Source organism: Mesocryomonas fontinalis (assembly GCF_055730125.2).
In genome coordinates this window covers 332,360-494,989 of sequence record NZ_JBUZWG020000004.1, presented here as the reverse complement: position 1 = coordinate 494,989, position 162,630 = coordinate 332,360, and the positions used below count along the sequence as shown (strand labels likewise).

Sequence of the window (162,630 nt, the reverse complement as noted above, 5' to 3'; positions counted from 1 at the left end):
GGCTTGCCACGCGAATGAACCTCTCCTGACAATCCAGCCTTGCGTTCGAGACGCTGAGAAATGTCAGCCTGCGACCAGCAATTGGTTCCGTCCTGCTCGCTTCGCGCCATAGAGCGCGACGTCGGCGGCGTTGACGAGGGCACTACCCGATGGCGCGCTTCCTCCCGACTTGAAGCTGGCTTCCGCCACTCCGATGCTCACGGTGACGCGGCCGTTAATGCCTTCCGGATGGCGGATGGCCTTCTCGCGGACGATGGCCATGCATCGACGGGCCGCGGCCGCAGCGTCCTCACGGCCGAAACCCTCGAAAATAATAGCGAATTCCTCACCGCCATAACGCGATACGTGGCCACCGGCGTCCGCCGCCTCGCTGAGGGAGACGGCAACGGGGCGGAGCGCCTCGTCGCCGGCCTGATGTCCGAGGCTGTCATTGTAGCTCTTGAAGCGATCGACATCGATCATCAGGATGGAAACGAGCCCGCACGCCATCTCCTGCCGTCCGATGGCCTCTGCCAGCGCTAGGTCGAAGCTGCGGCGGTTCGGCAATCCGGTGAGGGCGTCGAGACCTGAAAGGGCCTCCAGTCTGAGATTGGCCTCGCCCAGCTGCACGCGAAGCCGTTCGCTTTCGCTGAGCGCCCGGTGCAGTTCCTCCTCGGTGCGCTTCTGCTTGGAGATGTCCATGCTGACGGCGAGGAGACGCAGAGGGTGGCCATCCAGCGCCCGGTCGACGATCTTTCCCCGGCTGAAAATCCACCGCGGCGCGCCGTCTTTTGCCGTAACCCGGTAGACCGCCTCGAAGAATTCGGTTTCTTCGGCTTCCACCGCGCGGAGCGCCTCGATGACGACCGACCTGTCGTGCGGATCGACGATGTCCCATGGCACCGTGTTGTCGACGATCTCATGATCGTGGAAGCCGAGTACCGTCTTCCAGTGCCGCGACCGCCACACCCTGTCGGTGGTGAAATCCAGCTCCCAGATCCATTGTCCCGAGACATCCAGCGCGAACTCGGCCTGAGCGCCCGGCCGCACAAGCGGCTGCAAGATCATGAGCGGAAGCATATTCACCGATTTCGTCATCCACCGACCTGCCGCCTTCAAATCCAGCAAGAGTGTCGAGCATGTCACGCTGGCCAAGGGCGGGAAAGCGCAGTGTCGCCCCGCGGCGATTTATTATCGGCAGACGCCGTGCGGCAGCGTATCCTCACCGATGGAAATGAAGGCCGCTCTCTCCTTATCCGCCAGACGCGCACCTCGGCTTGATCGGTGGACTGCACCCCGTCCAGATTCGATGAGATAGACGTCCTCTGTGCGTCTTTAAGGCAGGGCATCGCCAGCAACGTCAGGGGGGAACCGACACAGGAGGCCATCCTGGAGAAGACAGTCCTCGGCTTAAACCTGAAGGCGATGTCCGCGGCGGGACTGCGATGGGCAGCGCTACCCACTCCTACCGAAGTCGATCGAAAGCCTCGGAAACCGCGCCGATACCGGTCTCGGTGGCGATGTTGTCGAACTGGTCGAGGGTCCCGAAGAAGGCCGGCTTGACCTTGCCAAGCTTGCTGGCGTCGACGACGAGCGTCCGGCGCACCGCGCGGCGCATGACGGCCTGCTTGATCGGCACCTCGTGAAAATTCGAGCAGCTGAGCCCGTGGTCGGCGTGAAGGCCGCCGGCTGAGATGAACGCGTGGTTGATGCCGAGCCGGTCGAGCGAGCGCAGCGCCTCCTCGCTGGAGAAGGTGCCGGAGGAGGGGTGGAAAAGCCCGCCCAGGAGGATCAGTCGGATGTTCGGCCGGGCGGCCAGAAGGTTGGCGACGTTCATCGCATAGCAGATCACCGTCAGCGTTCCCTGCCGCGGCAGGTGCGGCACAATGTGCGGCGTCGTGGTGCCACAGTCGATGAAGATCGTCTCGTCGGGCTCGACCAGGGATGCCGCGTGCTGCCCGGCGGCCGCCTTCGCCTCGGCATGCGCGTCGCTCTCCGCATCCAGACGGTAGCTCGGATTGCGATCGCCGCCCGCCGGCAGGATGTAGCCGCCGAGATAGGTGAAAATTTCGGGCGAAGTCGCGAGGTCGCGCCGGACCGTCATCTCCGACACGCCGAGAAGGCCTGCAGCCTCCCTTAGATGCAGTACGCCGGATGTCTTGAGGCCGCTCTCGAGGGCGGCAATGCGCTGGGGCTTCTTCATGGCGTCCCTTGGAATAACGTTGGGGGACGCTCGCGACATCCCCTTGACCCGTCAAGCCCTCTGTGGAACATTCCTCTCAACAAATGTGAGAAATCTCACAAGTTGCGGTCGCTGACCGCCAGTTGCAAGGGGGAGGATATGGCCATCGCCAGCCCGCACGCGTCGACAGAGCTTGCCAGCCTCATCGACCACACCATTCTGAAAGCCGATGCAAGCCGCGTGGAGGTTCGGCGCCACTGCGAGGAGGCGCTGGCCCACGGCTTCGCCTCGGTCTGCGTCAACGGCGTTCATGCCGGCTTTGTCGCCGGCCTGCTGGCCGGGAGCGCCGTCAAAACCTGCGTCGTCGTCGGCTTTCCGCTCGGCGCTGGTTCGGGCGAGGCGAAGGCCGCCGAGACCGCAATCGTGGTCGCCGCCGGTGCCGACGAGATCGACATGGTGGTCGACATCGGCGCCTTGCGCGAAGGCGATGCCGAGCGCGTCGCCGCCGACATCGCGGCCGTCCGCGCCGCCTGCCAGGGCAAGGTCCTGAAGGTAATTCTGGAAACCTGCCTGCTCGACGACGCGCAGAAGGAACTCGGCTGCCGCTTGTCAAAGCAAGCCGGCGCCGATTTCGTCAAGACATCGACCGGCTTCTCGACCGGCGGCGCCACCGTCGCCGACATCGCGCTGATGCGCCGGACCGTCGGCCCGGACATGGGCGTCAAGGCGTCCGGCGGTATCCGCACCGCCGAGATCGCGCGGGCCATGGTGGAGGCCGGGGCCACGCGGATCGGCGCGAGCGCCAGTGTCGCGATCGTCGGCGGCGCGCCGGCGTCGGCGTCCGGCTACTAGAGCGCCGTGCGTCCGGAGGGACGCACCAGGGACGTTCCATCTTGCTGGATCTCAAGCATCCTTCTTCGATTGGGTGGGGCCACCCCATCGCAGGCTGCTCCAGTGGCTGAGGCCGGGTCACGACATCCGGTCGAGAATTGCGGGGCGTCTCCGGGAGGGGGCGTCCTGCCTCCGCAGTGAGGCAGAGCGAGCAAAGTTCAACTGACGGCATCGGGCCGTTTTCGGGAGGAGAGAAGATGAAGAAGCTGTTCGCAACCATGGCCATCGGCCTGTCGCTGCTGGCGCTGCCCGCTGCGGCCGCCGGCGTGGTCGACACCAGCAAGGTCCGCACCGACATCACGACGGATGCCGCCGGCAAGAAGTTCACCATCGCCACGGTCGTCAAGGTCGACGGCATCGCCTGGTTCGACCGGATGCGCGCCGGCGTCGAGCAGTTCGCCTCCGACACCGGCCAGGACTCCTTCCAGGTCGGCCCGAGCCAGGCGGATGCCGCGGCGCAGGTCCAGATCGTCGAGAACCTCATCGCCCAGGGCGTCGATGCCATCTGCATCGTGCCGTTCTCGGTCGAAGCGGTCGAGCCGGTACTCGCCAAGGCCCGCGAGCGCGGCATCGTGGTGATCGCGCACGAGGCGTCCAACATCAAGAACGCCGACTACGTGCTCGAGGCCTTCGACAACAAAGCCTATGGCGCCAAGCTGATGGAAGTGCTCGGCAAGAGCATGGGCGGCGAGGGCCAGTACGTCACCACCGTCGGCAGCCTGACCTCGCAGTCGCAGAACGAGTGGATCGACGGCGCCGTCGCCTATCAGAAGGAGCACTTCCCGAAGATGGCCGAGGCGACCAAGCGCCTCGAGACCTATGACGACGCCAACACCGACTACACCCGCCTGTCGGAAGCGCTGACCACCTATCCCGAGATCAAGGGCATCCTTGGCGGGCCGATGCCGACCTCGGCGGGCGCGGGTCGCCTGATTGCTGAAAAGGGCTTGAAGGACAAGGTGTTCTTTGCCGGAACCGGCCTGCCGTCCGTCGCCGGCCAGTACCTGCAGGAAGGCGACATCCAGTACATCCAGTTCTGGGACCCGGCAGTCGCCGGCTATGCCATGAACACGCTGGCGGTCATGGCCCTCACCGGCAAGAAGGACGAGATCAAGGCCGGTCTGAACCTCGGCCTCACCGGCTACGACAAGCTGATCACGCCGGAAGGCGGCGCTGCCAACCTCCTCTACGGCCAGGGCTGGGTCGGCGTCACCAGCGCCAACATGGGCGATTACGACTTCTAGTCGGCATGGAACCGACGGCGGCGGGCCAAGGCCTGCTGCCGTCGGCTCACCTGACGCCGCCTGCAGGGCACTCCCCTCCGGCGCCCCTTTTTCTTCGGCGAGGCCTTGGCCCGCCCGATATCGAACGGCGATTCATGGCCGATCCCCTGATCGAACTCAGCTCCGTCACCAAGCGGTTTCCCGGCATGAAGGCGCTCGATGCGATCGACTTCGCGATCGCGCCGGCCGAGATCTGCTGCCTTGCCGGTGAGAACGGCTCGGGCAAGTCGACCCTTATCAAGATCATCTCCGGCATCTACCAGCCGGACGAGGGCGAGATCCGCATCGACGGCGCCGCCATGCCGGCGCTGACGCCGCGCGATGCGATCGCCCACGGCGTCCAGGTGATCTACCAGGATTTCTCGCTGTTCCCAAACCTGACGGTCGCCGAGAACCTGTCGCTGAACAAGCTGCTGAGCGACGACCGCAAGCTCGCCAACCGCGGCGAGATGCGCCGGCTCGGCCGTCAGGCGCTCGATCGACTCGGCGTCGACATCGACCTCGAGGCAGAGGTCGGCAGCCTGTCGACCGCCGACCGGCAGATCGTCGCCATCGCCCGGGCGCTGATGTCGGACGTGCGCCTCCTCATCATGGACGAGCCGACGACGGCGCTGACCGGGCGCGAGGTCGACCGGCTGTTCGCCATCGTCCGCGAGATCCAGGCGAAAGGCATCGCCATCCTCTTCGTCAGCCACAAGATGACCGAGATGCTGGAGATTTCCGAGCGCATCGTTGTGTTCCGTAACGGCGCCAAGGTGGCGGAGGGGCCGACGTCCGAGTTCGACGAGGCGAAGATCACCCGCGCGATGACTGGCCAGGACATCGGCCAAGAGCGTTATGTCTGGACGTATGCGGGCAAGGCGCCGCGCCTCGACATCAAGGGTCTCGGCGTCGACGGCCTGGTCGAGGACGTCGACCTGTCGCTTGGCGCCGGCGAGATCGTCGGGCTCTGCGGCTTGCTCGGCTCTGGCCGCACGGAACTGGCGCTGGCGCTGTTCGGCATGCGGCCGGACCATCGGGGGACCATCCGCATCGACGGCACGCCGCTGACGCTCGGCAGCGTCCAGGACGCCGTCGCCGCCGGCATCGCCTACGTGCCCGAGGACCGACTGTCCGAAGGCCTGTTCATGAGCCAGTCGATCGCCCGCAACATCGTCGCCAGCGTCATCGACGGCACCACCCGCGGCGCCTTCGTGGACCGCGAGCGGGTGGCCGGCATGGCGACCGACACGGTCGCGGCCATGCGCATCGCGACGCCTGACGTCGAGAAGCACGTCGGCCAGCTGTCGGGCGGCAACCAGCAGCGCGTCGTCATCGGCCGCTGGCTGCTGACCGGTCCGAAGGTGCTGATCCTCAACGGCCCGACGGTGGGCGTCGACGTCGGCTCGAAGGCGGAGATCCACCGCCGGATCCGCGAGCTCGCCGTCGCCAACGGCCTCGCCGTGCTGATGATCTCGGACGACGTTCCCGAGCTGCTGCAGAACTGCAACCGCATCCTCGTCATGCACCGCGGCCGCATGGTCGAGGAGATCGATCCCGCCGAAGTCGTCGAAGCCGACGTCCACGGCAAGCTGAAGAGCCTGCGCTGATGCTCGCCTCCCTGTTCCGCCGCTCCGAAACCGTCATCGTGTTGATCCTCGTCGCGGGGATGATCGTCATCGGGCTGATCAACCCGGCCTTCTGGTCGCTCGACAACCTGTTCAGCCTGGTGCGCGCCAACGTCATCATCGGCATCATGGCGCTGAGCGTCCTGATGGTGATGATTTCCGGCGGCATCGACGTGTCCTTCCCGGCCTTCGCCGCCGCCGCGATGTACCTCACGGTCATCGCGATGAACCATTTCGGCTACCAGGGCGTCGTCCTGCCGCTGGTCGGCGCGACGGTGATCGGCCTCGTCTGCGGGCTGATGAACGCCTTCTTCATCCACACTTTCAGGATGATCCCGCTGATCGTCACGCTCGGCACCGCCTCGGTGGTGCGCGGCCTGCTGCTCGGCCTCGTCGGCACCAGCATCATCAACATCGACCGCATGCCGAAATCGCTGATCGCCTTCGGCCGCACCACGGTCGAGGTCGGCGGTAGCGCGCTGACGGCGATGGTCTTCGTCTATCTCGGCCTCGCCGTCGCGGTCTGGCTGTTCCTGACGCGCACGATGGCGGGGCGGGGCATCTATGCCTATGGCGGCGATCCCGAGTCCGCCAAGCGCGTCGGCTTCAACACGAGGCGCATCGTCTACCTCGTCTACGGCCTTGCCGGTGCGCTGGCGGGGTTTGCCGGCCTGCTGCATGCCTCGATGATCTGGCTCGCCAACCCGCGCGACTTCGTCGGCTTCGAGCTCGACGTCATCGCTGCCGTGGTGCTCGGCGGCGCCTCGATCTTCGGCGGACGCGGCTCGGTGCTGGGCACGCTGCTCGGCGTCTTCATGCTGGTGCTGATCAAGAACAGCCTGATCATCATGCGCGTCGACAATACCTGGCAAGGCGTCGTCGTCGGCGGCGTGATCGTGTTCGCCACCGCGCTGACGGCCTGGCGCGACCGCAAGAAGCTGGCGTGAGGAGACGGCGATGAAACAGAGCTTCGACTTCCGCCGCTTCGCCAACCGCGACAACAACATCCTGCAGCTCCTGATCATCACCGCGGTGATCTTTGCCGTGATGTCGTTTCTCGAGCCGACGAAGTTCCTGCGCTACTACAATTTCGAGTCCATCAGCTTCGTCTTCCCCGAGCTGGGGATCCTCGCCATCGCCATGATGCTGGCGATGCTCACCGGCGGCATCGACCTGTCGGTGATCGGCATCGCCAACCTTTCGGGCATCCTCGCCGGCGTGTTCTTCGCCCGCTTCACCGCCGATTCCACCGGCATGCCGGAGCTGCTGCGCGTCGGGCTCGGCGTCCTCCTGGCGCTGTCGGTCGGCGTTCTCGCCGGCCTCCTCAACGGCCTTCTCATCGCCAAGGCGAAGATCACGCCGATCCTCGCGACGCTCGGCACCGGGCAGATCTTCACCGGCTTCTGCGTCGTCCTCACCGGCGGTCCGGCGATCACCGGCTTTCCGGCCTATTGGGGCGCGATTGGCAACGGCAAGATCCTGGGGCTCGCAGCGCCCCTGGTGCTGTTCCTGCTGGTCGCCGTCGTCATCACCGTCATCCTCACCCGCACGCCTTTCGGGCTCAACCTGATGCTGATCGGCACGAATGCCCGCGCCGCCGTGTTCGCGGGCCTCAAGAAGGATCGGATGATCCTCTATTCCTACATGACCACCGGCGCGCTCGCCTCGATCGCCGGCATCATGCTCTCAGGCCGCACCAATGCGGCGAAATCCGATTACGGCACCTCCTACCTCCTGCAGGCGGTGCTGATCGCCGTCCTCGGCGGCACCAATCCCGCCGGCGGGCGCGGCACCGTCGCCGGCGTCTCGATCGCCGTCGTCGCGCTGATGCTGCTCGCCTCGGGCTTCCAGATGATGCGCTTTTCCAACCACCTGATCGACTTCATCTGGGGCGGCTTCCTGCTCCTCGTCATCGCGATCAACGCCTTCCGGAACCACAGCCGATGAAGGTGCATCTCCGCCCCGCCGCCTTCGACGAGGTCGAACGCCTGGCGGTCGAGCACGCCGGCCTGTCGGCCAGCCTCTTTCGCTACCCGACCGGTGTCGAGGCCGTCCGGCTGTCGAACGGCCGCGGCCATCTCGTGGTGCTGCCTTATCTCGGGCAGATGATCTGGCAGGCGGCGTTCGACGGCGTCGACCTGACGATGAAGAGCATTTTCAAGGCACCCCGGCGCGTGGCGACCATCGCCGAGACCTATGGCTGCTTCGCCTTCCATTCCGGCCTCCTGCGCAACGGCGTGCCGGGCCCGGACGACAGCCATCCTGCGCATGGCGAGATGCCCTGCGCGGCGATGGACTCCGCCGGCATCGAGGCCGGCGAGGACGCCGAGGGGCCGTTCCTGCGGCTGTTCGGCGACTATGAATACGCGATGGGGTTCGGCGCGCACTATGCGGCGCGGCCCTCGGTGACGCTGCGGTCCGGCGGGACCTTCGACATGGCGATGACGGTGGAGAACCTCTCGGCCGCGCCGATGGACCTCATGTACATGGCACACGTGAACTTCGCCTATTGCGAGGACGCCGAGATCCTGCAGCAGGCGCCGTCCACCCCGGAGCATGTCCGCGTGCGCACCGCCGTGCCGCGGCACGTGACGCCGGATCCGGCCTATCTCGCCTTCATCGACGCGCTGGCGGCCGATCCTGCCGAAAGCCGGGTGATGAACCAGACCGGGCGATATTTTCCCGAGCAGGTCTTCTACCTCGAAGGTCTCGCCACCGACGGCCAAGGGTTTACCCGTGCGATGCTGCGGCGGCCCGCGGGCGACAGTTTCTGGCTTCGCCACCGTCCGGCGGAGTTCGGCAAGACGGTACGCTGGATCCTCGCCAGTCCCGACCAGTCGGTCTGCGCCTTCGCGCTGCCCTCGACCTGCGAGCCCGAGGGCTATACGGCGGAGAAGGCCAAGGGCAATGTCCGGCAACTGCCGGGCGGCGCGACGGCGGCGTTCAGCGTCCGCATGGGCCATCTCGATGCCGCCGAAACCGATGCCGAGATGCAGCTCTCTCTCCGCTATTGAAGGAACGACCATGTCCTCGAAAATCGCCGTCGTCGGCTCCAACATGATGGACCTCGTCACCTATGTGACGCGCATGCCGCTGCCGGGCGAAACGCTGGAGGCGCCGAGCTTCGAGATGGGCCATGGCGGCAAGGGCGCCAACCAGGCGATCGCCGTTGCGCGGCTCGGCTCGTCGGTCGCGATGGTCTCGAAGGTCGGCGACGATGATTTCGCCGAGGCGACGCTGCGCAACTTCGCCGCCAACGGCGTCGACGCCACCCACGTCACCCGCGCCGAGGGCGTCTCGTCGGGCGTCGCGCCGATCTGCGTCGACGCCACCGGCGAGAACTCGATCCTCATCGTCAAGGGCGCCAACGACCGGCTGCTGCCGGCCGACGTCGATGCCGCCGCCGGGGTTCTGGGCGGCTGCGATCTGATCCTGATGCAGATGGAAGTGCCGGTCGCCACCGTCTACCACACCATCGCCTGGGCCAAGGCGAACGGTATCCGTACGGTCCTGAACCCCGCACCCGCCGCCGCCGATCTCGACATTGCCGGGATTGCCGACGTCAGCTTCCTCGTGCCGAACGAGACCGAGCTCGCCATCCTCTCCGGCCTGCCGGTGACCTCGGATGACGAGGCGGAAACCGCCGCGCGCAGCCTGATCGACAAGGGCATCGGTACGGTGATCGTCACCATGGGCGGCCGCGGCGCGCTGCTGGTCGAGGCCGGCGGCACGAGGCGGATCGCCCCGGTCAGCGTCACCCCGGTCGACACGACGGGCGCTGGCGACGCCTTCATCGGCGCCTTCGCGCATTTCCATGCCGGCGGCGAGCCGGTCTTCGAGGCGCTGGGGCTCGCCGCACAGTATGCCGCGCACTCCATCACCCGCCGCGGCACGCAGAAATCCTATGCCACCGCCGCCGAGTTCGAGGCCTGGCGCGCACAGCGCTAGCGCTCGTCGGGACCAGGCTGGCGGCAGGTCCGTAACGCGCGATCCACGCCGCCGGTCGATCAGGAACCCTCGGCAGTCGCGGCCGTCAGTGGATGCGCAGCCCGTCCGCCAGCGCCGTGATCAGCGCGGCGACCTTGGGGCTGAGCTGCCGGCTCTGCGGCCAGACGAGGTAGAGCGGAAGGCCGGCCGTCGCGTGCTCGGGCAGCAGCTCGACGAGCTCGCCGCGCTCCAGTTCGCGCTCGATCAGCCAGGTCGCGAGCTGCGCGACGCCGAGGCCGGCCTTGACCGCCTCGACCTGCGCCTCCGCGCTGCCGAGCACCATGCGCGCATCCATGCAGCGCTCCTCGATGGTGTCGGGGCCAAACCCGAAGCGCCAGCTCATCGTGCTGCCATTGCCCTTGCCGTAGACGATGCAGTCGACCTCCGCGAGCGCCTCGACCGTTGCGGGAGTGCCGTGCCGTTCGAGATAGGCGGGTGCCGCGCAGAGGATCAGCTTCTCTGTGCCGAGGAGACGGCGTCCGAGGCCGCTCGTCCACTGGTCCGAGGCGGTGATCCGGATGGCGATGTCGACGCCCTCTTCGACGAGATCGACGAATCGGTCGGTGAAGTTCACCTCGGGGCGCAGCCCGGGGTTCATTTCGGCGAAGGCCAGCAGCACCGGCATCACCCGCATGCGGCCGAAAGCGGCTGGCACGTTGATCTTAACGCGCCCGACCGCCTCCGTGCGCTGCGCCGCCAGCACCGCCTCGGCATCCTCCAGTTCAGCCAGGACCCTGACGCAGGTGGAGTAGAAGGCCGCGCCGGCGTCGGTGAGCTGCAGGCGGCGCGTCGTGCGCTCGAACAGGCGGCTGCCGAGCCGCGCCTCGAGCCGGGCCACGCTCTTGCTGATGGCGGAATTGGTCAGATGAAGTCGTTCGGCGGCGGCGGTGAAACTCCCGCAGTCGGCCGTCACCACGAAGGCCTCGATGCCCTTCAGTCGCTCGGATGGAATCATGCTCTCGTCTTATTAGAGAATTTCTGTCCGCGCAAACCGGAATTAATGCCGCTCGACGCGAATTCCTGTCGCGCCTAAACCCTGTGCTTCACCAAAAGGAGTGCTGCCATGTCAGCGTTGACGCAGGAATTGCCGGCGGCGTCGCCGGCCAGGACGAGAACCACGGGGCACGGGCTTGCCGTGACATTACTGGCGATATCCGCCTTCGTGATCGTCACCACCGAATTCATCATCATCGGGTTGCTGCCGGCCCTGGCGCGGGACCTTGGCCTGTCGATCTCGGCCGCTGGCCTTCTGGTGACGCTGTTCGCCTTCACCGTGATGCTCTGCGGCCCGATCCTCACGGCGCTGCTGGCGCATATCGAGCGAAAGCGGCTGTTCGTTGCCATCCTGCTGCTGTTCGCCGTGTCCAATGCCCTTGCTGCCGCCGCGCCTGATGTCTGGGTGCTGGGACTCGGCCGCTTCCTGCCGGCGCTGGCACTGCCGGTGTTCTGGGGAACCGCCAGCGAGACGGCCGGCGACCTCGCCGGACCGGACAAGGCCGGCAAGGCGGTGGCGAACGTCTATCTCGGCATTTCCGGCGCGATGGTGCTCGGCATTCCGCTGGGAACACTCGCTTCCGATGTGCTGGGCTGGCGCGGCACCTTCTGGGGCCTTGCCGGGCTGTCGCTCGTGATGGCGCTGGCGCTGATGCAGGTCATGCCGAGCCTTGCCCGTCCCGCCCGCCTGCGCCTTGCCGAGCAGGCGCGGATCCTGAAGGACCCGGCCTTCCTCGCCAATGCGCTGCTTTCGGTCGTGGTCTTCACCGCCATGTTCACCGGCTACACCTATCTTGCCGACACGCTGGAGCAGATCGCCGGGATCCCGTCCGGCCAGGTCGGCTGGTGGCTGATGGGCTTTGGCCTCGTCGGTCTCTTCGGCAACTGGCTCGGCGGTCGCTACGTCCTGCAGGGGCCGTTGCGGGTGACGTTCCTTGCCGTGCTGGTGCTGGCGGCGGGAATGGCGCTGACCGTGCCGCTTGCGGGCCAGCTGCCCTGGCTGTGCCTGGCGCTGGTCGCCTGGGGCATCGCCAACACCGCGCTCTATCCGATCAGCCAGGTGCGCGTCATGCAGTCGGCGAGCCACGCCCAGGCCCTCGCGGGAACGCTGAACGTCTCGATGGCCAATGCCGGCATCGGCCTCGGCGCGATCTTCGGCGGCCTGGTCATCGAGCATGCCGGTCTCGAGTTCGTCGGCTATGCCGCCGCGGCCATCGCCCTTCTCGCTTTGCTGCTGGTGCCCGTCGTCGGCTGGATTTCCCGCCCGGTCGGGCCCGTGGAAGCCGGTCGCTAAACCCGCGCAGCCCATGAACGGCCCGCCGCCGACCGGCGGCGAGCCCCGCATCCAACGAAGCCCCGCGGCCCCGATGCCGCGGGTGTTGAGACCTTCCAGCCCTTCAGCCGTTGGCGGAGGGAGTCCGCGGCGCACACCGCCGCCTTCCCGTCGTCAGCCGAGATCAGGAAACCCGCTATGTCCACCCCCACCAATTACGCCGACCGCGACGCGGCGATTGCGATCAACAGCTACACCACCGTCCTGCGTCGGCCGAGCGTGCCGCACGAGATCTTCGCGACCTATTGGCGGGACGTGCACGGGCCGCTGTGCTCCCGCATCCCGGGGCTCGGCTGGTACGTGCAGAACCATTTCGACCGCGAGCAGGACGCCCATCTCTGGCCGGAGATCGAGGGGATCAAGCCGTTCGACGACTATGTCCTCGACGGCGGTGTCGAGATCGGCTTCGCCTCTGCCGAGGACCAGGCAGAGTTCAACGAGGCCTGTCCGATCCTTTTCGCCGACGAGCAGAACATGTTTGCCGCGACCGTCGCCTATGCCTTGCCAAAGGGCTCGCAGACGCTGCTCGACCGGGTCGCCGACCCGATCCCGAATGCCGACGACGGCCTCGACCGCCTGCACGTGCACTTCGGCGCCCGCAACGACGACGCCAAGGCCTTCGGTGCCTACATGGCGCGGCTGGCCGAAACGCTGGCCTCGGACGCGTCGATGCTGAAGGTCCGGTTGCATCTGCCGGAGCGCTACGACAATGCCGAACCCGCGCCCCCGGCCCCGAACGTTGATCATCTCGTGCCGCCCGAGCGCGCCCTCGTCGCGATCCTCGAACTGGCTTTCGAGACACCGATGACGCGTCGCCAGTTCTATGCGTCCGAGGCGTTCAAGCGGACGGTCGAGGGCCAGAAGGCCGAGATCGCGCGGGCTTCGGCTTTTGCCGTCAGCGGGGTCTACACCTATGTCCGCGACAAGGCGCTGACGGTCGCCGGTCTCCGGGGAAGCCGTCCGGCCCAGTTGATCGAACGGCTCGGCGCGACCAACCAAGTGGAGGACGATGTCCGCCGGCTGCTGCTCGACGGGCATCTCTGACGCAATCTCCGGCCGCGGGAATCCGCCCCGGCGCCCTTCGGCGGTCCGGGTGGCGGAGACGCGCCGGCGGGCGTGCCGATGGGCTGCGCCGGTTCAGAGCTCGGCGACCACCTCGGACACCATCTGGCGCAGCCAGGCATGGCCGGCATCCCGGTCATAGGAGGCGTGCCAGAGCGCGGAAACCTCGATGTCCGACAGGTCGATCGGCGGCGGGCTGAGGCTGAGGCCGAGCTCGGCCGAGAAAATCTGGGCGATGCGGGTGTGCATGGTCACCACCACGGCCGACCGCGCGACCATGTAGGGAACGGCGAGAAAGCGCGGCGAGATCAGCACGACGGTGCGCTTCAGGCCGAGGCCGTCCAGCGCGTCGTCGACCACCCCGCGTCCGCCGAGGCCATGCCGGAGGCTGGTCAGGATGTGCGGCAGCCGCACGTAGTCCTCGAGCGAGATCTGGCCGGAAATGCCGGTGAGCTCCGCGTTGAACATGCATTGGTAGGTTTCCGAGAAGAGCCGGCGCCGCTTGTGGTGCGTCTGTCCTTCCGAGAAATCGCCATAGCCGATGGCGAGGTCCATCCGGTCGGTGTCGAGATCCTGCAGCAGGCGCGACGTGTCGATGCTGTGCAGCCTGAGGTGCACCCGCGGCGCCACCCGCCGGAGGCGGGCGAGGAGCGCCGGGATGATCAGGATCTCAAGGCTGTCGGGAAGGCCCACCCGGAAGGTCCGCCGCGCGGTGCCGGGGTCGAAGTCCCGGCCGCGCGCCATCAGCGCCTGGACCTGTGCGAGGGCATCGCGCACCGGCTCCAGCAGCGCCTGGCCGCGCGGCGTGGGCTGCATCCCGTCCGGGCCGCGGGTCAGCAACTCGTCGCGGAAGAGGTCGCGCAGCCGGGCGAGGTTGTGGCTCATCGCCGACTGGCCGAGCCCGACGCGCGCCGCCGCGCGGGTAACGCTCCGCTCGGTCAGCAGGGCCTCGAGGTGGACGAGTAGATTGAGATCCAGGCGTGATAAATTGATGCCGTCGGTGGCCAACATGAATCCAATCAGTTTGATCGATAGTCTGGGATCTAGCATAGTCCTGGTCACGGGGCGACGGCATCGCCCTGTTGTTCCAGACCAAAGGATTTCTCCCATGTCGATCCGCAGCCTTCTCCTCGTCGCAAGCCTCACCTTCTCCGGCCTCCCCCTTGCCGGCGTCGCTTATGCCGACGGCATCAAGCCGGTGCAGGCGGTGAACATCGACCTCGGGGGCGTTGCGGGTAATGCCTACTACACCGTCGAACGCGACGGATTTCGTGTCGTGACCACGCTCTCCCAAGGTGATGCAGCGACACCGATCCGGATGGTGGCGGTTCTCGCTTCCGGCCAGAGCCTCATGCTCTCGGCCGCCAACGAGGCCGGCCTCGAGCCCGTCGAGGTCGAGATCGCCCGCGAGGCCGACGTCTTGCTGGTTCGCAAGGCGGCGCTCGCCTACTGATCCGCCACGCAACGACATTTCGGGCCCGGCGACCGGTTTCGGTGGCCGGGCCCGAAGCTTTTGGTACGGCCGCTACGCCGCCGGCCCCGTGCCGAGGCGGGAGAAGGCGGCGAGGATCGTGCGCTCGGACTGCACGAGGTAGGCATCGAGCAAGGCTGCGGCCTCGCCTGGCTGCCCGGCGTCCAGTCGCTCGAGGATCGCCGCGTTCATGCCGATATACGGGGCATGCAGGAACTCCGGATCGTCGAGAAGGCCGAAGCACAGCCGAAGTTCGGCGGCGACCTGGGCGTAGAAGACGCTGAGCCGCGTACTGTCGGCAAGGTCGACGATGCCGGCATGGAACAGCATATTGGCGCTGCCGACGCCGGCCCAGTCCGCGTTCTCGCGGCAAGCCAAGGCCGTCTCCACCGCCTGCCGCATGCGGGCGACTGCCGGGTGCTTGGGGTAGGCCTTGGCCAGCGCCTGCCCCTCGATCATCCGGCGTACACGGTAGATGTCGAGGATCGATCCCATGCTGGGCGTCGCGACGAAGACCCCGCGGTTCGGCTCGTGGCGGAGAAGCCCCTCCATCGTCAGCAGGCGGAAAACCTCCCGCAGCGTATTGCGCGACACCTCGAAGTTGGCGCTGAGCGCAGCTTCCGACAGGCGCTCGCCCGGTTTCAGTTCCCCCGCCGTCAGCTTGTCGCGCAGTGCCTCGGCCAGGCGCTGGGCAAGGGTCAGCGGAGTTTCGCGCTCGGTCATCTCGCCCCTTCGGGAATGGTTCGCGCTAGTTCCATCGGACGATGACGGCCGACCCGGCGCGGCTCGCGGCCGTGTCCGGGCGTAGCGAATCGGTGCCGCGCAAGCCGGATTTGCGCGGCTTCACCGTTGCCGAATAGCGTCGATCCCGACAAGGCCTGCTGGCGCGCCGCTGCGTCAAAGGGCGCTTTCTTGCGCAGACAATGCCGCAATGATGCTCACTCTGCGGCAGGACGCGGCAGATCTTTGAAAACTTCTCCCTATTTTGTTGAACAATGTTGACGGACGAAAAGAACCAAGCGAGGCTTCGAGCGTAGGGCCGGCTTGGCGGTCGACAGCTGGAGCGTACACGATGGAAAAGCCTGCTAGCCCTCCGCCCGCTGCGCGACCCGATGGGCGGCCCCTCTCTGCGGCCCACGCGGTCCCCGTGCTCGTCCAGTCCGTGGCGGAACGTCGGGGGTCGCTAATCGCGGCCATCTTCCTGATGGCGACCTCGGCGATCGGCCCGGGCTTCATCACCCAGACGGCGACCTTCACCGCCAGCATGGGCGCGGCCTTCGCCTTCGGCATCCTCGCCTCGATCCTGGTCGATTTCGTCGTCCAGCTGAATGTCTGGCGGATCGTCACCCTGACGCGCATGCGCGCCTCCGACGTCGCCAATGCCGCCATCCCCGGCACGGGCTATCTCCTGGCGATCCTCGTCATCTTCGGCGGCCTCATCTTCAATATCGGCAACATCGCCGGTTCCGGTCTCGGCCTCAACGCGCTGGCCGGGCTTGATCCGAAGATCGGCGGGGCCATCAGCGCTTTGGTGGCCATCGCCATCTTCTCATCGAAGCGCGCCGGCGTCGCGGTGGACCGGATCATCGTGTTCTTCGGCATCATGATGATCGCGCTGACGCTCTTCGTCGCCATTGTCTCGGCGCCGCCACTCGGCGAGGCGTTCCGGCAGACCGTCTGGCCCGACACCATCAATTTTGCGACCATCACCACCATCGTCGGCGGTACCGTGGGCGGCTACATCACCTATGCCGGCGCCCACCGTCTGCTCGACAAGGGAACCGTCGGCCGCGAAAACCTCGGTGCCGTGACGCGCGCGGCGCTGACCGGCATCGCGGTCACCGGGGTGATGCGCTACGTGCTCTTTCTCGCCGTGCTCGGCGTGGTGGCGAGCGGCGTCACCATCGACATTTCCGGCAAGGCCGCCAACCCGGCAGCGCAAGCGTTCCAGGCAGCCGCCGGCGAGTTCGGCCTGCGGATCTTCGGGGCCATTCTCTGGGCCGCCGCCATCACCAGCGTGATCGGCGCCGCCTATACCTCCGTCTCGTTCCTCTCGACCTTCAATCCCGCGATCGGCGAGCGCGGCCGCAATCTCTCGACCGTCGCCTTCATCGCGGTCTCGCTGGCGCTCTATCTCGCCATCGGCACGGCGCCGGCCGCCCTGCTGGTGTTCGTCGGCGGCTTCAACGGCCTCATCCTTCCCATCGGGCTCAGCATCTTCATGTATGCCGCTTGGAAGCGCGAGGACCTGATGGACGGCTACCGCTATCCCCGCTGGCTGCTGATCCTCGGCGTGCTGACCGCTGCGCTCACCTGGTACATGGGCTACAAGTCGATCGGCCCGATCTTCGCCTTCCTGAGCCTGTGAGGAGAGAGTTTCCATGGCTGTCATCGACCTGAACAGCGATCTCGGCGAGGGCTACGGCGCCTGGGCCATGGGCGACGACGCGGCGATGCTGTCGGTCGTCACCTCCGCCAACGTCGCCTGCGGCTTCCATGCCGGCGACCCCGCCGGCATCCTGCGGACCCTGACGGCGGCGGCCGGGCGCGGCGTCGCCGTCGGTGCCCATGTCTCCTATCCCGACCGGGTCGGCTTCGGCCGGCGCGACATGGATGTCGCCAGCGCCGAACTCGTCGCCGACGTCGTCTACCAGATCGGCGCGCTGCAGGCGCTTGCCCGCGCCGCCGGCACCTGCGTCACCTACGTCAAGCCACACGGCGCGCTCTACAACCGCATCGCCGCCGACCCGCGCCAGGGCGCCGACGTCATCGCCGGCATGAAGGCCGCCGACCCGGCGCTGGTGCTGATGGCGCTGGCGGGCTCGCCGCTGGTCGAGCGCGCCCGTGAGGCGGGGCTCGCCGTCGTCACCGAGGCTTTCGCCGATCGCGCCTATACGCCGGAAGGCGCGCTGGTCTCCCGCCGCGAGGCCGGCGCCGTGCTGCACGATCCCGTCCTCATCGCGCAGCGCATGCTGCGGCTCGCCCGCGAGGGCGTGCTCGAGGCGATCGACGGCTCGGTGGTGCGCGTCGAGGCGCAGTCGATCTGCGTCCACGGCGACAGTCCGGGCGCCGTCGAGATCGCGCGCCAGTTGCGCCGGACCTTCGAGGCGGAGGGCGTCGCGCTGCAATCCTTCATCGCCGCCGACGGAGGCGCGGCATGAGGGGCGCGGCAACGGCCGGCGCCCCGGCGATCGAGGCGGCGCGCGCCGCCCGCCGCAGGTACCGCGACGGCCTGGTCGCGCCGACGGCCGGGATCGCGCCCGGCCTGACGCAAGCCAACATGATCGTCCTGCCGCGCGACTGGGCCTTCGATTTCCTGCTTTATGCCCAGCGCAACCCGAAAGCTTGCCCGGTGCTCGACGTCGGCGATCCCGGCGCGCATGCGACGGTGCTGGCCGAAGGCGCGGACCTTCGCCGCGACCTGCCGCTCTACCGCATCTGGCGTGACGGCGTGCTGGCCGAGGAAACCAGTGATGCCAGCGCCGCCTGGGCCGAGCATCCCGATCTCGTCTCTTTCTTGATCGGCTGCTCCTTCACCTTCGAGACGCCGCTCGTAGAGGCCGGCATCGAGATGCGCCACATCGCCGATGGCACCAATGTGCCGATGTACCTGACCGACCGGCCTTGCCGTCCGGCGGGCCGCCTGCACGGCAATCTGGTCGTCTCGATGCGGCCGATCGCGGCCGATCGTGTGGCCGATGCCGCGACGATCTCCGGACGCTTTCCTGCCGTCCACGGGGCGCCCGTGCATGTCGGCGAGCCCGGCCGGCTCGGCATCGCCGATCTCGGACGTCCCGACTTCGGCGATCCCGTCCGCATCGAGCCTGGCGAGATCCCGGTGTTCTGGGCTTGCGGGGTGACGCCGCAGGCCGCGGTAATGGCCTCGCGCGTCCCCTTCGCGATCACCCATGCGCCCGGCCACATGTTCATCACCGACATCCCCGACACCGCCTACCACGCCTGAAGAGCCGCATGCGCTTTCTGCCCGTCAGCCTGACGACCCTCCTCGTGGAACTCGCCGATCTCGACGAGACGCTGGCGCTGTTTGCCGCGCTCGAGGCCAGCCCGCTTGCCGGCATCGACGAAGTGGTCCCGGCCACCCGCACCTTGATGATCCGCTATCGTCCGGGCGACCTCAGCGCCGAAGCCCTGGCGGCCGACCTGCGGGCGCGCCAACTCGGCGGCCGTCCGGCGCCGTCCGATCGCCTGGTCGAGGTGCCCGTCCGCTATGACGGGGAGGATCTGGACGAGGTCGCAGCGCTGACCGGCCTCACCCGCGATGAAGTCGTCCGCCGCCATACCGCAAGCGAGTTCACCGTGGCCTTCACCGGCTTTGCGCCGGGCTTCGGCTACCTCGTCGGCGGCGATCCGACCCTCCACGTGCCGCGCCGCCGCAGCCCCCGCACGCGGATTCCCGCCGGTGCGGTGGCGCTGGCGGGACAGTTCAGCGGCGTCTATCCGCAGGCGAGCCCCGGCGGCTGGCAGATCATCGGCGTGACGCCGCTGGCGATGTGGGATCTGTCGCGCGATCCGCCTGCGCTGTTCCAGCCGGGCACGCGCGTGCGCTTCGTCGACATGGCGGCACAAGGCGCGGCGCCCGCGCCCGAGGCGTCCCCGGCGGCAAACGCCGGCGCGGAGCCGTCCCGTCCTGCGCCCGATCTCGGCATCCGCGTTCTGGCGGCGCCGATGCCGGCGTTGTTCCAGGATCTCGGCCGGCCGGGCCAGACCGGGCAAGGCGTCTCGGCGTCCGGCGCGCTCGACCGCGGGGCGCTGACAGCGGCGAACCGCGCGGTCGGCAATCCGGCGGGAACGCCTTGCCTCGAGATCACGCTCGGCGGCTTGCGCTTCGAGGCGATCGGTCGCCTGACTGTGGCGCTTGCCGGCGCCGACGTCCGTCTCTCCGTCATCGATGCCGCGGGACGACGTTTCGAGGCCGAGCCCTATCGGGCGATCGCGCTGGAGCCCGGCGACGTCGCCGAGGTCGGCCGCCCCGCCGGCGGGGTCCGTTGCTATCTCGCGGTCCGCGGCGGCTTCGACGTCGCGCCGGTTCTGGCGAGCGCTTCCACCGACACGCTGGCCAAGGTCGGTCCCGAACCGGTCGCGGCCGGCGCCGTCCTTGGCGTCCGTCCGGTCGCAACCGCCGGCTGGGCGAGCGTCTCGCTGGAGGAAGCGGCGCCCGGCGCGCTGCCCGGCGCTGGCGACACGGTGACGCTCGACGTCGTCATGGGCCCGCGCACCGACTGGTTCACCGCCGCCGGCATCGAGACGCTGACAGCCCAGCTCTGGGACGTGACGCCGCAATCCAACCGCGTCGGTATCCGTCTTGCCGGGGAAGTCGGGCTGGAGCGCATCGACGCGGCGGAGTTGCCGAGCGAGGGCACCGCGACCGGGGCGATCCAGGTGCCGCACAGCGGTCAGCCGGTGCTGTTCCTGGCCGACCACCCCTTGACCGGCGGCTATCCCGTCATCGCCACCGTCGCCGAATACCATCTCGACCTCGCCGCCCAGATCCCGGTCGGCGCCCGCATCCGCTTCCGCCCGATCACCCGCTTCGCCGAGATCGCGCCGCTCGGGTCCGCCTGACCCCGTCCCCTCCATCGAGGCCCGTTCCATGCAAAAAGTCCTGATCGCCAACCGGGGTGAGATCGCCGTCCGCATCGTGCGGGCCTGCCGCGACTACGGCCTCGCCTCGGTCGCCGTCTACGCTGATGCGGACGCCGACGCCCTCTTCGTCGGCATGGCCGACGAGGCCTATGGACTCGGCGGCCAGAGCCCGGCCGAAACCTATCTCGACATCGCCAAGCTGATCGCCGTCGCCCGAAGGGCCGGCGCCGACGCCGTGCATCCCGGCTATGGCTTCCTGTCCGAGAATGCCGGCTTTGCGCGGGCGGTGATCGAGGCCGGACTGACCTGGATCGGGCCGGACCCGGCCGTCATCGAGGCGCTCGGCGACAAGGTCGAGGCTCGCCGCATCGCCGAGCGCGTCGGTGCGCCGCTGGTGCCGGGCAGCGACGGCCCGGTGGAAGATGCCGGGGCGGTCACCGCCTTCGCCCGCGATCACGGCTTGCCGGTGGCGATCAAGGCGGCCTTCGGCGGCGGCGGCCGCGGCCTCAAGGTGGCGCGGACGATGGAGGAGATCCCCGAGCTCTTCGCCTCCGCCGTGCGCGAGGCGGTGGTCGCCTTCGGACGGGGCGAATGCTTCGTCGAGCGCTTCCTCGACCGGCCCCGGCATATCGAGGCGCAGGTGCTGGCCGACCGGCACGGCCATGTCCTCGTCGTCGGCACCCGCGACTGCTCGCTGCAGCGGCGTAACCAGAAGCTCGTCGAGGAGGCGCCCGCGCCCTTCCTCACCGACGAGCAGCGCGCCCGCATCCACGAGGCCGCTCGCGCGATCTGCGCGGCGGCCGGCTACACCGGCGCCGGCACGGTCGAGTTCCTGCTCGGCGTGGACGGCTCGATCTCGTTCCTCGAGGTCAACACCCGCCTCCAGGTCGAGCATCCCGTGACCGAGGAGACCACCGGGCTCGACCTGGTGATCGAGCAGTTCCGCATCGCCGAGGGCCTGGCGCTCACCACCACCGAGACGCCGGTGCCGCGCGGCCATTCGATCGAGTTCCGCATCAATGCCGAGGATCCAGGCCGCGGCTTCCTGCCGACGCCGGGCGCCATCACCCGCTTCGATCCCCCGTCCGGCCCCGGCATCCGGCTCGACAGCGGCGTCGTGGCCGGCTCGACCATTCCCGGCACCTTCGATTCGATGATGGCCAAGCTCATCGTCACCGGGCGCACGCGCGACGAAGCCTTGGCGCGGGCGCGGCGGGCGCTCGCCGAGTTCCGCATCGAGGGCGTCGCCACGGTCCTGCCCTTCCATCGTGCCGCGATCGAGAGCGCGGATTTCGTCGGGGCGGACGGCTTCAAGGTGCACACCCGCTGGATCGAGACCGATTTCGCCGACCTGCCGGAGGCGGCGATGCGGCCGGAGAGGCTGCCCACGTCCGGGCTCGTCGAGGGCTTTGTCGAGATCGACGGCCGGCGATCGCGGATCGTTATCCCGCAGAGCCTGATCGCCGGTCTCGGCTTCTCCGGCGCGTCGGCGCAGGCAGCCCCAGCGACGGCCCCTCAGGCTGCCGACGCCGACGCTTTGGGTGCCCCGGTGTCCGGCACGCTGCAGGCCTGGAAGGTGGAGGAGGGCGCCGCGGTGGCGGAGGGCGACGTCGTCGCCATCATGGAGGCGATGAAGATGGAGACGCAGGTGCTCGCCCACCGCGGCGGTCAGATGCGCCGCGTCGCCGTGGAAGGCGCCTATCAGGATGCCGGTAGCGTTATCGCTCGCATCGCCGACTGAGCTTTGCGCCCTCCGGGCTTGCCCTATCTGCGCTTGGCAGGTGGAGACCCGGGGATGCGACCCCCGGGCGGGATGGGGGTGACACTGGTGCCAGCGTGTAGATTTCTGCGATCCCGCCGGGTGATGCCGGCGTGACGGTTCTTATTCCGGTGCTCGGCGACCAGCTGTCGATGTCGCTCGCCAGCCTGCGCGATGTCGACCGTGCGGGCGCTGTCGTCCTGATGATGGAGGTGTGGGACGAGGCGACCTATGTCCGTCACCACAAGAAGAAGATCGCGCTAATCTTCTCGGCCATGCGCCATTTTGCCGAAGCGCTGCGGACCGAGGGCTGGACGGTCGATTACGTCGCCCTCGACGCCAATGCCAACACCCAGAGCTTTACCGGCGAAGTCGAGCGCGCGGCTAAGCGCCACGGCGCCTTGGCCATCCGCGTCGTCGAGGGGGCGGAATACCGGGTCCGCGAGGCGCAGGACCAATGGGCCGGGCGCACCGGCCTGCCGGTCGAGATCCTCGAGGACTACCGCTTCGTCTGCTCGCTGCCGGCGTTCCATCTCTGGGCCAAGGATCGCGCGGAACTGCGCATGGAGTTCTTCTACCGCGACATGCGCCGGCAGACGGGCCTCCTGATGACCCCCGGCGGCAAGCCGGAGGGCGGCCAGTGGAATTTCGACCACGACAACCGGAAGACGCCGCCGCGCGGCCTCAACTACCCCGCGCCCGAACGCTTCGAGCCCGACAAGATCACGCGCGAAGTCCTCGCCCTCGTCGCCAAGCGCTTCGGCGGCCATTTCGGCGATCTCGAGCCTTTCGGACTGCCGGTGACGCGCGACCAGGCGCTGACGGCGCTGGAAAAGTTCATCGACACCGCGCTGCCGGACTTCGGCCGCTACCAGGACGCGATGATCGCGGGGCAGGACTATCTCTACCACAGCAGCCTGTCGCTCTGCCTGAACCTCGGCCTGCTCGGCCCGCTGGAGGTCTGCGAGGCGGCGGTTGCCGCCTATGAGCGGGGCGATGCCGCGATCAATTCGGTCGAGGGCTTCGTGCGCCAGATCATCGGCTGGCGCGAATACATGCGGGGCATGTACTGGCGCGACATGCCGGCCTTTGCGGACCGGAACGCGCTGGAGGCGACGCGGCCGCTGCCGGAGTTCTACTGGACCGGCGACACCGACATGCGCTGCCTCAAGGAGAGCGTCGGGCAGACCCGTCGCGAGGCCTACGCCCACCACATCCAGCGGCTGATGGTGCTCGGCAACTTCGCGCTCCTCGCCGGCATCGATCCCAAGGCGATTTCCGACTGGTTCCTGGTGGTCTACTTCGACGCCTATGAGTGGGTGGAACTGCCGAACGTCGTCGGCATGAGCCAGTATGCCGACGGCGGTGCGATCGCCTCGAAACCCTACGCGTCATCAGGCGCCTATATCGACCGCATGTCCGACTATTGCGGCCGATGCCGGTACGACGTGAAGGCGAAGACCGGGCCGGACGCCTGTCCGTTCAACGCGCTCTACTGGGACTTTCTCGCGCGGCACGAGGAGCGTTTCGTACACAATCCCCGTATGCGAAACATGTATGCGACCTGGAACCGCTTCGACGATGCGCGGCAAGCGGAATACCGCGACAGCGCCAAGACCTTCCTCGACACGTTGCAGCCCGCTGGCCCTGGTTGGGCCAGGGACTGATCCTCGGCCCGCACTGCCCCATATAGCCCGGCTCGGGCGCCGCGTTCGCGCCGCGCAAGTGCGGCTGCAGCTGATCGGACCCTATACCGGAAACGCCGCTTGCGGCGCTTGGCCGGTTGGCGTCGACGACGGTGTTGCACGGCAGGCCGAAACCAGAGACGATCTATACAACGGGGAAACCATGAGCCGAGACATCCTACAGAGCGCCGTTCGGAACCGCCTGCTCCGCAATCTGCCGGAACAGGCCTTCTCGCTGCTGGCGCCGGATTTCGAGCCGGTGGAGCTGCCAGCTGGCATGGTCCTCGAACTGCCCGACGCACCGATCGAGCACATCATCTATCTCGAGAGCGGTATCGCGGCGCGGATGATCGTCGGCCGCGACGGCGATATGGCGGAGAGCGGCCACATCGGCTCCGAGGGCATGACCGGCAAGCCGATCGTCCAGGGCGGGACCTTCGCCACCAACCGGATCCAGATGCAGTTCGGTGGAAAGGGCTTGCGGATCGCCTGCGACCCCTTCATCGAGGCGATGTCGCGCAATGACGACCTCGCCGTCCTCATGCGCAAATACGTGCTCGCCTGCGAGGTCCAGGTCGAGCATTCGCTTCTGGCCGCCACGACGCAGTTGATCAACGAGCGGCTCGCGCGCTGGCTCCTGATGTATCACGACCGGGTCGAGGGCGACGAGCTGCAGATCACGCACGATCTTCTCGCCAGCATGCTGCACGTGCGGCGGGCCGGCATCACCAGCGCCACGCACGTGCTTGAGGGCCTGCACGCGATCCGCGCCACCCGCGGCAGCATCAAGATCGTCGACCGGCAAGCGCTCGAAGAAATTGCCGGTCGCAGCTACGGCATTCCCGAAGCGGTGTACGAGCGGCTGATCCCGAACAGCTTTCAGGATCGAGCCCACACCTATTCGGTGCCGGACGGCATGGGCGCCGACCGCCAGCACGCGCCGCTTCTCGCCGAGGGCGATCCAGCCTGAGCCTCGCCGGACGTCCGGAATAGGGGCGACGCTGAAGCCGCGACCTGCCTTGCAGCTGCGCCGTTCTGCATGACCGGGCACTCTGCCGGCTGCGGGACGATGACCGGCCGATCAGGCGGGCGGGATCGAATGGCGACCATTACGGTTTGACAGAAGGCCGGCCCACGCCAGTGGCGCCTGCAGACCACAGAATTTCACAAGAAGAACCGCGCGGGCGGTCACATCCCGCCCATCCAGATCGTGCGGGAGACCATCCAATTTCAGTGTTCAAACAATCCCTTTCGGGCCGCGATGACGTCGAGGGTCTCAAAGGCATGCTGGCGGCGTGTGCTGCCGAGAGCGAGCCTTCCGATGTCCGTCCGCTGCTGAGCATGCTGCTGGGCCATGTCGGGGCCGAGCGTCTTCTGCGGCCGAAGTCCGGGGGCGGCCAGGTCTATGCGCCGGCCTGGCAGGACGTGCTGGCCTGGCTGACGGCGGTGGGGGGCGTCGATCTCAACGCGGCGCGGCTGTTCGAAGGCCATCTCAACGCGGTCCAACTGGTCTGCCTCTACGGGACGGCCGCGCAGCAGGAAGCCGTCGCCGACCTCGTCCGGGAGGGAGGCCTCCTCGGCGTCTGGGGGGCGGATGCGAGCCCGCCCGTGGCGATGCAAGAGGCAGAGGCGGGCTTCGCCTGGCAGCTGTCCGGCGCCAAGCGCTACGCCTCCGGGACCGGGCTGGTCGAGAAGGCGATCGTCCTGGTGAACCAGCCGGACAACACGATGCAGCTTCTGCTGCTCGACGTCGCCGATGCCGCGCGGAGCGATGGATCCTCCTGGAACATGCGGGGCATGCGCGGGTCGGCCTCGGGCACGCATGACTTCACCGGCATGGAGATCGGCGAGGACGCGGTTCTGGGCGGGACGGACGACTACCGGCGGGAGCCTTACTTCGTCGGCGGGATCTGGCGCTGTGCGGCCGCCCAGCTCGGCGCCATCGAGGCCCTCGTCAAGATCATGGCGGTTTCGCTGAAGGAGACCGGCCGCGATGGCCATCCCCTTCAGATGGCGCGGATCGGCAGCGCGATCCTGAAGGCGCGGACCGTTCGCCTCTGGGTCGAGGACGCCGCCGAAAGGGTGGAAACCTATCGTCCCATCGATGGCGACGGGACCGGACTTGCCGAAATCGTCGCACTGTCCGCCTATGGGCGCCTGCTGACGGAGGAGGTCGCGATGGAGGTCATCGCGCTCGCCGAACGCGCGCTGGGGCTTTCCGCCTTCTCGATCGGCCATCCCGCGGAGGCGCTGATGCGCGATCTTGCGGTCTATATCCGTCAGGCCAATCCCGATGCCGTCCTCCTTCAGCACGGGCGCGTGCTGGCTGCGGGGCTGACGTCGTGAGCATCGCCACGGTCGGAGACTGGAACGCCGCCGTCGAGGCCGCACCCGTCGCCGATGCCGAGCGGCTGATCGGTCCGGGCGGGCTCGTCGTCCTCTCGCCGCATCCGGACGACGAGACGCTCGGCGCCTCGGCCTTGCTGATCGCCGCCGGGCGCCTGGGGCGTGCGGTCGGGCTCGTCGCGGTGACGGACGGCGATGCGTCGCATCCGGCTTCCCGGCTCTTCCCGCCGGCGCGCATGGCGGAACTGCGAGCCCGCGAGCAGGCGGCGGCGATGGAGGTCCTCGGCTGTCCGCCGACCGAGACGCTGCGCCTGGGCCTGCCCGACGGCGGCTCGGGCCGCGATCCGCGCTTTTCCGGCGCGGCCGAGACGGTCGCCGCGCTCTGCCGGCGGCTGGGCGCGACGGCGCTTGCGGCGCCGCATCCCAACGACCCGCACCCCGACCATCACGCGTCGGCGGCCCTGGCGCTGGCGGTGCGCAGGCTTTTGCCGGACCTTCGCATCCTCTTTTACGAAGTCTGGTCGCGGCGCCTGCCGCCGGAGGCGCCGTTCAGCGGCGCCGGGCTGACGCCGTTCCAGGTGCGCACGAATGTCGCGCTGAAGCGCCGGGCAATCGACTGCCATGCCAGCCAGCTCGGCCGCGTCGTCACCGACGATCCCGGTGGGTTCGTCATGCCTGCCTGGTTCCTCGACGCCCAGAATGACGACCGCGAGCGCTATGCCTGGCTGGCGATGCCGGGCGAAGTGCCGGGCGCCGCGCATTTCGACCGGCTCTATGCCGGGGGCGGCGATCCCTGGCACGCGAAGACCTCACCCTACGAGGCGGAGAAGCGCCAAGCGAGCGTCGGCGCTCTCGCAGGGCGGCGCTACCGCCGCGCCCTCGATATCGGTTGCGGCGAGGGGCTTCTGACAAGGCTTCTACTGGAGACCGGGGCTGCCGAGACGGTGGTCGGCGTCGACGGCGAGCCGGCGATCGTGGCGCGGGCGACGGCGGCTGGCGTTCCGGGGGCCTCGTTCGTGACCGGCCGGATGCCCGGCGATCTGCCGCAGGGGCCGTTCGATCTCGTGGTGCTGTCGGAGGTTCTCTACTTTTTGAATGAGACGGACCTTGCCGCGCTCGTCAATGCTCTGTCGCACCGGCTCGAGTCCGGGGCCGGTATCCTCGTCGTCTCTTATCTCGGACCGACCGACACGCCGCTCGGCGGGCGCGCCGCTACCGACGTCTTTGCGGCTTGTCTTGGCGAGGAGGCGGTGCTTCTCAGCCTGCTGGAGACGCCGGACTACCGGATCGAGCATTTCGAGTGGCGAGGAGCGCTTGGCGCAGTGCCGGCAGATGCTCCCTGAGGTCTGAAAGGCGAAGACGGCGGCGCATAAGGGCAGGGCTCTCGTCCTCGGCCGCCTGCCAGGCCGTTTCGCCGCCTAACCAGGCGAGGTCACGAACGCGCAGGGGAGGCAATTCCAGACGAGCGAGGGCTGCTTCCCGCCCGGCCGGGCCCATCGCATTGTGGAACGCGGCCCGGCTGTGCAGCCGTTCCAGAAGTCTTTCTGGCGGCTCCAGAAGTTCATCGACGATCGGGTTCAGCTCGGTGCGGTTGCGGCTGAGCTCGTCGGATAGACCGCCGATGGCGCGCCCGATCAGGCGGCACGACGTTTCGACCCTCGGGCCGTTGGCATAGCGGATGCGCAAGCCGCGGGCCTCGAAGCGGCGCCGCAAGGCCCGGTCCTCGCCGGAGGGCGGCATCGGCAGGCCGCCGACCTGGCGATAGGCGGCGCCCGTCATGGCAAAGTTGGCGCCGCCGATATTGCCGTGGTGCGGCCAGGGATTGTCGGCGTCGGGCTGGATCAGCGCAGCGATCTCGCGCGAGGCCTCGCGGTATTCCCGGACGATCGCCTCGCTCTCGGGATCGGCCGGGGGAAGCCGCGCCGCTTCCTCGGGAATGAAGCCGATGCGGCCGCAGACGAGATCATAGCCGTGCGCGAACGCCTCCTCATAGGCAGCGCGAAGGCCCGGCAGCACGATGGTATCGCCGTCGATGGACAGGAGAACGGCCTGCGGGGCGAGGCCGGTCGCAAGGTCTAGCGCCAGCCGCCGGGCACGCGGGGCGCTGCCTTGACCCGCCTGCCAGCGGCATTCGACGATGAGGAACGGACGACGGAGCCGAGCCATGAAGGCCGCTGCCTTGACGATGGTGGCGTCCGTGCAGCCGTTGGCGAGCAGCAGGATGGCGTCACCATCGGCCAGATCGGCGTCGAGCGCCGCGAGGCACCGTTCGATCCAGTCCTCCTCGTTGCAGGCGGGCACGCAGGCGATGAATGCGGATCCCGCCAGCGCGGAAGGGTCTCCCGCAAGGCACAGCCGCTCCACCGGCAGTTCCGCCGCGACAAGGCCGAGCAGACCGTCGTCGGCCTCCCTTAGTGTGGAAAAGGCGGGGGCGTCACGCATCGGCATGAACGCTTTCGCCGCGCCACAGGGACTGGATCTCGTCATTGCCGACGTCGGGCTTGGCGTCCCCGATGAACACGACGACCGGACCAAAACGCGTCTTGTCCGCGCCGTAGAAGTCGAGGAGATCGGGGTAGAGCGACTGGAGAGAGCGGGGCGTCAGTCCTTTCCCGCGCAGGAGATGGTCGATCACCACTTGATCGCCATGGACGGCATTCGGAACCGCACCGCAGGATCCTGGCGTCATCCACCTGTTCGGATCGGCGGCGAAGGCCTCGTAGAGGAAGGCGAGTTCGTCGCCGTCCCAGCGCATCAGCGCGCTGGAGAGCCGGTCGCGGTGGAAATGGTCGGCCATGGCGGCAAGTCCGGGCTCGGACAGGGCGGACGCATCGCCGGCAAACACGGTGTCGAGGTCGCAGAGGAGCGTGACGCGCTCCGCGATCCCCGGCCGGAAGGCCTCCATCTTCGACCACCAGCCCGGCCAGTCGTGGCGGAGCGCGACGACCTCGATGCCATCCGCTTGGAATGCCACGTCCGTCAGGCAGACGATCCGCTCGACGCCGGCAAAACGGCGTGCGCCGAGCGCCAGCCGTTCCACCCATTTCCTGTCGTAGCGCCCGCCGCTTCTGAGGACAGTGACAAGGGTCGATCCAGCGGTCGAAGGACCGTCTCCGCCGGTGCTCATGCGGCGCTCTCTCCAGCTGGCTGAGGTCCACCCGCCGGCGCCCCCGCCCAAAGCTCGTCGGTGAGGGACTCGAGCCAGGCCGCGCCGCGCCGCGCGGCATCGGGGTCGTAGAGCGTGCCCAGCCGTTTGCCGTCCAGCTGACGGGCCCGCGCCAGAAGCTCCTGCCAGCCGGTAAGATCGCCCGGCCAGGCTGGCGCGCTGACGGCGGTGCCGAGCTTCACGAGTTCCTCCGCCTTGCGAACCTGCTCGCCGAAATAGCGCCACTCGGGAAACACGATCAGCTTCTGCTCGACGCGGGCGATCTCATGAATGGTGTTGTCGCCGACCGAAGCGATGACGATGTCGGCGGCCACCAGATAGTCGGTCACATCCGGCACCCAGCCGAGTTCGCGAAGGTTCGAGAAGTCGGTCTCGTGGCCCTCGCGATGGGTCGGTCCGACGGTCAGCCAGAGCGCGTTCGGGGCAGCTCTTGCCGCCACCGTCAGCGGCGCGAGCGGCGTGCCGCTGCCACCCCCTCCGGTGACGACGACGATCACCTCCCTTTCGGGGTCGAGACCCAGCCGTTGGCGGGCCTCCGCCTTGAGGGGGATCTTCCCGACGGTCGTGCACAGCCCGCCGGTATAGACGGTCTTGGCGCGCAGATGGGCGGGATAGTCGTCCTGCTCCAGCCGCTCGTCGAACGGCGCCAGCATCCCGACGGAGGATTCGTAGGAACCGATATGGCCGATGTCCAGCCGGTCGCCGTGCATGCGGATCTGCACCGCCGGGCAGCTGGCGATGCGCGCCAGCATGGCGATCTCGGAGGAGACGTCGACGACGAAGAGGCCGACCTCGCGGTCGTCGAGATGGTCGATGATGCCGCGCATCGTCTTGCGCATCGGCGACAGGCCGAGCGGTACGCAGTGCATGACCTGCGGCGTCGGCTCGGCGAAGAGCCGGGGCGTCGGCACCGCCGCGCCGATCATGTCGGGCAAGGTGATGATCTCGATGTCGCGGCTGAAACCATCGAAGAGATGCGGGCCTGCCGTCATCACGGAAACCGGGCGCTCGCGCGAAAACTCGGAGATGAGCGCCATCGTCCGGTTGGCGTGACCGCGGCCCTGGTGATGGACGAAGAAGGAAATCGGCTTCAGCAAGGGGCAATTCTCCGGAGCAAAGGCAGGTCGGCGCTCGAAGGCGCTGGATAGAGAATTCGGAAGCGGGACCTCATGACGCCCGGACCGATATTGCCGCAACGATCGAGACGCCCATGGGTTACAGGTTTTTTCCCGGAACGTGCAGGACGAACAAGAGCGATGGTCGAACCGATGGATAGAAACGGCGCCGGGCCGGTCGAGAGGCCGCGGACGGTCGCCGTCGTCGGCAATGCGCCGGAGCTTTCCGACCAAGGCGCGGCCATCGATGCCGCCGACTGGGTGGTCCGTTTCAACAACGCGGCCGGCTTCGGCGGTGTTGCCGGTCGCCGGGTGACGCACCTGGCGCTGGTGAACCACGGCGGCCAGATGGCGGAGTGGCTGGGCGATCCCGGCTTTATCGCCCGCCCGGTGGTTCGCCAAGCCGGCTCCTTCCTGTTTCCCTTCGGTGCAAAGCCGCAGGACGAAGCGGACGTCGACGGGGATGGCCGAGACTGGACCGTGCAAGCCCTCGCCAGGCTGGCGCCACTCGGTCGGCCGGTCGTCGTCGTGCCGGAACCCATCCGGCAAAAGGCGGACAGGCTTCTCGGCATCGAGGCGGGGCAAGGTGGTGCGCCGAGCACCGGCTTCCTCATTGCCCTCCATCTCCTGGAGACGCTGCCGGCGAGCGCGATCATCGACGTCCACGGCTTCGGTTTCTCCGGATGGCCCGGGCATGCGTGGGAGCGGGAGCGCGTCTGGTTCGAAGATCAGGCGGAGAGCGGCCGGCTGCGTCTTCATCCGGTCGACGGGACAGCGCGGTGACGATCTTCCCCCGGTGTTTCGTCTGCGATGCGCGCGCCTTTCAGCCGACCGAGCGGACACTCGTCGATCCCGCCGGCTGCGAACACCGCTTCGGCTATGCCTGCGGCTCCTGCGGGGTGCTGGTCCGTGACCCCACCGACGCTGCCGCCTGCCGCGACAGCCTCGACCGCCGGCTGGCGACGGGACGTTTCGCCGGCAGAGCCCTTGCCGGCTATGGTCTTGACGTCTTCACGCTGCGAATTGCGGCAAGCGCCCGGGGTCTCGGGGTGAGGCCGCTCGGCGCAGCGCAGCGGGAGGCTTTGCGGCAGCCGCACGCGCGCCTGGCGGCCGAGGCCAAGCTTTTCGCGCTGGCGGCGGCGCCTGCGGTGCCGATCAGCCTCGGCCTTTGCTGCCGCGCCGACGAACTGCCGACGGTCCTCGCCGGTCTCGGCCCGCATGCCGCCTGGACGGAGGATGTGGTCGTCCTCGTCGACAACGTCGCTTGCAAGGCCAGGCCCGTCGACGTCGAGGGGTTTGCGCGCGGCCGCGTCCGGGTTGCCGCCCGCCCGCTCGGCGGTGATTTCGCCGCCCAGCGGAACGCGCTGTCGGCGCTGGCGAAAACCGAGTGGATCCTGCAACTGGACGCGGACGAGACGCTCGAGCCGTCGGCCGGACCGCTGCTCGGGGCACTCGCCGCCGATGCCGAGGCGAATGGCGTCGTGTCCATCGGCCTTCGCCGGCGCAACCTGGTCGATGGCGTTCTGTCAGATCTTTTTCCCGACACCCAGTACCGGCTGAACCGGGTTGGCGTCGCCTATGCCGGCGTCGTGCATGAGCGGCCGGCCACCGACTGGCGCCAGACCACGATCGCCCTTCACGGGGCAATCGTCCATCATCTTGCGCATCAGCATGTCATGACGCGCTCGGCGCGCTACGAGGGACTGAGCCCCGGCCACGGACGGCTGCAGGAACAGGACCGGTTGCTCACCGCCTATACCGCCTGAAAACGTGCGATCGCCGCGCGATAGAGCGCCAGCGTTTCCGCGCCGAGCGTCTCGCGGCTGAACCGTCCAGCCGCCAGCAACGCATGCTCGCGCAGCGCCAAGCGGTAAGCCGGGTCGCAGAGGACCGGCCGCAAAGCCGCAGCCAGGGCCGGCCCTGTGGTCTCCGCGGCCATCGAGCCAGCGCCGACGGCACCGACGAAGGCCCGCGCGCTGGCATCCTCGTTGGAGGCGATCATCGGCCGGCCGAAGGCGATGCCCTCCTGATAGACCAGCCCGAAGCTTTCATAGCGCGAGGGCGCGGCCACGGCATGGGCCCCGGCGTATTCGGCCGAAAGGGCGTCCGGTGTCAGGGATCCCAGCGGGGTGATGCGGCGCCGGGCGGCGGGCGACAATCCGGTCGGCAGCGACGCCGCCTCGATGCCCGCCAGCCGCAGCTCGAAGTCGGGGATCTGGCCGCGTTCCGCCTCCGGCGCCACCAGCTCGATGGCGTCGATCAACGCGTCGAAACCCTTGCGGTGCTCTGCCCGCCCGACGAACAGCAGCCGCAGCGGCCCGTCCGCCGCCGGGTAGGCCGCTGCCTTGCCCCGCGCGATGAGGTCCGGCGGCAGGCTGAGAGCGACGACGCCATGCGGCCGGCCGTCCTCGGGCAGGCCATATTCGGCGGAGATCCGCCTGGCATGGTCGGCGGTGTTCGAGATCAGGCCATGGCTGCGCCGCGCCTGCGCCCGCTCCAGGCGGTCGGCGAGCGACGCGTCGATGCGGTCGCGGAGGCTGGCGGGGGCGTCGCGCGAGAAGGCGGCCGGCGTCGAGTTGCGGGTGACGATGGCCATCGCCGGCCGCCGGGCCAGCAGCACGGCCGGCGCATACCAGTTCGTCGCCTCGACGACGTCGAAGGGCTGGCGCCGGTGTTCCGACAGCACCGCCCGTCGAAATGCCAGCGGCGCCGCCAGGTGTCCGGCGCCGCCCCAGAGCCGGAGACGCGCCAGCCCGCTGCCGTCGGAGATCGCGCAGCCGATGACGGTGACGCCGCCGACCATCTCGCGCCCGCTTCGTCCGAGGTCGAACACCGTCACGTCGGCGCCGGCCAGCGCCAGCGCTTCTGCGATCTCGCCGGCGGCCGTCGCGAGGCCGCTCGGCCAGGGCGGATAGTTCCAGGTGACGAGGGCGGTGCGCATCATTGCGTCAAAAGCTTTCGGTAGAGGTCGATGTAGTCAACGGCCATCCGGTCGGAGGTGAACCGCTGCTCGAAACGGCGGCGGACGCCGGCGCGGTCGATGCCGTCGATCCGGCCGATGGCGGCGACGGCTTCCTCCTCGCTGCGCACGATGAAGCCCGTGACGCCGTCCTCGACGATTTCGGAAACGCTTCCTCTGTCCCAGGCGATCACCGGCGTTCCGCACGCCATGGCCTCGATCATCACCAGGCCGAAAGGCTCCGGCCAGTCGATCGGAAAGAGGAGGGCGTCCGCGCTGCTGAGAAGCTGCGCCTTCTCCTGGTCGCGCAAGGGCCCGAGATAGCGGGCGCGATCGGAAAGGAGCGGGCGCACCTCGCGGTCGAAGTAGAGCGGGTTGCCGACATCGACCGTACCCGCCAGTTGGATATCGCGGCCCGCCGCCGCCGCCACCCGGATCGCCATGTCCGGTCGTTTCTGGTCCGTCATCCGGCCGACGAAGGCAAGGTGTGAACCCGGCGCCAGCGACAGGGCATAGCGGTCCCGCTCGATCCCGTGATGCACGACGCCGGCACGGTTCGAGGCGGGCAAGGCAGCCTGCTGCGCGGAAGAGATCGCGGCGACCGGAAGGTCGGGAAACGCCTCGAAGAACAGCGCCCGGTCGAGCTCGTCGACCCGCCAGTGGATGGTCGTCAGGCTGTGGCGCCGCTTCTCCCCGAGAAGCGCGGCATGAAAGAACTCGCCATGGCAGTGCACGACGTCGAATTCATCGAGGTGCTGCCGCAGGTCCTCCATGCGGGCGGCTTCCAGGACCGCCGGGATCGAAGGGGGAACGGAACCGTAGGCTTGTTCCAGGCTTTGAAGACTCGGAAACACTCCGACACGGTTGACGTCAACGAGGCTATCGGCGGGTGCGAACAGCGTCACCGCCACCCCTGCGCGTTTCAGCGCGAGGCATAGATCGTTGATAATTCGCTCGGTGCCGCCGTGATCATGGGGAGGGACTGGAAATATCGTGGGCGCAATCTGCGCTATGCGGAGAACACCGCGGTCCGTGGTCATCGATGTCTCAATTGATTTCGCGGGCAGAAGTAGTTGGTTTGATTTTGCACGAGTAGGAGATCCTGTTGTTTATTCTGCATGTAGCGCTTCAGGGATGTCTCCGCTCTGAAAACGTTGAATATGGCCTGACAGCCGATACAGGTGGACACATCCGTTATCTGCTCGACCTGGTGGCCGCTTCGGCGAAGGATCCCGCCATCGAGCGCATCGTCGTCGCCACTCGACTTTTCGAAAGCCCCCTCGGATCCGATTATGCGACGCCGCATGAATATGGTGGCGACAGGCTCGAGATCATCAGGCTTGGCAGCGACACGCCGGGCTATGTCGAAAAAGAGGCGATGCACCGCGAAGTCAAGAGCTTCGCAGAGGCGCTGATCGGCTTTATCGACGCCCAGGAAAGCCGGCCGGACGTTATTCATGCGCACTACGCGGATGCCGCGAGCGTCGCCGCTATCGTCGAGGCGCGTCTCGGTATTCCCTTCGTGTTCACCGCCCATTCGCTCGGGCGGGTGAAGCAGCGGGCGCTATGGGGCACCAGCGAGATCCCCGACATCGCCGAGCGCATTGCAGGCGAAGAGACCGCGATGGCCAAGGCGGCCGTCGTCATCGCATCCTCGCGTGACGAGGCCGAGCTGCAATGGGCCTCCTACCGATCGTATGAGGCCGGCCGGATCCGCATCCTGCCGCCGGGGATCGACCTTTCCCGCTTCGACCATGCTGGCCGCTGCGACGGGGTCGACGCGTCGATCGATCGGTTTCTGCGCGAGCCGGAAAAACCTGTTCTCCTCGCCCTTGCGCGTCCTGTCTACAAGAAGAACCTCGCCGCCCTCGTCACCGCCTATGGCGAGAACCCGGACCTGCAGGAAAAGGCGAACCTCGTCGTCTTCGCGGGTACCCGCGACAATTACCAGGACCTCGACGGCAACATGGCCGAGACGGTCGGCGAACTGCTGGATCTCATCGATCGCTACGATCTATACGGCAAGATCGCCTACCCGAAGACGCACCGGGCCGAGGACGTGCCGGCGATCTATGCCTATGCGCGGGACCGTCGTGGCATTTTCGTCAATCCGGCGCTGAACGAGCCGTTTGGCCTGACCCTCCTCGAAGCCTCGGCCGTCGGCCTGCCGCTGGTGGCGACCGATTCCGGCGGGCCGAACGACATCATCGAGATGGCCGGAAACGGCATCCTCGTCGATCCGCGTTCGCCACAGGCGATCGCCACCGCCGCCTTGCGCATTCTGGACGACGGGGCGCTGTGGGACACCTATTCCGCAGCGGGCGGGCTGGTGGCGCAGACCTATGACTGGGCCGGACACGTGGTGAGCTATCACACGCTCCTGAAGGGGATCTGCCGGCATGCAGGCAAGCCCCAGCCACACGACAAGATCCTCATCTCCGACATCGACAACACGCTCGTCGGCTGTGCCGAGGGCGTCCGGCTGTTCCGGCAGTGGCGGAGGCAGCAGCATGGCCTTGCCTTCGGGGTCGCGACCGGCCGTTCCTTCCACAGCGCGATGTCGATCCTCGAACAGCAGGAAGCACCGCGTCCGCAGGTGATGATCACCTCTGTCGGCTCGGAAATCTACCATCTCGACGCGAACGGCCTGACCTACACGCAGGACCGGACATGGCGCGCGCAGATATCGAAGAACTGGGACCGCGACCGGGTGCAGACGGTGATGTCGGGAATGGTCGGGGTGGTGCCGCAGGCCCCTCTGGAACAGCGGTCGCACAAGCTCAGCTATTTCAGCGACGGCCACCCCGATACCGTCGGCCGTATCCGCGCAAGGCTGGCAAAGGCGGGGCTCTCCTGTTCAATCATCCACAGCCATGGCCGTTACCTCGACATCTTGCCGATGGGTGCCTCGAAGGGGACGGCGGTCGAATATGTCCGCCGCCGCGATAACCTGGCGGTCGGGGATGTTTTCGTCGCCGGCGATTCCGGCAACGACATCGAGATGCTGCAGACCGTCGCCCAGGCGATCATCGTCGCGAACTTCTCGGACGGGCTCGCCAGTCTGCCGCAACTCGCCCATTCCTTCGTCGCGACAAAATCCCACGCGCACGGGATCATCGAAGGCATGAGCCATTTCCTCGAGCATGGCCGAGAAGCATGCAAACCAGCGTCCTGACGCTCGTCCGGGGGCGGCGCGATCACCTCGCCCAGCTGATGCACGGGCTGTCGCGGCAGCAGTCGAAACCGTCGGAGCTCGTCATCGCCTGGATGCAGCCGGAGCCGTTGGAGGACCTGCCGGATCCCGGTTGCCCCGTTCGGCACGTCATGGTCGCCGGCGATGCCTTGCCTTTGGCGAAAGCCCGCAACCGCGCGGCCGAGGCGGCGAGTGGGGAGCTTCTGATCTTCCTCGACGTCGACTGCATCCCGTCACCGGGACTGGTTTCAGCCTATCAGACGGCGGCGGCTTCCCGGAGCGGGCTGTTCCTCGGCGAGGTGCTGTACCTGCCGGCCGGTGCATCGCGAGGACCGCTCGACTTTGCCGAGCTCGACCGGGTCGGGGTGACGCACCCCTCCAAGCCGGCGGTTCCGTCTACCGGGGTGCGGGCGGAGCCGGATGTCGGTCAGCTCTGGGGCCTCTCTTTTGCGCTTCGCCGGGAAGATTACGCCTCGGTGGGTGGCATGAGCGAGGTCTTCGAAGGCTATGGCGGCGAGGAGACCGACTTCGCCACCCGTCTCGGTAAGGCCGGGCTGCCGTTCTTCTGGACGGCGGGAGCGCGCAGCTATCATCAGCATCACCCGGTCTCGGTGCCACCCTTGCAGCATTTCGATGCGATCCTGCGCAATGCCAGGCTGTTCTACAGCCGGCACGAGCGCTGGTGCATGGACTACTGGCTCGGACAGTTTGCGGCGGCAGGCCTGATCGCCTGGTCGAGCGACGCCGCCGATATCACCGTCGTCCGGTCCCCGACGCAGGCAGAAATCGCTGCGGCAGCGGCCGACACACAGCGCATCTTCAGTTGAGAGAGGCTGGCGGATGCGACAGCGCGGGTAACGCTGCTTTCCAGCCTGAAAAAATCCCTCTGCCGGACGGAAACTTAACCCAAGCTAAGCCGCAGGAGGGGGAAAGGTTCTAGGTTTCCGGTCCGGCGCCCTGTCGGCGGGGAACGATCCATGGCTTCAGAAACAACCAGTCCCGACACCGCTATCGACGCGGCCACCTATTTCCAGACGCCGGGCGAGCGTCACGAAAAGGGCTCCGGCATGACGGTGATCGCGGCCGAGCGCGAGGCGACCGTTTCGAAGACGCTTCGCCTGAAGGCGGCACGCGAGGAACAGCAGGCGCTTCAGGCAAAGATCGACGCAGATGCGGCTCGGCTGGCGGCACCCAAGCCCAAGGCAAAGCCCAAGCGAAAATAATCGGCACTGCGCCGATGCGCGGGCACTAACCTCCATAAGGCGCAGCGAAAAAACGAAACCAAACGCGCTCAGCACCATTAATGCACGCAGCCCTTGCGATTGCGGCAAGGGAGCAACGGCTGGCGCCGCTTTCCGGGACCAAGGCTGGTTTGCCGGACTTCTTCCGAAAAATTTGGTCGAAGAACCTCATGCTCGTCGCGAGACGATCTGTCATCTGAAGTCCGGAGTAGACGTTGGAATCCCAGGAAGCAGTCCTCCTCACCGACCGTCTGCATGCCGAGCAGGGGAAGGGCGACCCGTTCGCGGCGGCCGTTCGTGCGACCCGCATGCCGATGATCATCAGTGATCCACGCCAGGACGACAATCCGATCGTTTTCACCAACGATGCCTTCCTCAAGCTGACCGGTTATAGCCGCGAGGAAGTGATGGGACGGAACTGCCGTTTCCTTCAGGGCCCGGCGACCGATGTCGAGGCGGTTGCCGTTTTGCGCGAAGCGGTCAGGGGGCAGACGGACGTCAACGTCGAACTTCTGAACTACCGCAAAGATGGTTCGACCTTCTGGAACGCCCTGTATCTAAGCCCCGTCTTCGGCCATAGCGGCGAGCTTCAGTTCTTCTTCGCCTCGCAGTTCGATGTGACCGAGCGAAGGACGCGCGAGCTCGAGGCGCTGCAGTCCAGCGACTTCTTCGAGAACGCCGTCAAGGAACGGACCGTCGCGCTGGAGGCAGCACTGGAGCAGCAGAAGCTGCTGCTGCACGAGGTCGACCACCGCGTGAAGAACAATTTGCAGATGGTCGCAGCGATGATCCGGAGCCAGGCGCGGTACTCCGACATGCCGGAGGTGAAGGCTGCACTGAGGACGACGATGACGCGGGTGGAAACGCTCGGGTCGGTGCATCAGAAGCTGTACCAGTCGCAGGACGTGCAGGTCTTCGACGTCTCGGGGTTTGCCGCCGAGCTGTGCGGCGACATCGTCGACGCCCTTGGCCGTCCCGAGATCGAGGTGGAACTGGACCTCCAGCCGCTGACGGTGCCGGCTTCGACGGCCTCCTCGCTGTCTCTCCTTCTCAACGAGCTGATCACCAACGCGCTGAAGCACGCCTTTCCGGTCGACAGGCAGGCCGGCCGCATTCGTGTCGCGACCTTTCAGGTTGGCGAGACCGCGCACCTCGTGATTGAAGACAATGGCGTCGGCATAGCCGGCTCGCAGCCGAAATCGACACGAACGTTTGGTCACCGCCTCATTGAGTCGCTGGTCAAGCAGATTCGTGGCACGATCGACATCACCGATGCGCAACCCGGCACCCGTGCCAGCGTTGCCTTTGTGAATCCGATCGGAGTTGCAGTCCAGTGAGCGATCTTCAGCCCTTGCGCGTCCTGATCGTCGAAGACGAAGGCCTCCTGGCCATGGACATCGAAGGGACGGTCGAGGATGAAGGTCACATCGTGGCCGGTTGGGCGACGTCCGCCGACGAGGCGCTGGCCCTCTACGATTCCTCTCAGCCTGACATCGTCTTCCTCGACATCCAATTGATGCACGGCACGTCAGGGCTCGATGTCGCCCGCGGTCTGCAGAACAAGACCGGCGCGAAATACGTTTTCATGACCGCGAACGGTCGCCTCGTAGATGAGGACATGCAAGGCAGCATCGGCGTTCTCGAGAAGCCGTTTTCCAGCTCCAAGCTCGTGGCGGTGCTCGCCTATCTGCATCAAGGCCTGATCGATCCACCGCCAACCCTACCAAAGCCCGGCGGGTTTCGTCTGGGTCCTGTCTACACGGAAGCCTGGGCCTGAGCTTTCGCGTTAAGGGCACGCTCGCGAAATTATGTCGTGAAGTGGGGATAACTCTGGCGTCCCCTTACCAGCTCTCCCCGCAAAATCTTCGGGTCTCGCGGGCCTTTGCAGGCATAGCCGCGCAACCATTGCGCGCATATTGCGCATGGAAAGACGTGCTACACTGGCTCGTTAGCAGTATCACGCGCCTCACAAAATCGTCAGTGAACCTTACCGTGCCGGCCTCGCTTTAACTCCGCCAAGGGGAGCGATTACGACGTGCAGAGCCGTGCCTATAAATTACTGCGACATCTCGGTCTCATCGGAGAACCGCGTAATTTTTCCGATGTCGACCGCCGTGGAATTCTGGCGATGATCGAAACCGGGATGAGCGACCGGACGATCCATCATATTTTTGGCTATAGCGACAGCGAGATAGCCAGCGCGCGGGCCGCAAATGTTTTGACGGGCAAGCCGGATTATTCGCTGAATTTTGCATCATCTTCGCCGGTGCCTACGCTTCTGACTTAAATTTCTTGCGCTGTTTGCGCCGCCAGCGACGGTTCTCCTGCCTGGAAACAGGAGATGACAGGTCATGCGCTCTCATCGCTTCCTGGAACGATTCCACGGTCACAATGTTGGAATCATTCCAGTGAGGATGCGTTTCCATGCGCCTGACCCGTCAGACCAATCTTGCCATTCGCATGCTCATGTACTGTGCGGCCAAGGAAGACAGACTTAGCCAGGTCAGTGAGATTGCGGCCGCTTATTCCGTCTCCGCCATGCATCTCGCCCAGATATCCAAGCCGCTCGTTTCGGCCGGGCTCCTGGCGACCGTACGCGGGCGGAATGGCGGCATCAGCCTCGGCCGGCCCGCGCGTGACATCACGTTGGCGGACGTCATCCAGGCGGTCGAGACCGACATGGGCGGCGCCTCGGCCAAGTCCGACCGGGGCATCGAGAGCGCCGAAGAGGCTGAAATGGAGAAGGCGCTGCAAGCGGCCTTCGAGCAGTTCCTCGGTTCGCTCCGCCTCCACACCATCGCCGATCTCGTCGCTGGAATGCCCGATATCCGAAGGCTTCTGAAGGTCGCCTAGGGGGCGCTGCGACAGTACCTCCAGGCCTGGGTGCGTTTACTGAAGAGCCGACGAAGCTTCGGGGTCCAGTTGGCGGCTATCGTGCTATCGACTGTTGCCGGTTCAGATCGCCGGACGCTCTGCAACCGGCAAAATGACGCTAATTCAAGGTTTTGACGCACGAGTTAAGCGATTTGCAACCGGAGCATACTAATGTCTGGGGGGTAATAAGACAGGACATTCAATGAACTGCGCCGGCTGCACGACTTCCGCAAAGCTCGATTTCGATTTCACCATGGCCTTCCAGCCTATCTACGACGTCGCTGCTGGTCGCGTCTGGGGATATGAGGCGCTGGTGCGGGGCACGGGGGGCGAGGGGGCCTATTCGATCCTGTCGAAGGTTTCCGCCGAGCAGAAATACCGCTTCGACCAGGCCTGCCGGGTGAAGGCGATCGAATTTGCTGCACGGCTGTTTCCGGCTGGTGAGGACCTCAAGCTCTCGATCAACTTCATGCCGAATGCCGTCTACGAGCCGGCGGCCTGTCTTCGCGCGACGCTGATGGCGGCAAACCGCTTCGCTTTTCCGCTGTCCTCGATCATGTTCGAGTTTACCGAAGACGAAGAGGTGTCCGACACCGCCCACCTCCTGAACATCATCACCGAATACCGCAAGCACGGCTTCACCACCGCCATCGACGACTTTGGCGCGGGGCATGCAGGCCTCGGTCTCCTGGTGGATTTCCAGCCTGATCTCATCAAGATCGACATGCAGATCCTGCGCGCCATCGATACCAGTCGGTCCCGGCAGATCATTGTGGCCGGCATCATCGGCATCGCCCGTGCGATGAACATCACCCTCTTGGCCGAGGGCATCGAGACCGAAGCCGAATTCATGGTGCTGAAGGCCGCAGGCGTAAAGCTTTTCCAGGGTTACTGGTTCGCCAAGCCGGCCTTCGAAGCTCTGCCGGCGGTCGACTTCCAGCGGATCGATACGCGGGTCAGCGCTTAAAGCGCTGTGCGTCCGGAAGGACGCACGAAGAACGCTCTGTCTCGTTGAACTGAGAGCGTCTTTCTTTGATGGGGTGAGTCCACCCTATCGCAGGATGCTCTAGCGCTCGGCGACGTCACTCGCGCCGAATTCGGCAAAGGCGGAGCGGACCGTTGCTTCCATGTCGCCATCGACCTCGACGGAGACGGCGATTGCCCCGTTGAGCGGCGCATCGTTGCGCTCGTCTGCTGATGGCTCTCCAGCCCCGACGTCTGCACCGGCCTCCTCAACCCCTGCGCTGTTGCGCGGGCCTGCCGCGGCGATGGCAATGTTCTGCCGATCGATGCCGTATTCCTGGACGAGCCGCTCGACGGTCATCTCTGCTTCGCGGCGGGTATCGAAGTTTGCGGTGAGGGTGGTCGGCATCATGTTCTCCGTAATGGTCTCCAGCCGCAACGGGGCTGGCTGGGAATGGTTCAGCCCGACCAAAGCCTGATCGAAGCGCGATCAAACCCTCGAAGCGGTGCAACATGATCCTCCCGCCTCGAATGGCTTGAACCGAAAACCAACTGAGGTTCTACTCTTCCTCCATTCGGCCGCTTCGACGAGCCGATGCCAAGGGAGGATATCGACATGCCCCGAACCCGATATGTCATCGAGACCGGCACCGATGCCGGTGGCACCTGGCAGCCCGGCGGTTTTCACGAAGCCTTCAACGCCGCCGATCCGGCGACGGCCAAGGGCAGCGTGCGTTCGTCGCTGACCCAGCTCGGCTATGCCGAGACCGGCGACACGCACGTCCGGCTTCTCGATCCCGACAAGGCCGAAATCATCCGTCTGCCGATGGATGAGGCCTTCTGGGCCAGCGAGGCATAGTTCGCCGCCCGATCGCTGAAGAACGAGTCCCGTATCCGGGCGACCGATCGAAGGGCGGAATGTTGCCGCCCTTCGACGGTTGCGCCCGCGCCGGCGATCCGGAAGATGCTCGCTGGGGTGCCCGGCTCAGTCTGCGCCGCAAGGCCAGCTGGCCGGTGCCGTCAATCCCGCTGGCAGCTTTGTCTTGCCATCGCCGCAGCTGAGATCGATCTGGGCCTGGACGAGCCCGGTCGCCGCGGAGAGATCGACGCCCTCGATCCTCGTCAGGAACGTGTAGGCCCCGCTGAAGTCCATCGCTCCGCTGACCTTGGCGCCCGAGAGGTTCGCACGGGCTAGGTTCGCGAAGGCGAAGCGGTTGTCGGAAAGCGTCGCCCCTTTGAAACGCGCCCGGCCGAGCTCGGCCTTTTCGAAATTCGCGCCGGCGAGCGTGGCGTCGGTAAAGTCGGCGCGCTGCAGTTCGGCGCCCTGAAAGCCCGCGCCTTGGGCCGACAGCCCCTTGAAATCCGTCCGGTAGCCTTCGACGCGGCTGAAGTTCGCCTTGTCCGCCTTGGCGTTCGCCAGCGAAGCGCGCACCATTTTCGCCTTCTCGAGATTGGCGGAGGTCAGCGTGGCATCCCGCAGATCCGTGGCGCTGAGATCGGCGCCGGCGGCATTGGCGCCCTCGAGATTGGCGCCCGCTATCGAGAGATTGCGCCGGTTGCACTCACTCCAGTCGATCCCGGGCTCGGCAACGCTTTGGCAATCGGCAGCGGCTGATGCCAGTGTCGAGGCGAAGAGAACCATTGCCGCAAAGCCGGTGGTCCGTCCCGTCGCGGCAACCGAGCCCTGTTGCAAGGTGGTCCGGATCGACTGCCCTGTTTGGAGCTGCGCTGCATTCCGCCGCGACTGCGGGCGATTTCTGCGGTGTTCCAGCGTCATGGTGTCCTCCCTTATCCGGCCGGCTTGCGCTTCCCATCCAGCGCAGTGTCGTCAACCGTTGTCACGCTTCGAGGCCGTCTGTGCCCGGCATTCACCCGGTATGGCACAGCGCTGGCGCGTCGTCGCCTGCATCGGCTCGCTCGTTAAAGCCGAACTCGGGTGGCTTGGTTGCCTCTGCGAAACGGCGGTCTCGCGAGGAGCGCGACGGGCCGGGCCGCGCCGGGGGGAGGCGCACCTCGAACCCGCAGGCACCAGGGAAGGATCTACTCAATCTAGCGATATAATAGACATGTCATTCCTGTGGTGGGCGGCTGGCGCTGGGTAGTCTCGGCCGACTGGGCATTGCGAGGTGATGAATGACCCCCGACAAGATCAAGGTTCTCTGGTTTCTGCCAACGCATGGCGACGGCCGTCATCTCGGTTCGGTGGAAGGCGCCCGCGCCGTCGACATCGACTATCTCGAGCAAGTGGCACGGGCAGCCGACCAGCTCGGTTATTACGGCGTGCTGCTGCCGACCGGCCGATCCTGCGAGGATTCCTGGGTCGTCGCCTCGGCCCTCGCGCGCACGACGCAGAGACTGCGGTTCCTCGTCGCCGTCCGTCCGGGGCTGCTCTCGCCGACGCTGGCGGCGCGGATGACGGCAACGCTCGACCGCATTTCCGGCGGGCGGCTTCTGATCAACGTCGTGACCGGCGGCGACCCCGTCGAGAATGCCGGCGACGGCATCTTCCTCGACCACGACGAGCGTTACGCGGTGACCAAGGAGTTCCTCGACATCTACAAGGCCGAGCTTGCCGGCGAGGTGGTGAACCACGAGGGCCAGCATTTCACGGTGAAGGAGGGGCAACTCTATTTTTCCCCGCACCAGCCGCGTCTGCCGCTTTATTTCGGCGGCTCGTCGGATGCCGGCATCGAGGTGGCCGTCCAGACCATCGACAAGTACCTGACTTGGGGCGAGCCGCCGCTCGCGGTCGCCGAGAAGCTTGCCAAAGTGCGCGCGCGCGCCGAGGCGGCGGGGAGAACGGTGACTTTTGGCATCCGCCTGCATGTGATCGTCCGCGATACCAATGAGGAGGCCTGGGCGGCCGCCGAAAGCCTGATCTCCAAGCTGGACGACGAGACCATCGCCAAGGCGCAGAAGGCGCTGGCGCGGCAGGATTCGGTCGGGCAGATCCGGATGCGGGCGCTGCACGGCGGTGATCGGACGAAGCTCGAGATCAGTCCCAACCTCTGGGCCGGCGTCGGCCTGATCCGCGGCGGCGCGGGCACGGCGCTGGTCGGCGATGCCGAGACGGTGGCGGAGCGGATCGACGAGTACCGCCGTGTCGGGATCGATACCTTCATCTTCTCCGGCTACCCGCATCTCGAAGAGGCCTACTCCTTCGGCGAGCGGGTTCTGCCACGGCTGCCGCTGGGGCACGACGATCCCCGGCTGGCCGCGCCTGCCGGCTCTCGCATCGTCGGCGAGGCCATCGCCAATTCGCGCTCGCCGGAAGCGCGCCCGGTGAGTGCCTCGTGATGCCGCTCCGCCGGCTCGCCGCCGACCGCTTGCCTGCGGCTCTCGAGGTGCTGATGACGGCCGCGGCCTTCCTGACGGTGCTGGCGACCGTCCTCGGCGTTGGGCCGTTCGCGGGCGGCGGCTGGCCGGGCTGAAGCCGGCCGAGCCTCGCCTGGCGCAGCGCGATCCGGTTGGTGGCGCCAACCGAAGCGCTGAACTGTCCAGTCGGATTGCGTCCTACTGGGACAACCGCACCTGGCTGATCGCCCGGGCGATGCCTGAGAAGGCCGAGGCAAGCTTTGCGGCATCGGTCGCGTCGTAATAGTAGGCATCGCTCGTCGCGCACTGGCGAAGCAAGGCCTTGGCCTCCACTTTCGTCACGGCGAAGGCAACGGTGTAGATCTCGATCCCTTTCGCCTTGGCATTGGTGCAGATGTCCGCCGTGTCCTTGTTGACGTTGATGAAGTCCGCGGCGGCCTTGTTGGCGTCCTTACTGTCGAATCCGATATGCTTTCCCCGGCTTGTGTCCGGTTTCAGCGTATTATCGCCGTCTGTCATCAGGATCAGGATTTTGCGCGGCGACTTGTTGTCCGGGTCGTATTCCTCAGCCTCGCTGAAAGGCGCCATGGGAGAGAGGACGTTGAGACCCCAGACCATCCCGGAGGGGATATGCGTGTTGGCGACGTAGTTCGACGGTTGGTGCGTCATCGCCGCCACGCCAGCCAGCAGCGTCTTCCGGTCCTGCATCAGTGGAATGATCGGGCGGGCGCATCTCTGCGACGTTTCGACGTAAGCGGGATATTTCGACGTCGGGCTGGTATCGCTGAGGCGCAGTGATCCAGCGATGCGCGTCCCGACGCAGCCGTAGAACTTGTAGGTGTTGGAGAAGGGATCTTTGCCAGTGCAGGTTTGCTTGTAGGCCGTGCGCGTGCCTTGCTCGATGCACTGGTCATTGCAGGTCGATGTCACGGTGATGCCGTCGACAATACTGGTACAGGACTTCGTCGAATACTTCTTGCAGTAGGTTTCGGTGCCGTTCTCGACCTTCGGTCCGCACATCCGGTCGCCGCCGCCCGTTTCCGTGCGCTCGGCGCCGTCCAGGGCCAGCCAGTTCTGGCTCTTGTTCTCGATGCCGACATTGACGTGGTCGGCATAGGGCACGAGGGCTATGGAGAGGGTGCCGGGATCGTCCGTGGGCAGCAGCGTTTCGACCAGGCTCTTGGAGGCTTTGCGCAGGGTTTCGATGCGCGTTTCGCCGGTTTTCGCATCGGGCGCGCTCATCGAGTAGGTGTTGTCGAGCACGAGTGCGATCTCGACGATCTGCTTCGGGGCGCGTTTGGCGACCGTCGAGACCGAAACCGACATCGTCTTCACATTGGCCAGCTGCATGAAGCTCGTGGTGATCGAGCCATGCACGCCGGCAGTGATTTCCTCCGGGCTCGACGTGAACCAGTCGAAATTGACGCTGTCGATGGTGCTCTCGTCGAGATTGGACCGGATGAATTCCTCCGCCATCGTGCGCAGCACTTTGGTATCCTGTTCCTCGGACGCGGCGACGGCGAGCGAGGCCGTATCCACCGCGTCCTGCAGATGGGAGCGCGCCTTGTAGTAGCGCGCACCGTCGATCGCAAAACCGATCGCCAGGATCATCGGCAGCATGGCAATCGCGGTGATCAGCGCGAAATTGCCACGGCGGTCGGAGAGAAATTGCCGGAACACGGGGGGGTACTCTGGTTTCAAGATGGAGGTCGGTCGGCGGGGGGCTACTTGGTGCAATCGCTGCAGGTCGGTGCCTTCTGACCGCGGAACCGTCCCCGCGCCTCGGCACGCATCGGGATGTGCGCCGCCAGCACGTAGGTGGAAATCGGGGAGAAGGCGTAGGACGCGTTCGTGACGACGAGGGTATAGTTTCGAAGGCCCTTCAGCAGATCGGGCAGGACGTAGGCTTTTCCCGCCGATGCCTTGTCCATCCCGCGGGCGACAGACCAGATGACCTTGGCATTGCCGGCGGCATCGATGTTGATCGCCGTCGTCCGCATCGGCATCGGGTCGAGGTGGAAGGGCGCGAGCATCGCGTCCGCCGCGTCGAACTTCTGCAGGACGCCGGCCTTGCTGAGGTCGGTCGACTGGGTGACGAGATCGTTGACGGCGGTGGTCGCCCTTTGCATCTTGTGGCTGAAGGTGATGGCTCGGGTCACCTCCACGCTGCCGAGATAGAGGGTGAGAAGAACCGGCGCGATCAGGGCGAACTCGATGGCGCCGGCGCCGGCGCGATCTCGAACGAAGCGTTTCAGACACCTGGAAAAGCGTGGCGGCATCAGAAGGGCTCGGTCTGGAAGACGGAGACCGACATCAGGAGATGCTTGCGACCGCTGAGGTCGGACAGGTAGCTTTCCATGAAGTTGGTGAAGAGCGGCCATTCGTAGAAAGCCCGCAGCGCCATGATCTGGCCGGCATTGCCGCGCTCGAACCGGAAGTCACCTGCCGAAAGGGCGCCGGCGACGATCGGCGCGCTGGTCGGGATGGAGGCGAAATCAGAGTATGACCGCAGGTCGAGCTTGATGTTGTCGCATGTCATGAGGACGGTGATCTCGCCACAGAGCGTCTTCCGGAAGTCCGCCTCGCTGATATTCTCCCGTGCGACATTTCCGGTGCGAACGATGCGGCTGGCTTTTGCCACGGCCTGCTCGAGCGTGACATTGCCGATGAAGATGAAGGCGGTCTCGAGGATCGCAAATACGATCAGGAAAAACGGCAAGGCCAGCAAAGCGAACTCGACGGCCGCCGTGCCTTCCCGCGCGCGCACGAAGAACTGCGAGAAGGCGGATCGTCGTGCCCGTCCGGAGCCAGGGTCCAGTCTTTTCAGCCCAATCATGAGGGTCTATCTACCGTTGCGACACCGATCAAAACGCGGTGTCATCTCACTGGACACTTAGAACCGAAAGCTTGAACAATACTTAAATCACTACAGAAATTCCGCTAAACTCGCGGTTGTAAATCTCTAAAACGGCTACCACCAAGAATATATATCGTTCCGAGAAGTGCAGTAAATCAATTCGTACAGTACAATAATTCAATTTTATTGTATGAAATTCATATAAATACTGTTTAAAAAACTATTTGTGAAAAAAACATAGCAATTGCTGTCTATTATATTATTAACTGTGATTTCATAATGAGACAAGCGGCGGCTGATGCGGCGATCAAGGCGGGTCCGCGGTAAAACTCGGACGTTCGCCAGCGCTTCGCGGATCGACTAATCCCGAACGGTGCGCAACTCAGCATAGTCAAAAAAAAACCCGCCGCGGAAAACCGGGCGGGCTAGCTTGTGCATTGGGATCTGGGAGGAAACGAATGCAATCTTAGGAAACCATATTGCGACGCCTGAATAAATCCCGCTGAACGCATAGCTCCTATGTCATGGCGCTAGAGCGGGAAGTCCGATCCGCCAGGCTGCACGTGCCCGCTTGGAGCGTCAGCAGTCAGCGCGCCGGTTGTCGGTCAGGCGGTCATGGAAATCTCGCCCTCGTCCTCACCCAGCCAGTAGTGGATCCGCTTGGCACGGACCTTGATCAGCACAATGTTGGGCGTGTCGATGCCGTCCTTGAACCAGCGATCGAGGCTGGACGTCCAGTGGACCTCGAATTCCGACTTTTCACGGATCAGTTCGGCATGGCCTTCGACGGAGATGAAAATCGGCGGCTTGCCGAGCAACCCCTTATTGCCCTGGAAAGACAAGGCAACCTTAGGGTCGGCTTCGATGTCGGCGATCGAGCGGGCTTCCTCGTAGCAGAAGAAGAAAGAGTCGCCGTTGTATTCGACGTCGCCGTTGTTGCTCATCGGGCGGCCGCCGATCTCGCCGCCTGTCGTCTTGGTGAACAGCATGGCAAAGTCGATGTCGGCCATCTTGTCCGAGAGGTCATCGAGGGTGAGGTCGGTCATGAGCAGGCTCCCATTGGCAATACTGGGATGAATGCCGCCGACCGGGCTTTGCTCCCTCGGTGCTGGATTTTAGAGAGGACGTGCCGCCTTGGCGCGCCCTGCCGATCGGTGGCGGGCTGCCGGGGTGTACTTCGTTGACGAGAAAGTGGAGAGCTTCCCGTCGACGAGACGAGCCATCGACCATATCTGCGTCGGCCACGCGGGTGCAATCTTTCGAATGGTGCAAGGAATGAATGAGCTGACACCGCCGAGCCCGCTGCGCCCGCGCGATAACTGCTACCGGCTTGCCCGGGCCTCAAAGGCGGCCGTCGTCGTCGATGCCGACGATTATTTCCGCTGGGCCCGCGCGGCGATGCTGAAGGCGAAGAAGCGCATCGTGCTCGTCGGCTGGGATTTTGACGGGCGCATCATTCTCGGCCGGGGCGGCAAGGACGATGTCGCGCCGGAGAGGGTCGGCGAGTTCATCTACTGGCTGGTGCGCCAGCGCCCGGACCTCGAAGTCTATCTGCTGCGCTGGGACCTCGGTGCGATCAAAACGCTGTTCCGCGGCTCGACCATCTTCACGATCCTCAAGTGGATGGCGCATCCCCGCATCCACACCAAGCTCGACGGGGCGCATCCCGTCGGCGGGTCGCACCATCAGAAGATCGTGGTCATCGACGACAGTTTCGCCTTCTGCGGCGGCATCGACATGACCGAGGACCGCTGGGACACGCGCGAGCACAGGCACGAGGACGACCGCCGCCGGCGGCCGAACGGCACGCGCTACAAGCCCTGGCACGACGCCACGACGGCGATCGAAGGCCCGATGGCCGAGGTGCTCGGCAAGATCGCGCGCGATCGCTGGCATCACGCGGGCGGCAAGCCGATGCAGGCCGTCGAGGGAATGGCCTCCTGCTGGCCGGACGGGCTGGCCGCGCATTTCGAAGATGTCGAGATGGCGGTGTCGCGTTCGGTGCCGACGATGGACGGGCAAGCCGCCATCCTAGAGGTCGAGCGGCTTTACCTCGACCAGATCGCCCGGGCGAAACGCCATATCTATGCGGAGAGCCAGTATTTCGCCTCCCGCCGCATCGCAGAGGCGATCGCCAGGCGGCTGGGCGAGCCGGACGGGCCGGAGATCGTGGTGATCAATCCCGTCACCGCCCAGGGGTGGCTGGAGCCGCTAGCGATGGACACCGCGCGGGCCCGGTTGCACGAAGCGTTGCGCCGCCGTGATCCGCACGGGCGGTTCCGTGTCTACCATCCCTATACCGATGGCGGCGAAGCCATCTACGTCCACGCCAAGATCCTGATCGTCGACGACGAAGTGCTGCGCATCGGCTCGTCCAACATGAACAACCGGTCGCTGCGGCTGGATACCGAGTGCGACGTCACCATCGACACCAGCCTGCCTGGCAATGATGGCCTCCATGCCACGATCACCGCGATCCGCGACGATCTTCTGGCCGAACAGCTCGGCGTCGATCCCGCCACCGTCACCGCCTCGATCGAGGCGACCGGCTCGCTGATCCAGACGATCGAGGCCTTGCGCGGCGAAGGCCGGACGCTTCGTCCCTACACGGCGCCCGATCTCAGCGACGTGGAGACCTGGCTGGCCGACAACCAGATCCTCGATCCCGAGGGCCCCGAGCAGATGTTCGAATCGCTGAGCAAGCGCGGTCTGCTGCGGCGATTGCGGGGCCGGTTACACCTGCCGCGTCTGCGCCGCCGCAGCAAGGCCAGCCGGCGGCTGCGATAGAACCACGCCCGCTCGGCATAAGCCTCTGCAAAGCTGCTGCAACGATTGGCATCCCGGCGAGTTGGATGCCAAGCGTCCGCGGAGCGATCTCGTCCGTCCGCGCCAGAGGGTCGTCGCTTGCTCGAACGCAATCCGCAGAGGAATGAGGCTTCGCACGCCAAGCTTCTGGACGTGCTCGCCGATATCTTCCTGCCGGCGGTGCGGCGTCTCGAGGAAAGCTTCGATGACGTGATGTCTGCCGTCGCGGCGTTCGGCGGCGATCTCTACGCCGGTGACCTCGAAAAGCTGGGCGGATCGATCGCCCGGATGAGCGAGAAGGCGCGCTGGATCGACGGGCTGATCCAGGCCCCCGCGGCGGGCGAGGATTTCGGGGCGGCGACGGTTCGGCACGATCTGCGGACGCCGATGTCGGGCATTCTCGGCTATGCCGAGATGCTGCTCGAGGAAATGGCCGAGGAGGACGACCACCGTTTCGTCGAACCGATGGAGAGGCTGGTCGGCGAGGCGAACATCGTCCTCAAGGAAATCGGCAATCTTCTGGCCGTCCTCGACGAAACCTCCGAGCGGCCGACAATGCCGATGGGCGAGCCGCTGCCGGACGAACCGTCCGCGTTGGCCGTGGACTTCGAGGGCGAGGGGAAGCCGGTCACCGGCGTGACGGGCCACGTGCTGGTGGTCGACGACAATGCCTCGATCCGCGATCTCGTGTCCCGGCGCCTGCAGAAGCTCGGCCATGCCGTGACCGCCTGCGACAGCGGGGAGGCGGCGTTGGCGCTGACCGAGGCCGAAGACTTCGATCTCGTGATGCTCGATCTGATGATGCCCGGTCTCAGCGGCGTCGAGGTGCTCAACCGGCTGAAGCGACAGCCGCGCGCGGCGGCGCTTCCGGTCATCGTCATGTCGGCGCTGGACGAGGTGGACGCGGCGGTGCGCTGCATCGAGGCGGGCGCCGACGACTATCTGTCGAAGCCGCTCAATGCGACCCTTCTGAGGGCGCGGATCGACACGCTCCTGGAGCGCAAGTTCCTTCGCGACCGCGAGCAGGCGACGCTCGCCCGTCTGAAGGAAGAGCAGCTGCGCGCCGACATGCTGCTGCACAACATCTTCCCCGCCAGCGTCGTGAAGCGGCTCGGAGAGGGGGAGGGCATCATCGCCGACCATTTCGCCGACGTCGCCGTGCTGTTCTGTGACCTCGTCGGGTTCACGCAGCTTGCCTCGACGCTGTCGCCGATCGAGACGCTGCAGATGCTGAACCGGATCTTCTCCGGTTTCGACGCGCTGGCCGAGCGGAACGGGGTGGAGAAGATCAAGACCGTCGGCGATGCCTATCTGCTCGTCGCCGGCATTCCCGACCCGGTGTCGGACCCGGCTTTCCGGGTCGTGACCATGGCGCGGGAGATGGAGAGTGTCCTGCAGACCATCGACCATGCCGCCTCGCTGCGCCTGCGCATCGGCATCAGCAAGGGACCGGCGGCGGCCGGCGTCGTCGGCAGCCGCAAACTGTTCTACGATGTCTGGGGCCATACGGTGAACCTTGCGAGCCGCCTCGAAGGCCTCTGTACCCCCGGCCGCATCCTCGTCTCCGCCGCGGTTCGCTCGGCGCTCGAAGGGCGGGTCGACTTCGATCCGAACGACCCGGTCGAGGTCCGCGGCATCGGGGCGATCGACACCTACTACCTTCGCTGACCGTCCGGACCGTCGTTTCACCCGTCATCGCGCGGACCGCCAATTCCCTTTCCCCCGCCAGCGCCTAACTGCTGCTGAAATTGCCTTCCGGAGAACGTCGTGGACATCGTGACATCGCAAATGCTGAAGCGGGCACTGCCGCTGTTCACCACCTTCGCCGTCGGCGTGCTGATCCTCGTGGTCTCGGCCATCCTCTATCTCGGCCGCGAGATATTCGTGCCCTTCGCGCTGGCGATTCTTCTCAGCTTCGCGCTGGCGCCGATCGTCAACGGACTGCAGCGGATGCGGCTGCCGCAGGGACTGGCGATCATCGGCGCCGTCATCGTCGCCCTCGTCGGGATCATTGCTGCCGGCGTGGTGATCGCCAACCAGCTGGCGGCGCTGGCGGCTGAGCTTCCGACCTACCAGAAGACCATGCAGGAGAAGATCCAGGGGCTCGCGAGCTCGACCGAGGGCACCGGCCCCATGGCGCGGGGCTTTCGCACCATTCAGGAGCTGATGGCGGATTTCGAGACCCTCGGGTCGAACGACACGGTACAGGACGCCGCGGCGAAGACCAAGCCGATGCTGGTGCAGCTGGATACCGGCGGTAACGGCCTGTCGACGATCTCGACGATCGTGTCGCCGCTGCTGCATCCGCTTGCGATGATCGGTATCGTCCTCGTCTTCGCCTGCTTCATTCTCGCCCAACGTGAGGACCTGCGAAACCGCTTCATCCGCCTCGCGGGCACCGATGACCTGCAGCAGACCACGGCCGCGATCGACGATGCGGCGCGAAGGCTCAGCCGGCTGCTCTTGACCCAGCTGATCGTCAACGTGACCTTCGGCATCGTCATCGGGACCGGCCTCTACTTCATCGGCGTCCCCAGCCCGTACCTCTGGGGCATCCTCGCCGGCATCATGCGTTTCGTGCCCTACATCGGTGCCTTCATCGGCGCCGCGCTGCCCCTGGCGTTGGCCTTTGCCGTCGATCCCGGCTGGAGCATGACGATCTGGGTGATCGTGCTGTTCCTCGCCGTCGAGCCAATTCTCGGCCACGTGGTCGAGCCGCTGCTCTATGGCCATACCAGCGGCCTCTCGCCGATCGCCGTGATCTTGGCTGCCGCCCTGTGGGCGCTGCTCTGGGGTCCGGTCGGCCTGGTTCTCGCGACGCCCCTGACGATCTGCCTCGTGGTGATGGGCCGTCACATTCCGCGCCTCTCGACGATCGACGTCATCTTCGGCGACCGCCCGGCCTTGTCGCCGCCGCAGATCTTCTACCAGCGCATGCTCACCGGCTCGACCCGGGAAGCGGGTGATCAAGCCCGTGCCTTCCTGCGCGAGCGGGCGCTGGCGACCTATTACGACGAGATCGCCGTGGAGGGGATGCGCCTTGCCCACGAGGACGTCGCACGATTTGCCGTCACCGGGGACCGTCTCGACGTCCTCCGGCATTCCGCGCTCGACCTCGTCGGTCGGCTCGAACGGATTCGCAGCCCTGTGCCATCCGGCGGTTCGCTGAACGCCGAGGCGGCGGCGGCCGTTGCGGCGGCGGGTCCGGATCTCGAGGTCGCGCACATCGTGCGGCGTCGCGATGAATTGGCGCCGGCCTTCCGGAGCGAGACCCCGGTCGTGTGCGTCTCCGGCGTCAGCGCGCTGGACGAGCCGTTGACGGAAATGCTGGCGCAGACCATCCGCAAGCATGGCCTTGGCACGAAGACGACGACGTGGAAGGCGCTGGCAAAGCGCATGCCGACACCTCAAGAAGCAGAGGGTGTCGCGCTGGTCGTGTTGTCCTTCGTGGAGCCGTTGAGCTTGGTGCACCTGCGGCAGGCGGTTCGCCAGGTTCACCGGGTGGCGCCTTCAGCCAAGATCGTCATCGGCATCTGGCGCGAACGCGATCCGGCAATGCTGAAGGAATTGAAGCGCCGGACGCATGCCGACGCGGTCACCACCACCTTCAACCGCACCTTGGCGGCGGTACTACAGCTGTCGGCCGATCAGCCGCTGCAGCTGGAAGGTAAGGGGCTTGATCGCCAAGCCGTCATTCAAACGGCATAAGATCAAGAGGCCTGACCATAGGATCAGCATACGAGCCACTCTCCGGCATCCGGAGAGTGGCTTTTTTCTTAGACGGCAGCAGGCGCTGCTTCAGACGGCACCAGCGCCTCGATCTGCCCAACGAGCTTGGCGAAATCGACGGGCTTGGCGTGGTAGTCGTCGCAACCGGCGGCGATGGTCTTTTCGCGGTCGCCTGACATGGCGTGCGCCGTCAGGGCGATGATCGGCATGCGCGGCAGGGAAGAGTCGGCACGGATCGTGCGGGCTGCCGTCCAGCCGTCCATGACGGGCAGGTTCATGTCGAGCAGGATGATATCCGGGTTGGAGGCGCGCGCTTTTTCGACGCCATCCTGTCCGTCATGCGCGAGAATGACGTCGTAGCCACGCCGCTTCAGCCGACGGGACAGGAAGTCCCATATTTCCTCGTGATCTTCCACGAGAAGAATGCGTGTCATTTGCGTGGCTCCAGTTCGGCTTTGGCAAGGTTGAGTGGCGGATCGCCAACGCTGCCGCGTCGCATGATAACGTGGATCTCGGCAACTAGCTCCCGCAGGGCCACATTGCTCTTCGATAGCACCTGGTCGGCATCGCTCTGGAGCCGCTGCCATTCCTGCGCGGTCAGATCCTTCGAGCTCAGCACCACGACCGGGATCGACTTCCACTCGGGGTTGGCCCGCAGCTTTTCCAGAAACTCGAAGCCGTTCATCACCGGCATCACGAGGTCGAGCAAAATTAGCGTCGGGATCCGTTCGGCGACGCGCTCGAGGCCGAGCTCGCCGTTGGAGGCGGTGACGACGGGAATGTTCTCCTTGGCCATCAGCGAGGTGAAGCGTTCCAGCGTGTCGGCATCGTCGTCGATGGCGAGGATCAGCCCCTCATTGTCCAGCCGGTAGCGCGCCATCACGTCGCGCAGCCTGTTCCACTCCACCGGCTTCAGGAGATAGTCGGACGCGCCGAGGGAATAGCCGAGATTGTGCTCGTCGATGATCGTGACCATCACCACCGGCACGTTGGCGAGCACGGGATCGGCCCGCAGTTCGGTAAGGACCGCCCAGCCGTCCATCTTCGGCATGGTGACGTCGAGGATGATCACCGTCGGATTGATCGCCCGGGCCATTTCGAGGCCGGAAAGGCCGTCGGAGGCGGTGCGCACGGCAAAGCCCTCGCGGCTGAGGAAACGCGTCAGCAGTTCACGGGCGTTCGGATCGTCGTCGATCGCCAGAACGAGACCGGCGTTCTGCCTCTCGTCGGGATCGGGCAGGTGCAGGATCTCGGTCTCGTCGACTTTCTCCACGGCGTCCGCGGGAATGCGGATGGTGAAGGCCGAGCCTTTGCCCTCCTCGCTGCGCGCACCGATATCGCCGCCGAGCAGGCGACAGAACGCCTTGGTGATCGCCAGGCCGAGACCGGTGCCGCCGAACTTCCGGGTGGTCGAGGCATCGGCCTGGGTGAAACGTTCGAACAGGTTTTCCAGCTGCTGCGGCGTCATGCCGATGCCGGTATCGGAGACCTCGAAGTTCAGCCAGTCCCGCTGTCCATCGGACGAGCGCTCGACCCGCAGCCGGATCTCGCCATTCTCGGTGAACTTCGAGGCGTTGCTGAGAAGGTTGATGAGGCACTGCCTCAGCTTCACCTGGTCGGTATGCGCCGCGCCGAGGTCGCCGATCTTCTCGATGACCAGGCGGTTGTCCTTCTTGGAGATCAGCGAGCCGACGGTCGACGTCACCTCGTCGACCACCGTCTCGATGTCGAAGGTCTCGGCATAGATGTCCATCCGGTCCGCCTCGATCTTCGAGAGGTCCAGAACGTCGTTGATCAGGCTGAGCAGGTGGCGGGCGTTTCCCTTGATCTTGCGGATGTCCTTGAGGAGCCCGTCCTCGCCGAGATCCTCGACCTCCTCCTCCAGCATTTCGGCATAGCCGATGACGGCGCTGAGCGGGGTGCGAAGCTCATGGCTCATATTGGCGATGAACTGGCTCTTCGCTTTGTTCGCCGTTTCGGCCGCGTCCTTGGCCGCCTCCAGCTCGTGCTCGACGGCCAGTTGCGTCGTGACGTCGGTGTTGGTGCCGAACCAGCGAATGACCTTGCCGCTGCCGTCGCGGATCGGCGTCGCCTGCGACAGGAACCAGCGGTAGGAGCCGTCGACGCCGCGCAGCGGGAAGGTGTCCTCCCACATCGTGCCCTCGGCGAACTGGCGCTCGAACTTCTCGATCACCCGCGCCTCGTGCTCGGGATGGTGCACCTTGTGCCAGCCCCAGCCCTGCATGTCCTCGAGGGTCGTGCCCGTGTAGTCGAACCAGCGCTTGTTGTACCAGAAGATCTCGCCCGACGGCTCCGCCATCCAGGCCAGCTGCGGGATGTTGTCGGCCAAGGCCTCGAACTGAGCGCCGGCCTCGCCGAGCTTCTTCTCGGCCTGTCGGAGGTCGGTGATGTCGGTGTGGGTGCCGACCCATTCCGCCACCTCGCCCTTGGCGTCGAGTGTCGGCGCCGCCTGCACGGCCATCTGGCGCCAGCTGCCGTCGGCCCGTCGCAGCCGATGCTCGGTCTTGAAGACGGTCTTCTCGGCACGGGCGGCCGTCCAGATCTTGAACGTCGAGCTGCGGTCGTCCGGGTGGACGGATTCAAGCCAGCCATTGCCGAGGTGCTCGCCCTCGGACTGGCCGGTAAAGCGCATCCAGCTGGCCTGCGGCTGCTCGAAGCGACCGGACGCCGGCGCCGTCCAGACGATCGAGGCGGCGGCGTCGATCAGCGAGCGGAAGCGACCCTCGCTTTGTTCGAACCGGCGCTCGGCCTGCTTGCTCTTGGTCGTGTCGATCACCACCAGGCCCAGCACCGGTGCGCCGGGATGTCCTGTCCCCGAGATCGGGAAGGCGTTCAGCATGAGGAAATGGGTCTTGCCGCCCACCTCGACCTCGGTCGCGACGTTCGATGTCGGGGATCCCGCCTTCGCGGCATTCAGGATAGCCTCGACCGTTCCGTTGTCCTTCGTCTTCGAGAGCAACGACAGCTGGCCTTCATGGATCAGCAGTTCGGCAAAAGGACGGTTGCGCCGGACGACCTCGAAGCTGCTGTCGAGGAAGCCGATGCCGACCGATGCATTCTCGAGCAGGCTGCCCATGACCTCGGACTGGGCGCGGCTTTCGCGGCGCCGGCGGTAGGCGAGATACGCCAGGAGCAGCGCGGCCGCGACCGCAGCGGCAAAGCCTACCATCTGGAGCGTGCTGGCGAAGCCGCTCCGCTTGAGGTTTTCCGAGATGACGCTGTGCGCCTCTCCATCGATGACGCCGGCCTTGGCGTCGACCTGGTCCATCAGCCGTTTGCCTTCGCCTTCGCCCACGAGCGCGGCAGCGGCCTCGAATCCCCCGGTCCGGCGCGTCTCGATGACGTTCTTGGCGAAGTTGATCTCGGCGGTGACAAGCGCTGTAAACTCGGTGAGGTCGGCCGTCTTCATCCCGCTCCCGGAATAGGTCGAGGTGAGCGAGGCCAGCGCTTTGTCGAAGCTCTTCAGCGCACGGTCGTAGGGCTCCAGAAACGCGTCGGATCCCGTGAGGACGAAGCCGCGCTCGCTGCTCTGGACGCTGGTTACGTTGCTGACGACCCGCTGGACCGCGGCGATGATCTCGGTATGCCGCGTGTTAGAGACCGTAGCCCTCCGCATGTCGATGACCGTCCAGCCGAAGGCGGCGACGGCGATGATCAGGAGGGCAGCTGCACCCGCCATCCTCCAGCCGGGCCCGATGGGAAGACCGCGAAAGCGGGCGGCTTTGGGAATGGATGCGTTCACGCTATGCCCTCGGAAAAACGACTGCCACGCGGGCATGATCACCAGCTAGACCATTAGCGGACAATGGAAAGGCGTCCACCGCGAGTTCAACCCTCCGGGCGGTCACTTACCGCTTTGTTGCGGGTGGTCGGGACGCGTTTCCTGACATTTCGTTCGTCGAGCGAAACGTTTCCGCAGTGCACACCGTGAACCAACCGGCCGCGAGCGCATTCTGATACCCGAGGACATCATGTCCGCAGCTGATGGAGAATGACCATGGGTAGCACTTCCGACAAGATCTCGGGCCTCGCCAACGAAGCCGCCGGCAACGTGAAGCAGGCAGCTGGCAAGGTAACCGGCAACGAGAGCCTTCAGGCTGACGGCAAGGCGCAGGAGCTCAAGGGCGAAGCGCAGCAGGCGGTCGGCGACACCAAGGCTGCCGTCAAGAAGGGTGCGGATGACGTATCGGATGCGGCGCACCGCAAGCTCTGATCAAACGTTAAGTCTATACGAAGCCGGGATCCGAAAGGGTCCCGGCTTTTTTGTGTCGGCTCGGCGCCCGTGCCGATAGTGCGCGCAGGCCAGCCGTCAGCGGCAGATCGTCTTGTAGCGGTCGGGCGGACCCTTCACCAACTCGCTCGTACAGTCGAGGCTGGTTTTCACGGCGCGGTTGGCGCTCGGAGCCACCCGTGTGGCCGATCGACGTGACGGCCGTGCTGCATTCCTTTCGCCAGCCGTCTGGGCGGGCCGGGTCATGCTCGGCGACAACGGAACGGCCGTCGATGCGCCATCACGCTGCTCGCAGTATCTTGGATCTTCGCCCCGCGCCCGCAGGCTGTCCGCCAGTCGTCGACGCTCCCCGGCCGCGTCGTAGCCGTCGAGGGCCTTCCGCCAATCTCGGCAGATATCCTCGGTCGAGGGCTCGGACGAACCGGCATTGCCGATTTTCGGCACGAGGCGCGGAGATGCTGCGGGGCTGCAGCCGCCGAGAACGGCGAGGCTTAGAATGGAGGCAGTCAACAATCGTCGCATGCGGCAAGTCTTGCATCGAAAGACCGGACGCCAAAAGGGGCGGCCGTCCTTTTATTCGCGGCTTCTACACGTTTCTCGCATTTATCTCCGACGCGTCCGTTCTTTAAGCGTTCTGCCAAGCGGGGAAAGCACTGCTCATTCCTGCCAGATCGGCTTAAGGCCGCTGCATGTCCGCCAGGCGAGCGAGGTCGTTCGGGCGCTCGCTTTGGCCGATGCCGGCCGCCTTCAGGCCGAGGAGCATGATGAACAGAGCAAGGCACATGATCGCGCGGAACGCGATCTTGCGCAGAAACACCGAGATCCACGCGCGGCTGAAGAGATAGCCGGAGCCGGCGAAGATCACCGAGACGAAGCTGAGGTAATACAGGACCGTCAGGAACATCCGGGCGCTGTGCGTATCGTTTTCGTCGATGTCGAGGATGAAGCTTGCCACGAGCGCAATCATCACGAGATCGAGCCAGAACTGCCAATGCGCCACGGCCTTCGCGTGCAGATGCTCGAAGGCCTGTGCGCCGGCATTGCCATTATTGACCCGGCGCGCCACCAGGCAGAGCGTCGCAGTCAGCAGCGTGGGGAAGACCAGCAGGAGCGGTGCGATGTAGGGCATCATTCTTTTCCGGCATTGATTAGCCGGAACTGTATCTGGCGGCCGTAAATTTCCGGGAAAGAAAATTGGTGGCGGTTTGATTGCTGTGGTCAGGCCGAATTGATTAAAAACGTCGACCTGCAGCCGGCGTGATCCGCCGGCTGCAGGTTTTCCTTCGAGTTTTCCGTCTTAGTGGGCATTCGATGGCTGCTTGGCGCGCGCCACGATCTGCGTCGGGTTGACGAAGCGCAGCGCGAGGATCAGCCAGAACAGCGTCGTCACCATGTAGACGACCGCCATGGCATCGATCGACTGCGAGGCGCGCACGCCCGAGGCGAAGACGGCATAGTAGAGCGAGACTACCAGCGTCTGGCTGGTCGGGCCGGCGACGAGGAAGGTCAGCTCGAACATCGCGATGGTGCGCACCAGCACCAGAAGCAGCGCCGCCAGCATGCCCGGCAGGAGCAGCGGCAGGAGGATGCGCAGGAAGAGGCTTCCCGTTCCCGCGCCGAAGACGCGCGCCGCCGCCTCGATGCGCGGGTCGATCTGCTCGATGAAGGGGATCATCACCAGCACCACGAAGGGGACCGACGGCACGAGGTTGATCAGCACCACGCCCCAGAACCCTCCGCCGAGCCCAGCCTGGTAGAGCAGCGTCGCCAGCGGAATGCCGTAGGTCAGCGGCGGCACCAGGAGCGGAAGCAGGAAGACCAGGATGACGAAGCGCTTGCCCGGAAACTCCCGCCGCGCCAGCGCATACGCCGTGGTGATGCCGATAAGGCCCGACAGCAACGTGACGAGGAAGACGATCTGGAAGGTGACCAGCATCACCTCGGTCAGCTGGAACTCGCTCCAAGCAGCGAAATACCAGCGGGTCGTCCATCCCGTCGGCAGCCAGGTGCCGAGCCAGCGGGTCGCCAGCGAATTGGTGATCACCGTGGCGATGACGCCGAGGAGGTTGAGGACGAAGAGGATCGTCACCGCCCAGATGGCGGTGCGCCAGAGCTTCGAGCCGAGGCCCTTGTCGCGGATCATCGCATCAGCCTTTCGTGCCGCCGGTCGGGCCGCGGTAGAACAGCCGCCGGAGCGCCAGCACCGCCAGCACGATCGCGAGCTGGATCACGCCCATGATGATGGCGATCGCCGAGCCGAGGGAGTGGTTGTATTCCTCGAAGGCCGCAGAATAGGCGGCGATCGAGATGACGCGGGTCGGCCCCGCCGGGGCGCCGAGCAGCACCGCCGAGGGAAACACTGCGAAAGCTTGCACGAAGGCGAGGCAGAAGGTCACAGCCAGCCCCGGCACCAGCAGCGGCAGCAGCACCTTGCGGAAGCGTGCCCAGGCATTGGCGCCGAGCGTCGCCGCCGCCTGCTCGATCGCCGGGTCGATGCCGGTGACGTAGGAGAGGGTGAGGAGGAAGGCGAAGGGAAAGCCGGTGATCAGGAGCGAGGCGAAGACGCCCCAGTAGTTGTTGGTCAGCCGGATCGGCGTATCGAGTATGCCGACGAGGATCAGCGTCCGGTTGAACCAGCCTTGCGGCCCGAGATAGTTGAGGAGCCCCTCGGCCACCAGCACCGTGCCGAGCGTGATCGGCAGGACGAGGAGGATGGTCAAAAGCTTCTGGCGCCGCATCAGCCGGACGCGGAAGGCGATGGGCACGGCCAGCGCGAGGTTCAGGATCGTCACCGGCAGCGCCAGCTTCAGCGTCGCCCCGATGGTGTTGTAGAGGAACGGATCGGAGAAGAAGCGGCGGTAGTTCTCGAACATTCCCCCGGTCTCGGGCGTCAGCGAATCCACGAGGCCATAGAGGAACGGGTAGACGAAGAGCGCGATGATCGCGACGAGGCCCGGCAGCACGAGCAGCGTCGTGCCGTCGAAGCCGCGGGCGGCCAGCCGCGTGCGCAGCGACGTCCGGGCCGTCGGCCTCGCGACCGGACGCGCTCCTATGACCTCGCTCATCGCCGCTCACCGGCGCCAGCGGGCCGTCCTGCAGCACCCGCCGGCCTTGGCCTGTCCGCCGGGAAGACCAGCGTCCGCTGCGGGTCGGCGTGCAGGAGGACCGTGTCGCCGATCTTAACGGCGGCATCGCTGCGGAAATAGACCGGGGCGCCATCGGGAAGGTTGGCGAGCCCGAAGAAGGCGCGCCCACGGTACTCGATCGAGCGGACCGTCGCTGTCAGGCCGGGGCCGCCGGCCGAGGCGACGAGATCCTCCGGACGGATCGAGACCGTGACTGCCTCGCCCGGGGTAAGTTCGCCGGGATGGTCGGCCTCGAGCAGGCCGCCGCCCGCGGCGATCGTCGTGCGGCCTGCCGCGGTTGCCTGGACGCTGCCGGCGATGCGGGTGCGGAACCCCATGAAGTCGGCGACCTCGATATGGTTCGGGCGCTCGTAGAGATCTTCCGGCGTGCCGGTCTGGCGGATCACGCCCTGGCTCATCACCACGATCCGGTCGGCGAGCGACAGCGCCTCGTCCTGGTCGTGGGTGACGTAGATCGTGGTCGAGCCGATGGCGTCGTGGATGGCACGGATTTCCGCGCGCATCTCCAGCCGCAGCTTGGCGTCGAGGTTCGACAGCGGCTCGTCCATCAGCACCAAAGCCGGGCGGATGACGATGGCGCGGGCGATGGCGACGCGCTGCTGCTGCCCGCCGGAGAGCTGGCCCGGCAGCTTGTCGCCTTGCTCGCGCAGGCGCACGAGGTCGAGCGCCTGGTCGATCCGCGCCTCGGCCTCGGCCTTCGCGACGCCCTGCATGGCCAGGCCGAAGCCGACATTCTTGCGGATCGTCATGTGCGGGAACAGCGCGTAGCTCTGGAACACCATGCCGAAACCGCGCTGCTCGGGCTGCAGCTCGTCGATCCGCCGCCCGTCGAGCCGGATCTCGCCGGAGGTCAGCGGCAACAGGCCGGCGATGCAGTTCAGCGCCGTCGACTTGCCGCAGCCCGATGGCCCGAGCAGCGCGATGAACTCGCCCTTCTCCACCGTCAGGTCGATGCCGTCGAGCGCGGTATAGGCGCCGAAGCTGCGGCGGAGGCCGACCAGCTCGAGCCGGCCGCTGTCGGCGACGGCCAGTGTGGCGCCCGCGGGGGAGGAGGTGGCGTTCATGGGCATCCTTGGATCAGGCAAAGCGGCGGGGCATTGGCGTGAAGAGAGGGGCAGTTCCCTGAGCGCTGCCGAGCGTCGCCGCGGTGGTGACCCTGCAGGGTAAGAAAGTTCGTCATCCTCGGGGCTTTAGCCCCGGGGACCCATGCCTCGGCGGTTGCGCGGCTCTCCGGACCCGAACCAATACGGAACCGCCACGGCATGGGTCCCCGCCCTGCGCGCGAGGATGACGATCGTTGGGGTTGGCGCCGTTCGAACACTGGCTCCGCTGCGATCACGCAACCTGCCGGAACCGAACCGCCGCAGAACCGCCACGGCAGGGGGCTCCGAGCTGTGCGCGAAGATCCCGGCGCTGCGCGCTGGGATCCCGTCCGTTGGGGGCGGCGCCGTTCCAAGATCGGCTCAGCTCTTCTTGGCGCCGATGCGCTCGTCCCAGATGCGGAAGGCGGCGACGATCTTGTCGGGGTCGAGCGGCACTTCCAGCGGGGTCTCGGCGATCCACTGGTCGTATTCCGGCCGGCCGAACTCCTTGATGGCGTCCTGGCTCTCCTGCGGCGCCATCGACAGCGGCACGTCCTTCACCGCCGGGCCCGGGTAGAAATAGCCCTGGTCGTAGGCATAGGCCTGGCTCTCCGGCGTCATCATGAAGTTCATGAGGTCGAGGAGGACGGCGAGCTTCTCTTCCGAGACGCCCTTCGGCACCACCATGTAGTGGGCGTCGGTGACCCAGTGGAAACCGGCGAGGGTGCCGACCTTGGCTTCCGCCGGCACGATGCCGAGGACGCGAGGGTTGATGTCCCAGCCGGTGGTCGACACGACGATGTCGCGCGTGCCTTCGCCGAACTCGCGCATCGTCTGCGTCGTGCCGGTGGCGTAGTATTCGATGTTCTCGCCGAGCGCCTCGAGGAAGGTCCAGGTCTTCTCCCAGCCCTTCTCGGGATCGCGCGGGTCGCTGTCGCCGAGGATGTAGGGCAAGCCCATCAGGAAGGTGCGGCCCGGTCCGGAATTGGCCGGCCGTGCATAGATGAACTTGTTCGGATTGGCCTTGGTGTAGGCGAGAAGCTCGTCGGCGCTCTTCGGCGGCGTCGCTACGCGGTCGGGCATGTACTCGATCAGCGGGCCGGACGGGTAGTAGGAGACGACGACGCCGCGGTCCTTGGCCATCGCCTGCATCTTGAAGGCCTGCGGGATCAGGATGGACTCAAGGTTCGGCAGGTCCGCCTTGTAGGGCGAGAGGTCGGTCCAGATGTCCTGGTCGAGGCCGGCCGAAAGCGCGTCGGTGCCAGTCAGCACCAGGTCGATGTCGAGCCGCCCGGCGGCCTGCTGGGCCTTCAGCTTGGAGGGCAGTTCGGGCGCTGGCGCCTTGGTGAAGGCGATGCGGCTCGCCCATTCGGGCTTCGCCTCGGTGTAGCGCTGCATGGCGGCCTGCGTCAGCGCGAGATTGCCGGCGACGTCGACGACGGTGATGGTCACCGGGCTCGACGGCGCCTTCAGTGCGGCGAAGGCCTTGCCGCCGAAAGGCAGCAGTGAGGCGCCGGCGAGCGCGGCGGAGCCCCCAATGAGATGTCTGCGGTTGATGCGCATGGTGTGTTTCCTCCCAGAAACACCGGTCGGCCTCCCAGCCGCCGGTCCGTTGTCAGGTTTTCGTCACAGGCGGTAGGCGTCCTTCGCCAGGCGGTAGGCGAGATCCTCGGCGACCTCTTTCGCCTCGTCCTCGTCCAGCCGGTGGTCGGCGACGAGGCGGGCGAGACAGGCGCAGTCGACCCGCCGCGCCATGTCGTGGCGGGCCGGGATCGACAGAAAGGCGCGGGTGTCGTCGTTGAAGCCGACGGTGTTGTAGAAGCCGGCGGTCTCGGTCGCTGCCTCGCGGAAGCGGCGCATGCCCTCGGGGCTGTCGAAGAACCACCAGGGCGGACCCAGCCGGAGTGCCGGATAGTGGCCGGCAAGCGGCGCCAGCTCGCGCGAATAGGCTGTCTCGTCGAGGGTGAAGAGGATGATCGTCAGGCCGCGCTCGTTGCCGACGGCGTCGAGCAGCGGCTTCAGAGCGTGCACATAGCCGGTGGGGCCGGGGATGTCGGCGCCCTTGTCGAAGCCGAAGCCGGCGAAGACGCCAGCATTGTGGTTGCGCACCGAGCCCGGATGGATCTGCATCACCAGCCCATCGGCGACGCTCATCCGCGCCATCTCGGTCAGCATCTGCGCGCGGAAGGTTTCGGCCTGGTCTGATGTCGCGGTGCCGGCGACGACGGTGTCGAACAACGCGGCGGCCTCGGCGGGCGCCAGATCGGCGGTGCGGGCGGAGGGATGGCCGTGATCGGTCGCGGTGGCGCCGTTGGCGATGAAGAAGGCCCGCCGGCGACGGTGCGCCTCGAGATAGCCGGCATAGGTCGTCTGCTGGCCCTCCATCGCCAGAAACCGCTGCAGCGCGTCGGCAAACCCCGGCCGCTCGGGGTCGACGACGGCGTCCGGCCGGTAGGTCGGCAGCACCCGTCCGGTCCAGCCGGAGGCCTTGATCCGGCGGTGCAGCGAGAGGTCGTCGGTCGCCGGATCCGTGGTCGAGATCGCCTCGATGCCGAACCGGTCGAACAGGGCGCGCGGCCTGAGGGCGTCGGTCGGCAAGGTCTCGGCGATGCGGTCGTAGAGCGCGTCGGCATTCGCCGCCGTCAGCCGCTCCTCGATGCCGAACACGCTTTCCAGCGCATGCTCGAACCAGAGCCGTGAAGGCGTCCCGCGGAACAGCCGGTAGTGCTCAGCGAAAATCCGCCAGATCGCCCGCCCGTCGGTCTCGACGGGCCCGCCGTCGCTGCGGGGAATGCCGAGCGTCTCCAGCGGCACGCCTTGCGAATAGAGCATACGGAAGATGTAATGGTCGGGCACCACGAAGAGCTGGGCGGGATCGCTGAACGGGGAATTGTCGGCATACCAGGACGGTTCGGTATGGCCGTGCGGCGACAGGATCGGCAAGGCCGCGACCTCGCCATAGAGGCGCCGGGCGATCGCCCGCGCGTCCGCCTCTATCGGAAACAGCCGATCCGGGTGCAGCGCCATCCCCGTTTCCTCCCACATCCGCCGCGCCGGCGGCTCAGTCCTGGCCGTTCATACCGGCGCCCTGACGGTCGCTCTTGGCAGGACCATCGCTCTGATATATTAGAATGTCAACCACAGGCTGAGGGAGATGTCGGTGTCGGATGGATATGTCGCTCCCGGAGGGCACGGCGCGGCCAGCGGCCTGACGGCGACGGGGCGGCCGCAGCGCATCACTTCGGCCGGACTGATCTACGCGACGTTGCTCTCCGAGATTGTCTCGCTGGAACTCGCCCCCGGCACGCCGCTGCAGGAGAAAATGCTGGTCGAGCGCTTCGGTGTCAGCCGGACGCCGGTGCGCGAGGCGCTGCTGCGGCTGGCGGAAATGGGGCTCGTCGACATCTTCCCGCAGTCCGGCACCTTCGTCTCGCGGGTGCCGGTCAACGCCATCCCGGAGGCGGTGCTGGTGCGCCAGGCGCTCGAGGGCATCAGCGTCTCGGCGGCGGCCCGCTCGACGGCGGCCGATCGGGGCCCGCGGCTCGACGCCGTGATCGCCCGGCAGCGGCTGATGGACGAGATCGGCGACCTCGGCGGTTTCCACGAGGCCGACGAGGCGTTCCACGCCGAGATCGCCGCGATCGGCGGACATCCCGGCATCTGGAAGCTGCTGGCGCAGGTGAAGGTGCAGATCGACCGGGCGCGGCGCCTGACCTTGCCGGCGCTCGACCGCATGGGCCAGGTGATCGCCGAGCACGTGGTGATCCGCGACGCCATCGTCGGCGGCGACGTCGCGGCGGCGGCGACCGCCATGCAAGGTCACCTCAACGCGGTCATTCCGGACGTTGCCGAACTGCGCCTACGCCATCCCGCCTATTTCGCCTGATCGAGCGGTCGCCATCTTCCGCGACGGGGCTCACCCGCTTGTCCGAGATGCGCTCGTCCAAACGTTGCCCCCCGTGTTCGAGGACTGGCGCGTTCTTACTGCGTGATGGCCCGCCCGCGGTGCCAGGGCAGGCGAGGGCCGGCGCGGGCCGGCGCCGGCCTTCAACCGTGACCCTATTCGCCGTCATCTCCACCTGAATCATCGCCGCCTGCGTCGTCGCCGCCGGCGTCATCCGATCCGGCATCGTCGCCAGCATCGCCGGCATCTCCACCATCCGCATCCCCGGCACTCGCCTCATCGCCGTCATCCGTCGAGCCGTCGTCCGAGGCGTCGCCCGAGCCGTCGCCAGTGTCGGTGTCGGTGTCAGTGGCATCGGGCGTGCCGTCATTGTCGTCATCGGCATCGGCCGCATCAGGGGTGCCGTCGCCGTCGGTATCGGTGGTCTCGTCCGTCGCATCGGTTTCCTCCGAGGCCGACTCGCTGGTCGTCTCCTCGTGGGTGACCTCCTCCTCGACGACGGACGCCTCGCTTTCATAGGAGGTCTCGATGGTCTCGGAATATTCGGAGACGAATTCCGAATAGCTGAACGACGTGCTTTCGGACCAGCTGGACCAGGAGGAGATCTCCGAGACCGAGAAGACCTCGTTGTAGAGCGCGAGGGTGATGACCGCGGTCACCGCCAGGTGCGCGCCAGCCCGGGTGAGGCCGAAAGCGAAGTTGTCGTTGTTGTTCTTCAGCCCGCGCCGCACTGCCACGTCGACGTCGATCGGCTTCTTCACCCTGTGTCCCAGCACCTCGGTCAGCACGTCGCCGGCCTTGATGCCCTGCCGGTCGGCGACGCCGCCCGGCTGCACCGCCAGCACCAGCAGGCCCTTCCGGCTCTTGCCGAGCTTGAATTCGTGCGCGACCGAGGCGTTGATCGGCAGGAGGATCGCGTCCAGCGCCCGCGACACGGACGGCGGCGGCAGATTGAGCTTGCCTTTGGCGTCGGCGCTGCCGGCTGCGAAGGGCGTCAGGATGTGCAGGGCGACCACCAGGGCCCGTGCGGTGCGAAAGGTCTTGCTCATCGGAAAGAGTCTCGGTCTCGAGGGCGGAAGCTTCCGGCAGCTCAATGAGCGCTTGCCCGATAGCGGGACCATGGTGAGAGCCTGTTCCTGGCTACGGTAAAGTGCGACATGCTGTCGCGTGCCAGGCGCCGGCGCTTCGGCTCGAAACAGGCGTGCCCATCGGCGACAGTCGGCGGGCTAGCAGGCAGGCAGGAGTGCCGGCGCATCGGCGCTTGTCGCCATCGCCCGCCATGCCTAGACGATGAGCGGCGGTCAGCCCCGACGCCTTGGCCGATCCGGAGGTCCCATGCGCATCCTCGATACCCATCTCCACCTCGTCTACCCCGACCGCCTCGCCTATCCCTGGCTGGAAAGCGCGCCGGCGTTGAACCGGCCCTGGTCGGTCGAGGCCTATTTCGCCGAGGCCGAACCACTCGGCATCACCGCGGCGCTGCACATGGAGGTGGACGTCGCGGAAGCCGACCAGGCGGCGGAAACGGCGCTGGTGCTCGGGCTCGACCCACGGGTGATCGGCGCCGTGGCCGCCTGCCGGCCGGAGCATGCCGACTTCCCGGCTGCGCTGGAGCGGCTGCAGGCGATTCCGGGCGTCAGGGGCCTGCGCCGTATCCTGCATGAATCGCCGGACGATCTCTCGGCCTCCGCCCGCTTCACGGATAACATCCGCCGCATCGGACCGACCGGCCTCAGCTTCGATCTCTGCGTGCTGGCGCGGCAGCTGCCGGTCGGGCGGGCGCTGGCCGAGCGCTGCCCGGACGTCTCCTTCGTCCTCGACCATTGCGGCAATCCGCCGATCGCCGCGGGCGACCTCGACGCCTGGCGGGCCGACATCGCCGCCATCGCCGCCCTGCCGAACGTCTCCGGCAAGATTTCCGGCATCGTCAACCATGCCGCCGCCGGCTGGGCGCCGGAGGATCTCCGCCCGGTGGTCGAGCACATGGTCGCCTGTTTCGGCTGGGACCGCCTCGTCTGGGGCAGCGACCATCCGGTGGCAACCCTCGGCGGCGGGCTGACGGCCTGGGTCGAGGCGGTCCGGACGATCGTCGCCGGCTGCAGCGGGGACGAACAGGCGCGGCTCTTCCACCGCAATGCCGAACGGATCTACCGGCTCCAGTGAGCGGCGGCCCGTCAGTCCCGTCACCCTGGACGTCCAGGGTGACGGTTCCAACGTTTGCGCCCCGGCCTCAGCCGGCAGGCGCGCCTCGCCTCACCCCCGGCCGAGCGTCGGGTGCTCCAGCGTGCGGATGATGCCGCGCAGTTCCGCGAGGCCCTTCAGCCGGCCGACCAGCGAGTAGCCGGGATTGGTCTTCTTGGTGATGTCGTCGCCGAGGAGGTGGCCGTGGTCGGGCCGGAACGGGATCGGCTTGTCGTCGCCCGCCGCCCGGCGTCGGCCTTCCTCGCGCAGGAGGAGGTCGATCACCGCCACCATGTCGGTCCCGCCCTCGAGATGCTCGTCCTCGACGAAGGAGCCGTCCGGCTCGACGGTGACGTTGCGAAGGTGGACGAAGTGGATGCGCTCGGCGAACTCGCGCACCATGGCGGTGACGTCGTTGTCGGCCCGCGACCCGTAGGAGCCGGTGCACAGCGTGATGCCGTTGGCCGGGCGGTCGACGGCCGACAGGATCGCGCGGACGTCCGCGGGCGTCGAGACGACGCGCGGCAGGCCGAACAGCGAGAACGGCGGATCGTCGGGGTGGATGGCGAGCTGGACGCCGACCTCTTCGGCCACGGGCACCACCTCGCGCAGGAAGGTTTTCAGGTTCTCGCGCATCGCGTCGTCGGAAAGGCCGTCATAGTCGGCGATCAGCCGGCCGATCGAGGCGCGGTCGTAGGTCGCCTCGCCGCCGGGAAGGCCTCGGATGATGTTGGCCTCGAGCCGGTCGATGGCCTCGGCGTCCATGCCCTCGATCCGCTGGCGGGCTTTGGCGACGAGATCGGCGGGATAGCTCGCCTCGGCGTTCGGCCGCCGGAGCACGAAGACGTCGTAGCCGATGAAGCTGACCATGTCGAAGCGCAGCGCGAGGCCCGAGGTCGGCATCCGGTAGTGCAGGTCGGTGCGCGTCCAGTCGACCACCGGCATGAAGTTGTAGCAGACGGTCTTGATCCCGGCGCGGCCGAGGTTGGCGAGCGTGTCCTTCCAGGCGCCGATCGCGCGCGGGGCGTCGGCGTTGCCGAGCTTGATCGCGTTCGGCATCATGATGCTCTCGCAGACGCTCCAGACGAGCCCGCCGGCCTCGATCACAGCCTTGCGCTCGGCGATCTGCTGGGGTGTCCAGGCGATGCCGGGCGCGATCTGGTGCAGCGCCGAGACTATGCCCGTCGCGCCGGCCTGCCGGACGTTATCGAGGCTGACGGGATCATTGTCCCCGAACCACCGCCATGTCTGTTCCATCTCATCTCTCCCATTATCCCTGCGCCCCGATCCCGACCCGTCCTGTGCGGGGCCGGCGACCAAAGGCCTATTGCTCAGTCCGCCCGTTATCATCCGGCAGGCCGCCGAAGCGAGCCTCGATCGCGTCGAGGACGCCGTTTTCCGCGATGGTCCGCGCAAACTCTTTCAGGACTGCCACGACGTCGCCATCCAGCCGCAGATCGGTGCCGAATACGCTCTCGAAGCCGAGGAAGGCATCGATCCCAGCCTCGGGCGACAGTTCCTTCGCCGGCTTATCTTCCCAGCGTTCCAGCACGGGATCGCTGACCGCGAACATCTGCCCGGCGTCGTCGATCCCGCGGCAGGACCGGATGTAGGCGGCGATGGCAAAGAGGATCGCCGGCGCGTTCTCGCCGCGCGCGCGGCGGATCCGCAAGGGCGCCAGCAGCCGCTGCGGCACCTTCAGCGAGGCGTCGGTGGCGATCTGCGCGGTCCGGTGCGGCAGTGCAGGGTTGGCGAAGCGCGGCAGGAGGGCCGCGCCGTAGGCGGCAGCGGTCGCGGCGTCGATCGACAGCGTCGGAGCGGCTTCGGCCCAGTAGGCCGCGAGGAAGCGCTGGACCCGCTTGTCCCGCACTGTCTCCGGCACGGTCTGCAGGCCGGCGAGGCGGCCGATCGCGGCGATCGCCGTATGGGCGCCGTTGAGGAGGCGGAGCTTCATCTCCTCATAGGGCTCGACATCCCCGACGAAGCGCACGCCGCTGGCCTCGAAGGGCGGCCGTCCGCCGGGAAAGCGATCCTCGATCACCCAGTCGAAGGCGGGCTCGGCCATCACCGGCCAGACGTCGGCAAGGCCGAGGCCGGCCTCGACCTCGGCGCGATCGGCCGATGTCGTCGCCGGCACGATGCGGTCGACCATCGAGGAGGCGAAGGCGACGTTCGCCTCGATCCAGCGGGCGAGGCCATCGTCCTTCAGCTGCGCGAACTCCAGCAGCACCGCCTTCAGCGTTTCGCCGTTCTTCGGCAGGTTGTCGCAGGAGACGACCGTGATCCCCGGCGCACCCGTCTGCCGACGCCGTGCGAGGCCGGCGGCAAGGAAGCCGAGCGCCGAGGTCGGCGCGCCGTCGCCGTCGAGATCGCGGCGCACCGACGGATCGTCACGGTCGAGCCGGCCGCGGTCGACGGCATAGCCCTTCTCGGTAATGGTCAGCGTCACCAGCCGGATGGCGGGGTCGGCGATCGCGGCGACCAGCGCCTCCGGGTCCTCCGGCGCGACGATCATGCGGATCACCGAGCCGATCACCCGCAGCCGCGTCGTCTCGCCGTCGCGGATCGCAAAGGTATAGAGCCCGTCCTGCGGCGCCAGCGCGTCCCGTGTCTCGGCGCTCCGCAGCGACGCGGCGACGATGCCCCAGCCGGTCTCGCCGCGGTTGAGGGCGTCGTCGGCGAACACCGCCTGGTGCGCCCGGTGGAAGGCGCCGAGGCCGAGGTGGACGATGCCGGCGGTGACCGCGCTGCGGTCGTAGCCGGGGAGGTCGACGCCCGGCAGGGCCGAGGCGAGGGTGGCGTTGGAAAGTCGCTGCATTTTGGTCTGCCGGTCAAGGGAGGGGCGGTCAGGGGAGAGGCGGAGAGGGAGAGTGGCGGAGAAGGGACGGGCGGAAAGGCCGGACGCGTCAGCCGAACTGCAGGCCGCCGTTCATGTCGATGATGCCGCCGGTGATGAAGCCGGCGAGCGGCGAGGCGAGGAAGGCGACGGTGTGCGCCACCTCCTCCGGCTCGCAGAACCGGCCGACCGGGATCGCCGCCAGCTGCGCGGCGCGCTGCGCCTCGGTCAGCTGCTCCATGATCATCGGCGAGACCACATAGGCTGGCGCGACGGCGTTGGCGGTGATGCCGGTGCCGGTCAGCTCGCGCGCCGACGAGAAGGTCAGCCCGACCATCGCCGCCTTCGAGACGGCATAGGCGGTGCCGGCGGTGAGGCCGCCCGACTTCCAGGCATAGGAGGACATGTTGATCAGCCTTCCCCAGCCGTTCGCCTTCATACCGGGCACCACGGCCTGGGTGAGGAGGAAGGCGGCGTCGAGGTTGACCGCCATCAGCGACTGCCATTCTACGAGCGTCGTGCCGGCGAGCTTGTTGGGCGAGAGGATGCCGGCATTGTTGACGAGGATGTCGACGCGCTCGAATTGCGCGAGCACCGCGGCGATGCCGGCGGCGATTGATCCGGGATCGGCGAGGTCGACGACGAACGGCGTGGCGCTGTCGCCGAGATCCGCCGCGACGCGCGCAAGGGCCGCCGCGTCGCGGTCGACGAGCGCGATGCGGGCGCCGGCGGCGGCGAGGCGGTCGGCGATCGCCCGGCCGATGCCGCCGGCGGCACCGGTGACGAGCGCAGTCCTGCCGCTGAGTTCCAGCATGTCGGATCCTTTCTGAAGGGCCTACGGCACGAAGTGCCGGCGCTCCGCCTCGGGGAGCTGGTCGAAGAGAATGAAGATCTGGTCGAGATGGGTGACCAGCGCCGCCTCGGCGGCGGCCGCGTCGCCGGCGTCGAGCGCATCGAGGATGGCGAGATGCTCCTCGATCACCACCGGGAGCCGCTTGGCATGGCCGGAGAAGCGGATGAAGCGGGTCAGCTGCGACTTCGCCGCGAAGATCGCCGACCAGACGCCGTCTCGGCCGGCATGGATGGCGAAGAGCTGGTGGAAGCGCTCGTCGCTGGCGTGGAAGGCGTCGGCGTCGGCGGCCTCGACCGCAGCGCGCTGGGCGTCGACGGCCTCGCGCAGCGTGCCGCTCATCGCCCCCGTCCAGCGCGGCGCGACCTCCCGCAGCAGCGCCACCTCGAGCGAGCGGCGGACGAAATGATTGTCGTGGATGCCGCCGATCCGGATCTTTGCAACGAAGCTGCCCTGCTGCGGATAGACGTCGACGAGCCCTTCTTCCGACAAACGCTGGATCGCCGCCCGCACCGGGGTTCGCGACACCGCGAACTGGCGGCAGATCGAGTTTTCCGAGATCGGTGTGCCCGGCATCAGCCGCACGCGGACGATCGCCTCGCGCAGCACGCGGTGCACCTGGTCGGCGACCGACAGGCGCCGGTCGAGCTGCAGGTTGAGGTCGGAAAGGCCTTCACCCCCGATCCCCGGCACCTCTGTCGTCCGCGTCGCCTCGCTCATGCCGGTTCCGATATCCTTGCCGCGAGAATCCGTTTGCGGCTTGGATACAAGAATACTAGTGTCGGCCCGGTCAGCGCAAGCCGCCTGCGTCGCTTCCGCGGGAGGAGGCAGCAGAAAGACGGAAAAGCGGCTTGGAACGGGAGGAAATTTCATGTCGAAACGGATGATGCGACTGGTGGTGGCCGGGCTGTCGATGGCGGCCGGCCTCGGGGTGGCCCAGGCGGCGGACGACACCAAGATCGGCCTCGTGCCGGGCGGTCCGCACCCCTACTTCACCGCCTGGGAGCAGGCCGGCAAGGACGCGGCGCGGGATTTCAAGCTCGCTGGCGCCGACTACAAGGTCCCGCAGAAATGGGAGCTCAGCCAGCAGAACCAGTTGCTCGAGAGCATGCTCTCGCAGGGCTATAACGGCTTTCTCGTCTTCCCCGGCGATTCCGTGGGCTCGGTCAGCACAGTGTCCGAACTCGTCGGCAACGACGCCCCGGTGATCGCCGGCGCCGGCTGCCTGAAGGATCCGTCGGAGGCCGCCTTCTGCCTCGGCACCGATACCGGCAACTCCGCCTATCTCGGCACGAAGGAACTGCTGAAGACGCTCGGCGAGAAGAAGCGCATCGCCCATTTCACCGGCTTCCTCGTCGATCCCAACACCCAGCTCCGCATCGACGCGGTCGAGAAGGCTGCCAAGGAGGGCGGCGCGACCGTCGTCCAGGTGATCGCCGACATCGACGCGCCCGAGCCGGCGGAAGAGAAGATCAACGCCTATCTCGCGGCCCATGCCGGCGAGATCGACGGCATCGTCACCACCGCCTGGGTGCCCGCAGTCGTTGCCGCCAACGCGCTGCGCAAGATCGGCGACAAGCGCATCAAGATGGTCGGCATCGACCATGACGAGGTCGTGCTGAAGGCAATCAAGGATGGCTTCGTCTCCGGCACCATGCTGCAGAACCCCTATGGCCAGGGCTATATCGGCAGCTTCGCGCTCGACAAGCTCCGCTCCGGCTGCACCGTGAAGGCCGACGCGCCGTTCAAGTCCAACGCGCTGACGGCGAAGTTCATCGACAGCGGCACCGTCTACGTCGCGGCCGATGCGGTCGACACCTACGTCCAGTCGATGCAGGCGATCACCAAGACGCTCTTCGACGGCTTCGAGAAGACCTATCTCGACTGCCCCTGACCGAGCCGGTTCCGCCGGCGCCGCGCGGGCGCCGGCGGAACCATGCCGTTCGACGCTGAGGGAAGAGAGTACCGCATGATCCTTGAGACAACCCCGCGCACGCGCCCGGCCGGCGAGGCTTCCGCCCCGGCCGCCAAGGTCGACGCCGCGACCAAATTCTACCTGACCAACGAGTTCGGGCTGGCGGCGCTGATCGTCGTCTTCCTCGTGCTCTTCGGCACGCTGGCGGGCGGTTTTCTGTCGCCGTTCAATCTCTTCACCCTCGGCCGAACCTCCGCCATCAACATGATGATCGGCCTCTCGATGATGGTCGTCATCGTCACCGGCGGCCTGAATCTCGCGGTCGGGGCGATCGGCGTCTCCGCCGCGATGACCGTCGGCTATCTCATCGAGAGCGTCGGTCTGCCCTGGCCGCTGGCGATCGTCGGCGCGCTGGCGCTCGGCGCGGCGCTCGGCTTCGTCAACGGCTGGACGGTCGTGCGCACCGGCCTCCACTCCTTCATCATCACGCTCGCGACCATGAGCATCTTCTTCGGCGTCATGATCTTCCTGACGCGGGCGGAATCCTTCCGCGGCTTGCCGCCAGCCTTCACCGCCTTCGGCAAGATGAAGCTCGCGGGCTATGTCTCGCCGCTGCTCCTGGTGACGCTCGCCGTCGCGCTTGGCCTGGTCTTCCTCTACCGCTTCACCGCGCTCGGCCGCGAAATGCTCGCCGCCGGGGCCAAGCCCGAGGTGGCGGAAATGTCGGGCATTCCGGTCGGGCGGATCTTCATCCTCTGCCACATGCTGTCCGGCGCGATCGCCGCGGTCGCTGCCTTGATGCTGGTCGCGCGCAACGGCGCGGCGATCCCGTCGATGGCCGGGCAGCTCGGCCAGGACTGGCTGCTCCCGGCCTTTCTCGGCCCGGTGCTCGGCGGAACGCTCCTCACCGGCGGCAAGGTCTCGGTGATCGGCACGTGCCTTGGCGCCTTCCTCGTCACCATGCTGACCAGCGGGCTCCTGTTGCTGCAGCTCGGCGAGTTCTGGATCCAGTCCTTCCTCGGCTTGCTGCTGCTCCTCGCCGTGCTGATGGACAAGGCGCGCCGCTCCTATCTCGCGCGGAGGAACATCGCATGACCGCGACGACGCAGAGCACCCCGCTCTCCCGGACGCTTCGGGCCGACTGGTTCGGCCCCTTCGTCGTGACCCTTGTGGCGATCGTCATCGTCGGCAGCTTCAACCCGTCCTTCCTGTCGCCGTTCAACATCCAGATTTTGCTCCTGGCGATCGCCGTCAACGCGCTGATCGCCTTCTCGCAGATGATCATCATCGCCATCGGGCAGATGAACCTCTCGGTCGGGGCCATCGGCGGGCTCGCGGCGATCTCGTTTGCCGGGATGATGGAAGTCTGGGGTCTTCCGGCACCGGTCGCCGCCGTGCTGGCGCTGATGCTCGGTATCGCCTGCGGCCTGCTGAACGGGCTCTTCATCGTCTGGACCGGCATCTCCGCCTTCGTCATCACCCTGGCGAGCCTCTCGATCTACAAGGGCATCAACCTCGGCATCACCCGCGCCGAGCCGTTCTACGGCGTCGCCGACAGCGTCAAGGCCTTCGGCCAGGCGGTGCTGGTGGGGCCTTTCCCCTGGCTGGCGCTGCCGACGGTCCTCGTCGCGGTGGGGCTCTGGTACCTCCTCAGCCGCCTGCCGGTCGGCCGCTTCATCCTCGCGGTCGGCGGCAACAGCCACGCGGCGGAGCTGTCGGGCATCTCGGTCGGCGGCACCGTCGTCTTCGCGCATGCGCTGTCGGGCTTCCTCGCCGCGCTCGCCGGCATTCTCCTCGTCGCCCGCCTGCAGATCGGCCAGCCGACGATCGGCGACGACTGGCTGATCATCTCCTTTGCCGCGCCGGTGATCGGCGGCGCGGTGCTGGCCGGCGGCCACGTCAGCGTCGCCGCGACGCTGTTCGGCGTCGTCATCGTCGCGATCATCACGCAGGCTCTGGTGCTGTTCAACATTGACCCGTTCCTGGTGCAGGTCGTGCTCGGCGCGATGATCCTCACCGCGGTCGGCGTCAACCGGCTGCGCGAGGTTCGCCTCGCCGGTTCGCGGAAGGGATTCTGAGATGGAGACGGTCTTCGAAGCCAAGGGCATCGAGAAGAGCTTTCCCGGCGTCAAGGCGCTGCGCGGCGTGTCGCTCACGCTGGCGCCGCATTCGATCCACGCGCTGCTCGGCGAGAATGGCGCCGGCAAGTCGACGCTGATCAAGGTGATCACCGGCGTGCACCGGCCGGACGCCGGAACGCTGACGCTGGGCGGCGAAACGGTGGCCTTCACCAGCCCGCGCGACGCCATCGCCCACCGGATCGGCGTCGTCCACCAGGAGCGCAACCTGATCCCGCGCTTCTCGGTCGCGGAGAACATCCATCTCGAGCAGCTCGGCGGGCGCTTCCTGAAGCCGGTCGACTATGCGGAACTGAACCGGCAGGCGCAGCGCTGGCTGGAGGCGCTCGACCTCGACATCGATCCCCGCACGCCGGTGTCGAAACTCTCGGTCGCGCAGATGCAGCTGGTCGAGATCGCCAAGGCGCTGTCGCTGCGCTCGCGCGTCCTTCTCCTCGACGAGCCGACGGCCTCGCTCACCTCCAGCGAGACCGACGTCCTGTTCGGCTTCCTGAAGAAGCTGCGCGACAATGGCGCTAGCATCCTCTTCGTGTCCCACAAGCTGGAGGAAGTGCTGGAGATCTGCGACCGCGTCACGGTCCTGCGCGACGGCAGCAATGCCTCGCCCAGCCGCTCGATGGAGGGGCTGACCCGGCACGACCTCGTCACCATGATGATCGGCCGCGGCGAGCAGGCGAGCGGCTGGAAGCAGCGGGTGCCCTCGAGCGCGCCGGTGGCGCTGCAGCTGAAGGGCGTGTCGACCCCGCTCGGCCACGTCGGTGTCGACCTCACTCTGCGCCAGGGCGAGATCGTCGGCCTCTACGGTCTCGTCGGCGCGGGCCGGACGGAGCTCGCCAAATGCATCATGGGCCAGTCGCCGGTGACGCAAGGCACCGTCGAAGTCTCCGGCAAGCCGGTGAAGATCGGGTCCGTCGCCGAGGCGGTGCACCGGCACGGCATCGGCTATGTCAGCGAGGACCGCAAGCAGGAGGGCCTGGTGCTGATGCACTCGGTGCTCGACAATGCGGGCATCGCCGTCTGGCGCCAGCTGTCCGGGGCTTTCGGCCTCCTCACCGACGGCCGAATCCGCCAGGCCGTCGCGCCCTTCATCGCGAAACTCGAAGTGAAGACGCCGAGCCTGTTCCAGACCGTCGGCAACCTTTCGGGCGGCAACCAGCAGAAGATCAGCGTTGCAAAATGGCTGGCGGCGGGGGTGAAGATCCTGATCGTCGACGAGCCCTCGGTCGGCATCGACATCAAGACGAAAGCCTATCTCCACGATCTCCTGCGCGAGCTGGCGGACGCCGGCACCGCGATCCTCGTCATCACCAGCGACATGCCGGAGATGATCGGCCTTGCCGACCGTATCGTGGTGATGAACGACTACAAGGTCTGCGGCGAGCTTGCCAATGACGGGGCCTACGACGGCATGAGCCAGGGTATCATGGGCCTCATCCACCGCGAGGAACGCGCGGCTTAGCCGCTGACCGGTCGGGACGGCGCCGGCGCCGGATGAACGGTGCTCGACGCCCCCGCGCCGTCCCGCTATCTCAGCGTCCTCGGTGTGGACAGCGCCACCAGCGTCTCCGGCGCTGAAGCAGTCCCATGGGCTGGAAGCGTCCGGTGCAGCGGCGGGATCTGTTGCTGATCGCGCGCGGGGCTGTGAAACGCGACACGAGAGACAATCCGGGCGGCATCCGCCTCGGCACAATCGGCCGGAACGGCCCAGGGAGGAAAAGCATGGCATTCGAACGACGCCAGGTCGGCGGGACGGATCTGACGCTGCCGGTCTACGGCTTTGGCACCGCGCCGCTCGGCAATCTGTTCCACCCAATCGCCGACAAGGACGCGTCGGAGCTGGTGCTCGCGGCCTTCGAGGCCGGGCACACCTTCATCGACACTGCGCCGTTCTACGGTTCCGGCCTCAGCGAGCGGCGCGTCGGCGAGGCGCTGCGGCGGCTGGACCGGTCGCAGGCGGTGATCTCGACCAAGGTCGGGCGGCTACTGGTGCCGGACGCCAAGCACGACGCGACGCAGAACGCCTTTTTCGACGCGGCGCCGTTCCGCCCGGTCTTCGACTATTCCTACGACGGCGTGATGCGCTCCTTCGAGGACAGTCTGCAGCGGCTCGGCACCGACCATGTCGAGATCCTCTTCGTCCACGATGTCGGCGAGGAGACGCAAGGCAAGGGGAACCTCGCCCCGTTCGAGACGGCGATGGAGGGCGGATACAAGGCGCTCGACCAGCTCCGCTCCTCCGGTGCGGTGAAGGCGATCGGCCTCGGCGTCAACGAATGGCAGGCCTGCGAGAAGGCGATGGACCGCGGTCGCTGGGATGTCTTCCTGCTCGCCGGGCGCTACACGCTGCTGGAACAGGAATCGCTCGATTCCTTCCTGCCGCGCTGCATCTCTGAAAACGTCTCGATCGTCATCGGCGGTGCGTTCAACTCCGGCATCCTCGCCACCGGCGCAGTCGACGGCGCAACCTACAACTATGCGCCGGCGCCGGCGGAGATTCGCGCCAAGGTCGATGCCATCGAGGCGGTCTGCCGGGCGCACGGCACGCCGATGGCAGCCGCCGCCTTGCAGTTCCCGCTGACCCACCCGGCCGTCGCCTCCGTCATCCCCGGCGTCGCCGCCCTGTCGCACATCGAGCGGAACTCGGCGCTGATCGATACCAAGGTGCCGGTGGGGCTCTGGGCGGATCTCAAGGCCGAGGGACTGCTGCGGGCGGATGCGCCGGTGCCGGGCTAAGGTTCCAGACCTCGTCATCCCGGACCTGATCCAGGATCCATTCCAAATCGCTGAACCAGTAGGATGAGGGCGGACCTTCCCGCCGTTCTGAACCGGACCGGTGTTGACGCGCCGAGGAATGGATCCCGGCTCGGGGGCCGGGATGACGAAGCGGAGGGGTTGGTGATCCTTTCTGCAACCATAAGAAAAAGGGCGCACACCCTGCGGTGCGCGCCCTTCTCTCACGTCAAACCATAAGCCTTAAGCGGCAGCGGAGATGCTGGCCGATGTCGGGACTTCCGAGATGGTCTTCAGGATCTGCGAGGCGATGGCGTAGGGGTCGCCCTGGCTGTTCGGGCGGCGGTCCTCGAGGTAGCCCTTCCAGTCATTGTTGACGAAGGAATGCGGCACGCGGATCGAGGCGCCGCGGTCGGCGACGCCGTAGCTGAACTTGTTCCACGGGGCGGTCTCGTGCTTGCCGGTCAGGCGCTTGTCGTTGTCCGGGCCGTAGACGTTGATGTGGTCCATCAGGTTCTTGTCGAACTGCGCCATCAGCGCCTCGAAATAGGCCTTGCCGCCGACTTCGCGCATGTGGGTGGTCGAGAAGTTGGCGTGCATGCCCGAGCCGTTCCAGTCGGTGTCGCCGAGCGGCTTGCAGTGGTACTCGATGTCGATGCCGTACTGCTCGGTCAGGCGCTGCAGCAGGTAGCGGGCCATCCACATCTCGTCGGCGGCGCGCTTGGAGCCCTTGCCGAAGATCTGGAATTCCCACTGGCCCTTGGCCACTTCGGCGTTGATGCCCTCGTGGTTGATGCCGGCGGCGAGGCAGAGGTCGAGGTGCTCCTCGACGATCTCGCGCGCGACCGAACCGACGTTCGCGTAGCCGACGCCGGTGTAATAGGTGCCCTGCGGCGCCGGGTAGCCGGACTCGGGGAAGCCGAGCGGGCGGCCGTCCTGGTAGAAGAAGTATTCCTGCTCGAAGCCGAACCAGGCGCCCTCGTCGTCGAGGATCTGCGCGCGGGTGTTCGAGGGATGCGGGGTCTTGCCGTCCGGCATCATGACTTCGCACATCACCAGCACGCCGTTGGTGCGGGCGGCATCCGGGAAGACGCGGACCGGCTTCAGCACGCAATCGGAATTGCTGCCCTCGGCCTGCATCGTGGAAGAGCCATCGAAGCCCCACAGCGGCAGCTGCTCGAGCGTCGGAAACTCTTCGAATTCCTTGATTTGGGTCTTGCCGCGCAGGTTCGGAACCGGCGTGTAGCCGTCGAGCCAGATGTACTCAAGCTTAAATTTTGTCATCGCGAAACTCTCGTAAGGTGGTGATACGAACTGAAAACCTTTGGCCTGCATCGCGCACGCTTCGGGCCCGCGCAGGCAGCCTCCTCCCTTAAAGCATTTTACATGCCAAACTGAGATGCTGGCTACAGATCCCTGTGTCGCGCCGCGGAGGCCGGTAGGAAAAGGGACGGCAATTCAAGCCTCTTCGATTCATGCCTTGGAATCCGGCTCAAGCTGATTATATTTAGGGCAGATAGCGCAAAAATAGTGCAGCCGCGACGCTCCGCAGGCCATGCCGGGCGCTTCAGGGAGGACAGGCAGATGTTGACACATGCCCCAAGGCAGACCGCCCGGATCATCCAGTTTCCCAAGCGCGGCCGGCTGGGATTTGCCGGCCACCTCGCCGATCGGCAGACCGAGAACGCCGCGGCGCTGGGCGTCGCATCCTCCTTCGGCAGCTGGTACCACGAGGACGCGGTGCGCGAGGCTGCGGAAGCTGCCCGCAAGCCCTGATACCCGGCTTAGCCTTTTTGGCGCGCGGAGGATTTCCCTCCCGCGACCTTCTGCTTTTTCTCAGCCCTAGTTGCTTGGGCTGATTCCTCAGGCGCCGAAAATCGACCAGCCCATCCGCCGCGTCAGCTGCTCCAGCGCGATGCGGCCGAGGTGGGAGTTGCCGGAGGCATCGAGGCCCGGCGACCAGACGGCGATCGATGCCTTGCCGGGCGCAATCGCCAGGATGCCGCCGCCGACGCCGCTCTTGCCGGGCAAGCCAACGCGGTAGGCGAACTCACCGGATCCGTCATAGTGGCCGCAGGTCAGCATCACCGCGTTGATGCGGCGGGCGCGTTCCGGCGTGACCACGGTGAAGCCGGTCGCAGGATTGCGGCCGCGGGCTGCGAGAAAGCGCCCCGCCATCGCCAGCTGCCGGCAGGACATGGCGATGGCGCAATGGTGGAAGTAGACGCCGAGCGTGTAGTCGACCGGATTGTCGATGACGCCGAAGGATTTCATGTAGTTGGCGAGCGCCGCGTTGCGAAAGCCGGTGCGTTGCTCGGACGCGGCCACCGCCTCGTCGATGGTGATCGACGGGTCGTCGGCGAGGAAGCGCATGAAACGCAGGATCTCGCCCAGTGCCTCGCGCGGCTTGTGGCCGGAGAGGATGACGTCGGTGACGGCGATCGCACCGGCATTGATGAAGGGGTTGCGCGGGATGCCCGATTCCCGCTCCAGCTGGACGATCGAGTTGAAGGCGGTGCCCGACGGCTCGCGCCCGACCCGCTGCCAGAGCCGGTCGCCGATCTGACCGAGCGCCAGCGTCAGGGTGAAGACCTTCGAGACGCTCTGGATGGAGAAGGGGGTCTCGGCGTCGCCACCGAGGGCGACATTGCCCTCCGCATCGATCACCGCCATGCCGAACGCCGCCGGATCGACGCGGGCGAGCTCGGGGATGTAGCTGGCCACCTCGCCGCGATCCGGCCGCTGGCGCATCTCGTCGGCGATTTCGCGGACGGTGGTGTCGAGGTCGGGCTGGCTCATGGGACGGCTCTGGCTGCAATCGGGAAAGAGGTGTGCGGGAAAGAGGTGTGCGGGAAAGAGATATGCGGGACACGGCAGGGATAGACGTGAAAACCCCACTGTTCAGGCACTCTGCTTTCCGGCAGACCGTTCTGTAAAGCGCCGGGGCCGCCGCAATCAGAAGCGATGCCCGCGGCATATCCGTTCTGGAGGTCGCATGAGCCTTGATTCAGTCCGCGCCTTTCTCGCCGAGCAGGCGCCCGATCTCGACATCCTCGAGACCCCGTCGAGCACGGCGACCGTCGCCATGGCGGCGTCGGAGCATGGCGTCTTGCCGGCCCAGATCGCCAAGACGCTGGCGCTGATGGTGGGCGAGCGGCCGTTGCTGCTGGTGACGGCTGGCGATGCGCGGCTCGACAATGCCAAGGCGCGGGCTGTCTTCGGCGGCAAGGTGAAGATGATGACGGCGGAGGAGGTGGTGGCGTTGACCGGCCATCCGATCGGTGGCGTCTGCCCCTTCGGCCTCGCGACAGCGCTGACGGTGCACTGCGACGTCAGCCTGCGGGCCTTCGACGTGGTGATCCCCGCGGCCGGGTCCCCAAACTCCGCCGTGCGGCTGTCGCCCGGGCGCATGGCCGACCTTGCCGAAGCGCAGTGGGTCGACGTCTGCCGCGCGCCGACTGCCGTCTGACGGGGGAGGCCGGCTGCCTCGCGCCGGGCATGCGGGTGGACCCGCAAGGGACCCTCTCTGCTGCGGGTCTGCAGCATCTTTCCTTGATTGGCACAGGCCACCCGCATCCGGGGATGCTCTGGCAATGGTCCCCGAAGCACCCGCGGACATGATTCAATCGAATCGTACGATGATTAGCGCGGTCGGCGGATTGTCGGACGTCCCTTGCGCTGGTATTCCCGCGGCAGATCGTGGCAGCCGGTCCTTCCCGCTGTCGCTCTTCCCGCGGCCCGCAGCATCGGAACCGACATGACACGACCCTTCACCGGCCTCTGGCCCGTAGCGCCCACCCCCTTCCACGAGAACGGCGACCTCGACCTCGAGGGCATGCGCCGGGTGCTCGACTGCATGATCGACCAGGGTGTCGACGGCATCTGCATCCTCGCCAACTATTCCGAGCAGTTCCTGCTCTCGGACGGCGAGCGCGAGACGCTGACCGAGCTCAGCCTCGAGCATGTCGCGGGCCGGGTCCCGGTGATGGTCACCACCAGCCATTTCTCCACCCGCGTCGCCGCCGAGCGCGGCAAGCACGCGGCGACGCGCGGCGCGGCCATGCTGATGCTGATGCCGCCCTATCACGGCACCGGCCTGCGCATCGACGAGACCTCGATGATCGAGCATTTCCAGCGCGTCGGCGAGGCCGCCGGCATTCCGATCATGCTGCAGGACGCGCCGCTCTCGGGCGTGACGCTCTCTGTGCCGACGATGCTCAAGATGGCCGAGGCCGTGCCGCAGCTGCGCTATTTCAAGATCGAGACGCCGCAGACCGCCGCCAAGCTCCGCGCGCTGATCGCCGCCGGCGGTGATCTGGTCGTCGGTCCGTTCGACGGCGAGGAGGCGATCACCATGATGGCCGATCTCGACGCCGGCGCCACCGGCACCATGTCGAGCGCGCTGCTGCCCGACCTGCTCCGCCCGGTCTTCGACCTGCACCGTGCCGGCGACCGCGTCGGCGCTGCCGAGGCCTATGCGCGCATCCTGCCCCTGGTGAACTACGAGAACCGCCAGTGCGGCCTGCGGGCTGCCAAGACGGCGATGATGGCCGGCGGCGTGATCAAGAGCGACGTGGTGCGCCACCCGCTCGACCAGATCCATCCCGATACGCGGGAAGGGCTCCTGGAGATCGCGCGGACCGTCGATCCGCTGGTCCTGCGCTGGGGCAAGTGAGCCGCGGCCGCCCTGTCGGCCGTGAACATACGATGAAAGCCCGTCCGCCGGTCTTGGGATCGGCGGCGGGATGACCTAGATAGGCGGAGTGATCCGCATCCGGGCGCCGCCACGGCCGCCTGACCCGATCGGCGCCCGGCGCCTCCCATCTTGCAGCGCACCCCGGCCCCCGTGCCGGCGATGGCGCCGCCGTCCCAGGAGACATCCACATGACCATTCTCGGCGAACAGTTCATCGGCCAGCGCACCGCCAAGGGCAGCAATGGCGAGCTCTTCGGCATCGAGGCCGCGACCGGCGCGACGCTGCAGCCAGGTTTCGGTGGCGCGACGCTGGAAGATGCCGATGCCGCCTGCGCGCTGGCGGAAGCCGCCTTCGACACCTATCGCGAGACCAGCCTCGAGGACCGCGCCAGGTTCCTCGAGACCATTGCCGACAACATCCTCGCCATCGGCGACGAGCTGGTCGAGCGCTGCATGGCCGAGAGCGGCCTGCCGCGCGGCCGGATCGAGGGCGAGCGGGGCCGTACCATGGGCCAGCTGAAGCTGTTCGCCGGCGTGCTGCGCGATGGCGGCTATCTCGAAGCCCGGATCGATCCGGCCCAGCCCGAGCGCCAGCCGCTGCCGCGGCCGGACCTGCGCCTGCGCAACGTCCCGCTCGGCCCGGTTGCGGTGTTCGGCGCCTCCAACTTCCCGCTGGCGTTCTCGGTCGCCGGTGGTGACACCGCCTCGGCGCTCGCCGCGGGCTGCCCGGTGGTGGTGAAGGCGCATTCGGCCCATCCCGGCACCTCCGAGCTGGTCGGCCGTGCCGTCCAGAAGGCGGTCAAGGATTGCGGCTTGCCGGAGGGCGTGTTCTCGCTGATCTTCGACAGCGGCCGCAAGGCCGGCCAGGCGCTGGTCGCCGATCACCGCATCAAGGCGGTCGGCTTCACCGGCTCGCGCGGCGGCGGCATGGCGCTGGTCAAGATTGCTTCCGAGCGCAAGGAGCCGATCCCGGTCTACGCCGAGATGAGCTCGATCAACCCGGTGCTCCTCTTCCCCGCTGCCCTCGCGGCCCGCGGTGAAGCTATCGGCAAGGCCTTCGTCGGATCGCTGACGCTCGGCGCCGGCCAGTTCTGCACCAATCCAGGCCTCCTCATCGCGGTCGAGAGCGCGGGCCTCGACGCCTTCGTCGCCGGCGCCAGCGAGGCGATGGCCTCGGCGCCCGCCGCCGTCATGCTGACGCCCGGCATCCAGAAGGCCTATTGCGAGGGCGTCGACAAGCTCGCCGGCCACGCGGCCGTGACGAAGCTTGCCGAGGGTCTCGCCGGCGAGGGCCTCAAGGGTCGCGCTGCCCTCTTCAGCGTCAAGGCGGCCGACTTCCTGGCCCATCCCGAGCTGCACGAGGAGGTCTTCGGCTCTTCCTCGCTGCTGATCCGCTGTGCGGACGCGGCGGAGATGCGCAGCGTCGTCGAGGCGCTGGAAGGCCAGCTGACCGCCGCTATCCACATCGAGGAGGCCGATTACGCCGCGGCGAAAGCGTTGCTGCCGCTTCTCGAGCGCAAGGCCGGGCGTATTCTCGTCAACGGTTTCGGCACCGGCGTCGAGGTGGCGCATGCGATGGTGCACGGCGGGCCGTTCCCAGCGACGGCCGACGGCCGGTCGACCTCGGTCGGCAGCCTTGCCATCCACCGCTTCCTGCGCCCGGTCTCCTACCAGGATCTGCCGGCAGCGCTGCTGCCGGACGCGCTGAAGGACGAAAATCCGCTCGGCCTCGTGCGCCGCGTCGACGGCAAGATCACCGCCTGATCACCGCCTGACCAACATTTGGTCACCACGCTGCAGATTAACGCCCGCCGACGACTGTCGGCGGGCGTTTTTGTTGCAGGCAAACGCTGTCTTGTGGCTAGAATGTCGCATTCCCTCGGCCGTTGCTTGTGCGGGGCTGACGGGCCCAATCGGACCGTGCAACGAATCCAACAATCGATCATTGTAGACCAGTGCGGACGAGCTTGCCCTGCGATACCCCCGGGGCGGCAAAACTTGCATGGGTAAGCCTCGGGTCTCCTTCGGCGGTTACCACTGTGGCAAGCGTATAGAGTGACGGGATCCATCGTGACTGCAGGTCTTCAGATGCAAGGTGCTCGCAAGGTTGTTCTCGTCGTCGACGACGAACCGCTCGTGCGAATGAATGCTGTCGACATGTTCGAGGACATGGGTTTCGACGTTCTGGAAGCCAGCGACGGCTTGGCCGCCTTGAAGATCCTCGAGGGTCGGGCCGATGTGTCGCTGCTGTTCAGCGACTGTCGGATGCCCGGAATGACCGGGCCGGAGCTGGCCGAAGTGGCCGCCGTCCGCTGGCCGGATCTGTGGATCGTGCTGGTCTCCGGCTACGTCAACATCAAGCCAGTCAGCTGGCCGCTTCTGCCGAAGCCATACGACGCCCGGTCGTTGCACAAGGTAGTCACCGAAGCCGGTAGCGCCTGAGGTCGTTTAGTCTTCTGTTATTCAGAGCATCTGGCGAGATAGCGGGCAGTAACGTCTATCGCAGGCGTTTCGTATTCATCTGCCGTCCCGACTTCGAATGTCGTAAAAAACTGCGCGCGACCGGCGCCCTATGCTTTCGCGCCTGACACCGGGCGCCACTGCAGGGCATTGTTCCCAGAACTAATTTTAGCGATATGGCCGCTTATTCCGTCAGCATCGCAGAGCGCGCCCCTTCGTCTTCGTCCGGCGAGGAAGCCATGTTCTGAGCATCTTTCTCGCTGCTCGCGTGATGACGCGGCAGAAAAATCTTGATCGTCGTTCCGAACCCTGGCTCGGAGTAGATCTTGACGTGGCCGCCGGATTGCCGGGCGAAACCGTAGACCATGGACAGCCCGAGCCCCGTGCCCTTGCCGACGTCCTTGGTGGTGAAGAAGGGATTGAAGGCTTTCTCGATCACCGCGGTGGGCATGCCCGTGCCGGTATCGCTGACCGCGATCAGCACATATTCGCCCGGCGCGATGTCGGGATGGCTCGCGGCATAGGCGGCATCGAGATGAGCGTTCCGGGTCTCGATGGTCAGCCGCCCCCCTTGAGGCGCCATGGCGTCCCTCGCATTCACCGCGAGGTTGAGGATCGCGTTCTCGAGCTGGTTCGGGTCGGCATGGCAGCGCCATAAGCCTTCCCCAAGCATCGCCTCCAGCTGCACCAGCCCACTCAGCGTATGGCGCAGCAGATCCGACATGCCGGAGACCAGGCGGTTGACGTCGATGGCTTCCGGGCTCAGCGGCTGCTGGCGCGAGAAGGCAAGCAGGCGCTGCGTCAGCGCCGCAGCGCGGCGGCCGCCTTCCATGGCGTTGTCGACATAGCGCCGGGCCCGCTCGTCCTCGCTGTCGATCCGCCGGCTGAGCAGATCGAGCGAGCCGATGATGACCGCCAGCATGTTGTTGAAGTCGTGCGCGATGCCGCCGGTCAGCTGGCCTACTGCTTCCATCTTCTGCGCCTGGCGCAGCTGCTCCTGCGCTTGCTCCAGCTCGGCCTGCCGCAGCCGGAGCGCGGTGATGTCGCGGGCGACGGCATGGAAGTTGTTGCCCTTCGGCGTGCTCACCCAGTCGAACCAGCAATAGCTGCCGTCGGCGGCGCGCACCCGGTTCTCGTGCCGCGCACTCTCGCCGCGCCGCATCCTTGCCACCGCGTCGGCGCTGACGGCGAGATCATCGGGGTGGACGAGCTGCCAGAACGGGGTCGCCAGCAGCATCGCCTCGTCGTGGCCGAGCAGGCGTGTCCAGGCCGGGTTGACCGACAACAGCTGCCCGTCGAGCGTGCCGGTCATCAGGAGATCGGGGATCAGCGTCCAGATGCCGTCGCGCTCGCGCGTGCGCGCCTCGACCGCGGCCTCCAGCGCGAGATTGATCGCGGTAAGCTCGCTCAGCTTCTCCTTCTGGTCCTGGATGTCGGCATTGGTGCCGATCCAGCGGACGACGCCATTGTCATCGGTGACGGATTCGGCGCGGGACACCGTCCAGCGGTAGACGCCGTCGTGGCGGCGGACGCGAAACTCGGACTCGTAGCGATCGTTGCCGGCGACCGCGGCGGCCCAGGCCTTGCCGGCGGGCTCGGCATCCTCGGGATGGACGAACATTTCCCAGTTCGTCGCCAGCTGCTCGGCGGTCGCATTGCAATAGGTCATGACACGATCGTTGACCCAGTCGATGGTCCCGTCGGCGGTGGCGGTCCAGACCTGGTTCGGTACCGATTGGGCAAGCCGGCGGAACTGCGCCTCGCGCCCGCGTGTCGCCGCCTCGCTCTCCCGCAACGCCTTCTCCACCGCAACGCGCTCGGTGGTTTCGGTGCAGACGCAGAACATGCCGATGACGGCGCCGGCCTCGTCGCGCACCGGCGTGTAGGAGAAATCGAAATGCGTCTCCTCGAGATAGCCGTTGCGGCGCATCAGGAACTCGATGTCGCTCATATAGGTCGGCTCGCCCGCATAGGCGCGCGACAGGATCGGCTCGACCTGGTCCCAGATGTCGAACCAGACGTCGCCGAAGGCGCGGCCGAGCGCGCCAGGATGGCGGCCGCCCAGCATCGCGGCATAGCCCTCGTTGTAGAGCGTCGTCTGGGCCGCACCCCAGACCAGCAGCATGGGCTGCGGCGAGCCGATCATCACGCCGAGCAGCGTCTTCAGCGCGGTCGGCCAGTGCTCGGCCGTGCCGAGCGGCGTCGCCGACCAGTCATGCCCGCGCACCAGCGTATTCATCGCGCCGTCGGCGGAGAGGAAATCGAAGGGAGCTGCCATGGAAACTCTCTCGAAATGACGGATGGCCGAGCCTTCCGGTGCAATGCGGCGATTGCCGGTTTGAACCGGGTATTTCGTTAGCTGAGAAGTTATCCAGTTGGAAGCCGCGGCAAGGGTGGTTGCGGCGTTCGGCACGACTTCGGAATGCCATTGCAGCCCGGGAATGCGCAATTCCTGTGCGGCTTTAGTCTTGTTTGCCTCATTCGTGCGCATGTGCGGTTCGCAGGCAAACTGCTTGACATCCCCGTCAGGTTCAATAGGCTTATCCCAACATACCGGCCTCGTCTGCCGGACGGCATCCGAGCCTCGTACGTCCTGCGCGCTTTCCGTCGCACTGGGCGGCGGGGCTTTTTTCGTTGGTGAACCCTCTTGCTCAAGCGTCGCATCGATATCGGCATCCTCTCCTCCCGCTCCGGCCACTATGCGGTGCTGGGCGAGACGTGCCGTGCCGGTGCGATGATGGCGATCGAGGCGGTGAATGCCGACCCTTCCTCCGGCATCACCTTCGTGCCGGTCGAGCGGGATCCCGAAGGCCGGATTGACGCCTATGCGCCGCTCTGCGAGGAAATCCTGAAGAGCTCCGGTGCCCGCCATGTCGTCGGCTGCATCACCTCGTGGAGCCGCAAGGAAGTGATCCCGGTGCTGGAGCGGTGCGGCGGGCTGCTCTGGTACGGCGCGCCCTACGAAGGCTTCGAGGCGAACGAGCACGTCGTCTATCTCAACGCCTGCCCGAACCAGCATCTCGTGCCACTTTTCGCCCATGTCGTGCCGCGCTTCGGACCGGACGCCTTCCTCGTCGGCTCGAACTACATCTGGGGCTGGGAGACCAACCGGGTGGCGCGCGATCTCGTCGCCGATGCCGGCGGCGAGGTGCGCGGCGAGCGCTATCTGCCGATGGGCGATACCGATGTGTCCCGGCTGATCGAGGAAATCCGCGCGACGGTGCCGAACTTCATCCTCAACAACCTCATCGGCCCGTCCTCCTATGCGTTCCTGCGCGCCTATGCGGCACTCGGGGCTGTCGATGAACGGTTCCGGCCCGACCGGCGGCCGGTCGTCAGCTGCAACCTGACGGAGCCAGAGCTGGCCTCGATCGGCGATGCCGGCGACGGCCATCTCTCGATCGGCCCGTTCTTCCACGAGCGCGACGCCGTCGGCGGCGCGGCGGGGCCGACGTCGGCGTTCATGGCCGCCAGCCATGCGGCGGTGATGACGCTGGCGGCGACGATCGCCCGTACCGGCAGCGACGATCCCGCCGCCACCGTCGGCACCTTCGCGGCGGCACGCTTTCGCACCGCGCTCGGCGACATCGTCATCGATCCGCAGACCCAGCACGCCAGCCTGCCGGTGAAGCTCGGCCGCATCCGCGACGGCGGCTTCGACATCCTGGAGTCGAGCCCCTCGCTGATTGCGCCCGACCCCTATCTGTCGCGCTATGATCCCGCCGCGGCGTTTCCCCGGGCCTCGCTGAGGGTGGTGCGATGAAGCGGCGGATGCGCATTCCCAATCTCGGCGGCAGCCGGGCGGTCGTCCTGCACCGGGCGCACCAGACGGTCGCCGCGCTCACCCGGCAGCTGGCGGCGATCGGGCTCGAGACGCAAGAGTGCTGGCCGGACCTCAACGCCTCGGTGCTGGGTGCCGACTTCCTGTTCTTCGACGCCGACCTCGGCTTCGATGCGCAGTTCCCTTGGGCGCCCGGCGAGGCGCCGATGCCGCTGGTGGCGCTCATCGGCTCGGAAGCGCCCGGCCGGATCGAATGGGCGCTCTCGCACCGCGCCGACGCGCAGCTCCTGAAGCCGGTCGGCAATGCCGGCGTCTACAGCGCGCTGCTGATCGCGCGCCAGGGTTTTGACCAGCGCCAGACGCTGGCCGCGGAAGTCGCCTCCTTGCGCGAGCGCGTCGCCGAGCGGCAGAGCGTCGTGCGCGCGGTGATCGCGCTGGCCGCCAACGGTATCGGCGAGGACCAGGCTTTCGCGCAGCTGCGCCAGCTCGCCATGGGCTGGCAGGTCAGCGTCGAGGAGGCCGCCCGGCGGATCAATGCGCTGCAGAGCGATGGTTCCGCCGGCGCACCTGTGCACGAACGAGGAGGCGCGGCATGAGCGTTCCCGCCGTGACCGAGCTCGTCCTTCCGACGCCGGCCGCCCCGATCTCGCGCCGCGGCGTCTGGCAGCGGCTGTGCCAGCGCAAGCTCGCGGTGCTCGGCATGGCGGTGATCGCCGTCGTCGTGCTGGCCGCCGTGCTTGCGCCCCTCATCGCGCCGTTCGATCCGAACGAGCAGTTCTTCGACGGCCTGACCCTCGAGGGCGCGCCGCTCGGGCCGTCGGCGACCTACTGGCTCGGCACCGACCTTCTCGGCCGCGACCTCTTCACCCGCATCCTCTACGGCGCGCGGAATTCCCTGATCATCGGCGTCGTCGCCAATGGCGCGGCGCTGGTCATCGGCACGCTTGTCGGCATCACCGCAGGCTACGTGCAAGGGGCGGTCGGCGGCCTGCTGATGCGGTTCACCGACCTGATGATGGCGTTCCCAGCACTGCTGCTGGCCATCTGCCTTGCCGCCGTGCTGAGGCCGAGCCTCTGGATCGTCGCGCTCGTCATCGCGCTGGTGAACTGGGTGCAGATCGCCCGCGTCGTCTACACCGAGACGCGGGCGCTGGCCGAGCGCGAGTACATCGCGGCCGAGCGCAGCATCGGGGCAGGGGACGGGCGCATCCTCTTCCGCCACATCCTGCCGCACCTCTGGTCGACGATCATCGTCTACGGCACGCTCGGCATCTCGACGACGGTCCTGCTGGAGGCGACGCTCTCCTATCTCGGCGTCGGCGTGCAGCCGCCGGACGCGTCCTGGGGCAACATCATCTTCGAGAACCAGACCTATTTCCAGGCGGCGCCCTGGCTGGTGTTCTTCCCCGGCGCGATCATCCTCCTCGTGGCGCTCGCCTTCAACCTCGTCGGCGACGCGCTGCGCGACGTGCTCGACCCGACCCAGCGGGGCCGCGACTGATGCTGGTCTATCTCGTCCGCCGCCTCGTGCAGGCCGTCGCCATTCTCGTCGGCGTCTCGCTGATCACCTTCGCGCTGCTCTATCTCCTGCCGGCCGATCCGGTGCGGCAGATCGCCGGGCGCACCGCCTCGGCGGCGACGGTCGCCAACATCCGCGCGCAGCTCGGGCTCGACCAGCCGTTTCCGGTGCAATATGCGCGCTATCTCTGGTCGCTGCTGCAGGGCGATCTCGGCCGGTCCTATCTCCAGCGCTCCGAGGTCGCCGACCTCATCGGCGCCCGGCTGCCGGCGAGCCTCCTCCTGATGGCGGCAGCGATCGGCGCCGAGCTTGTGCTGGGCATCGCCATGGGCCTCGTTGCCGCCGTGCGGCGGGGCAGCGCGACCGACCAGGCGCTGATGGTCGCGTCCTTCGTCGGCGTCTCGGCGCCGCAGTTCGTCGTCGGCCTGCTGCTCCTTTACGTCTTCGCCTACCAGCTCGGCTGGTTCCCGATCGGCGGCTACGGCACCTGGCGGCATCTGGTGCTGCCGGCGCTGACGCTCGGCATCCTCGGCGCCGGCTGGTATTCCCGGATGATGCGCTCGTCGATGATCGACGTGCTGCGCCAGGACTACATCCGCACCGCGCGCGCCAAGGGTCTCGGCGGAATGACCGTCCTGATGCGGCACGCGCTGCCCAACGCCGTGCTGCCGGTGATCGCGATGATCGGCATCGACATCGGCTTGTTCATGTCCGGTATCGTCGTCGTCGAGGGCGTGTTCGGCTGGCCGGGCATCGGCCAGCTCGCCTGGCAGGCGATCCAGCGGGTCGACCTGCCGATCATCATGGGCGTCACCCTCGTTTCCGCCGTCGCCATCGTGCTCGGCAATCTCCTCGCCGACATCGTCAGCCCCTTCGTCGACCCGCGCATCAAGCTGCGGTGACCCGCATGCCCCGTCCCGTCCGTTCAACCGCCTCCGGATCAACCCAAGGAAACCGCGTCATGAAGACCCTCCTGAAGCTCGGCGTCGCCGCCTCGGCCCTGATGATCGCCTTCGCTCCCTTGTCCGCCTCCGCACAGGATGCGGCCAAGGCCGGCGGCGAGATCGTCGTCACCTACAAGGACGACGTCGCCACGCTCGATCCGGCGATCGGCTACGACTGGCAGAACTTCTCGATGATCAAGAGCCTGTTCGACGGGCTGATGGACTACGAGCCGGGCACCGCGACGCTACGGCCGGGCCTTGCCGAAAAGTACGAGATCTCGCCGGACGGCAAGGTGTTCACCTTCACGCTGCGCGACGGCGTCAAGTTCCACAATGGCCGGGTGATGACTGCCGACGACGTGAAGTACTCGCTCGACCGTGTCACCAACCCGAAGACCCAGAGCCCTGGCGCCGGCTTCCTCGGCTCGATCGCCGGCTACGACAAGATGCTGTCGGGCGAGGCGACGGAGCTGTCGGGCGTCAAGGTCGTCGACCCCAAGACCGTCGAGATCACCCTGTCGCGGCCGGACGCGACCTTCCTGCAGGTGATGGCGCTGAACTTCTCCTTCGTCGTGCCGAAGGAGGCGGTCGAGGAGTTCGGCGCCGATTTCGGTCGCCATCCCGTCGGCACCGGCGCCTTCAAGCTCGCGGAATGGACGCTCGGCCAGAGCCTCGTCTTCCAGAAGAACGCGGATTACTGGCGCGAGGGCGCGCCGAAGCTCGACAAGATCACCTTCGAGATCGGCCAGGAGCCGGTCGTCTCGCTGCTGCGGGTGCAGAACGGCGAGGTCGACGTGCCCGGCGACGGCATCCCGCCGGCGAAGTTCCGCGAGGTGATGGACAATCCCGAGACGAAGAAGCAGGTCGTCGAGGGCGTGCAGCTGCACACCGGTTACATCACCATGAACACGACCATGGCTCCCTTCGACAACGTCAAGGTGCGCCAGGCCATCAACATGGCGGTCAACAAGGACCGCATCGTCCAGATCATCAATGGCCGTGCGACGCCCGCCAACCAGCCGCTGCCGCCGACCATGCCGGGCTATGACAAGAGCTTCAAGGGCTATGTCTACGACCCGGCGGCCGCCAAGGCGCTGCTGGCGGAAGCCGGCTTTGCCGACGGTTTCGAGACCGAGCTCTTCGCCTCCAACACCGACCCGCAGCCGCGCATCGCCCAGGCGATCCAGCAGGATCTCGCCGCCATCGGCGTGAAGGCCTCGATCCAGTCGCTGGCGCAGGCCAACGTCATCGCCGCCGGCGGCTCCAAGGAAGGCGCGCCGATGGTCTGGTCGGGCGGCATGGGCTGGATCGCCGACTTCCCCGATCCGTCCAACTTCTACGGCCCGATCCTCGGCTGCGCCGGCGCGGTCGAGGGCGGCTGGAACTGGTCCTGGTACTGCAACAAGGACCTCGACGCGAAGGCTGCCGAGGCCGACGCCATGGTCGACCCGGCAAAAGCCGAGGAGCGGGCGAAGAAGTGGGGCGAGATCTACACCGCCATCATGGCCGATGCGCCTTGGGTCCCGGTGTTCAACGAGAAGCGCTACACGCTGAAGAGCGGCCGGATGGGCGGCGACGACGCGCTCTACGTCGATCCGGTGAACACCCCGATGAACTATCGCTACGTGACGGTGCAGGATGTGCAGTAACTGCGGCTATACGATCCACGGCCACCAGCACCATTTCGGCTGGGACAATGCGATCGCGCCGGCGGCCATCGTCGCCCCCGGCTCGACCATCGAGTTCGAGTGCCGGGACGCGTCCGACGGCCAGCTGACGGCTGCGTCGACGGTGGCGGACGTCTCGTCGCTCGACTTCTCGCGCATCAACCCGGTGTCCGGCCCGATCTATGTCGACGGGGCGGAGCCGGGCGATGCGCTGAAGGTGACGATCGAGGCGTTCAAGCCGTCCGGCTTCGGCTGGACGGCGAACATTCCAGGCTTCGGCCTCCTCGCCGACGACTTCAAGGAGCCGGGGCTGACGCTCTGGCACTATGACGCGTCGACGATGGCGCCGGCGCTGTTCGGAGAGCATGGCCGGGTGCCGTTGAAGGCCTTCGCCGGAACCATCGGCAATGCGCCGGCCGAACAGGGCCTGCATTCGATCGTCCCGCCGCGGCGGGTCGGCGGCAATCTCGACATCCGCGACCTCTCCGCCGGCACGGTGCTGTACCTGCCGGTGGAGGTGGCGGGCGCGCTGTTCTCGGTCGGCGACACGCACGCCGCGCAAGGCGATGGCGAGGTCTGCGGCACCGCCATCGAGAGCCCGATGAACACCGTCCTGACGCTCGACCTCGTGAAGGGGGCGAACCTCAAGATGCCGCGCTTCACCACCGCGGGGCCAGTGACGCGCCATCTCGACGCCAAGGGCTACGAGGTGACCACCGGCATCGGCAGCGACCTGATGCAAGGTGCGAAGGAAGCCGTCGCCCAGATGGTCGACCTCCTGTCGGCGCGCTACGGGCTCGACCCGCTCGACGCCTACATGCTGACCTCGGTCTGCGGCGATCTGCGCATCTCAGAGATCGTCGACATGCCGAACTGGGTGGTGTCGTTCTACTTCCCGCGCTGCGTGTTCGAATGATCCTCGGCGCGCGCAAGGAGGTCGGCGCTTCGGCGCCCGCCTCCGCCGATCCCGTGCTGAATGTCGAGGGTCTCTGCGTCGTCGTGCGCACCGAGGCGGGAATCAAGCCGCTCGTCGAGGATCTCAGCTTCAAGCTGTCCCGTGGCGAGACGCTCTGCATCGCCGGCGAGTCCGGCTCGGGCAAGTCGATGACGGCGCTGGCGATCATGGGCCTCCTGCCGAAGCCGGCGGTCAGCATCGGCGCCGGCGCCATCCGGCTCGGCGCGCTGGACCTTGCCGGGATGGACGAGCGGCAGTTGCGGCGGGTCCGCGGCGACCGGGTGGCGATGATCTTCCAGGAGCCGATGACCTCGCTCAACCCGGTGCTGACCATCGGCCGGCAGCTGACCGAGGCGATCCGCGCGCACCGCCCCGTCTCCGCCGCCGAAGCCCGGCGCAAGGCGATCGCGGCGCTGGAGGCCGTGCGCATTCCCGATGCCGCCGGGCGGCTCGCGCAGCATCCGCACGAGCTCTCCGGCGGCATGCGCCAGCGCGTGATGATCGCGATGGCGCTGGCGCTGGAGCCGGACGTGCTCATCGCCGACGAGCCGACGACGGCGCTCGACGTCACCGTGCAGGCGCAGGTGCTGGGGCTGCTGAAGGACCTGCAGCGCGAATACGGCACCGCGCTCATCCTCATCACCCACGACATGGGCGTCGTCGCCGAGATGGCGACGCGGGTCGTCGTCATGCGCGAGGGGCGGATGGTCGAGGAGGGGCCGGTCGAGCAGATCTTCGCCGCCCCGCAGCATGATTATACCAAGGCGCTGCTCGCCGCCGTGCCGCGCCTTGGCAGCGGCACTGGGCGGGTAACCTCGCCGGGCACCGACATCACCGCTGAGCTCGGGGCGGCGTCGCCCTCCGTCACGCCGCCGCGGCCGGTGGCGGAGGTCAGCGATCTCGTCGTCCGCTTCGATCTCGCCGGCGGCCTCTTCGGCCGCGTCGAGCGGCAAGTGCACGCCGTCGCCGGCGTCTCCTTCGCCATCCAGCCGAACGAGACCTTTTCGCTGGTCGGCGAATCCGGCTGCGGCAAGTCGACGACGGCGAAGGCCCTGGCCGGGCTGCTGCCGTATCAGGGCGACATCGTCGTCGGCGGGCGCAACATGGGCGGTCTCGACACCGCCGGCCGCAAGGCGATGCGCCGCGACGTGCAGATGATCTTCCAGGATCCCTATGCCTCGCTCGATCCGCGCATGACCGTCGGCGATCTCGTCGCGGAGCCGCTGGTGATCCACAAGCTTGGCACCAAGGCCGAGCGGCGCGAGCAGGTGGCGGCGCTGTTTTCCCGCGTCGGCCTGTCGGCGGACCAGATGGACCGCTATCCGCACGAGTTTTCCGGCGGCCAGCGCCAGCGCATCTGCATCGCCCGCGCCCTGACGCTCAGACCAAAGCTCATCGTCGCCGACGAGAGCGTCTCGGCGCTCGACGTCTCCGTCCAGGCGCGCGTGCTGGAACTCCTGCGCGCGCTGCAGGCCGAGTTCGGTATCTCCTACCTCTTCATCTCGCACGACATGGCGGTGGTCGAGAACATCTCGACGCGGGTCGCGGTGATGTACCTCGGCCAGATCGTCGAGACCGGCACGCGCGACCAGGTGTTCGGCGACCCGCGCCATGCCTATACCCGACGGCTGATTGAGGCGGTGCCGCAGCCCGATCCGCCGCGCCGCCGCGCCGGCTTTGCGCGAATGGAGGGCGAGATCCCGAGCCCGGTACGCCCTGTCGGCGACCCGCCGGTGCGCGTCACGCTAAAGGATGTCGGCGGCGGGCACCTGGTCGCCGAATAGGCAACCGCTGCTTCAGGCTGGCTGGTCGCGCCGCGTCCAGATCGCCGCGCCGAGGCAGGCGACGCCGACCACCAGCACCGCGGCCGAGGCGAGCAACGCGCGGTCGTAGTCCGCCGGTCCCGCGACCAGCCAGCCGGTCGCCACCGGCCCCAGCATCTGCCCGAGGCCGAAGCCGGCGGTGAGGACGGCGAAGCCGCGGCCGCCGAGGCCCTTGCGCCCGAGCGGCATGGTCAGCAGCGTGATCGGGATGAAGGTGCCGCCGAACAGCACGGCGGCGGCGAGCGCGGCGGGGCCGGTATCGCTCAGCACCGGCAGCATGACGCCGACGATCTGGGTGATGAAGGCCATCGTCAGCGCGCGGGAGAAGCCGATGCGCTCGGCCAAGCCGCTCCAGAGCAGGCAGCTCGGCAGGCCGGCGAGGCCGACGATGATCCACACCCAGTTGCCGATCTCCTCGAGGCCGGGGCGCGACTTGACGATGGCGACGATGAAGGTGGCGAAGACCGAGTAGCCGAGCCCCTCTGCCGTATAGCTCGCGAACAGTGGCCAGAACGGCAGCGGGCGCGGCACGCGGCGCAGATGCTTGCGGGTCTGCGGCGTGCCGATGAGCTGCCGGTCGCCGACGCCGATGATGAGGACCGGCAACAGCGCCGCACAGGCGAGGCCGGCGGCGATCCACAGCCCGTCGCCACTCAGCGGCGGGTGGGCGAGGTGGACGAGCAGGCCGGAGGCGGCGATGCCCGTGCCGACCCCGCCGAACACCCAGCCGATCCGCGCCTCCTGGTCGATGCCGGCGAGCGCCTCGGCGATGATGCCGGCGGCCGAGATCATCGCCAGCGCGCTGGCGATGCCGGAAACGGTGCGCAGCGCGTACCAGACGGCGAGGTCGTCGCTGAGCCCCATGCCGAGCGTGGTGGCGACGCTGAGGACGACCCCGGTCCGGAAGGCGGCAAGGCGCATGGCGCGGCCGGACACCAGCGACACCAGCAGCGAGCCGACGAGATAGCCGGCGAAATTGAAGCCGGCGATCAGGCCGGCGGTATCGACGCCGAAGCCGTGCTCGTCGCGCATGATCGGCAGCAGCGGCGTATAGTAGAAGCGCCCGACCCCCATGACGACGGCAAGCGTCAGGAAGCCTGACAGGAGCAGGCGAAACAACGGTGACACGGGAACGGGCTCCTTCGGGCGACGGGGCCCACCGTCGGCCCCGCCGCGATCCCCTACAGCATCGCTTAGAAAATCGGAATCGATCTCCGGACCGTCGGCGGCGCGGATTGAGAGATTTAAAGCAGTCTTCTCGCGTCCCTCGGCATCCGCGAGGTTGCGCAGCCGGGCTGAGCCGATCGGGGGCGAACGGATGTGCTCAACTACGTCGTCGGCACATCCGCAGACGTCGAACGCTCTGACGCCAAACGAAGTCTCATATCGAGCAGTAATGGACAGGCGAGATCAATCGTTGACCAGTCTCTCACCGAGCGTCGACCCGAACATGTTCCGAGGATCTACTGTATCCGTCTTTTCTGCTGATCAAACGAGACTTTAATGCAAAGAAAGGCGCTACCCCACAATCGCGTTTGTTGATCGGTTGAACCATTAGCACCCGGCTCCGTGTATGACAGTAGATCATAAGCTGCACATAGAAAGTCACGGAACGCTGCACCCGGTCGGGCAATCCATTATTAGCTAACTAATGACATGATGGGGAACGTTCTCCCGGAGTGTTTCCATGCTGCGTACCATTCGCCAGAAGATGATTGCCGTCAGCCTTGCCGTCTTCGTCCTCGCGCTTGGCAGTTCGGGGTCTGGCCTTTGGGTCGCCGGGTCGCTGGGCAAGGGATTGGCGGACTCCGTGAAATCGTCCTCGATCCTGCGCAACCACATGCAGGCGGACATGATGCACGACGCGCTGCGTTCGGATGTGTACGCCGCGATCCTTTCCGGCACCCCGGCGGCGGGCATTGCCATCGACGGTGTCCGGACCGATCTCGGCGAGCATGTTGCGCAATTCCGAGCGTCGATCGACGCCAACAAGGCCCTGGCTGTCGATCCCGCCATGCGCGATGCCCTGGCAAGGCTGGAGGCGCCTTTGGCCGCCTATATCGATGCCGCCGGCAAGATCGTCGACGTCGCCTCGAAGGATGCGCCCGGCGCGCTGCGCCAGCTGGCGGCCTTCAACACCCAGTTCACCGCGCTGGAAGGCGAGATGGGAAACGCCGGCGACGCCATCGAGGCGGCGGCGACGGCGGACGCTTCCGCCGCGCTCGACGTGTCGTCGCTGGGCCGCTCGATGATGATCGCGGCGCTGGCGGTCGGCGGCGCCTTCGCGCTTCTCCTGCTCGTCTTCTCGAACCGGTCGATCTCGAAGCCGATCGACCGGCTCGCCAAGGACATGCGCGAACTCGTCGGGGGCCGAACCGACCTGACACTCTCCGGCGCCGAGCGTTCCGACGAGGTGGGAGAGATCGGCCGCGCCGTGCGCGATTTCCAGGCGTTGATCGTTTCGAAGGCCGCGGCCGACGCGGCGGAGGCGGAGCGCAATCGCCTCGCGGAGATGTCGGCCGGGGAACGGGCGCAAGCCGAGCGGGCGGCACGCGCCAAGGCCCAGGGCATGGTCGTCGACAGCCTCGCCGCTGGTCTCGGCAAGCTCGCCGGCGGGGACCTTGCCTTTCGCCTCCTGACGCCCTTCGCCGATGAATACGAAACGCTGCGCTGTGATTTCAACGACGCCATGGCGTCCGTCGAGACGGCGCTCAGGGCGATCCTCGGCTCGGCCAAGACGTTCCGCGACGGCGCCGGCGAGATCGGCATCGCCGCGCATGATCTGGCCAGCCGTACTGAACAGCAGGCCGCGAGCCTTGAGGAGACCGCCGCCGCCGTCGACCAGATCACGTCGGCGGTCAGGCGCACGGCCCAGCGCGCCGGGCAGGCGCAGACTGTCGTCGCGAATTCACAGCAGGATGCCGAACGCTCCGGCGAGATCGTGCGCAAGGCGGTTGCCGCCATGGGCCAGATCTCGGAATCCTCCGACAAGGTCGGGCGCATCATCGGCGTCATCGACGAGATCGCCTTCCAGACCAATCTCCTCGCGTTGAATGCCGGCGTCGAGGCGGCGCGGGCCGGCGAGGCAGGCCGTGGCTTTGCCGTCGTCGCCCAGGAAGTGCGCGGCCTCGCCCAGCGCTCGGCGGAAGCGGCCAAGGAAATCAAGAGCCTGATCTCGACCTCCAGCGCCCAGGTCGGCGAAGGCGTCGATCTCGTCGGCGAGACGGGTTCGGCACTCGACCGGATCGCGCAACAGGTGGTCGAGCTGAACCTGCTGATCAACGAGATCTCGGCATCGGCCAGCGAGCAGTCGGCGGGTCTCGGCGAGGTCAACAATGCGGTCAAGCAGATGGACGTGATGACCCAGCAGAACGCCGCCATGGTCGAGCAGTCGACCGCCGCGACGCAGGCACTCGCCGGCGAGGCCGGGAACCTGTTGGCCTCCGTCTCGCGCTTCAAGGTCGGCAGCGCTGCCCAAGTGGCGGCAAGCCCGGCGCGTCAGGCGCGCGCCGCCTGACGATCAGCCGCCGGCGGCTCTCCCCGGGACGCGCTCGGCCTCAGCGCGGGGGGGCGTCCCGCCGGATCGGCTCGAGGTTATCGGCGAACTGCCGTGTGCATTCCCGCCAGGAGAAGCCCTCGGCAAAGGCCCGGCAGCCGTGCCGGTCGATCGCCAGCGCCGCCAGCGCGCCGGCCCGCAGGTCATCCGACAGGACGGCATGCGGCGCGTCGCCGAGAATGTCGATCGGGCCCGGCACCGGGAAGGCCGCCACCGGCGTGCCGCAGGCCAGCGCCTCGAGCACGACGAGGCCAAAGGTCTCGAAGCGCGAGGGGAAGACGAAGGCGTCGGCGGCGGAAAGATGCCGGGCGATGTCGTCGCCATGGCGGTAGCCGAGGAAATGCGCCGCTGGAAATTCCGCCTTCAGCCGCGCCATCGCCGGGCCGTCGCCGACGACCACCTTCGACCCCGGCAGGTCGAGGCCCAGGAAGGCCGGCAGGTTCTTCTCCGGCGAGACCCGGCCGAGATAGAGGAAAATCGGACGGGGCAGGCCGAGAAAGTCGGCGTCGAAGCCGGGGGCCTCGCGGCAAGGGTGGAAGAGGGCGGTATCGACCGCGCGGCCCCACCGGCGGATGTTGGCGAAGCCTTTCGCCGCCAGCCCCCGCTCCAGCGTCGGCGTCTGCACCATGAAGCCCGCGCCGGCATTGTGGAACCAACGCTGTGCCGCCGTCGCGGGCCTAGGGCTGACCCCGAGCCTTGCCTCGAAATAGTCGCCGAACCGGGTGTGGAAGGAGGTCGTGAAGGGCAGCCCGCGCTTCCGGCAATAGTGCCGTGCCGCCAGTCCGATCGGCCCTTCCACGGGAATATGGATGGCGTCCGGCCGGAAGGCGTCGATCATCTCTGGCAGTCGGCGTCCGAGCGTCATCGCCAGCCGCACCTCGGGATAGCCCGGTGCCGGTATGGTCAACGGGAAGCGATCCGGCCCGATCACCTCGACGGCATGGCCCATCTCCCGCAGATGATGCGCGGTGGTCTCGAGCACGCGGACGACGCCGTTGACCTGCGGGGCCCAGGCGTCGGAGGCAATCAGGATGCGCATTCGGGCTCCGTCCGGGATTTGTCTTTGCCCCCCGGTTGCGGATATGGCTGCGGGAAAGGAAATGCCAAGGTCGCCATCGCAAGGAGTACCGGCCGGTCATGAAGATCATCGTTCTGGGCGGAGACGGCTTCTGCGGATGGCCGACGAGCCTTCATCTCGCCGCGCAAGGCCACAGCGTCGTCATCGTCGACAATCTCGTCCGCCGCGCGACCGATGCCGAGCTCGGCGCTTCCAGCCTGACGCCGATCGCCGGGATCGACGAGCGGCTCGCCGCCTGGCGCGAGACCAGCAACACGCCGATCGACTTCGTCAACCTCGACGTCGCCCATGACTACGACGCGCTGGAGGCCCTGTTCGCCGAGACCCGGCCGGATGCGATCGTGCATTTCGCCGAGCAGCGCGCCGCGCCCTATTCGATGAAGTCGCCGCGCCACAAGCGCTACACCGTCGACAACAACGTCAACGCCACCCATGCCGTGCTCTGCGCCATGGTCGAGGCCTGCCCAGACGCGCATCTCATTCATCTCGGCACCATGGGCGTCTACGGCTATGGCAAGGCGCGGGGCATGACGATCCCCGAGGGTTACATCGACGCGACGCTGCGCTCGGGCGGTGCCTCGGTGGATGTCGAGATCCTCTACCCCGTCGATCCCGGCTCGATCTACCACATGACCAAGACGCTGGATCAGCTGCTCTTCCTCTACTACGCCAAGAACGACGGCCTGAGGATCACCGACCTGCACCAGGGCATCGTCTGGGGCACGGCGACGGAGGAGACCTTGCTCGACCCGCGCCTCGTCAACCGCTTCGACTATGACGGCGACTACGGCACGGTGCTGAACCGCTTCCTCTGCCAGGCGGCCATCGGCCATCCGCTCACCGTGCACGGCACCGGCGGCCAGACCCGCGCCTTCATCCACATCCGCGACACCGTGCGCTGCATCCTCTTGGCCGCCGAGACGCCGCCCAAGCGCGGGGCGCGGGTGCGGATCCTCAACCAGATGACCGAGACGCACCGCGTCCGCGATCTCGCCGTCATGGTCTCCGGCATGACCGGCGTTCAGGTCGAGTATCTCGACAACCCGCGCAAGGAAGCGGCCGAGAACGAGCTTGTGGTGGCGAACGACACGCTGATGGGCCTCGGTGTCACGCCGACGAAATTGTCCGACGGCCTGCTCGCCGAGGTGGTCGACGTCGCCCGCCGCTATGCCGACCGCTGCGACCCCTCGAAGATCGTCTCGACCAGCCGCTGGGTGCGGCCGGAAGCGGCGGAATAGCCCCGCCCGCCCTTATTTCCAGCAACCGAAAGCCCGAGGTAGAGCCATGTCCGAGAGCCGCCCGCCGTTCCCGCCGTTCACCTTCGAGACCGCGACCGAGAAGGCCCGTAAGGCCGAGGATGCCTGGAACCGGCAGGACCCCGCCGCCGTCTCGCTCGCCTATACCGAGGACAGCCGCTGGCGAAACCGGTCGGAGTTCTTTTCGGGCCGGCCGGCGATCGTCGAGTTCCTGACGCGCAAATGGCAGCGCGAGCTGGACTACCGCCTCATCAAGCAGCTCTGGGCCTTCCACGACAACCGCATCGCCGTGCGCTTCGCCTACGAGTACCGCACCGCCGAGGGCGACTGGTTCCGCGCCAACGGCAATGAGAACTGGGCGTTCGATGCGAACGGCCTGATGCAGCGCCGCGAGGCCTCGATCAACGACCAGCCGATTTCCGAGGGCGAGCGCCTCTTCACGTGGGCGCAAGGCCCGCGGCCCGCTGACTTTCCCGGCCTCGCCGAGCTCGATCTCTAGCCGAACCGTCCGGCGGGTGGCTTGCCACCGCGCGCCGGCGTCTCGCCTTGACGCCCATGCGGCCCATGGTGGGGTCGCGGACCTGCGGCGGGTGGGAGTAGGGCGTCGGCGGACTGCGCGGACGGCAGAACCGCTTCTCTCTCGGGCTCCGACTTTCGCGCAAAAGCGTCAGGCGGGCTGGCGAAAGTGGGATACTAGGCTATCGCAACCTTCTCGGCTGTGCTTTCGTCCCCTGGCGGTGTCGCGGGCGGCAGCGCAGCGAACAGCAGGCGCGACGTGAACAGCAATTCCCTTCTCACCGGCATCGTCCTGACGGTCGTCGCCGGCATGGTGTTCTCCCTGATGGACGCCACCGGCAAGACCCTGACGGGGCTGATGCCGGTCATCCAGGTGGTCTGGGGCCGCTACATCGTCCAGACGCTGCTGGTCTCTTCCTACCTCGGCGCGACGTCCGGCACGCGCTTCCTGCACGCGCGGCGGCCGGTGCTGCAATGCGTGCGCGGGGCGACGCTGCTCGGCGCGACGCTGCTGATGTATTTCGCGCTGGCGAGAGTGCCGTTGGCCGACTGCACCGCGGTGATGTTCTTCTCGCCGATCCTCGTCACCGTGTTCTCGGTGATCTTCCTGAAGGAGACGATCGGCCTGCACCGGATCGGCGCCGTCCTCGCGGGCTTCATCGGGGTGATCCTGATCGTCCGTCCGGGCTCGGCGGGGTTCGATCCCTACCTCCTCCTGCCGCTCTGCTCCTCAGTGCTGAACGCCGCCTACCTCATGCTGACGCGCCAACTCGCCGGCAGCGAGGACGTGGCGGCGACGCAGTTCCACACCACCGCCACCGGCGCGGTGATCCTCTCCGTCCTCGTCATCCCGTTCTGGCAGACGCCCTCGCTGCCGGTCGCAGGCCTGATGCTGCTGATCGGCGTGATCGGCGCCATCGGCCACTCGCTCCTCATCAACGCCTTCCGCCACGCCCCGGCCTCGCTGCTCTCGCCCTTCCTCTACAGCCAGATGCTCTTCGCCACCGCCATCAGCCTGTTCTGGTTCGGCGACGGCCTGCACGAGACGACGCTCGTTGGCATGGCCGTGCTGGTCGGCAGCGGGCTGTACATCTGGTGGCGGGAGAACCGGAATGCGCGGGCGCTGAGGGTGTAGGGGACGTATTCGGCCAGCTTTGACACTGGAGTCCATGCATGCGGGGCGAAGGATTCAGGCTTTGCCAGGGTTGCTTTTTTCGAGGACAATCAACTTTCAACGCAATGAGGACGCCTCCGGCATCTTGCGGTAAATATTTTCCTCATTTCAAAACCTGTAACGGGCCAAGGCAAGAGAACGCGAGGGTGCGCAAGAAACTATACCTGGAGAATGGTATGCTGTTCATCCATGGCTCGGGAAAGATTGCCAGCCCTGATTATCAAGATGCCGCGTTCAGTTATAATGATGATTGTATTAGTATCAGAGCGAAGAACGAACAGGAGGGGCGATGTCAGGTGACGCTGGTCTCGCTCGACGAGGTCGAGATCGGTCGTCCGGCCGACCTTGTGCATCGGATCAGAGCGAGGAATGGCCAAGTGATCATCACGCTCGTCGCCGGCGACCCGGTGATGACCTTGCCGGTTTCTGCCGACATGGCCCGTCTCTCGATCTGGCTCAACGATCCGAACGAGGCTGACCGGATTATTGTCGGGGTAGAGCCAGGTTAAACCGCTAAAGCGCACGGGCCGCTGCCGGCTGGCATCTGCGATTTTCTAAAGTCGAGCGTGTGTCCGGCCGGAGAGATTGGATCTTCAGCCCCCAGGAGGCGGCGTAATGGTTTCCGGAAAATTCTGCGTCGGGAACCATGCCTCCGCGCGTCCTGCGCAGTCCGCGTCAGCGAATGTCCACCCTTACCGCACTGGTTTATGCGGTTTGGAATGGATCCCAGCGAAACCGTCGGTTTCGCAGAGATCAAGTCCGGGATGACGGTGTTTCGGGCGACGAGCCACAATGCTTCTGACCCTTGCCACCCGCGTCGATCCTTACTCCTTCACCGCCCCCGTCATCGACGACACGTAGTAATCCACGAAGAACGAGTACAGGATCACCACCGGCAGTGATCCCAGCAGCGCGCCGGCCATCAGCGAGCCCCATTCGTAGACGTCGCCGCGGACAAGTTCGGTCAGCACGCCGACCGGCAGCGTCTTGTTCTCCGAGGACTGGATGAAGGTCAGCGCGTAGATGAACTCGTTCCAGGCCAGCGTGAAGGCGAAGATGCCGGCGGAGATGAGGCCGGGAACCGCGAGCGGCAGCACGACGCGGGTGAGGATCTGCCAGCGGGTGGCGCCGTCGACGAGGGCGCTTTCCTCCAGCTCGAACGGGATCGAGCGGAAATAGCCCATCAGCAGCCAAGTGCAGAACGGGATGAGGAAGGTCGGATAGGTCAGGATCAGCGCCAGCTTTGAATCGAAGATGCCAACCTGGAAGACGATGAAGGCGAGCGGGATGAAGAGGATCGAGGGCGGGATGAGGTAGGCAAGGAAGATCAGCAGGCCGCTGACCCGCGCACCGGTGAAGCGCACCCGCTCGATCGCATAGGCCGCGAAGACCGAGGCGGCGAGCGAGATGATCGTCGAGCAGATCGCCACCAGCGTCGTGTTCCACAGCCAGCCGGGATAGGAGGTTTCGAACAGCAGGTACTTGATGTGGTCGAACGTCGGCCCGACCACCCAGAACGGGCTGTAGACGGAGTAGTTGGTCAGCTGGTCGTTCGGCTTCACCGCGGTGATCGCCATCCAGTAGAACGGGAACAGCAGCACGAAGCAGAACACCAGCAGCGGCAGGTAGACCGTCACCAGCTTGCGCGGCAGCGAGTTGAACTGCGACATGCCGACGACGTCGTCGGTCAGGGTGCCGGTCGGCTCGGGATTGGTCTGGGTCATGGCTTTGTCCTCGTATCGTCGGGGCGGGCGGCTCGATGGATCCGGCGCATCAGTCGCCGCCACCTTGCTGCCATTTGCGCCGCTGCAGGCCGAAGAAGCTGAACAGGATCGCCGCCAGCAGGAACGGCACCATCGACACCGCGATCGCCGCGCCCTCGCCGAGCTGGCCGCCGGAAATGCCGCGCTGGAAGGACAGCGTCGCCATCAGGTGCGTGGCGTTCACCGGGCCGCCCTTGGTCAGGACGTAGATCAGCTGGAAGTCGGTGAAGGTGAACAGCACCGAGAACGTCATCACCACGGCGATGATCGGCGTCAGCAGCGGCAGCGTGATCCGGCGGAACCGCTGCCACGACGTCGCGCCGTCGAGCGCGGCCGCCTCGTGCAGCGAGACCGGAATGGTCTGCAGGCCGGCGAGCAGCGAGATCGCGACGAAGGGGATGCCGCGCCAGACGTTCGCCGCCATCACGGAAATCCGCGCATTGGTCGGGTCGCCGAGGAAGTTGATCGGCGAGGAGATGATCCCCCACTTCATCAGGACGTAGGAGATGATCGAGAACTGCGCGTCGAAGATCCACCAGAACGCCAGCGCCGAGAGCACCGTCGGCACCACCCAGGGCAGGAGGATGATGGCGCGGAAGAACGACTTGAACGGCAGGTTCTCGTTCAGCAGCAGCGCCAGCCAGAGGCCGAGCGCGAACTTCAGCACGGAGGCGACGGCGGTATAGGAGACGGTGTTGAACACCGCGATCCAGAACACCCGGTCGTGCATCAGGAAGGCGTAGTTCTCCAGCCCGATGAACACGCCAGGCCGGCCGATCTTGGCATCGGTGAAGCCGAGCCAGACGCCGAGGCCGAGCGGGTAGGTGAGGAAGGCGATGAGGAACAGCGCCGCCGGCAGCATGAACAGGAAGCCGAGCCCGTTGCGGCTCTGCGACAGCCGCTCGAACGCGGATTTTTTCGATGGCGCGGCGTGGTGTCTGGTGGTGGTCGACATCGGTGTTCCTCGGAAAGGGGAAGGGACGCCCGCGGTGTGCGGACGCCGATGTTTGGGGGAGGGGCTACTTGGCGCGATGGCGGCGGCTCGCCCCCCTCTGGGCTGCCGCCCATCTCCCCCTCAGGTGGGGAGATCGACAGTCGCCGACGCCGCAGCCGCTGATCTCCCCCCTTGAGGGGGAGATGCCCGGCAGGGCAGAGGGGGGCGAACTGCCGCTACCCCCTCAGGCCGTCACGGTCAGCGGTAGTACCGCGCCGCGCGGCTCTCCGCGTTGGCGATGGCGTCTTCCGGCGAGGACTGGCCGGTCACGGCTTCCGCGAACATGTCGACCAGCACGTAGTCGGCCATGGTGCCGGCCGAGGCCGCGCCGAGCGGGCCGGCATAGCCGTTCGGCCGCAGCGTCGAGGATGCCTTGGCGTAGGCGGCGTGGATCGGGTTCGAGGTCCAGACCGGGTTGTTCTCGAGGCCCTTCAGCGGCTGGCAGCAATAGGCGCTGGCACCGGTGATCCAGGCGTTGAGGTTGGCGGTGTCGTACATGTGCGCGAGGTAGGCCTTCGCCGCCTCGGGGTATTTCGTGTGGGCGAAGATCGACAGCGTCGAGGTCTGGTGCAGCTCGACCGACTGGCCGACCGGGCCGATCGGCAGGTTGGTGGAGCGCATGTCGTCCATGATCTCCTTCATCGCCGGGTCCTTCTTGGCGGCGTAGTAGACCGAGACGCCGTTGGCGGTCAGCGAGACCTGGCCGGCGAGGAAGGCGCGGTTGTTGTTGACGTCCTGCCAGCTCTCGGTGCCCGGGATGAAGGTCTTGTAGAGCTCCATCGCGTACTTGACCGCGGCCAGCGTCTCCGGGCTGTTGATCGTGACCTTGCCGGCCTCGTCGACCATCTTGCCGCCATGGCTCCAGAGCAGCCAATGCGCGTAGTTGTTGCCATCGCCGACGGCCTTGCCGTGCGGGAAGCCGGCCGGCGTGCCCTTGGCGTGCAGCGCCTTGCAGAGCTCGAGGAAGCCGGCGGTGTCCTTTGGGTATTCGCTGAAGCCGGCGGCCTTCACATGGCTGTCGCGGTAGACGACCGCATTGCCGATGGCGCAGAGCGGCATAGCGATGAACTTGCCGTCGCGCTTGGCGTAGGACTCGATGCCGGAGTACCAGCCGCCATTGGCCGCGCCGACGGCGGTGCCGAGTTCCGTCACGTCGAGCAGCTTGTCCGGGTACTGCTGCGGATCGTCGAACCAGCTCATCACCATGTCCGGTCCCGAGCCGACATTGGCGGCGACGGCGGCCTTCGGGCGCACGTCCTCCCAGCTTTCCTTGTCGATGCGGACCTGGACGCCCGTCGCGTCGGTGAACTTTTGGGTGTTGGCGATCCAGGCGGCTTCTTCGGCCGGCACGAAGGGCGCCCAGCGGAGCAGGCGCAGCGAGGCGCCTTCCTCGGGCTTGTAGGTGGGAATGGCGCCCTGCGCGAAGGCCGAGCCGACGCCAAGGCGTCCGCCGAGCGCCGTGCCGGCGACGAGTCCGGCCGAGGCGACGAGAAGTTTTCTGCGGTCGATCATGCTGTTTCCTCCACGGGTCGGGAGTTTGGTGGATGCGCGGTCGGCCCTCCCGGGATGCCGCCGCGCTTATGTCTGGCTGGAGCCCCGGCATCGGGGGCAGGGGCTCCGGGGGATGCTACGGGTGGGTCGAGGCCAAGACGACCGAGACTTTCGGCCGATGCGCTTCAGACCGACAGGCGCTGGCCGGTGCCGGCGTCGAACAGGTGCACCGCCTTCGGGTCGATCGAGACCGGGATGAATTCGCCCGGCCGCACGGTCACGCGGTCGCGGAAGACGCAGGTGACGTCGGTATGGCCGATCTTGCCGAGCACCTGGCTTTCCGAGCCGGTCGGCTCGATGACCACGACCTGCAGCTTGATGTCGCCGCCGAGCGTGATCGCCTCCGGCCGTGCGCCATAGACCAGCGCGCGCCCCAGAGCTTCGGGCCGCGAGCCGGAAACCGGCAGCACCGTGCCGTCCTCGGTGACGAATTTCGTCGGGTCGTTCACGTCGAGCCGGCCGTTCAGCATGTTCATGGCGGGCGAGCCGATGAAGCCGGCGACGAAGAGGTTGTTCGGCCGGTCGTAGAGTTCCAGCGGCGCGCCGATCTGCTCGACCCGCCCGTCCTGCATGACGACGATCTTGTCGGCCATGGTCATCGCCTCGATCTGGTCGTGCGTGACGTAGACCGTCGTGGTGGTCAACCGCTGGTGGAGGTTCTTGATCTCGGTGCGCATCGAAACGCGCAGCTTTGCGTCGAGGTTCGACAGCGGCTCGTCGAACAGGAAGACCTGCGGGTCGCGCACGATCGCCCGGCCCATCGCCACGCGCTGGCGCTGGCCGCCAGACAGCTGGCGGGGATAGCGGTCGAGATAGGCGGAAAGGCCGAGGATCTCGGCGGCGGGTTTAACGCGGGTCTCGATCTCCGACTTCGGCGCGTTCTTCAAGGTCAGCGAGAACGCCATATTCTCGGCGACGGTCATGTGCGGGTAGAGCGCGTAGTTCTGGAACACCATGGCGATGTCCCGGTCCTTCGGCGGGAGGTCGTTGACCACCCGGTCGCCGATGAAGATCTCGCCGGCCGAGACGTGCTCGAGGCCCGCCAGCATGCGCAGGAGCGTCGACTTCCCGCAGCCCGACGGGCCGACGAGGATCACGAACTCGCCGTCCTCGATGCGCACGTTGACGCCGCGGATGACGGGGTGTGCCCCGAAGGATTTCTTGACGTCGACGATATCGACCGAAGCCATGCGGTACTCCTCCCAAATTACAGATGGCGCCGGGCGTCTTCGCCTCTCTTCGCCTGCTGCCGGCATTGGCCGGCTTCTTGTCGTTCGAAGCCCGGCCTTAGCCGGACCCTCGTATTTCCCTAGCTTCAGATGTCAGCCGCGGCCGACATACGGCATCTTGGTCGCCATGATCGTCATGGTGAGGACGTTCACCTCGAGCGGCAGCCCGGCCATCGAGACCACGGCGTCGGCGACGTATCGCGGGTCCATCGTTGCCTCGGCGGCGGTGGTGCCGTTGGCCTGCAGCGCGCCGGACTGGATCGTCGTGGTCATCGCGCTCGCGGCATTGCCGATGTCGATCTGGCCGCAGGCGATGTCGAACGGGCGCCCGTCGAGCGCGGTGGCCTTGGTCAGGCCGGAGATCGCGTGCTTCGTGGCGGTGTAGGGCGCCGAGTTCGGCCGCGGCGTCGAGGCCGAAATCGAGCCGTTGTTGATGATCCGCCCACCGCGCGGGCTCTGCGTCTTGAACAGCTTGAACGCCTGCTGCGTGCAGAGGAACGCGCCGGTGAGGTTGGCTGCGACGATGGTGTTCCACTGCTCGAACGAGACGTCTTCCAGCGCGATCGGCGGGACGTTCGTGCCGGCATTGTTGACGAGGAGGTCGAGCCGGCCGAAGCGGCTCTTGATCTCGGCGAACAGGCCGTTGACGGAGGCTGGGTCGCCGATATCGGCGGCGACCGCGACGATCCGCCCGTCATCGCCGGAGAGCTCGGTCACGGCGGCGTCCAGCACGTCGCGTCGGCGGCCGGTGATCACCATCGTCCAGCCGGCTTCCATGAGTGCCTTGGTCATCGCCTTGCCGACGCCGGTGCCGCCCCCGGTGACGAGGGCGATGCGGGCGGAGGCGGGGCCGGAGGCGGAGGGGGTATGGCTCATGCTGTTCTCGCTCATGGCATCAGCTCGAGGGCGTCGCGGAAGAAGTCGACGCCGCCGAAATTGCCGGATTTCAAGGCCAGCCGCATGTCGGGGCCGGCAATGCTCTTCAGCACCGGAACGCCCGGCGCGATTTCGGGGCCGAGCTCGAAGGCGGTGAGGCCGAGCCGGTCGACCACCGCGCCCGAGGTCTCGCCCCCCGCGACGACGAGCCGGTGCACGCCGGCAGCGACGAGGCCGGCAGCGATCTCGGCGAAGGCCTGCTCGATCGCCCGCCCGACCGCCATGCCGCCATGGCTCTTCTGCAGGGACGTGACCACTTCCGGCGATGCCGTCGAGGCGATCAGCACCGCGCCGTCGGCAAGCCTCGCCTTCGCCCAGCCGAGCGCTTCAGTCACCGCTTCGGTTCCGGCCAGCACCGCTTCGGTGTCGAGCCGCAGCACCGGCATGATCGCGTCCGCCGCCGCCACCTGGCGCAGCGTCTGGGCCGAGCAGCTGCCGGATAGGCAAGCGGAAAAGCCGCCGAGCGCCGCGAAGGGTTTTGCGCCGGCCCGCTCTCCCGCGGGCGCCAACGCCCGGGCAAGGCCGAGGCCGAGGCCGGAGGCGCCGACGGAGAGCTTCTGACCGAGCGCCGCCTTGCCGATGGTCTCGAGATCCGCCTCGAACACGGCGTCGACGATGGCCGCGCCCTCGCCGCGCGCCGAAGCTTCTGCCAGCGCTGCCGCCACCGCTTCGGGGCCCTCAGCCACCGTTGCGAGGTCGACGAGGCCGACAGCCTGGGTAGACTGGCGCGCCAGCACCCTTCGCAGATCGCTGTCGCGCATCGGGTTGAGCGGATGGTCCTTCATCGGGCTCTCGGCCAGCGGGACGCCGAGCACGAAGAGGTTGCCGGCATAGACGGTGCGGCCGGTTTCCGGAAAGGCGGGGGTGACCAGCACCGCGGCGTCTCCCGTCCGCGCGCGCAGCGCGTCCATCACCTGGCCGATATTGCCGGCATCGGTGGAATCGAAGGTCGAGCAGACCTTGAAGAGAACATGACCCGCGCCTTGCGCGGCGATCCAGTCCTGCGCCGCCAGCGACAGCGCGACCGCCTCGGCGGCGGGGATCGAGCGGCTCTTCAGCGACACGACGACCGCATCGACGTCCGGCAGCACGAGGCCGGCCGCCGGCACGCCGATCGTCTGCACCGTCCGCAGGCCGTTCTTCGCCAGCGTATTGGCAAGGTCGGAGGCGCCGGTATAGTCGTCGGCGATGGCGCCGAGGCGGAGCGTCATGCCGTCGCTCCGCTGGCTTTGCGGGCAATGTCCAGCCAGCCGAGACCGTCGAGCGTCGCGCCCGCGGGCCGGTATTCGCAGCCGACGAAGCCGGTATAGCCGAGCCGGTCGAGCTCGGCGAAGACAGCCAGATCGTTCAGCTCGCCGGTCATCGGCTCGTGCCGCGCCGGAACGCTTGCGACCTGCACGTGGCCGATGATCGGCATCAGGTCCCGCAGGCCGACGATGACGTCGCCGTGCAGGATCTGGCAGTGGTAGATATCGAACTGCAACTTGAGGTTCGGCAACGCGAGTTCGCGGATCAACGCGGCGGCGGCACCGAAATCGTTGAGGAAATAGCCGGGCATGTCACGGCCGTTGATCGGCTCGAGCACGAGGTCGATCCCGGCTTCGCCAAGCCGTCCCGCGGTCCAGGCGACGGCGTCGCGATAAGCCGCGACGGCCTCGGGGTCGCGGGGATCGCCGAGGCCCGCCATCAGGTGCAGGCGCTTGACGCCGGTCGCCTCGGCATAGGCAAGCGCCGCCTCGACGCCCTCGCGCAGCTCGCCGGCCCGCTCCGGCAGGCAGGCGATGCCACGCTCGCCAGAGGCCCAATGGCCCGGCGGCAGGTTGAACAGCGCCTGCGTCAGGCCGTTGTCGGCGAGCTGCCGCCCGATCTCCTCGGCCGGATGGTCATAAGGAAACAGGAACTCGACGGCGTCGAAGCCCGCATCCGCCGCCGCCGCGAAACGGTCGAGGAACGGCACCTCGTTGAACATCATGGTGAGATTGGCGGCAAAGCGCGGCATCAGGCGGACTTTCCGGGCGCAGCGGCGGGAGACGTTGCCTGTAATGTGCCGGGCGCCTGTGAAGCGCCGGGCAAATCGACGCCGGCGAGCGCGGCATAGACGCGGGCGACCGATGCGTCGTCGTCGCGGCCCATGCCGGAGCCCGCAGCGGCAAGGAACATCTGCAGCGCTGCGGCCGAGATCGGCACCGGAAACCGCGCCTGGCGCGCCATGTCCTGGACGATGCCGAGATCCTTGACGAAGATGTCGACCGCGCTCTTCGGACGGTAGTCGCCGTCGAGGACATGCGGCATGCGGTCGGCGAACATCCAGGAATTGCCGGCCGAGGCGGTGATCACTTCGTAGACCTTGCCGAGGTCGAGGCCTTGCTTGGCGGCGAACGCGATCGCCTCGCAGGCGGCGGCGATGTGAACGCCCGCGAGCAGCTGGTTGATCATCTTGAACGCGGCCCCGGCGCCCGCGGCATCGCCGAGTTCGTAGACCTTGGCCGCCACGGCATCGAGGCCGGGCCGCGCCTTGTCGAAGGCGGCAGCGGAGCCCGAGGCCATCATCGTCAGCTCGCCCTTGGCCGCACGCACCGGCCCGCCCGACATCGGGGCGTCGAGGTAGAGCCGGCCGCTCGCCTCGAGCCTTGCGGCGAGGCGGCGGGCGATGTCGGGATCCATGGTGGCGGAGGAGACGAAGACCGCGCCCGCGTCCATCGCCTCGGCAATGCCGGCTTCAGTCCCGGCGACGCCGAACAGCAGCGCCTCGGTCTGGGCGGCGTTGACGACGACGCTGAACACCACGTCCGCACCCTGCACGGCTTCGGAAGCGCTGGCGGCGGCGGTGCCACCGGCACTGGCGAAGGCATCGAGGGCGGCGGGGGTGACGTCGAAGCCGGCGACGGCGTGGCCGGCGCGCAGCAGCGAGCTGGCCATGCCGATGCCCATCGAGCCGAGCCCGATGACGGCAAAACGCCTGCTGTGAACGGAAGGGTCCGTCGCCATGTTTCCTCCCCGCGGGGGAATTTATCCTCCCGCTCCCGATCGCCGTGAAGGCTTTTGCGGGTGCCGCTTTTTGCAAGCTTGCCTGACGCTAGCCGACCTTGGCAGCGCTGCCAACCCAAAACTGGCAGCGCTGCCAAATTTCCGAGACGCCGCCTCGAAACTGTGCAAGATCGGCCTGGGCATGCTCGCCCGGCAGGCGAACCTGCCGGCAAACCTGAACAGGCAGCACCGTGCAGTCAGAAGAGATGCGTATTCGCAAGGCACGCGGCGGGACGTCGGTGACCATCAGCGAGGTGGCGCGGCTCGCCGGCGTCAGCGAGAGCACGGTGTCGCGCGTGCTGCGCCAGCAGGGCGCTTCGTCGCAGAAGGTCCGCAACCGGGTGCGCGAGGCGGTCGAGACGCTCGGCTACGTGCCGAACCGGCTCGCCGGCACGCTGGCCTCCGCCGGCTCGACGCTGGTCGGCGTCGTCATCGCCTCGCTCGGCAATGTGGTGTTCCCCGATCTCCTGCGCGGCATCAGCCGGGTGCTCGATACCGCCGGCTACCAGCCGGTGATCGGCGTCACCGACTACGACATCGACCGCGAGGAAAAGCTCGTCGCCGCCATGCTCGCCTGGCGGCCGGCGGCGCTCGTCGTCACCGGCCTCGACCATTCGCCGCGGACCTCGGCCATGCTGCGCGGCGCGGGCGTGCGCGTCGCCGAGGTGCTGGATGTCGATGGCGAGGGGATCGACATCGTCGTCGGCTATTCCAACCGGGCCGCCGGCGAGGCGAGCGCGGAACTGCTGCTGCGCCGCGGCCACCGCCGTATCGGCTATGTCGGCCACGATCTGTCGCACGACCACCGCGCGGAGAAGCGCCGCGACAGTTTCCTGGCGAGCCTCGCGCGGGCCGGCGTGCCGCTGGTCGCCGAGACCATCATGCGCACGCCGTCCTCGATCGAGTCCGGCCGCGACGGCCTCGCTCTGCTGCTCGCGGAAAACCGCGATCTCGACGCGGTCTACTTCTCCAACGACGACATGGCGCTCGGCGGCCTGTTCCACTGCCTGTCGCACGGCATCGCCATTCCCGGCGACCTCGCGGTGATGGGCTATAACGGGCTCGACATCACCCGCCTCGCACCGCAGCCGCTGACGACGATTTTGACGCCGCGCACCCGCGTCGGCGAGGTTGCGGCCGAACTGTTGTTCGCCGGCGGACCGGCCGAGACGGTCGATCTCGGCTTCGAGCTGATCGAGGGCGCCACCGTATGAAAGGGATGGGATGACCGACGAAGCGCAGCTGCGGGACGAGATCGTTCGCACCGGGGCGCTGCTCTACGAGCGCCGGCTGGCGCATGGCAGCGCCGGCAATCTCTCGGTGCGGCTGGCGGACGGGTCAATCCTCGTCACCCCCACCAACTCCTCGCTCGGCCGGCTCGACCCCGGCCGCATCTCGAGGGTCGCGCCGGACGGCACGCTGCTCGCCGGCGACCCGCCGTCGAAGGAGGCGTTCTTCCACCTCGCGGTCTACAAGGTGAGGCCCAGCGCGGGAGCGATCGTGCATCTCCACTCCACCGCCTCGGTCGCCGTCTCCTGCCTCTGCCACGCCGATCCCTCGAACGTGCTGCCGCCGCTCACCGCCTATCACGTGATGAAGGTCGGCAAGCTGCCGCTCGTCCCGTACTTCCGGCCGGGCGACCGGGCGCTGGCGGCAGCGGTCGAGGCAGCCGCCCGGGATCACCACGCGCTGCTCCTCGCCAATCACGGTCCGATCGTCGCCGGCAAATCGCTGGAGGACGCGGTGCTGATCATGGAGGAGCTGGAGGAAACGGCGAAGATCTTCTTCCTTCTCGGCGACCGCAAGACCGCGCCGCTGACCTGCGAGGCCGTCGAGGACCTGGCAAGGGCTTTTCCAAGCTGAGCCAAGGCCGCCAACGGGCCGGGGAGGCTGTAGCCGCTGGCGTTCAGCCCTGTCTGCCGAAGGCGCGCTCCGCTTGCCCGACGCTCTCGGGCCGTCGCTCCGCGCGCTTGACGCCGAAGCCGTCGAGCATGATGGCGGTGAAGGTCGCGTTGGCGGGGCGGGCGAAGAAATAGCCCTGGCCAAGCGGGCAGCCGAGCCCGCGCAGATGCTCGGCTTCGGCGAGGTCCTCGATGCCCTCGGCGATCACGTCGAGCCGCAGCTTGCGGGCGAGGTCGATCAGCGCCTCGACGATCGGCCCGCTCGCGCGGTCCGTCAGCATGCCGTGGACGAAGGATTTGTCGATCTTGATGACGTCGACCGGCAGGCTGCGCAGGTGCGTCAGCGCGGCGTAGCCGGTGCCGAAATCGTCGAGCGCGACGCGCAGGCCGTCGCGGCGGAGATCGTCGACGGTCTGCACGACGGCGGCGTGCTTGTCGTCGAGGAAGATCGTCTCGGTCACCTCCAGCAGCACCTTGCCGAGCGGCACGTCGTGCCGGCCGAAGGCGTCCAGCAGCCGGCTCCGCAGGTCGCCGGCCCGAAAATCGGTGGCGGCGATGTTGATGCCGACATGGTCGATGGTCAGCCCGGCATCCAGCCAGCGCCGGATGTCGGCCGCCACTTGCGGCAGCATGGCGCTGGTAAGGTCGTGGCCGATGCGCGGGTCGGCCAGCGCTTCCTGGAAGTCGACGGCCGACACCACCGTGCCATCCGGCCCGATCATCCGCGCCAGCGCCTCGACCCCGGTGAGCCGGCAGGTGTCGAGCCGCACGATCGGCTGGTAGAACGGCACGATCCGCCCCTCCGCCAGCGCCTCGTCCACCTTCCGCACGATGGCTGTGCGGCGCACGATCGCCGCCCGCATGTCGTCGCGGAACTCGGCATAGCTGCCGCGGCCCCGCCGCTTGCTCTCGTAGAGCGCAAGGTCGGCCTTCTGCCGCAGCGTTGCCGGCGTGTCGCTGACGCTCGCGATGGCGCCGCCGATCGACACCTGCGGCGTGATCACCTGGTCCTCGACCCGCAGCTTCTCCCGCACCGCGGCGAGGATCGCTTGGCTGGTGGCCTCCAGCCGGCGCGGCGATACCGGTCGCTCGAACATCACCTTGAACTCGTCGCCGCCGATCCGCGCCACCAGGCAGTCCTCGCCGACCGCCCCGGTAATCCGCGTCGCCACGGTGCGCAACAGCACGTCGCCGGCTTCATGGCCGAGCGTGTCGTTGACCTCCTTCAGCCTGTCGACGTCGATCATCAGCATGCCGATCGCCTCGCCGCTTTCGATCGCGGCAGCCGATACCGCATCGCGCCGGCTGAAGATCCGGGTCAGGTTGAGCGCCGCATAGGCCCGGTTGGCGAGGCCGGTGAGCGCATCATGGTGCGCAATGTGCCACAGCGCCTGCTCCGAGGCGTGTTTTTGCGAAATGTCCTGGAGAATGCCGAACAGGCGGACGGGCACGCCGTCGACGCCATCGACGTCGCCGGCAATCCGAACCCATTTCTGCCCGCCCGCCGCGGTGGCGATCTCGAGCTCCTGGTTGAAGCCGCCGCCTTGCCGGACCGCCCGTTCGACCAGCGTGCCGAACAAGGCCCGGCTGGTTTCGGGAAAGATCGACAGCGCCCGGTCCCGCGTGATCGGCGTGCCGACCGGGATTTCGCAGATCCGGTAGAGTTCATCCGACCAGGTCACCGCTTCGGAGGCGAGGTCGAAGGCCCATCCGCCGACCCGTGCAAGTTCCTCGCTGCGTTCGAACTGGCGGCTGCGCGACAGGAGTTCGAGGCTCTCGGTCTCGGAGAGGTCGCGCCGGCTCTCGGCGCCGGATGAGCGTTGCAGCGTTTCGTGGGCGGCCCGGTCGTCCTCGATCAACGCCAGCGCCACGACCGCCAGTTCGCGCAGCATGTCGGCGTCTTCAGGCGACAGCTGCCGCGGTTCGGGGTCGAGCAGGCAGAGCGTGCCGACGGCCGGGCCGGCTCCGGAGGTCAGCGGCACGCCGGCATAGAAGCGGATGCCGAGCGCGCCGGCGACGAGGCTCGACCCAGCGAAGCGAGGATCCTGCCGCGCATCGTCGACCAGCATCACCCCGTCATGCCGGATCGCTTCGGTGCAAAAAGCCTGGTCGAGCGGGAAGCTCCCGGCGGAAACGCCGCTGACGGCGGCGAAGCGAACCTCCCGCTCCCCCACCAGCGTCACCCCGCAAATAGCCACGCCGAAACGGCGGCGCGTCGTGTCGACCAGGGCCTGGAGTGCCCGCGTCGGAACCTTGAAAAGGCTGGTCGGTCCGTGCGCCTCGGCCAGCCGGTCCATCTCGTCTTGGAATTGGAATGACACGGACGTCGCCTCGCCGATCGAATATCGGCCTACAATATAGCTGGCTACCGAATAAGGAAGCGTGAAATATAGGGGGGTGCATTTTGTGCCCGGAACCTCTCAACCGGAGCCCGCCGCAAGGGAAGGCATGCTTTGGAGGCGTCCTTGGGTGTCCGAAGCCCTCGGTGAGCCGTCCTAACTGCCGCTGGTCGAAGTAAGGCGCTTTATTCCAGTAAGTCAGACTGATCTTTTGCGCCTCTCCAGGCGCTAAAGGCCTGGAGAGGCTCCTGGGATAGCCGGTTGCCTCAGACAGAGCTTGCCGCGGCAACCTGCAGAGCTAAAGCGCCGTGCGTCCTTCCCGGCGCACGGCGCTCTAGTAGGTCGCCCGTCCGCCGGAAATGTCGAAGACGGCGCCGGTGGTGAAGGAGCACTCTTCGCTCGCAAGCCAGCAGACGAGGCTGGTCACCTCGTCGACCGTGCCGAAACGCCCGATCGGGATCTTCGACAGCATGAAGGCGATGTGCGCCTCGCTCATCTGGTCGAAGATCGCCGTCTTCACCGCGGCGGGGGTGACGGCGTTGACGGTGACGCCGTTGCCCGCGAGCTCCTTGCCGAGCGACTTGGTGAGGCCGATCACGGCGGCCTTGGAGGCGGAGTAGGCCGAGGCGTTGGGGTTGCCCTCCTTGCCGGCCACCGAGGCAATGTTGACGATCCGCCCGTAGCCGGCGGCCTTCATCACCGCGGCCACCGCCTTGTTGCAATGGAACAGGCCGTGCACGTTGACGTCGAACACCTGTCTCCAGGCGTCGACGGGATAGTCGATCAGCGTCGCGTTCGGCCCGGTGATGCCGGCGGAGGCGACGAGAATGTCGATGCCCCCGAGTTTCTCCGCCGTCTCGGCCGCGGCGCGCTCGACGGCCTGCCAGTCGGCGATGTCGAGGCCGACGGCGATGCCGCCGATCTCGGCCGCCGCCGCCGTCGCGCCCGCCGCATCGCGGTCCCAGATCGCCACCTGCGCGCCCTCTTCGGTCAGCCGTCCGGCAATGGCCCGGCCGATGCCGGAGGCGCCGCCGGTGACGATCGCCCCGCGGCCGGAAAAGCGCGCGGTCACGCGGCGGTCCCGGGGTAGACGCTCTCGAACGAGACGACGTCCTGGCGCTGCTCGCCGAGCTTGTCGATGCCGAGCGTCACGACGTCGCCGGCCTTGAGGTAGCGCGGCGGCTTCTGGCCCATGCCGACGCCGGGCGGAGTGCCGGTGGTGATCACGTCGCCGGGCTCCAGCGTCATGAAGCGGCTGACATAGGCGACGATGTGGGCGACGGTGAAGATCATCGTGGCGGTGGTGCCGGTCTGCTGGCGCACGCCGTTGACGTCGAGCCACATCGACAGCGCCTGCGGATCGCCGACCTCGTCCGAGGTCACCAGCCAGGGCCCGATCGGGCCGAACGTGTCGCAGCCCTTGCCCTTGTCCCAGGTGCCGCCGCGCTCGATCTGGAATTCCCGCTCGGAGACGTCGTGGATCAGCGCGTAGCCCGCCACATGCTTCAGCGCGTCGGCCTCGGCGACGTAGCGCGCGGTGGTGCCGATGACGACGCCGAGCTCGACCTCCCAGTCGGTCTTCAGCGAGTCCTTCGGCAGCATGACGTCGTCGTTCGGGCCGACGATGCAGCTCGTCGCCTTGGTGAACACCACCGGTTCGCTTGGCACCGGCAGCCCGGACTCCGCGGCATGGTCGGAGAAGTTGAGGCCGATGGCGATGAACTTGCGCACCCGCGCGACCGGGCAGCCGAGGCGCGTGCCTGCGGCGACCTCCGGCAAGGTCATGGGGTCGATCGCTGCGAGCCGGGCAAGGCCGTCGGCCGACAGCGCGGCGTCGTCGATATCGGCGACTACCCCCGACAGATCCCGAAGCGTGCCGTCATCGGCGAGAAGACCCGGACGTTCGGAGCCGAAAGGCCCGTGGCGCAGCAGTTTCATGCAGTATCTCCCAAACCCCCGAGGGCCCGTTGGGTGCTATCTCCCCGGACCCCAGCGTTTTTGAGTGATCGAATTCACCGGCATGGTCAATGCGTCGGCCGCCAACTTCTGGACTAGTAGCCCAGTTTTTTCGCGATAGCGCCAGCGGTTCTTGAAATGCTGGTCTGGCAAGGGGCCGCCTGGCCCCAGGCCCGCGTTCCTCTCGGGTCGATACGGCGGGGTTACATGTCGACCGGGACGGTCAGCGACAGCGTCTTGCCGCCGACACCGTCTGGCGGCGCGGGGATGGGGCTCGCGCGCCGCACCAGCGCGACGGCTTCCGCGTCGAACTCGGCATTGCCGGAAGACGAGGCGAGCCTTGCCGACAGCACGCTGCCGCGACGGTCGATGGTGACGGCCACCCGCGCGACGCCGCGCGTCCGCACCGCGACCTGGCGGCGGAATTTCCGGAAATGGCTGACCGCCTGGCGCTGCCACGACGCCGGCGAAACCCGGGGCGCGGCGGCGCTGTTGCTGGCGGCGGGCGCCCGCGAGGCCGGGGCAGCGGCGGCTGCCCGCGGCGTGGCGCGCTTCGGCGGCGGCGCGGCGGCCTTGCGCGGCCTCGGCTTTTCCGGCGCCTTCTCCGCCACCACGGGTCGCGGCCGCGGCGGCGTCGGGCGCGCCATCGGGATGGGGGCGTTGAGGATCGCGTCCGACGTCGTTTCCGCCGCCGGCAGGTCCGGCACGACCTCTTCCTCTACCGGCTCCGGCTCGGGCACGGGCGGCGGTTCCGGTTCGGGCGGCGGCTCGACGACCGGCGGTTCCGGCGGCGGGGGCTCGGCGATCGGCGGCTCGACCGGAGGCGGCGGCTCCACCGGCGGCGGCTCCACCACCGGGGGCTCAGGTTCCGGCGGGGCGGGTTCGGGCGGCGGCGGGGCAACCTCCGGCTCCGGCGGCGGCTGTTCGGCCTCGGGCGGTGCGACGGGCTGTGGCGGGGCCTCGGCGATTTCGGCTTCAGGCTCCGGCTCGGACGCCGGCGGCGGCGCCTCGACCTCGGCGACCAGAGGCTCGAGCTCGATCATCACGGCCTCGTTGACCGCGCCCTCGACGCCCTCCGGCTGCGGCATGGCGAGCGCCAGCCAGACGGCGCCGGCATAGGCGCCGGCGACGACGGTGGCGGCAAGACCCCAGCGCCAGAAGCCGTTGCCGGACGCCTCGATGGCGCGCGGGTCTCTGCCCTGGTTCATGGCGCCGTCGGACCGTCGGTGGCGTCCGCCGGCCCGGCCGCGGCGCCTTGCAGCGGCGCGCCCGGCACGCTGGTCGTCGGAGCGGAGGCGGCCTGGCCGGTGTCCTCGAGGCCGACAAGGCCGATCTTCAGGTAGCCGGCGCCCCGGAGCCCGTTCATCACTTCCATCAGGTCGGCATAGGCGACCTTGCCGTCGGCCCGGAGGTAGATGCGCTGCTCGCGGTCGCCCTCGGTGCGCGCATCGAGCGTCGCCTGCAGCGCTTCGCGCGAAACGGTATCGTTGCCGACCGACAGCGACAGGTCGTCCTTCACCGTCAGGAACAGCGGCTCCTCCGGCCGGGGCTGCGGCGCGGCGTTGGAGACCGGCAGGTCGACGGGGATGTCGACGGTTGAGAGCGGCGCGGCGACCATGAAGATGATCAGCAGCACCAGCACGACGTCGATGAAGGGGGTGACGTTGATGTCGGAGACTTCGCCGATGTCGTCGTCGCCGCTGTCCTTGAGGCTGATCCCCATGCTGCTACTCCGCCGCGTGCAGGCGGCGGGCGGCGGCCTTGACCTGGCCGTGCGCGCGCCGGTCGAGGTCGCGGCTGAGATGGCGCAGCACCTCGGCCGAGGCATCGGCGAGGACGGCCCGGTAGCCGGCGATGGCGCGGGCGAAGACGTTGTAGATGATGACCGCCGGGATCGCCGCCACGAGGCCGATCGCGGTGGCGAGCAGCGCCTCGGCGATGCCCGGCGCCACGACGGCAAGGTTGGTGGTGTTGGCCTTCGAGATGCCGATGAAGGCGTTCATAATGCCCCAGACCGTGCCGAACAGGCCGACGAACGGCGCGGTCGAGCCGATGGTGGCCAAAAGGCCGGTGCCGCGCTGCATCGCGCGGCCGGCGCGCGCCTCGATCCGGTGCAGGGCGATCTGCGTCCGCTCCTTGATGCCGTCGGCCGAGAGGTCGGGCGAGCGCTCCTCCTCGCGCAACGCGGCGTCGACGAGGGCGGCGACCGGGCCGCGTTTCGGCCATTTGCCACCTTTGCCGCCGCGCTCGACGGCGACGACCTCGCCAAGGCTCTCGGCCCGCTCGAGCCGGCGGACCGCGCGCTGCGCCCGGGTGCGGGCGCTGGCGAGTTCGATGCTTTTCGCCAGCCAGATCGTCCAGGTGACGAGCGAGGCGAAGGCGAGGCCGATCATCACCGCCTTCACGACGTAGTCGGCGGCCATGAACATGCCGTAGGGCGTCAGGTCGTGCGGCAGCGCCGCCGCCGGCCGCGCCGCTGGGGCGGCAACAGGCTCGGAAGCGACCGGAGCGGCGTCACCCGCAGGGGCCCCGTCATCGACAGCGCTGCCGTCGACCGTGCTGGATGTGCCGGCTGGGGCGGTCGGCGCCACAGGAGCCGTCGGCGCTTCGGCGGCCGGCGCGGCAGGCGTTGCAGGCAGCGTCGGCGCTGCGGCCGGGGCGTCCGCCTGCGGGGCCGATGGTGGCTGGATGGGCAGCTCCTGCGCGCCAGCGGCGGGGGCCAGCAGCAAGGCGAGGGCCAAGAGCCCGGTTCGCGTGAACAGCGGGGGAAGAGCGGTCATCTCAATCTTTCTCGGCAAGGGCCGGACGGGCTTTCTCAGCAAGGGCCGAATGGGCTTTCTCGGCAAGGCCAGCGAGGTTTCTTCGGCGAGGGCCGAGCGCAGTTTCGGGCCGTTGTCCGACGGGACAGCCCGCGGCGGAGATGCGACAGCCGCGAAAATTGGCGAAGCCAGCAGATCCGGCATGCCAGAGGCCCGGACCTCCGTCGAAATTGCTTGCTGCACCGTCTGCCCACCTCGCGGTCAATGGGGCCGGGCCTGCCGTCTTTCGGGAGAAGCGGAGGACGCCGGGGACCGGATATCGATTCCTGACCCGATTACTCAAGTTTCCATACGCACAATTGCCAGAGAATCCAAACCTGAATTCTTCATTGGAATTATTCCAGTTCACGCCGTGGAGGGCGAGGATAGCTTGTCTGGAGAGATTCTAACCTGGACGATGCTTGTCCAACACTATCGCCGTGTCGGCACCGTCTGCGCAAAGCCGGTATCGTCGGCCCGCCGCGATTCCGCCGCCGACCGACCATGACTGTCCGCTCACTCGGGGTCGCTGCAGTGCGCCCAGCGCTTCCGTGCAAACGGAAGGCCGCCGCCGGCCTCGGCTTCAGGACGCGTCGACCGTCAGATCCCGCGGCGCGGCGGCGGGGAAGGGGCCCATGCGCACCTGGTCTCGGCCGCCCGCCTTAGCGGCGTAGAGGTGATGGTCGGCGGCGACGAACAGGCGGTCATAGCTCGCCGGGCCGTGAAACGTCACGCCGCCGACGCTGACCGTCAGCGCGCGCGCGATGCCGTCATGCTGGAAGGCTTCGCTGCGGATGGCGAGGCGGATCCGTTCGGCCGCAGCCTCGGCCTGACGTGCGTCGGTACCTTGCAACAGCACCGCGAACTCCTCGCCGCCGATCCGGCCGACGAGGTCGGCCTCGCGCAGCGTGGCGCGGATCGCCTGGGCGATGATCTGCAGCGCGACGTCGCCGCGCTCATGGCCGAACTCGTCGTTGATCTGCTTGAAGTTGTCGGCATCGATGATCAGCAGCGCCGCGGTCGCATTCGCCCGGTCGGTGCGCGCGAGAAAAGTCTCGGCCAGCACGGTGAAGGCATGCCGGTTCAGGAGACGGGTCAGGCTGTCGGTGCTGGCGACAACGAGGAGCTCGGCATAGGCGATCGCCAGCTGCCGCATCTTGTAGGTCAGGAAGAACAGCAGCGGCCCGGCGAGTGCCGTCGGCAGCGCCACATCGATGAGCACGGCCCAGCGCAATTCGTCCGGCGTCATCCCGTCGAAGTTGACGGAATCGACGGCGATGGCCGCGAGCACGCAGAAGAGTGTCCCGAGCGTGGTCGCGGCGATCACCCGCGCCCAGCCCGTGGCCGCCCAGAAGGCCCGCCGCTCGGGCGTTCGTAGCTTCACGCCACGGTGTCCGGGTGTCCGGCTCTTGGCATCTGGAAACGCGGGCATGATGTGAGCGACGACATGAACAGCCTAAGGATTTCGTGCGATCCGCCGCAGGAAAACAGCGCAGGTGCCTCATAACCATTTAGCCAGCCAAAGGTTCATGGGCTGTTACGTCGGTCGGCTTGCCGAGAGGCAGCTGGACCGATCGGGCCCCGGATGCCTGCTGCACAAGGATGCGAACGGCAGGGGATGCGCCCCACTGCGGACCGCCCTCGCCACCACCCCCGCCCTGTGCTAAAGCCCGGGCTCGCATTGCACTGCAGCATCACGGCTTTCGCCTGCCTGCCGTCGCGCTCCGTATTTCCGACGTCCGGGCTGTTCCATGCTGCAGATCAACAATCTCGTCTTCAACGGCTGGGGCCGGAAGTTTTTCGACGATGCGAGCGTGCTCTTGCCGACCGGCGCGAAGGTCGGCCTCGTCGGCCGGAACGGCGTCGGCAAGTCGACCCTGTTCAAGCTGATCCTCGGATCGCTCGGGCCGGACGGCGGCGAGATCGCGCTGCCGAAGGCGGCCCGCATCGGCTCGGTCGACCAGGAGCATCCGGCGACGCCGATCACCCTCATCGAGACCATCCTCGAGGCCGATCTCGAGCGTGCCAGCCTCACCGCCGCGCTCGAGACCGCCGAGCCCGAGGAGATCGGCGACATCTACATGCGCCTGATCGACATCGATGCCGACGGCGCGCCGGCGCGGGCGGCTGAAATCCTCGTCGGCCTCGGCTTCTCCACCGCCGACCTCGACCGGCCGATGGCGGAGTTCTCCGGCGGCTGGCGCATGCGTGTGGCGCTGGCCTCCGCGCTGTTCTCGGCGCCCGACATGCTGCTCCTCGACGAGCCGACCAACTATCTCGATCTCGAAGGCGCGCTCTGGCTGGAGGCGCGGCTGAAGAAGTATCCGAACACCGCTTTGATCATCAGCCATGACCGCGAGCTCCTCAACAACTCGGTCGACCACATCCTGCACCTCTCGGAAAAGAAGCTCGACCTCTATACCGGCGGCTACGACGACTTCGAGAAGCGCCGGGCGGAAAACCAGCGGCTGGCGAGCTCCGCCAAGGCCAAGCAGGACGCCGAGCGCGCGCATCTGCAGAGCTTCGTCGATCGCTTCAAGGCGACCGCTTCCAAGGCGACGCAGGCGCAGTCGCGCGTCAAGCGCCTCGCCAAGATGCAGCCGGTCGGCCTCACCATTGAGGCGCAGGTTGCGCCTTTCACGCTGCCGTCCCCGAAGCGCCCGCTGGCGCCGCCGCTGATGCAGCTCGACAGCGTCGATGTCGGCTATGCCGGCGTGCCGGTGCTGCGCGACCTCAATCTCCGGCTGGACATCAACGACCGCATCGGCCTGCTCGGCGTCAACGGCGCGGGCAAGTCGACGTTCGCCAAGCTTGCCGCCGGGGCGCTGGCGCCGATGGCCGGGCGCATGCAGCGCGACCGGCGCGTCGAGGTCGGCTGGTTCCACCAGCACCAGATCGAGGCGCTGGACCCGAACGACACGCCGATGGACATCATCCGCCGCTCGCTGCCGGATGCCTCCGAGGCGCAGCGCCGCTCCAAGCTCGCGCAGTTCGGCTTCCACTTCGACAAGCAGGAGACGATCGTCGACTCGCTCTCGGGCGGCGAGCGCGCGCGCCTGCTCCTGAACCAGGTGGCGATGTCGGCGCCGCACCTCCTGATCCTCGACGAGCCGACCAACCATCTCGACATCGACAGTCGCCGGGCGCTGCTCGACGCGCTGAACGAATACGAGGGCGCCGTGATCCTCGTGACGCACGATCGTTCGCTGATGGAACTCGTCGCCGACCGTCTCTGGCTCGCCGCCGACGGCCATGTGAAACCGTTCGACGGCGACATGGACGACTACGCGAAATTCGTCCTCGACCGCACCAACAAGGGCCAGCGCGCCCCGAGCCAGGTGCGCGAAGGCAAGAAGCAGAAGCGCGCCCGAGGGTAGAGCTGCTTCTTCTCCCCTCCGGGGAGAAGGTCGCGGCAGCGGGATGAGGGGCGCGCAGCCCGGCGGCCTGTCGAGGTAGGTGCCTTGCCGCAGCCCCTCATCGGCCTGCCGGCCACTTCTCCCCGGAGGGGCGAAGACGGCAGGGTCGGCGTCGCGGCTCTTCCGCCGACCGCAGGCGCTCCGCCGCGTCGATTGTACCGCGCAATTCGTGCTTGACCTCTCCTCAAGAGCCAATCTGCCCCGAGCCAGATGCGCGCGAGGCCGACGCGCTTTCTTCTCCCCTCCGGGGAGAAGGTCGCGGCAGCGGGATGAGGGGAGCACAGCCCGGCTGCCTGCCGAGGTAGGCGCCGTGCCGCAGCCCCCTCATCGGCCTGCCGGCCACTTCTCCCCGAAGGGGCGAAGACGGCAGCTTTGGCGTCGCCACTCTTCCGCCCACCGCAGGCGCTACGCCGCGTCGGTCCGCCGTGCAGTTCGTGCTCGACCTCTCCCAAACCGTCAATCTGCGCTGTGCCAAATGCGCGCGAGGCCAACGCGCTTTCTTCTCCCCTCCGGGGAGAAGGTCGCGGCAGCGGGATGAGGGGAGCGCAGCCCGGCGGCCTGTCGAGGTAGGTGCCCTCCGGCCGCCCCCTCATCGGCCTGCCGGCCCCTTCTCCCCGGAGGGAGAAGACGGCAGCGTCGGCTTCGCGGCTCTCCCGCCGACCGCAGGCGCTAGGCGACGTCGGTGCGCAGGACGTAGTCGGCGGGCAGGCTTTCGCGGAGCACGAGGCGCATGTTGGGGAGGTCGTTGCCCTCCATCTTGGCGATCATCTCGGCGCCCGCGAGCCCGAACCCCTGCCAGCGCTCCGTCAGCCGCGCCTCCAGCACGGCCGGGTCGGCCGCGAGCGACACGGTGACGTCGAAGAGGTCCTTGAGGTCCCGCCAGCCCGGCGCGTCCAGCATTAGGTAGTTGCCCTCGACGACGATGATGCGGGTGTCGCCGGAGATGATGCGCCCGCCGGCGCGGGCGATCTCGATGGCGCGGTCGAAGACGGGCACCGCGATGTCGCTGCCGTCGTCCGCCTTCAGTCGGCGGATCATCGCCGCCAGTCCGCCGAGGTCGAAGGTGTGCGGCGCGCCCTTGCGGGGGCGGTCGCCGCGCGCGTTCAGCACGGCGTCGTCGAAGTGATAGCCGTCCATCGGCAGCAGGCCGGCAAGGCCCGGCGTCTCGCCGTTGAGGTGGTCGACCAGGTGCTCGCAGGTCGTGCTCTTGCCGACACCCGGCGGCCCGGCGACGGCGACGAGCAGGCGCTTCGACCGGTCGCTGGCCAAAAGCAGCGCGACCAGTGCGTCGATCGTCAGGGGCCGGCTCATGCGCGGCCACCCGCGCGATAAGTTGCCGAAGTCCCCGCGCCGACGCTTTCCTCTATCGCCTCGCAGTCCGCAAACACCCGGCCGACGCCGATGAGGATCGGCCGGTCGACGCCGATGCGGGCGACGATGGCGGCGAGCTCGGCGAGCGTGCCGGTGCCGCGCGTCTCGTCGTGCCGCGAGATGTTGGCGGCGACGGCGACGGGGGTTTCGGCGGCGAGGCCGTGCGCGATCAGCTCGGCGGCGATGCGCGGCGCCATCCGCCCGCCCATGTAGAAGATCGTGGTGGCATGGTCGTCGGCGAGCGCGCGCCAGTCGAGGCTGTCCGGCAGGTCGCCCTTCTGGGAATGGCCGGTGACGAAGCGCACCTGGGCCGCGCGGTCGCGGTGGGTCAGCGACACGCCGAAGCCGGCGGCCAGCGCCGAGGCCGCGGTGATGCCCGGCACGATCCTGACCGGGATCCCTTCCGCCTTCAGCGCCGCGATCTCCTCGCCCGCCCGGCCGAACACCGAGACGTCACCCGACTTCAGCCGCACCACGTGCTTGCCGGCCTTGGCGAACTGGATCATCAGCGCGTTGATGTCCTCCTGCCGGCAACTCTCGCGCGCCGCGCGCTTGCCGACCAGCATGCGCTTGGCTTCGCGCCGGGCAAGCTCCAGGATCTCGTCGGAGACGAGGTCGTCGAACAGGATCACATCGGCCGCCTGCAGCGCGCGCACCGCCTTCAGCGTGAGGAGCTCGGCCTCCCCGGGGCCGGCGCCGACCAGCGTCACGCGGCCGCCGACCTCGGGTGCGGCGGCGATCTCGGCGACGAGGCGGCGGATGTCGGCAGCGTCCGTCGCATCCGGCGCCTCGCGGGTGAAGGCTTTCACCGCAAAACGCTCCCAGAAGGCGCGGCGAAGCGGACCGGGCTCGAGCCGCGCCATCACCTCCGACCGAACGGCAGCGGCAAGGCCCGCCCAGCCGGCGAGCGCGCGGGGCAGCAGCGTCTCGATGCGGCGGCGGATCGCCTGGCCGAGGATGGGCGCCGCGCCATCGGTCGAGATGCCGATGACGGCAGGCGAACGGTTGACGATGGTGCCGAAGCGGAAGCTGCAGAAGTCCGGCTTGTCGACGACGTTGCAGGGAACGCCGGCGGCGCGCGCCGCACAGGCGAAGGCCTGCGCCTCGGCCTCGGTCTCGCAGTCGCCGACCGCGAGCGCGGCGAGCGCAAAACTGTCGAGCGCCCAGGGCCGGTCGAGATGGGTGATCGATCCGGCCGCCGGGCCACCGGCGAGCAGAACCGCCATCTCCTCGCCGATCTCGGCTTGCGGCGCGTAGAGCACGACGTCGGCCCCGGCCGCGGCGAGCAGCTCGGCCTTCCACGCCGCCCCGGCACCGCCGCCGGCCATGGCGACGCGCTTGCCCGCGAGATCGTAGAACACCGGCAGCACCGCCAGCGGCTCGATCCGCTGGCTGCGGGCGCGGGCATCTTCCTCGTCGCGGGCGACGGCGGCGAGCCGGGCGGGAATCATCTCGGACATCACGGTCTTTCCGGGCAGATCAGGCGAGCGGCAATGTCGTTCGTCGCCGGCGCGATGTCGAGGTCTGCTTTTGCCATTGCGCGGCGTCGCGGAGATTGTTCCTTCTCCGCCAAGCGCTTCGGCGTCAACCGGCCGGCTTGCGTGGCTCAGCCGTGATCGGCGGTGAAGCCGCAGGCCTTGATGCCGGCGACGGCGCAGATCTCGTCATTGTCCGAGGTGTCGCCGGTGATGCCGACGGCGCCGATCACCCGGCCCTCCTCGTCGCGCACCAGCACGCCGCCGGGCACCGGCACCAGCGAACCTTTGGCGAGCGCGTTCATCGCCTGGATAAAGAAAGGCTGGCTCTCGGCGCGGGTCTGCAGGGCGCGCGAGCCGATGCCCATCTGCACGGCGCCGTTCGCCTTGCCGATGGCGATCTCCGGCCGCATCGGGCTCGCCCCCGTCATCCGCTCCAGCGCCACCAGCGCGCCGCCGGCATCGAGAACGGCGACCGTCAGCGGCTTGAGGTTCAGCTCGGCGCCCTTGGCAAAGGCGGTCTGGATCATGGTGCGGGCGTGGTCGAGGGTGAGGGTCATCGTGGATCCTTGGCTGCGCCGGGGCATGGCCTGCGGCAGGAGAAGGCCCGATCCCGCCGGGCGTCCTCTCCGCGATAGAGGGTTTGCCGGCCACACCGCAAGCGCTGTTGTCGGCGGGGCCAGACGGCGCCGGGCGCTTGGGCTCCGCGCTATCCTCCGGGTGCCTGAACCCGCCTGTCCGCGGGGGAGCGGCAAGACGCCGTTTGCGCGATCGGATTGCGGCGGGCAAGGTCGCCGCCGGGAAAGCGCTGCGCGGCGCTTTGAACGAGCGGAGGCAGCGGATGCTGAGATGGATCGGATGGGCGGCGGTGCTGGCGCTGGCGGCAAGCCCTGCCGGGGCGCTCGAGCTGCCGCGGACCTGGCAGTCGCAGCATTTCGCCGGCAATCCGCTGGTCGGGACCCTCGCCGGCGCCGACGGCCGGCCGGTGGCGCTGGCAGCGCTCGAACAGGCGATCGCCGCGGCCCGCTACGTGCTGGTCGGCGAGACGCACGACAACCCGGACCATCACCTGATCCAGGCCGCCATCGTCGCCGATCTCGGCCCACGAGAACCCGCTGTGGTGTTCGAGATGATCACCGCCGACGAGGCCCCGGCGCTCGGCGCCTTCCTGGGCGATCCCAAGCGGACCGCCGCAGGGCTCGGCCCGGCCGTGCGGTGGAACGAGCGGGGCTGGCCGGACTATGCGATGTACCAGCCGGTTATCGAAGCAGCGCTCGGTGCGGGGCTGCAGATCCGGCCCGGCGACCTCGGCCGGGAGACCGTGCGCGCGATCGCCCGACAAGGCTTTGCAGCGCTCGGGCCGGGGGAGGCGGCGCGGCTCGGGCTGGACCGGACGATGCCCGAGGATGCCGCGGCAGCGCTGACCGATGAGCTCCGGGAGTCGCATTGCGGCATGCTGCCCGACGCGGCGCTGCCCGGCATGCTGAACGTCCAGCGGGCGCGCGATGCCGTGCTGGCCGACGCGATGATCGCGGCGGTAGCGCCGACGGGGGTGGCCGTGCTGGTCGCCGGCTCGGGGCATGCGCGGGCCGACCGCGGCGTGCCGGCTGCGATCCGCGCGCGCCAACCAGAACCAGGCGCGGCCGTGGTCGCGATCGGGCTCGTCGAGGTGACCAGCGCTTCGGCCCATCTTGCCGCCCTTGGCATCTCGCCTGAGACGCCGGCGCCCTACGATTTCATCCTGTTCACCCCGAAAGCCGACATCACCGATCCCTGCGAAGGCCTCGCGGAACAGCTGAAGGCGATGCCGAAAGCGCCGGCCGCCGGCGCCGAGTAACCGGCGAGGCAGCAAGGCGGCGAGGTCGGCTGGCTCAGACCGAACGGGTGATGCCGCCGTCGACGCGGATGTTCTGGCCGGTGATGTAGCCGGCGCCCTCTGAGGCGAGGAAGGCGATGGTGGCGGCGACCTCCGCGCTGTGGCCATAGCGCTGCATCGGAATGCGCTGCCGCCGCTCCTCGGTCTCCGGCAGGCTGTCGATGAAGCCGGGCAGGACGTTGTTCATCCGGATGTTCTCGGCCGCATATTTGTCGGCAAAGAGCTTGGTGAAGGCGGCAAGTCCGGCCCGGAAGACGCCGGAGGTCGGAAACAGCGGGTCGGGCTCGAAGGCCGCATAGGTCGAGATGTTGATGATCACGCCGCCGCCGCCCGCCTGGAGATGCGGGGTGACCAGCCGCGTCGGGCGGATGACGTTCATCAGGTAGACGTCGAGCCCGGTGTGCCAGTCCTCGTCGGTGAGGTCGAGGATGGGCGCGCGCGGTCCGTGGCCGGCGCTGTTGACGAGCACGTCGATCCGTCCCCAGCGGGCGAGGGTGGCGTCGACCAGCCGCTGCAGGTCCTCGTTGGAGCGGTTCGACCCGGTCACGCCGATGCCGCCGAGCTCGGCAGCCAGCGCCTCGCCCTTGCCGGAGGAGGAGAGGATCGCGACGCCGAAGCCATCGGCCGCCAACCGCCGTGCCGCCTCCGCGCCCATGCCGCTGCCGCCGGCGGTGATGATGGCAATCTTGGTGGGTGTCGTTTTATCCTGCGGCAACGGCACGCTCCACGGCTTCGGGTTCGTTCTCGATGATTTTGAGCAGCAGGCGGGATGGCATGTCGGGCGTTGACCTGTTCTGTTCCCAGTCCCGGATGCGGCCGCGGGTAAAGCCGTATTTCGCCGCAAACGCCTCCTGAGACATCTTCCGACGCTTGCGGATCGCCTTGACGTCGACCGAGGCAGGAATGTGCAGGTTGAAGGTATCGCGGTTGGCGGTTCCCTCGGCAAAGCCGATGGCATCCTCCAGACCGGCAGCGATCTTCTCGAAAGCGCTCATCGTCTCGTCTCCAGTTTTGCGACCTTCGCCCGGTGAGCCTCGACGAGGCGCTTGGTCAGGCCCGCCAGTGCATTCGCCTCGGCATCCGAAATGTTGTCTCTTTCGCCTTTGGCGAAAACCGTCAGCAGGAAGACCAGGATATCGGGGCCGGTGTAGAAGTAGATGATCCTGTAGCCCCCGCTTTTCCCTTCGCCGCGTCGGGCAACTCGAAATTTGCGGCATCCTCCCGTCCCGCGAAGCTCGGCACCACGGGTGGGATCCTCCGCCACCATTGTGACGATCGCGGATCGTATTGCCTCGGTGAGGCCGGAAGCCTTGGCAGCGGCGAGATAGGAAGGCGTTTCGACCACCGTCTGCATGATCTTCCTATACGGGACGACCAGATCTTGCGCAACAAAAACTACGGAATTCCCGTACTCTGCCCAGTTGATGCGTGCGTTCGCTGCCGTGTTGTCGGGGCCATGGCCTTCCCCCCCCGACGAAGCTATCTGACGATTCCTGCCCGGCCGTCTTGCTGTCTCACCCGCTGTCACGAGGCATTCACCCGCCCGTCAACCGGCTGTCACGCAAAACCGCTGTCTACGGCCCATCGCATTCGGCCGGAGATACCCCCATGACATCGATTCTCGCCCGCAGCATCGCGCTGCTGCTTCTCGGCGCATCCGCGGCCGGAGCCCAGTCGGCCGAGGTGCTGGAAGGGACCGCGTTCACCGCGACGCTCGCCGGCCAGGCCGTGCTGCCCGCCGCGACGACTGTTGCAGCCCCTGCCGACGCCCCGACCTTCCTCCGCCAAGCCGGCAAGTTCACGACGCCAGATCGCCTGCGCACCAGCGAGCTCGGCAAGGTGCCGGGCATGGACGGCAAGCGGCCGACCAACACCGGCCTGCCGGTCGACGGCCAGTCCGTCCAGGGCTTCTCGGGCATCCGCAAGATGGCGGACGGCACGTTCTGGAGCTTGTCCGACAACGGCTTCGGCTCCAAGGCGACGTCGAGCGATGCCATGCTGATGCTGCATCACCTCGCCATCGACTGGAAGGCCGGGACCGTCGACCGCAAGGAGACGATCTTTCTCAGCGATCCCGAAATGAAGGCGCCGTTCCCGATCACGCTGGAAGGCACCGACACGCGCTACCTCACCGGCGCAGACTTCGACGTCGAATCCATCCAGCCGGTGGCGGACGGGTTCTGGGTCGGCGAGGAGTTCGGCCCCTATCTCCTGAAGTTCGACACCGCGGGCCGGCTGCAGTCGGTGCACGCGACGAAGGTCGGCGAGACCAAGGTGATGTCGCCCGACAATGCCCTCGTGAAGCTGCCGGACAATCCGACCAAGCCGATGCCGGCGATAAACCTCAAGCGCTCGGGCGGGTTCGAGGGACTGGCGCTATCGCCGGACGGCACGCATCTCTATGGCCTGCTCGAGGGCGCGCTCTACACCGAGGGCAAGACGGCCACCACCGAGGACGGCCGCACCGGGCTCGAGATCATTGAGTTCGACGTCGCCAAGGGCGACTGGACCGGACGCTCCTGGCTCTACCCGTTGGCGCCCGGCGGCGAGGCGATCGGCGACTTCAACATGATCAGCGAGACCGAGGGCCTCGTCATCGAGCGCGACAACGGCGCCGGCCGTCCGACCGACGCCTGCAAGGGCGAGCCGGCCGCCGACTGCTTTGCGACGCCCGCCAAGCTGAAGCGGATCACCAAGATCGAGCTCACCGACGCGAACGCCGGCAAGGCGGCGCGGAAGATCGGCTATGTCGACCTCCTCGCGATCAAGGATCCGAACGGCCTCGCCAAGCAGGGCGGCAAGGACGGCGTCTACGACATGCCGTTCGTTACCATCGAGAACGTCGACCGCGTCGACGACACCCACATAATCGTCGGCAACGACAACAACTTCCCGTTCTCGGCCGGCCGCAACCTCGACAAGGTGGACGACAACGAGTTCGTGCTGCTGGAAGTCGGCGATTTCCTGAAAGCGGAGTAGGCCGTCGATCGGGGCGGCGCGAACTTACGCGCTGCCCCGATCGGATTGTGATGGCGCGATCATCGTCCACAGTCCGTTTGAAGTGCTTTCGGTTGCCATGGTAAGGTGCTGCTGGATCAGCGAGGCACCCATGGCAACCGAAACGCTCAGCATCGATCTTCCCGGCGACGTCGCGCAGATGGTCCGCCGCGCCGTCGACGGCGGTGAATTCGACTCCAGCAGCGATGTCATCACCGACGCCCTGCGGCTTTGGCAGGGACGTCAGCTCCGGACGGAAAGCCTTCGTGCAGGTTTGAATGCCGCCGCGTCCGCAGCAACGCGGTACAGCGACGAGGAAGTCAGCGCGCATCTCGACCGGCTGCTCGACCTTGCCGAGACATCGCCGGCGCGCTGATGCGCAGCCTGGTCTACACCCCGGCAGCACAATTCGATCTGGAAGACATCTTTCGTTTCATCGCGGCCGACAATCCACGTCGGGCGCGCCTTTATGTCGGTGAGATCCAAGCAGCCTGTCGACGGCTTTGCGATATGCCTGACATGGGCATGGCCCGGCCCGATCTTCGGCCCAAGCTGCGTGTGCTGCCGCTTTGGCGGCGTATCGTCGTCGCCTATGAGCCGTCAGGCAGCACGATCGACGTACTGCGGATCTTCTCGGCCGGCCAGGATTATGAGGCACTCATTGCGTTCGACTGAGTTCCTCAGCCGAACTTGCGCCCGGCATCCACCGCCAGCCCGAGACCCACGCTGCCGAAGGCGTCGCTCTCGACGATGCGTGCGCCCGCGAACAGGCCGGTGACGGCGCGGCGGACGATCGGGATCTGCGTCGAGCCGCCGGTGAGGAGCACAGTCTCGATCTGGTCTGCGGTGACGCCGGCCTGGGAAAGGCACTCGGCGACGCTGCCGGCGATCCCGGCGACGAGGCCTTCGACCGCCGCGTCGAATTCCGCGCGGCTGACGGCTTGCTCGAGCTTCAGGCCGGGCTCCGACAGGGTGATGACGGCATTCTCGGCATCGGTGAGGTCGATCTTCGCCGCCTCGACCCTGCCGGCGAGGCGGTGGCCGGAACGGTACTCCAGGAGCGTCATGAAGGCGTCGAGCCGTTCCGGATGGGCGGCCTCGCGCTTCAGCTCGAACAGGTCGCGGGTGATCTTCGGGGTGTAGAGCTGGTTGATCCGGTGCCAGGTGGCGAGGTCGTTCCAGTACCAGACCGGCAGGCGCCGCTTGCCGTCGGCGGTCGAGGTGCCCAGCCCCAGGGCCGGCATGATGGTGGCAAGGCTCAGCACCTTATCGACGTCGGTGCCGCCGATGTGGACGCCCGAATTGGCGAGGATGTCGTCCTTGCGGTCGGTGCGGCGCGCGCCCTCGGGCGACAGGCGGATGACCGAGAAATCCGAGGTGCCGCCGCCGATGTCGACCACCAGCGCCAGCTGCTCGGCATTCACCTCGCGCTCGTAGTTGAGTGCGGCCGCCACCGGCTCGAACTGGAAGGCGATTTCCGAAAAGCCCTGCGCCCGGGCCGCCTTCTCCAGCTGGTCCTGCGCGGTGCGGTCGGCGACCTCGTCGCCATCGATGAAATGGATCGGGCGCCCGAGCACGACGCGCTCGATCGGCGCGCCGGCATCCGTCTCCGCCTTCTTCTTCAGCGAGGCGAGAAACAGGCCGATGATCTCGCCGAAGCCGAGCCGCTGGCGGCCGACCCGCGTCGTCTCCTCCATCAGCGACGTGCCGAGCACGCTCTTCAGCGCGCGCATGAAGCGGCCTTCCGCGCCGTCGACATATTCGAACACCGCCTTGCGACCGAAATAGGTGCTGTGGTCCTCGAGGCTGAAGAACATCGCGCTCGGGATGGTGGCCTGGCCGTCTTCCAGCGCCACCAGCTGCGGGGCGCCGGCGGCGATGAGGCCGAGAGTCGAGTTCGTCGTGCCGAAATCGAGGCCACAGGCAAGTCTGGTCATGGGATTGGCTTTTGTCACGGGCCCGGCACGGGCGGAAAAGGCGAGGGCGGGCAATAGCGGGGGCGGCCTGGCTTGGCAACCGCCTTGCGCGGGGTCTCCCATCCGCGCGGGCGTTTCGCCGGACCTAAAATTTTGGCAACCTAGCGGTTTGCTGCATCGCGTGACGTTCGGCTGGCTTATGATCCAGGCAATGGTCGGCCGAAGGGTTTTCGCGTGAAAAAGTCGGGTCTCGTCTTCCTGGGCCTTCTCGCCGCGCTGGCCGTCGGCGACCACCTGTCGGGCGGCTGGGTTCAGCACCGAGTGCTGTCGACCGTCGGGCCGCTTCTCGGCCTTTCCGGCACCGACGGTACCGCCACGGCCGACGCCGGAGCGGCGGGTGGCAAGAGCGCCAGCGGCCACGGCGGCGGGCGTCCCGGCAGGGACAGCGGACCACGGCCCGTCACTACCGTCGCCGCGAGCGCGGAGGACATCGCCGTGCGGCGCCGGACCATCGGCTCGGTGATGCCGCAGTCCGCGCTCTCGGTCACCAGCTATGCCCAGGGCATGCTGGTCGAGCGGGTGGCCCGCGAGGGCAGCGACATCCACGCCGGAGACGTCATCGCCCGGCTCGACGACCGCGCGGCTGCTGCCGCCGTCGCCCGCGACACGGCGACGATCGCGCGCGACGGCGCAACGCTGAAGGGCGCCGAGAATGACCTCGCCCGGCAGCAGAAGCTCGCGACGTCTAACGTCGCCACCGGCCAGGCGCTGCAGGATGCCGAGACAGCGGTGGCGACCGCCACGGCCACCATCGCGCTCGACCAAGCGACGCTCGCCGCCGACCGCGTGGCGCTCGACTACATGACGATCCGCGCGCCGATCAGCGGCCGGCTCGGCGCCTATCTCGTCGCGGTCGGCAATGTCATCCAGCCGGGCGACGCCGTGGTGCAGCTGACCCAGATGGCGCCGGTCGACGTCGGCTTCAGCATGGCGGAGAGCGACATCGCGGGCCTGCGCGACGCCGATGCCCGCGGCGACGTCGGCATCAGCGTCACGCCGACGACCACGACGTCCGTCAGCGACGGCGCCGATCCTGGCAGCGTCCCGACGCGGACCGGGACTTTGAGCTTCATCGACAGCCGCATCGACTCGCTCTCGGGCACCTTCGCCGCCAAGGCGGTGCTGGCCAACGAGGACCGCGCGCTGTGGCCGGGGCAGTCGGTTTCGATCGACGTGGTGCTGGCGGAGCGGCGGCTGGTCGCGGTGCCCTCGCTCGCGGTGCAGCCGGCGCAGGAGCGGAGCATCGTCTACGTCGTGGCGGACGGAAAGATCGCGGTGCGGCCGGTCACCATCGGCCTCGTCGACGGCGACGTCACCGGCATCTCCGCCGGCCTTGCGGACGGCGAGAAGGTGGTCACCGAGGGCCAGATGAACCTCACCGACGGCATGGCGGTGACCGAGGTCGCGCCATCCGCTACGCCAACGCCGCCGGGCGGCGGCTCGGTGCCGGCCGCTTCCGTCGGGACGCAGGGCAAGGCGTCGACCGTGGCGGCGGTGCGATGAGCTTTTCGGAGATATTCATCCGCCGGCCGGTGGCGACGCTGCTCCTGGCCATCGGCCTGTCGGGCGCCGGGCTCGGGGCCTACTTCCAGCTGCCGGTGGCGGCCTTGCCGACGGTCGACTTTCCGACCGTCAACGTCTCGGCCCAGCTCTCCGGCGCCTCGCCCGAGACCATGGCGACGGCGGTCGCGACGCCACTGATCAAGCAGTTCCAGACCATTGCCGGCATCGACAACATCTCGGCGCGCTCGACGCTCGGCTCCACCTCGATCACCATCCAGTTCTCGCTGTCGCGCGACATCGACAGCGCCGCCGCCGACGTGCAGGCGGCGATCGACAGTGCCCGCCGGCGGTTGCCGGACAACATGACGAACGATCCGAGCTACCGGAAGGCGAACCCGGCCGACGCGCCGATCATGCTCCTGTCGCTGCGCTCGAAGACCATGCCGCTGACGCAGCTGGATTCGCTCGCCGAGAACATCCTCTCGCCGGCGATCTCGACGATCGCTGGCGTCGCGCAGGCACAGATCTACGGCGAGCAGAAATATGCGGTCCGCGTGCAGGTCGATCCCGACCGGCTCGCCGCGCGCGGCCTCGGGATCAACCAGATCGAGACCGCGCTCGCCGCGGCCAACGACCAGTCGCCGGTCGGCACCTTCGAGAACAAGAGCCAGGCCGTCACGCTCGACGTGCCGACGCAGCTCTCGAACGCCAGGGAATTCACCTCGCTGATCGTCGCCACCCCGAACGGCAATCCGGTGCGGCTCGGCGCGGTGGCGCGGGTGATCGACAGCGTCGAGAACGACAACCTCGCCAGTTGGCACGACGGCGAGCGGGCGATCACGCTCGCCGTCCAGCGCCAGCCCGGCGCCAATACGGTGCAGGTGGTCGACGCCATCAAGGCGGCATTGCCGAGCATCACCGCGCAACTGCCGGCATCGGTCTCGGTCGACCTGATGAATGACAACTCGCTGCAGATCCGGGCGGCCGTCGACGACGTCGAGTTCACGCTGCTCCTCACCATCGCGCTGGTGGTGCTGGTGATCTACCTCTTCCTCGGCAAGCTGGTCTCGACCCTCATCCCGGCCGTCGCCGTGCCGCTGTCGATCCTCGCGACCTTCGGCATCATGTATCCGCTCGGCTATTCCATCGACAACATGTCGCTGCTCGCCTTAACGCTGTCGGTCGGCCTCGTCGTCGACGACGCCATCGTCATGCTGGAGAACATCATCCACCACATGGAGAAGGGCATGGCGCCCTTCGAGGCGGCCCTCGTCGGCAGCCGCGAGGTGACCGCGACCATCGTCTCGATGTCGCTCTCGCTGATCGCCGTGTTCCTGCCGATCCTGATGATGGGCGGGGTCGTCGGCCGGCTGTTCACCGAGTTCGGCATGGTCGTCTCGCTGGCGATCATGGCCTCGGCGCTGGTCTCCCTGACCGTCACGCCGATGCTCGCCGCCCGCCTGCCGGAGAGCGCCCGCCAGCCGCCGGCCCGCTGGAGCCCGGCCGGCCTCTTCGAGCGCGGCTTTTCCGCGGTGACGCGGGGTTATGGCCGCGGCGTCGACTGGTGCCTGGCGCATGGCTTTGCGGTGTTTCTGGTCTTCCTCGCCAGCGTCGCCGGGTCGGTCTGGCTGGTCACCGTGCTGCCCTCGGGCTTCCTGCCGCGCGAGGACACCGGCCAGCTGCAAGTCTCCCTGCAAGGGCGCCAGGACATCTCGTTCGACGCCATGGCGGTGCTGGTGAAGCGGGCCGCAGACCTCGTAAAGGCCGAGCCGGACGTCGACCACGTCACCGCTACCATCGGCGGCGGATCGAGCGCTGCGACCAATGCCGGCACGATGTTCGTCCAGCTGAAGCCGCGGGAGACGCGCGGCAAGATCGACGGCACGATCGCCGACATCCGCAAGCAGCTCGGCACGGTGGTCGGCCTGCAGAGCTTCGTCACGGCGTCGCAGAGCCTGCGCCTCGGCGGCCGCTCGTCGCAAAGCCAGTACCAGCTGGTGGTGCAGTCGCTGGATACGGTGGGGCTGGCCGAGTGGGCGGGAAAAATCCAGGCGGCGATGGCGGCGGACCGCTCGACCTTCGTCGGCGTCGCCACCGACGTTCAGGATAATGCCCTCCAGGCCGAGGTGAAGGTCGACCGCGACCGTGCCGAGCAGCTCGGCATCTCTGCCGAGACGCTGCGCTCGGTGCTTGGCGCCGGCTTCGGCACCCAATCGGCGGCGACCATCCAGGCGACCGGCGACAGCTACGAGGTGATCCTCGAATACGACCCGGACCTCGCCTGGAACGACACGCTCCTGTCCAATATCCACGTCCTCGCCAGCAATGGCCGGCTGGTGCCGATCTCGTCCTTCGCCGCGATCGTGCGGCAGACCGGGCCGGTGACGATCAACCAGACCGGACAGCTGACCTCGATCACGCTCTCCTTCGACCTGCCGCCGGGGGTGGCGCTCGGACAGGCGACGGCGGAGATCGCCGCGATCAAGGCCAAGCTCGGCGTGCCCGCCTCGGTGTTCACCAGCTATGCCGGCACCGCTCAGGTCTTCGCCCAGTCGACCGCGAACACGCCCTGGCTGATCCTTGCCGCGGTGCTGACGATCTACGTCGTCCTCGGCGTGCTCTACGAGAGCTTCCTGCACCCGCTGACCATCCTGTCGGGCCTGCCGGCGGCGGCGCTCGGCGCGCTCCTGGCGCTGCACTTTGCCGGGATGGAGCTGTCGATCATCGCCCTTATCGGCATCCTCATGCTGATCGGCATCGTCAAGAAGAACGCCATCATGATGATCGACGTGGCGCTGCAGCTGATGCGCGAGGAGGGGATGCCCGCGGTCCCCGCCATCCGCGAGGCCTGCGTCCGCCGCTTCCGTCCGATCATGATGACCACCTTCTGCGCCCTCCTCGGCACGGTGCCGATCGCCCTTGGTCACGGCGCCAGCTCGGAGCTGCGCCAGCCGCTCGGCGTGGCGGTGGTGGGCGGCCTGCTGGTCTCGCAGCTGCTGACGCTGTTCATCACCCCGGTGATCTTCGTCGGGATCCAGAAGCTGAGCGACCGGCTGGCGGGGCGGAAGGAGCGTTCCAGCGAAATGCGGGCGGCGGTGCCGGCGGAATAGAGTGCGTTGCGCAGTTTCGAGCCGTTCCCGGAGAGGCCTGCAAGCCACTTCGCTTCGGCATGCCGAGAAGGTATCGCGACGCCTCCCTCGCCGGTTTCGCGAAGCTTTTCCGGAACTCTCTCCGCCTTTCTGCACGATCCCCTACCCGTTGCCGAACTTCCGTCGGCTTTCGGCATTGAGTGCTGGACCACGCCGGCAGAGGGAATGCTGGCTTACGCCGGCTGAGGCTGGCTGCAGCAAGGGGCACCCATGACGAATTCGCGGTTTCTCGGTGGAAGTGGCGAGATGGCGACGCGCCTGCGCGCCTTCGACTGGGCTTCGACGCCGCTCGGCATTTCCGATGGCTGGCCGGATGCGCTCCGCACGCTCGTCGACCTCATGCTCTCCTCGCGCCAGCCGATGTTCCTGGCCTGGGGATGCGAGCGGACCCTTCTCTACAACGACGCCTATGTGGACCTCCTCCAGGACAAGCATCCGGCGGCGCTCAGCCAGCCGTTCGCCACTGTCTGGCGCGACATCTGGAGCGATCTGGAGCCGCTGTTCGACCAGGTCTATTCCGGCGAGCCCGTCCATATGGACGACATCACGCTCTTCATCGAGCGCAACGGCGCCAGCGAGGAGGCGCATTTCGCCTTCTCCTATACGCCGGTCTTCGACGAGGCCGGATTGGTCGTCGGCCTGTTCTGTCCCTGCAACGAGACGACCGGCCAGGTGCTGGCCGAGCGGGCGGCCGAGGAATCCCGGCAGGCGGCCGAAGAGGCGAACATCGCCAAGAGCCAGTTTCTCGCCAATATGAGCCACGAGCTGCGCACGCCGCTGTCGGCGATTATCGGCTATGCCGAGATGCTGATCGAGGAGGCCGAGGACGGGACCGAGCCCGGCGAACTCGCGCGCGACATCCGCAAGATCGAGAGCAATGCCCGCCATCTCCTCGGCCTGATCAACGACGTGCTGGATCTCTCCAAGGTCGAGAGCGGCAAGATGGATCTCTTCGTCGAGGAGTTCGACATCGCCGATATCGTCGGCGATGTCGTCTCGACCGCCAAGGGCCTGATCGACAAGAAGCACAACCGGCTGGAGATCGAGATGGCGCCCGGTATCGGCACCATGCGATCTGACGTCACCAAGCTCCGGCAGATCCTCCTGAACCTCCTCGGCAATGCCGCCAAGTTCACCCAGGAAGGAACCGTCACCATCGCCGTCTGGCGTTCCGAAGGGCAGGTGCATTTCCGGATCAGCGATACCGGCATCGGCATGACGCCCGAGCAGCTGGAGCGGCTGTTCCAGCGGTTCCAGCAAGCGGATGCCTCCACCACGCGCAAGTTCGGCGGAACCGGGCTCGGCCTGTCACTGACGAAGGCTTTCAGCGCAATGCTCGGCGGCGACGTGACCGTCGAAAGCGCGCTCAACGCCGGCAGCGCCTTCACCTTGACCTTGCCGGTCGAGGCGATCGATCCGGCCGCGGTCGAGACGGATCTCGCGGCCCTCCAGGCCCAGCTGCCGGTCGCCGGCGACAAGGGCGAGGCGGAGGTCGTCCTGGTGATCGACGATGACACCGCGCAGCGCGAACTGATGACGCGCTTCCTCGCCCGCGAGGGTTTTGCGACCCTCACCGCCGCCGATGGTCCGACCGGCCTGGCGCTCGCCAAGGAAATGCGCCCGCGGGCGATCCTCCTCGACGTGATGATGCCGGGCATGGACGGCTGGACGGTTCTGAGCCGCCTGAAGGCCGATCCCGACCTCTCGTCGATCCCGGTGGTGATGGTCACCTTCGTCAGCGAGCGTGGGCTCGCCTCCTCGCTCGGGGCGGCCGATTACGTCGCCAAGCCGGTGAACTGGGACAATTTCCGCGCGGTGATGGACCGTTTCCGCGGCGAGGTGGGCGATGTCCTCGTCGTCGACGACGATCCCGAGGCCCGGTCCCGGGTGCGGAGCGCCCTCGAGCGCGACGGCTGGAGTGTCGCCGAGGCCGGCAATGGCCAGGAGGCGCTCGAAGCCGTGCAGGTGGCGCCGCCGAGGGTCATCCTCCTCGACCTCACCATGCCCGTCATGGACGGCTTCGGCTTCCTCCATGCGCTGCGCAAGAGCGCCGGTGGCAAGGACATTCCCGTCATCATCCTGTCCGCACGCGACCTCACGGCCGACGAGCGATCACGGCTGGAATCCGCCGCCAAGGTGATGTCAAAGGGCGCAGCGAGTTTGAAGGAGGTCGCGGCGAACGTCAGGGCGCTGGCCGAGTGAGGCTGGCGGCGGCCAGTTGGCGTGGCCGTCGGTTCTCCGCGACAGGTCGTCAGCGAGCAGTCTTGAGATTTCCATCGAATTCTTGATGGAGCCGCGATTTTACTCGGCAGCGTCGGCGTTTTCCGGGGCTGGGAGGCGCGCCTTCTGCCAGTCTCCCGGGGCGAGCACGGTGCTGGCGGACAGGATTTCGATGCCGATGACGCGGCCCTTGGCGTCGACGTCATAGATGAAAGGACCCGCCTCGGCCGACTCGACAATCTTGCCGCTGCCAATTCGAAAATAGACGGCGTCAGCTTCGGGATCGTAGGTCACGTCGTTCATGGGCGCCTTGCTCCCCGATCGAAGGTAGCGGTGATGATGCGGATCACCGTATCCGTCTCGACACATACCACCCGAAGAATGCGGCCACCAAACGCTCGTACGGCACCGAAGCGGCGTTCTGCCTGGGGATCGCGTGGCTCAGCTTCGACCCAATCGGGCTTCCGTACGACGGCATCGACCCATTCCACGGCGATGCCTCTTTCAGCGATCTTCGCCTGGGCGTGGAGGGTGAGGCGGATTGGCTTCATCTGGCATCAGGCAACGCCGTCACTCGAACTCTGTCCCGTCAGCTATCCATCTTCAATGCCGCGATGAACGCTTCCTGCGGGATATCCACCTTGCCGAACTGGCGCATGCGCTTCTTGCCCTCTTTCTGCTTGTCGAGGAGCTTGCGCTTGCGGGTGGCGTCGCCGCCGTAGCACTTGGCGGTGACGTCCTTGCGGAGCGCCGAGATGGTCTCGCGGGCGATCACCTTGCCGCCGATCGCAGCCTGGATCGGGATCTTGAAGAGGTGGTTGGGGATCAGGTCCTTCAGCTTCTCGCACATCGCCCGGCCGCGGCGCTCGGCCTGGGCGCGGTGGACCAGCATCGACAGCGCGTCGACCGGCTCGGCATTGACCAGAACCGACAGCTTCACCAGGTCGCCCTCGCGGTATTCGATCAGCGAGTAGTCGAACGAGGCATAGCCCTTGGAGATCGATTTCAGCCGGTCGTAGAAGTCGAACACCACCTCGTTCAGCGGCAGCTCGTAGGTCACCATGGCGCGCTTGCCGACATAGGAGAGGTCGGTCTGCACGCCGCGCCGCTCCTGGCAGAGCGTCAGGATATTGCCGAGATAGTCGTCGGGGGTGAGGATGGTCGCCTTGATCCAGGGCTCCTGGATCTCGACGATCTTCATCACGTCCGGCATGTCGGCGGGATTGTGCAGCTGGATGGTCGAGCCGTCGGTCAGCTTGATGTCGTAGACCACCGAGGGGGCGGTCGCGATGAGGTCGAGGTCGAATTCGCGGGAGAGGCGCTCCTGGACGATCTCGAGGTGGAGGAGGCCGAGGAAGCCGCAGCGGAAGCCGAAACCCAAGGCCGCCGAGGATTCCATCTCGAACGAGAAGCTTGCATCGTTGAGGCGGAGCTTGCCCATCGCGGCGCGGAGATCGTCGAACTGCGCGGCGTCGACCGGGAACAGGCCGCAGAACACCACCGGCTGCGCCGGCTTGAAGCCCGGCAGCATGGTCGTCGTCGGGCGCTTGTCCTCGGTGATGGTATCGCCGACGCGGGTGTCGGCGACTTCCTTGATCGAGGCGGTGATGAAGCCGAGCTCGCCGGGGCCGAGCACGTCGAGGTTCACCATCTTCGGGGTGAAGACGCCGACCCGGTCGACCGGGTATTTCGCGTCCGTCCCCATCATGCGGATGATCTGGCCCTTCTTCAGCTCGCCGTCGATGATCCGCACCAGCACGACGACGCCGAGATAGGCGTCGTACCAGCTGTCGACCAGCATCGCCTTCAGTGGCGCCGAGCGGTCGCCTTGCTTCGGCGGCGGCAGGCGGTGGACGATCGCCTCCAGCACATCGCCGATGCCGATGCCGGATTTCGCCGAGATCATCACGGCGTCCGAGGCGTCGAGGCCGATCACCTCCTCGATCTGCTCCTTCACCCTGTCCGGCTCGGCGGCAGGGAGGTCGATCTTGTTCAGCACCGGCACGATCTCATGGCCGTTGTCGAGCGCGAGGTAGACGTTGGCGAGGGTCTGCGCCTCGACGCCCTGTGCCGCATCTACGACCAGCAGCGAGCCCTCGCAGGCGGCGAGCGAACGCGACACCTCGTAGGCGAAGTCGACATGGCCGGGCGTGTCGATGAGGTTGAGGATGTACGTCTCGCCGTTCTTGGCGACGTAATGCAGCCGCACCGTCTGCGCCTTAATGGTGATGCCGCGCTCACGCTCGATGTCCATCGAGTCGAGCACCTGCTCGGTCATCTCGCGCGCTTCCAGCCCGCCGGTCGTCTGGATCAGACGGTCGGCCAGCGTCGATTTGCCGTGGTCGATATGCGCCACGATGGAGAAATTGCGGATATGGTCGAGGGGCGTAGGGGTGCTCATGGCCCGCATATAAGCAATTTGAGCGATATTCGATACCGGTTTTTCAACGGGGGGCGATGCGCATCGCAGACGCCGGGCGCGGTGCTCCTCCGGCGCCCTCCGGCAAGGGCCTTCGAGCCGGCTCCGGGGTCTCCTGCTGCCGCCGGCGGGGTACGACCGGACGGCGGCGGCCGATCCACGGCAAGCCATTTCCTGGCGACACGGCGCGAGCAAGGCCGCGCCAGGGCAAGGCGCGTCGGGCCCGCACGGGGCCAGGGGCAGGGGATGCGGGCGGCTAAATTGCACTTGTCTATTGCCCGCCTCAATTCGATCGCGCAAAAAGCAGCCTCCGACCCTGGAATTAGGACTGCTGCATGCTGGACGTAAGAAAGCTCGAGATCGCGGATGTCGTGGAACTGACGCCGCGGCGTTTCGGCGACGATCGCGGCTTCTTCGCCGAGACGTTCAACCGTCAGCGTCTCTCGGGCGTCGGAATCGAGATCGACTGGATGCAGGACAACCAGTCCTATTCCAAGGACATCTTCACCTTGCGCGGCCTGCACTACCAGGAGCCGCCCTTCGCCCAGGACAAGCTGGTGCGCGTGCTGCGCGGCCGCATCCTCGACGTCGCCGTCGACATCCGGCGCGGCTCGCCATCCTACGGCAAATGGGTCGCGGTGGAGCTGTCGGCCGAGGCGTTCAACCAACTGCTGGTGCCGGTCGGCTTCGCCCACGGCTTTCTGACGCTCGAGCCGGACACGGAAGTCTTCTACAAGGTCTCCGCGCCCTATTCCGGGAGCCACGATCGCTCGATCCGCTACGACGATCCGGCGCTCGCCATCGACTGGCCGCTCGGCGGCAAGACGCCGGTGCTCTCCGCAAAGGACGAGGCCGCGCCGACGCTCGCCGAGGCCAACGCTCCCTTCATCTACGAGGAAAGCCGCAAGTGAAGATCATCGTCACCGGCGGCGCCGGCTTCATCGGTTCGGCGGTCTGCCGCCACCTCATCAACGAGACCCCGCACTCGGTGGTCAATCTCGACAAGCTGACCTATGCCGCGAGCCTCGTCTCGCTGGCCTCGATCGAGAACGACCCGCGCTACGTCTTCGCCAAGGGCGACATCCTCGACCGCGCCTTCGTCACCGATCTGTTGAAGCGCGAGATGCCCGACGCGGTCATGCACCTTGCGGCCGAAAGCCATGTCGACCGTTCGATCGACGGTCCCGGCGATTTCATCAACACCAACATCGTCGGCACCTACGAGCTGCTGGAAGCCGTGCGCGCCTACTGGTCTGGCCTCGAGGGTGAGAAGAAGGCGGGCTTCCGGTTCCACCACATCTCGACCGACGAAGTGTTCGGCGACCTGCCGCTCGACGGCGGCCTGTTCACCGAGGAGACGCCCTACGCGCCGTCCTCGCCCTATTCGGCCTCGAAGGCCGCGTCCGATCACCTGGCGATGGCCTGGTACCACACCTACCACCTGCCGGTGGTGCTCTCGAACTGCTCGAACAATTACGGCCCCTACCATTTCCCCGAGAAGCTCATCCCGCTGATGATCCTCAACGGTCTCGAGGGCAAACGTCTGCCGGTCTACGGCAAGGGCGAGAACGTCCGCGACTGGCTGTTCGTCGACGATCACGCCCGCGCGCTGGCGATGGTCGCGACCACCGGCGCCGCCGGCCGCTCCTATAACATCGGCGGCCGCAACGAGCGCTCCAACCTCGATGTCGTCCACGCCATCTGCGACACGCTCGACCGGCTGGCACCGCCGCTGGCGAACGGCCAGAGCCGCCGCAGCCTGATCGACTTCGTCAGCGACCGCCCGGGCCACGACCTGCGCTATGCCATCGACGCCACCCGCATCGAGGGCGAGCTGGGCTGGAAGGCAAAAGAGACCTTCGAGACCGGTCTGGAGAAGACCATTGCCTGGTATCTCGCCAACGAGAGCTGGTGGGGGCCGATCCGCGCGGGCAAGTATGCCGGCGAGCGCCTCGGCGCCACCGCCAGTGCCGCCGCGCCCGTGGTCGAGGCCTCCTGACATGAAGCTTCTCGTCACCGGGCGCAGCGGGCAGGTCGCGACCTCGCTCATGGCGCTCGCCGCGCCTGATCTGGAGATCGTCGCACTCGGCCGGCCCGAGCTCGACATCACCGATCGCGCCAGCCTCGACCGCGCGATCGCCGCGCACCGGCCGGACGTCGTGGTCTCCGCCGGCGCCTACACGGCGGTCGACCGGGCGGAGACCGACGTGAACGCGGCCTTCGCCGCAAACCGCGACGGTGCCGGCCATGCCGCGGCCGCGGCCGCTGCTGCCGGGCTGCCGATCATCCACATCTCGACCGACTACGTGTTTCCCGGCGACAAGGCCGAGCCCTATGTCGAGAGCGACGCGACCGGCCCGGTCAGCGTCTACGGCCGCTCCAAGCTCGAGGGGGAGACGGCGGTGCTGGCTGAAAATCCCCACGCGGCGGTCCTGCGCACCGCTTGGGTCTACAGCCCCTATGGCAACAACTTCCTGAAGACCATGCTGAAGCTCGCCGCCACGCGCGACGCGCTGCGGGTGGTTGGCGACCAGCAGGGTACGCCGACCTACGCGCCCGACATCGCCGAGGCGATCGTCGTCGTCGCCCGCCGCATGCTGGCATCGCCTGCGGCCGAGGACTGGCGTGGCGTCTTCCACCTCGTCGCGGCGGGGACGACGAACTGGGCCGATTTCGCCGCCGAGATCTTCCGCCAGTCGGCGGCCCGCGGCGGACCGTCGGCCAGCGTCGAGGCGATCGGCACGGCGGACTATCCGACGCCGGCCCACCGCCCGGCCAATTCCCGCCTCGACACCGCCCGTTTCAACGGCGTCTTCGGCCACCGCCTGCCGTCTTGGCAGGATGGCGTCGGCCGTTGCCTGGCAGCGCTCGACGCCTGACGCCTGACGGGACGATCGCGGCCTCGACGCGATGAGCGGATAACAAGGCGGGGTGCCAGCTTGCTCCCCGCCGCCCGGCAGCCGCCCGCGGCGAAAAAAGCAAGGTAAGCTGGGCGGGCTGTAGGATTGCCTGCCAATGCTGTAGGACTGACCCTAGGGAATGTCGCCGCCGCGCCTTGCGATCGGCGACAGGCTGCGCCGCTGCGTGGCGGGCGCCGACAGGGAAGGCCGACAGGGATGCGATCGCGCTTTCTGATCTTCGACGAGAATGCGCCGATCATCGACGTCTCGCGGCACGCGTTTCCCGATGCGCCGCCGGTGGTGACGGGGCCGAGCTATCTTCTCTGCCCGCATTGCGGCCACGACGAGCGCGACCATGCCGGCCCGCACGAGATGTTCAGCCAGCTGCCGCCGGTGGACGCGAAGCCGCCGATCGTCTCCAGCCTGCATTTCCGCTGCCGCGAGTGCGAGGAGGTGTCGCCGGTCTGGGTGATCCGCCGCGACGGTGCCGTCACCAGCCACATGCGCGACCTCGAGACCGAGGAGGCCTGCATGCCGCTCGATTTCGACGACAGCATGCGCGCCAACCCGCGCGACTGAGTGGGCCGGCCCAGCCCTCCGCCGACGCCCAACGCGCGCCGATGTCGGCGACGCCCCTCGTTCCGGAAAGCCGTCACCCGCATGCGTCTGTCCCTTTGCCTCTCCGCCCTTGCCCTGTTGCTCCTGACGCCGGTCGCCTTGGCCGAGGAGGCGACGCCTGCCTTCGGCGTCCCGATCGCCTGCGATCCGCAGGCGGAGTGCCTGGTCCAGCAGTTTCCCGACATGCAGGCGGGCGCCGGGGCGAGCGATCCGTTCTGCGGCGGGGCGACCTATGACGGCCATGACGGGACCGACATCCGCATCGCCTCGCTGAAGGACATCACCCGCGACGTGCCCGTCGTCGCCATGGCCGCGGGCACGATCCTGCGCGGCCGCGACGGCGAGCCCGACAGACTGTCGGGCGGAGCCGAGGCGGCGGGTACTTTCGGCGGCAAGGAATGCGGCAACGGCCTGGTGATCGACCACGGCAACGGCTGGGAGACGCAGTACTGCCACATGAAGCAAGGCTCGCTCGTCAAGACCGCCGGCCCGGTCGCCGCGGGCGAAACGCTCGGCTTCGTCGGTGCCTCCGGCTGGGCGCAGTTCCCGCATGTCCACGTCACGGTCCGGCACGCCGGTGTCGCGGTCGATCCCTCGACCGGCCGCAAGGTCGGGGCAGGCTGCGTGGCAGCGACGGCGGACCGCCACCCGCTCTGGAGCCCGGCGGCCGCGGCATGGCTCGGCACCGCCACGCACCACATCATCGGTGTCGGGCTGGCCGGCAGCGTCTTTGCCAATGACGGCCTCGTCACGAACGGCCCGCCGCCAGCCCCGACAGCGGCATCGGTCGCGACGGTCGGCTGGGGCTGGTTCGCCAACCTGAAGGGCGGCGACCGGATCCGCCTGCTGATCAATGACCCCGCGGGCGGGGTCTTCGCGGACGCCGTTGGCGAGCCGCTCGCCGGGAATAAGGCGAGCTATTCACAGTTCGCGGGACGCAAGCGCAGCCCCGTGCCGGGCCGCTACCGGATCGAGACGCAGGTGCTGCGGGGAGACGCCGTGGTCGAGGCGCGCACGGTCGATGTCGACGTCGTCCAATAGCTGCCGCAAAAAAAAAGGGCGTCGAGGCGGTCGCCTCCCCCGGTGCACTCTGGGCAGGCGAGGCATGCCTCCCTGAATTGTCGCGAACCTTGCCAGGACGCTTCCGCTAGGTCAGGTTGCAGCATGTCCCCTGCGGCGACCTGTCGAGCGATCCCCCTAACCCGGCAGAACCCGGCAGGCCCCTTCCCGAAGCAGCCAAGGTTTTCCATGATGAAGTCATTCGCTCTCCCCGCCATCCTCCTCGGCCTGCTCGCCGTTCCTGCCGCCGCACAGACGGCAGCGCCGGTGAGCGTTGCTGCCAAGGCCGGGAAGGAAGTGCGCGCCGGCTGGGTCGGGTCGGTCGGGGCCGACTGCAAGCCCAACCCCGCGCCGACGCTGACCCCGTCAAAGCTTGCGGCGCACGGCCAGATCAAGCTGCAGCAGGCGGACGTCAAGACCAACAGCTTCCCGGCCTGCCCCGGCATCACGGTGCCCGCCATCGTCGTGTTCTACACCTCTTCGCCGGGCTTCAAGGGCACTGATGCCTTCACGCTGACGACCGCCGACGGCACCGCCCGCGCCTACAGCGTCACGGTCGACTGAGCGCGCGCCGTCAAGGCCTGTCGAAGCGCCGGAGCGTCCGCGCGCCGCGCCGCAGCCAGGTCGGCATCGCCTGGTAGAGAGCGCGGAGGCCCGGCACCCGAAGGAGGAACCGGATCTTGCGGCCGAGCGGCACGAGGAAGTCGTTCGGCTGGTCCGCCAGCCGGCGCGAGATCGCCCGCAGTTCCGCCAGGTCCATGGCGGACGCCGAGCCCGCCGCGCCTCGCATTGTGGTGACCACGCCGCCATCGGCCTCGGCCAACAGCGAGAACAGCCGCTCCAGCGCGTGCGCGGCGGTACCGTCGACCTGGCCCTGTTCCGGCTCGAACAGATCGTCGAGCGCGGCGCCCGGCAAGGCGGCGAAGGCGTTTTTGCGGAACCAGAACATCGATCCCGCGGCAAAGACCGGCGTGCGCCGGAGCCCCTCGCCATAGGCGAGCCCCAGCCGCTGCGAGATCCGCCGCATCGGCTTGGCATTCTTCTGCATCCAGGGCGCCATCGAGACCAGCATGCCGTCCGGCCCAACGAGCGCAAGGCGCGGATCGGCTTCCATCGTCTGCAGCAGCCGCTCGACCGCCTGAGGGTCCGGCAGCAGCCCCTCGACCAGCATCCTCCCCCAGTCGGCGCCGTCGAGCCGGTGGGTGGACCGCTTGGTGTGCAGCTTCAGGCCGATGGCGTAGTCGAGGTCGGCGCCGCTCGCCTCGAGGAACGGGCGGACGTCGCGGCCGCGGTTCTCGGTCCGCAGGACCCGGTGCGACAGGAGGAACGGCGTCTCGGGAAGGATGAAGCCCGCGGCGTCATCGGAGGTCGTCAGCACGAGGTGGAAGGGCCGCCGTAGGTTGCCGGCGATCCACGGCGCCATCCATTCCCAGACGTCGGTGAAATGGACGTGGACGAAGACGGCGATCGGTGCCGCGGATATTTGAGCCTTGCCGGAGGGTGATCCGGAGGACGCGGGTGCCGCGGGCGAAATTGGGTGCTCTGGCATGCTCATGTCCGATCGAAGCGGGCCGTGAGCCCGTCCGCCAGCGCGCGCAGCAGCCGTCCGGCCAGCGGGGCCTTTCCGTGCGGCGTCCGTGCGACGAAGGCGGCCAGCTGCAGCGGCACGTAGACGAGGGTGCGCAGCTTCCAGCGGGCGGGAATGTGGGCGAGGCGCAGCAAGTGGAACTGGTTGCGCGCATAGCTCTGCATGCGCGCGGTGGACTGGCGGGGAAACCGCAGGCCGCCGACCTCGACGATGCCCTCGCCGACCCGGTGCCGCATGGTGACGCCCGGCACGCACCAGACCGAATAGCCCTTCGACCAGGCGCGGAAGCACCATTCGACGTCGATCGCATCCATCCGGTAGCGGGCCTCGAAGCCGCCGATGGCGCTGAGCGCGGCAAGCGTCGTCAGGCTGCCGGAGGTGATGAGGAAATCGGTCGCGCGGTAGGCGGCGGGGGCGCCGACAACCGGGCGGTCGCGGTAGTGTGGCACCTTGGTCGGCGCCTCCGGATCGGCACCGAGCGCCGGCCCGACTGCCGCCGGGCGGTATCCCCGGGCGTCCAGATCGTCGAAGGCATCGCCGAGGCGCCGGGCCATGTCGGGCGTCGGCGTGCTGTCCTGGTCGAAGAAGAGGATCGCTTGGCAGCCCCGCTGCTCTGCCGCTTCCACCAGACGGTTGAGCCCCGCACCGATGCCGGCATTCGCCTCTGTCTGCAGCAAGGAGAGGCGGCTGTCGGCCCGCAATGCGGCAAGGAGGGACGGCTCGATGGCCTCGCCTGTCGGGCCATCGACATGGACGAGGACGGGCCCGCCGAAACCGGTGGCGACCGCGATGAGGGACTGCAGCAAGGTTTCATTGGGGCGGTAGACCGTGATGGCGATGGCGATGTCTGCGTCGCGAAGCGGCATCCAGTATATCCGTTCATCGGCGCCGCCGAGCGCCGCCTTCGTTCCCCGTCTTACCCCATCATGCCCTCGATCAAGGCTTTCTGACGGGGCAAGCAGACGCCGTGCAGGTCGTAGCGGTCGATCACCGTCTGCCGACCCGCCTTGCGCATCGCGCGGTAGTTCTCGGGCTTCGAGATCGCGTCCACCACGGTATCGGCAATGCCCTCCGGATCGAAGAAGTCGACGAGCAGTCCGTTCTGCCCGTGCCGGATGACCTCCTCGACCGGCTGCGTCTGCGAGCCGATCACCAGACACTCCGTCGCCATCGCCTCCAGCATCGACCAGGACAGGACGAAGGGATAGGTCAGGTAGACGTGCGCATCGGAGACCTGCAGCATCTGCTTGAACACCTCGTAGTCGATTCGGCCGACGAAGTGCACCCGCTTCTCGTCGATCGTGACCTCCTTCAGCGCCCGCGCCTTGTAGCTCTCGCCTTCCGGGAGTTTGGCGCCATAGCTGACCCCGTCGCCGCCGACGATGACGATCTGCGCCGTCGGGTGCTTCTTCAGGATCCGCTCGGCGGCCCGCATGAAGACGTGGAAGCCACGATACGGCTCGAGATTGCGCGCGACGAACGTCACCAGCGGCACCGTGCCGTCAAAGGTGATGCCGTTGAGGGTGACCGAGGGCTTGTCGGCGGCTCTGAGCACCGCGGTGTCGACCCCGTCGTGGATGACCGAGACCTTGGCGGAATAGGCCTCGGGAAACCGGCTCTGCTGCCACCAGGTGGGCGAGATGCCGCGGTCGGTCGCCTCGAGGCAGCTGAGCAGCAGCTGGTTGCGGCTGCGCAGGTGGAACTTCAGCTCGTCGCTCGACGGAAACTCCTTATCGAAGCCGACATCGGCGCCGGTGGCGCTGTAGAAGAACTCGAAATAGCTGAGCAGCGGCACGTCGGGGAAGATGTCCTTGACGAACTGCGTCTCGCCCCAGCCGCAATGGCCGATGATGAGGTCCGGCTTCACGCCGCTGTTCTTCAGCTGCAGCAGGATCCGCGCCACCGCCTGGCCATGCAGGATGCCGTCCTCGATCGTCGTGAGGTAGGGGTGGATGTTGGGCGTCGTCTTGCGGTGCGGCTGGTAGGCGATCAGCTCGATGTTCGGCAGCCGGTTGGGCGTGTTCTTGGTGATGAAGGTGATCTTGTTATGCGGCGCCAGCTCCCGGCAGAGATGCAGGAACTGCCCCGGAAAATTCTGGTGAATGAAGATCAGTCGCTTGTTCTTGATCATGGATCCTGTGGGACACGGACGTCCCTTTTCTTTCACGCCTGTCATGCCGGTCGCGCCTGTCACAGCATATCGCGCGGGCCGGCGTCCTGCATCCTCCGCCGGGCAAGAGAGACCCGCGCCCCGCAGAGGATGCCCTGGCAGCTGGGGTGAGGTGGCCTAGCGCTCGCGGAAAGCCTGGCTCATCGAATGCGTCACCGGCCCGACGAGATATTGCAGGGCGGTGCGCGCCGTGGTCGGGATGATGACCTCCGCCGGCATGCCGGGGTAGAGCTGGAGGTCCTGGGCCGCATGCGACAGCGATGCCGGGTCGATGCGGACCTCGGCGGTGTAGAAGGACGTGCCGTTGTCGAGGGTCACGCGGTCGGCCGAGACCTTGGTGACCTCGCCCCAGACCGACGGCGTGATGCTCTGGTTGTAGGCGGTCAGCTTGACCTCGGCCCGCATCCCCGCCTTTACCTCGGCGATGTCGGTGGTCGGCAGGTTCGCCTCGATGATCATCGGGCTGTTGCTCGGCACGATCTCCATCAGCCGTTCGCCCGGCGAGACGATGCCGCCATTGGTGAACTGGGTGAGGCCGAATACGGTACCGGCGGCGGGCGCCTTGACCTCGACGAGATCGAGCGTCGCCTTGGCCGACTGCAGCCGCGGCAGGATGTTGGCGAGGTCGCCCTGGATGTCGCTGAGGCCCTGGCTGCCTTCGGTCAGGTGATCCTCGAACAGCCGGTTGATCTGCATCTGGGTCTCGCCCTTGGCCTGCTCGGCCTCGGCGATCTGCGCCTTGAGGCTGCCGATCTGGCCGTCGAGGCCGGCGGCGACGCGCTGCAGCTCCAGGACCTTGGTCTTGGTGCCGAAGCCGCGCTCGGCCAGCGACTTGGTGCCGACGAGTTCCTGGGCGATGAGGGAGCTCTGGCTGGCGATCGCGTCGATCTGCGCCTGATAGCCGGAAATGCGGGTGTTCAGCTGGGCCAGCCGCTGCTCCAAAATGCTCGCCTGGTTGCGGATCGCTTGGCGGCGCTTTTCGAAGAGGCTCGTCTGGTCGCTCATCAGGCCGGCGACCGCCGCCTCGTTCTGGCGCTGGGTCAGGGCCGGCGGGAAGGAGACCTCCTGGACGCCAGCGCCTTCCGCCATAAACCGCGAGCGCCGCGCCAGAAGGTTCATGTACTGGTTGTCGTAGACCTCGAAGGCCGAGCGCGCCTGCACGTCGTCCATCCGGACGAGGACGTCGCCCTTCGCCACCGTCTGGCCGTTGCGGACCAGGACCTGCGAAATGATGCCGCCGTCGCGCTGCTTGACGACCTTGCGGTTGTCCTCGACCTTGACGACGCCGGCCGCCATGATCGCGGCGCCAAGCGGGGCGAAGGTCGCCCAGATGCCGAGGCCGACGACGAAGACCCCGACGATGATCGAGCCGATCATGATCGGCCGGCGCATGCCGGTATCGAAATCCTCCGGCGGCTCGTTGACAGCCAATGCCGTCGGCCTTGCCGTCGCGAGGGCGGTGGAAGCTTCCGGCTCTTCGGAGGGCTTTCTGAAAGCTACAACTGACATCGACGCTTCTTTCAACTCGGATGGCGACGAAAAACCCTCGTCGGGTCGGCCTTCAGGACGATGACGCCCCGGCCCCGATCGGGGTGGTGGCGTCGGTAACGCGGGGCGCCGCGGCTTCGCCGGCCGCCGAACCTGCCTGCGGGACCGGCGTCGGCATCAGCTTGGCGAGGACGGCGTCGCGCGGACCGAAGTTCTCGATCACGCCGTCGCGCAGCAGCAGGATCTTGTTGGCGAACTTCAGCGCCGACATGCGGTGCGAGATCACCACGACGGTCGAGCCCATCTTCCGCAGCTCGAGAATGGCCGCGAGGAGGGCATTCTCGCCATCGGAGTCGAGGCTGGCGTTCGGCTCGTCCAGCACCACGAAGGAGGGCTTGTCGTAGAGCGCCCGGGCGAGCGCGACGCGCTGGCGCTGGCCGACCGACAGCATGGCCCCGCCGTCGCCGAGTTCGGTGTCGTAGCCGTCGGGCAGGCGCAGGATCATGTCGTGGATGCCGGCCATGCCCGCGGCTTCCAGCACTTTGGCATCATCGGGTGTCGCGACGAAGCGGCTGATGTTGTCGCGCACCGTGCCGGAGAACAGCTCGACGTCCTGCGGCAGATAGCCGACATGGCGGCCGATGTGGTTGCGGCCCCAGGAGTGCATCTCGGCACCGTCGAGGCGCACTGCGCCGGCGGTCGGCTGCGAGACGCCGATCAGCAGCCGGGCGAGCGACGACTTGCCGGCGCCCGAGGGACCGATCAGGCCGAGGCAGTCGCCGGGCTCCAGCGCGAAGTTGAGGCTCTTCAACAGCGCCTTCTGCGTGCCGGGGAAGGCGTAGACGACCTGCTCGACCGAGAGCCGGCCGACCGGACGCGGCAGTTCCATGCCGGTCTCGCGGGCCGGAAACTCGTTCAGCAGGGCGTTCAGACGGCTGAAGGCCTGGCGGGTCTGGATAATCGCCTGCCAGGAGCCGACGGCCCGCTCGACCGGCGCCAGCGCCTTGCCCATCAGCATCATCGAGCCGAACATCACGCCGGGGCCGGTGAGGCCGTCGATCACCAGCAGCGCGCCGCCGCCGAGGATGGCGATCTGCAGGAACATCCGCAGGAAGCGGATCGCCGCCGACACCGTGCCGCCGCGCTCGGACGCGGTTTCCTGCGCCTGCAGCATGGCGAGGCGGTCTCCGTTCCAGCGCTTGGCGAGGCCCGGCAGCATGCCCATGGCGTGGATGACTTCGGCGTTGCGCAGGCCGGAATCGGTGGCGCTGTAGGAGCGCTGGCCGGCGATGTTGGCCTCGCGCATGGCCGGGCGGGTGACATATTCGTTGAGCGCGGCAAGGCCGAGCAGCAGGAAGGCGCCGACGGTCGACAGCAGGCCGAGCCGCCAGTCGACGATCCAGATGACGGCGAGGAATATCGGCGCCCAGGGTGCATCGAGCACGGCGTTGGTGACGCTGCCGGCGAGGCCCTGCCGAAACGTGTCGAGATCGCGCAGCACGTGGCTGCGCACCGGGCGGCCGGCCCTGAGGCCCGCGGCGACCACGGCATCGAGCAGCCGCGGCGCCAGCCGGCGGTCGATCATCGTCCCGATCTTGATCAGGATGCGGCCGCGCAGCTCTTCCAGCGCGCTCATCACGATGAAGGCGCTCGTCGCGGCGATGGTCAGATAGAGGAGGGTCGGCACCGAGCCGGAGACCACGACACGGGAATAGACCTGCATCATGTAAAGCGGCATCGCCAAGAACAGAATGTTCGAGCCGAACGAGAAGATGGCGGCAAACGTCAGCGGTCGGGCCGATGCCTTGAGGGCAGACTTCAGTTCCGGGGCGAGCGGAGGTTTGGCCGACTGCGGTGCATGTGAGCTCATAGCCTGCCTTATACTGTCCGCTCGACGCGCGGCCGATGGCAAGCCGCAACTCTACGGCGATTTACACGGCGGTAAAGGAGTTTGTCGAGCCTCTTCATTTCCGGAATAGGACGCCAGCCGCGTATTTTCCGTAGAGGAAGGTATTGCAGCCACACAAGGCGGCGAATGCCGGCACGCGCGGATGGCCTGCCTCACCGAGTGCCGGCTGCGTCGAAGGACCGCGCCCGAACCGGCAAGCCGCGCTCTGGTGCGCTGTCCGGCCCGGGGAGAGCCGTCACGCGGTCGCTGTTTCCGGCCGGAGAGTTCCGCCGGCTGTCCATCCCGGAAGCCTGCTGGGGAAATGCCGAGGGCACCAGCCTGTACGGCGCGACCGTGGGAAGGCGGTACAGCTGGCGCCCTCGGACCCGCGCATCTCGGCAGTTATGCCGCGTGTCGCGGCCGGCCCCGGTCTCCCCCGTCGCACGGCTGCGAAGGCCAGGGCGACGGGGGGCGGGATGCCGCGCGCTCAGCTGGCGTCGACGTATTTCCGCCAGTCGTGCTCTTCGCGAAAGCCCAGCACGTCGCGGATCTTGCGGTTCGAGAGCGGCGCCTCGAAGCCGTCGAGCGGACGGCTCAGCTTGATGTTCGGCACGTGCTTGGCGAGAAAGTCGGCGGTCGGCTCGCGGGCGGTGATGGTATCGTTGACGGCATTGAACACCTGGAAGCCGAGCCCGTCCTTTTCGATGCAGAGATCGACGATCTGGCCGAGGTCGCGGGCGTCGATGTAGCTCCAGGCATTGCGCTTGCGCGACATCGGGTCGGCGAGGAACTTTGGAAACATGTCGTATTCGTGCGGCTCGATGACGTTGCCGATGCGCAGGGCATAGATGTCGGCGCCAGAGCGCATGGCGAAGGCGCGCGCCGTCTTCTCGTTCAGGACTTTCGAGAGGCCGTAGCTGTCCATCGGGTCGCTGTCGTAATCCTCCTCCAGCGGCAGCGAATGGAAGTCCTTGTCGCCGTCGGCGAAGCAGACGCCGTAGGTGGTCTCGCTGGAAGCGATGATGATCTTCTTGATGCCGAGCTTCACCGCCGCCTCGATGACGTTGTAGGTGCCGATCGTGTTGATCGCGAAGGTCTCGTTGTCCGGCCGGATCTGGACGCGCGGCACGGCGGCGAAGTGCACGACGGCGTCGATCTCAGCCGGGCCCTTGCCGGTCTCGTAGTCGCCGAGGTCGAAATGGCTGGAGAGCGCGTTGAACATCTGCCCGCTGTCGGAGATGTCGGCGATCAGCGTGTTCACGCCGGGATGCGGCAGCGGCAAAAGGTCGACGTTGAGGACGGTGTGGCCGCGCTGGGTGAGGTAGGGCACGACATGGCGCCCGGCCTTGCCGGTGCCGCCGGTGAAGACGATGCGCTTGCTCATGATGTTCTCCAGGAATGCGAAGGCGGCCGCCTTGCGGGCGACCGCATATAAGGGGGTGCCGGCCGGGTGCTACTGGCTCTGGCGAAAATTGCGGATGCGGTCGAACAGCACGGCAAGGAGGATCGCGCCGCCGATGAAGACGCCTTGCCAGAACGCGTTGATGCCGAGCAGCCCGAGACTGTTGCGGATCACCTCGATCAGCGCGGCGCCGATGATGGCGCCGAGCGCCGTGCCGATGCCGCCGGCAAGGTTCGCCCCGCCGATGACCGCGGCAGCGATCACCTGCAGCTCCATGCCAGAGCCGATGTTCGTCGTGACAGCGCCAAGCCAGCCGGTCTGGATGATGCCGGCGATCCCCGCCATCACCGCCGAGATCATGTAGACCGCGACCTTGATCGGCTTCACCGGAATGCCGGTGAGGGTCGCCGCGTGCTCGTTGCCGCCGATCGCGAAGACATGCCGGCCAAAGCTTGTCCAGCGCAGCACGAAGCCCATCACGAGTCCGAGCACCACCATGTAGACGACGGGGTTGGCGATGCCGAACAGCCAGGCGCCGCCGCCGAGCGCCAGAAGCTGCTGGTGGTCCGGGCCGAACTCGAACACCACGGTGTTGTTGGAGGCGACCATCGCAAGGCTGCGGGCGATCGACAGCATGCCGAGCGTCACCACGAAGGGCGGATAGTCGAGATAGGCGATGAGGATGCCGTTGAACGCGCCGACCACCAGCGCCGTGCCGATGGCCGCGGCGATGCCGACCTCGATCGAGTAGCCGGCGTGCATGGTGACGGCGAGCACCATGCTGGTGAGGCAGAGCACCGAGCCGACCGACAGGTCGATGCCGCCGGAGATGATCACCAGCGTCATGCCGAGCGCGATGATCGCGACGAAGGTGACGTTGCGGGTGATGTTGTAGAGGTTCTTCGACGTCGCGAAGGAATCGGTCGCGACCGACAGGAAGAGGCACGCGAGGATCACCGCGACGAAGACCCAGAAGGTCTGGCTCGCGAACTGCTGGGAGAGCCAGCTTTTCGGCTTCTGCTCGAGGGGTTGGTCCAGCGTCAATGCCATGGTCGACCTGTCGTATTGCCGGAAGGAAGGGGCCCGCAGGACGCTGCAAGACGGGAAGGTCGCGGGGGCGGGAAAGGTTTTGCGGCCATGGTTCAGGCCGTCTCGATCGCGCCGGTGATAAGGCCGGTGACCTCCTCGGGCGAACTGGCGGCCGTCGTCTTGTCGGCGACCTTGCGGCCGCGGCGCATGACGATGACGCGGTCGGCGACATCGAAGACGTCGGGCATGCGGTGGCTGATGAGGACGACGGTGATGCCCTGGTCGCGAAGGCGGCGGATGAGGTTCAGCACCTCGGCGATCTGGCGGACGGAGATCGCCGCGGTCGGCTCGTCCATCAGCACGATCTTGGCGTCCGACAGCCGCGTGCGGCCGATCGCCACCGCCTGGCGCTGGCCACCGGACATCTTGCGAACGAGGTCGCGCGGCCGGGTCTCGGATTTAAGCTCGGCGAAGATCTGCGCCGAGCGCTTGTACATCGCGGCATAGTCGAGGATCTTGAACGGCCCGACGCCGCGCTTCAGCTCGCGGCCGAGGAAGACGTTCGCCGCCGCCGTCAAATTGTTGCAGAGCGCCAGGTCCTGGTGGACGATCTCGATGCCGTGCTGGCGCGCCTCGACCGGCTTGTTCATGACGAGTTCGGTATCGTTCATCTTCAAGCTGCCATGCGTCGGCCGGAAGTTGCCGGCGATCATCTTGACCAGCGTCGACTTGCCGGCGCCGTTGTCGCCCATCAGGCCGACCACCTCGCCGGGCTGCAGCGTGAACGACACGTCGTTCACCGCGTGGATGGCGCCGAAATGCTTCGACACGTTGATGAGCTGTAGTACCGACACGTGCCGCTTTCCTCCCGTGCAGGATGCGCGGCGCCGGCTTCGATCTCCGCCGAAGGCTCTGGCCGCATCCCCGCAGGCGGGGGGCATCGTGCGGATGCCATACCGCACAGTCTGCGTCCGGCCGTCAACCATCAGCCAAGCAAATATAACCAAGTTTTCGCAGCGCAGATTGACGCTGCTTCACGCTCTCGATTACATGATCGCCAAGGGATGGGGTCGCTCTATTGTTGCACTGCGCTGGCATTGAGCGGTTGCAGCAATACTGAGGGCGTATTCCATTGATAACGTTCGGGCCAGCGAGGGGCAGTCGATGTTCGGCGGCCACGTCGCCGTCCCCTCTGCTCATGCCGGTCCTTCGGGAAAGCCGGTTTCATGGCGGATCGCCCGGCAACAGGGCGGCGGCCACCATCGCACAGCCAGGTCCAGAAGGGCCGGCGGGGCATCTCGGGAGGAAACACCATGCGCAAACTCACTCTGCTGCTGGCCGCGGCCACCATGGCGCTGGCGGGCGCCGGGCCGGCTCTGGCCAAGAAGCAGCTGGTGATCGTCGTGAAGGGCCTCGACAACCCCTTCTTCGAGGCGATCAACCAGGGCTGCCAGAAGTGGAACAGCGAGAACGCCAGTTCCGAGTATGAATGCTTCTACACCGGGCCGGCCTCGACCTCCGACGAGGTCGGCGAGGCGCAGATCATCCAGGACATGCTGGGCAAGGCCGATACGGTGGCGATGGCGATCTCGCCGTCCAACGCCAAGCTGATCGCCCAGACGCTGAAGACCGCCGCGCCGACCATCCCAGTGATGACGCTCGACGCCGACCTCTCCGCCGACGATGCCGGATTGCGCAAGACCTATCTCGGCACCGACAACTACCTCCTCGGCTTCAAGCTCGGCGAGTACATCAAGAAGGCGAAGCCGAAAGGCGGCAAGATCTGCTCGATCCAGGGCAATCCCGGCGCCGACAACATCCTGCGCCGGGCACAGGGCACGCGCGACGCGCTGACCGGGCAGAAGGGCATCGCCGCGCTCGCCGGCGAGGCCGGCTGGACCGAGGTCTCGGGCTGCCCGGTCTTCACCAATGACGACGGCGCCCGCGGCGTTCAGGCGATGACCGACATCCTCGCCGCCAATCCCGATCTCGACGCCTTCGCCATCGAGGGCGGCTGGCCACTGTTCGGGGCGCCGCAGCCCTACCGCGATCTCGTCAAGCCGTTGGCCGAGCGGATCGCCAGCGGCGACTTCGTGATCGCCGCCGCCGACACGATCGGCGACGAGGTGGCGATCGCCAAGGAAGGCCTCGTCACCGCGCTCGTCGGCCAGCGGCCGTTCGAGATGGGCTACAAGGCTCCCGGCGTCATGATCGACCTGATCGAGGGCAAGCCCGTCGCAGACCCGGTCTTCACCGGCCTCGACGAGTGCACCCGGGAAACCGTCGACACCTGCATCCAGAAATAACGCCGCATCCAGAAATAACACCGGCGACGGGGAGCCATTTCAGTTCTTCCCCGTTGTCGCGCGTCTCGTGCAATCGGGCCGGCCTGTCTCCATGGGTCGGCCCGATGTCATTCTCCCGTCGCTTTCGGAAGGCACAAGGCCGGCACTGTCACGGAACTCGATACCATGCGTCACGTCCTTCTCCTCGCCCCCCGGCATCGCCGCGGCTACACCGATTCGGCGATCCTCGATGCGAAAGCACGCGGCGACATGCCGACTGCCGCGCGGGGCGCCACGGACGAGGCCTACCTCGCATCGTCGATGGGATGGCTCGGCCGGGTCGAGGCAATCGCCGTCTATGACGACCTGCCGCTGACCGCGACGATGCGCGAGATCATCGCCGAGGCCGAAACCCGGGGCCTCGAAGTCGAGCACCGGCATCTGCCGCTG

145 protein-coding genes (1 of these 145 running past the window's edge) are annotated in these 162,630 nt (G+C 67.4%); 78 read left to right on the top strand and 67 right to left on the bottom strand.

Annotated features, from left to right (window positions below; all coding sequences use genetic code 11):
• Nucleotides 1-63: 63 nt before the first annotated feature.
• Both ACZL02_RS13195 and ACZL02_RS13190 read right to left on the bottom strand, forming a co-directional pair.
• The gene (locus tag ACZL02_RS13195; protein ID WP_472940059.1) at nt 64-1,077 is read right to left on the bottom strand and encodes a diguanylate cyclase; all 1,014 of its coding nucleotides are present in this window, start codon (nt 1,075-1,077) and stop codon (nt 64-66) included.
• A gap of 367 nt (nt 1,078-1,444) precedes the next feature.
• Nucleotides 1,445-2,182: a DeoR family transcriptional regulator gene (locus ACZL02_RS13190; RefSeq protein WP_472940058.1), complete on the bottom strand. Its 738-nt coding sequence runs from the start codon at nt 2,180-2,182 to the stop codon at nt 1,445-1,447.
• A gap of 138 nt (nt 2,183-2,320) precedes the next feature.
• Between ACZL02_RS13190 and deoC the strand changes: the two genes are divergently transcribed.
• The 7 genes from deoC to rbsK all read left to right on the top strand — a co-directional run bounded on the left by deoC (nt 2,321) and on the right by rbsK (nt 9,890).
• Nucleotides 2,321-3,013 carry a deoxyribose-phosphate aldolase gene (gene deoC / locus ACZL02_RS13185; RefSeq protein WP_472940057.1) on the top strand — a complete coding sequence of 231 codons (693 nt, stop codon included), beginning with the start codon at nt 2,321-2,323 and terminating at the stop codon, nt 3,011-3,013.
• 236 nt (nt 3,014-3,249) lie between these two features.
• The gene (locus ACZL02_RS13180; RefSeq protein WP_472935617.1) at nt 3,250-4,296 is read left to right on the top strand and encodes an autoinducer 2 ABC transporter substrate-binding protein; all 1,047 of its coding nucleotides are present in this window, start codon (nt 3,250-3,252) and stop codon (nt 4,294-4,296) included.
• Nucleotides 4,297-4,430: 134 nt separating this feature from the next.
• Nucleotides 4,431-5,924 (top strand): sugar ABC transporter ATP-binding protein, encoded by a 1,494-nt coding sequence (locus ACZL02_RS13175; RefSeq protein ID WP_472940056.1) that lies wholly within the window; start codon nt 4,431-4,433, stop codon nt 5,922-5,924.
• Nucleotides 5,924-6,889, top strand: coding sequence for an ABC transporter permease (locus ACZL02_RS13170; RefSeq protein ID WP_472940055.1), 966 nt, complete (start codon nt 5,924-5,926; stop codon nt 6,887-6,889). Before ACZL02_RS13175 ends, ACZL02_RS13170 begins: the two co-directional genes overlap by 1 nt.
• Before the next feature lie 10 nt (nt 6,890-6,899).
• Nucleotides 6,900-7,889 carry an ABC transporter permease gene (locus tag ACZL02_RS13165; protein WP_472940054.1) on the top strand — a complete coding sequence of 330 codons (990 nt, stop codon included), beginning with the start codon at nt 6,900-6,902 and terminating at the stop codon, nt 7,887-7,889.
• Complete coding sequence (locus tag ACZL02_RS13160) at nt 7,886-8,956, top strand: DUF4432 family protein (protein WP_472940053.1); 1,071 nt, start codon at nt 7,886-7,888, stop codon at nt 8,954-8,956. The genes ACZL02_RS13165 and ACZL02_RS13160 overlap by 4 nt, the downstream gene beginning before the upstream one ends.
• A 10-nt stretch (nt 8,957-8,966) precedes the next feature.
• Complete coding sequence (gene rbsK / locus ACZL02_RS13155) at nt 8,967-9,890, top strand: ribokinase (protein ID WP_472940052.1); 924 nt, start codon at nt 8,967-8,969, stop codon at nt 9,888-9,890.
• 85 nt (nt 9,891-9,975) lie between these two features.
• Here rbsK and ACZL02_RS13150 read toward each other — a convergent pair whose 3' ends face one another.
• Nucleotides 9,976-10,884, bottom strand: coding sequence for a LysR family transcriptional regulator (locus tag ACZL02_RS13150; protein WP_472940051.1), 909 nt, complete (start codon nt 10,882-10,884; stop codon nt 9,976-9,978).
• A 108-nt stretch (nt 10,885-10,992) separates the two neighbouring features.
• Here ACZL02_RS13150 and ACZL02_RS13145 point away from each other — a divergent pair, with 108 nt between their 5' ends.
• Both ACZL02_RS13145 and ACZL02_RS13140 read left to right on the top strand, forming a co-directional pair.
• Entirely contained in the window at nt 10,993-12,216 is a 1,224-nt protein-coding gene (locus tag ACZL02_RS13145; protein WP_472940050.1) for an MFS transporter, read from the top strand.
• 177 nt (nt 12,217-12,393) lie between these two features.
• Entirely contained in the window at nt 12,394-13,299 is a 906-nt protein-coding gene (locus ACZL02_RS13140; RefSeq protein WP_472940049.1) for an EthD domain-containing protein, read from the top strand.
• Between the two features lie 93 nt (nt 13,300-13,392).
• Here ACZL02_RS13140 and ACZL02_RS13135 read toward each other — a convergent pair whose 3' ends face one another.
• Nucleotides 13,393-14,328: a LysR family transcriptional regulator gene (locus tag ACZL02_RS13135; RefSeq protein WP_472940048.1), complete on the bottom strand. Its 936-nt coding sequence runs from the start codon at nt 14,326-14,328 to the stop codon at nt 13,393-13,395.
• Between the two features lie 97 nt (nt 14,329-14,425).
• Between ACZL02_RS13135 and ACZL02_RS13130 the strand changes: the two genes are divergently transcribed.
• On the top strand, nt 14,426-14,770 hold the full coding sequence (locus ACZL02_RS13130; protein ID WP_472940047.1) for a hypothetical protein: 345 nt from the start codon (nt 14,426-14,428) through the stop codon (nt 14,768-14,770).
• Nucleotides 14,771-14,842: 72 nt separating this feature from the next.
• Here the strand turns inward: ACZL02_RS13130 and ACZL02_RS13125 are convergent, their stop codons facing one another.
• Complete coding sequence (locus ACZL02_RS13125) at nt 14,843-15,511, bottom strand: GntR family transcriptional regulator (RefSeq protein ID WP_472940046.1); 669 nt, start codon at nt 15,509-15,511, stop codon at nt 14,843-14,845.
• Nucleotides 15,512-15,992: 481 nt separating this feature from the next.
• On the opposite strand from ACZL02_RS13125, the gene ACZL02_RS13120 reads away from it, so the two are divergent.
• The 9 genes from ACZL02_RS13120 (at nt 15,993) to ACZL02_RS13080 (ending at nt 27,525) form a co-directional block, all read left to right on the top strand.
• Nucleotides 15,993-17,156: an NRAMP family divalent metal transporter gene (locus tag ACZL02_RS13120; RefSeq protein ID WP_472940083.1), complete on the top strand. Its 1,164-nt coding sequence runs from the start codon at nt 15,993-15,995 to the stop codon at nt 17,154-17,156.
• A gap of 13 nt (nt 17,157-17,169) precedes the next feature.
• On the top strand, nt 17,170-17,949 hold the full coding sequence (locus ACZL02_RS13115) for a LamB/YcsF family protein (protein ID WP_472940045.1): 780 nt from the start codon (nt 17,170-17,172) through the stop codon (nt 17,947-17,949).
• Nucleotides 17,946-18,752 (top strand): putative hydro-lyase, encoded by an 807-nt coding sequence (locus tag ACZL02_RS13110; protein WP_472940044.1) that lies wholly within the window; start codon nt 17,946-17,948, stop codon nt 18,750-18,752. Before ACZL02_RS13115 ends, ACZL02_RS13110 begins: the two co-directional genes overlap by 4 nt.
• An 8-nt stretch (nt 18,753-18,760) precedes the next feature.
• Entirely contained in the window at nt 18,761-20,371 is a 1,611-nt protein-coding gene (locus ACZL02_RS13105) for a 5-oxoprolinase subunit B/C family protein (RefSeq protein ID WP_472940043.1), read from the top strand.
• Between the two features lie 28 nt (nt 20,372-20,399).
• On the top strand, nt 20,400-22,133 hold the full coding sequence (locus ACZL02_RS13100; protein ID WP_472940042.1) for an acetyl/propionyl/methylcrotonyl-CoA carboxylase subunit alpha: 1,734 nt from the start codon (nt 20,400-20,402) through the stop codon (nt 22,131-22,133).
• Between the two features lie 131 nt (nt 22,134-22,264).
• A complete protein-coding gene (locus tag ACZL02_RS13095; RefSeq protein WP_472940041.1) occupies nt 22,265-23,818 on the top strand; it encodes a cryptochrome/photolyase family protein in 1,554 nt (517 codons plus the stop codon).
• A 181-nt stretch (nt 23,819-23,999) separates the two neighbouring features.
• Nucleotides 24,000-24,806: a Crp/Fnr family transcriptional regulator gene (locus tag ACZL02_RS13090; RefSeq protein ID WP_472940040.1), complete on the top strand. Its 807-nt coding sequence runs from the start codon at nt 24,000-24,002 to the stop codon at nt 24,804-24,806.
• Nucleotides 24,807-25,069: 263 nt separating this feature from the next.
• Nucleotides 25,070-26,182 carry an acyl-CoA dehydrogenase family protein gene (locus ACZL02_RS13085; protein ID WP_472940039.1) on the top strand — a complete coding sequence of 371 codons (1,113 nt, stop codon included), beginning with the start codon at nt 25,070-25,072 and terminating at the stop codon, nt 26,180-26,182.
• Nucleotides 26,179-27,525, top strand: a complete 1,347-nt coding sequence (locus ACZL02_RS13080) for a PIG-L family deacetylase (protein WP_472940038.1) — start codon at nt 26,179-26,181, stop codon at nt 27,523-27,525. The genes ACZL02_RS13085 and ACZL02_RS13080 overlap by 4 nt, the downstream gene beginning before the upstream one ends.
• On the opposite strand, the gene ACZL02_RS13075 is transcribed toward ACZL02_RS13080, so the two are convergent.
• From ACZL02_RS13075 to ACZL02_RS13065, 3 genes are read right to left on the bottom strand one after another with little or no spacing between them, the layout of a single operon-like run.
• On the bottom strand, nt 27,440-28,630 hold the full coding sequence (locus ACZL02_RS13075; RefSeq protein WP_472940037.1) for a glycosyltransferase family 2 protein: 1,191 nt from the start codon (nt 28,628-28,630) through the stop codon (nt 27,440-27,442). The genes ACZL02_RS13080 and ACZL02_RS13075 overlap by 86 nt on opposite strands.
• On the bottom strand, nt 28,617-29,309 hold the full coding sequence (locus ACZL02_RS13070) for a hypothetical protein (protein ID WP_472940036.1): 693 nt from the start codon (nt 29,307-29,309) through the stop codon (nt 28,617-28,619). The genes ACZL02_RS13075 and ACZL02_RS13070 overlap by 14 nt, the downstream gene beginning before the upstream one ends.
• Nucleotides 29,306-30,445 carry a glycosyltransferase gene (locus tag ACZL02_RS13065; RefSeq protein ID WP_472940035.1) on the bottom strand — a complete coding sequence of 380 codons (1,140 nt, stop codon included), beginning with the start codon at nt 30,443-30,445 and terminating at the stop codon, nt 29,306-29,308. The genes ACZL02_RS13070 and ACZL02_RS13065 overlap by 4 nt, the downstream gene beginning before the upstream one ends.
• A 171-nt stretch (nt 30,446-30,616) precedes the next feature.
• Between ACZL02_RS13065 and ACZL02_RS13060 the strand changes: the two genes are divergently transcribed.
• Together ACZL02_RS13060 and ACZL02_RS13055 are read left to right on the top strand one after the other, a co-directional pair.
• Nucleotides 30,617-31,246 carry a glycosyltransferase family 29 protein gene (locus tag ACZL02_RS13060; RefSeq protein WP_472940034.1) on the top strand — a complete coding sequence of 210 codons (630 nt, stop codon included), beginning with the start codon at nt 30,617-30,619 and terminating at the stop codon, nt 31,244-31,246.
• Nucleotides 31,243-32,229 carry a glycosyltransferase family 2 protein gene (locus tag ACZL02_RS13055; RefSeq protein ID WP_472940033.1) on the top strand — a complete coding sequence of 329 codons (987 nt, stop codon included), beginning with the start codon at nt 31,243-31,245 and terminating at the stop codon, nt 32,227-32,229. Before ACZL02_RS13060 ends, ACZL02_RS13055 begins: the two co-directional genes overlap by 4 nt.
• Here the strand turns inward: ACZL02_RS13055 and ACZL02_RS13050 are convergent.
• A complete protein-coding gene (locus ACZL02_RS13050) occupies nt 32,217-33,404 on the bottom strand; it encodes a glycosyltransferase family 4 protein (protein ID WP_472940082.1) in 1,188 nt (395 codons plus the stop codon). The two genes, ACZL02_RS13055 and ACZL02_RS13050, sit on opposite strands and share 13 nt — an antisense overlap.
• On the bottom strand, nt 33,404-34,462 hold the full coding sequence (locus tag ACZL02_RS13045; protein ID WP_472940032.1) for a glycosyltransferase family 4 protein: 1,059 nt from the start codon (nt 34,460-34,462) through the stop codon (nt 33,404-33,406). The genes ACZL02_RS13050 and ACZL02_RS13045 overlap by 1 nt, the downstream gene beginning before the upstream one ends.
• Nucleotides 34,463-34,527: 65 nt before the next feature.
• On the opposite strand from ACZL02_RS13045, the gene ACZL02_RS13040 reads away from it, so the two are divergent.
• The 8 genes from ACZL02_RS13040 to ACZL02_RS13005 all read left to right on the top strand — a co-directional run bounded on the left by ACZL02_RS13040 (nt 34,528) and on the right by ACZL02_RS13005 (nt 41,697).
• The gene (locus tag ACZL02_RS13040; protein WP_472940031.1) at nt 34,528-36,597 is read left to right on the top strand and encodes an HAD-IIB family hydrolase; all 2,070 of its coding nucleotides are present in this window, start codon (nt 34,528-34,530) and stop codon (nt 36,595-36,597) included.
• The gene (locus tag ACZL02_RS13035; RefSeq protein ID WP_472940030.1) at nt 36,579-37,442 is read left to right on the top strand and encodes a glycosyltransferase family 2 protein; all 864 of its coding nucleotides are present in this window, start codon (nt 36,579-36,581) and stop codon (nt 37,440-37,442) included. Before ACZL02_RS13040 ends, ACZL02_RS13035 begins: the two co-directional genes overlap by 19 nt.
• A 150-nt stretch (nt 37,443-37,592) precedes the next feature.
• The gene (locus tag ACZL02_RS13030; RefSeq protein WP_472940029.1) at nt 37,593-37,838 is read left to right on the top strand and encodes a hypothetical protein; all 246 of its coding nucleotides are present in this window, start codon (nt 37,593-37,595) and stop codon (nt 37,836-37,838) included.
• A gap of 233 nt (nt 37,839-38,071) precedes the next feature.
• On the top strand, nt 38,072-39,193 hold the full coding sequence (locus ACZL02_RS13025) for a PAS domain-containing protein (protein ID WP_472940028.1): 1,122 nt from the start codon (nt 38,072-38,074) through the stop codon (nt 39,191-39,193).
• Nucleotides 39,190-39,633 carry a response regulator gene (locus ACZL02_RS13020; protein WP_472940027.1) on the top strand — a complete coding sequence of 148 codons (444 nt, stop codon included), beginning with the start codon at nt 39,190-39,192 and terminating at the stop codon, nt 39,631-39,633. The genes ACZL02_RS13025 and ACZL02_RS13020 overlap by 4 nt, the downstream gene beginning before the upstream one ends.
• Nucleotides 39,634-39,891: 258 nt before the next feature.
• Nucleotides 39,892-40,143 (top strand): hypothetical protein, encoded by a 252-nt coding sequence (locus ACZL02_RS13015; RefSeq protein ID WP_472940026.1) that lies wholly within the window; start codon nt 39,892-39,894, stop codon nt 40,141-40,143.
• Between the two features lie 137 nt (nt 40,144-40,280).
• A complete protein-coding gene (locus ACZL02_RS13010; RefSeq protein ID WP_472940025.1) occupies nt 40,281-40,709 on the top strand; it encodes an Rrf2 family transcriptional regulator in 429 nt (142 codons plus the stop codon).
• 223 nt (nt 40,710-40,932) lie between these two features.
• On the top strand, nt 40,933-41,697 hold the full coding sequence (locus tag ACZL02_RS13005) for an EAL domain-containing protein (RefSeq protein WP_472940024.1): 765 nt from the start codon (nt 40,933-40,935) through the stop codon (nt 41,695-41,697).
• A gap of 99 nt (nt 41,698-41,796) precedes the next feature.
• On the opposite strand, the gene ACZL02_RS13000 is transcribed toward ACZL02_RS13005, so the two are convergent.
• Nucleotides 41,797-42,102 (bottom strand): hypothetical protein, encoded by a 306-nt coding sequence (locus ACZL02_RS13000; protein WP_472940023.1) that lies wholly within the window; start codon nt 42,100-42,102, stop codon nt 41,797-41,799.
• A gap of 207 nt (nt 42,103-42,309) precedes the next feature.
• On the opposite strand from ACZL02_RS13000, the gene ACZL02_RS12995 reads away from it, so the two are divergent.
• Nucleotides 42,310-42,552, top strand: a complete 243-nt coding sequence (locus ACZL02_RS12995; protein ID WP_472940022.1) for a hypothetical protein — start codon at nt 42,310-42,312, stop codon at nt 42,550-42,552.
• Between the two features lie 126 nt (nt 42,553-42,678).
• Here the strand turns inward: ACZL02_RS12995 and ACZL02_RS12990 are convergent, their stop codons facing one another.
• Entirely contained in the window at nt 42,679-43,335 is a 657-nt protein-coding gene (locus tag ACZL02_RS12990; protein ID WP_472940081.1) for a pentapeptide repeat-containing protein, read from the bottom strand.
• A 491-nt stretch (nt 43,336-43,826) separates the two neighbouring features.
• Here ACZL02_RS12990 and ssuD point away from each other — a divergent pair, with 491 nt between their 5' ends.
• Together ssuD and ACZL02_RS12980 are read left to right on the top strand one after the other, a co-directional pair.
• Nucleotides 43,827-44,990, top strand: coding sequence for an FMNH2-dependent alkanesulfonate monooxygenase (gene ssuD, locus ACZL02_RS12985; RefSeq protein ID WP_472940021.1), 1,164 nt, complete (start codon nt 43,827-43,829; stop codon nt 44,988-44,990).
• Nucleotides 44,990-45,124: a hypothetical protein gene (locus ACZL02_RS12980; protein ID WP_472940020.1), complete on the top strand. Its 135-nt coding sequence runs from the start codon at nt 44,990-44,992 to the stop codon at nt 45,122-45,124. Before ssuD ends, ACZL02_RS12980 begins: the two co-directional genes overlap by 1 nt.
• An 82-nt stretch (nt 45,125-45,206) precedes the next feature.
• On the opposite strand, the gene ACZL02_RS12975 is transcribed toward ACZL02_RS12980, so the two are convergent.
• The 4 genes from ACZL02_RS12975 to ACZL02_RS12960 all read right to left on the bottom strand — a co-directional run bounded on the left by ACZL02_RS12975 (nt 45,207) and on the right by ACZL02_RS12960 (nt 48,911).
• The gene (locus tag ACZL02_RS12975; protein ID WP_472940019.1) at nt 45,207-46,688 is read right to left on the bottom strand and encodes a pilus assembly protein TadG-related protein; all 1,482 of its coding nucleotides are present in this window, start codon (nt 46,686-46,688) and stop codon (nt 45,207-45,209) included.
• A gap of 44 nt (nt 46,689-46,732) precedes the next feature.
• Nucleotides 46,733-47,287 carry a TadE/TadG family type IV pilus assembly protein gene (locus tag ACZL02_RS12970; RefSeq protein ID WP_472940018.1) on the bottom strand — a complete coding sequence of 185 codons (555 nt, stop codon included), beginning with the start codon at nt 47,285-47,287 and terminating at the stop codon, nt 46,733-46,735.
• Nucleotides 47,287-47,844 carry a TadE/TadG family type IV pilus assembly protein gene (locus ACZL02_RS12965; RefSeq protein ID WP_472940017.1) on the bottom strand — a complete coding sequence of 186 codons (558 nt, stop codon included), beginning with the start codon at nt 47,842-47,844 and terminating at the stop codon, nt 47,287-47,289. The genes ACZL02_RS12970 and ACZL02_RS12965 overlap by 1 nt, the downstream gene beginning before the upstream one ends.
• A 626-nt stretch (nt 47,845-48,470) precedes the next feature.
• Complete coding sequence (locus ACZL02_RS12960; protein WP_472940016.1) at nt 48,471-48,911, bottom strand: pyridoxamine 5'-phosphate oxidase family protein; 441 nt, start codon at nt 48,909-48,911, stop codon at nt 48,471-48,473.
• Between the two features lie 229 nt (nt 48,912-49,140).
• Here ACZL02_RS12960 and ACZL02_RS12955 point away from each other — a divergent pair, with 229 nt between their 5' ends.
• From ACZL02_RS12955 to ACZL02_RS12945, 3 genes are all read left to right on the top strand, one after another.
• Nucleotides 49,141-50,652 (top strand): phospholipase D-like domain-containing protein, encoded by a 1,512-nt coding sequence (locus tag ACZL02_RS12955; protein ID WP_472940015.1) that lies wholly within the window; start codon nt 49,141-49,143, stop codon nt 50,650-50,652.
• A 117-nt stretch (nt 50,653-50,769) separates the two neighbouring features.
• Nucleotides 50,770-52,338, top strand: coding sequence for an adenylate/guanylate cyclase domain-containing protein (locus ACZL02_RS12950; protein ID WP_472940014.1), 1,569 nt, complete (start codon nt 50,770-50,772; stop codon nt 52,336-52,338).
• Between the two features lie 99 nt (nt 52,339-52,437).
• Nucleotides 52,438-54,378, top strand: a complete 1,941-nt coding sequence (locus ACZL02_RS12945; protein WP_472940013.1) for an AI-2E family transporter — start codon at nt 52,438-52,440, stop codon at nt 54,376-54,378.
• 68 nt (nt 54,379-54,446) lie between these two features.
• Here ACZL02_RS12945 and ACZL02_RS12940 read toward each other — a convergent pair whose 3' ends face one another.
• Complete coding sequence (locus tag ACZL02_RS12940) at nt 54,447-54,833, bottom strand: response regulator (RefSeq protein WP_472940012.1); 387 nt, start codon at nt 54,831-54,833, stop codon at nt 54,447-54,449.
• Nucleotides 54,830-58,162, bottom strand: coding sequence for a response regulator (locus tag ACZL02_RS12935; RefSeq protein ID WP_472940011.1), 3,333 nt, complete (start codon nt 58,160-58,162; stop codon nt 54,830-54,832). Before ACZL02_RS12935 ends, ACZL02_RS12940 begins: the two co-directional genes overlap by 4 nt.
• Nucleotides 58,163-58,417: 255 nt before the next feature.
• On the opposite strand from ACZL02_RS12935, the gene ACZL02_RS12930 reads away from it, so the two are divergent.
• Nucleotides 58,418-58,633 (top strand): CsbD family protein, encoded by a 216-nt coding sequence (locus tag ACZL02_RS12930; RefSeq protein ID WP_472940010.1) that lies wholly within the window; start codon nt 58,418-58,420, stop codon nt 58,631-58,633.
• Between the two features lie 694 nt (nt 58,634-59,327).
• Here ACZL02_RS12930 and ACZL02_RS12925 read toward each other — a convergent pair.
• The 6 genes from ACZL02_RS12925 to uxaC form a co-directional block, all read right to left on the bottom strand.
• Entirely contained in the window at nt 59,328-59,780 is a 453-nt protein-coding gene (locus ACZL02_RS12925) for a hypothetical protein (protein ID WP_472940009.1), read from the bottom strand.
• A 168-nt stretch (nt 59,781-59,948) separates the two neighbouring features.
• The gene (locus tag ACZL02_RS12920) at nt 59,949-60,794 is read right to left on the bottom strand and encodes an ABC transporter permease (RefSeq protein ID WP_472940007.1); all 846 of its coding nucleotides are present in this window, start codon (nt 60,792-60,794) and stop codon (nt 59,949-59,951) included.
• A 4-nt stretch (nt 60,795-60,798) separates the two neighbouring features.
• Nucleotides 60,799-61,716: an ABC transporter permease gene (locus ACZL02_RS12915; RefSeq protein ID WP_472940005.1), complete on the bottom strand. Its 918-nt coding sequence runs from the start codon at nt 61,714-61,716 to the stop codon at nt 60,799-60,801.
• Nucleotides 61,713-62,861, bottom strand: a complete 1,149-nt coding sequence (locus tag ACZL02_RS12910) for an ABC transporter ATP-binding protein (RefSeq protein ID WP_472940004.1) — start codon at nt 62,859-62,861, stop codon at nt 61,713-61,715. Before ACZL02_RS12910 ends, ACZL02_RS12915 begins: the two co-directional genes overlap by 4 nt.
• 399 nt (nt 62,862-63,260) lie before the next feature.
• Complete coding sequence (locus tag ACZL02_RS12905; RefSeq protein WP_472940003.1) at nt 63,261-64,442, bottom strand: ABC transporter substrate-binding protein; 1,182 nt, start codon at nt 64,440-64,442, stop codon at nt 63,261-63,263.
• A 63-nt stretch (nt 64,443-64,505) separates the two neighbouring features.
• On the bottom strand, nt 64,506-65,906 hold the full coding sequence (gene uxaC / locus ACZL02_RS12900; RefSeq protein ID WP_472940002.1) for a glucuronate isomerase: 1,401 nt from the start codon (nt 65,904-65,906) through the stop codon (nt 64,506-64,508).
• Between the two features lie 127 nt (nt 65,907-66,033).
• Here uxaC and ACZL02_RS12895 point away from each other — a divergent pair, with 127 nt between their 5' ends.
• Nucleotides 66,034-66,765: a GntR family transcriptional regulator gene (locus ACZL02_RS12895; protein ID WP_472940001.1), complete on the top strand. Its 732-nt coding sequence runs from the start codon at nt 66,034-66,036 to the stop codon at nt 66,763-66,765.
• A 173-nt stretch (nt 66,766-66,938) separates the two neighbouring features.
• Here the strand turns inward: ACZL02_RS12895 and ACZL02_RS12890 are convergent, their stop codons facing one another.
• The gene (locus tag ACZL02_RS12890) at nt 66,939-67,832 is read right to left on the bottom strand and encodes a PDZ domain-containing protein (RefSeq protein ID WP_472940000.1); all 894 of its coding nucleotides are present in this window, start codon (nt 67,830-67,832) and stop codon (nt 66,939-66,941) included.
• A gap of 286 nt (nt 67,833-68,118) precedes the next feature.
• Here ACZL02_RS12890 and ACZL02_RS12885 point away from each other — a divergent pair, with 286 nt between their 5' ends.
• Entirely contained in the window at nt 68,119-68,946 is an 828-nt protein-coding gene (locus tag ACZL02_RS12885) for an amidohydrolase family protein (RefSeq protein WP_472939999.1), read from the top strand.
• 90 nt (nt 68,947-69,036) lie between these two features.
• Here the strand turns inward: ACZL02_RS12885 and uxuA are convergent, their stop codons facing one another.
• The 4 genes from uxuA to ACZL02_RS12865 form a co-directional block, all read right to left on the bottom strand.
• Nucleotides 69,037-70,221 (bottom strand): mannonate dehydratase, encoded by a 1,185-nt coding sequence (uxuA, locus tag ACZL02_RS12880; RefSeq protein WP_472939998.1) that lies wholly within the window; start codon nt 70,219-70,221, stop codon nt 69,037-69,039.
• A 67-nt stretch (nt 70,222-70,288) separates the two neighbouring features.
• Entirely contained in the window at nt 70,289-71,782 is a 1,494-nt protein-coding gene (locus ACZL02_RS12875; protein WP_472939996.1) for a mannitol dehydrogenase family protein, read from the bottom strand.
• A gap of 88 nt (nt 71,783-71,870) precedes the next feature.
• A complete protein-coding gene (locus tag ACZL02_RS12870) occupies nt 71,871-72,614 on the bottom strand; it encodes an SDR family NAD(P)-dependent oxidoreductase (RefSeq protein ID WP_472939995.1) in 744 nt (247 codons plus the stop codon).
• 21 nt (nt 72,615-72,635) lie between these two features.
• Complete coding sequence (locus tag ACZL02_RS12865; RefSeq protein ID WP_472939994.1) at nt 72,636-73,370, bottom strand: GntR family transcriptional regulator; 735 nt, start codon at nt 73,368-73,370, stop codon at nt 72,636-72,638.
• Nucleotides 73,371-73,521: 151 nt separating this feature from the next.
• Between ACZL02_RS12865 and ACZL02_RS12860 the strand changes: the two genes are divergently transcribed.
• The 5 genes from ACZL02_RS12860 to ACZL02_RS12840 all read left to right on the top strand — a co-directional run bounded on the left by ACZL02_RS12860 (nt 73,522) and on the right by ACZL02_RS12840 (nt 79,436).
• Nucleotides 73,522-74,544: a sugar ABC transporter substrate-binding protein gene (locus ACZL02_RS12860; protein ID WP_472939993.1), complete on the top strand. Its 1,023-nt coding sequence runs from the start codon at nt 73,522-73,524 to the stop codon at nt 74,542-74,544.
• 75 nt (nt 74,545-74,619) lie between these two features.
• The gene (locus ACZL02_RS12855) at nt 74,620-75,660 is read left to right on the top strand and encodes an ABC transporter permease (protein ID WP_472939992.1); all 1,041 of its coding nucleotides are present in this window, start codon (nt 74,620-74,622) and stop codon (nt 75,658-75,660) included.
• Entirely contained in the window at nt 75,657-76,643 is a 987-nt protein-coding gene (locus ACZL02_RS12850) for an ABC transporter permease (RefSeq protein ID WP_472939991.1), read from the top strand. Before ACZL02_RS12855 ends, ACZL02_RS12850 begins: the two co-directional genes overlap by 4 nt.
• A gap of 1 nt (nt 76,644) precedes the next feature.
• Nucleotides 76,645-78,162, top strand: a complete 1,518-nt coding sequence (locus ACZL02_RS12845) for a sugar ABC transporter ATP-binding protein (protein ID WP_472939990.1) — start codon at nt 76,645-76,647, stop codon at nt 78,160-78,162.
• Between the two features lie 260 nt (nt 78,163-78,422).
• Complete coding sequence (locus tag ACZL02_RS12840; RefSeq protein ID WP_472939989.1) at nt 78,423-79,436, top strand: aldo/keto reductase; 1,014 nt, start codon at nt 78,423-78,425, stop codon at nt 79,434-79,436.
• Between the two features lie 240 nt (nt 79,437-79,676).
• On the opposite strand, the gene ACZL02_RS12835 is transcribed toward ACZL02_RS12840, so the two are convergent.
• Complete coding sequence (locus ACZL02_RS12835; protein WP_472939988.1) at nt 79,677-80,717, bottom strand: glutamine synthetase beta-grasp domain-containing protein; 1,041 nt, start codon at nt 80,715-80,717, stop codon at nt 79,677-79,679.
• Between the two features lie 300 nt (nt 80,718-81,017).
• Between ACZL02_RS12835 and ACZL02_RS12830 the strand changes: the two genes are divergently transcribed.
• Nucleotides 81,018-81,209, top strand: a complete 192-nt coding sequence (locus tag ACZL02_RS12830; protein ID WP_472939987.1) for a DUF2735 domain-containing protein — start codon at nt 81,018-81,020, stop codon at nt 81,207-81,209.
• A gap of 87 nt (nt 81,210-81,296) precedes the next feature.
• On the opposite strand, the gene ACZL02_RS12825 is transcribed toward ACZL02_RS12830, so the two are convergent.
• Nucleotides 81,297-82,232, bottom strand: a complete 936-nt coding sequence (locus ACZL02_RS12825; RefSeq protein ID WP_472939986.1) for a glutaminase — start codon at nt 82,230-82,232, stop codon at nt 81,297-81,299.
• A 196-nt stretch (nt 82,233-82,428) separates the two neighbouring features.
• Between ACZL02_RS12825 and ACZL02_RS12820 the strand changes: the two genes are divergently transcribed.
• The 4 genes from ACZL02_RS12820 to ACZL02_RS12805 all read left to right on the top strand — a co-directional run bounded on the left by ACZL02_RS12820 (nt 82,429) and on the right by ACZL02_RS12805 (nt 86,570).
• A complete protein-coding gene (locus ACZL02_RS12820) occupies nt 82,429-82,902 on the top strand; it encodes a YbaK/EbsC family protein (RefSeq protein WP_472939985.1) in 474 nt (157 codons plus the stop codon).
• A 288-nt stretch (nt 82,903-83,190) separates the two neighbouring features.
• Entirely contained in the window at nt 83,191-84,108 is a 918-nt protein-coding gene (locus tag ACZL02_RS12815; protein WP_472939984.1) for a dihydrodipicolinate synthase family protein, read from the top strand.
• A 209-nt stretch (nt 84,109-84,317) separates the two neighbouring features.
• Nucleotides 84,318-85,892, top strand: coding sequence for an aldehyde dehydrogenase (NADP(+)) (locus ACZL02_RS12810; protein ID WP_472939983.1), 1,575 nt, complete (start codon nt 84,318-84,320; stop codon nt 85,890-85,892).
• A 291-nt stretch (nt 85,893-86,183) separates the two neighbouring features.
• Complete coding sequence (locus tag ACZL02_RS12805; RefSeq protein WP_472939982.1) at nt 86,184-86,570, top strand: response regulator; 387 nt, start codon at nt 86,184-86,186, stop codon at nt 86,568-86,570.
• Between the two features lie 202 nt (nt 86,571-86,772).
• On the opposite strand, the gene ACZL02_RS12800 is transcribed toward ACZL02_RS12805, so the two are convergent.
• A complete protein-coding gene (locus ACZL02_RS12800; protein ID WP_472939981.1) occupies nt 86,773-88,866 on the bottom strand; it encodes a PAS domain-containing hybrid sensor histidine kinase/response regulator family protein in 2,094 nt (697 codons plus the stop codon).
• 369 nt (nt 88,867-89,235) lie between these two features.
• Here ACZL02_RS12800 and ACZL02_RS12795 point away from each other — a divergent pair, with 369 nt between their 5' ends.
• From ACZL02_RS12795 to ACZL02_RS12765, 7 genes are read left to right on the top strand one after another with little or no spacing between them, the layout of a single operon-like run.
• On the top strand, nt 89,236-90,351 hold the full coding sequence (locus ACZL02_RS12795; RefSeq protein ID WP_472939980.1) for a transporter substrate-binding protein: 1,116 nt from the start codon (nt 89,236-89,238) through the stop codon (nt 90,349-90,351).
• Nucleotides 90,352-90,359: 8 nt separating this feature from the next.
• The gene (locus ACZL02_RS12790; protein ID WP_472939979.1) at nt 90,360-90,965 is read left to right on the top strand and encodes an ANTAR domain-containing response regulator; all 606 of its coding nucleotides are present in this window, start codon (nt 90,360-90,362) and stop codon (nt 90,963-90,965) included.
• Complete coding sequence (locus ACZL02_RS12785; RefSeq protein WP_472939978.1) at nt 90,962-91,870, top strand: ABC transporter permease; 909 nt, start codon at nt 90,962-90,964, stop codon at nt 91,868-91,870. The genes ACZL02_RS12790 and ACZL02_RS12785 overlap by 4 nt, the downstream gene beginning before the upstream one ends.
• Complete coding sequence (locus tag ACZL02_RS12780) at nt 91,870-92,790, top strand: ABC transporter permease (RefSeq protein ID WP_472939977.1); 921 nt, start codon at nt 91,870-91,872, stop codon at nt 92,788-92,790. Before ACZL02_RS12785 ends, ACZL02_RS12780 begins: the two co-directional genes overlap by 1 nt.
• A 59-nt stretch (nt 92,791-92,849) precedes the next feature.
• Nucleotides 92,850-94,481, top strand: a complete 1,632-nt coding sequence (locus ACZL02_RS12775) for an ABC transporter substrate-binding protein (RefSeq protein ID WP_472939976.1) — start codon at nt 92,850-92,852, stop codon at nt 94,479-94,481.
• Nucleotides 94,471-95,415, top strand: a complete 945-nt coding sequence (locus ACZL02_RS12770) for an acetamidase/formamidase family protein (RefSeq protein ID WP_472939975.1) — start codon at nt 94,471-94,473, stop codon at nt 95,413-95,415. Before ACZL02_RS12775 ends, ACZL02_RS12770 begins: the two co-directional genes overlap by 11 nt.
• A complete protein-coding gene (locus ACZL02_RS12765; RefSeq protein WP_472939974.1) occupies nt 95,412-97,238 on the top strand; it encodes an ABC transporter ATP-binding protein in 1,827 nt (608 codons plus the stop codon). Before ACZL02_RS12770 ends, ACZL02_RS12765 begins: the two co-directional genes overlap by 4 nt.
• A 12-nt stretch (nt 97,239-97,250) precedes the next feature.
• On the opposite strand, the gene ACZL02_RS12760 is transcribed toward ACZL02_RS12765, so the two are convergent.
• Nucleotides 97,251-98,405 (bottom strand): YbfB/YjiJ family MFS transporter, encoded by a 1,155-nt coding sequence (locus tag ACZL02_RS12760; protein ID WP_472939973.1) that lies wholly within the window; start codon nt 98,403-98,405, stop codon nt 97,251-97,253.
• A 559-nt stretch (nt 98,406-98,964) separates the two neighbouring features.
• Between ACZL02_RS12760 and ACZL02_RS12755 the strand changes: the two genes are divergently transcribed.
• Nucleotides 98,965-100,794, top strand: coding sequence for a methyl-accepting chemotaxis protein (locus ACZL02_RS12755; RefSeq protein WP_472939972.1), 1,830 nt, complete (start codon nt 98,965-98,967; stop codon nt 100,792-100,794).
• A gap of 40 nt (nt 100,795-100,834) precedes the next feature.
• On the opposite strand, the gene ACZL02_RS12750 is transcribed toward ACZL02_RS12755, so the two are convergent.
• Complete coding sequence (locus ACZL02_RS12750) at nt 100,835-101,872, bottom strand: glycosyltransferase family 4 protein (RefSeq protein WP_472939971.1); 1,038 nt, start codon at nt 101,870-101,872, stop codon at nt 100,835-100,837.
• A 98-nt stretch (nt 101,873-101,970) separates the two neighbouring features.
• On the opposite strand from ACZL02_RS12750, the gene ACZL02_RS12745 reads away from it, so the two are divergent.
• The 4 genes from ACZL02_RS12745 to ACZL02_RS12730 all read left to right on the top strand — a co-directional run bounded on the left by ACZL02_RS12745 (nt 101,971) and on the right by ACZL02_RS12730 (nt 105,366).
• Complete coding sequence (locus ACZL02_RS12745; protein ID WP_472939970.1) at nt 101,971-103,149, top strand: NAD-dependent epimerase/dehydratase family protein; 1,179 nt, start codon at nt 101,971-101,973, stop codon at nt 103,147-103,149.
• Nucleotides 103,150-103,195: 46 nt separating this feature from the next.
• A complete protein-coding gene (locus ACZL02_RS12740; RefSeq protein WP_472939969.1) occupies nt 103,196-103,666 on the top strand; it encodes a nuclear transport factor 2 family protein in 471 nt (156 codons plus the stop codon).
• Between the two features lie 276 nt (nt 103,667-103,942).
• Nucleotides 103,943-104,818: a DMT family transporter gene (locus tag ACZL02_RS12735; protein ID WP_472939968.1), complete on the top strand. Its 876-nt coding sequence runs from the start codon at nt 103,943-103,945 to the stop codon at nt 104,816-104,818.
• Nucleotides 104,819-105,033: 215 nt separating this feature from the next.
• On the top strand, nt 105,034-105,366 hold the full coding sequence (locus ACZL02_RS12730; protein WP_472939967.1) for a hypothetical protein: 333 nt from the start codon (nt 105,034-105,036) through the stop codon (nt 105,364-105,366).
• Nucleotides 105,367-105,681: 315 nt separating this feature from the next.
• On the opposite strand, the gene ACZL02_RS12725 is transcribed toward ACZL02_RS12730, so the two are convergent.
• From ACZL02_RS12725 to ltnD, 8 genes are all read right to left on the bottom strand, one after another.
• A complete protein-coding gene (locus tag ACZL02_RS12725) occupies nt 105,682-106,581 on the bottom strand; it encodes a carbohydrate ABC transporter permease (protein WP_472939966.1) in 900 nt (299 codons plus the stop codon).
• A 49-nt stretch (nt 106,582-106,630) separates the two neighbouring features.
• Nucleotides 106,631-107,482: a carbohydrate ABC transporter permease gene (locus ACZL02_RS12720; protein WP_472940080.1), complete on the bottom strand. Its 852-nt coding sequence runs from the start codon at nt 107,480-107,482 to the stop codon at nt 106,631-106,633.
• Nucleotides 107,483-107,812: 330 nt separating this feature from the next.
• Complete coding sequence (locus ACZL02_RS12715; protein WP_472939965.1) at nt 107,813-109,126, bottom strand: ABC transporter substrate-binding protein; 1,314 nt, start codon at nt 109,124-109,126, stop codon at nt 107,813-107,815.
• A 164-nt stretch (nt 109,127-109,290) separates the two neighbouring features.
• The gene (locus tag ACZL02_RS12710; protein ID WP_472939964.1) at nt 109,291-110,355 is read right to left on the bottom strand and encodes an ABC transporter ATP-binding protein; all 1,065 of its coding nucleotides are present in this window, start codon (nt 110,353-110,355) and stop codon (nt 109,291-109,293) included.
• A gap of 132 nt (nt 110,356-110,487) precedes the next feature.
• Nucleotides 110,488-111,270 (bottom strand): SDR family oxidoreductase, encoded by a 783-nt coding sequence (locus ACZL02_RS12705; protein ID WP_472939963.1) that lies wholly within the window; start codon nt 111,268-111,270, stop codon nt 110,488-110,490.
• Nucleotides 111,271-111,281: 11 nt separating this feature from the next.
• A complete protein-coding gene (gene otnK, locus ACZL02_RS12700; RefSeq protein WP_472939962.1) occupies nt 111,282-112,541 on the bottom strand; it encodes a 3-oxo-tetronate kinase in 1,260 nt (419 codons plus the stop codon).
• Complete coding sequence (gene otnI / locus ACZL02_RS12695; protein ID WP_472939961.1) at nt 112,538-113,329, bottom strand: 2-oxo-tetronate isomerase; 792 nt, start codon at nt 113,327-113,329, stop codon at nt 112,538-112,540. The genes otnK and otnI overlap by 4 nt, the downstream gene beginning before the upstream one ends.
• Nucleotides 113,329-114,318, bottom strand: a complete 990-nt coding sequence (ltnD, locus tag ACZL02_RS12690) for an L-threonate dehydrogenase (protein WP_472939960.1) — start codon at nt 114,316-114,318, stop codon at nt 113,329-113,331. The genes otnI and ltnD overlap by 1 nt, the downstream gene beginning before the upstream one ends.
• Before the next feature lie 245 nt (nt 114,319-114,563).
• Here ltnD and ACZL02_RS12685 point away from each other — a divergent pair, with 245 nt between their 5' ends.
• Both ACZL02_RS12685 and otnC read left to right on the top strand, forming a co-directional pair.
• A complete protein-coding gene (locus ACZL02_RS12685) occupies nt 114,564-115,571 on the top strand; it encodes a LacI family DNA-binding transcriptional regulator (RefSeq protein WP_472939959.1) in 1,008 nt (335 codons plus the stop codon).
• Nucleotides 115,572-115,581: 10 nt separating this feature from the next.
• Nucleotides 115,582-116,220, top strand: a complete 639-nt coding sequence (otnC, locus tag ACZL02_RS12680; RefSeq protein ID WP_472939958.1) for a 3-oxo-tetronate 4-phosphate decarboxylase — start codon at nt 115,582-115,584, stop codon at nt 116,218-116,220.
• Between the two features lie 43 nt (nt 116,221-116,263).
• Here otnC and ACZL02_RS12675 read toward each other — a convergent pair whose 3' ends face one another.
• The 7 genes from ACZL02_RS12675 to ACZL02_RS12645 all read right to left on the bottom strand — a co-directional run bounded on the left by ACZL02_RS12675 (nt 116,264) and on the right by ACZL02_RS12645 (nt 124,735).
• Nucleotides 116,264-118,579, bottom strand: coding sequence for a putative bifunctional diguanylate cyclase/phosphodiesterase (locus ACZL02_RS12675; RefSeq protein WP_472939957.1), 2,316 nt, complete (start codon nt 118,577-118,579; stop codon nt 116,264-116,266).
• 352 nt (nt 118,580-118,931) lie between these two features.
• Nucleotides 118,932-119,669 carry an SDR family NAD(P)-dependent oxidoreductase gene (locus ACZL02_RS12670; protein WP_472939956.1) on the bottom strand — a complete coding sequence of 246 codons (738 nt, stop codon included), beginning with the start codon at nt 119,667-119,669 and terminating at the stop codon, nt 118,932-118,934.
• Nucleotides 119,666-120,535 (bottom strand): fumarylacetoacetate hydrolase family protein, encoded by an 870-nt coding sequence (locus ACZL02_RS12665; protein WP_472939955.1) that lies wholly within the window; start codon nt 120,533-120,535, stop codon nt 119,666-119,668. Before ACZL02_RS12665 ends, ACZL02_RS12670 begins: the two co-directional genes overlap by 4 nt.
• 221 nt (nt 120,536-120,756) lie before the next feature.
• Entirely contained in the window at nt 120,757-121,761 is a 1,005-nt protein-coding gene (locus tag ACZL02_RS12660) for an energy transducer TonB family protein (RefSeq protein WP_472939954.1), read from the bottom strand.
• Nucleotides 121,758-122,276: a TonB system transport protein ExbD gene (gene exbD / locus ACZL02_RS12655; protein WP_472939953.1), complete on the bottom strand. Its 519-nt coding sequence runs from the start codon at nt 122,274-122,276 to the stop codon at nt 121,758-121,760. The genes ACZL02_RS12660 and exbD overlap by 4 nt, the downstream gene beginning before the upstream one ends.
• Before the next feature lie 4 nt (nt 122,277-122,280).
• Nucleotides 122,281-123,333 (bottom strand): tonB-system energizer ExbB, encoded by a 1,053-nt coding sequence (exbB, locus tag ACZL02_RS12650; RefSeq protein ID WP_472939952.1) that lies wholly within the window; start codon nt 123,331-123,333, stop codon nt 122,281-122,283.
• Between the two features lie 601 nt (nt 123,334-123,934).
• Nucleotides 123,935-124,735 carry a GGDEF domain-containing protein gene (locus tag ACZL02_RS12645; RefSeq protein WP_472939951.1) on the bottom strand — a complete coding sequence of 267 codons (801 nt, stop codon included), beginning with the start codon at nt 124,733-124,735 and terminating at the stop codon, nt 123,935-123,937.
• A 367-nt stretch (nt 124,736-125,102) separates the two neighbouring features.
• Here ACZL02_RS12645 and ACZL02_RS12640 point away from each other — a divergent pair, with 367 nt between their 5' ends.
• Nucleotides 125,103-126,728: an ABC-F family ATP-binding cassette domain-containing protein gene (locus ACZL02_RS12640; protein ID WP_472939950.1), complete on the top strand. Its 1,626-nt coding sequence runs from the start codon at nt 125,103-125,105 to the stop codon at nt 126,726-126,728.
• A gap of 708 nt (nt 126,729-127,436) precedes the next feature.
• Here the strand turns inward: ACZL02_RS12640 and ACZL02_RS12635 are convergent.
• From ACZL02_RS12635 to ACZL02_RS12625, 3 genes are all read right to left on the bottom strand, one after another.
• Nucleotides 127,437-128,078 carry a nucleoside/nucleotide kinase family protein gene (locus ACZL02_RS12635; protein ID WP_472939949.1) on the bottom strand — a complete coding sequence of 214 codons (642 nt, stop codon included), beginning with the start codon at nt 128,076-128,078 and terminating at the stop codon, nt 127,437-127,439.
• Entirely contained in the window at nt 128,075-129,598 is a 1,524-nt protein-coding gene (cysG, locus tag ACZL02_RS12630) for a siroheme synthase CysG (RefSeq protein WP_472939948.1), read from the bottom strand. The genes ACZL02_RS12635 and cysG overlap by 4 nt, the downstream gene beginning before the upstream one ends.
• Nucleotides 129,599-129,744: 146 nt before the next feature.
• Nucleotides 129,745-130,173 (bottom strand): GlcG/HbpS family heme-binding protein, encoded by a 429-nt coding sequence (locus tag ACZL02_RS12625; RefSeq protein ID WP_472935727.1) that lies wholly within the window; start codon nt 130,171-130,173, stop codon nt 129,745-129,747.
• A 281-nt stretch (nt 130,174-130,454) separates the two neighbouring features.
• Here ACZL02_RS12625 and ACZL02_RS12620 point away from each other — a divergent pair, with 281 nt between their 5' ends.
• Nucleotides 130,455-131,450: a ChaN family lipoprotein gene (locus ACZL02_RS12620; RefSeq protein WP_472939947.1), complete on the top strand. Its 996-nt coding sequence runs from the start codon at nt 130,455-130,457 to the stop codon at nt 131,448-131,450.
• A 34-nt stretch (nt 131,451-131,484) separates the two neighbouring features.
• On the opposite strand, the gene ACZL02_RS12615 is transcribed toward ACZL02_RS12620, so the two are convergent.
• From ACZL02_RS12615 to ACZL02_RS12605, 3 genes are read right to left on the bottom strand one after another with little or no spacing between them, the layout of a single operon-like run.
• Nucleotides 131,485-132,204, bottom strand: coding sequence for an SDR family oxidoreductase (locus ACZL02_RS12615; RefSeq protein WP_472939946.1), 720 nt, complete (start codon nt 132,202-132,204; stop codon nt 131,485-131,487).
• Nucleotides 132,191-132,484 (bottom strand): helix-turn-helix domain-containing protein, encoded by a 294-nt coding sequence (locus tag ACZL02_RS12610; protein ID WP_472939945.1) that lies wholly within the window; start codon nt 132,482-132,484, stop codon nt 132,191-132,193. Before ACZL02_RS12610 ends, ACZL02_RS12615 begins: the two co-directional genes overlap by 14 nt.
• The gene (locus ACZL02_RS12605; protein ID WP_472939944.1) at nt 132,481-133,017 is read right to left on the bottom strand and encodes a type II toxin-antitoxin system RelE/ParE family toxin; all 537 of its coding nucleotides are present in this window, start codon (nt 133,015-133,017) and stop codon (nt 132,481-132,483) included. Before ACZL02_RS12605 ends, ACZL02_RS12610 begins: the two co-directional genes overlap by 4 nt.
• A gap of 80 nt (nt 133,018-133,097) precedes the next feature.
• Between ACZL02_RS12605 and ACZL02_RS12600 the strand changes: the two genes are divergently transcribed.
• From ACZL02_RS12600 to ACZL02_RS12590, 3 genes are all read left to right on the top strand, one after another.
• Nucleotides 133,098-134,468 (top strand): esterase-like activity of phytase family protein, encoded by a 1,371-nt coding sequence (locus ACZL02_RS12600; protein ID WP_472939943.1) that lies wholly within the window; start codon nt 133,098-133,100, stop codon nt 134,466-134,468.
• A 130-nt stretch (nt 134,469-134,598) separates the two neighbouring features.
• Nucleotides 134,599-134,862: a ribbon-helix-helix domain-containing protein gene (locus tag ACZL02_RS12595; RefSeq protein WP_472939942.1), complete on the top strand. Its 264-nt coding sequence runs from the start codon at nt 134,599-134,601 to the stop codon at nt 134,860-134,862.
• Nucleotides 134,862-135,161: a type II toxin-antitoxin system RelE/ParE family toxin gene (locus ACZL02_RS12590; RefSeq protein WP_472939941.1), complete on the top strand. Its 300-nt coding sequence runs from the start codon at nt 134,862-134,864 to the stop codon at nt 135,159-135,161. The genes ACZL02_RS12595 and ACZL02_RS12590 overlap by 1 nt, the downstream gene beginning before the upstream one ends.
• A 5-nt stretch (nt 135,162-135,166) precedes the next feature.
• On the opposite strand, the gene ACZL02_RS12585 is transcribed toward ACZL02_RS12590, so the two are convergent.
• The gene (locus ACZL02_RS12585; RefSeq protein WP_472939940.1) at nt 135,167-136,423 is read right to left on the bottom strand and encodes an Hsp70 family protein; all 1,257 of its coding nucleotides are present in this window, start codon (nt 136,421-136,423) and stop codon (nt 135,167-135,169) included.
• Nucleotides 136,424-136,636: 213 nt separating this feature from the next.
• Here ACZL02_RS12585 and ACZL02_RS12580 point away from each other — a divergent pair, with 213 nt between their 5' ends.
• The 3 genes from ACZL02_RS12580 to ACZL02_RS12570 all read left to right on the top strand — a co-directional run bounded on the left by ACZL02_RS12580 (nt 136,637) and on the right by ACZL02_RS12570 (nt 143,316).
• Complete coding sequence (locus tag ACZL02_RS12580) at nt 136,637-137,965, top strand: efflux RND transporter periplasmic adaptor subunit (protein WP_472939939.1); 1,329 nt, start codon at nt 136,637-136,639, stop codon at nt 137,963-137,965.
• The gene (locus tag ACZL02_RS12575) at nt 137,962-141,075 is read left to right on the top strand and encodes an efflux RND transporter permease subunit (protein WP_472939938.1); all 3,114 of its coding nucleotides are present in this window, start codon (nt 137,962-137,964) and stop codon (nt 141,073-141,075) included. Before ACZL02_RS12580 ends, ACZL02_RS12575 begins: the two co-directional genes overlap by 4 nt.
• 249 nt (nt 141,076-141,324) lie before the next feature.
• Nucleotides 141,325-143,316 (top strand): hybrid sensor histidine kinase/response regulator, encoded by a 1,992-nt coding sequence (locus tag ACZL02_RS12570; protein ID WP_472939937.1) that lies wholly within the window; start codon nt 141,325-141,327, stop codon nt 143,314-143,316.
• 99 nt (nt 143,317-143,415) lie between these two features.
• Here ACZL02_RS12570 and ACZL02_RS12565 read toward each other — a convergent pair whose 3' ends face one another.
• Genes ACZL02_RS12565 through lepA form a run of 3 tightly spaced genes read right to left on the bottom strand, consistent with a single transcriptional unit; the run spans nt 143,416 to nt 145,744 of the window.
• Nucleotides 143,416-143,637, bottom strand: a complete 222-nt coding sequence (locus tag ACZL02_RS12565) for a DUF2283 domain-containing protein (RefSeq protein ID WP_472939936.1) — start codon at nt 143,635-143,637, stop codon at nt 143,416-143,418.
• A complete protein-coding gene (locus ACZL02_RS12560) occupies nt 143,634-143,885 on the bottom strand; it encodes a DUF4258 domain-containing protein (RefSeq protein WP_472939935.1) in 252 nt (83 codons plus the stop codon). The genes ACZL02_RS12565 and ACZL02_RS12560 overlap by 4 nt, the downstream gene beginning before the upstream one ends.
• Nucleotides 143,886-143,923: 38 nt before the next feature.
• The gene (gene lepA, locus ACZL02_RS12555) at nt 143,924-145,744 is read right to left on the bottom strand and encodes a translation elongation factor 4 (RefSeq protein WP_472939934.1); all 1,821 of its coding nucleotides are present in this window, start codon (nt 145,742-145,744) and stop codon (nt 143,924-143,926) included.
• Nucleotides 145,745-146,088: 344 nt separating this feature from the next.
• Here lepA and rfbC point away from each other — a divergent pair, with 344 nt between their 5' ends.
• From rfbC to ACZL02_RS12525, 6 genes are all read left to right on the top strand, one after another.
• Nucleotides 146,089-146,664, top strand: a complete 576-nt coding sequence (gene rfbC / locus ACZL02_RS12550) for a dTDP-4-dehydrorhamnose 3,5-epimerase (RefSeq protein ID WP_472939933.1) — start codon at nt 146,089-146,091, stop codon at nt 146,662-146,664.
• The gene (gene rfbB, locus ACZL02_RS12545; protein ID WP_472939932.1) at nt 146,661-147,752 is read left to right on the top strand and encodes a dTDP-glucose 4,6-dehydratase; all 1,092 of its coding nucleotides are present in this window, start codon (nt 146,661-146,663) and stop codon (nt 147,750-147,752) included. Before rfbC ends, rfbB begins: the two co-directional genes overlap by 4 nt.
• Nucleotide 147,753: 1 nt before the next feature.
• Nucleotides 147,754-148,632, top strand: a complete 879-nt coding sequence (gene rfbD / locus ACZL02_RS12540; protein ID WP_472939931.1) for a dTDP-4-dehydrorhamnose reductase — start codon at nt 147,754-147,756, stop codon at nt 148,630-148,632.
• Nucleotides 148,633-148,869: 237 nt separating this feature from the next.
• Complete coding sequence (locus ACZL02_RS12535) at nt 148,870-149,232, top strand: hypothetical protein (protein WP_472939930.1); 363 nt, start codon at nt 148,870-148,872, stop codon at nt 149,230-149,232.
• Between the two features lie 81 nt (nt 149,233-149,313).
• Nucleotides 149,314-150,312 carry a M23 family metallopeptidase gene (locus ACZL02_RS12530; protein WP_472939929.1) on the top strand — a complete coding sequence of 333 codons (999 nt, stop codon included), beginning with the start codon at nt 149,314-149,316 and terminating at the stop codon, nt 150,310-150,312.
• A gap of 210 nt (nt 150,313-150,522) precedes the next feature.
• Entirely contained in the window at nt 150,523-150,894 is a 372-nt protein-coding gene (locus ACZL02_RS12525; RefSeq protein ID WP_472939928.1) for a hypothetical protein, read from the top strand.
• A 10-nt stretch (nt 150,895-150,904) separates the two neighbouring features.
• On the opposite strand, the gene ACZL02_RS12520 is transcribed toward ACZL02_RS12525, so the two are convergent.
• The 8 genes from ACZL02_RS12520 to ACZL02_RS12485 form a co-directional block, all read right to left on the bottom strand.
• Entirely contained in the window at nt 150,905-151,879 is a 975-nt protein-coding gene (locus ACZL02_RS12520; protein WP_472939927.1) for a rhamnan synthesis F family protein, read from the bottom strand.
• 2 nt (nt 151,880-151,881) lie between these two features.
• Nucleotides 151,882-152,784: a glycosyltransferase family protein gene (locus ACZL02_RS12515; RefSeq protein WP_472939926.1), complete on the bottom strand. Its 903-nt coding sequence runs from the start codon at nt 152,782-152,784 to the stop codon at nt 151,882-151,884.
• Between the two features lie 50 nt (nt 152,785-152,834).
• Nucleotides 152,835-154,049 (bottom strand): glycosyltransferase family 4 protein, encoded by a 1,215-nt coding sequence (locus ACZL02_RS12510; RefSeq protein ID WP_472939925.1) that lies wholly within the window; start codon nt 154,047-154,049, stop codon nt 152,835-152,837.
• Between the two features lie 156 nt (nt 154,050-154,205).
• On the bottom strand, nt 154,206-155,597 hold the full coding sequence (locus ACZL02_RS12505) for an HlyD family type I secretion periplasmic adaptor subunit (RefSeq protein ID WP_472939924.1): 1,392 nt from the start codon (nt 155,595-155,597) through the stop codon (nt 154,206-154,208).
• A gap of 52 nt (nt 155,598-155,649) precedes the next feature.
• Nucleotides 155,650-157,446 carry a type I secretion system permease/ATPase gene (locus ACZL02_RS12500; protein ID WP_472939923.1) on the bottom strand — a complete coding sequence of 599 codons (1,797 nt, stop codon included), beginning with the start codon at nt 157,444-157,446 and terminating at the stop codon, nt 155,650-155,652.
• A gap of 505 nt (nt 157,447-157,951) precedes the next feature.
• Complete coding sequence (locus ACZL02_RS12495) at nt 157,952-158,848, bottom strand: NAD-dependent epimerase/dehydratase family protein (RefSeq protein WP_472939922.1); 897 nt, start codon at nt 158,846-158,848, stop codon at nt 157,952-157,954.
• A 69-nt stretch (nt 158,849-158,917) separates the two neighbouring features.
• Nucleotides 158,918-159,916, bottom strand: coding sequence for an ABC transporter permease (locus ACZL02_RS12490; protein WP_472939921.1), 999 nt, complete (start codon nt 159,914-159,916; stop codon nt 158,918-158,920).
• A gap of 92 nt (nt 159,917-160,008) precedes the next feature.
• On the bottom strand, nt 160,009-160,749 hold the full coding sequence (locus ACZL02_RS12485; protein WP_472939920.1) for an ATP-binding cassette domain-containing protein: 741 nt from the start codon (nt 160,747-160,749) through the stop codon (nt 160,009-160,011).
• A 459-nt stretch (nt 160,750-161,208) separates the two neighbouring features.
• Between ACZL02_RS12485 and ACZL02_RS12480 the strand changes: the two genes are divergently transcribed.
• Together ACZL02_RS12480 and ACZL02_RS12475 are read left to right on the top strand one after the other, a co-directional pair.
• On the top strand, nt 161,209-162,201 hold the full coding sequence (locus ACZL02_RS12480; RefSeq protein WP_472939919.1) for a sugar-binding protein: 993 nt from the start codon (nt 161,209-161,211) through the stop codon (nt 162,199-162,201).
• 165 nt (nt 162,202-162,366) lie between these two features.
• Nucleotides 162,367-162,630: the 5' portion of a hypothetical protein gene (locus tag ACZL02_RS12475; protein ID WP_472939918.1), read on the top strand. It continues 42 nt past the right edge of the window; 264 of the gene's 306 nt are visible here — the first part of the coding sequence; it begins with the start codon at nt 162,367-162,369; its stop codon lies off the right edge, out of view.

Excerpts from the sequence above, each read along its gene's own strand:
- ACZL02_RS12850 (WP_472939991.1), top strand. The coding sequence starts at position 75,657 with ATGACCGCGACGACGCAGAGCACCCCGCTCTCCCGGACGCTTCGGGCC.
- ACZL02_RS12770 (WP_472939975.1), top strand. The coding sequence starts at position 94,471 with ATGTGCAGTAACTGCGGCTATACGATCCACGGCCACCAGCACCATTTC.
- ACZL02_RS12520 (WP_472939927.1), bottom strand. The coding sequence starts at position 151,879 with ATGCCAGAGCACCCAATTTCGCCCGCGGCACCCGCGTCCTCCGGATCA.
- ACZL02_RS12570 (WP_472939937.1), top strand. The coding sequence starts at position 141,325 with ATGACGAATTCGCGGTTTCTCGGTGGAAGTGGCGAGATGGCGACGCGC.
- ACZL02_RS13110 (WP_472940044.1), top strand. The coding sequence starts at position 17,946 with ATGAGGGGCGCGGCAACGGCCGGCGCCCCGGCGATCGAGGCGGCGCGC.
- ACZL02_RS12515 (WP_472939926.1), bottom strand. The coding sequence starts at position 152,784 with ATGCCGCTTCGCGACGCAGACATCGCCATCGCCATCACGGTCTACCGC.
- ACZL02_RS12905 (WP_472940003.1), bottom strand. The coding sequence starts at position 64,442 with ATGCGCATCAACCGCAGACATCTCATTGGGGGCTCCGCCGCGCTCGCC.
- ACZL02_RS13125 (WP_472940046.1), bottom strand. The coding sequence starts at position 15,511 with ATGACCGAGCGCGAAACTCCGCTGACCCTTGCCCAGCGCCTGGCCGAG.
- ACZL02_RS12965 (WP_472940017.1), bottom strand. The coding sequence starts at position 47,844 with ATGATTGGGCTGAAAAGACTGGACCCTGGCTCCGGACGGGCACGACGA.
- ACZL02_RS13150 (WP_472940051.1), bottom strand. The coding sequence starts at position 10,884 with ATGATTCCATCCGAGCGACTGAAGGGCATCGAGGCCTTCGTGGTGACG.
- ACZL02_RS13050 (WP_472940082.1), bottom strand. The coding sequence starts at position 33,404 with ATGCGCACCGCCCTCGTCACCTGGAACTATCCGCCCTGGCCGAGCGGC.
- ACZL02_RS12590 (WP_472939941.1), top strand. The coding sequence starts at position 134,862 with ATGCGCAGCCTGGTCTACACCCCGGCAGCACAATTCGATCTGGAAGAC.
- ACZL02_RS12840 (WP_472939989.1), top strand. The coding sequence starts at position 78,423 with ATGGCATTCGAACGACGCCAGGTCGGCGGGACGGATCTGACGCTGCCG.
- ACZL02_RS13130 (WP_472940047.1), top strand. The coding sequence starts at position 14,426 with ATGTCGATCCGCAGCCTTCTCCTCGTCGCAAGCCTCACCTTCTCCGGC.
- ACZL02_RS13090 (WP_472940040.1), top strand. The coding sequence starts at position 24,000 with ATGAGCCGAGACATCCTACAGAGCGCCGTTCGGAACCGCCTGCTCCGC.
- ACZL02_RS12885 (WP_472939999.1), top strand. The coding sequence starts at position 68,119 with ATGCGCATCCTCGATACCCATCTCCACCTCGTCTACCCCGACCGCCTC.
- ACZL02_RS13160 (WP_472940053.1), top strand. The coding sequence starts at position 7,886 with ATGAAGGTGCATCTCCGCCCCGCCGCCTTCGACGAGGTCGAACGCCTG.
- ACZL02_RS12525 (WP_472939928.1), top strand. The coding sequence starts at position 150,523 with ATGAAGTCATTCGCTCTCCCCGCCATCCTCCTCGGCCTGCTCGCCGTT.
- ACZL02_RS13035 (WP_472940030.1), top strand. The coding sequence starts at position 36,579 with ATGCAAACCAGCGTCCTGACGCTCGTCCGGGGGCGGCGCGATCACCTC.
- ACZL02_RS12835 (WP_472939988.1), bottom strand. The coding sequence starts at position 80,717 with ATGACAAAATTTAAGCTTGAGTACATCTGGCTCGACGGCTACACGCCG.
- ACZL02_RS12830 (WP_472939987.1), top strand. The coding sequence starts at position 81,018 with ATGTTGACACATGCCCCAAGGCAGACCGCCCGGATCATCCAGTTTCCC.
- ACZL02_RS12785 (WP_472939978.1), top strand. The coding sequence starts at position 90,962 with ATGAGCGTTCCCGCCGTGACCGAGCTCGTCCTTCCGACGCCGGCCGCC.
- uxaC (WP_472940002.1), bottom strand. The coding sequence starts at position 65,906 with ATGGCGCTGCACCCGGATCGGCTGTTTCCGATAGAGGCGGACGCGCGG.
- ACZL02_RS12855 (WP_472939992.1), top strand. The coding sequence starts at position 74,620 with ATGATCCTTGAGACAACCCCGCGCACGCGCCCGGCCGGCGAGGCTTCC.
- ACZL02_RS12600 (WP_472939943.1), top strand. The coding sequence starts at position 133,098 with ATGACATCGATTCTCGCCCGCAGCATCGCGCTGCTGCTTCTCGGCGCA.
- ACZL02_RS12530 (WP_472939929.1), top strand. The coding sequence starts at position 149,314 with ATGCGTCTGTCCCTTTGCCTCTCCGCCCTTGCCCTGTTGCTCCTGACG.
- rbsK (WP_472940052.1), top strand. The coding sequence starts at position 8,967 with ATGTCCTCGAAAATCGCCGTCGTCGGCTCCAACATGATGGACCTCGTC.
- ACZL02_RS12750 (WP_472939971.1), bottom strand. The coding sequence starts at position 101,872 with ATGCGCATCCTGATTGCCTCCGACGCCTGGGCCCCGCAGGTCAACGGC.
- ACZL02_RS12715 (WP_472939965.1), bottom strand. The coding sequence starts at position 109,126 with ATGATCGACCGCAGAAAACTTCTCGTCGCCTCGGCCGGACTCGTCGCC.
- otnK (WP_472939962.1), bottom strand. The coding sequence starts at position 112,541 with ATGACGCTCCGCCTCGGCGCCATCGCCGACGACTATACCGGCGCCTCC.
- ACZL02_RS13190 (WP_472940058.1), bottom strand. The coding sequence starts at position 2,182 with ATGAAGAAGCCCCAGCGCATTGCCGCCCTCGAGAGCGGCCTCAAGACA.
- ACZL02_RS12955 (WP_472940015.1), top strand. The coding sequence starts at position 49,141 with ATGAATGAGCTGACACCGCCGAGCCCGCTGCGCCCGCGCGATAACTGC.
- deoC (WP_472940057.1), top strand. The coding sequence starts at position 2,321 with ATGGCCATCGCCAGCCCGCACGCGTCGACAGAGCTTGCCAGCCTCATC.
- ACZL02_RS12640 (WP_472939950.1), top strand. The coding sequence starts at position 125,103 with ATGCTGCAGATCAACAATCTCGTCTTCAACGGCTGGGGCCGGAAGTTT.
- ACZL02_RS13140 (WP_472940049.1), top strand. The coding sequence starts at position 12,394 with ATGTCCACCCCCACCAATTACGCCGACCGCGACGCGGCGATTGCGATC.
- ACZL02_RS13000 (WP_472940023.1), bottom strand. The coding sequence starts at position 42,102 with ATGCCGACCACCCTCACCGCAAACTTCGATACCCGCCGCGAAGCAGAG.
- ACZL02_RS12810 (WP_472939983.1), top strand. The coding sequence starts at position 84,318 with ATGACCATTCTCGGCGAACAGTTCATCGGCCAGCGCACCGCCAAGGGC.
- lepA (WP_472939934.1), bottom strand. The coding sequence starts at position 145,744 with ATGCGGGCCATGAGCACCCCTACGCCCCTCGACCATATCCGCAATTTC.
- uxuA (WP_472939998.1), bottom strand. The coding sequence starts at position 70,221 with ATGGAACAGACATGGCGGTGGTTCGGGGACAATGATCCCGTCAGCCTC.
- ACZL02_RS12825 (WP_472939986.1), bottom strand. The coding sequence starts at position 82,232 with ATGAGCCAGCCCGACCTCGACACCACCGTCCGCGAAATCGCCGACGAG.
- ACZL02_RS12685 (WP_472939959.1), top strand. The coding sequence starts at position 114,564 with ATGCGTATTCGCAAGGCACGCGGCGGGACGTCGGTGACCATCAGCGAG.
- ACZL02_RS13195 (WP_472940059.1), bottom strand. The coding sequence starts at position 1,077 with ATGACGAAATCGGTGAATATGCTTCCGCTCATGATCTTGCAGCCGCTT.
- ACZL02_RS12870 (WP_472939995.1), bottom strand. The coding sequence starts at position 72,614 with ATGCTGGAACTCAGCGGCAGGACTGCGCTCGTCACCGGTGCCGCCGGC.
- otnI (WP_472939961.1), bottom strand. The coding sequence starts at position 113,329 with ATGCCGCGCTTTGCCGCCAATCTCACCATGATGTTCAACGAGGTGCCG.
- ACZL02_RS12560 (WP_472939935.1), bottom strand. The coding sequence starts at position 143,885 with ATGAAGCCAATCCGCCTCACCCTCCACGCCCAGGCGAAGATCGCTGAA.
- ACZL02_RS12725 (WP_472939966.1), bottom strand. The coding sequence starts at position 106,581 with ATGACCCAGACCAATCCCGAGCCGACCGGCACCCTGACCGACGACGTC.
- ACZL02_RS13165 (WP_472940054.1), top strand. The coding sequence starts at position 6,900 with ATGAAACAGAGCTTCGACTTCCGCCGCTTCGCCAACCGCGACAACAAC.
- ACZL02_RS12890 (WP_472940000.1), bottom strand. The coding sequence starts at position 67,832 with ATGAGCAAGACCTTTCGCACCGCACGGGCCCTGGTGGTCGCCCTGCAC.
- ACZL02_RS12990 (WP_472940081.1), bottom strand. The coding sequence starts at position 43,335 with ATGGTTCTCTTCGCCTCGACACTGGCATCAGCCGCTGCCGATTGCCAA.
- ACZL02_RS12765 (WP_472939974.1), top strand. The coding sequence starts at position 95,412 with ATGATCCTCGGCGCGCGCAAGGAGGTCGGCGCTTCGGCGCCCGCCTCC.
- ACZL02_RS12920 (WP_472940007.1), bottom strand. The coding sequence starts at position 60,794 with ATGATCCGCGACAAGGGCCTCGGCTCGAAGCTCTGGCGCACCGCCATC.
- ACZL02_RS13045 (WP_472940032.1), bottom strand. The coding sequence starts at position 34,462 with ATGACCACGGACCGCGGTGTTCTCCGCATAGCGCAGATTGCGCCCACG.
- ACZL02_RS12565 (WP_472939936.1), bottom strand. The coding sequence starts at position 143,637 with ATGAACGACGTGACCTACGATCCCGAAGCTGACGCCGTCTATTTTCGA.
- ACZL02_RS12620 (WP_472939947.1), top strand. The coding sequence starts at position 130,455 with ATGCTGAGATGGATCGGATGGGCGGCGGTGCTGGCGCTGGCGGCAAGC.
- ACZL02_RS12500 (WP_472939923.1), bottom strand. The coding sequence starts at position 157,446 with ATGAGCTCACATGCACCGCAGTCGGCCAAACCTCCGCTCGCCCCGGAA.
- ACZL02_RS12930 (WP_472940010.1), top strand. The coding sequence starts at position 58,418 with ATGGGTAGCACTTCCGACAAGATCTCGGGCCTCGCCAACGAAGCCGCC.
- ACZL02_RS13120 (WP_472940083.1), top strand. The coding sequence starts at position 15,993 with ATGGCGACCTCGGCGATCGGCCCGGGCTTCATCACCCAGACGGCGACC.
- ACZL02_RS12585 (WP_472939940.1), bottom strand. The coding sequence starts at position 136,423 with ATGACCAGACTTGCCTGTGGCCTCGATTTCGGCACGACGAACTCGACT.
- ACZL02_RS13115 (WP_472940045.1), top strand. The coding sequence starts at position 17,170 with ATGGCTGTCATCGACCTGAACAGCGATCTCGGCGAGGGCTACGGCGCC.
- ACZL02_RS12490 (WP_472939921.1), bottom strand. The coding sequence starts at position 159,916 with ATGGCATTGACGCTGGACCAACCCCTCGAGCAGAAGCCGAAAAGCTGG.
- ACZL02_RS12710 (WP_472939964.1), bottom strand. The coding sequence starts at position 110,355 with ATGGCTTCGGTCGATATCGTCGACGTCAAGAAATCCTTCGGGGCACAC.
- ACZL02_RS13180 (WP_472935617.1), top strand. The coding sequence starts at position 3,250 with ATGAAGAAGCTGTTCGCAACCATGGCCATCGGCCTGTCGCTGCTGGCG.
- ACZL02_RS12635 (WP_472939949.1), bottom strand. The coding sequence starts at position 128,078 with ATGAGCCGGCCCCTGACGATCGACGCACTGGTCGCGCTGCTTTTGGCC.
- ACZL02_RS12970 (WP_472940018.1), bottom strand. The coding sequence starts at position 47,287 with ATGCCGCCACGCTTTTCCAGGTGTCTGAAACGCTTCGTTCGAGATCGC.
- ACZL02_RS12775 (WP_472939976.1), top strand. The coding sequence starts at position 92,850 with ATGAAGACCCTCCTGAAGCTCGGCGTCGCCGCCTCGGCCCTGATGATC.
- exbD (WP_472939953.1), bottom strand. The coding sequence starts at position 122,276 with ATGGGGATCAGCCTCAAGGACAGCGGCGACGACGACATCGGCGAAGTC.
- ACZL02_RS13175 (WP_472940056.1), top strand. The coding sequence starts at position 4,431 with ATGGCCGATCCCCTGATCGAACTCAGCTCCGTCACCAAGCGGTTTCCC.
- ACZL02_RS12510 (WP_472939925.1), bottom strand. The coding sequence starts at position 154,049 with ATGATCAAGAACAAGCGACTGATCTTCATTCACCAGAATTTTCCGGGG.
- ACZL02_RS12705 (WP_472939963.1), bottom strand. The coding sequence starts at position 111,270 with ATGAGCCATACCCCCTCCGCCTCCGGCCCCGCCTCCGCCCGCATCGCC.
- ACZL02_RS12800 (WP_472939981.1), bottom strand. The coding sequence starts at position 88,866 with ATGGCAGCTCCCTTCGATTTCCTCTCCGCCGACGGCGCGATGAATACG.
- ACZL02_RS12860 (WP_472939993.1), top strand. The coding sequence starts at position 73,522 with ATGTCGAAACGGATGATGCGACTGGTGGTGGCCGGGCTGTCGATGGCG.
- ACZL02_RS12780 (WP_472939977.1), top strand. The coding sequence starts at position 91,870 with ATGCTGGTCTATCTCGTCCGCCGCCTCGTGCAGGCCGTCGCCATTCTC.
- ACZL02_RS13100 (WP_472940042.1), top strand. The coding sequence starts at position 20,400 with ATGCAAAAAGTCCTGATCGCCAACCGGGGTGAGATCGCCGTCCGCATC.
- ACZL02_RS13075 (WP_472940037.1), bottom strand. The coding sequence starts at position 28,630 with ATGCCGATGCGTGACGCCCCCGCCTTTTCCACACTAAGGGAGGCCGAC.
- ACZL02_RS13170 (WP_472940055.1), top strand. The coding sequence starts at position 5,924 with ATGCTCGCCTCCCTGTTCCGCCGCTCCGAAACCGTCATCGTGTTGATC.
- ACZL02_RS13060 (WP_472940034.1), top strand. The coding sequence starts at position 30,617 with ATGGATAGAAACGGCGCCGGGCCGGTCGAGAGGCCGCGGACGGTCGCC.
- ACZL02_RS12820 (WP_472939985.1), top strand. The coding sequence starts at position 82,429 with ATGAGCCTTGATTCAGTCCGCGCCTTTCTCGCCGAGCAGGCGCCCGAT.
- ACZL02_RS13030 (WP_472940029.1), top strand. The coding sequence starts at position 37,593 with ATGGCTTCAGAAACAACCAGTCCCGACACCGCTATCGACGCGGCCACC.
- ACZL02_RS12895 (WP_472940001.1), top strand. The coding sequence starts at position 66,034 with ATGTCGGTGTCGGATGGATATGTCGCTCCCGGAGGGCACGGCGCGGCC.
- ACZL02_RS12660 (WP_472939954.1), bottom strand. The coding sequence starts at position 121,761 with ATGAACCAGGGCAGAGACCCGCGCGCCATCGAGGCGTCCGGCAACGGC.
- otnC (WP_472939958.1), top strand. The coding sequence starts at position 115,582 with ATGACCGACGAAGCGCAGCTGCGGGACGAGATCGTTCGCACCGGGGCG.
- ACZL02_RS12755 (WP_472939972.1), top strand. The coding sequence starts at position 98,965 with ATGCTGCGTACCATTCGCCAGAAGATGATTGCCGTCAGCCTTGCCGTC.
- ACZL02_RS12665 (WP_472939955.1), bottom strand. The coding sequence starts at position 120,535 with ATGAAACTGCTGCGCCACGGGCCTTTCGGCTCCGAACGTCCGGGTCTT.
- ACZL02_RS12845 (WP_472939990.1), top strand. The coding sequence starts at position 76,645 with ATGGAGACGGTCTTCGAAGCCAAGGGCATCGAGAAGAGCTTTCCCGGC.
- ACZL02_RS12865 (WP_472939994.1), bottom strand. The coding sequence starts at position 73,370 with ATGAGCGAGGCGACGCGGACGACAGAGGTGCCGGGGATCGGGGGTGAA.
- ACZL02_RS12940 (WP_472940012.1), bottom strand. The coding sequence starts at position 54,833 with ATGACACGCATTCTTCTCGTGGAAGATCACGAGGAAATATGGGACTTC.
- ACZL02_RS13005 (WP_472940024.1), top strand. The coding sequence starts at position 40,933 with ATGAACTGCGCCGGCTGCACGACTTCCGCAAAGCTCGATTTCGATTTC.
- ACZL02_RS12995 (WP_472940022.1), top strand. The coding sequence starts at position 42,310 with ATGCCCCGAACCCGATATGTCATCGAGACCGGCACCGATGCCGGTGGC.
- ACZL02_RS12745 (WP_472939970.1), top strand. The coding sequence starts at position 101,971 with ATGAAGATCATCGTTCTGGGCGGAGACGGCTTCTGCGGATGGCCGACG.
- ACZL02_RS12505 (WP_472939924.1), bottom strand. The coding sequence starts at position 155,597 with ATGTCAGTTGTAGCTTTCAGAAAGCCCTCCGAAGAGCCGGAAGCTTCC.
- ACZL02_RS13135 (WP_472940048.1), bottom strand. The coding sequence starts at position 14,328 with ATGTTGGCCACCGACGGCATCAATTTATCACGCCTGGATCTCAATCTA.
- ACZL02_RS12790 (WP_472939979.1), top strand. The coding sequence starts at position 90,360 with ATGCGCATTCCCAATCTCGGCGGCAGCCGGGCGGTCGTCCTGCACCGG.
- exbB (WP_472939952.1), bottom strand. The coding sequence starts at position 123,333 with ATGACCGCTCTTCCCCCGCTGTTCACGCGAACCGGGCTCTTGGCCCTC.
- ACZL02_RS12740 (WP_472939969.1), top strand. The coding sequence starts at position 103,196 with ATGTCCGAGAGCCGCCCGCCGTTCCCGCCGTTCACCTTCGAGACCGCG.
- ACZL02_RS12495 (WP_472939922.1), bottom strand. The coding sequence starts at position 158,848 with ATGAGCAAGCGCATCGTCTTCACCGGCGGCACCGGCAAGGCCGGGCGC.
- ACZL02_RS12575 (WP_472939938.1), top strand. The coding sequence starts at position 137,962 with ATGAGCTTTTCGGAGATATTCATCCGCCGGCCGGTGGCGACGCTGCTC.
- ACZL02_RS12720 (WP_472940080.1), bottom strand. The coding sequence starts at position 107,482 with ATGCTGCCGGCGGCGCTGTTCCTCATCGCCTTCCTCACCTACCCGCTC.
- ACZL02_RS12730 (WP_472939967.1), top strand. The coding sequence starts at position 105,034 with ATGCTGTTCATCCATGGCTCGGGAAAGATTGCCAGCCCTGATTATCAA.
- ACZL02_RS12610 (WP_472939945.1), bottom strand. The coding sequence starts at position 132,484 with ATGAGCGCTTTCGAGAAGATCGCTGCCGGTCTGGAGGATGCCATCGGC.
- ACZL02_RS12480 (WP_472939919.1), top strand. The coding sequence starts at position 161,209 with ATGCGCAAACTCACTCTGCTGCTGGCCGCGGCCACCATGGCGCTGGCG.
- ACZL02_RS12925 (WP_472940009.1), bottom strand. The coding sequence starts at position 59,780 with ATGCCCTACATCGCACCGCTCCTGCTGGTCTTCCCCACGCTGCTGACT.
- ACZL02_RS13010 (WP_472940025.1), top strand. The coding sequence starts at position 40,281 with ATGCGCCTGACCCGTCAGACCAATCTTGCCATTCGCATGCTCATGTAC.
- rfbD (WP_472939931.1), top strand. The coding sequence starts at position 147,754 with ATGAAGCTTCTCGTCACCGGGCGCAGCGGGCAGGTCGCGACCTCGCTC.
- ACZL02_RS13145 (WP_472940050.1), top strand. The coding sequence starts at position 10,993 with ATGTCAGCGTTGACGCAGGAATTGCCGGCGGCGTCGCCGGCCAGGACG.
- ACZL02_RS12915 (WP_472940005.1), bottom strand. The coding sequence starts at position 61,716 with ATGAGCGAGGTCATAGGAGCGCGTCCGGTCGCGAGGCCGACGGCCCGG.
- ssuD (WP_472940021.1), top strand. The coding sequence starts at position 43,827 with ATGACCCCCGACAAGATCAAGGTTCTCTGGTTTCTGCCAACGCATGGC.
- ACZL02_RS12535 (WP_472939930.1), top strand. The coding sequence starts at position 148,870 with ATGCGATCGCGCTTTCTGATCTTCGACGAGAATGCGCCGATCATCGAC.
- cysG (WP_472939948.1), bottom strand. The coding sequence starts at position 129,598 with ATGTCCGAGATGATTCCCGCCCGGCTCGCCGCCGTCGCCCGCGACGAG.
- ACZL02_RS13105 (WP_472940043.1), top strand. The coding sequence starts at position 18,761 with ATGCGCTTTCTGCCCGTCAGCCTGACGACCCTCCTCGTGGAACTCGCC.
- ACZL02_RS12875 (WP_472939996.1), bottom strand. The coding sequence starts at position 71,782 with ATGCAGCGACTTTCCAACGCCACCCTCGCCTCGGCCCTGCCGGGCGTC.
- ACZL02_RS12960 (WP_472940016.1), bottom strand. The coding sequence starts at position 48,911 with ATGACCGACCTCACCCTCGATGACCTCTCGGACAAGATGGCCGACATC.
- ACZL02_RS12595 (WP_472939942.1), top strand. The coding sequence starts at position 134,599 with ATGGCAACCGAAACGCTCAGCATCGATCTTCCCGGCGACGTCGCGCAG.
- ACZL02_RS12980 (WP_472940020.1), top strand. The coding sequence starts at position 44,990 with ATGCCGCTCCGCCGGCTCGCCGCCGACCGCTTGCCTGCGGCTCTCGAG.
- ltnD (WP_472939960.1), bottom strand. The coding sequence starts at position 114,318 with ATGGCGACGGACCCTTCCGTTCACAGCAGGCGTTTTGCCGTCATCGGG.
- ACZL02_RS12625 (WP_472935727.1), bottom strand. The coding sequence starts at position 130,173 with ATGACCCTCACCCTCGACCACGCCCGCACCATGATCCAGACCGCCTTT.
- ACZL02_RS13070 (WP_472940036.1), bottom strand. The coding sequence starts at position 29,309 with ATGAGCACCGGCGGAGACGGTCCTTCGACCGCTGGATCGACCCTTGTC.
- ACZL02_RS12910 (WP_472940004.1), bottom strand. The coding sequence starts at position 62,861 with ATGAACGCCACCTCCTCCCCCGCGGGCGCCACACTGGCCGTCGCCGAC.
- ACZL02_RS12815 (WP_472939984.1), top strand. The coding sequence starts at position 83,191 with ATGACACGACCCTTCACCGGCCTCTGGCCCGTAGCGCCCACCCCCTTC.
- rfbC (WP_472939933.1), top strand. The coding sequence starts at position 146,089 with ATGCTGGACGTAAGAAAGCTCGAGATCGCGGATGTCGTGGAACTGACG.